This window comes from Streptomyces sp. NPDC015130 (genome assembly GCF_043080005.1).
GTDB lineage: Bacteria > Actinomycetota > Actinomycetes > Streptomycetales > Streptomycetaceae > Streptomyces.
In genome coordinates, this window is record NZ_JBIBVC010000004.1 from 1 (window position 1) to 226,207 (window position 226,207).

A 226,207-nucleotide genomic window follows, 5' to 3' on the forward strand; every position below is an offset into this window, starting at 1 on the left:
CCCGATACTGGATGTATCGGGGTGATCCCGACAACGCGGCGAGCGTGCGTGCCAGACGCCGTCGGGCAGGCGGGACTTTCGCAACACGCCCTAGCGCGGGGTGACGCTGCCGGCGTAGACGTTGTCCGGGGTCACGATCTCGGTGATCGCGCGGGCGAGCAGCGTGGACGGCTCCTGATTGTCCACGCGGCGGGCGTCCGTGTTGAGCATCAGGACCAGGGTGGCCTTCTGCGAGGGCAGGTAGACGGTCACCGTCTCGTACCCCGGCAGCGACCCGTTGTGGCCGATCCAGCCGTCGGTCTTCAGGATGCCGAGGCCGTACGTCGTGCCGGGGAAGCCGGTCGGCAGCGTCTTGAGCCGCTGCGCCTGGGTCTCGGGGGTGAGCAGCTCGCCGGTGGCGACGATTTTGGCCCAGCGGCGCAGGTCCTGGAGGTTCGAGATCATCGCCCCCGCCGCCCAGGCCCAGCTCGGGTTCCAGTCCGTGGCGTCCGCGATCTCGCCGCTCAGGGTCTGGTCGGTGTAGCCGTGCGAGTGCGGCTCGGGGAACTCGGCGGCGTCCGGGAACAGCGTGCCGAACAGGTGGGACGGGCGGAGGACGCGGTTGCGGATGACGTCCTGGAGGCGCTGGCCGGTCACCTTCTCGACGACCAGGCCGAGCAGGACCAGATTGCTGTTGGAGTACTGGAACTGCGCGCCCGGCTGGAAGGTGTTCCTGTGATTCATGCCGTACGGGAGCACCTCCTCCGGGGTCCACTGCCGCTGAGGGTCGCTCAGCAGATCGTGGATGAAGTCCGGGTCGGAGGTGTACGGGAACAGGCCGCTGCGCATCTCGGCGAGGTGGCGGAGCGTGATCCGGTGTCCGTTGCGCACGCCGTGCACGTACTTCGCGATCGGGTCGTCCAGGCCGACCCGGCCGTCGTCGACGAGCTGGAGCAGCGCGGTGACGGTGAAGGTCTTGGTCTCGCTGCCGATCCGGATGTACGAGTCGGCGGACATCGGCTCGCCGGTCGCGGTGTCGGCGACACCGGTCGCGCGGACGTAGCTCCCCTTGCCCGGCATCCACAGCCCGACGACGACGCCGGGGATGCCCGCCTGCGTGCGGATGTCCGCGACGGCCTTGTCCAGCCTGGCCTCGACCTGGGGGCCGAGCCCGCCCGGAGGGCAGTCCTCCTTGTCGTACCGGTCGACGCCCGCCGCCTGCACGGCCGGGGCCGGGGCCACGACCGTCGGGGCCAGCACGGACGCCACGAGCAGTGCGGCGGCGAACAGACGTCGGGTGGGGATGCGTCGCATGTGGGGGGCGCCTCTTCCGGGTCGGGGAGCAGGCAGCCACATCACCATCCGGACCCGTGGCGGAGGTGCCTGTCCGGGGAGCGCTCCGTCGATTCCACTCGTTCGGCGCCGCACGGTTCGCCGGGGCGGCCCCCTGGCGGGGCGGCTCCCCCAGGTGCGTGTGTGCGACTAAAGCGTGTTGCGAAAGTCCCGCCTGCCCGACGGCGCCTGGCACGCACGCTCGCTGCGTTGTCGGATCACCCCGATACATCCATTATCGGGGCGACCCTCCGCCTTGCGATCGCACGCACCAGACGCCGTCGGGCCCGCCCTTCGGGCGGCCGGCGCTACTTTCGCACCACGCCCTAGGTGTACGCGTCCGTGACGCAGTCGGCGGCGCAGCGCCAGTGCTCGAAGCGGCGCCGCAGCGCCGCCGCCGCGTGCGGCCGGTCCACCGCGGCGTACCCGTAGCGGTCCCGCGTCACGCTCACCACGGCCTCGACGGTGACGATGGCCGGTTCGCCGTCCCCGGCGGAGCTGCGGGCCGTCGCGATCACGTGGTCGGCGGCCCGCTGCAGGTCGCGCGCGTACTCCCGCTGGGCGACGGACCGGGCCCGCGCGGCGGCGAACGGCCGTACGGCGCGACCCTTCCAGACCACGCCCGCCGTGATGAACCCCGCCCCGAGGAGGAAGACGAGCGACCCCAGCGCGACGTCGAGGCTCCACCTCATCGCGTGCCGCCTTCCCCCGGGAACGCCTGAAAGACACGCACCGCTGGTCCGGCGGCCGGTCGGTCCGATTCTAGGGGGCGTCTTGCCGATCATGCCGGGCTCGCGGCGTCTGGTGCCGTGCCTCGCCGCGTTGTCGTCACTCGCCATGGCTCCGCCATGACTCCCTCCTCCGCCTTGCGATCCACGGCACCGGACGCCGCTCCCTGATCCGGCCTGATCGACAAGACGCCCCCTAGGGCGCCGGGCACCGCGTCCGCCGTCTGCCCGTGAACGCGTCCGGATGTCGGCGCGCGTCACTGTTTCCAGGGGGAGAGCCACCAGGGTTCGCCGGCGGTGGTCCTGGTGCCCTTGCCCGAGATGCGGAGCGTCAGGTCGTTGTCGAAGACGATGTCGACCGAGACGTCCGGGTGCTCGGTGGCCGTCACGACGTAGCTGTTGTTGACGCGGGCCAGGTCCGGCAGCGGATTGTCCCGTGTCTCGGCGCGAGGCGCCTCGGTGTCCCCGGGCTCCGTGATCCGCCAGCCGGTGTCCAGGTAGAGGCGGATCTCGCGTTCCGGGTCGCTCTCCGTGTCGAGGAAGGTGAGGAAGGGCCAGGCCTGGCGCTCTCCCACCTCGACGACCAGCTTTCCCGGCAGGTTCTCGACGGTCATCGGCCGATCATCCCTCGCGGACGGGGCGACGGCCGTGCGAACACGGTCGGCGACGACGGGATTGACACGTGTAAGTGTGCAGTGCAACGCTCCATGTCCGGCCCCGTGCCGCCGCCGCGCAGAAGGAGCAGCACCGCATGAGCACGACCGTCACCACCACCCGAGGCCCCGTCCGCGGCGAACGCCGTGCCGACGGCAGCCTCCGCTTCCTCGGCATCCCCTACGCTCAGCCCCCGGTGGGCGACCTCCGGTTCGCCGCGCCCGTCCCGCCGGAGCCGTGGACGGAGCCGCTCGACGCCACCGCATACGGCCCGACCGCCCAGCGCCGCCCCTTCGGCGAGGTCGTGATCATCCCCGAGCCCACCATCCCGGGCGAGGGCGTCCTCAACCTCAACGTCTTCACGCCCGGGGCCGACCCCGAGGCCGGGCTCCCCGTCCTCGTCTGGATCCACGGCGGCGGCTACGTCGCCGGCTCGGCGGCCAGCCCCTGGTACGACGGGGCCGCCTTCAACCGGGACGGCGTCATCGTCGTCTCGCTCGGCTACCGGCTCGGCATCGAGGGCTTCCTGCACCTGGAGGACGCCCCCGACAACCGCGGCGTACGCGACTGGATCGCGGCCCTGGAATGGGTCCGCGACAACATCGCGGCCTTCGGCGGCGACCCGGCCAAGGTCACCATCGCCGGTCAGTCGGCGGGCGGCGGCGCCGTCCAGACCCTCCTCGCCGTCCCGTCGGCCCGCGACCTGTTCCGTGGCGTCATCTCCGTCTCCGGCGCGCTCCTGCGCCCCGACGGCCCCGAGGTCGCCCGCGCCGCCGCCCGGCTCCTCACCTCCCGCACCGGCGTCCCCGCCACCGCGGCGGCCCTGCGGGACCTGGGCGACGACGAGCTGCTCGCGCTCCAGGACCGGCTGGCCGAGGAGGGCCCGGACCGTGAGGGCCTGCCGCCGATGCTGGCCCTCGCGCCCTTCGCGGACGGCGACCTGATCCCCGTACCGGCCCTGGAGGCCCTGACGGCGGGCGGCGCGGGCGACGGCGTCCCGCTGATGCTCGGCTTCACCGAGCACGAGTTCACGATGATCCCCGCGCCCGAGGGCCTGCCGGTACCGCTCGTGCTCGGCGGCCTCGGCCTCGACGAGGCCCGGACCGAGGCCTTCACCCGGGCGTACGCGGAGGGCGGCGAGGCCCACCTCTTCGGGCAGGCGCTCACCGACTCGATCTTCCGCGCCCCGAACCTCGCCGTCGCGGACGCTCGCGCCGCGCGGGAACAGCCCACCTGGCTCTACGAGTTCGCCTGGCGCTCGCCGGTGATGGGCATCGCGTTCCACTGCCTCGACCTGCCCTTCGCCTTCGACGTCCTCGACTCCGAGGGCGTCGCGCCCGCCGCCGGGGACGCGCCGCCGCGCGCACTCGCCGACGCCGTGCACCGCGCCTGGGTCGCCTTCGTGACGGACCAGGACCCGGGCGCCGACTGGCCGCGCTACACCACCGACGGGCGCGCCACGATGATCTGGGACGCCGAGCCTCGGATCGCCGAGGACCCGCTGAGCGGAGTCCGCGCGATCTGGTCCGACCGACCGGAGGGTGCCCCCTCGGGCGACTGACCGGAGAGTGCCGCCTCGGGCCGGCCCCCGGACCGTGTCACATGTTCTTCATGCGTTGTGCATGGTCCGCCGGGCCGGACGGCGACGATGATCGCCAGGAGCCCGGGACCCGTACGCCAGGGACCCGGGACCCGTAGGCCAGGGACCCGGGACCCGCAGCACCGTCAGCCGTGCCCGCCGCCTGCCCGAGGAGCCCCGCCATGTCCAGCCGCCGCCGCTTCCTCACCGGGTCCGCCGCCACGCTCGGCCTCGGGCCGCTGCCCGCGACCGGCGCCGTCGCGGCCCCGGCGGGACCGGCGACCGCCACCGAGCCCGAGGACACCACCCGCCCGCCGAACCTGGTCGTCGTGCTCGCCGACGACCTCGGGTACGGAGAGCTCGGCGCGTACGGGCAGAAGCTCATCACCACCCCGCGCATCGACGGACTCGCCGCCGACGGACTGCGGTTCACGGACGCGTACTCCACGGCGGCCGTCTGCGCCCCCTCCCGCTGCTCCGTCCTCACCGGACTGCACACCGGGCACGCGACCGTCCGCGCCAACCCGTCCGGGGCCCAGGGCTCCCTCACCGCCGCCGACACCACCTTCGCCCAGGTGCTCCGGGCCCGCGGCTACCGCACCGGCGTCATCGGCAAATGGGGCCTCGGGCCGGAGAGCGCCGGCCAGGACAGCCACCCCAACGCCCGCGGCTTCGAGGAGTTCCACGGCTACATCGACCACGGCCACGCCCACCAGTACTACCCCGAGTACCTCTGGCACGACGACCGGAAGGTGCGCGTCCCGGCCAACGCGGGCGGTGCCAAGGGCACGTACGCGCCCGACCTGCTGCGGCAGAAGGCGCTCGACTTCCTCGACCGCCACGCCGCCGAACCGTTCCTCCTCCTGCTCACCCCGACCGTGCCGCACGCCCCCAGCGACGTCCCCGACACCGGCGCCTACGCCTCCCGGAGCTGGACCGCCGCCGACAAGGGCCACGCCGCGCAGGTGGGCCTCCTCGACTCCCTCGTCGGCGACGTCGTCGACCGGCTGCACTCCCTCGGCCTCGCCGACGACAGCGTCGTCCTCGTCACCAGCGACAACGGCCCCCACGAGGAGGGCGGGGTCGATCCCGACCTGTTCGACGCCAACGGACCGCTGCGCGGCTACAAGCGGAACCTGTACGAAGGCGGGGTACGCGTTCCCCTCATCGCCTGGGGCCCCGGCCGCGTCCGGCAGGAACGGCGCCGGCGACGGCACGCCGATCGCCTTCGGCGGCACCACGTACCCCAAGGGCCTCGGCGTCCACGCCTACAGCGACGTGTCCTTCCACCTCGGCGGCGCGGGGAAGCGGTTCACCGCGCTCGTCGGCATCGACGACTTCTCGGCGCGCCAGAGCTCCGTGGGCGCGACCCGCGCCCTCGTGTACGGCGACGACCGCGTCCTCCTCACCACCCCCACCCTGACGGCCGCCACGGGCCCCGTACCGCTCGACGTGGACGTGCGGGGCGTCCGCGTCCTGCGCCTGGAGGTGACGGACGCCAACGCCCGGACGTCCTTCGACCACACGTCCTGGGCCCTCGCCCACGTCTCGGTCGGCTGAAGGCCCCGCGCGCGTCGGGTCAGCCCTCGAAACCGACCTTGCCGTCCGGGAGGATCGCCTCGACGCGCGCGCCGTGCTCGACCGTCCGGCTCACCGTGCAGAACTTCTCGTGCGTCAGACGCACCGCCCGGGCGAACACCTCCTCCGCCCGCGGGTTGCTGTCCGGCAGCTCGAACTCGTAGCTGACCCTGATCCGGCCCAGCCGGCCGTCGTCCTCGGGACCCGAGACCGACTCCACCACGATCCGCAGGTCGTCGTGGTCCACGGCGCGCGCCGTCCGGTCGACGACGAGACCGCCGCACCCGCCCATCGCCGCCAGCAGCAACTCGACCGGCGTGAACGAGGGCTGCGCGTCGGCGTCGTCGGCGGCGGCCATCCGGACCTCCGCGCCCCGGTCGTTGCGGGCGGTCCAGTTCCGGTACCCGGTACGGACGGTTTCGATCCGGTAGTCGGCCATGGCGGCGGAGCTCCTTCGCTGTGGTGCGGTGTTCGCTGTGGTGCGGTGTTCGCCGTGCTGCGGTGGCGGAACGGCCGACCGCCCCACCATCCCACGGCGCGGGTTCCGGCCCGGGGTCTGGCCCGGGTTTCCGGCCCGGGCCCGGCCCCGGCCCCAGCCCCGTGGTCCCGGTTCCGCCGGAGCGGACGCGCCGTCGCGCGTCCACCCCGGACATGCGTCCACCCCGGACATGAGTATCCGCACTCATGCGCCGGGGACGCGCCCTCCGGTGGGATGTCCCCATGTCCCGGAGCACCCCCACGGCCGACGACCGCGCCCCGCTCGCCTGGATCGCGCCGACGGCCGCCACCGTCGTCACCCTGCCCCTCACCTGCCTCGCGTTCCTCTCCGTCGTGCTCGACCCGCTGTCCTGCGACGCCTGCGCGGGCGCGAACACCGCCGCGTACAGGGCCGCCTACCTCCCGGCCTTCTGGACCTTCATCGTCGGCCTGCCGCTGCCGCTCGGGCTGCTCGTGACGAGCTGGGCCCTGCCGCGGAGCCGGCGGCACACGTCCCGGCGACGGACGGTCGCCCTCCTCGCCCCGACCGCCCTCGTCCTCCTCTACCTGCTGTTCCGCCTGCTCGCCGACCGGCGCTGACTCACCGCCCGCGGGAACGCGCGCCGGCACGGTCCAGCACGACGGCGCCCCAGGCCTCGGAGACCGCGCCCCAGACCGCACGGAGCCGCGGTTCCGCCTCCCGTACCGAGGCCACCACCGCCACCGGGTCGCCGCCGTCCGCCCGGACCTGCGCCTCGTCGGCCTCCGCCCACCGCGCGACCGTGCCGGCCCCCGCCTCCGGATGGAACTGGAGCGCCCAGCCCGAAGGCCCCACCCGGAAGGCCTGGTAAGGACAGTCGTCCCCGCCCAGCAGCTGTACGGCACCGTCCGGCAGCCGGTCCACCTCGTCCCAGTGCCACTGCGCGGCCGGCGCGCCCTCGGGCACCCCGCCGAGCACGGCGTCACCGTCGGCCGCCGCGAGCCGCCGCAGCGGTACGGCACCCAGCTCGGGCCCCCGCGTCCGCGGCACGACCGAACCGCCCAGGGCGTCGGCGACGATCTGGCCTCCCAGGCATATCCCGAGGAGCGGCACCTCACCGGCGACCGCCTCGCGGACCAGCGCACGGACCGGCGGCAGCCACGGCGCGGCCGCGTCGTCGCGGCAGCCGACGGACCCGCCGAGGACGAGGAGCCCCGCGTGCCCCCGCAGGTCCTCGGGGAGGGACTCACCCAGCCAGGCCCGCACCACGTCGAGCCGGAGCCCGGCCCGCACCAGGTGCTCCCCGACGAGCCCGGGACCGGCGTCCTCCTCGTGCTGCACGACGAGAACGCCGGGCTGCTCGCGTCCGACCGGTCCGGTCTCCACAGTCACACTCATCCGACACGTCTCCTCATCTGCTTCATCTGCTTCATCCGCTTCAGCGGGTTCATCTGCTTCATCCGGTCGATCTTGCGGATCCCGCCGGTCGCCGGTTGAGTACACCGGACCGCCCGGCTGAGTACGTCGACCGATACGCGGCGGGCCGGCCTCCGCTGGAATGGGCACATGACCTCCGACGCCCGGCGCACCCGGTCCCTCCAGCACGTCACCGCCACCGGCACGGCCCTCGCCGTGGCCCTCGGCCCCGTGGTGCTCGGCGCCCTGCTCGTCCGGTCGGCGGGCGGCGACCCGATGGCCTCCGTCAACGCCCTCATCGCGGGCGGCGGCCAACGCGCCCGGCTCTCCCGGGCCCACCTCCGCTCGTGCGGCGACCGTGTTCAGTCGCGCGGCCTGCGGGCGGGCCGGAAGGCCTGGGCGTCGGCTCCACGGGGTCCGGTCCGGGTGGCGTTGAGGCGTGCGACGTCGGTCATGCCCGGCACCCTACGACGGGCTTCCGTGCCGAAGGGTCTCCAGGGGGACCGCACATGAGCGATGATCGTCGCCTCTGACGAATACCCGGCAGTAGCAAGAACACCGGGGCCTGGACGAAAGGGCACACCGAATGCCGAGGCGGCACCGCGTGCGGGACGACCACCACACGAGCGGCGACGGGGCGGGCGTCGCGGGCGGGGGCGGTGAAGGCGCCATCGGGCGGCGCCGGTTCCTCGGCTACGTCCTCGCCGCCCCCACCCTCACCGTCGCCGCCCAGCTCGGCGCCGAGGCCCTCGTGCCCCGGCAGGCCGCCGCCGCGGCCCCGGCGCTCATCCCCTCGCTGCCCGGACCGGCCGAACTCCTCGACCTCAACGAGCTGCTGACGCTCGCCGCCCTGCCGACCAGCAACCTCATCACGATCCGCCTCGACAGCGAGGGCACCGCCCACTTCGCGCTGCCCCGCGCCGAGGTCGGCCAGGGCATCACCACCTCCACCGCCATGATCGTCGCGGAGGAACTCGACCTGCCCCTGGACAAGGTGAAGGTCACGCTCGCCGACGCCCGCCCCGAGCTCCTCTTCAACCAGCTGACCGGCGGCTCCAACACCACCTACTCCACCTACACCCCCATCCGCGTCGCCGCCGCCGTCGCCCGCGGCCGCCTCCTGCACGCCGCCTCCCTCGTCCTCGGCGACGCCGTCGAGACCCTCACCACCAAGGCCGGCGCCGTCCTCTCCCCGGCGGGCACGCTCCTCGGCTACGGCGAACTCGCCGCGAAGGCCGCCGCCCTCACCAGCACCGCGGTCGAGGTGGAGCTCAAGGACCGGGCCGACTTCCGCGTCATCGGCACCGCGCAGCGCAGGCTCGACGCCCTCGAAGCCGTCACCGGCCGCAAGAAGTTCACGATGGACCTCCAGGTCCCGGACGCGCTGCCGACGATGATCTGCCGCCCGCCCACCATCAACGGGACCGTCCGCTCCGTGGCCAACCTCGCCGCGGTCCGCGCCATGCCCGGCGTCACCGACGTCGTCACCGTCTCCACCGGCGTCGCCGTCCGCGCCCGCACCTTCGGCCAGTGCGTCGACGCCGTCCGTGCCCTCGACGTCGACTGGGGCCCCGGTACCGCCGAGGGCGCCTCCGACGCCACCGTCCTGGAGAAGCTCCGCCGGGCCGAACTCCCCCTCGTGGTCCCGCCGCTGCCCCTGCTCACCAAGGCGGTCGATGCCCGCTTCACCTTCCACTTCTCCAGCAACGCCGCCGTGGAGACGAACTGCGCCATCGCGGACGTACGGGAGGACTCCGCCGAGATCTGGGCCTCCCTGAAGGCCCCGATCGTGGCCCAGGAGCAGATCGCCCTCAAACTCGGCCTGCCGCCCACCGCCGTCCGCGTCCACGTCACCGAGGGCGGCGGCTCCTTCGGCCGCAAGCTCTTCCACGACGCCGCCCACGAGGCCGCCGAGGTCTCCCGCGCCCTCGGCAAGCCCGTCAAGCTGATGTGGCACCGCACCGACGACTTCCGCCAGGGCCGTACGCACCCGATGTCCACCTCGCGGGTCCGCGCCACCTACTCGCTGGGCGAGGTCCTGACGTACGAGCAGCGCCACACCTCCGTGGCCACCGACTTCGGCCACGGCATCGGCGAGCTCCTCACCGCCGAGGCGGCCCGGCTCCCCGTCGGCGACCTCGCCTTCTCCGAGACGATGTTCCAGCTCACCCAGGTCAGCCCCTACCACCTCGGCGTCACCACCCAGCTGCTCTCCGAGACCGACAAGGGCTACAACACCGGCTCCATGCGCGGCATCTACTCGCCCAACGTCCGCTGCGCCCAGGAACTCGTCATGGACGAACTGGCCAGGCGCACGAACCAGGACGGGTACGCGATGCGGCGCAAGCTCATCAAGGACCCGAGGGCGCGCGCCGTCCTCGACAAGGTCGCCCAGCAGGGGGAGTGGGGCCGGACGATGGCGCCGGGTACGGCCCAGGGCATCGCCGTCCACGCCGAGTACCACTCCTTCGTGGCGATCCTCGCCGAGATCGACTGCCGCCCGGAGACCACCGGACGGAAGATCCCCAACGCGTACACGGGACCGCGCGTGACGAAGGTCGTGTGCGCCGTCGACGTCGGTCTCGCCGTCAACCCGCGCGGCCTGGAGGCCCAGATGACGGGCGGCATCTCCGACGGCATCGCCATCACGCTCACGTCCGGACTCCACCTGCGTGACGGGCACTTCCTCGAAGGCAGCTGGGACCAGTACTTCTACACCCGGCAGTGGAACACCCCGCCGGAGCTGGAGATCGTCGTCATGCCCTCGAACGGCGAGAAGCCGGGCGGCGCGGGGGAGCTGGCGGTCGCCGGCGCCATGGCCGCCGTCGCCTGCGCCTACGGGCGGGCCACCGGCACGATGCCCACGGTCTTCCCGCTCAACCACGCCGAGCCGCTCGGCTTCACCCCCCTGCCGACCGTCCCGCCCGTCCCGGCCTCGCCCACCGACGGCCGCGACCGCACCATCTGAGACCTGGAGTCCCCGTGCCGCAGCACACCTTCATCCTGAACGGCAAGGCCGTCACCGCCGACGTCGAGGGCGACGTCCGGCTCCTCTGGGTCCTCAGGGACGTCCTCGGCGTCACCGGGCCCAAGTACGGCTGCGGGGTCGGCGTCTGCCGGGCCTGTACGAGCCACCTCAACGGCAAGGCGTTCACGCCCTGCGCCGTGCCCGTCGACGACCTCGCCCCGACCGACGAGGTCACCACCATCGAGGGCCTCCCCGACACCGTGGGCGGCGACCTGCACCCGATGCAGGAGGCCTGGCTCGACCTCGACGTCGCCCAGTGCGGCTTCTGCCAGCCGGGCCAGATCATGGCCGCCGTGGCGACGGTCCGGAAGGCGCGGGAGGCCGGACGGGAGATCACCGAGGCGGACCTCGACACGATCCGCAACATCTGCCGCTGCGGCACCTACCACCGCATCCGGCAGGCGGTCCTGGAGGGCTCCCGCCGCATGGAGTGACGGCCCGCGGACCCGGGCGCCGGTGTTCGGTCCTCGGCCCCGGGCGCCGGGTGTTCGGTCCTCGGCTTCCGCCCCCCTCCTCGGCTACGCCGAGCCCGTCGCCAACTTCTCCCGGACGGCGTCCAGATACTCCGCCACCGCGTCCCGGTTCCTGGTCAGGAACCGGATGCGCTCGGTCATCCGGTCCCGCTCCTCCTCCAGGGTCGCCAGCATCTCCGGTGTGGCGTCCGGGAAGTGGATGATCCGCGGCTTGTTCAGACACGGCAGGATCTGCTTGATGATCCGGGTCGGCAGACCGGCGTCGAGGAGCCCCCGGATCTGCACCACCCGGTCCACGTTCGACTCGTCGTAGACCCGGTAGCCGTTCGGCAACCGGTCCGCGACGATGAGCCCCTGCTCCTCGTAGTAGCGCAGCAGCCGACGCGGTGTTCCGGTGCGCTCCGACAGTTCCCCGATCCGCATGGACGCCCTCCAGGGACTCGCTTGACCCTCACATCAATGTGAGGGTTCGAGCATAGGTCCATGAGCTCCTCCCCGAAGCCCACCGGCCGCCTGCCCCTGCCCGCCCTGCTCGCCCTCGCCACCGCCGTGTTCGTCACGAGTCTCACCGAGACCCTCCCCGCCGGCGTCCTGCCCGGCCTGAGCACCGACCTCGGCGTCGCCGAGGCCGCCGCCGGCCAGACCGTCACCGTCTACGCGCTCGGCACCGCCCTCACCGCCGTCCCCCTCGCCGCCCGCACCGCGGACTGGCGCCGCAAGCGGCTGCTCCTCACCTCGGTCGCGGGATTCGCCGCCGCCAACACCGTCACCGCCGCCTCCTCCTCGTACGCCCTCACCATGGGCGCCCGCTTCCTCGCCGGGGTCGCCGCCGGGCTGGCCTGGGCCCTGCTCGCCGGCTACGCCCGCCGCATCGCCCCGACCCACCTCCAGGGCAGGGCCGTCGCCGTCGCCATGACCGGCATCCCGCTCGCCCTCTCGCTGGGCGTTCCGGCGGGCACCTTCCTCGGTGAAGCCGTGGGCTGGCGGGCCGCCTTCACCGCCATGACCGTGATCGCCGTCGGGCTCCTCGGCTGGATCGCCCTCGCCGTCCCCGACCTGCCGGGCGAGCGGAGCGGCGGACGCGCCCCGGTCGCCCGGACCCTGAAGGTCCCCGGCGTCCTGCCGGTCCTCGCCGTCACCTTCATGCTCGTCCTGGCCCACACCGTCCTCTACACCTACGTCGCCGCCTACCTCGGCCACCTCGGACTGGGCGGCTCCACCGGACTCGTCCTGCTCGTCTTCGGCGTGGCCTCGCTCGCCGGGATCTGGTTCACCGGTCGGTACATCGACCGCCGGCTCAGGGCCCTGACCCTCGGCGGCACGGTCCTCGTCGCCGCCGGCGCCGCCGCCCTCGCCGTACCGGCCGGAAGCACCGCGCTCGTCCTCGTCGCCGCCGGGCTCTGGGGCCTGGGCTGGGGCGGGGCGCCGACGCTGCTCCAGACCGCCGTCGCCGACGCGGGCGGGGACGCCGCCGACACCGCCCACACGATGCTGGTCAGCCTCTGGAACGCGGCCATGGCGGCCGGCGGCCTCGCGGGCGGCCTCCTCCTCGACGGGCTCGGCGCGGGGGCCCTTCCCTGGAGCGTCCTGCTCCTGCTGGTCCCCGTCGTCGCCGTCGTCACGGGAGCGCGCGCCCACGGCTTTCCCGCCCCCCGGCGCTTCCCTGACGACCCCCACGCCCCTGACCACCCCGCCGCCGCCCCTGACCACCCCGCCGCCGCCCATGACGGCCACGTCCCCGCCACCCGCCTCCGTGACTCCGAGCTCCCTGCCCCGGACCTCGCCGCGCCGGTTCTCCCCGCCCAGGATCTCCCTGTCCAGGACCTCCCCGCCCACCGGGGCCACTCCTGAGGAGCGTGCCCGCCGGAGCGGCCGAAGGCCCCCACCGCGACGGGGCGGTGGGGGCCTTCGGTGCTGTGCGCGAGGTGGCTCAGACGGCCGGTGGGACCCGGGACGGGCGGCCCGTGCCGCGCGTCAGGACGTAGCCGCCGATGCCGGCGAGCGCCGCGAGGACGCCCCCCGCCGCCGTCCAGATCCAGCGGTCGGACCACCAGCCCGAGGACCAGCCGTCCTCCGGGGCCGCCGCCTCCACGGCGGAGGGCCGGCCCGCCTCGGCGTCCGCCTCCGCCTGGTCGGCCGTGGTCGCCCCGGGCACGAGCGGCGCGGCGAGCGAGCCGTCCGTGGCGTAGGCGCCGCCCTTGTCGAGGGTGGTCACCCCGACCCGGGCCGTGAAGGGCTGGCCGAGGTCCTCGTCGCGCAGGCCCGTGACGGTGAGCCGGACGTAGTAGCTGCCGGGCAGCGGGTCGTTCGCCCAGGCGTCCGCCGACGCGCGGACCGGCCGCAGCACACAGGCGAGCTGCACCGACGCGGCCTCCTTGGCCGCCGTACGGGACTGGGTCCCGTACATGCACGGCTGACGCCGCCGCAGCCCGTCGTACACGTCGACCCGCCAGGTGGTGGGGCCGTGCCGCAGCGCGGAGTCGGGGAGCGTGACGGTGGCGTCCACCGTCGGCCGCTGCCCGGTGTCCGCGGGGAACACCCAGTACAGGTAGTCGCCGGTGGCGGCCTGCGCGGTGGCCTGCTGGCCCGGGAGGAACCTCGCGGCGGTGCGGAACGTCGTCCCGGCCTCCGTCGGCCCGGCCCCGGCGCTCGGGTCCGCGGTGGGGGAGTCGGCCGACGCGCCCGGCGCCGTGAGGCCGAGGAGCGCGGCGCCCGCGAGGGCGGCCGTGGCGAGCATGCGTACGGTACGCATCAGTTGGTCCTCCAGACAGCGACGCGCCAGCGGGACACCCAGCCCCAGAGCAGACCGGCCAGGAAGCCGGCGAGCACGAGCACGCCGAGCAGCCACCAGCCGCGGCCGAGACCGAAGGCGGCCACGTCCGAGGCGGCCGACGGGCCGTCGACGACGTCCACGGTCAGCTCGATCGGCATGCCGGGCGTCGTCTTGACCGACGGGGGAGCGGAGAAGGAGTTGCTGACCTGGAGGCAGACGGTCTCGGCGGCCGGCTTCACGTCCCCGGCGACGTCGTCGTCGAGCTCCGGCTTCGGGTACCGCAGTCCGGTCGATATGACGTCCGTGCGGCCGTCGCCCGCCTCCGAGCCGCGGACGATCTCCCGACCGTGGCGGGTGACCGCGCGCAGCAGCACCCCGTAGTCGTTGTTGACGGCCCGGTCGGCCGACACGCTGACGGAGGCGCGCAGTTCCTGGCCGGGCAGCAGCTCCACCCGGTACCAGCGGTGCTCGCCGAAGGTCTCGCGGTCGGTGTAGAGACCGGCCTTGAGGAGCGGGGCGTCGACGCACCGCGCCGTACCCTTCGTCCCCACGGGGGTGACGACCGGGTCGGCGGCGCGGTCGACGAGCTGCTTCACCCGGCGTGAGAGCTCCTCCGTGCGGTGGACGGAGGTGTACGTGCCTCCGGTCGCCTCCGCGATGCAGGTGAGCTGCTGGCGGGTCTTGGCGTCGGGCACGAGGCCGAGCGTGTCGATGACGAGGTGGATCCCCTTGGCCGCGATCTCCCGTGCGACCTGGCAGGGGTCGAGCGGGGCGCAGGTGTCCTCGCCGTCGGTGATGAGCACGATCCGCTTGGTCGCCCCGTCCTCGCCGAGGTCGTCGGCCGCACCGAGGAGCGCCGGGCCGATCGGCGTCCAGCCGGTGGGGGCGAGGGTGGCGACGGCGGTCTTGGCTTCCGTGCGGTCGAGCGGGCCGACGGGGTAGAGCTGCCGGGTGTCCTTGCAGCCCCGCTTGCGGTCGGGCCCGGGATAGTCGGCGCCGAGCGTGCGGATGCCGAGCCGCACCTCCTCGGGAACCGCGTCCAGGACCTCGTTGAAGGCCTGCTTGGCCGCGGACATACGGGACTTGCCGTCGATGTCCTTGGCCCGCATGGAGCCGCTGACGTCGAGCACCAGCTCGACCTTGGGTGATTCCTTCGCCACCGGCGCGTCGGCGGCCGCGCCGGTCGGCAGGAGCGCGGCGGTCAGGGCGGCGAGCAGCGCGACCGCCCCGGTCGCCAGCCGTTTTCTCGTGATCATCGCCGGATCGTATTGATGATCCTCCGACAAACCAAAACGGGACGGGCGGGCGTCCGGTCAGCGGTGCTCGGGGTTCGCGACGAGATCCGGCCCGCAGCCGCCGTCCCGAGCGCCGGTCGCCGAGCGCCGGTCGCCACGCGCCGGAACGCACGCCGCGGTCGGCGCCGCGAGGTCCGCCGTTGAACAGCCCGCCCGCTTGAGCAGCCCGCCCGCTTGAGCAGCCGGGCCGGGTGCATCGGTAACCCGACGAACTGTCAGGGGCTCCGCTTAGACTCGCCGGGGTGAGCGTCGATCGGAAAGTCACACCGCTGGATCTTGCGCGCCGGACACCGCCTCCGGTCTCCGGCCTCTCCGAGGCGGAGATCCGCCTCGCTTTAGAAGAGCATTGTCCCGAGCTCGTCAGCCTGCTGCACTGGCTCGGGAGTTCGCTCGACGAAACCCTCTCCGAGTGGATCCGGCTCCGTGGAGCCCCCTGGGTGTCGACCGCGGTGAACCCCCAGACGTCGGCCCGTCGCATCTTCGAACTCTGGAAGGAGTTCCTCAGCGACGACGGCCGCCCGCTGCTGGAGCTGCTCGTGTTCGAGCACTGCTTCTGTCGGCCGGCCGCGACGTCGCAGGGGCTTCCACCCGGAATGCACTTCGCGAAGACGCTGCACGTGGTCCGACAGCGGATCGGCACCAAGCTGCACCACCACGCGCTCGACGTGACCTGGCAGCGGCCCACGGTGTTCTGTCGGGCACTGCGCCTGGCCGAGGTCTACCTGGACGCCGTGGTGAGCGACAGCGAGTCGACCCGGGTGAACGCTCGTCACCAGTTCAGCGGACGCCTCGGCCAAGGTCCGGTGCTGCTCAGCAGGTTCGAGTCGGTCGGTACGGCCGAGCTGTCGCGGTCCGTCGAGCTGATCCGGCGCTCGATAGAGGAGGGCAACAAGGTCGCCGACGCGGTGCCGTACCTGATGGAGGGCTTCCTGCGTCTGCACGACAGCACCGGCGACCGCAGGTACCTGGGCCGGATCATCGAGGCGGACCGGGAGTTCACGGACGCCGAGAAGAGCACCGCCTGGCGACTGCACATCGCCGAGGCGTGGCTCCGGCTGGCCGACGGGCGCCCGATGGACACGTGGACCGCCGACTACCTCGATCGGGCCGCCACCACCCTCGACACCATCCGAAGCTTCGCCAGCGGGGAGGCGGTGCGCCACACGCTTCTGCTGACCATCGTCACCCAGGCACGCGCGGTAACCGGGTCGGCGACCGTCCGCCTCGCACTGCGCGGTCTGCCGAGCCAGTTCGGGTTCGACCAGCAGGTGCAGCGGTTCGTCGGCGCCGGCGCCCCGGCGTCCTCGTTCCCGCACCTGGTCCTCGGCGCCCTGAACGAGCGGTTCAAGGGCTCAGGTGAGCCGCTGATCAGGCGTCTTCTCGCCGACTGGCACCGGGCGTGCGCAGAGTTCATGGACTGCCCGATCCCGACCCGGCTCGAACTGCGCCGCACGGTCATCGACCTCCTCGGGGGCGGCACGGCCGGCACCGCCCTGACGGACACGCCGAGCCGGATGCGGTACGCCGACGACCTGCTGCACGTGGCCGCGCTGGGAGCCTCGCCCCAGCACTGGGCAGAGGGAGTGGTGCGGCTCGTACGGGAGACCGCCGACGACCCGTCGACCTGCGTCCCCCTGGTCGTCCTGGGCCGGGAGGCCGAACACCGGCGGAACGTCAGTCCCGCCGACCGCGCCACGCTGGAAGCCCGGCTGGTCGGCATCGTCTCGGATCCCGCCTCCTGGGTCCGGGCACTCGCCGACGGTGACGCGGGCTTCTACTACGCCCGGGCGGCCACCCGCGCGATGTCCAGCCCGGACGTGACGCGTCGCAACCTCGGCGGCCGCAGCAACGTGGTCACCGTCGAGGACCACCTGGGTTTCGCCTCGTCGACCCTGGTGTTCAAGCCCACGCACACGGACAACGTCGAACGCGACACCCGTACCGCACAGGCCGTACGGACCGCTCTCGCCCACGTGGGCGCCGACACCCGCTTCCGCACCAGCGACCTGATCACCACCCTGGACGCGGACGAGCTGAGCAGCCGCTCGGGCCTCGCGCCCAACGTGAACGTGATCACCGTCCGACGGTTCGAGCACGGAACGGTCCTCGCCGAGCTGCTCTCCCCCGAGACGGAGGACGTCTCGCGGGACCTGCTCAAACAGGCGGCCGCCTTTCTCGCCTACATCCACGCCGCTCCCCGGCCGGGCGAGGCCAAGCCCACCAAGGTCCGCGCCAAGGTGCGCAACCGGGTGCGGATGTGGCTTCGCGACGTCTTCCCCAAGGGCGCCGACAGACTGGTCGACCAGACCTTCGACAGATGGTGGGCGCTGCTGGCCGACGCGCCGACGCTGCCCCGCAGGGACGCGCACGCGTTCAACTGGCTCGCCACCGACGACGGAAGGCTCGTCGCGATCGACCTGGAGGCGACGGGCCACGAACCGGTCGGGTGCGAACTGGCCCAGCTGACGGATGACGTACCGGCCCTGGCACCAGGGTCCTGGGACCTTCGCCGTGAGGTGTTCGAAAGCTACGTCGCAGCGCTGCGTGAGTGCACCGGTGAGCCGTACGACGACGCGGAGGTCGAACGGATCTGGGCCGTCTACCGCGCCTCACTCGTCGTCAGGGCGGTACGGTGCCTGACGGCTCCGACCGGCGACCCCGGGCTCCGCCGGCACGGGGAGGCCCTGCTGGACGAGATCAGCGCCCACCCGGAGTGGGGTCCCGTCCACGAGGTGGCCGTCACCCTCCGCGACGCCTGGGCCGAGCGGCGCGGCGCCCCAGGGGGCGCGCCGCTGCGGGAGCTCAACCTCGGACGCAAGAGGCGGATCAGCAAGGCTCTTGCCTACCAGTTGCGCCACAACCCGAGGCTGCCGACGAACCCGCAGGGCTGGGCACGGCTCGACGACCTCCTGTCCGTCCTCGCGGAGAGCGGACAGTCCGTGTCGTCCGCAGAGGTGCTGGCCGTCGCCCAGGCCTTGGACGAGCCGCGCTTCGAGGTCTGGGACAACCTGATCCGCGCTCGCTACGGTCACACCAGGTCGGCACCCGACGACCACGCGGTCGACACACCGGACGGGCCGCTGTACCACGCCACGGCCTCGGAGAACCTGCGCGACATCCTCCAACTCCGGCAGGGACTGAGACCGATGACACGGAAGGCCGTCCACCTCACGACCCATCCACGAACGGCGGTCCTCGCCGGACGTCGACACGGCCCCGCCGTACTCCTGTCGGTCCACGACCCGGCCGCCCACGGCCTCGAGTGCCGCTACGCCGGGGGCACCACCTGGCTGATCGACGAAGTCCCGGCCGGGGCACTGGCGGTGGTCCCACTCCACCAGCTCTTCTCCGCGCACTGAGCCCGGAGCGGCGGAAGGAGCCACCTCCACAGCGGCCCACGCCTGTCATGGGCGTGGGCCAGGATGCTCGGCATCAACGCAGAGGACGAGAAGGAGATCGTGGACTTCCGTCAGGAGGGTTTGTTCCTCGTCTTCGACGAGACCGACATCCTCCGTGCGCTGAGGGAGCCGCAGGAGCGGGAACGGACGGGAAGAACGGTGGAGGCGGTGGGGTGTCGGACCCGCACCGCCCCCTGTTCTGCGGTCATCCGCGGGGGTGGCTCAGGACGGCGATGGCGAGGTCGGCCAGCAGGCCGACGCCGTCGGGGCCGATGCCGTCGACCGCCTCGTCCAGGATGCCCAGGCAGCGTTCACGCCGGCGGGCGATCGCCTGCCGGGTCGCGGTGAGCGCACCCGAGGCGCGGACGCGGTGGGCCGCCTCGCCGGCCGGCCCGGTGCGGGGCCCGTCCCGACGGGCGAGTTCCTCCAGCAGCCGCCGCAGCCCGGGGTCGCGGTGCAGCGCCCAGAGCGTGGGGTAGGTGTAGACGCCGTTGGCGATGTCGTGCCCCACCGGCTTGCCCGTGGAGGCATGGCTGGCCGTCAGGTCGAGCAGGTCGTCGAGGAGTTGGAACCCCACGCCGAGATGGTGGCCGAAGCGGCCCAGGGCCCGGGTCGTGGTGGCGTCCAGTCCTGCGGCGAGCGCGCCGGTGCGGCACGCCGCGTCGATCAGGGCACCGGTCTTCCCGCCGATCGCCCTGAAGTACGACTGTTCACCGCGGTCGACGTCGAAGAGCGTGGAGGCCTCCTCGGCCTGGCCCTCGCACAGCCGCACCAGGGTGTGGCCCAGGAGGGTTCCGGCCTCGGCGCCGAGGCCGGAAGCGGCGGTGTGCGCGTGGCCGATGAGGTAGTCGCCGGCGAGCAGGGCGCGGCTGTTGCCGGCCCGTGCGCTGATGGTCGCGACCCCGTGCCGGGTCACCGCCTCGTCCATGATGTCGTCGTGGACGAGACTTGCCAGATGCAGCAGTTCCACGGCGCGGGCACCGCTGACGGCGCGGCCGCGTGTGCGCGCCGACGGCGGGCCGGCGGCGTGTGCGCAGGCCAGGGCCAGCAGCGGACGCAGCCGTTTGCCGCCCGAGAAGACGTCGGCCATGGCCGGCGGGATGACCAGCGGCGCGGCGCGGACGACGGTGTCGATGCCGTCCAGGCAGGCCCGCAGGTCCGCGTGCACGGTGGCGGCTCCCAGCCGCCCGACCAGCACACCGTACGCCGGGGTGGGCCGCATGCCCTCGACGGGCGGGCGCAGGGGGGCGTCCACGAGGCCGGCCTGCAGTGTCATCTGGGTCATCACGCCACCGCCCGGTACCCGGTCGACGTGCCCGTGGTGGCCGCGCCGAGGGGGGTGCGTGCTTCGACTCTCAGCACGACGTGCTCGGCACCGAGCGAAGCACGGACCAGGGGCCGCGCCGTCGTACCGGGAACGGCCCGCAGCCTGAACCGGGACGCCACGGCGGCGACCGCGAGGGACAGTTCCGTCAGGGCCACTTCGTCTCCGATGCACTTGCGGTTGCCGGCCCCGAAGGGCAGCAGTGCGGCGCGGGCGGCGGGGGAGGGGGAGCGCCAGCGGCCGGGGTCGAAGCGTGACGGATGCGGGAACACGTCCTGGTCATGGTGGAGTTGGTACGGGCTGAACAGCACCGTGGCACCCTTGGGCACCGGATGGCCCAGAAGGTCGGTGTCCTTGGTGGCGACGCGGCTGAGCAGCCACGCCGGCGGGTAGAGCCGCAGTGCTTCGAGCACGATGTGCCGCGTGTGCTCCAGGCGCGCCAGGTCCGCCGCGCTCAGGTCGCGGGCCGGCCTGCCGCGCAGCACGTCGTCGGCCTCGGCGTGCAGGGCGCGCTCGGCCTCGGGATGCTCCGACAGCAGCTGGAACACCCAGGTCAGCGCGGAGCCCGGCGGCTCGGTCGCCCCGATGAGCAGCGTCATGACCTGGTCGTGGATCTCGGCGTCGCTCAGTGACGTACCGTGCTCGTCGCGGGAGCTCACCAGGATCGACAGGACGTCGCCGTGGTCCTTCCCGGCGTCGCGGTAGGAGCGGACGGTGTCGGCGATGACGCGGTGCATCGTGGCCCTGGCCTGGTCGAAGCTGCGGTTGGCGGGCAGCGGCAGGCGGTGCACCCAGTCGGCCGGGACGAGCATGCGCCGGTAGACGCCCCGCATGACCAGCGGCATGCTCGCGACGACCTCGCCGACGGCCCGCTCACCCAGCTGGGCACCGAACATCGTCCGTGCCGCGACCTCGAGGGCCAGCGTGTGCATCTCCCGGCCCATGTCCAGTGTCCGGCCGTGCTGCCACCGGCCCAGCGCCATGTCGATCTGCTCGGCCATCAGCCCGGTGTAGCCGGGAAGCCGCGAGGTGCCGAACGCGGGCTGCATCAGCAGCCGCTGCCTGCGGTGCGTGGCGAAGTCCGAACTGACCAGACCGTCACCCACCAGTAGCCGGGCCTTCTCGAACAGCGGGCCGCCCTTGTCGAAGGTCCGCGGATCGTGCAGCACGGTGCGCACCGCGTCGATGCCGCACGCCAGATGGGCGCGGTGGCGGCCCAGGCGCAGCGTCACGACGTCATCGCGCCCGGACAGCTCACGCAGGAAGGGCAGCGGGCGCCGCCACAACTGCACGGCATGGCCCACGACCGGCAGCCCGTGCGGGGCCTGGGCCGGTGCCGCGGCCCGGGTCATGCCCGCCCGCCCTGGTAGGGGCATTCGGCCGGTCGAACCGAGGGCGCCGGGGTGTGATGCGCGGCGGCGCGGCGGTGCAGCACCATCGGCATCGGGCCGGGGCCGAGGGTCGCCTCGGGCAGCGAGACCCGCTTGGCGTCCGGGATCATCCGCAGCGACCAGCCCGACAGGATCGTCGCGATGACGATCATCGCCTCGTTCAGCGCGAACTTGTCACCGATGCACTTGCGGTTGCCCATGATGAAGGGCTGCATGGCGGCCTCGGTGATGTCGTCGACGCGCTCCGGCAGCCACCGGTCCGGGTCGAACGTCTCGGGCCGCGCGAACAGGTCCGGGTTGTGGTGCAGCAGATACGGGCTGAGCAGCACGATGGTGTCCCGGCCGATGCGGTGGCCGCCCAGCTCGGTGTCGCACGTGGTCATCCGGGTCAGCAGCCACACCGGCGGACGGATCCGCAGGGTCTCGTGCAGCACCCGGTACAGATACGGCAGGCGGGGGAGGTCCTCGAACTCCGGCGGCCTGCCGGCCAGCACCTCGTCGAGCTCCGCGCACAGCCGCCGTTCGACCTCGGGGTGCTCGGTGATCAGGTGCAGGGCCGAGCAGATCGCGTTCGCCGTCGTCTCCATGCCGCCGGCCAGCAGCGTCATGACCTGCTTGTGGATCTCCGTCTCGGACATGCTCTGCCCGGAGCCCTCGTCGACCGCGCCGATCAGGATCGACATCAGGTCGCCGTGGTCGACGCCCGCACTGCGGTACTGCTCGATCGTCTCGTCGACGACCTGTTCCATCCGCTCGTGCGCGAGCTGGAACTCGCGGTTCTCCCGGGTGGGCAGCTTCTCCAGCAGCGAGGTCGGCGCGACCATCCGCTTGTAGACGCCGCGGTTGATGATCGGCATGCACTCCTGCACCTCGGCCGCGGCGCGCCCGCTCATCGGGTTGGTGAACATGGTGCGCGAGGCGATGCGCAGCGTCACCGTGTGCATCTCGTCGCGTACGTCGCGTTCCTGGCCGTCTGCCCAGCCGTCGAGCAGCGCCGCGATCTCCTCCCGCATCACCGCCACGTACCCGGGCATCCGCGACTTGTGGAAGCCCGGCTGCATCATCCGCCGCTGCCTGCGGTGCGGCTCCCAGGTCGCCGCGAACAGCCCGCTGCCGACGAGTTGCTCGGCCTTCTCGAACAGCGGCCCGCCCTTGTCGAAGGTCCGCGGCTCCAGCAGCACACGCTTGATCAACTCGGGGTGGCAGACCATGACGGCCTGGCGGCGCCCCAGCCGGACCTCCACCAGGTCCCCGTGCCGGGGCAGCCCGGTCAGGAACTCCAGCGGTCGGCGGGCCAGTGGCACGGCGTGGCCGAGCAGGGGCAGGGCCCCGGGCGCGAGCGCGTAGGACATCGTGCGGGGCGGTGGCGAGACGGTGGTCACGGCGCTCCTCAAACCAGCGATCGGGTGGGTCGGGCGCTCGGCGGGGCAGCGGGTGCGTCACGGAAGCGGGCCACCGGTGCGGTGAGACTGATCCAGCCGGAGGTGGAGCCGTCCCACACCGAGCCGTCGCCGAAGTAGCGCGGCGTCAGGTACTCGAACTCCTGGCTTCCGCCGATCAGATGGTCGAGCCCCGACAGATAGGCGCGGACGTCCTCGCGGTGCCCTTGGGGGCCGGCCAGCACCGCGTCGCGCGCCGCGATGTAGGCGCGTTCGTGGTGCTCCACCAGGGCGCACAGCCGGTCGACGGCGTCCTGCAGCTCAAGCCCTTCGACCTCGCACAGCACGCGGACGGTCGTCATGGTGTCCCGCTGGGCGTACTCCTTCCGCCACGAGAGCAGGTCGTTGACGAGGATCAGCTGCCGCATGCCGTGGTGGTGGACCTCGTCGAACAGGCCCTCCGCGGCGGCCAGGCTCATGTCGACCTCGGCCGCGTACTCGGTGAGCAGCTCCAGGAACGCGCACCCGAAGCTGTCGACCCGCACCCGCATGCACGTCTCGAACTGCGGGACGTGCTCGTCGAGTTTGCTGCGGATCTCCTCCGCGCAGCCGCGCAGGAACGCCTCCAGGGCCGCGACGAGCCGATCGACCTGCCGTGCGCTCATCCCGGCCGCGATACGCCGCCACAGGTCCTGGGCGGCGCGGCCGTACAGGCTCGCGGCCGGTCCGCCGGCCCCGCCCTCGCGGAGGTCGGCGACGACGGCGGCGAAGGTCTCGGCGGCCGCCGCGTGGTCGGCACCCAGTGCCGCCTCGTCGGAGACGAAGCTGTCGATCACCGTGACGAACTGGTACCAGTCGGCGATGTTCCGGGCCCTGCCCGCCTCGGCGTAGGGCACCGTCAGCGGCCCGTAGATCCCGTTGCGCTGCCGCAGGAAGAACAGCAGCGACTCCTCGGAGTCGAAGCAGTCCGCCAGCATCCGTCGCACCCAGCCGTTGGAGGCGATCTCGATGCGGGCGGCGTCGGGGTGGTAGACCGCGGGCAGCAGCCGCGGCAGCGGCGGCAGGAAGAACTCTCCCGGCCCGTCGCCGGGCAGGAGGCGACGGGTGAGGTCGGCGTCGGTGATCACCTTGGGTCTCCAGATCGGCGGAAGCGGGCGGAGGCGTTGCTGCCCCCACACACTGGGACCGCTCGCTAAAGAGCCGCTTGAGCGCCGACGACGCGTGTGTGCCGAAGGCCGGGACAGGGCCCGGCCACCGAGGCCGTCGTCTCCACCGGCGAGGTCCGCCGGCGGTGTTCCCCCGGGAATCCCGTGGTGTCAGTCCTCCGCCGCCAGACGCCGTACCTCGGCCAGCGCCTCGTTCACCGCTTCCGGGATGTCCGTCACCGGGAAGCGCGCGTGCCGCACCGTGCCGTCGCGGTCGACGACCAGCACGGTCCGCTTCAGCCGCAGCAGTTGTCCGGCGCGGAAGGTGGGCAGGCGCAGGGCGGCGGCGAGGCGGAGGTCGACGTCGGAGAGGAGGGTGAAGGGGATGTCCTCCTGGCTCGCGAACACGCGTTGTTCGTCGGGACGTTGGGTGCTGACGCCGTGCACCTCCGCGCCCGCGGCGCGGAAGTCCGCGTAGGCGTCCCGGAAGAGCCGGTTCTCCAGCGTGCAGCCGACGGTGCCGGGGATGTGTGACCAGCCCTCCGGCAGGGGGCCGGGGCTCCCGGTCGCCGGGTAGCAGAACAGGACGGTGGCGATGCTGTCGGCCACCGGGTCGACCGGCGCGCCGTCCCGGTGACCGGGCAGCCGCAGGCGCGGCAGTCGCCGGCCCGTCAGGTCCGCGACGCGCCGTGCCTCCGCGCTCGTCTCGTCGGCGGTGCCGCTGAGGGAGCCGTCGCCGAGGAGCCAGCGGTCGGCCCAGTCCTGCATCGACAGCAGGACGGGCAGCAGCCCCCGGCCGCTCTCGGTCAGCCGGTACTCGTGCCGCGTCGGCCGCTCCTGGTACGGGACCTTCTCCAGCACCCCCGTCTCCACCAGGTGCGCCAGGCGCTCGGTGAGCACCTTCCGGGAGATGCCCAGCTCCTCCTGGAGCGCGTCGAACCGGTGGTGTCCCCGGGCGGTCTCCCGGATCAGGAGCAGGCTCCACCAGTCGCCGACCACCGCCGCGGCCTGCGCGATCGCGCAGGCGGCGTCCCGCTCGGGAACCGACCTCATCACTACGTCTCCACTTCTGCGCGCACGGCGGCCGTCCGTCGGGACCATCTTGCGCCATGAGGTCAGTTCCGGATAGAAACTGACCTCGAACGAGTGAGTTCCCAAAAGAGACTAACAAGAACCCCGGGGGTGGGCGCCGTATGAGCGGAACACGAGCGATCCAGGAGCACGACCGACGCGAGGACGAACGGGAGAGCTCGTCGCCGGGGGTCTTCTGGCGCTTCTGGGCCGCCGCCACCGTCAGCGGCGCGGGCACCGCCGTCACCGCCCTCGCCCTGCCGCTCGTCGCCCTCACCGTCCTCGACGCCACCGCCTTCGAGGTCGCCCTCCTCGCCGCCGCCGGGCAGGTCTCGTGGCTGCTGCTCAGCCTCCCGGCGGGCGTCGTCGCGCAGCGTGTGCCGCTGCGCCGACTCCAGGTCACCCTCGACCTCGTACGGTTCGCGGCACTCGGATCGCTGCCGCTCGCCTGGTGGATCGACACGCTCACCTATCCGCACCTGCTGTTCGCGGCGCTCGTCACCGGCGCGGCGACCGTGCTGTTCGACATCGGCAACTCGACCTTCCTGCCCGCCGTCGTCCCGGCGCAGCAGCTGGCCGCCCGCAACAGCGTCATGTCGGGCACGCACGCCGTCACCGACACCGGCGGCCCCTCCCTCGGCGGCGTCCTGATCGGCGCGACAGGCCCGGTCGGAGCCCTCGTCGTGGACGCCGCCAGCTACCTGGCCTCCGCCGTGCTCCTGCGCACCCTCCCCGAGAGCCGCCCCGCACCCCGTACCGGCGAGAGCGCGCTGCGGCTGATGCGCGAGGGATGGCGGTACGTCACCAAGCACCCGGTCATGCGCCCCTGCATGATCTGGGCGACCGCCGCCAACTTCCTCAACGCGGCCCTCGTCGCCCTCACCCCCCTCTACCTGGTCCGCGAAGCCGGCCTCGACTCCGTACAGCTCGGTCTCGTCCTCGCCATGGACGGGGTCGGCGCGCTCGCCGGCGCCGCCGTCGCGGTCCGCGTGACCACTCGCGTCGGCACCGCGCGGGGCGCCATCCTGGCCGATCTGGCCGGCGGCGCGCTGCTCCTGCTCGCCCCGCTGACCACGTCGGCGGGGGACGCGTACTGGTTCGCCCTGGGCAACGCCGGCTTCGCCTTCGGCACCGTCATCGGCTCGATCACCACCCGCACCTACCGGCAGACGCAGTCGCCGCCGGAACTGCTGTCCCGCGTGATGGCCACGGTCCGCTTCGTCTCCTGGGGCGCGATGCCGCTCGGCGCGCTCACCGCCGGGCTCCTCGCCACCCGGTTCGGCGCCCACACCGCGCTCTGGACCGTCTGCGCCGCCGCCCTCCTGCCCCCGCTCTACCTCTTCTCCACGCAGGTGGGCCGCCACCGCGACCTCGTCTGACGCCCTGGCGCCACGACACCGTCAGATCGGGCGACCGCGTCCCTTCCGGTCCGTGCTCAGCGGTGCTCGGGGTTCTCGAAGTCGAACCGGCAGCCGGCGTCCCACTCGGCGCGCTGGTTTCCGTGGGCGGGGATGCCACCGGTGTCCTTGAGCATCCTCGCCAGGTGGAGCTGGTTCCAGGTCATGAAGGTCGTGTTGCGGTTCGTGAAGTCGTTCTCCGGTCCGCCCGAGCCGGGGTCGAGGTAGGACGGTCCCGGACCGGCCGGGCCGACCCAGCCCGCGTCCGCCTGCGGCGGGACGACGTACCCGAGGTGCTGGAGGCTGTAGAGGACGTTCATCGCGCAGTGCTTGGCGCCGTCCTCGTTCCCGGTGATCAGGCAGCCGCCCACCCGGCCGTAGTAGGCGTACTGGCCCTGTTCGTTGAGGATCGACGAGCAGGCGTACAGACGCTCGATCACCTTCTTCATGACCGAGGAGTTGTCCCCCAGCCACACAGGTCCCGCCAGGGTCAGGATGTCGGCGGCCATCACCTGCGAGTAGATCACCGGCCACTCGTCCGTCTCCCAGCCGTGCTCCGTCATGTCCGGCCAGACACCGGTCGCGATGTCGATGTCCACCGCCCTGAGCACCTCGACCTGGACGCCCTGGCGCTCCATGATCCCGGTGCTGATGTCGATCAGCCCCTGTGTGTGGCTGCGCTCCGGGGAACGCTTCAACGTGCAGTTGATCACCAGGGCGCGCAAGTCGGCGTACGACGTCGTCGGGTCCGGCACGGGGTTCCTCTCCGTTCGTTCCGGGGGTCCGGGCGTGAGGGCACCGGAGATCTCCGGGTACAGCTCACCAGGCCTTCGCCCCGGGCGCTCGTGGAGCTGGGCCGGTTGCCCGACGGCCCGCCCCGTCCGGTCCGCCGACCGGGGCTGTCGTTCGGTTCGCAGGGACCCCTCTCCGCAGTCCCTACGCCGGCGGGTGCGTCGGCACCGCGTCGACGAGCGCAGCCAGGGCCGCCCCGAGGGCCCGCGCCCCCGGACCCGCCGCGCCGCCCGGTTCGCTCATGTACACGTCGCGGCGAATCTCGATCATGAGCGCGCTGACCCGCGGGTCCTTGCCGTGGTACGCCAGCGGTACGTACGTCCCGGCGAAGGGCGTGTCCGTCTCCAGCCCGCCGAACCCGCCGAACGCCTCCCGCGCCGCGTCCAGCAGGGCCGGCGGCGTGTGGAAGGCGTCGGTGCCGAGGCAGACCGGCGGGCGGGGCCCCTCGCCGTGCAGCTCGTACGGCAGCGGCCCGGTCGGGTACGAGTGGACGTCGACGATCACGGCCCGCCCCGTCGCCGCCAGCCGCTCCGCCACGGCGGCGGCCATGGCCTCGGCGTACGGCGTGAAGTACGCGTCGATCAGCGGTCCCGGGTCGAAGCCGGCGGGGCGGAGCGCGGCGCGGTGCGTGGTCCGCGTGTACACCGCGCCCATGCCGACGGCCAGCATCTCCTCCCGCTCGTCGGGGAAGCGCTCGGGGTCGACGACCAGCCGTGACAGCCGGTTGACGAACCGCCAGGGGGCCGTGCCGGCGGTCGCCGCGGCCACGGCCGCGATCTCCTCGGTGTGGGCGTCGGTGATGTGGTCCAGCTCGCGGTCCAGTTCCCCGTCGCCGAGCAGGATGCCCTCGCGCACGTCCGGGGGTATCACCCGGGAGGAGTGCGGGACATGGAGGAGGACGGGGGAGTCCGGGGCGCCGGCGAGGACGTCGTACGAGCGTGAGGTCATCGGCTCACCCTTCCACAGGTCGTCCCCGCCGTGGCGGGCGCGGCCGTGAGGGGGCGGGGTCCGGTCACCGGCGGTCGACCGCCACCGTCGCGTGGATGGTCTTGCCCTCCGGACCTGCGTCCACGGTCACCTCGCGGCACAGGCGGAGCACGATCGGCCAGCCGTAGCCGCCGGCGCGGAGCCCCCCACGCAGCTCGTACAGCGGGGTCCGCCCACTGGAGTCGGACACGGACACCGTCACCCGGTCGCGTCCGACGCCGATGCCGAAGCCGGTGACGCCGCCCGCGTGCCGGTGCGCGTTCGTCACCAGCTCCGAGGTGACGAGCAGCAGGTCCTCGACCTGCGAGGGCCACAGGGGGCCGAGCGCCGCGAGTGTGTGGCGGACGAGCTGCCGCGCCTGGGCCGGGGTACGGACCGGGGACGGACCGGGGCTCCCGGCGCCGTGCGGGTCCACCCGGGGGGCCGGGGACCGGGTGTCGCTCCAGGTCTTCATCACGCATCCCTCGCTTCCTGTACTTCCTGTTCTTCCGGTGCCAGTCCGTTTCCTGACCGGTTCCTGACCGTTTCCTGACCGATTCTGGACCGGCATCTGACCGGTTTCTGACCGGTTCCATGGTGGGTGACGGGTTCCGTCTTCCCGTTCGGGCCGGAGGGATGTGTGCCTCCCGGGAGAAATCGGACGAGAACGGGCCAGGAGTGCCTTCGGGAAGCGGGGGTACGAGAACCAGGACCGCTGAACGGACCGCCGACCAGAGGAGGTTGTCCCCGTGCGGACCGATCCGGCCGAGGCGACGACGACGTACGTGACGAACGGCGTGGGCGAGGACCTGCCGTTTCCCGAGGTCCCGCACGAGGTGCCGCCCCGGGACGCGCGCGCCCTGTCGAAGGTGTTCCTCCGTGAACTGGCGGCGCGGGAGGAGGGCACCGAGGGCCACCAGTACGTCCGGAACACGCTCATCGAGATGAACATGTCCCTGGTGGTGTACGCGGCGGGCCGGTTCCGGGGGCGCGGTGACGAGCGGGAGGACATCCTCCAGGTCGGTATGGTCGGGCTCATCAAGGCGATCGACCGCTTCGACCTGTCGCGCGAGGTGGAGTTCACCACCTTCGCCGTCCCCTACATCGTGGGCGAGATCAAGAGGTTCTTCCGCGACACCACCTGGGCCGTGCACGTCCCGCGCCGGCTCCAGGAGGCGCGGGTGGAGCTGGCCAAGGCCACCGAGGAGCTGAGTTCACAGCTCGGCCGGGCCCCGCGCGTCGCGGAGCTGGCGCCGGCCATGGACCTGTCCGAGGAAGAGGTGATCGAGGCCCAGGTCGCCGCCAACGGATACAACTCCACGTCCCTGGACGCCACGTTCGCCGGTGACGGCGAGGACGACGACGCGGCCCTGGCCGACCTCATCGGCCGGGAGGACCCGGCGCTCGCGCTCTTCGAGGAGTGCCACACCCTCGCCCCGCTCCTGGAGACCCTCGCCCCCCGCGACCGGCTGCTGCTCCACCTCCGCTTCGTGGACGAACTCACCCAGACGCAGATCGGCGAGCGGCTCGGGGTCTCCCAGATGCACGTCTCGCGGCTGCTCGCCCGGAGCCTGGACCGACTGCGGGACGGCATGGTCGAGCAGGGGAGCGAGGGCTGAGAGACCGGCGCGGGCCGGGCTCAGCGCACGGAACTCAGGAACGCGCGGGTGCGCTCCTCCACGGGCGCGTCCAGGAGCTCGTCCGCCGGTCCCGACTCGACGATCCGGCCGCGGTCGAACATCAGGATCCGGTCCGAGACGTCCCGGGCGAAGCCCATCTCGTGCGTCACGCACAGCAGCGTGATGTCGGTCCGGTGGGCGACGTCCCGCAGCACGTCGAGCACCTCCGCCACGAGCTCCGGGTCCAGCGCGGACGTCACCTCGTCCAGGAGCAGGATCTCGGGGCGCATCGCGAGCGCACGGGCGATGGCCACCCGCTGCTGCTGGCCGCCGGAGAGCCGGGTCGGCCGCGCGTCGACCTTGTCGGCGAGCCCGACCAGGTCGAGGAGGTCCCGCGCCCTGCACGCCGCCTCCTCCCTGCTCTCGCCGAGGACGTGCACGGGCGCCTCGACGACGTTGTCGAGGACGCTCATGTGCGGGAAGAGGTTGAACTGCTGGAAGACCATGCCGATCCGCCGCCTACGCGCGGCCAGATGACGCTCGCTCGCCGGCACCAGCTTCCCGGGCGTGCGACCCGGCATGTGGGAGAAGGGCTCCCCGGCCACGTGAACGCCCCCGTCCGTGACCCGCTCCAGCGTCATCAGCAGCCGGAGGATCGTGGTCTTCCCGGAGCCGCTCGGGCCGATGAGGGTCACCCGCTCCCCACGGGCCACCTCCAGGTCGAGGCCGTCGAGCACGGTGTGGTCGCCGTACCGCTTCGTGACCCGGTCGAAGCGGACCGCGGGGTCCTCAGTGGGCAAGGCGTGCCTCCATTCGTCGTACCAGCACGGACGTCGGCCAGCTCGCGAGCAGGAACACCGCGGCGGCCAGGGTGAAGCTCTCCAGATAGGCGAAGTGGGTGCTGCCGAAGGTGTTCGCCTCGTGGACCATCTCGTGGACCGTGATCACCGACAGCAGCGGCGTCTCCTTGAACATCGACACTGCGTAGTTGCCCAGCGGCGGCAGCACGTTGCGCACGGCCTGCGGCAGCACGACCGCCCGCCACACCCGCCGGCGCGGCAGCGACAGGGCCGTGCAGGCCTCCCACTGCCCCTTCGGCACGGCGTCGATGCCCGTCCGGTACACCTCGGAGAGGTACGTGGCGTAGTGCACGCCCAGGACCAGGACGCCGAGCACCGGCGCGTCGAGACCCGGGACCAGCACCCACGCCGCGAACAGCTGCACCAGCAGCGGGGTCGAGCGGACGAAGCCGGCCGCCCCGCGCACCGGCAGGGCCAGCCACGCGGGACCCGCGCGCTGCACGAGGGCGAGCGCGAGACCGAGCACCGCGGCGAGGGCGAAGGCGAGCACGGTCGCGACCAGGGTGACGCCGAACCCCCGGAGAACGGCCGGCAGGGCGGCCAGGGTCGCCTCCCCGTCCCACATCACGCGCCTCCTTCCTGCCCGGCGCGGGCCTTCGCGGCCCGCTCCAGGGCGTTCATGCCGAGGCTCAGCACGACGGCCATGCCGAAGTACAGCCCCAGGAGCAGCAGGTACGAGGCGGCCGTCGCCCCGGTCGACGAGCGCAGCTGGTCGATCCGAAAGGTCAGGTCCTGGACCGTGACCAGGGACAGCAGCGGCGTCGCCTTCAGCAGTTGGACGAGCAGGTTCTTGAAGGGCGCGACCATCAGGGCGTGCGCCTGCGGCAGCACCACCCGCCGCAGCCGCAGCACCGGGCCCATCCCCAGCGCGAGCGCCGCCTCGGTCTGGGCGCGGGGCACCGCGGCCACCGCGCCCCGCACCACCTCGGAGCCGTACGCCCCGAAGTTGAGGCCCAGCGCGAGGACGCCGCAGGCCAGCGGCTCCAGACGGAATCCGAGCATCGGGAGCGCGAAGAACAGCCAGAAGAGCTGCACGTACAAGGAGGTCCCGCGGAAGAACTCGACGACGACCCGGGCCGCTCCGCGCACCGTTCGCCGCGCCGACCCGGACAGCAGGCCGAGCACGTACGCGAGCAGCAGGGCGAGCGCGGCGCCGAGCACGGTCGCCTCGGCCGTGACGAGCAGCCCGTCGGCGAGCCGGGGCACCGCCTCGCCCAGCTCGGCGAGGAAGTCAGCCATGCCCGCCGCCCCTCACCCCGCGCACAGGTCGGCGGTCCGCAGGGAGCGGGGAGGCACCTCGCGCCGGGTGAAGCCGTAGCGCCCGATCAGCTCCACGAACCGGTCCGGGGCCCCGGTGATCTTCCGGAGCTCGGTGTCGAACGCGTCCCGCAGGGCGGTCGCCCCCGGCCGGAACACCGCCCCGCCCGCGCCCAGCTGCCGTACGCCGTCGACCACCGGGACGAACGGCTCCGCCACCTCGACCGGCGCGCCCCCGTTCGTCCGCGCGAGCCAGCGCAGCGAGATCGCGGTCAGCGCGAAGGCGTCGATCCGGCCGGCCACCAGGGCGTCGAGGCCGTCCTGCTGCTTGGCCAGCGTCTTCACCGAGCCCTCGGGCACCCCCGCCGCCTTCGCGAAGGACGCCTCCACGGCGGCGGTCAGCACCCCGACCGTGGCACCCTTCGCCGCACAGGACGCGAGGTCGCTCAGCCCCTTCGGGTTGCCCGCCCGGACCAGCAGGGCGGTGGGGGAGACGAACTCCGGCTCGGAGAAGATCACCTTGGCGCACCGCTCGGGAGTGATCGACATGCCGGCGCTCACCACGTCGAAGCGGTCGGCCAGGAGCCCGGGTATCAGCGCCCCGAACTCCGTGAGCGTCGGCCGCAGTTCGCGGACCCCGAGGGCCGTGAAGATCTCGCGGTGGAGCGTCGGGGCCTCACCTGCGAGCTCGGCGCCGTCCTGGAAGCCGTACGGTGCCTCGCCGGCGAACCCGACCCGCACGAAGCCCTGCTTCCGCAGCCTCGCCAGGAGCTCGCCGTCGTCCTCGGGCGCCCCCGTCCCCGCCTGGGTGCGGGTGCACGCCGCGAGGAGGCCGGGCGTCAGGGCGAGGCCGCCCAGGAGCGCCGTTCTGCCGAGGAAGCGGCGGCGGTCCAGGGGAGCGGGTCCGGTCATCACCGGCTCCCGGGGCGCGCGGCGACGAAGGAGGGACGCCGGACCGGGGCGGCGAAGGGCGCCTCCGGCTCGTTCTCGACGCTGTTGAAGACGAGGAACACATTGCTCCGGGGGTACGGGGTGATGTTGTCGCCCGAGCCGTGCAGGGCGTTGCAGTCGAACCAGGTGGCCGAGCCCGCCGGACCGGTGAAGTGGCGGATCCCGCAGGCGTCGGCGAACGTCGTCAGCGCCTCGGGGGACGGTGTGCCGGCGTCCTGCATCCGGAGCGACTGCTTGTAGTTGTCCTGGGGCGTGGCACCGGCGCAGCCCAGGAACGTGCGGTGCGAACCCGGCATGATCATCAGGCTGCCGTTGGTGGTGTGGTTCGGGGTGAGCGCGATCGACACCGAGACGGTCCGCATCCTCGGCAGGCCGTCCTCCGCGTGCCAGGTCTCGAAGTCGGAGTGCCAGTAGAAACCGCTGGCGCCGAAGCCGGGCTTCACGTTGACCCGCGACTGGTGGACGTAGACCTCCGAGCCGAGGATCTGGCGGGCGCGGCCGACCACCCGGGGGTCCTCGGCCAGCCGGCCGAAGACCTCGCTCATCCGGTGCACCTCGAAGACGGACCGGATCTCCTGGGAGCGGGGCTCGACGATCGCGCGCTCGTCCGCCCGCACGGTGGGGTCGGCGACGAGCCGGTCCAGCTCGGCCCGGAGCTCGTCGACCTCGTGCGGGGTGACGAGCTCGTCCACCGTGACGAAGCCGTCGCGCTCGTACTCCGCGAGTTCACGGGCCCAGAAGGGGCCCGCCGTGCCGGGCTCGGACCACACGACGGGGTCCTTGCGGCCGATCAGTTCCTCCTTGGGGCCACGGGTGGGGTAGAGGTCGACGGGGCGGGTGGGTGCGGAGGGCATGAGGGATGGTGCCGCCTTTCTCGGAGGGATGCGTCTTTCTCGGAGGGGTGCGCCGGGTGCCGTTCGGTGGTGGTGTGCCGGGGCTCAGCGGCCGTCCCCGGAGGGTTCGGTGAGCAGGGGGTAGACGCCGTTCTCGTCGTGGTCCTCGCGGCCCGTGACGGGCGGGTTGAAGACGCACAGGCAGCGGAAGTCCCGCTTGACCTTGAGGGTGTGGCGTTCGTGGCCGTCGAGCAGGTACATCGTTCCGGGCACGATCGTGTAGGACCGGCCCGTCTCCAGGTCGGTGAGCTCGGCCTCGCCGGCCGTGCAGACGACGGCCTCGACGTGGTGCGCGTACCACATGGAGGTCTCGGTGCCGGCGTACAGCACCGTCTCGTGGAGGGAGAAGCCGACCCGCTCCCGGGCCAGGACGATGCGCTTGCTCTCCCAGGTGCCGGACGCGGCCCGTACGTGCCGCTCGGTGTTCTCCAGCTCGTCGAAGGAACGGACGATCATGGGGTGTGTCGCCTTTCGGTTGCGTGCCGCCGGGGGAGGGGCGGGGAGGTCAGGGGGTGTGGCGGACGGAGCGGGCGAGGATGCCGAGGCCCTCGTCGAGTTCGTCGTCGGTCGCGGTCAGCGGCGGCAGGAGCTTGACGACCTCGCCGCGCGGCCCCGAGGTCTCCACGAGCAGGCCGGTCTCGAAGGCGCGTCGGCACACCGCGTCGGCGCGCTCCCCGTCGGCGAACTCCAGGCCCCAGACCAGTCCGCGCCCGCGGACCGAGAGTCCGGTGCGCCCGTCGCCCGTGCACAGGTCGAGGAGGGCGCGCTCGACCCGGTCCGCGCGGCCGAGGGTCCGCTCGCGCAGGGCGCCGTCGCGCCAATAGGCGTCGAGGGCGGCGGTGGCGGTGACGAAGGCGGGGTTGTTGCCGCGGAAGGTGCCGTTGTGCTCGCCGGGCTGCCACACGTCGAGCTCGGGGCGGAAGAGGCAGAGGGACATGGGCAGGCCGTAGCCGCTGATGGACTTGGACAGGGTGACGATGTCGGGCGTGATGCCCGCCTCCTCGAAGGAGAAGAAGTCGCCGGTGCGGCCGCAGCCCATCTGGATGTCGTCCGCGATGAGGAGCATGTCGTGCCGGCGGCAGAGGTCCGCGAGCGAGCGCAGCCACTCGGCGCGGGCGACGTTGACGCCGCCCTCTCCCTGCACCGTCTCGACGATCACGGCCGCCGGGTGGTCGAGTCCGGAGCCGGCGTCGTCCAGGAGCCGCTCGAACCAGAGGAAGTCGGGGAGGTGCCCGTCGAGGTAGTCGTCGAAGGGCATGCGGATGGCGTGGTGGAGCGGGACGCCCGCGCCGGCGCGCTTGGCCGCGTTGCCGGTGACGGCGAGCGAGCCGAGCGACATCCCGTGGAAGGCGTTGGTGAAGGAGACGACGGTCTGGCGGCCGGTGACCTTCCGGGCGAGCTTCAGGGCGGCCTCGACGGCGTTGGTGCCCGTGGGGCCGGGGAACATCACCTTGTAGGGCAGGCCGCGGGGCTCCAGGACCGTGGCGTGGAAGGTCTCCAGGAAGTCCCGTTTGGCGGTCGTCGACATGTCGAGGCCGTGGGTGATGCCGTCGTCGGCGAGGTAGTCGAGCAGGGCCCGCTTGAGAGCCGGGTTGTTGTGGCCGTAGTTCAGGGAACCCGCGCCGGCGAAGAAGTCGAGGTAGGGTCGCCCCTGCTCGTCGTACAGCCGGCTCCCGGTGGCGCGCGAGAAGACGACGGGCCAGCCGCGGCAGTAGCTGCGTACCTCCGATTCGAGCGTTTCGAAGACGGAGGGGGCGGCGATGCCGGTCGTGGCGAAGTCGGTCAGGGTCACGAGGTCTCTTCTCCAGAGTGGGGTACGGGGGTACGGGTGCGGGGCGCGGGCGACGGCGCCGGGTGACGCGCGTCGGGCACGTGTCCCGGGCGACGGCTCAGGGCGCCGGGGGCGCGATCGGGCCGATCCGGTACAGCACCTCGGAGTCGTGTCCCGCCGTGGGGAAGGCGGCCGCCGGGAAGAGGACCTCCCGGGTCACGTCCGCGCCCTGCCGGCGTGCGTAGGACCGGAACAGGCGGTCGGAGGCCACGTTCCCCGGAGTGACCGTCGCCTCGACCCGGCTGATCCCGTGCTCGGCCGCCACCCGTGCGGACAGGGCGTCCAGCAGGGTCCCGGCTACCCCGCTTCCGCGGTGCGAACCCTCGACGGCGATCTGCCAGACGAAGAGGGTGTCCGGCGCCTCGGGCCGCAGGTAGCCGGTGACGAATCCGATCGGGCGCCCGGTGGAGTCACGGGCGACGGAGGTCGTGTCGGCGAAGTCGCGGCACCACAGCAGGTAGCTGTAGGGCGAGTTGAGGTCCAGTTCCCCCGAGCCGTGGGCGATCCGCCAGAGCTCGGCGCCGTCCGCGATCGTCGGGGGTGTCGTGCGGGTGGTGGCAGTGGTGGTCATGGGCGCCGAAGCTACCGAGTGGATCTCGGAACTTCCTGGTCCGGAGGCCTTGTTCGAGACCGAGGAAGCGTGATAGGTGCGCCGGTGGCCGGCATGGCGGGAATGCGTGCTCCGACACACGGAATACGGGGGTGTTGTGGGACAAAACCACCGTTTATAACGGATGGGTAACGCCTCTTGCGCACCCCTGACGTGTGCGCGAAGAGCGTGAGAAGATCCGGGATTTCACGTTTGAAGCCGCCGGGAACGGTCAGGCGTACGGGTCGGTCGGCGCGCACCCTCGTGCCGAACACCCTTCGCCGGCCTGTGGGATGCCGCCGGAACGCGCCGGAGCCGGGCCGGGGTGTGACGAGCCCGGCCCGGCTCCGTTCCTGCGGTCGCGTCGGCCCTACCAGATCGCCTCGACCCACTCGGGGTGGTCGATGAAGGGGTTGCGGTTGCCCTGGTAGGTGCTGTGGATGATGTCGTTGCGGCGCTCCTCGAAGGCGCTCGGCGGATCCTGCTCGTTCCACTGCTTCAGGATCGCGAGGCGGCCGTGGAAGGGGACGCTGCCGTTGGTGGACGACTCGTTGGGCTCCAGGTCGGCCCAGGCGTCGTCGCCCTCGTAGCGGACGGCCATGTAGAGGATCATGCGGGCCACGTCGCCCTTGTCGGCGTTGCGCGGCTCGAAGGAGTTGGAGTCCGTGTAGCTGCCGGGGGCGCCGCTGACCGCGCTGCCGCCGTTGTCCCAGTCCTTGTTCCCGCGGGTGCTGTTGACCTGGACGTCACAGGCCCGCAGGTGGTGCAGGTCCGTGCCGGGGCCGGCCGAGGTGCCGAAGCTGCCGTGGGACTGGGCCCACACGTGCTCGCGGTTCCAGTCGCCCACGTCGCCGCCGTTGAGCGACTTGCTGCGCGAGGCGCCGCTGTACAGCAGGACCACGTTGTTGGTGTTGGCGGGGTCCTGGTCGGTGACCTTCAGCGCGTTCCAGACGGCGTCGTACGAGATCCTCGACTGGCTGCTGATGATGGTGTGCAGCGCGGACTTGAGGTTCGTGCCGGTCTTGCCGACGGCGTTCTTGTAGTACGTGCTGTCGTACGCGGTCGTCGTGGCACTGGCGGGCGTCGCGGTGATCGCGGGGAGCGTGACGCCGACGAGGGTGGCGGCGAGGGCCGCCGCCCACGCCTTCCATCTGCCGATCCGCACAACGGACATGGGGGGCCCTTTCCCGGGGACGGTACGCGCGGGGCGCGGGCGCCGGCTCAAGGCTCCCGCTGTCTACGCGTGTTGACTTCGTGTCATCGGGAGGGTGACACAGGTCAGGTACCTGTCATGTAACGGGAAGGAGGCTGTTCCATGACGTTCTCGCATATGGAGGAACCGGCGGCGGTGTCATGTGCTGGGCCGAGGGAGCGTCATGTGCCACGCCGAGGGGTGTCATGTGCCCCGGACGTCCACCGGCATCCCCTTCGGCTCCTTGATCCGCTTCATGATGATCTGCGAGTTGACCTCGGTGACCCCGGCCAGCGTCGTCAGCCGCTCGATCCACAGGCGCTCGTACGCCGCGAGGTCGGCCACCGCGATCCGCAGCAGACAGCCGGGACTGCCGAACAGCCGGTACGCCTCGATGACGTCCGGCACGCCCTGGAGCGCCTCCTCGAAGGCCTCCACCGTCTCGCGGTCCCGCCGCACCTCCACCGAGACGAGCACCTCGAAGCCCCGCCCCACGGCCTCCGGGTCGATGATCGCCCGGTAGCCCTGGATCACCCCGTCCTGCTCCAGCTGACGCACCCGGCGCAGACAGGGGGAGGGGCTGAGCCCGACCCGCTGGGCCAGCTCCTGGTTGCTCAGCCGGCCGTCGTTCTGGAGCTCGCGCAAGATATGGAGATCGATTCGGTCCATGGCGCAATTATCTACCACGCTGAAACGATCAAGCGGCTGATTTCGCAATCGGCTTGCGCGCCTCCTGTCCTATCGTTGCGACGCAGGGTGATGCCGGTTCGTGACGTCGATGACGAGCCGGGACTTCGGTACGAGTGAGGACGGCAGGCAATGATGCGGACGAACGACGGAGGAGCGCGCCGGATCGTCGTCATCAGCACGGGCGGCACGATCGCCAGCCGCTGGCAGGGCACGGGTTACGCGGCCGACGCCTCCGGCAACGACGTCCTCGCCACCGCGCCGCTCCCCGAGGGCGTCACCGTCGAGGTCGTCGACCTGTTCAACGTGAACAGCTCGCGGATGACCTCGGCCCACCAGCTCGCCCTCCTGCGGACCGTCCACGAGACCTTCGCCGACCCCGGCGTCGACGGCATCGTGGTCACCCACGGCACCGACACGCTGGAGGAGACGGCCTTCCTCCTGGACCTCCACCACAGCGACGCCCGCCCCGTCGTCCTGACCGGCGCCCAGCGGCCCTTCGGCACGGGCGACGGCGACGGCCCCGGGAACCTGTACGACGCCCTCCAGGTCGCCGCCTCCGTCCGCGAGCTGGGCGTCCTCGTCGTCTTCGACGGGCGCGTCCACGCGGCCCGCGGCACGGTCAAGAGCCAGACGCTCGCCGCCGACGCCTTCTCCGACCCCTCCGCCGAGCGCCTCGGCCGCGTCGGCTTCTCCCGCGTCGACGTCGAGCGCCTCCCGGAGCGCCCCGCGCCGCTGCCGCTCCCGGACGCCGCCCTGACCGCGGCGCCCGGCCCCGGCGCGACCCCGCTGCCGCGGGTCGACATCGTCACGCACCACGCCGACGGTGACCCGCTCTTCATCCGTGCGGCCCTGGCCGCCGGTGCCCGGGGCATCGTCCTCGAAGCGACCGGCGCGGGCAACGCCACCCCGGAGATCGCCGCCGCCGTCGCGGACGCGGTCGCCGAGGGCGTCCTCGTCGCGGTGAGCACCCGCGTCCCGGCGGGCCCGCTCGCCGAGATCTACACCGGCGGCGGAGCCGTCGACCTCGTCGCCGCCGGAGCGCTGCTCACCGGGACGCTCCGGGCCGCCCAGGCGCGGATCGCCGTCCTGACCGCGCTCCTCGCCGAGGGCGACGGCGCCACGGACCCGGCGCGCCGCACCGCCCTCCTGCGCCGCCTCCTGGAGGGCCCCGTCCGCGCGGAGCCCGCGCTGGCCACCGGCGGCTCCCGCTCGGCCTCGGCCGTCGCCACGCGCGCTTGACGCCGAGAGCGGCCGCGGGCGCCCCGGGCCGACGGCCCGGCCGTCCGTCGCCCCGCCCCGCCGGCCCCTGACGGGGCCGCCCCCGAAACCCCGGCTCGCGGACGGAGTGTTCCCCACCCTCCGCCGCGAGCCGGAGCCAACCCCTGACGGGCCGCAGTCGGCCGGCCGCCGACGACCGGCCGCAGACGGCCGGAGTCGGTGACCGGACCCGACGACGGGACCCGGCCCCCGATCACCCGCGGCCGACCGCCCGACGGCCCGAGTCCGACGGCCCGAGTCCGACGGCCCGAGTCCGACGGCCCAGGGCCTGCGGCCCAGGCCCACGGCCCGAGTTCCACGGCCACGGCCACGGCCCCAGCCCGGCTGTCGAACACCGGCCGCCTCCCCTCCCCTCCCTCCCCTCCCCTCCCCTCCCCTCCCCTCACGAAGCCCAGCGCACCGCCCCGCCAGGCCGTGCCGGAGCCGTGCCCAGTCACCCGCGCACTCCCACCCCCTCCGCCCCCGGCCACCCGCGCACCCGACCCCACTCACTCCCGCGAGCCCGCTGCCGGCGGGCTCCTCCTCCCCACCCCTCCCTCCCCAGGACGGCATCCACATGGTTCCCGCATCCTCCCCGCACCCCGCCCCCGTCCGGACCGAGCACGACCTGCTCGGTGACCGGGACGTGCCGGCCGACGCCTACTGGGGCGTGCACACCCTGCGCGCCACCGAGAACTTCGCCATCACCGGGACGCCGATCTCCGCCTACCCCCTGCTGATCGACGCGCTCGCCGCCGTGAAGGAGGCCGCGGCCCGCGCCAACGAGGAGCTCGGCCTGCTCCCCGCGGACAAGGCCGACGCGATCGCCGGCGCCTGCCGGGAGATCCGCTCCGGGCACCTCCACGACCAGTTCGTCGTCGACGTCGTGCAGGGTGGCGCCGGCACGTCGACCAACATGAACGCCAACGAGGTCGTCGCCAACCGTGCCCTGGAGCTCCTCGGCCACGCCAAGGGCGACTACGGGCGCCTCCACCCCAACGAGGACGTCAACCTCGGCCAGTCCACCAACGACGTCTACCCGACGGCCATCCGTATCGCGGCCATCGGCGCCGCCCGCGAGCTGCTGCTCGCCATGGCCGTGCTCCAGGACGCCTTCGCCGCCAAGGCGCTGGAGTTCCGCGAGGTCGTGAAGATGGGCCGCACCCAGCTCCAGGACGCGGTGCCCATGACGCTGGGCCAGGAGTTCTCCACGTACGCCGTGATGCTGGAGGAGGACCGCGGACGCCTCGCCGAGGCCGTCGAGCTCATCCACGAGATCAACCTCGGCGCCACCGCCATCGGCACCGGTCTCAACGCCGCGCCCGGCTACGCGGAGACCGCCCGCCGCAGGCTCGCCGAGCTGACCGGTCTGCCCCTCGTGACCTCCGCCAACCTCATCGAGGCCACCCAGGACTGCGGCGCCTTCGTCCAGCTCTCCGGGGTCCTGAAGCGGATCGCGGTCAAGCTCTCCAAGACCTGCAACGACCTGCGCCTGCTCTCCTCCGGGCCGCGCGCGGGCCTCGGCGAGATCAACCTCCCCGCCGTCCAGGCGGGTTCGAGCATCATGCCGGGCAAGGTCAACCCCGTGATCCCCGAGGTGGTCAACCAGGTCGCCTTCGAGGTGATCGGCAACGACATCACCATCACCATGGCCGCCGAGGGCGGGCAGCTCCAGCTCAACGCCTTCGAGCCGGTCATCTTCCACGCCCTCTCGAAGAGCCTCCTCTCGCTCCGCGCCGCCTGCCTCACCCTCGCCGAGCGCTGCGTCGACGGCATCACGGCCAACACCGAGGCCCTCCGCGCGGCCGTGGAGAACTCCATCGGCCTCGCCACCGCCCTCAACCCGCACCTCGGCTACACCGCGGCCACGGCCATCGCCCAGGAGGCACTCGCCACCGGCCGGGGCGTCGCCGAACTCACCCTGGAGAAGGGCCTGCTGCCGGCGCACCGGCTCGCCGAACTGCTCACGCCCGAGCGCCTCACCGGCGCCCCGGGCCCCGCGCTCGCCTGACCGTCCGCTCCGCCGCTCCTCCGGTACGGTGACGGGCTCCGCGCCCGTCACCCGCCAGGAGCCGCCGCATGCCCGCCCACGCCGCCGACAGCGCCGCCGCCGACCACGACGCCGCCCGCCGCGTCGTACGCGTCGTCCGCGAGACCCTCGGCGAGGACGCCGTCCTCGCGGCTTGTCTCCACGGCTCCGCCGTCCTCGGCGGGCTGCGGCCCACCAGCGACGTGGACGTCCTCGTCGCCCTCACCCGGCGCACCACCGAACGGGAGCGCCGCGCCCTCACGGACGCCCTGCTCGCCGTCTCGGGCCGGCGGGCGTACGAGGGGCCCGCGCGGCCCGTCGAGCTGAGTCTGGTCGTCCACGCCGACGTACACCCCTGGCGCTACCCGCCGGTCTGCGAGTACCTCTACGGGGAATGGCTCCGCGACGACTTCGAGCGCGGCCTCACCCCCGCGCCCGCGCCCTGCCCCGACCTCGCCCCGCTGCTCACCATGGCCCGCGCCGGGGACCGCTCCCTCCACGGCCCGCGTCCGTCCGAGCTCTTCGAGCCGGTGCCCGAGGACGACCTGCGGACCGCGATCGTCGCGGGCGTCCCGGAGCTGCTCGCCGACCTCGACGACGACACCCGCAACGTGCTGCTGACCCTGGCCAGAATCCTCACCACCCTCCGCACCGGCCGGATCCTGTCGAAGGACGGGGCGGCGCGGTGGGTGCTCGGTGAACTTCCCGAGGAGCACCGGCCGGTGCTGGTCGCGGCGCGGGACCAGTACCTGGCGGGGGAGTACGGGGACTGGGCGGAGCTGCTGCCGACGGCGCGGGCCCACGCCGCGTACGTAGCAGAGGCGATCAAGAGGGCGTGTCCGGCCTGAAGTTACCCGGCAGTTTCTCGTGACTTCCTCGGCGGTCGGTCGTAGAACGTGTTCCCATTCACTCGCGAGTGAGGAAGATCACATGAGTGAACACCCCCTGTCCGCCCAGGGAAGTCACCGCGTCAGCCGCCGCAGCTTTCTCGCGGGAACAGGTTCTGTTCTCGGCGCCGCCGCCCTCACCGGAACGATCGCGGCCCCCGCCCGCGCCGAGGTCCCCGGCCTGAACTGCACCCCCGTCACCGACGGTTCCCAGGTCCGCGCCCTCGTCATCGGCACCGGCTACGGCGGCTCCGTCGCCGCCCTGCGGCTCGCCCGCGCGGGCGTGGACGTCCACATGATCGAGATGGGCATGGCCTGGGACACCCCGGGCCCCGACGGCAAGATCTTCGCCAACACCACGACCCCGGACTACCGCTCCTTCTGGCTGCGCACCCGCACCAGGCAGCCGCTGAGCCAGTTCCTCGGCTTCCCGCTCGACAAGGACGTGCCCGTCCACACCGGCATCCTCGACGCCGAGGACTTCGCCGGCATCACCGTCTACCAGGGGCGCGGCGTCGGCGGCGGCTCCCTCGTCAACGGCGGGATGGCCGTCACACCGCTCCGGGAGCGCTTCCCGGAGATCCTCCCCACCGTCGACCCGGCCGAGATGTACGCCACCTACTACCCGCGCGCCAACGCGGGCCTCGGCGTCACCTCGGTGGACGTGAACTGGTGGGAGAACGCGGACTGCTACCAGTACGCCCGGGTCGGCCGCAAGCACGCCCAGCGCTCCGGCTTCCCCTTCGTCTTCGTGCCCAACGTCTACGACTGGGACTACATGAAGCAGGAGGCCGCCGGGACGGTCCAGAAGTCCGCCCTGGCGGGCGAGGTCATCTACGGCAACAACGTCGGCAAGAAGAGCCTCCAGAAGACGTACCTCGCCCAGGCCGCCGCCACCGGCCGGGTGAGCGTCTCCCCGCTGCACCGGGTGACCTCCGTCAGCCCGGCCGCCGCCGGCGGCTACACCGTGGTCATCGACCAGATCGACACCACCGGCGCGACCCTCGCCACCAAGACCGTCCGCGCCGACCGGGTCTTCTTCGCCGCCGGCAGCGTCGGCACCAGCAAGCTCCTCACCCGTCTCAAGGCGACCGGCGCCCTGCCCTCGCTCAACGAGCACATCGGCAAGGGCTGGGGCGACAACGGCAACGTCATGTGCGGCCGCGCCAACCACATGTGGGACCCCACGGGCAAGCTCCAGTCCTCCATGCCCACCGCGGGCATCGACAACTGGAACGCCGGCGGCGCCTTCGCTGAGGTCGCCCCGCTGCCCACCGGCATCGAGACCTACGCCTCCTTCTACCTCTCCATCACCCGCACCCCGCGCCGCGCCGAGTTCTCCTGGAACCCGGCCACCGGCAAGGTCGACCTGAGCTGGGACCGGGCCTGGAAGCAGACCTCCATCGACATGGCCAAGTCCATCTTCGACAAGATCAACAGCAAGGAGGGGACGATCTACCGCACCGACCTCTTCGGCGCCTACAAGATCTGGGGCGACCACCTCACGTACCACCCGCTCGGCGGCGCGGTCCTGGGCAGGGCGACCGACAACTACGGCCGGCTCCACGGCTACCCCGGCCTCTATGCCATCGACGGATCCCTGATCCCCGGCAACACCAGCGTCAACCCCTTCGTCACCATCACGGCCCTCGCCGAGCGCAACATCGAACGGATCGTCGCCGAGGACTTCTGACCTCGCGAACGGCCCGAGGGGCCGGCCGGAGAACCGGCCGGCCCCTCCCGTGCTCCCGGGGACCTCAGTGCGTCGGCAGCACGCACACCGTGTCGAGGTTGAGGACCCGGTTGAGCCGCCCGAACGCCAGCCACGAGCCCAGACTCATCGTCAGCTCCACGATCTCCGCCTGGCTGTACCGCGCCGTCATCCGCGCCCAGAACTCCTCGTCGAGGCCGTGGTGGTCCAGCGCGTACCGCTCCGCGTACTCGGCCGCCAGCCGCGTCCGCTCGTCGAAGGCCTCCGAGACCTCCGTCTCCCGCCAGGCCGCGACCACCTCGTCGAAGCCGTCCTCGACCTTCTCGCCGTCCCGGTCGGTGCGCCAGTCCAGGCAGAACCCGCAGCCGTTGATCTGCGCGATCCGCAGCCGCGCCGCTTCGAACTCGCGCAGCCCCAGGGTCGTGTGGGCGTACACCGACAGCGAGAAGTTCGCCGCCGCCGTCCCGATCTCCGGGACCATGTCGCCCCACACGTACCCGATCGGCTCCTGCCCCTCGGGGATGTCGATGATCATCGCGCTCTCCTTCCGAGCTTCCCGACCGCCGGCCTCAGCGGCACGTCCAACGCGTCGTACAGTCCCGGCTCCGCCGCCACCAGCCAGTCGATCGCCCCGACGAGCCGGCCCACCGCCGTGGCGTTGCCGCCCGCCGAGCGGTTCTCGCCCTCGTCGGTCGCCGCCACCGTCACCTCGATCCGCGGGCTGCCCTCCACGATCACCCGGTGCGCCCCCGCCCCGTCCGGCGGCACCGGCCAGTCCGGCGCGCACGAGGGGTGGATGCGGGTGACGTGCTCTATGACGATCCGGGGCTCCCCGCCGACGATCCCCTGCACCTCGAAGCGGATCGCACCCTGCGTCCCCGCCTCGAAGGCACCCATCGTCCGGGTCTTCACCGAGGTCTCCAGCGGACGCCGCTCCATCGTCTCGCGTATCTCGTCGAGCTCGACGCCCAGCGCGCGGGCCATCAGCCGCACCTGACCGCCCCAGATCATGGTCGGCACCGAGGGCCAGAGCATCGGCGGCTCGTACTCCATCGGCCTGCCCATCCCCACCAGCTCCCGGACCGACTCCTCCTGCTCGTACGTCGAGTAGTCGAAGATCTCCTGGCAGCGGATCGCGTCCACCGTGGTGCCGAGCCCGCTCACCAGGAGCGGCAGCACGTCGTTGCCCCAGCCCGGGTCCACCCCCGACACGAAGAGCGAACCGCCGCCCTCGGCCACCGCCGCGAGCACCGGGTCCCGGAACTCGGGCGGCGCGTTGCGCTGGTCGTAGAGCGGATACAGCACCGGCGTGACCACCACCGCGCCCGCCGCGACCGCCCGCGCCACGTCCGCGAGAGCCCCGTCGGGCCGGGTGTCGCCGGAGGCCGCGTACACCACCGCCGCCGGCCGGCCGGCCAGGACCGCGCCGACGTCGTCGTCGGCCACCACCCCGAGATCGTGGTCGAGCCCGGCGAGCCGGCCCGCGTCGCGGCCGACCTTCGCCGGGTCGGACACGAGCACGGCCGCGAGTTCGAGACCCGGGTGGGCGTCCACGGCACGGATGGCCGCGCGCCCGACATTTCCGGTACCCCACACCACTGTCCGAATCATGCGCGGAGGGTAGCGTCGGGCCGCGAAGGTTCCCATACCCGTGACGAAATGACCTGACGAATCGTCAGGCCGCGGGCTTTCAGGGCAGGCGCAGCGTCACGAACGGAACCGCGTCGCCCGGCAGGACGTACCGCTCCACCTCCACGAAGCCGCGCGCCAGCGCGAACCGCAGCCCCTCCTCGTTCGAGGCGAGCACCACCGTCTCGACGCCCTCGTCGCTCAGCGTCCGCGCGTGCGCGAGCCCCCGCTCGTACAGCGCGGTCCCGAAGCCCCGCTCCCGGAAACCGGGCAGCGTCCGCGCGATGACGGTCGCCGCCGTCTCCTCGTCCGGCGGGCGCACCGTCGAACAGCCGACCGCGACCTCCCCGAGGTACGCGACGTCCAGCCGGTTCCGGCCCGCCCGCTCCCGCACCTCGTCGAGGGAGAGAACGGCCGTGGGGATGATCGTGTTGTGGACGGTCCGCCAGTCCGCGAGCTGCGCCTCGCTGCTCGCCCGTTCGATACGAAGATCGTTCATCCGGGCAGGAAACCGCGCCCGGCGCGACGGGTCAACCTCTTTCCCGCCTGGCCGGCTCGTACGCCGAACGGGTGGGGGCGCCGTTCCGGCCGCAGCCCCGACCGCCGAACGGGTACGGATCGCTGCACTGCCCCCGGCCAGGAGGATGCCGTCCCATGCCCGTCCGCAAGGGCGCCCCCGCGCTGCGATACGCCGGCACGCTGTGCGCGGCCCTGTTGCTCACCGGCTGCGCGCGCACCGCCCCGCCCGCCCCCGCGCCGTCCACCCCCAAGCCCCCGACGGCCTCGGTCGCCCCGGCCCCGCCCGTCGGCGACGCCCGCCCCGAGCGGGTCACCCGGATCCCCGGCGTCGGCCCGCGCACCCAGGCCCGCATCCCCGACGGCACCGCACAGGCCTTCGTCGTCACCGGAGCCACGGCCGACAGCAACACCGCCACGGCCGTGCTCTACGAGCGGAACGCGGCGGGCCGGTGGACCGAGGCCGCGGGGCCGTGGGCCGCCCGCAACGCGCTCCGCGGCTGGACCGAGGACCACGACGCGGGGGACCTGCGCACCCCGATCGGCGTCTTCCGGCTCGGCGACGCGGGCGGGCGGCTCCCGGACCCGGGCGCCCGACTGCCGTACGACCAGGACCAGGAGTTCGCCATCAGCGGCACCGGCTTCTCCGGCGAGTCCCTCGAAGGCTCCTTCGACCACGTCATCGCCATCGACTACAACCGCGTGCCGGGTCGCACGCCGCTCGACAAGGAGCGGCCGCTCGGCCCAGAGAAGGGCGGCGGCGTCTGGATCCACGTCGACCACGGCGGCCCCACGCAGGCCTGCGTCGCCCTGGAGCGCGACACCCTGCGCGAGCTCCTCGTCGCCCTCGACCCCGCCCGCGAGCCGGTCGTCGTCATGGGACCGGCCGCCGTGCTCGCCCGCTGAGCGCGGCCACGTGCCCGGGGGCGCTCTCGGGCATCCGTGACGCGGGCCCGGGCATCCGTGACCCGGGAGCCCCCGGGAAACGTCCTTGCTCGTCACGGGGACGCACGCACCGCGGGCGTCCCCGTGCGTGCGGTCGCGGTCAGCCGCTGCCCACCGCCCCGCCGCGGAACGCGCCCGTGTGGAGCCGTACCTGCTCCGGCGTCAGATAGGCCTCCGTGTACTCGAAGTCCCGCAGCGTCCCCGCCTTCGAGGCGAGGAACCCGGTCCGTACGAAGTCGTCGCCGGCGGCCGCGTTGAGCAGCCAGTTCGTCATGACCCGGGTCTTCGCCACGTTCGTCCGCAGCGCGGACCAGTGGTAGGCGCGGGCCACGGCCTGCGCCGGCATCCCGTGCAGCTCCACCCCGAGCGGCTTCGACACCCCGTCCATCCCGCCGAGGTCGACCACGAGACCCAGGTCCTTGTGGACGTACGGCCGGGTCTTCTCCCCGCGCAGCGTCGCCACGACGTTGTCCGCGAGCGCCTTGCCCTGCCGCATCGCGTGCTGCGCGGTCGGCGGGCAGATCGCCCCCTCGTCGCCCTTGGCGAGATCGGGCACCGCCGCCGCGTCGCCGAGCCCCCACACCCCCTCGACACCCGGCACGGCCATGTCGGGCGAGACCACGAGCCGGCCCCGCAGGGTCTCCGCGCCGAGCGTCCCGATCAGCGGGCTCGCCGCCACCCCGGCCGTCCAGATCAGCGTCCGGCTGGGGAGGACGCGCCCGTCCGTGAGGGTCACCGCCTCCTCGTCGACCGAGGCCACCGACACACCGAGCGACACCTCGATGCCCCGCCCGGTCAGGATGTCCATCGCGGCGGTGCCCAGCTTCTCGCCCAGCTCGGGCATGAGCTTCGGCGCGATGTCCACCAGATGCCACTTGATCAGCCGAGGATCGATCCGCGGGTACCGCTTGACCGCGTTGTGGGTGAGCAGCTGGAGGCAGGCCGCCGTCTCCGTCCCCGCGTAGCCGCCGCCGACCACCACGAAACACAGCCGCGCGGCCCGCTCGGCCTCGTCGTTGCTCGCGTCCGCGAGGTCCAGCTGGGCGATGACGTGGTCCCGGATGTACACGGCCTCCGCGAGCGTCTTCATGCCGCGCGCGTGCTCCGCGAGACCGGGGATGTCGAAGCTGCGGGTCACGCTGCCGGGCGCGAGGACGAGGTGGTCGTACGGCTCGGTCACGAACTCGCCGGCGATCGTCCGCACCACGACGGCCTTCGCCGCCGTGTCCACCCCGACCGCGCCGCCCGGCACGATCCGCGTACGGTGCCGCTCGCTGCGCCGCAGCGACAGTGCGACCGACTGGGGGGTGAGCACGCCGGAGGCGACCTGGGGGAGGAGCGGCAGATACAGCTGGTAGGAGAACGGCGAGAGGAGCGTGATCAGTGCCTCCCGGTCCGTCAGCCGCCGTTCGAGCCGCCGTACGCAGGCCACTCCGGCGAACCCGGCGCCCACCACGAGAATCCTCGGTCGAGTCACGCTGTCCGCCCTTTCGCCGACTATCCGTGCTCCACCCTTTTTATCCCCATTGCGGCGGTGTCGCTCCTCGGCCGGGTCTGCCCTTCGGCCAGGCCCGCTCCTCGGCCCGCTCCTCGGACCGGTTCGTTTCGAGGCCGTCCGCGTGGGTCAGAGGACGACGATCCCCAGGGGCCGCGAGCCCGCCGGGAGCCGGCGGGTTTCACCCGAGTCGAGGTCGACGACGGTCAGCCCGTCCCAGTGACCGTCCCGGGTGAACCCGCCGGTCACATAGGCCGTACGCCCGTCCCGGGACACCGCCACGCTCTCGTGGGGACCGTCCAGCGGGTGGACCCGCTCGGAGCCGTCGGGCTTCCGCACCGTGAGGGAGGGACCCTCGTCCACGTCCGGGTCGATCGGGCCCGTGCCCACCGTCAGGAGCGTCCCGTCGGCGGTCACCGCCGTGCCGTGCTGGTGGGTGTTCGCCGTCATCGGCTCGATCGTCGTCCGGCCCGTACGGGGATCGACGACCGCGAGCCGCTCACCCTCGAAGGGCAGCAGCAGCCGGCCGTCCGAGGGCCGCACGGAAGCGTAGTGCGGCTTCAGCCACGAGCCGAGCCCGCCCTCCGTCCCGTAGGGGGCGACCTCCACCCGGCGGGGGCTCAGCGACCCCGCCGCGACGACCGTGACGGCGAAGGAGTCGTGGTTCGTCACGTACACCTCCGCGCCGTCCCGGGACACGTCGACGTCGAAGGGGCGCCGCCCCACCGGCACCGTGTCCGTGAACCGCAGGGTCGCGGTGTCGAGGACCTCCAGCGTGCCGTTCCCGTCGGGCACGTTGACCCCGACGTACACCCGCCGGCCGTCCGGTGCGAGCGCGATGCCCATGCCGCCGCCCCGGTACTCGCCCGTGCTCGTGGCGCCGGTGTCCGTCCGGTACGGGACGAGGGCCAGCCGCTCCCGGCGCTCGGTGTCCACGACCGCCACCCCCTCGGCCGTCGCCACCCAGGCCCGGCCGTCGGCGCCGAGGACGATCCCGTACGGAGCGGTGCCGACCTTCACGGAGCCCGTGGCCCCGCGCTCGGGGTCGACGAAGGTGACGGTGTCCGAGCCGAAGTCGGTCACGAGCAGTTTGCCCGGAGCGGCCGAGGCGTCGGGCAGCGGCACGGAGGCAGCGGCGGAGGGCGCCGAACCGGTGGCGGGCGCCGAACCGGTGGACGGCGAGGGGCCGGTCGCGGAGGCCGAGCCGCTCCCCGCCGCCCCCGAGCCCTGCGCGCAGCCCGCGAGCAGGGCGACGGCCACCGCTCCGGGCACGAGCACCCGGGCGGAGCGGGAAGCACGGCGGAACTTCGTCATGGGGAACTCCTCGGTACGGGACACACGCGGACGGCACCACCCGGGAGCGGTCTCCGCGCCTGCCCCGATCCTCCGCCCGCGCGAGGCCCCGCCCGGTCCGCCGCCCGGCCCCCGACCGGCGGTCGGACGGTCGACCCCGGGGTCGACCGATCGGCTGACCCCGCCCCGCACGACCCGCCCTACGCGTCGAGGCCTGCCAGAAAGCCGAGCACCCGCCCGAGACACACCTCGGCCGCCTCCGGGACGAAGAACCCCGAACCCCGCTCCGCGAACAGGTGCGCACTCCCCGGGTAGAGGAACAGCTCGCGGTTCCCGGCGTCCGCGACCAGCTCGCGCGCCGCCGCCAGGTCTCCGTCGTCGACGAAGAACGGATCCTCGTCCATCGCGTGGACCTGGATCGGCAGGCCCTCCGGCCAGTCCAGGTCGAACGCGCGCTCCGTCACACACGCGCTCAGCAGCAGCGCGCCCACGGCCCCGGCCCTGCTCTGCGCCAGCTTCTGCGCGGGCAGCACGCCGAGCGAGAAGCCGGCGTACACCAGCTCCTTCGGCAGCGCCTCGGCCGCCCGCTCGCCACGCGCCGTGAGGACGCCGAACCCGACCTCCTGGGCGTACGCGGCCCCCGCCTCCAGGTCCTCGAAGGTCCGCCCTTCGTACAGGTCGGGCACGTGCACCGTGTGCCCGGCCCGCCGCAGCTCGTCGGCGAACGCGACGACCCCCTCCGTCAGCCCGAGCGCGTGATGGAAGAGCAGAACCTCGGCCATGTGGTCATCCCCTGTTCGTCGTACGGGGCCCGGCCGACCGGCACGGACCCTACGAGGACATCGTGACCTACGACACCGACAAGACCCTCACACGAGGAGAAAGCCCTGGCCCTAGGTCCTGTCGTCAAACTCCCGCCTGCCCCGCGACGCCATGCACGCACTCTCGCCGCACCGGGCGCAGACCCGCGTACATCCAGTACGCGGGCCCGCGCCCGGCACGCCGAGAGCACGCACCTGCCGCCGCAGGGCCCACCCTTCGGGCGGACGACGGGAGTTTGACGACAGGACCTAGCGCATCGGCCGGTGCGGGACGACGGCGGCGCCGGCCTGCACCATGGCAGCGCCCTGCCCCATCGCGGCGCCCTGACCCATGGAACCGCCCTGGCCCATCGGACCCTGCCCCATCGGACCCTGCCCCATGGGGCCCTGGCCCATCGGGCCGCCCTGCCCCATCGGGCCCGCGGGCCCGCCGACGGCGAGCTGCGCGCCGACACCGCCGTGCGCGACGGCGCCCTGCGGCCCCGGAGCACCCTGCGGCGGCAGCTGGATCACCCGGCTGAGGTCCCGCAGCACGTCCTCGGCGACCTGGCGGACGTCGGCCGGAACATCCCCCCGCTCCCGTATGAGCTCGGCGTAGATCGGTGCCGTGCCGTCCGCGTGGTTCATGGGGCTCGCTTCCTTCGACTGCGCCGGTTCCGTCACCGGCGGGGGCGACGGCGAGTCTACGGGGCACCACCGACACGCCCGGGCTCGGGGAGCCCGCCGTCCTGCCCGATCCCGGGCCCCGCAGGGGAATATTCGCTGTCCACGGAGTGGCCCCGTCGTGAGAATGGATCATCGGAACAACGGGAGGGACCCCATGAGCCAGGCGACCCTGACTCTGCACGACCTGATGGCGCCCGAGGAGCTCGACGAAGCCCTCGCGGCCGGGCACATCGCCCGCCGCAGCCACCCCGAGCTGCCGCTGTCGATCTACACGTACACGCGCGCGTGCCAGTACGAACAGCGCTGGAACCGCGCCACCACCCGCTGCCGCGGCCTCGTCGCCGACGACGCCACCGGGCGGATCGTCGCGCTTCCCCTCCCCAAGTTCTTCAACCTCTCCGAACACACCTCGGGCCGCCCCTACGCACCGCCGCTGCCCGACGAACCCTTCGAGGTGTACGACAAGGTCGACGGCAGCCTCGCTGTCGTCTTCCACTACGCCGGCCGCTGGCGCGCCGCCTCCAAGGGCTCCTTCACCAGCACCCAGGCCACCTGGGCGCAGCGCCGGCTCGACGACGCCGACACCTCGGGCCTGACGCCCGGCGTGACGTACCTCGCCGAGATCCTGTACCCGCAGAACCGCATCGTCGTGAACTACGGCGACCGCCGCGACCTCGTCCTGCTCGCCGCCTTCGGCCCGGACGGCACCGAGACGCCGCTCGCCGAGGCCGCGGGCCCCTGGGGCCCGATCGGCTCCGTCGTCCGTGTGTGGCCCGCCATGACCGTCGCCGAGCTCGTCGCGCTGACCGAGTCCAACACCCTCCCGGGCGGCGCCCCCGCGACCGGCACCGACGCCGAGGGGTTCGTGCTCCGCTTCGCCTCGGGCGTGCGCGCCAAGGCCAAGATCGCCGAGTACGTACGCCTCCACAAGGTGCTCACCGGCGTCACGGAGCGGGACATCTGGCGCGGGCACGGCATCCAGCGCTTCGCCGCCCTGCCCGCCGGACAGGTGGCCAAGGGCCTCGGCTGCTCCGTCGCCGAGGTCGAGGCCTCCGGAGGCAAGCCGCTCGACGCCCTCCTGGAGCAGGTCCCCGACGAGTTCGACGCCTGGGTGCGCGAGGTCATCGCCGGTCTCGAAGCGGCCGCAGCGGGCCGTGAGCGGGCCCTGGACGAGGCGTACGCTGTCCTCGCCCACCTCGCGGACGACCGTGCCGCCTTCGCCCGCGCCGCGGCGGACGTCCCCGACCGGGCCCTGCGCGCCCTGCTCTTCCTCCGTCTCGACGGGCGCCCCACCGACCTCCTCGTCTGGCGCCAGCTGCGCCCCGAGGCCACCGATCCCTTCACCCACGACCAGGAGAACTGACCGTGCCTGTGGTCCATGTCATGACCGGCCTCCCGGCCTCCGGGAAGACGACGGCCGCCCGAGCCCTCCAGGCCGAGGCCGAGGGCCGCGTACGCCGCGTCAACCTCGACGACCTCCGGACCATGCTCGACGTGCCCGCCCCCGAGCGGGGCCGCTCGCACGCCCACGAGCGGACCGTCCTCGACATCCAGGACGCCGCGGTCCGGTCCGCCGTCGACGACGGCTTCGACGTCGTCGTCGACAACACCCACCTCACCCCGCACATCCCGAAGCGGCTCAAGGCCGCCGTCACCGGCCGGCCCGTCACCTTCGTCGTGCACGACTTCACGCACGTCCCCGTCGACGAGTGCGTCCGCCGCGACGCCGCCCGCGAGAGGCCCGTCGGCGAGGAGATCATCCGGATCCTCGCCGACAAGCACGCCAAGGCCACCCGCGGCGGCTGGCGCCTCACCGCCGAGTGGCTGGGCGGCAGTCAGGCGGGCACCCTGTACGTCGCCGACCCGGCCCTCCCGTCGGCGGTGATGTGCGACATCGACGGCACGCTCGCACTGCGCGGCGACCGGGGCCCGTTCGACTTCACGCGCTGCGACACCGACCTCCTCAACATCTCCGTCCGGGACGCGCTGCGCGCCTTCCGGGCCGCGGAGAGCGACCGGATCGTCCTGCTGTCCGGGCGCAGCGAGGACCACCGTGAGATCACCGAGGCCTGGCTCGCCCGCCACGAGGTGCCCTACGACGAGCTGTGGATGCGCGCCTCCGGCGACGGCCGCGGTGACGACCTCGTGAAGGCGGAGCTCTTCGACGCCCACGTGCGCCACCGCTACGCCGTCCGTGTCTCCCTGGACGACCGCGACCGCGTCGTCGCCCTGTGGCGCCGCATGGGCCTGCCCACCTGGCAGGTCAACTACGGCAACTTCTGACCGGCCCGCCGGGGGCGGGGCCGCCCGCCCCCGGCGCCGTGTCAGGATCGTGGGATGGTGCAAAAGATCATCGCGGCGTGCGACGGCGCGTCCAAGGGAAACCCCGGCCCCGCGGCCTGGGCCTGGGTCATCGGCGGTTCCGACGGAACGGTCGACCGCTGGGAGGCGGGCCCGCTCGGCAGGGCGACGAACAACGTCGCCGAACTCACGGCCCTGGAAAGACTGCTCGAAACCCTCGACCCGGCGGTGCCCGCCGAGGTCCGCATGGACTCGCAGTACGCCATGAAGGCCGTCACGACCTGGCTCCCGGGCTGGCGCCGCAAGGGCTGGAAGACGGCCGCGGGCACACCCGTCGCCAACAAGGACCTCGTGGTCCGGATCGACGCCCTGCTCACCGGCCGGGACGTCGACTTCGTCTACGTCCCCGCGCACCAGGTCGACGGAGACCCGCTGAACGACGCCGCCGACCGAGCGGCCAGCCACAGCGCCCGTACGCAGGAGCCCCTCGCCTCCGCGACCGGCGCCCCTCTGCCCCCGCCCGAACCGGCGACGCGCTCCTCCGCGCCCCGCTCGCGCTCCTCCGCGCCCGCCGGCTCCTCCGGCGCGTCCGGATCCTCCTCCGCCCGCAAGGGTCGCCCGAACGGCGGCACGCTCAAGGCCCGATTCTCCGGCCGCTGCCGCTGCGGGAAGGCGTACGACAAGGGCGAGACGATCGCGAAGAACGCCGAGGGCTGGGGCCATCCCACCTGCGTCTGAGCGCGTTCACCGTCCGACTGGCGGGCGGCTCCGTCCGCCCCGTGAGACCGGCGAACCCGGGTGTCCGAGAGGCTTCACCCACCCGTGCATCCGGGTTCGTTCCGGGTTCTGTTCTCCGAGCGATTGTGGCTGCATACTGTCCTCCTCGCACCGGTGACGAACCGTTTTACCTGCTCGTTTGTCGCTCTTGACGTGATCGGCACCCGGCGAGAACCTCCCTCCTGCTGCCGCCGCGGACCACCCGTGGCGGGAGCCTCCCCTGCCCGTGAAAGACCCGAGGTTCCGTGCCAGTACCTGTTCTCCTGACCGGGCGCACCGTGCGCCTGGAGCCGCTGGCGATGCGGCACGCCGACGCCCTCGCCCGGGCCGGCGGGGCGGACCGATCGGCCTACGCCTTCACCCCCGTGCCCGACGGCCTCGAATCGGCCCTCGACTACATCGCCCGCGCCCTCGCGGATCAGGCGGCAGGCCGGTGCCTGCCCTTCGCCCTGGTCAGTACGGCCGACGAACGGGTCATCGGTTCGACCCGCTTCCTCGAACTCGACTACTGGCGGGGTCCCCTGATCTGGCCCCCCGTTCCCGGCCTGCCCCACGGCGATCCCCTGACCGCCGTCCCGGACGCGGCCGAGATCGGGAACACCTGGATCGCCGGCGACGCCCGGGGCACCGGCATGAACACCGAGGCCAAGTACCTGATGTTCCGGCACGCCTTCGAGGTCTGGGGAGTCCGCCGCATCACCCTGCGCGCCGACGCCCGCAACACCCGCTCACGGATCGCGATCGAACGCCTCGGCGCCACCTGCGAGGGGGTCCGCCGGGCCCACTCCCGCGGTCTCGACGGCGCGGTCCGCGACACGGCCTTCTACTCGATCCTCGACGAGGAGTGGCCCACGGTCCGCGACATCGTCGAACTCCGCATGGCGACCCCCCGCCAGGTGCGCGTCCCCCAGGACCTGCTCCCGGCCTGACCCGCCCCGAACCCCCGAACCACCGCTCCGACGGGCGCTCGCGCCCCCACCGGAGCGGTGGTTCCATGGAAGGGACGGGAAGGACTCGCCACAGAGGACGCGGGGTAGCGGTCGATCGCTGACCGTGCACCGTGCAATCAGGATCCGCGAGAAGCGGATGAGTCCTTCCCGCCCTCACGTCTTCCCGCCCTCATGCCCACCCTCGTGCCCCGGTACGGTGACCGGGACAGTGAGCCGACGAGGGAAAGGGCCGAGTGATCGTGCCGACCGGAACGCCCGACGTACTCCTCCGGACGGAGGGCCGGGCCGGGTTCATCACCCTGAACCGCCCCCGCGCCATCAACGCGCTCACCCACCCCATGGTCCTCGCCGTCGACCGGGCCCTCGCCGCCTGGGAGCACGACCCGGCCGTCACCGCCGTCGTCATCGAGGGCGCGGGGGAGCGGGGCCTCTGCGCGGGCGGGGACATCCGCGCCATCCACGACGACGCCCGTGCCGGCGGCACGGCGTCAGCGGCCTTCTGGCGGGACGAGTACCGGCTCAACGCCCGCATCGCGCGCTACCCGAAGCCGTACGTCGCCTTCATGGACGGCATCGTCATGGGCGGCGGCGTCGGCGTCTCCGCCCACGGCTCCGTCCGGGTCGTCACCGAGCGCTCGCGGGTCGCCATGCCGGAGACCGGCATCGGCCTCGTCCCCGACGTCGGCGGTACGTACCTCCTCGGCCGCGCCCCCGGCGAACTCGGCACCCATCTCGCCCTCACCGGCGCCCACATCGGGGCCGCCGACGCCCTCCTCGCCGGCCTCGCCGACCATGTCGTCCCCTCCGACGCGCTGCCCGCCCTGGCCCGGGACCTGACCCTGCTGCCCGTCGACGAGGCCGTCGCACGGCACGCGGCGACGCCCCCGCCGGGCGTCCTCGCCGAGCAGCGGAGCTGGATCGACGCCTGCTACCGCGCGGAGACGGTCGAGGCGATCGTCGACCAGCTCTTCGAGACCGGCGTCCCGGCCGCCAAGGAGGCCGCCACCACCCTCCTCACGAAGTCCCCGACCGCGCTCAAGGCCACCCTGGCCACCCTCCGTCGCTCCCGCGCGCTCACGACCCTGGAGGAGGTCCTCGACCTGGAGTACCGGGTCTCCTGCACGGCGCTGACCACTCCCGACCTCGTCGAGGGCATCCGGGCGCAGGTCGTCGACAAGGACCGCGACCCCCACTGGAACCCGGCGACGCTCCCCGAGGTCACGGCCGCGGACGTCACCCGCTTCTTCTCGCCCCCGCCCGGCGGCGACCTCGGCCTGGCGGCCGCGCTCCCGCACGCGTAGGGCCGCTCAAGCCGGCGCGAGCCCCCGGCCGCCCTCAGCGGGGCCAGTCGGGGGCCGGGTCCTCGTCGAGCAGGGGCCGCAGTGCGCCGACGAGCGCGCCGACGCACACGTCACGCAGCTCGGTCCGGGTGCACGTCTCGTGCGTCAGCCAGTCGACGCACAGCACCTGGACGAAGACCAGCCAGCTCTTCACCGCGGCCGAGACGGCCTCACGGGACCGCTCGTCCGCGAGCGGCAGGACGCCGAGCAGACGCTCGCGCAGGGCGTCGAGCTCGTCGTTCATGATCGTCTGGACGAGCAGGTCCCCGGCCAGGACGCGGTTGGCCGCGAGGACGGTGTTGCGGTTCTCCGCGAAGTACTCGATGTGGGCGTCCAGGCCCTCGACGAGCTGCTCGACGAGCGTGTCGGCGGGATCGAACCGCGCCGCGGCGAGCAGCTGCTCGGAGACCTCCCGGTAGAGCGCCGCGAAGAGATCGCGCTTGCCCGGGAAGTGCTGGTAGAGCAGCGCGCGCGAGACTCCGGCCTGCTCGGCCACGTCCTCCATCAGCACGAGGTCGTACGGCTGCGCCGCGAAGAGCCGCGCGGCGACCCGCAGGAGCTGGGCGCGGCGGTCGGCGGGGCTGAGGCGTCGGCGGGGAGGCACCCCGCCACTCTACTTGACGTGCGTCTAGTAATGGGTCCTACTTTACTGGACACGTGTCTACCAGCTGGGGGTTGCGGACATGACCAGAGCCAAGGCGCTGCGGGGACTCGTCCTCACGATGGGGTACGCCTGCACCGCGATCGGGATCGCCCACGTCCTGCTCGGCAACGCCTCGATCCCGGGCGCCGAGTCGGCGGGCCCGACGATCGACAGCCTCGGCCGCTTCTTCGGCGCGATCTTCGCCGGGTACGGCCTCGCCTGGCTCTGGGCCGCCAGACAGCCGGCCGTGCCGGCCGCCGCGGTCCGTGGGCTCACCGCGGTGTTCCTGCTGGGAGCCCTCGGCCGCCTCCTCTCGCTCGCCGCGGAGGGGTGGCCCCACGCGTTCCAGGTGGCACTCGCCGTCCTCGAACTCGCCCTGTCCCCGCTGCTGTTCTGGCTCGCCGACGCGGAGGAGGCGCAGGCGAAGGCGCACCGCGCGCCGCCCGCCCCGGACGGGAACGCCTGATCGGCGGCGCGCCTCAGCCCCGGCGCCGGACCGACCGGCGCCACCCCGGTCGCGACGGACCGACGCGAGGAGCCCCGGTGCCCAGGGCCGCCGGCTCGCCCAGGGCCCCGGCCGCCGTCCGCCAGGCCTCCGTCACCGCGCCGTGGGCCAGGGCCGTCGCCTCGGCCACGTCCTCCGGCAGCCGGATCGGCGCACCGATGTGCACATGCAGCCCCGGTCTGCGGACGGGCGCCGTGAGCACGCCCGCGATCTGCTTCGTCCGCCCGCCGGAGGTGATCCGGCGGGCACCCGCCTGTCCGATCGGGACCACCGGCGCCCCGGTCGCCCGCGCCAGCCGCGCGAGCCCCGTGCGGAACAGCTCCGGCGGGTTCTCCGCGGCGTCCCGCCGAGGCGGGATGCGGCCCTCCGCGTACAGCATCACGTGCCGCCCGGACGCCAGCGCGACCGCCGCGTGGTCCAGCGCGGCCGAGGCCGTCGCCGACTTCCGGTGGACGGGCACATGGCCCTCGCGGGCCAGCGCCCGGCCGAGCAGCGGGATCCGCCACAGGCCAGCGGCGGCCAGCAGGACGGGCTCGACGGCCAGCCGCCCGCGCAGCGCGGCGAGCACGAGCGCCGGATCGGCGAGCGAGGTGTGGTTGACGACGATGATGCTGCCGGGTTCGAGGCGGGCCCCAGGGTCGGTCGTGACGGTGAGACGCCCGAAGAACGGGACGAGGTTCGCGGCGAGACGGCTGAGCACGGGAGAGCCCCCTGGTTCCGAGGACGGAGCGGTGAACAGCCCCATCGTCCCGAGGCCACGCGGCCCGGACATGAGCACGCGTACTCATCCGCCGTGCGCGCGACACCCCAGGGAGCGGGCCGGTGTCCCGCCCACCACCCTTCCGGTCTACGCTGAGGCCCCAGCACACACATGACGGTGAGACAGCCGCGTACGGGAGAGGGGGCGGAGCCGGTGATACGTGCCGCGCGACAGCTCACGGCCCTCCTGACCGTGGTCCTCTGCGCCCTGTGGTCCCTGCTCCTGCTCCAGACACCGAGCGCCCAGGCGGCACCCGCCCCCGCTCTTGTCTCCGTCACCGCGCACGCCGCCGGGACCGCCGGCGCCGCGCACCACACGGACCCCGTGGGCTCCGCGGACCACGCTCCGCAGGCCGGCGCCAAGCGCCTCACCACGCCCCCGGATCCGCATCTCGCGTCCGACACCGTGACCGAACTCCCGGCCGCCGTCGAGCACTCCGTACGCTTCCCGGTGCCGCCCGCCACGCCGGCCGCCCCGGTGCCCGACCTCTCCGTACCCGCCCGCGGCGTCCTCGCGGCCGGGCCCCGTCGTGAGCGCGCGCCGCCCGGCGACCGCCACCAGCCGCGTGACTCCCGCGGCCCTCCCGCTCCCCGGCACAGCTGACGTTCTCCCGCGCCCGCCGTCCGGGCCATCGGCATGTCCCGGACCGGTCCTTCGCCGGCGCGCATCCGACCGTTCGTCCGGCACGGACGGCAGGGCCCCACCAGGTGGCGGCCCGCCGACCGTGCGCCGTCCGTGGAGTCACCCATGTCCTCCCAGCCCTCCCGGGCCGTCCTCTGGCGCGCGCTCCTCGCGCTCGCCGTCGTCGCGCTCTCCGTCTGGATCACCCTCACCACCCCGCCCCGCCTCGGACTCGACCTCCGCGGCGGGACCCGCATCGTCCTGGAGACCCGGGACACCCCTACCGTCCGCGCCGACGCGGCCGCCACCGACCGCGCCCTGGAGGTCCTGCGCAAACGCGTCGACGGCCTCGGCGTCGCCGAACCCTCGCTCGCCCGCTCCGGCGAGCGCCGCATCGTCGTCGAACTCCCCGGCCTGCGCGACCCGCGCCAGGCCGCCGAGGTCATCGGCCGCACCGCACAGCTCACCCTCCACGCCGTCACCGGCGCCGCCGACGGCCCGGCCGGACCGGCCGCCGCCGACGGGAAGCGGGTCCTCGCCGACCCGGACGCGCCCGGCCGCTTCCTCGCCCTCGCCGCACCCGCCCTCACCGGTGAGGGCGTCGACGAGGCCGAGGCCGTCCTCGACACCGCGACCGGACGGGGCTGGACCGTCGACCTCTCCTTCCGCGACCGCGCCGCCGGCGCCTGGGCCCGGCTCACCGGCGACGCCGCCTGCGCCGCACCCGGCGACCCGGCCCGCCGGGTCGCGATCGTCCTCGACGACCGGATCGTCTCCGCCCCCGCCATGCAGACCGGCGTCGCCTGCGGGGCGGGCATCGGCGGCGGCTCCGCGCAGATCACCGGCGGATTCTCCGGGAAGGAGGCACGCGACCTCGCCGCGCTCGTCCAGGGCGGCGCGCTGCCCGTGCCCGTGACGACCGTCGAACAGAGCACCGTGGGACCGACGCTCGGCGCCGACGCCATCCGGGCCAGCGCCCTCGCCGCCGTCATCGGCCTGGCCTGCACCGGCGTCTTCGTCATCGTCGTCTACCGCCTCCTCGGCCTCCTCGCGACCCTCGCCCTCCTGCTGTACGGGCTGATCTCGTACGCCGCGGTCGTCGCCCTCGGAGCCACCCTCACCCTGCCCGGCCTCGCGGGCTTCGTCCTGGCCGTCGGCATCGCCGTCGACGCCAACGTCCTGGTCTTCGAACGGGCCAGGGAGGAGTACGCGGCCCTCGGCCGCCCCGCCGCCGCCCCCGATCCGCGCCGCCCGGTGGCGACGGCCTTCGGCAAGGTGTGGAGCGCCGTCGCGGACTCCAACGTCACCACCCTCCTCGCCGCCGGCCTGCTCTTCGTCTTCGCCTCGGGCCCCGTCAAGGGCTTCGGCGTGACGCTCGCGATCGGTGTCGTCGCCTCGATGCTCACCGCCATGGTCATCACCCGGCTCTTCGCCGACTGGGCCCTGCGGCTGCCCGCCGTGCGCCGACGGCCCTCGATCATCGGCATCGCCGGCCTCGGCCGGCTCCGAACGCGCCTCAACCGGCGCGTACCCCGGCTGATGGCCCGGCGCCGGCGCTGGCTGACGGGATGCGCCGCGCTCCTGCTGGTGGCCCTGGCGGGCATCGGCGTCCGGGGCCTGGAGCTCGGCGTCGAGTTCACCGGCGGCCGGGTCGTCCAGTACGCCTCCGAACGCCCCGTGGACGCCGACGCGGCGCGCGCGGCGGTCGTCGGTGCGGGCTTCTCCGACGCCGTCGTGCAGACGACCGGCGACGGATCCGTCTCGGTCCGCACCCGGGAGACCGGGGACGACGAACAGCAGGAGATCCGCGACGCGCTGGGCAGTGTCGCCGGACCGGTGGCCGTGGAGCGCGACGACCTGATCGGCCCGAGCCTCGGCGGCGAGCTGCGCACCCACGCCCTCATCGCCCTCGGTCTCGCCGTGGCGGCCCAACTCCTCTACCTGACCGTCCGGTTCCGCTGGACGTACGCGGCGGCCACGGTCGCCGCCATGGCCCAGGACGTCCTGCTCGTCGTCGGCCTCTTCGCCTGGCTGGGCAAGCCCGTCGACAGCGTGTTCCTCGCGGCGCTGCTGACCGTCGTGGGCTATTCGGTCAACGACTCCGTCGTCGTCCTCGACCGGCTGCGCGAACTCCGCCGCCGCGGCGGGGGCGTCCCGCTCCCCGACCTCGCCGACCGGGCCGTCGCCCAGACCCTCCCGCGCACGGTCAACACCGGTATGGGCGCGCTCTTCGTCCTCGTGGCCCTGGCCGTCCTGGGCGGCGACTCGCTGACGGACTTCTCCGTCGCCGTCCTCGCGGGCGTGGTCTTCGGCATGGCGTCCACCGTCTTCACCGCGATGCCGCTGGCCGTCAGCCTGGAGTCCCGGCACCCGGCCCCCGCGCCCCACGAGACGGCGGCGCGCGGGCAGCGGGCGGGCACGGGCCGGGACCGCACGGGCGCGGTGGTCTGACCCGGAGATCCCCGGGGACCGCGAGAGCCGCATCCCCGGGGGGTCGGCCGCAGGTCCCCGGGGATCGCAGGGCCGAATCCCCGGTGGGTCCTGCCGCCGGACCCTCCCTGGGGACTCAGGCCTCGGACGCGCAAGCCGCGCCGCCGAGCGCCCCGGGGAGATCAGGCCTCGGACGAACGGGCCGCGCCGCGCACCCCGGGGAACTCGGCCGCGCCGCGGGCCCGGTCGAGCTCCGTCTCGATCAGGTCGGCGGCGCGGTGCGTGCCGCCCTCGTGCGCCATCCCCTCCTGGATCCGGGCCGCCCGGCGGGCCACCTCGGGGTCGTCCACGAGCGCGAGCACGGCCTCCCGGAGGCGCTCGGGGGTGACCTCCTCGCTCGGCAGGTGCCGGGCGACTCCCAGGGCCTGGAGCACCTCGGCGTTCCCGAACTGGTCGACGGCCTGCGGGACGGCGACCATCGGCGTGGCGGTGGCCAGGCCCTCCCGGCTGCCGCCCGCACCCGCGTGCGTGACGAACGCGTCGGCCTGCCGCAGGATCGCCGACTGCGGCACCCAGGAGTGCACTTCGACGTTGCCCGGCAGCTCTCCGAGCTCGGCGGCGTCCACGAACCTCCCGATCTGCAGGACGACGTGCCACTCCGGCAGCGTGCGGAACGCCTCCACACAGGCCCGGTAGAACTCCGGCCGCTTCGTGAAGGAGGACCCGAGCGACACCAGGACGACCTTCTCCGCGCCCTCCGGCCGCCGCCACTCGCTCTGTTCGGCACCCGTGCCCTGGCAGGCGCCGACGAAGGTGTAGACGGACTCGTCGACCCGGTCGGCGTGCGGCTGGAGCGCCCGGGGGATGAGGACGAGCGCGCGCCGCGGCCGCGCGATCAGCCGGTCCGGAAGGGTGTCGATCCCGTGCTCGGCGAGCCACGCCTCGAACCGCGCGTAGTACGCCTTCCCGCGCGGCGAGGTCTTGAGCTCGGCGGACATCGGCTGGGCGACCTCCTCCTCGTACCCCTCCCAGGGCACGAGGTTCGGCCACAGGGAGACCGCGGGCACGCCCCAGGTGTGGGCGAGGACGGGGGCCGGGTAGGCGGTGATGTCGTGGAGCACGAGGTCCGGCACGTCCTCCTCGAAGGCCTTGGCGAGCTGCGGCAGGGCCTGCACGGCGTCGTTCAGGAACGGCTCGACGTGGTCGATGAGCTCGGTGCCCCAGGCGTCCGGGTCGTCGTCGGTCGGCAGCGTCGAGGCGTAGACGACGGGCGTGGCCCCCGTCTCCGCGACCGTGTCGGCGAAGGGGGCGGGGACGGCGTAACTGACGCGGTGGCCGCGCGCGACGAGCTCGCGGACGACTTCCAGGCTCGGGTTCACGTGCCCGTGGGCGGCGATCGAGAACATGGCCAGATGGGCGGGGGCGACAGGGGGCATGGCGCACACCCTAGATACGCCGATGCGTGCCGTTGACCGCCATGAAGTCCGATTCGACCCACCGGACGGCCCCGGCGCCCGCCCCCGTACGAGAAGGGCGGGCGCCGGGACTGCCGTTCGGTGGAGCCACCCGGGAACGGCGGACTGACGGGCCGGCTGTCAGGCCTGGCGGGGCAGGCGGTCGAGCAGGGCGGCGAAGTCCGTGCCGGGCGGGAGCGTGCCGAAGGCGAGACCGCGGTCGCCGGCGAGACGCGACGCGCAGAACGCGTCGGCGACGGCCGTGGGCGCGTGCCGGACCAGCAGCGAACCCTGGAGCACGAGGGCGGCCCGCTCGACGACCCGGCGGGCGCGCAGCTGGGCGTCCTCGGTGAGGACGAGCTCCGCGCGCAGCTCGCGCCACGCGTCGTCGAGCCGCCGGTCCGCCCCGAGCGCGGCCTCGATCTCCGCGCCGAAGGCTTCGAGGGACTCCGGCTCTCGGGCCAGCGCGCGCAGCAGGTCGAGCGCGTTGACGTTGCCGGAGCCCTCCCAGATGCCGTTGAGCGGGGCGTCCCGGTAGAGGCGGGGCAGGCCGGACGCCTCGTCGTAGCCGTTGCCGCCGAGGCACTCCAGCGCCTCGGCGACCGCCGCCGGCTGCCGCTTGCAGACCCAGTACTTGCCGACCGCCGTGGCCAGCCGCAGGAAGGCCCGCTCCCCGGCGTCGCCGCGCTGGGCGCGGTCCGCCGCCCCGGCGAGCCGCAGCGCGAGGGCGGTCGCCGCCTCCGACTCCAGGCCGAGGTCCGCCAGGACGTTCCGCATCAGCGGCTGCTCGACGAGGCGCGCGCCGAAGACGGACCGGTGGCGCGCGTGGTGGGCGGCCTGGGCGAGCGCGGCGCGCGTGCCCGAGGCGGAGCCGAGCACACAGTCCAGCCGGGTCATGGTCACCATGTCGATGATGGTGCGCACGCCCTTGCCCTCGTCGCCGACGAGCCAGGCGACGGTGTCGTCGAACTCGGGCTCGCTGCTGGCGTTGGAGCGGTTGCCCAGCTTGTCCTTGAGCCGCTGGATGCGGAACGTGTTGCGGCTGCCGTCGGGCAGCACCCGCGGAACGAGGAAACAGGACAGGCCGCCGGGCGCCTGGGCGAGCACGAGGAAGAGGTCGTTCATCGGCGCGCTCGTGAACCACTTGTGCCCGCGCAGCCGCCAGGTCCCGTCCGGCTGCTCCTCGGCGGTGGTGGTGTTGGAGCGGACGTCGGTCCCGCCCTGCTTCTCCGTCATGCCCATCCCGGCCAGCAGACCGCGCTTCCCGCCGGGCGCGCGGAGCCCCGGGTCGTACACCCGGCTCGTCAGCAAGGGCTCGTAGAGCGCGGCGAGTTCGGGGGAGCGGCGCAGGGCGGGGACGACCGCGTACGTCATGGAGACGGGGCACCCGTGCCCGGCCTCGGTGCTGCTCCACACCATGAACCCGGCTGCCCGCGCCACGTGGGCGCCGGGCCGCGGATCGGCCCAGGCGCTGCCGGCGAGCCCCTCGCTCACCGCCACGTCCATGAGGGAGTGGTACGAGGGGTGGAAGTCGACCTCGTCGACGCGGTGGCCGTAGCGGTCGTGGGTGCGCAGCACGGGCTCGTACCGATTGGCCTCCTCGGCCCAGCGCTGTGTCTCCTCGCTGCCCGCCAGCCGCCCGATCCGGTGCAGGTCGTCGAGGTACCACTCCGCGCCCTCCCGGCGCACACCCTCGATCAGCACCGGGTCGTCGGCCACGTCGTGGCCCGTGAGCGGCGGGGGCTGGTTGGTGACCTCGTGCGTCACGGCGCTCGGGGCGGTACGGGGGACGGTGGCGGTCATCGGGTTCCTCCGGGTGGCGAGTGGTGGAAGGGAGCGCGCGTGCGTCAGGACGCCGGCGCGGCGCCCGCGCAGCGCAGGGCCATGGCGACGAGTTCGACGAGGAGTTCCTCGGTGTCGCTCTCGCCGGGGGTGCCGAGCGGATCGACGAGGACCTCGCCGATCGCCCCGGTGAGGGCGGCGGCGGTGACCCGCCCGTCCTGCGGCGGCAGCAGCCCGGCCGCCATGCCCCGCTCGACCGTCTCGACGAACAGGGCCCGGTAGCGGAGCCGGTAGGCGAGCCGCTCGGCGCCGACGGCCGGTTCGGCGGGCGCGGCGAGGAGCGCGTACGCGAGACCGCGGTTCTCCAGGGCGCGCCGGGCGAAGGTCTCGACGCCCCGGGCCAGGCGCTCGACGGGGTCGCCCCCGGCCCGCAGCACCTCGCCGAGCACCTCGACCTCGTGTCCGGAGGCGCGCCGGAACACCTCGACGGCGAGTGCCGCCTTGGACGGGAAGTGCTGGTAGACCGAACCGGCGGCGATCCCCGCCGCATCGGCGACCGCCGTCACGGACGCCTGCGCCCAGCCGACCTCGGCGACGACCTCGGTCGCCCGGGCGACGAGGTGGTCACGGGCCGTCTCGAGCCGACGGATCTCTGCGGGGGTCTTCCGGTAGGCCATGTAAGAAGTGAAGCACCATTCAGAGCTTCACGCCATGGCCGCGCACGGCCGAGCACGCAGCACACCCCGGCACGCAGCACACCCCGGCACGCGCACGCCCCCGGTGGAGAACACCGGGGGCGTGCCGCGTGCCGGGTGGGCGTACCGGCCGGCCCGGTCAGAGACCGGTGACCTTGGAGCTCGCCGACAACTCGTAGGCCAGGGTGACCTTCCGGCGCCCGCCGGGCGGCAGGGTCACGTCCCAGCGGACGACGCCCTCCGCGTCGACGCCGTCCGGCGCCGGCGAGCACGCCTCCGCCCGCAGCCGCACCTCCACGGCGGCGACCTCGGAGACCGGGATCCGCTCCCGCAGCGCCACCACCTGGTCGTCCCCCTCCCCGGGGCCGGAGAACCGCGACAGGTACAGCTCGACCGTGCGGGTGACCACCGTCCGCTGGGTGATCCCGGTCGTGTCGCGCGTCTCCTCGGCCCGCCGGACGACCCGGTAGTCGTCACGGCTGCCGAAGGCCAGCTCCACGGGGGCGCCGGGAGCGGTGAACTCCAGCGTGCCCCGGCCGCCGAACCCGCCGTCGCGCACCAGGTCCACGGGACCGGCGAGCAGCGCGTGGCCGGACAGGTTGTCGAGGCGGACCACCTGCGTCACCAGGGGGGACAGCTCGGGGGAGCAGGCGTACTCCCGCTGCGCCGCGGCCGTGAAAGCGGAGAGCGGCACGCGGTGCGCGTGCCCGTCACCGGGCACCGAGACCGGCGCGGGGGCCCTCAGCACCCGTGCCTCGCCGCCGTCGTCGACGCCCGGCAGGCCGAGCACCGGTGCCGGGCCGAGCTCCCCGATCTCCTCCTCGCGCAGCTCGACGTCGACGGTACGGCGCTCCGCCGCCGAACGGTCCTTGAGCGTCAGCCGGTCCTCGCGGAGCCGGGGCGGCTCGGAGGCCAGCGCCGAGCGGGCCGTCGACAGGGTCAGCCGTACGTCCGACCAGTCCTCGCCCGTACGCTGCCAGACCGTCGCCTCGCTCTCCAGCGTCAGCGACTCCCCGTCGAGCACGGCCCGGTAGGCGGGCCGCCACAGCGCGCACGAGGTCAGGTGGCCGAGCCGCAGGACGGCCGGCCCGGCGACCGGGGCCTCCACGGTCAGCTCGACGTGGGCGAGCAGCTCGGCGGGCTCCACCTCGGCGAGCTCCACGGCCCGCCGGCAGGCGTCGAGTTCGGCGGTGACCGCGGACAGGCGGGCCTCGACGGTACGGAGCAGCTCACCGTGCTCGTCGCGCTCGGCGTCCACCCGGTCGAGCTCGGCGGCCCAGCGAGGCCCTTCGCTCTCCCCGTACCCCGTGCCCTCGCCGATCTCCCGCAGGACGTCCGAGGCGAGGCGGCCGAGCAGGTCGAGACGCGTCCGGAGCCGGTCCCGCCGCTGCTCCAGACCGACCCGTTCCTCTTCGAGGGCGTGGACGCGGCGGCGCAGGTCCGAGTCGTCGTCGGTCGGCGGCAGGGGGCCGCGCGGCGTCCAGTCGCGGACGATCCGCACGTCGAGCACGGTCGGGCGACGATACGCCGCCGGGTCGGGGGACGGGCTCCGGGCGGGGTCGTCGACCGGTCCGTCGGTCGGTCCCGCGGTCGGTACGGCGCTGACCTCGGCGTGGAGCGTACGGTCCACGGCCAGCGCGCTGACGGGGCCGAGACGCAGCCGCTGGACGCCGGCCACCAGGTCGACCGCGGTGGAGCGTTCGACGTGGGCGCGGTCCTCCAGGCAGGTGACGGCGGTGACGGGGAGGGGTATCGGCTTCTGGTCCGTGGACATGGCGGGTGTCAGCTCCTGCGGTTGCCGCCGACCAGGGCCTTGCCGGTCGGGATGCGGATCTCGTAACCGCCGTCGAGGGCGGTGGTGGCGCCTGCGGGCAGGTCGACCCGCCAGACACGGGTGCCCGGCGCGTGCCGGTCGGCCCCCGTGTCGGCGGCGGGCGCCGTCCAGTCCGCGCGTTCCTCGATCCGGACGTCCGCATCGGAGGTGACCGGCACCCGCTCGTGGACCTCGACGGTGACGGGACCCGCGAGCCGGTTGGCCAGCTCCACGTGGACACGGTGGTCGAGGACGGTGGTGTTGTTGCGCAGGCCCGAGGTCGACTCGTGGACGTTCACGCGCCGGGTGACCCGGACGCCCTCGGCGGGCCCGAGCCCCACCCGGCGCACTCCGCCCGGGGCGAGCGTGGGCAGCGCGGCCGTCAGCAGGAAGTCGTCGTCGACGGTGACCTCCACCGGACCGGCCAGGAGGGCCTGCGGGCCGGCGTTGTCGAGGACCAGCGTCGCGTACACCGTCGGCTCGACGGACGGCACGCAGAGGTACTCGGTGCGCAGACCGACCGGGATCTCGCCGACGGTGACGGTGTGCCAGGTGCCGTCCGAGGGGATGTCGGCGCGGGCGGCGGCGTCGAAGCGGTGGTCGAAGGAACCGGCCGACTCGCGGGGCCGCCGGGCGTGCCCGGGCAGCGGCAGCGAGGCCACCGTCCCGGCGCGCCGACGGTGCTCGGCCGCCACGGGATCGACGGGGGCGTCGGGGAACAGCCGGCCCCGGCGCGAGGCCGGCTCGTCGGGACCGGACAGCACGAGGGACGCGTAGTCGAGCTCGGCGCCGCTCGGCCGCGGCGGACCGTTCACCGGAGCGGGAGGCGGCGGCGGCGCGGCGGCGGGCGCGGGTGCGCCGGGCGCCGAGGGCGCCGGGGGAGCCATGCGTGCCACGGGAGCGGGGGCACCGGCGAAGGACCCGCCGATGGAGCGCTGCCGTTCCTCGGAGGGGCCGCGGACCGGGCCGCCGGGCACGGGGAGAGCGCCGGGAGCACCGCCGTAGCCCTGCGGCGCCGGCGGAAGGGGCATCGACGGAAGCGCATGGGACGGCATCGACGGCGGCGGAGGCGGGGGCGTCGGCGCGGATGCGGGGGCTGCGACCCAGGAATCGGACCCGCCGGCGGCCGGACGGGGCCCCGCCGCGTCGTAGCCGGAGAACAGGTCGGCGAGCCCCGCCGGGGGCTCGCGCCAGCCGGACGGCGTGGGGGAGTCCTGACGGCGGCCGAGCCGGATCGAGCGAAGCCGCGGCAGGTCCGTACGGCGCCGGAGGTCGGCGGTGGCCAGGGCGACGCGCACCCCGGTCCAGTCCTCGCCGGTCCGCTGGGCGACCGAGGCGCGCAGCACCAGACGCCCGGTGGCGTCACCCTGCCGGTGGCGGAGCCGGTACGTCGGCACCCAGACGGCACCGGGCACCCCGTACTCCACCTCCACCTCCACCTCGATCTCACCGTCGGCGTCAGCCGTACGGTCGGCCTCACCGGCATCCGTGCCGGCACCTGCGCCTGGAGTACCGGCACCGGTCGTGTCGAGGGTCAGCACCGCGCAGAGCGACGTCTCCACGTGCGCCTGGGGTGCGTCGGTGGAGGCGCGTTCGAGCCGGTCGGCGGCGACGGTCAGCTCGTGCGCGGCGACGCGCATCGCCTCGTCCAGCTCGACGAGCCGCGCGTGGTGCGCCGCGAGCCGTTCGTCGACGAACTCGGCGAGCTCCAGCCACGCGTCGACCGGTGCGCGGCGGTGCGGATCGTCGCGCTTGCGCGCGGGTGCGACGGGGCGGAGGGCCTGGACCTCCTTGATCCGTTCCAGCTGACGGTCCCGGCGTCCGGTCGCCGCCTCGTACGCGTCGCGCAGCCGCTCCACCTCGCGCCGCGCGCCTTCGGGCGACTCGGTGCCGAGCGGCTCGGCCTCGACCTCCAACCGGGCCTCGGTGACCCGCACTCCGGCCGTCCCCCGCACACGGGCCCGCAGCGATCCGGGGTCCAGCGAGCGGGGCAGCCCCGTCACCCGTATCCGGCCGTCGGCGGGCACGACACCCCGGGCGAGGCGGACGCAGAGGGCCCCTTGCGCGTACACGACGACCGAGTCGAGAACCGACCCCCACCGCCGAACTTCCCCAGCCGCCATGCGCCCAGCTCCCCACCATGTCGATGTCGACCGAAGCCTACGGCGCCCGCCGGGCGCGGCGGGCCGGTAACGGCGAGCCGCCGCCGGCGATCCGCCCGTGGCACCGCCTGGTGGCACCGCCTGGTGGCACCGCCTGGTGGCACCGCCTGGTGGCACTGCCCGGTGGCGACGCCCGTGATGCGGGCGGCGCCGCCTTCGGCGGGTTCCCGCCGGGCTCAGCCGATCCGTGCGGCGATGGTGCGCGCGCAGGCAAGGGACTCGGTGTGCGTCGTGTCCACCTCCAGGTCGTAGTACACGTCCGCGTGGACCGACTCCGCCTGCGTCGCCGCCATGCCCGGGACCCGGTCGCCCCGCGCGATCTCGCGGCCGGCGGCGGTCGCGCTCGCGCACCGCACGCCCACCCACAGCACCGGCACGTCGCCGAGCGCCGCCCGCCACCGCCGCTGGGACGCCGCTCCGCCGAGGAAGACGTCGTCGACGACGATCCGCGCGCCCGCGCGCGCCATCGTCGCCACGCCCTCCCGCCAGGCGGCCTCCAGGGCGAGGAAGTCCGCGCCGATGCTGACCTCGCCGTCCGCGGCGAACGCGATCCCGTCGTCCGAGGCCTGCATCCGCGCGGGCAGCGCGTCGACGAACGAGTCGCACCCGAGGGCCAGCCACGGATCGGGCAGCACCGACTGCAGGCACCGCACGATCCCGGACTTGCCCGAGCTGGAACCGCCGTTGAGGATGATCATCCGAGTCGTCACCGCGTCACCGTAGGACGTCCGGCGCGCGACACGAAACGCGTTTTCGCGGGACGTCCCTCCGCCGCCGGTCCTACCCTTCTCCTCGTCGGGTACGACCGACGCCGTCCCCCCTCGCGGAGCAGTCCTGATGATCACCTGGCGCAGGCTCGGCGAAGCCGACTTCCCGCAGGTGGGGGAGTGGCTGTCCCAGCCGCACGTGGCACGCTGGTGGAACCACGAGACCTCACCCGAGGCCGTCGCGCGCGACTTCGGCCCGGCCGCCCGGGGCGAGGAACCCTCGGAGGACCTGCTCGTCCTCCTCGACGGCCGGCCGATCGGGCTGATCCAGCGCAGCCGGTTCGCCGACTACCCGGAGTACGGGACCGAACTGACGGCGGCCGAGGTCGACGTACCGGAGGGAGCGATGACCGTCGACTACCTGATCGGCGATCCCGCCCTGACCGGCCGGGGGCACGGCGCGGAGCTGATCCGGGCGATCGTCGCCGCGACCTGGGCGGACCACCCTGGTTGTACGGCGATCATCGTGGCCGTGCACGCGGCCAACCGCCCGTCCTGGCGCGTCCTCGAGAACGCCGGCCTCCGTCGCATCGCCGAGGCCTCCCTGGAACCCGACAACCCGATCGACGACCGCGCGCACTACGTGTACCGGATCGACCGCCCGGCCGGCCCGGCTCGGGGGTGATGACGCCGGGTCACCCACGTACCCGGGCGACCTGAGCGGTTACCCGGGTCTGCCGGGCGACCTGAGCGGTTACCCGGGTCTGCTCGGCGACCCGAGCTGCTACCCGGGTCCGCCCTCGGACCGCCCGCGCCCTCGTGGCCGCCCGGCCTCCGGGGCGGACCGCCGCGCCGTCTCGGCGAGCGCTTCGAGCAGCGTGGTGAGGGCCGGGTGGCCGGGCGCTCCCGCGCGTACGGCCGCTTGTACGGTCCTGACCGGGCGCGGGTTCCGCACCCTGCGCAGCACGACGTCCGTACGGCGGCCCCCCGCGCCCAGCCGGGGGACGAGGCCGACGCCGAGACCGGCCGCGACGAACCCGAGCGCGGTCGCGTAGTCCTCGCTGCCGGCCACGAAGTCCGGGCTGAACCCCGCCGTCGCGCACGCCCCGAGCACCACGTCGAGGCACGGACCCTGGGGCTCGCTCCCGACCCACGGCTCGGCGGCGAGATCGGCCAGATCGAGGACGCGCCGCACGGCCAGCGGGTGCCCCGGCGGCAGCGCGGCGAGGTACTCGTCGTCGAGCAGGCGGACGAGACGGAGGCCCGGGACCGGCTCCTCGCGCGGCCGGACCACGACAGCGAGGTCCGCGTCTCCCCGGGCGACCTCGGCGAGCGCCTCCTGCGGATCGAGCAGCGTGAGGTCGAGCCGGACGCCCGGGTGTTCCCGGCGGAGCCGGGCCAGTGCGGGGGCGACCAGCGAGGGACCGACCGAGCCGAAGTAGCGGACGGCGACGCTGCCGGTCCGGCCGGCCCGCAGATCGGCCAGGGCGGCCTCGGCCTCGGCGAGGTTCCGGCCGATGGCCGCGGCGTACTGGGTGAGGAGCAGGCCCGCGGCCGTCGGCCGGACCCCGCGGCCGGCCCGTTCGAGCAGGGCGGTCCCGGCCTCCCGCTCCAGGGCCGACACCTGCTGGCTCACCGCGGACGGCGTGTACCCCAGCTCCGCCGCCGCGGCGGTCACCGATCCGCTGGTCACGACGGCCCGCAGGAGCTGCATGCGCCTCACATCAAGCATGTAGCCCAGCTTAAGCGTGCTGAACCATCGTGTGATGGTGCTGAAGGGTGGTGGGGCGGCATCGTGGTTCTCCTCAGCTGGACGGGAGTCCTGGGAAGGGGAGACCGAGAATGACGCGAGCGATCGGTGCGGGGAGCGGAGTGCGGGCCGGGGCCCGGATGGGCGTACTCGCCCTGCTGTGGGGATCGACCTTCCTCTGGATCGAGCTGGCCCTGCGTGCCCTGTCGCCGCTCCAGGTCACCGTGGCCCGCTGCCTCCTCGGCGCGGGCACGCTGCTCGTCCTGTGCGCGGTGACCCGGAAGGGCCTCCCGCGCGGCCGTGCCGTCTGGGGCCATGTCTTCGTCGCGGCGTTCTGGTGCAACGCCCTGCCGTTCGCGCTGTTCAGCCTCGGCCAGCGGACCGTCGGCTCCGGACTGGCCGGAGTGCTGAACGCGACGACTCCGCTCTGGTCCCTGCTGCTCGGTCTCGCCCTCGGCACGGAGCGCGGGCTCCGCCCCGTCCGCGCCGGCGGCCTGCTGCTCGGCTTCGCCGGTGTCGTCGTGATCCTGGCCCCGTGGCAGGGCGCGGTGCAGGTCGGCTGGGGTGCCCTGGCCGTCGTCGCGGCGGCGGCGAGTTACGCGGTCGGCTTCGCCCACATGGGCCGCCACCTCGTGGGGCGGGGCCATGCGACGCTCTCCCTCTCCTCGGCCCAGCTCGTCGCCGCGACGGTGCTGACCGGCCTGAGCCTGCCGCTCGGCGGCCGGCCGCCGGCCCAGATCGACCCGGAGGGCCTGGTCGCGGTCGTGGTCCTGGGCGTCTTCGCCACGGGGATCACCTTCCATCTGACGTACCGGATCATCGCGGCCGAGGGCGCCACCGACGCCGCGACCGTCGGCTATCTGCTGCCCGTGGTGTCGCTGGTGCTGGGGTACGCCGTCCTGGACGAACCCTTCACCCTCCGCGCGGCTGCGGGCATGGTGATCGTGCTGGTGGGCGTGGCCATGACGCGCGTGAACACCGGGGCCGCCGGTTCCCCGCCGGCTTCCTCGGGAGCCCCGGGGGCCTCGCAGGGCTTGGCTTCCTCGGGAGCCCCGGGGGCCTCGCGGGGCTTGGCTTCCTCGGGAGCCCCGCGGGCCTTGGCGGCTTCTCAGTCGACGCCGACCTCCAGGAGCGCGCGGCCGTGCGCGAGCAGCAGTTCGTCGGCGGCGCAGCGATAGCGCATCCTGCCGGTGCCGCCCGTGTTGTCGTGGCGGCGGACGGCGGCGAGTTCGTCACGGACGACAGGGACGGCGGACCGGGCCGCCGCCCCCATCCGCGCCCACACGCCCGCTACTTCCGGCCGGTTGTCGACGTGTTCGGACCAGGCGTGCAGCAGTACGGGCAGGGACTCCTCCGCATCGCGGCCCGCCTCCCAGAGGGCCGTGGCGAGGAAGCCCGCGACCCACCCGCCGTTCTCCTCCGGGGACGCGACGAGCCGGCGGAGCTCGGGCAGCAGACCCGCCGCCCCGGTCCCCATCCGGGCGATCAGCCGAAGCGCGTCGACCCGCCCGGACCAGTGGTCGGCGGCGAGCCCGGCCGCGAGCGCGGGCAGGAGGGACTCCGGCTCCTCCCCGGCCGCGAGGAGTGCGGCGGCCGCGTGGACCCGGAGCTGCGTGTCCCCGTCCCGGGCCAGTCGGCGCAGCTCCGGCAGCGCCTCGCGGGCCGGCCCGCCGAGCTCGGCGAGTGCCCGCAGGGCGTCCCGGAGCACCGGGCCGGTCACATCACCGGGCGCACGCAGGATCAGCAGGGCGGGCCCGGCCGCCTCGGCGACACCGGTGGCGGCCGCGGCCTTCAGGAGGTGCCCCGTACGCCGGGGCTGCTTGCCGGGGGTGATCCCGGCCAGCCTCCGCAGCAGCACGGGCACGAGGGCGGCGGACGCCGTCGGGGCCGTCCTGCCGATCCAGTCGCCGAGGTCCTCCGGGACCTCCCCGAAGCGCAGCACGTCGGCGAGGGCGGGGACGGCCCGCGCGTCGCCCCGCGCGGCGAGCGCGCACACCGCGGCCCCGTAGGACGTCTCGTGCCACCGGGCCTGCGGGAGGAACTCCGGTCCCGCCGCCACACGCGCGGCCAGCGCGTCCGCCGCCGGACCCCCGATCGCGTACAGCCACTCCAGCTCCCGGGCGGCCCACCGGACGATCCGGTGGTCCGACTCCCGGAGCTGCTCGCCCAGGAGCCGCACGGACTCCTCGTGGGGGCCGCGCCATCCCGTCAGGAGCAGGCCGCCCATGTCGATCGCCTCGCGCCGCTGTCCCCAGTCGGGACTGCGCAACTGGTCCTCCAGGAGCGCGAAGCGCTCGGCGACGCGATCGTCGAGGGCGCGGTGCAGCTCCCCGAGCAGTTCCGTCGCCCAGGGGGCCTTCACGGAGCCGCGCCCGGACGCCTTGAGGCGGCGAAGGTACGAGATCATCGTCGGAGTCCCGACATCGGCGCCGGCTTCGCCCTCGACCCCCTCGGATCCCTCGTCCGCGTACTCCTCCTCCGCCTCCCGAGCCTCCCTCATCGCGTCGAGGGCGATACCGACGGCCCGCTCCGGGAGCGGACCGGATGGCGAGCACCGCGCGATCTGCACGAGGGCCGACAGCCGCAGCCCCGGGTCGTCCGGGACGTTTCCGTCGGTGAGGAGGTCGGCCAGGACGGCGCCCGAGGTGTCCGCGAACTCCTGGTGCCGGACGCCGAGTTCTCCCACGGCTGCGGCCAGGGCCCGCAGGACGCCCCCGTCCCGCTCCACCGTGAGCCGCCGCCGCAGCACGGCCAGTACCTCCTCCGGATCGCCGTGCAGCTGCACGAGCGCGCCGGGCACCGCTCGCCGCAGCCGGGCGTCGGGATCCGCGAGGGCGTCGAGGAGGACTCCGCTGCGCGCCCGGGTGTCCGACTCGGCCCGTGCGAGAAGCTCCGCCCAGGCGGCGTACTCGTCCTCGTCGTCGGACCAGAAGTCCATCTCCTCGGGGTCGCGGCCGTCGCCGTCGATGCTGCGGAGCAGCTCGACGATCTCGCCCCGCCCGGGCAGCCCTGCCGTCGCGACCAGCTCGAAGAGAAAGGGGACGCAGGCCACCGTGCTGTCGTACACGTCCCCCTGGTGATGCACCGCGCCGTACATCCCGTCGAGCGCGGCCTCCCGCTCGGCAGCGTCGGCCGAGGCGAGCCCCCGCAGGAGTTCGGGCACGTCGGCCGCGTCGCCGTACGCATGGTCCATGGACGCCCAGTCGACGTCGTCGATCCCCGTGAACATGATCACCAGTCTGGGGCACGTCACTGACAGGCACGGGCGGCATATTCGTACACGTATTCGATATCAGGTCTATGCTGGACCCATGACGGCACCACGACCCGACCTCGCCGGCCTCCCCGGCCTCCAGGGCTCCCTGTTCGACCAGGGGGCCGACAGCGGGCCCGGCCCCCTGTGCGGCGTGAGGCGGATCCCGCTCGGTGGGCGAGGCGACGCGTGGGTGGACCACCTGCCCGGCTGGTTCCATGGTGCCGACGCCCTCTTCGAGGAACTGGCCGGGTGCGTGCCGTGGCAGGCCGAGGAGCGCGAGATGTACGACAAGGTCGTCGCCGTGCCGCGCCTCCTGGCGTACTACCGTGAGGGTGCCCCGCTCCCGCATCCCGCGCTCGTGGAGGCGCGCGAAGCTCTCGACCGGCACTACGCCTCCGAGCTGGGCGAGCCGTTCGTCACCGCCGGGCTCTGCCTCTACCGCGACGGGCGTGACAGCGTCGCCTGGCACGGCGACCGCAGCGGCCGCTCGGCCACGCAGGACACGATGGTCGCCATCCTCTCCCTCGGGGATCCGCGGGACCTCGCGTTCCGGCCGCGCGGCGGCGGGCCCGTCGCGCTGCGCCTCCCGCTGGGGCACGGTGACCTCGTGGTGATGGGCGGCTCGTGTCAGCGGACCTGGGAGCACGCGGTGCCGAAGGCGACGCGCGCGGTCGGCCCGCGCATCAGCGTCCAGTTCCGTACGAGGGGTGTGGCCTGACGGCCGTCGCTCCGTTCCCGTCGCCATGATTCCCTGCTGCTTGGAATGGGCATGCCAATCGCGCCAACGCGCGCCGCGCGCCGCCCAGTCCAGGTCAGGGAGTCCGAGTGAGGATCACGCGTCACCTCGTCAAGGGAGCACTCACCCTCGGCAGTTCGCTCACGTTGCTGGTCGCCCTGGCGGGCAGCGCGCTCGCGGCCCCGCCGCCGGCCCTGCCCGCGAACGCGGACGGCCTGGAGCAGACGTTCCAGCCGGCGTACGACTACGACACGGACGGCTGCTACCCGACGCCCGCCATCGGTGCCGACGGGACGATCAACGGCGGGCTCAACCCCTCCGGCGCCCTCAACGGCCAGTGCCGCGACTCCTGGGACCTCACCAACACCAACGGATACGCACGGTCCAAGTGCAACAACGGCTGGTGTGCCGTCATCTACGGCCTGTACTTCGAGAAGGACCAGGCCGTGATCGGCAGCGGCCTCGGAGGACACCGCCACGACTGGGAGCACGTCGTGGTGTGGGTGCAGAACAACCAGGCGCAGTACGTCTCCACCTCCGCACACGGCGGCTTCTCGGTGTACGGCCGCGACCGGATCCGCTGGGACGGCACCCACCCCAAGATCGTTTACCACAAGGACGGCATCGGCACCCACTGCTTCCGCCCGGCGAACTCCAACGACGAGCCGCCCGAGAACCACCAGCACACCTGGCAGTTCCCGAGCCTGGTCGGCTGGAACGGCTACCCCGCGGGCCTGCGCGACAAGCTGTCCCAGGCGAACTTCGGCAGCGCGGTCTTCGGACTCAAGGACGGCAACTTCGCCTCCCACCTGGCGAAGGCCAAACCGTCGGGCATCCCCTTCGACCCCTACGCCTGAGAAGAGGGCCGCTCCCCGTCTCCGTGATCGCGTTGTCAGTGCCGGTCGCTAAGTTGATCACATGAGTTCATCCCTGAGCGTGTACCTGATCGACCCCGCGGCCGCGCACGCCTTCGTCGGGTCGCGTGACGACCAGTTGCTCCAGGTCATCCGCGACAGCTTCGCCGACGACCTGGCGTCCGACGACAGTTGGTTCTCCTCCCGGATCGCGGACGGTGCTCCCACCGCGTTCGAGGCGCTGCGGACGGTGGTGTACGGCGGGCCGTTCCCCGAAGGGCACCAGCACTCCTTCCAGTACGGCTACGCCTACAAGCGCCTCTGCTCGCTGACCGGCTCGTTCCTCGACAACTCCTGCTTCAGCCCGTTCCGGGGCGACTGGCTCGAAATGGTCGACGAGGGGCTCCGCGCCCTGCGGATCACCGCCGTCTCGGTGGCGGAGTTCGGCTACTCCGGCGGCTTCCCCGCAGGCCTGCCGTACTCCGACCTCCCGCGCTGCGGGGAGTGGACGCACGAGCAGTGCCTCGCGGCCCTGGCCCAGTTCGAGGAGACCAAGAAGGCGGGTCACGCGCCGCCCCTCGACTCCGAGGTCCTCGACGCCGTCATGGACGTCATGGGCTGGCTCCGCCACGTGGAGTCGCGCCCCGGGTTCGGCGTCGTGGGCTTCGTTTCCTAGGACCTGTCCGGTCGTTCAGGGTCGGCAAGGCCGTTTCGGCAACGCGGCGAGGTGCCGTGCCGGCTGCCGCGGCCCCGGCCCTGATCGACCGGACAGGTCCTAGACCGTGCGCCGCACGGTCGGCGCGTCCGGCACGCCGTCCCGTACGGCAGCCATGAGCAGCTCCGCGACCGCGGCGGTCCGGCGCTTGCGGAGGTCCAGGACGGGGGCCGGGTTCGAGAGGCCGCGGGATGCCAGCAGGTTCATCAGGGCCCAGATCACGGCCGGGTCCGTGACGAGGTGTTCCCGGCCGTCGGGGGCGATGACCGTGGCCGGTGCCGTTCCGGCGAGGAGATTGGTGCGTGCCCAGTCGATGACGTACGCGCCGCCGTTCGGGCTGACGTAGGCGACGACCTCCCTGGTGCGGTGCAGCACCGCCAGGTAGTCCATCGGCACCGTGAGCCGCCGCGCGGCGTCGAACGCCGGTGAGCCGTCCGCGGGGTGGATGCGCAGCACCGTGTCCAGGACAGGGCCGTGGTCCTGGAAGGTGTGGGTGGGGCTCATCCGCAGGAACCGCGCCCGCACCAGAACACCACCGCGGCGCGACCACCGACGGCCGACCGAGCCGAACGCCGCCCGCTCACCCGGCAGTTCACCCACGATCCACCGCGCCTCCTCGCCCGGCTCGGTCACCGGCGCCGGAGCCTCTGGACGGGCGCGGTGCCGTTCGTCCTCGGCGGCGTAACGCGCCGCCGTGGCCGCGTCCAGGGTCCGGAGGTCGAGGACGTCCCCGGTCATCTCGATGCCGCCGGCGTCCAGGGAGATCCGCATGTGCCGCAGCAGACGGCCGGGGTACCGGGTCACCTCGCTCGGACGACCGTCCAGGCCGACGATCCGGCTGGTCCGCGTCCCCGCCAGGAGGGTGCTGCGAGGCCACAGCGGGGTGACCTTCGGAGGCCTTCGCGGAGCGGCTGGAGCGGCTGGAGCGGCAGGAGCGGCAGGGTCGGCCGGCGCGGCTGGAGTGGCCGGAGCAGTCGGGTCGGCCGGGCTGGCCGGGCTGGTCGGCTCGGCCGGGCTGGTCGGGCTGGTCGGGTCGACGAGGACCGCCAGGCGGCCCGCCGTGATCGCCGACAGGCAGAGCGACGGCACCCGCCACTCATCGGTGACCTCGAACCCGTCGGCCCCGCCCGCCCCCTCCGTACCGTGGATCAGCAGCCGCATCCTGACGAGCGGCGTGAACTCGTCAGGGGTGTACGTGTCCCCGTAGAGCGTGTAGCTCGCCTCGCCCTCGGGGGCGTACCGCACGAGCGACGCCTCCAGGACGTCCGCCCGCGCCAACCGGGCGCCCGGATGACCCTGCGGGGAACGTGGCGCCCACAGCACGAACGTGGAGTCGCCGTAAGGGAAGTCCGCCGTCCGCTGCTCGTCGCGGCGGCGGGTGACGACCGGGAACTGCCTGCGCGCGTGATTGACGGCCATGAACGGGATGGGGACCGAGAGGGCGAGCCCGGCGACCAGCGGGATCCAGGCCCAGTCCTCCCCCTGACTCCAGGCGATGCAGCCCACGACGAGCCCGAACGGGCCGGGGAAGCACCACACCGTGGCGAGCAGCAGACTCCCGACCAGCACACCGGCGTAACTACGCATCGCCCTGCCCCCACCTCACGGCCGGAGGGTCCCGCAGCGCCTCACCGGGGCTCCCCTGGCGGAGAAGATAACCCGGTCGCGATCACTCCGTCCCCGCAAGTGGCCAAGCGTGCGCCGCCCCGGACTCAGGGCCCGTCGAACGTCCAGGCCTCGATGTCGCGGTAGCGGATCGGTGCCGGGCCGCGGCCGAAGTTGCTGCCGACGAGATGGAGGCGTTCCGTCCGCCACCTGCGGCCGGTGAAGCCGGCCAGCCCTCCGGCGATCTCCACCACGCTCGCCGGATCGTCGCGGCGCGCCCGGGCCAGCGTCAGGTGCGGGCGCAGCGGGCGCTCCTGGAACGCGATGCCGCACTCCCGGACCACGGTGCGCACCTCGGCGGCGAGGTCGTGCAGGCCGTCGAGGTCTCCGCCGATCCCGCTCCACAGCACCCGCTCGTCGAAGTGCCCGCCGCCGAGCAGCCCCAGTTCCAGCGGGCGACGGGCCGCCGCCAGGCGCGCGAGCGGGGGCCGGAGGAGCGGTACGGCCGCGACCGGGAGCTCCCCGAGGAACGCCAGCGTGATGTGCCAGTCCTCGATGCGGTTCCACCGCAGGCGCGGGTACGCCTCGTAGGCGGGCCCCAGCGCGTGGGCCAGCTCGTCCTTCGCCTCGTCCGGCGGCGCGAGGGCGATGAACACGCGCACCGTCCCGGCGGGATCGGGCTCGGGCTCGGGGGCGAGCTCGGGGTCGGGCTCGGACCTGAGGTCGAGCTCGGGCTCGCACATTCGGTCGGGATCGGTGGCGGCCTCGGTCCCACCCGCTGGCTCAGTCATCTTCCGTTCCCTGCTCTTGTGCCTTGTGCCTGTTCGTGGCGGGTCCCGACCCTGCGTCGCCCCCTCGTCGCACGAGGCTATGCGGTCTCTGGGGTGCGAGTGACGCCGGGGGTGTGCGGGGGTTCGTGTTCCGTTCGAGACGGTCGTCGCCCGATGACGTCGGCATCGTTCTTTCATCCTAATGTTCAACAATATTGCAGGAGTTGGGTTCCGGGGTGACCATGTGAGCCCTAGGGTTCGTGCATCGCGTTCGAGTGGTCGGGGGGACACATGTCGACGGGGGCAGCACGGCGACGACGCGCGGACGGCGTCGCGTCGCGTGGGGGACAGCCGCGGGAGCCGCCGCCATGGTGGCGGTGACCGCATGCTCGACGAGCGGGGCGGAGGCCCCGGTCCGGCCGGGTGCGACGAAGAGCCCGAGCGCCGCGGGAAGCGGGACAGGCGAGGCGGCGGGACCACCCGCGAAGCCCTCGTCGACCGTCACGGCCGCGCGGGACGACCCGTACACGTTCCCCGAGAAGGCACTGCCCTCCTCCCCGGCCGACGCCCTCGCCTTCGTCCGCTCGGTCACGATCACGGCGGACGGCTTCGGGGCCGGCTTCCGCAAGGCCGAACCGTACGAGGGCCACCCCGCACGCCGGTCCGTCCTCGGCCAGGACTGCCGGTGGCGCCGCGAGCCGCTGCCCCCAGGCGTACGGGCCGGCCTGACCCGGGAGTTCGTGAAGCCGGGCGCGGGCGGCCCTTCGGGCGGCCGGCGCTACTTTCGCAACACGCCCTGGGTGCCGAAGGCGGCCGTGACGAGCTGAAGGGCGCCCTGCTGGCCCGTCCCTGGCAGGGCGTCACACGACGGATGGCCTACGACTCGGCCGCCACCCAGCTGTACGACTCCGACGGCGACGGAGGCCATTTCCTCTACCGGATCCAGCGGGGCGCGGCCCGCTACCTGGCCCGGCTCGACGACATCGGATGAGTGTTCCGCAGGCGAGTGGTGCCGGTATCGGGGGGATTGCACCGGTGTAGCCGAGGGGCTCGGGAGTCTCCGGGGAACTGTTGCCGTCGGAGGGGTTGTCAGTGCAATTTCACATTACTATGTTACAGCGCACACGGGGTGATGAACCGCCGTCATACACCGTGCGAACCAGAGCCGTTCTCGTTTGCCGATCCCCGCACTCACACCCCCCTCACCAGCAGGAGTTCCGTTGTCCCTCCACAGACGTGTGCGCTCGTCCCTGCTCACCTCCGCGGTCGCCGTGACCCTCCTGGCCTCCGCCGGCCAGTCCGCCGTCTCCGCGGCGGACACGGAGAAGCTGCCCGCACCGGCCTCCCCGGTGGCCGGTCCGGCGGCGCCGCAGGACAAGCCCGCGGCCAACCCCTTCGACGAGGTCGAGCACCTCGCCACCGCTCCCGGCAAGACCTTCGGCCCCGCGCCCGCCCCCGGCGGTCTCGCCGCCGGCCGCGTCGCCGGAAAGGCCAAGGCCACCGGCACCGCCGAGGCCACCACCAGGTCGAAGGCCAAGGCCACCGACTCCGCCGCCCGGACGACCGCCGCGGCCGCCGGCACCACGGCCGCGGGCGTGCCCTGCACGCTCGACGGGATCACCCGCCTCTCCCCCGAGCAGTTCGCCGACTTCCTCGCCGACCCCGCGGTCACCTCCGACGGCTGTCTCGGCAAGCTCATCTGGACATGGGACGCCCGGCTCGTCCCCGTGATGTCCGACGCCCACGTGCAGGCCGTCGCGCGCCGCATATCGAGCCTGGCCGCCTCCCACGACGGCAAGAACTCCTCGCACCTGGAGGAGATGTTCACGTACCTGCACGCCGTCGTGTACCACGACTTCTCGCGCGGCGAGATCGACACCACCGACACGCCCACGGTGAACGCGATCACCCAGGCCGTCACCGCCTTCGGCAACGCCCCGCGCACCTTCGACGTCACGAAGACCAACGCGACCACCCTGCGCGAGGCCCTCTACGCCGCGAGCGGCCCCGGCCTGCGCCAGCACCAGCTCGGTCTGGTCAAGCGGGTCCTGGCCACCATGGACCCGTCCCACACCGCCACCAACCAGGACCCGGCCTGGGCGGGTGCCGCGCTCGCCGCGCTCTCCGTCAACTACCTCGGCGTCTACCCGGGCAACCAGGACGCGGGCTTCCACGCCGCCGCGGCCGCCGACCCCTCGTACCGCGCCGTCTTCAAGGCCTTCGCGTCCTACGGGCACCTGAAGGGCACCGCCAACGCCTGGGTGGCCCGTGACGCCCTCAGCGAATACGGCCGCTTCGGCCAGATCGCGGTCCTGAAGACGGAGACCGTCGCCGGACTCGGCGAGACCTTCGGCACGGTCGTCAACACCTTCGGCAGCGGCAGCCCGCAGTGGGCGAAGGTCGTCTCGTGGCTCAACTTCTACGAGGCCTGCAAGCCGTACGGCGTGTGCAAGGAGGACATCGAGAAGCAGATCTTCCCGTACACGTACACCTACGACAACGGCGGCATCAAGGTCCGCACCGGACTCGACCGCGCCACCGTCGACCAGCTCTACTACGCCAGCAAGCTCGTCAAGGCGCAGTTCCACCGTGTCGTCGGCAGCGAGCAGCCGGTCGCCGGCGACACCAACACCACCCTGAACATCGTCCTCTACGCCTCCCGCGCGGACTACGAGAACTACCACCCCGTCCTGACCGGGATGGACACCAACAACGGCGGCATCTACATCGAGCGCGGCGCCACCTTCTACACCTACCAGCGGCGCGTCCCGCAGGACTCCTCCCTGACCCTCGAGGAGCTCTTCCGCCACGAGTACGTCCACTACCTCAACGGCCGCTACGCCGTCCACGGCTCCTTCGGCGAGGGCCCGTGGTACCAGAACGACCGCACCACCTTCATGGACGAGGGCACGGCCGAGTTCTTCGACGGAGCCACCCGCGACAACGGCATCGCCGTCCGCAAGTCCCTCGTCAAGAGCGTCATCGGCGACACCGCCAACGGCGGCCCCCGCATGACCGTGAGCCAGATCCTCAACGCCACCTACGCCGGCGACGGCTTCCGCTTCTACAGCTACGCCGGCACCTTCTTCGAGTACCTCTGGACCGAGCGGCCCGGCTTCCTGCGCGAGATGTACCGGCACCTGCGGGCCAACGACGTCCAGGCGTACGACTCGTGGCGCAACCGGATGGGCTCCGACGCCAACATCCAGCGCGAGTACAACCTCTTCCTCGACAAGCAGATCGCCAAGGTCGACGAGCTGTTCGTCCCGAACACCACCTACACGCCCAACGACCAGCTCCGCGACTCCGCGCTCGCGAACGTGAGGTCCACGTTCGCCGCCGCCACCTACAACACCCCCGACTGCGTCGAGAACGGCGACCCGGGCAAGCGCCGGTTCACCTGTACCGGACGGATCACCGCCAACCTGTCCAACTGGGCCAGCGAGGACCAGAACTTCAAGGACATGTCCGAGACGGTCGACTACTTCATCCTCGACCGCGCGGGCGCCGCGTCCAACAACCTCGCCGACATGAACTGCTCCTTCGGACCGATCGACATCTGGTCCTCCAGGGTCGCGGGCACGTCGAGCTTCAGCTGTGAGGGCCCCCTGCGCAGCTGACCCCCGTCGTCCGGGCCGGCCTCACTCACGGGGGAGGGGCCGGCCCGGCTGCCGTTTCCGCACCACCCGCACGTTCCCCCGAACCCGTTTCCCGGAGGCCGTACCTCGTGAGCACCACCCCGCACTCCGTGCGCACCACCGACTACCACGCCGCAGGCGAACCGTTCAGGATCGTCGACCAGGACCTCCCGCCGATCCCCGGCGACACCGTCGCCGAACGGCGCGCCACCGTGATCGGCGCCGGAGGCACGGCCACGGACCCGCGTCCGGGCCCCCTCGACGACGTGCGCCGTCTCCTCGTCCGTGAGCCCCGCGGACACGCGGGCATGTACGGCGGGTTCGTCGTCCCGGCCGACGACGACGGCGCCCACTTCGGCGTGCTGTTCTGGCACAAGGACGGCTACTCCACGGCATGCGGCCACGGCACCATGGCGCTCGGCGCGTGGGCCGTCGACTCCGGCCGCGTCCCGGCGCCCGACGACGGCGACGTCGCCGTCCGGATCGACGTACCCTCGGGCCGCGTCACCGCGACCGTGCACCGCACGGCCGGCCGCACCACCGGCGTCACCTTCCGCAACATCCCGACCTTCGTCACCGCGCGGAAGGTCCCCGTCACGACCTCCTTCGGCACCGTCGAGGTCGACCTCGCCCACTCCGGCGCCTGTTACGCCTCCGTCGCGGCCGGCGACCTCGGCCTCGACACCGCCAAGGCGTCCCTGCCCGCGCTCGTCCGCGCCGGCCAGGAGATCCGCGGCGCGCTCGCCGACCACCCGGCCACCCGGCACGCGGGCGACCCACGCCTCTCCGGCGTGTACGGCGTCATCCTGTACGAGGACCTGCCCGAGGACCGGTCCGAGAACCGGCCCGACGCGGACGCCGACTCCGGCATCACCAACGGCCCGCGCCAGCGCAACGTCACCGTCTTCGCCGACGGCCAGATCGACCGCTCCCCCTGCGGCTCCGGCACCTCGGCCCGGCTCGTCCTCCTCGCCGCCGACGGACGCCTCGCGCCCGGCGACACCCTGACGCACGAATCCGTGGCGGGCACCGTGTTCACCGGCCGCCTGCTCCCCGGGGGAGTCACCGAGGTCACCGGAAGCGCCCACCGCACCGGCACCCACACCTTCCTCCTCGAACCGGACGACGACCTGGGGACGGGGTTCCTGCTGTGACCCAGCCGACCCCCTCGACCCACCCGACTGATGCGACACACACGACCCATCCGCCGCACCTGACCCAGATCGACGCCGCGACCACGGCCCGCCTGATGGGCCCGGCCGCGGCGGTCGACGTCCTGGCCGAGGTCCTGCGCGCCGGGCTCGACCCCGAGGAAGGACCGGCCCGCATCTCCGTCCGCGTCCCCGCCGGCGAACTCCTCCTCATGCCCGCCGCCTTCGGCCGCTACGCCGGAGTGAAGATCGCCGGCGTGGCCCCCGGCAACGCCGCCGCCGGCCTGCCCCGCATCACGGGCTCCTACCTGCTCCTCGACGGCGCGAACCTGCGCCCGCTCGCCCTCCTCGACGGCGCCGCCCTCACCGAACTGCGCACCCCGGCGGTCTCCGCCCTCGCCGTACGCCACCTGACACCCACCGGCAGGCCGCTGCGCCTCGTGCTCTTCGGGACCGGACCCCAGGCGTACGGGCACCTGGAAGCCGTCCTCGCCGTACGCCACGTCGCCGAGGCGATCGTCGTCGGGCGCAACCAGATCGGCGCGCGCGCCCTCGCCGGGTACGCCCGCACGCTCGGCGTCCTCGCCCGCACCGGTACGCCCGACGACGTGGCCGAGGCCGACCTCGTCGTCTGCTGCACCACCGCCCGCACGCCCCTCTTCGACGGCGCCCTCGTCGCCCCCGGCGCCACCGTCGTCGCCGTCGGCTCGCACGAACCGGACGCCCGTGAGGTCGACAGCGCGCTCGTGGCCAGGTCCGAGGTGTACGTCGAGGCGCGGAGCGCCGCCCTGCGCGAGGCCGGCGACCTGCTCGTCCCCACGGCCGAAGGGGTGATCGAGGAGGACCACGTCCGCGCCGGCATCGCCGACCTGGTGACGGGCCGCCGCACCCCCACCACCGAACGCCCGCGGTTCTTCAAGAGCGTCGGCATGGCCTGGGAGGACCTCGCCGTGGCCGGCGCCCTGTACGAGGCGGCGCTCGCCGCGCCCTGACGACGGGCACGTCACACCGGAGCGCCCCGGCCCCGCACACGCGGGACCGGGGCGCTCCGCCACGCTCAGGCGGCCTCGGGGAAGTGGCAGGCGACCTGGCGCGCCTCGCCGGGGGAGGCGATCCGCAGCAGCGGCGCCTCCGTCCGGCAGATCGCCTGCGCCTTGGGACAGCGCGGGTGGAAGGTGCAGCCGGGCGGCGGAGCGGCCGGGCTCGGCGGGTCGCCGAGCAGCGTGATCCGCTCCCGGGCCCGCTCGGCGGCCGGGTCGGGCAGCGGTACGGCGGAGAGCAGCGCCCGTGTGTAGGGGTGCGCGGGGGCCGCGTACACCCGCTCCTTCACCCCGATCTCCACGATCCGGCCGAGGTACATCACCGCGACCCGGTCGCAGACCCGCTTGACGACCGAGAGGTCGTGGGCGATGAAGAGGTAGGCGAGTCCCAGCTCGCGCTGGAGCCGTTCCATCAGGTTGACGATCTGCGCCTGGACGGAGACGTCGAGCGCGGAGACGGGTTCGTCGGCGACGACGAGCCGCGGGTTCGTGGCCAGCGACCGGGCGATGCCGATGCGCTGGGCCTGGCCGCCGGAGAACTCGTGCGGATAGCGGTCGATGTGCTCCGGGATGAGCCCGACCAGATCCATCAGCTCCACCGCCCGCTTGCGGGCTTCGGCGGCCGAACTCCCCTGCACCATCAGCGGATCGGAGATGATCCGGGCCACGGTCTGGCGGGGGTTGAGGGAGGAGTGCGGGTCCTGGAAGACCATCTGGAGGTCACGGCGCAGCGGCTTGAGCTCCCGCTGCGACAGATGGGTGATGTCGCGCCCGTCGTACGACACGGAGCCGGCGGTGGGCTCCAGGAGCCGCACGATCATGCGCCCGGTGGTCGACTTGCCGCAGCCGGACTCGCCGACGAGGCCCAGGGTCTCGCCCGCCGCCACGTCGAAGCCGATGCCGTCGACGGCCCGGACGGGCGCCGAGCGGGCCCGGCGCCCCGGGAAGGTCATCGTCAGGTCCCGCACGCTGAGCAGGGGCGTGGACGTGGTGCCCGGGGCCGTGCCCGGGATCGCGGTGGTGGTCGTGGTCATGAGGCGACGCCTTCGTACGCGGGGAACGCGGGGAAATGGCAGGCGGCCGGGTGGCCCTCCGGGCCGGCGAGCAGCGGGCGTTCGCCCGCGCAACGCGCCCGCTCCTCCTCGGAGCCGGCGGCCGCCCGGGCGCAGCGGGGCGCGAACGCGCAGCCGGGAGCGGGGTCGAGCAGGGACGGCGGGCTGCCGGGTATCGCGCGCAGCGGCGCGTCGTCGTCATCGTCGAGCCGGGGCAGCGAGTCGAGCAGTCCGCGGGTGTAGGGGTGGGCGGGGGAGGCGAAGAGCGAGTCCACCGGCGCGCGTTCGGCCGCCCGGCCGCCGTACATCACCAGGACGTCGTGGGCCACGCGAGCGACCACGCCGAGATCGTGGGTGATCATGACGACGGCGAGTCCCCGTTCCTGCTGGATGCGGGCGATCAGCTCCAGGATCTGGGCCTGGACGGTGACGTCGAGGGCGGTGGTCGGTTCGTCGGCGATGAGGAGCTCGGGTTCGCAGGCCAGGGCCATCGCGATCATCACGCGCTGCCGCATGCCGCCCGAGAACTGGTGCGGGTACTCACCGGCCCGGCGCCGTGGTTCGGGGATGCCGACCTCGCCCAGCGCCTCGACGGCCCTCGCCCTGGCGGCCTTGCGGCCGGAGCCGAAGTGGACCCGGTGGTGCTCGGCGATCTGCTCCCCGACGGTGTAGTAGGGGTGCAGGCTGGACAGCGGGTCCTGGAAGATCATGGCCATCCGCCGCCCGCGCAGCCCGTTGAGCTCGCGGTCGGAGAGGCCGATCAGCTGGCGCCCGCCCAGGGTGACGGAGCCGGTGACCTCGGCGCCCGTGTGCAGGCCCATGACGGCGAGCGAGGTCACGGACTTCCCGGAGCCGGACTCGCCGACGATGCCGAGGGTCCGGCCGGGCCGTACGTCGAAGGAGAGGGCGTCGACGGCCCGCACGGGGCCGCGCTTCGTCGCGAAGGTGACCGTGAGGTCCCGTACCGACAGGAGGGGATCGGGCTCGGCCATCAGTACCTCACTCGCGGGTCGACGACGGCGTACAGCAGGTCGACGGCCAGGTTGGCGACGACGATGAAGGCGGCGGCGAGCAGGGTGACCCCGAGGATGACGGGCTGGTCGCCGCTGGACAGGGCGCCGTAGAACAGGCGGCCGATGCCGGGGAGTCCGAAGATCGACTCGGTGATCACGGCGCCCGCGAGGAGTCCGCCCAGGTCCATGCCGAAGATGGTCAGGATCGGGGTCATGCCCGCGCGCAGCCCGTGCTTGACGACGACCGCGCGGCGCGGCAGACCCTTGGCGCGGGCGGTGCGGATGTAGGGCTCCGCCATGCTCTCGATCATCGAACTGCGGCTCTGCCGCGCGTACATGGCGGCGTACAGGACGGCGAGCGCGAGCCAGGGCAGCAGCAGGTTGGTGGCCCAGGACAGCGGGTCGTCGCCGAAGGCCACGTACTCCGGGTAGGGCAGCAGCCCGGAGACCCGGATCAGGCCGTAGATCAGCAGCACCGAGGTGAAGTAGACGGGCAGCGAGGCCGCGGCGACCGCGCCGACCATCAGGGCCCGGTCGAGGAGCGTGTCCTTGTGGAGCGCGGCGGTGACGCCCGCGGTGAGCCCGAGGAGGAGCCAGATCGCGGCGGCGCCGAAGGCCAGCGAGGCCGAGACGGGGAGCCGGTCCACGAGCAGGTCCCACACGCTCTGGCTGTTCTCGTACGAGTAGCCCAGACAGGGGAAGTCGCAGCTGAGGGCGTACTGGCCGGTGCCCATGGTGCGGCCGGTGAAGATGCCCGTGACGAAGTCGGTGAACTGCCGCCACAGCGGGGCGTCGAGGCCCATGTTGGCGCGGATCGCCTCCAGCCGTTCGTTGCTGCACGCCTTGCCGCAGGCGGCGGCGGCCGGGTCGGAGGGGAGGACGTAGAAGATGGTGAAGGTGACGGCGGCGATGGCGAGGAGGACGCCGAGGACGCCCAGGAGCCGGCGGCCGAGGTAGAGGATCACGAGCCGCTGCCTCTCGGGTCGAGGATGTCGCGCAGGGCGTCCCCGAGCAGGGTGAACGCGAGCACGGTGAGGAACAGGCAGAGGCTCGGGACGAGGAAGTACATGGGGTCCGTGTCGTAGTACGCGACGCTCTCGGCGATCATCTGGCCCCAGGACGGGGTCGGCGGGCGCACCCCGACGCCCAGATAGCTGAGGGCCGCCTCGGTGGCGATCATCCCGGGGACGATCAGCGTGGTGTACGCGATGACCGGCCCGGCGACGCCCGGCAGGATGTCGCGGGCGAGGATCCGCAGGGGGCCGGAGCCGCCGACGCGGGCGGCGTCGACGTACTCGCGGTGCTTGAGCGACAGGGTCTGGCCGCGGACGACCCGGGCGATGCCGGGCCAGCCGAAGAGGCCGATGACGACGGTCATCAGGAGGGTCCGGTTGACGTCCCGGGCCACCGACATCATCGCGATCATGAAGATGAGGGACGGGAAGGACATGGTGAGGTCCATCAGCCGGGACAGCACGGTGTCGGTGCGGCCGCCGAAGTAGCCGGCGGCGATGCCGGCCGCCGTCCCGGCGACGACGACGATCGCCGTCGCCGAGAAGGCGATGAGCAGGGAGACCTGCCCGCCGTGCACGACCCGGGCGAACAGGTCGCGGCCGGTGACGGGTTCGACGCCGAGCCAGTGCTCGGCCGAGACGCCGCCGAGCGGCCCGATGGGCAGGCCGCCCAGGTACGGATCGACGGCGCTCTTGTCGAACTCCTCGGGGCCCCAGCCGCCGAGCGAGCCGATGAGCGGGGCGGCGACGGTCAGCAGCGCGAAGAACGCGACCACGACGAGCGACAGTCTGACGGAGGTGCGGCGGCGCAGTTCCGCGCGGGCGAGCTGCCAGGGCCCGCTTCCCGCCCGGGCGGCGTGGGCCGGGGCGGCCGGAGGGGAGGTCCCGCCGGGCGGGGTGCCGGAGGTGGTGGTGGTCATGGTGTTCCCGGCCCTCAACGCGTGCTCTTCGAGGGGTCCTTGAGGCCGACCGTCGCGTAGTCGATCTGGCCGCCGAAGGAGGTATGGCCGTAGGCGCCGGCGATGTTGGTGCCGATCAGCAGGGGCTTGCGCTCGATGAGGGCGGGCGCGGTCGGGGCCTTGGCGAGGATCGTCGCGTCGAGCTCCTGCCAGGCCTTGTTCGCCTGCTGGGCGTCGGTCATCGCGGCGATCTCGTCCATGCGCTTCATCGTGGCGTCGTCACGGAAGAGGGAGTGGTTGCCGGAGTTGCCCTTCTCCTTGATGAAGCGGCCGTCGAAGACGAAGGGGAGGAAGGTCGAGCCGGAGGGGAAGTCCGGGCACCAGCCGGTGTAGACGAGGTCGGTGCGGGTCTTGGTCTCGCCGATGGTGTCGTAGAAGGCGCCCGGGTCGACGGTCTCGATGGTGACCTTGATCCCGGCGCGGCCGAGGGACTGCTGGATGGCCTCGCCGACGGCCTTGTCGCCGGTGGAGACGGTGACGCTGGTGGAGACGCCGCCCTCCTTGCCGGCCTCCTTCAGGAGCTGCTTGGCCTTCTCGACGTCGCCGGTGAGCGGGATCTTCAGGGTGTCGGGCTGCTTGCCGCCGTGGAGCACGCCGGGCATGAGCGCGGTGGCCGGGTCGTTGAGCGCGGGACCGCCGGTGGCGGTGAGGAGGGCCTCGCGGTCGAGGGCGTACTGCACGGCCTGGCGGACCCTGACGTCGTCGAAGGGCGCGCGGCCGGTGTGCATCTGGACCATCTCGGTGCAGTTGGTCGTCTCGGCGAGCAGCCGCGCCTTGACGTCGGGCTTGGTCAGCACCTTCGGGGTGGACTCGGGGCGGAGCGAGGCCCAGGCGACGGCGGAGGCGTCGGCGCCCGCGGAGGCGACGAGGCGGTCGTCGACCTGGTTGCCCTTGAGGCCCATCGTGACGACGATCCGGTCCGGGTAGGCCTTGCGGACGGTGTCGGTCGAGGCGCTCCAGTGGGTGTTGCGCACGAGGACGAGCTGCTTGTCCCGGGCGTACGTCTCGATCTTGTACGGGCCGGAGGAGAAGGGCCGGTTGTCGTACTGCGGGCCCTTGTCCTGGGACTTGGGCACGGGGCTGAAGGTGGGGAGCACGGTCGCGTAGGGGAACTCGGCGAAGGGCTTGCGGAGTTCGAAGACGATCGTGCGGTCGTCCGGGGTCTTCACGGAGTCGAGGTGCCTGCCCTGCGCCGGGCCCTTGTAGCCCTCGGCGCCGACGAGGTAGCGGGCCGCGTAGTCGGGGCCGCCGGGCAGGTCGGGGGAGAAGGACCGCTCGACGTTGTACTTGACGTCCTGGGCGGTGATCGGGGTGCCGTCCTCGTACTTCAGTCCCGGCTTCAGCTTGAAGGTCCAGGTCTTGGCGCCGTTGGAGGAGACGCCCAGGTCCTCGGCGAGGTCGGTGGTGAGCTCGCCGCCCTTGGCGCCCGGCTCGGCCTTGTACGTGAGGAGGGTGCGGTAGAGCAGGCGGGTGCCGAAGTCCATGTCGCCCATGACCCAGTTGCGGGCCGGGTCGAGGTGGGTGAAGTCCTGGTTGGACAGGACGGTCAGCGTGCCGCCCTTCTGCGGAGTGCCGCCGACCACCGCTCCGTTGTTGGAGGTCGCGGGGTTCTTGCCGCGGCTCCGGTCGGCTCCGGTCTTGTCGCCGCCGGCACAGCCGGTCGCACCGAGGGCGAGGGCCGTCACCAGAGCGGTGGCCAGGGTGTACGTGCGCTTGTTCATGGGTCACTCCGAGAGAGCGGTCGAACAGCCCGATGGCTGGAATGTGACCTGTAACATAGTAATGTGAAATTGCACTGACAAGGTGTCGGGCGGTCCGTTACTCATCCGTGTCCGGGTGGCGCCCGAGGGAGCGCCCCAGGACCTGGAATGCTCCGTTTCGGGGTCTTGGCAACTCCAGTGCAATGTGAAATATTACTGACGTGCCCACGAGAAAACCCTCGGATGTCATCGTCGTCGGCGCCGGCGTCGTCGGCGCGGCCTGCGCCTACTACGCCGCCCAAGCCGGCCTCTCCGTCACCGTCGTCGACCGCGGCTCCGTCGCGGGCGGGACGACGGGGGCCGGCGAGGGAAACCTCCTGGTCTCCGACAAGGAGCCGGGACCGGAGCTCGAACTCGCCCTCCTCGCCAACACCCTGTGGCGGGAGCTGGCGGACGTGCTCCCGCCGGACGTCGAGTACGAGGCCAAGGGCGGCCTCGTGGTCGCCTCCGGCGAGTCGGGGATGCGCGCCCTGCGCGACTTCGCGGCCCGCCAGGAGAAGGCGGGCGTCACCACCCAGGAGGTCCCGGGGGACCGGCTCCACGATCTGGAGCCCCACCTCGCTCCTGGCCTCTCCGGAGGCTTCCTCTATCCGCAGGACTCCCAGGTGATGCCCGCCCACGCCGCCGCCCAGCTGCTCCGCGCCGCGGGCGACCGCGTACGGCTGCGGCTGGGGGAGGAGGTGACCGCCGTCCTCACCGGCGCGGCCGGCGAGATCCGCGGCGTACGGACGACGGCGGGCGAGATCCACGCCCCGTACGTGGTCAACGCCGCCGGCACCTGGGGCGGCGCCCTCGCCGAACTCGCGGGCGTCCACCTCCCCGTGCTGCCCCGCAGGGGTTTCGTCCTCGTCACCGAACCGCTGCCCCGCGTGGTGCGCCACAAGGTGTACGCGGCCGACTACGTCGCCGACGTGGCCAGCGGCTCCGCCGCCCTCCAGACCTCCGCGGTCGTCGAGGGCACCCCGGCGGGCCCGGTGCTCATCGGCGCCAGCCGGGAACGGGTCGGCTTCGACCGCACCCTCTCCGTCGAGGTCCTGCGCCGGCTCGCCGCCGGGGCCACCGCCCTCTTCCCGGTCCTCGGCACCGTACGGGCCATGCGGACCTATCCGGGCTTCCGGCCCTACCTGCCGGACCACCTGCCCGCGATCGGTCCCGACCCGCGCGTCCACGGGCTGCTGCACGCCTGCGGCCACGAAGGCGCGGGCATCGGCCTCGCTCCGGTGACCGGGCAGATCGTCGCCCGCTGCCTGACGAGCGGCCGACTGCCCCTGGACATCGCACCGTTCCGCCCGGACCGGTTCGGCACCGCCGGACCCGAGGGCGCCCCAGCACCCTGACGCGCACCCGACCCGACGCCGTCACCGTCATCTCCACCTTCACGAGAGGAGGGCCCGTGGCCCGCACGCCCGCCGACCTGGTCGGGGCACAGCCCGATCCGCCGTTCGAGATCACCTTCGACGGCCGGAGCGTCACCGCCCTGCCCGGCCAGACCGTCGCCGCCGCCCTCTGGGGCGCCGGCATCCTGGCCTGGCGCACCACCCGGCACGGGGGGCGGCCGCGAGGCGCGTTCTGCGGGATCGGCCAGTGCTACGACTGCCTCGCCACCGTCAACGGCGAGCCCAACCGGCGGGCCTGTCTGGTCCCGGCCCGTCCCGGCGACGCCGTCACCACCCAGGAAGGCCACGGCCGTGACCGCCTCGCCGTCTGAACCGTACGACCTCGCGGTCGTCGGCGCGGGCTCCGCGGGGCTCGCCGGAGCCGTCATCGCCTCCGAACTCGGGCTCTCCGTCGCCCTGCTGGACTCCTCCACGCACTCCGGCGGACAGTTCTACCGGCACCCCGCACCCACCCTGGGCGCCGTCCGGCCCGAGGCCCTCCACCACGACTGGTCCGCCTTCTCCGACCTGCGGCGCAGACTCGGCGCGAGCACGGTCGACCACCTGACGGGGCACCACGTGTGGTCCGTGACCAGGGAGTCCGACGGGTCCGGCACCGACGGGTCCGGCGCGGGTCAGCCCGGGCCTGGCGGGTCTGGCGCCGGTGAGTCCCGAGCCGAAGGGTCCGGTGCGGCCTCCGGGGCCGGCGGGGACTGGACGGTCCACGCGGTCACCGGAGCCGACGGCACCGAGGAGCGGCCCGTCCGGATCAGGGCCCGGGCACTGCTCCTCGCCACCGGCGCGTACGAACGCCAGCTCCCCTTCCCCGGCTGGACCCTGCCCGGCGTCGTCGGCGCCGGCGGGGCGCAGGCCATGCTCAAGTCCGGGCTCGTGCTGCCCGGACGGCGCATCGTCGTGGCCGGCAGCGGCCCGCTGCTGCTCGCCGTCGCCTCGTCGCTCGCCGCGGCGGGCGCACGGGTCCCGGCCGTGGTCGAGGCCGCGGGGTACCTGCGGTACGCCCGCAACCCCCGCGCGCTCGTGACCAATCCGGCGAAGGCCGCCGAAGCCCTGGTGCACGGGGCCGCACTGCTCCGGCACCGGGTGCGGGTGCTGCCGCGCAGCGCGGTCACCGAGGTGCACGGCACCGACCGGGTGGAGGCCGTCACGGTCAGCCGCCTGGACGGCGACTGGGTGCCCGTGCCGGGGACGGGCCGCAGGATCGCCTGCGACGCGCTCGCCGTCGGGCACGGCCTCGTACCTCAGATCGAGCTGGCCACCGCCGTCGGCTGCGCCACCCGCGCGCTGCCCGACGGAACCCTCGGTCTCGTCCTGGACGACCTCCAGGAGACCTCGGTGGCCGGTCTGTGGGCGGCGGGTGAGACCGGCGGCGTGGGAGGCGCCGGACTCGCCCGCACCGAGGGCGAGCTGGCGGGCCGTGCGATCGCCGCCCGGCTGCGCGCCCGCCGTGCCGACCCGGACCCGGGACGGGGCGTGAGCCCGGGCCGGGTCGGCGAACTCCGGCGCCGCCGGGACCGGATGCGGGCCTTCGCGGACGTCATGTCCGCCGCGCACGCGCCGGGTCCGGGCTGGCCCGCGTGGCTGGAGGACGGGACGGACGTGTGCCGCTGCGAGGAGGTGACCGCGGGGCGTGTGCGCGAGGCGGTCACCGACCTCGGGGCGCGGGACGCGCGGACCGTCAAGCTCCTCACGCGAGCCGGCATGGGCTGGTGTCAGGGGCGGATGTGCGGGACTGCCGTGGCGTGCCTCGCGGCGCGCGACGGTGCCCCCGAACCGCCCGCGGAACGCCGTCCGTTCGCCGTCCCCGTACCCCTCGCGACCCTCGCCGCGCTGGACGAGCACACACCCGAGCAGACCCCCTAGGGCGTGTTGCGAAAGTCCCGCCTGCCCGACGGCGCCTGGCACGCACGCTCGCCGCGTTGTCGGGATCACCCCGATACATCCAGTATCGGGGCGACCCTCCGCCTTGCGATCGCACGCACCAGACGCCGTCGGGCCCGCCCTTCGGGCGGCCGGCGCTACTTTCGCAACACGCCCTAGAACCACGGGAAGAGGCCCACAAGGCCTCTCTCCTTCCCACCCATAAAATGTCACACATTACAGAAAGGTCGTCGACATGACCGCCACCACCTGGAACACCGACCGACCCTGGCGCGGCATCATGGTCGCCACCACCCTGCCCTTCCGCGAGGACCTCTCCGTCGACCACGACGCCTATGCGGAGCACGTGGCCTGGCTGATCGCCAACGGCTGCGACGGTGTCGTCCCCAACGGCTCCCTCGGCGAGTACCAGACCCTCACCGACGCGGAGCGCGCCCAGGTCGTCCGCACCGCCGTCGCGGCCGCCGGTGACGGGGCCCGGGTCATGCCCGGCGTCGCCGCCTACGGCAGCGCCGAGTCCCTCCGCTGGGCCGAGCAGGCCGCCGAGGCCGGCGCGGGATCCGTCCTGCTCCTGCCGCCCAACGCCTACCGCGCCGAACCGGCCGCGGTGCGCGCCCACTACAGCGACGTCGCCAAGGCCGGGATCCCGGTCGTCGCCTACAACAACCCGATCGACACCAAGGTCGACCTGACCCCCGGGCTGCTGGCGGAGCTGCACCGCGACGGCAGCATCGTCGCGGTCAAGGAGTTCAGCGGCGACGTCCGCAGGGCGTACGAGATCGCCGAACTCGCGCCGGAACTCGACCTCCTGATCGGCGCCGACGACGTCCTCCTGGAGCTGGCCGTCGCGGGCGCGGTCGGCTGGATCGCCGGCTACCCCAACGCCTTCCCCGCCAGCTGCGCCGAGCTCTACCACGCGGCTGTCGCGGGCGACCTGGCCACCGCCGTGCCGCTGTACAAGTCCCTGCACTCCCTCCTGCGCTGGGACTCGAAGACAGAGTTCGTCCAGTCCATCAAGCTCTCCATGGACATCGCCGGCCGCCGGGGCGGACCGACCCGTCCCCCGCGCCACCCGCTCACCGGCGTGATCGAGGCCGGCGTGCGGACCGCCACCGAGAAGGCCGTCGCCGACGGCCACCGCTGACCCGCACCGCCCCCCGCCGTCCTCGCCGTCCTTCGAAAGGAACCCCGTGCGCACCCGTCATGTCTTCCATGCCGTCGACTCGCACACCGAGGGCATGCCCACGCGCGTGATCACCGGTGGTGTCGGGGTCATCCCGGGCGCCACGATGGCCGAGCGCCGGCTGCACTTCATCGAGCACCTCGACCATCTCCGTACGCTGCTGATGTTCGAGCCGCGCGGTCACGCCGCGATGAGCGGTGCGATCCTCCAGCCGCCCACGCGGCCGGACGCGGACTTCGGCGTGCTGTACATCGAGGTGTCCGGACTGCTGCCGATGTGCGGTCACGGCACGATCGGGGTGGCGACCGTGCTGGTGGAGACGGGCATGGTGCCGGTCGTCGAGCCCGTCACCACCGTCCGCCTCGACACACCGGCCGGCCTCGTCAGCGTCGACGTCCGGGTCGAGGACGGCGCCGCGAAGGCGGTCACGCTCACCAACGTGCCCGCCTTCAGCGTGGCCCTCGACCGCACGGTGGACGTCCCCGGGTACGGGACGGTCACCTACGACCTGGCCTTCGGCGGCAACTTCTACGCGTTCGTGGAACTCGACTCCCTGGGGCTGCCGTTCGACCGCACGCGCAAGGACGACCTCCTCGCCGCCGGACTCGCCGTCATGGACACGATCAACGCCTCGTCCGACCGGCCCGTGCACCCCGCGCAGCCGGAGATCGCCGGGCTCAAGCACGTGTACCTCGCGGCCCCCGGCTCGGACGCCACCCGCTCACGCCACGCCATGGCCATCCACCCCGGCTGGTTCGACCGCTCGCCCTGCGGCACCGGGACCAGCGCCCGGATGGCCCAGCTGCACGCCCGCGGCGAACTCCCGCTCGACACCGACTTCGTCAACGAGTCCTTCATCGGTACGGAGTTCACCGGCCGGCTCACCGCCGAGACGGAGGTCGGCGGCCTGCCCGCCGTCGTCCCCACGGTCACCGGCCGCGCCTGGATCACCGGCACCGCGCAGTACCTCCTCGACCCGGACGACCCCTTCCCCGGAGGCTTCCTCCTGTGACCGACACACTCCCGACCGTCATCTCCCGCAACCCGGCCGACCCGGCCGACGTCCTCCTGCGGATCCCCGCCCCCGGCGCCTTCACCGCGGTCGACACCGTCGAACGGGCGCGCGCCGCCCAGCCCGGCTGGCTGCTCGCCGGGGCCGCCGCCCGCTCGGCCGCGCTCGGCGCCGTCGCCGCCGCCGTCGAGGCCGCGGCCGAGGAGCTGGCCGCGCTCGCCGTACGCGAGGTGGGCAAGCCGCTCGCCGAGGCCAGGGCCGAGGTGGCCCGGACCGCCGCCATCTGGCGCTACTACGCCCAGGCGCCCTTCGAGCCCACCGGAGCGGTCCACGAGCCCGCCGCGGGCCCCGGACTGCTCCTGACCCGCCGCCGCCCGCACGGCGTGGCCGGGCTCATCACCCCCTGGAACTTCCCCTTCGCCATCCCGACCTGGAAGGCCGCCCCGGCGCTCGCCACCGGGAACACGGTCGTCCTCAAGCCCGCCCCGGAAGCCACCGCGTGCGCCCAGCGCCTGGCCGAGATCGTCCAGCGGGTCCTGCCCGAGGCGGTGTTCACGGTCCTGCCCGGCGGCGCGACCGAGGGAAACGCGCTCGTCTCCGCCGCCGACGTCGTCTCCTTCACCGGCTCCACCCCCGTCGGCCAGGCCGTCGCCCGGGCCGCGACCGCCCGGGGCGTCCCGGTGCAGGCGGAGATGGGCGGCCTGAACGCGGCGCTCGTCCTGCCGGACGCGGACGTCGCACAGGCAGCGGCCCACATCGCCGCCGCCGTCTCCGGTTACGCCGGCCAGAAGTGCACCGCCACCAGCCGGGTCGTCGCGGTCGGCGCCGCCCTCGACCCGCTGCGCGAGGCGCTCTCCGAAGCCCTGCGGGCCGTCCCCGTCGGCGACCCCGCCGACCCGGGCACCGTCTGCGGGCCGCTCATCCACGAGTACGCCCGCGACCAGGTCGGCGAGGCCTGCAAGGGGCTCTCCGTCCTCGCCGGCGGCACCGTGCCCGACCGGGACGGCTGGTACGCGGCCCCGACCCTCGTCGAGAAGGTCTCCCCGGGACACCGCCTGCTGCGCGAGGAGGTCTTCGGCCCCGTCGCCTCCCTGCTCGCTGCGGACGACCTCGCCCACGCGATCCGGATCACGAACTCCGTGCCCTACGGACTGGTCACCTCGGTCCACACCGCGGACCTCGACACCGCGCTGACCGGGCTCGACCTGCTCGACACCGGCATGATCCGGCTCAACGCCCCCTCCACCGGCGTCGACTTCCACCTGCCCTTCGGCGGCTCCAAGGCGTCCAGCCACGGACCCCGCGAGCAGGGCGGGGCGGCCCTCGACTTCTACACGTCGAGCCGGACGTACACGCTGGCACCCGCGGGCCACGCGGCGTGACATCGTACGGTGGTGATGTCGACCGGAACGAAGGGATCACCACCGTCATGGGGCACCTGACCCACCGCGACCTGAACGCCTCCCGGGAGCGGCTGCGCGACCAGGTCGCCCATGCCCTGCGAGCCGCCCTGATCTCGGGCGAGCTCCGCCCCGGGGTGGTGTACTCGGCGCCCACCCTCGCCGAGGACTTCGGGATCTCCGCCACCCCGGTCCGCGAGGCGATGCTCGACCTGGCCCGCGAAGGCCTGGTCGAGCCCGTCCGCAACAAGGGCTTCCGGGTCACCGAGGTCGACGAGCGCGACCTCGACCAGTACACCGAGATCCGTGCCCTCATCGAGATCCCCATGGTCGGCCGGATCACCCGGATCGCCGCCCGCGAGGACCTGGAGGCGCTGCGTCCGGTCGCCGAGGACATCGTGCGCGCGGCCCGCGAGCACGACCTCATCGGCTATCTGGAGGCCGACCGCCTGTTCCACCTCACGCTGCTCGGGCTCGCCGGGAACGAACGGCTCGTCGAGACCGTAGGCGAGCTGCGCAAGCGGTCCCGGCTGTACGGGCTCACCGCGCTGGACGAGAGCGGGGAGCTCGTCCCGTCGGCCGAGGAGCACCTGGAGCTGCTCGACCTGATGCTCGCCGGCGACGCCAAGGGCGCGGAGAAGTGCATGACCCGGCACCTCGGCCACGTCCGCTCCCTCTGGGCCAAGGGCGACCGCCCGCCCGGGAGGTAGCGGCGCCGGCCGACGGCCGGACGGTGACTCCTCTCGGCGGGCGGCGGTCGCCCCTCGATGCAATGTCACATCCGACCGGCCGTCCCCGGCCGTGGAAGGAAGCCATGAACCCCGCCTACGCGACCGTCGACCACACCTTCACCGTCCCCCTGGACCACCGGGCTCCCGACGGCCCCACCATCGAGGTCTTCGCCCGGGAGGTCGCCGACCCGGCCCGCGCCGGCGAGGAACTCCCCTGGCTGCTCTACCTCCAGGGCGGACCCGGCGGCAAGTCGCCCCGCCCCTCCGCCGGTTCGCCCGGCTGGCTGCCCCAGGCGCTGAGGACCCACCGCGTCCTGCTCCTCGACCAGCGCGGCACCGGCCGCTCCACCCCGGTCACCGCGAGGTCCGCCGCCCGCTTCGGGTCGCCCGAACGCCTCGCCGGCCACCTCGCCCACTTCCGGGCCGACGCGATCGTCGCCGACGCGGAGCTGATCCGCCGCGAACTCTGCGGCGACACCCCCTGGGAGACCCTCGGTCAGAGCTACGGCGGCTTCCTCACCCTCACCTACCTCTCCCAGGCGCCCCAGGGCCTGCGCGCCTGCTACGTCACCGGCGGACTCCCCGGCCTCACCGCCACCGCCGACGACGTGTACGCCCACACCTACCCCCGCGTCCGCGACCGCGTCCTCGACCTCTACGCCCGCTACCCCGAGGACGCCCCCCGCCTCCGGAAGATCGCCGACCTCCTCGCGGCCGGGGACGTCCGCCTCCCCGACGGCGACCGCCTCACCCCGCACCGCCTGCGCACCCTCGGACTCGCGCTCGGCATGGCCGACGGCTTCGAGCGCGTCCACTGGCTCCTCGACGAAGCCCTCGGCGAGGACGGCGAGCTGAGCGACACCTTCCTCCACCAGGTGACGACCCTGACCGGCTTCACCGACAACCCGCTCTTCGCCGTCATGCAGGAGTCGCTGTACGGACAGGGCGCGGGCCCCACCGGCTGGGCCGCCGAGCGCGCCCTGGCCGACTTCCCCGAGTTCGCCGAGGACGCCGACCCCCTCCTCCTCACCGGCGAGATGATGTACCCCTGGATGTTCCGGGAGATCGCGGGCCTGCGCCCCTTCGCCGACGCCGCCGACCTGCTGGCCGCGCGCACCGACTGGCCGCCCCTCTACGACCTCGGCCGCCTCGCCGCCAACGAGGTCCCGCTCGCCGCGGTCGTCTACCACGACGACATGTACGTCGACGCGGGCATCTCCCTCGCCACCGCCCGCCGGATCGGCGCCTCCCGCGTCTGGGTCACCAACGAGTGGGAACACGACGGCCTCGCCGCCTCCGATGGCCGAGTCCTCGCCCGTCTCATGGACCTGGCCGCCGGCCGCGCGTGACCCCTGCCCCGCTCACAGCCCTCCCGCTCCGCACCACGGAGCCGGAGGGCTTTCCCCTTTCCCCGACGGGCATGGCCGGAAACCATCGACAGCCGGTTAAACCTCGTAAGAAGCAAGATCACTGTTTCGGGGTAATGCCCTCGAACTGAGGGGGTGAGCTGCCCTTACCGGCCGTTACTGTTCCCCGGGATCTGGACGAATTCCCAGAGATTGACCCCCTATTTCCTCTTTCACCGGCGGCGTCCCGTACGCCGACCGTCGTCCACCCGAAGGAGAGCTCGCCCCGATGACCGCCCAGACCGACCCGGAAGTCCGGGTGGAGACGCCCAGGCAGTCCAGCCTCAGCACCGCGGCCGCCCGCAACCTCGCCACCACGACCAAGTCCACCCCGCAGATGCAGGAGATCTCCTCCCGCTGGCTGCTCCGGATGCTCCCCTGGGTGGAGACGAAGGGCGGCGCCTACCGGGTGAACCGCCGACTGAGCTACACCGTCGGCGACGGCCGCATCGAGTTCGTCCAGGACGGCTCCCGCGTCCGCGTGATCCCCCAGGAGCTCGGCGAACTCGCCCTGCTGCGCGGCTTCGACGACATCGAGGTGCTGACCGCGATCGCCGGCCGCTGCGTCCAGCGCGACTTCCGCGCAGGCGAGGTGCTGGCCGAGCGCGGCACCCCCGCCGAGCAGATCCTCCTGATCGCCCACGGCCGCATCAACCAGACCTCCGTCGGCCGGTACGGCGACGAGGTCGCGGTCTCCGTCGTCGCCGACGGCGACCGCCTCGGCGAGAACGCCCTGCTGGACGCCGACGCCCGGTGGGACTACACCGCCACCGCCGAGACCGCCGGCACCCTGCTCACCCTGTCCCGCGCCGACTTCGCCGCGATCGTGGACTCCGCGCCCGGACTCCGGGAGCACCTCGACGCGTTCAGCTCGCTGCCCCAGCAGCGCCAGAACCGCCACGGCGAGGCCGAGATCGCGATGTCCGCCGGCCACGTCGGCGAGGTCGCGCTGCCGGGCGCCTTCGTGGACTACGAGCTCAAGCCGCGCGAGTACGAACTCTCCGTCGCCCAGACCGTCCTCAAGGTCCACACCCGGGTCGCCGACCTCTACAACGGCCCGATGAACCAGACGGAGCAGCAGCTCAAGCTCACCATCGAGGCCCTGCGCGAGCGCCAGGAGCACGAGCTCATCAACCACCCGGAGTTCGGCCTCCTCCACAACGCCGACTTCAAGCAGCGGATCCAGACCCACTCGGGCCCGCCCACCCCGGACGACCTCGACGAGCTGCTCACCCGCCGTCGCGGCACCAAGATCTTCCTCGCCCACCCGCGGACGATCGCCGCGATCGGCCGCGAGTGGAACGCCGCCGGGCTCTACCCGGACACCGTCCTCCTCGACGGGCACCAGGTCCCGTCCTGGCGCGGGGTCCCGATCCTGCCCTGCAACAAGATCCCCATCAGCAAGGAGAACACCAGCTCCATCCTCGCCATGCGCCTCGGCGAGGACAACCAGGGCGTCATCGGCCTCCGCCAGACCGGACTGCCCGAGGAGTACGAGCCGGGCCTGTCCGTGCGGTTCATGGGCATCAGCGAGCAGGCGATCATGTCGTACCTGGTCACCACGTACTACTCCGCCGCGATCCTCGTGCCCAACGCGCTCGGCGTCCTGGAGAACGTCCAGATCGCCCGCAGGCGCTGACCCGCACCGCAGCCGCGTCCGTCCGGCCGACACCCCGGCCCGGCCCCCACCGGGCCGGGCGACCGTGCCCGGGATCCGGGACGAACCACCCCACCCCCTCTAGGAGTCACGGATGCCCGAGCCCGGGCTTTCCCCTCTGCAGTCGAGCCTGCCCAGCGCCGCGGCCCACTTCGGGCCCCACGTCCTCGACCAGGCCGGATCCGTCGGTGTCGAGGCCGCCGACGCCGCGCCGTCCACCGTGCCGGTGCCCGCCGCGGTGCCGGAGCCGGCACCGGCACCCGACCTCGGCCGGATCCTCCGCGGACCCAGCGGTCTCGGCACGGCGGCGCTGAGCCTGGCCCGGCCCCCCGTGGAACCGCCTGTCGTCGAGCCGCCCGTCGAGCCGCCCGTCGAGGCACCGCCCGTCGTACCGCCGGCGGCCGTGGTGGCGCCCGTCGTGGAGATCCCGGTCGCGTCGGCCCCCGCGGCACCGGCCGACGCCCTGCACATCCCCGGCCTCTACTACCACCCGGTGGCGGAGCCCGACCCGGCGCGGGTGGAGGAGCTCAGCCGCCGGATCAAGGACTGGGCGCTGGACGAGGTGCGGCTGTACCCCGAGGAGTGGGAGGGCCAGTTCGACGGCTTCTCCGTCGGGAAGTACATGGTCGCCTGCCACCCGGACGCCCCGACCATGGACCACCTGATGGTCGCCGCGCGGCTGATGGTCGCCGAGAACGCGGTGGACGACTGCTACTGCGAGGACCACGGGGGGTCGCCCGTCGGACTCGGCGGACGCCTCCTCCTCGCGCACACCGCCCTCGACCCCCTGCACACGACGGCGGAGTACCAGCCGCGGTGGGCGGAGTCGCTCCACGAGGACGCCCCGCGGCGCTCGTACCGCTCGGCCATGGAGTACTTCGTCCGCCAGGCCACGCCCTCCCAGGCCGACCGGTTCCGGCACGACATGGCCCGCCTCCACCTGGGATACCTCGCCGAGGGCTCCTGGGCGGAGACCGATCACACTCCCGAGGTCTGGGAGTACCTGGTGATGCGGCAGTTCAACAACTTCCGGCCGTGTCCGACCATCACCGACACCGTCGGCGGCTACGAGATCCCGGCCGACCTGCACGCCCAGCCCGCCATGCAGCGGGTGCTCGCGCTCGCCGGGAACGCCTGCACGATCGTCAACGACCTGTACTCGTACACCAAGGAACTCGCCGGCCCCGGCCGGCACCTGAACCTGCCCGTGGTGCTCGCCGAACGGGAGAACCTCTCGGACCGCGAGGGCTACCTCAAGGCGGTCGAGGTCCACAACGACCTCATGCGCGACTTCGAGTCCGAAGCCGCCGCCCTGGCCGCCGCCTGTCCCGTCCCCAGCGTGCTGCGCTTCCTGCGGGGAGTCGCCGTCTGGGTCGACGGCAACCACTACTGGCACCAGACCAACACCTTCCGCTACAGCCTGCCCGATTTCTGGTAAGAAATGGATATCTCTGTGACCAGCACCGAGCTCACCTCCGCCATCGCCACTTCCGCGTTCGTTCCGGCTCCGGCGTCGCCCTACCAGAGCGACATCGCCCGCTACTGGAACCAGGAGGCCAGGCCCGTGAACCTGCGCCTCGGCGACGTCGACGGGCTCTACCACCACCACTACGGCATCGGCGACGTCGACCACGCCGTCCTCGGCGACACCGAGGACAGCGAGTACGAGAAGAAGCTGATCGCCGAGCTGCACCGGCTGGAGTCGGCGCAGGCCGAGGTGCTCCTCGACCACCTCGGGGACATCACGCGGGACGACACGCTCGTCGACGCCGGCTGCGGCCGCGGCGGTTCGAGCGTCATGGCCCACCAGCGCTTCGGCTGCAAGGTCGAGGGCGTCACCCTCTCCTCCACGCAGGCCGAGTTCGGCAACCGGCGCGCGCAGGAGCTCGGCATCGACGACCACGTGCGGGCCCGCGTCTGCAACATGCTCGACACGCCGTTCGAGAAGGGAAGCATCGCCGCCTCGTGGAACAACGAGTCGAGCATGTACGTCGACCTCGACGACCTCTTCGCCGAGCACTCCCGCTTCCTCAAGGTCGGCGGCCGCTACGTGACCATCACGGGCTGCTGGAACCCGCGGTACGGCCAGCCCTCGAAGTGGGTCTCCCAGATCAACGCGCACTTCGAGTGCAACATCCACTCCCGCCGCGAGTACCTCCGCGCCATGGCCGACAACCGGCTCGTCCCGCAGGCGGTCGTCGACCTGACGGCCGCGACCCTGCCCTACTGGGAGCTGCGGGCCACCTCGTCGCTGGTCACCGGGATCGAGGAGGCGTTCATCGAGTCGTACAAGGACGGCTCCTTCCAGTACCTGCTGATCGCGGCCGACCGCGTCTGACCCGGCTCCGCCGGAATGGCCGGGCCCGTCCTCCGACGGGCCCGGCCCTCCGTCTTCCCGGGGTGTCGGGCTTCCAAGGACCGCAGGGATGCGTTAGGTTAGGCTTGCCTAAGTAACGGCTTGGGTATCTCCTCACCTCGCCCCTGGAGAGCTCGGATGCGTCCCTTCAGTACCCCCGCCCCCCAGCCCACCCCCGCGGAACGCGTGCGCTCGATCCTGGCCTCGGCGCACTCGATGACGGTCGTGGCCGACGGACGTCGCCAGGAGGTCCACCTCCTCGACGGGACGGGACCGATGGGCCACCTCCACCTCCACGACCCGTCCGAGGGCGTCCACGACGGGCGGGACGCACGCATCCCCGTACGCCTGGAGCTCACGGACATCGCCCCCACCGCCGTACGCGACCGCGTGCGGGCCCGCGTCACCCTCACCGGCCTGCTGGGCGCGCCCTACACGAACGACGCGAGCGAGAGCACCTGCCTGGAGTTCGGCCAGGCACTCCTCGAGGACGCCGAGGGTCGCACGTACGTCACCCTGGACGCCCTCCACGCGGTGGAGCCCGACCCGATCGCCGGCCGGGAGGGCGCCATGCTCACCCATCTCGTCGACAGCCACGCCGAACTCGTCCCGCTGCTCCTGCGCCTCGTGCGGCCGCGCCCCGAGCGGGGCGTCCTCCGCGTCCTGCCCGTCGCCCTGGACCGCTACGGGATCACCCTGCGCCTGGAGTACCCCACGCGCCACCACGACGTCCGCCTGCCGTTCCCCACCGCCGTCACCCACATCGACGAGGCCGGCTCCCGGATCCACGCCCTCTTCGCCGCCGCGCGACGCTCCTCCCACCCCAACAGCCTGCTGACCTGACGGGCTCTCGGGTCCTCAGCGTGGTCCGGGCAGGTAGTACGGGCGGTTGTGCGCCGCCACCGGCGGGGACTGGAACGTCCAGGCGCCGATCGCCGGGGCGGCGCCCACGAGGGCGGTCAGGTCCTGCCCGAGCGGCGACGTCCCGTCATGGACCGTCAGACGGATCCGCGCGGCGTCGGCGACGGAGTCGAGCGCGTGGTGCCGGTACGGCTGGTAGAGGTTCATCGGCCCGGCCAGCGCGCGCCCCTCGGCATCGGTGCCGTAGCCGGTGACCGGGGCGTTGTTCGCCGGGACCGAGCCCAGACCCGTCAGGTCGGCGGTGAGGGTGAACACGTCCTCCTCGTGCCGGACCACACCCGCCGAGCCCTCACCGGCCGCCGAGGCCTTGCGGCAGCGCACCGTCCAGACGTCGCCCGCCGGACCGTTCGGGGACGGCATCGTCGTCTCGAACCAGCCCGGGTGTTTGGGCTCGGCGAAGAGCCGCCGCCCCGCGTCGATCGCCAGCGGGTTGTCGCACAGGACGTGGACACGGGCGATGCCGAGCAGCCGGGTCTGGTCGACCCCGTGCGCGTACTCCTCGTAGGTGAGGTGCGGCAGCCGGTGGGCCTCCGCCGTCGGGTGGGCGACGATGTTGAACTCGATCTCCTGGGTGACGCCGCCGCCGAACGCGTACTGGGCGAAGTACAGCTGGTAGTTGAGCGACACGACGGCCCGTCCCTCGAACTCGGCCGCGCTCAGGGCCGGATGGCACTTCGCCAGCAGGTCCCGCACCGGCCCGGGGTCCACCAGGTAGTCGACGCCGATCTGGTGCAGGGCTCCGTAGTGGAAAGGCAGTTGGTACGGCGCGGGGACGGGCGGCAGCGGCAGGCGGGTCACAAGGCGGCTCCTGGGACGAGGTCGGCGGGCCGGTCGCGGGCGTCGAGCTCGCGCGCGACGGCCCCGGCGCTGCGCAGCGCCAGGGCGGCCATGGTCAGCGTGGGGTTGGAGGTGGCGACCGAGGGCATGCTGCCGCAGCCCACGGCGTACAGACCGGGGTGGTCCCAGCAGCGCTGCGCCCAGGTGGCATGGCCGACGGGCGGCGGGCGCGCGCTCGCGGGGGAGCGCACGCCCGTCGCCCTCGGGGGGCGCGGACGGGGGCTCGGCTACTGCACCGCGGGGACCGAGTCCTCGAAGGTCGTGCCCGAGGAGCGGTACGCGGCGATCTTGGCCGCCACCTGCGCCGGGGTCAGCACCTGGTCCTTGACGTGCAGGACGTAGTCGACCTTCTGGTCGTACGCGCGCGGGGTCGTGGACGTCTGGCCGGCCAGGTCGATCAGCCACTGGTTGAAGTTGATGGACATGGGGCGCTCGGGGAGGTAGCGGGCGTCGTGGCGGCCGAACTCCTGGCCGTCGACGTAGTAGACGATGCTGTTGTCGTCGATCGTCAGGACGAGGTCGTGCCAGCCGGCGTAGCTCGCCCGGACCTCCGAGTGCTGGTTCACGGCCTCCCAGGGGTCGGGCCGGTACGTCTCCCACGACGTCGTGTAGAGGATGTTGGCGGGTTCGCCCCAGCCGCCGTTCGGCAGGTACTCGAAGTCGTACTCGGCGTAGTCGTCGGCCATCGGGGCCTTGAGGTCGTTGATGGTGAAGAAGGTCTGGACGACACGGTCGCCGTCCGGGCCGGAGTTCGGCGCGTCGGAGAAGCGGACGCGCGCCGCGTAGGTGCCGTTCCGGAACTTCGAGGCGCGCGTGAGGATCTCGGTGTGCCTGGTCGACTCTCCGGTGCCGGCGGTCGAACTCCGCAGGTTCATCAGCGAGTTCGTGCCCTCCTTGGCGAAGGTGACGTTCTCGGGGGCCCAGGTGGCGCCCGGCACCCCGGGGCCGCCGGAGTTGGACCGGACGCTCCAGCCGTGGGCGGCGATCGCCGGGTCGGTGTGGCCGGTGTAGTCGAAGTCGTCGAAGAGCGCGGCGCCGGTGGGCGGAGGAGTGGTCGGATCGGTCGGCGTCGGGGTGGGGTCGTTGCCCGCGGGGGCCGTCCCCCAGACCTGGACGCCGCCGACGGTGGCGGTGACCTTGGACCAGTTGGCGTAGGCGGTCTGGGCGGCGCCGAAGGAGTAGTCGTCGCTCTGGTTCAGCGGCTGCCAGTTGGAGCGGTGGAAGCGCAGCTGCATGTCACCGGTGTCCGCGCCGGGGGCGAGCGAGCCGGCGCCGGCGGTGAAGCCGACCTCCAGATACCGGTCGGCGGTCGCGGTCGGATTGGCCAGGGTCCCGAAGGTGCCGGTGAGGTGCGCACAGCCCTTCACGGCCCAGGAGCAGGCGTAGGTGTACGAGGCGCCCGCCTCGGCCTTGAAGTAGTAGCGCACCTTGACCTGGCTGAGCGGCACGCTCGCCGTACCGGTGTTGACGACCTTGAGCCAGGGCTCGGCCTGGTCGCCGCCGGTGGCGCTCTGCCGGTACTGGACGGTGACGGCCTCGCCGGCCGCCGCCGCGGGCAGCGCGGTCAGGGCGGTGGCGCCGAGCCCGGTCACCGCGGCGACGGCGAGCGCGGCACGCAGCCGCAGGCCGCTCCTGGTCCTCGTGGGGACGTTCATGGTGGGGGTTCCTCTCCTCAGGTGGGGACGGACATGGGTGAGAGACGGCGCGGCACCCCGAGGGCGTCGAGCCGGGTCCTGTGGTGGCGGAGGCGCTTCTGGAAGCCGGGCCAGTCGTGGCGGCCGGTCCAGACGACCTCGGCGAGGGCGCAGAGCCGGGGGAAGGTGAGGTACTCGGCGTGCGCCGCGGTCGGCACGTACTCGGTCCAGAGCTGCACCTGGGAGCCGAGCACCCGCGCCGACTCCTCGGGGCTCCACTCCGCCGGCGCCGGGTCGTTGCCGTGGACCGTGCGGAGGTCGACGACCTCGCCGGCCTGGCCGGGCGGCTCGGCGGGGCTCGCGGACTGCGGGTAGTCGAGGTACGTCGTGCGATGCGGCGCCATGATCACGCGGTGTCCGCGCCGGACGGCGACGCGGCCGTGGTCGGAGTCGCGCCAGGGCATGACGGTGAAGTACGGCGGGAGGTCTGCGCCGTCCTCGGTCCAGCTGAGCGGCTGCCGGCCCGCGTCGAGGAGGTGCCGGCCCATCCGCTCCATGAACCAGCCGTGCAGGGCGTCCGGCCCCGGTAGCCCCTCGTCGGCGACCCGCCGGAGCGCCGAGGCCGAGGTGTGCCACTCGGTGGTGGGGCACTCCTCGCCGCCGATGTGGACGTACGAGGAGGGGAAGACGTCCATCACCTCGTCCAGGACGGTGCGGCAGAAGTCGAGGGCCTCGTCGTGGACGCCGAGGATCGTGTCGCAGACGCCCCACCGGTTCCAGACCTCATAGGTCCGGCCCGGGTGGTTGCCGAGCCCGGGGTAGGCGGCGAGGGCGGCGCGGACGTGGCCGGGCATCTCGATCTCGGGCACGACGGTGACGCCGCGCTCCGCCGCGTACTCCACGAGCCCGGTGAGCTCGGCCCGGGTGTACGCGCCGCCGTGCGGTACCCCGCCGACCTCGGTGAGCCGGGGGAGTGCGGCGACCGGCATGCGCCAGCCCTGGTCGTCGGTGAGGTGGAGGTGGAGGACGTTGAGCTTGTGGAGGGCGAGCAGGTCGACGTACCGGCGGAGGTAGGAGACGGGGCGGAACCGGCGGGCGACGTCGAGCATCGAACCCCGCCAGGGGAAGCGCGGGGTGTCCCTGATCTGCACGCACGGGACGGACCACTCGACGCCGGGCGCGGGTCCGTCGCCGAGCGCGTCGACGGGCAGGAGCTGACGCAGCGTCTGGACCCCGGAGAGGAGGCCGCGGGGGTGGGCGGCCCGCAGCAGGATCGCCTCGGCGCCGACGGTGAGTCCGTACCCCTCCCGGCCGAGGCCGGTGAGGGCGCCGTCGACGGCGAGGACGACGGAGCCGTCCGGACGGGTGGGCAGCGGCAGCCCGGTGGCCGGTCCGAGCAGGGTCCGCAGCAGCCGCGCGGCGGGTTCGGCGCCGGGCGAGACCCTCAGCGCGGTCCGCGCGTCGAAGGTGAACCGGCCCGGCAGGGGCGAGAGGTGGGTGGGGTCGGGGACGAGTCGGGGCAGGGGCATCGAGGTGCGTTATCCCTTCACGGCTCCGCCGGTCATGCCGGCGGCGACCCGGCCCTGGAGGACCAGGAAGAGGACGAGTACGGGCAGGGCGAAGAGGGTGGAGGCGGCCATGGTGGCGCCCCAGTCCGTGCCGAAGACGTTGGAGAAGGACGAGAGCCAGACGGGCAGCGTGCGGTCGTCCTGGTTCTTGATGACGAGCATGTTGGCGAAGGCGAACTCGTTCCAGGCGGTGATGAATCCGAAGAGCGAGGTCGCGAGCAGCCCGGGGGCGAGGAGCGGGAGCGTCACCCGGCGGAAGGCGACGGCCCGTGTGCATCCGTCGACCTGGGCGGCCTCCTCCAGCTCGGCCGGGACGGCCGCCAGGAAGGAGCGCAGGGTCACGATGGTGAACGGCAGGGTGATCATGAAGTAGATCAGGCTCAGGGTCGCGAGCCGGTCGAGCAGGTCGGCGTCCCGGGCGATGACGTACATCGGGATCAGCAGCGCCTCCCAGGGCGCGACCTGCGCGAGGAAGACCATCAGCAGGAAACCGCGCCGGCCGCGCCAGCGCATCCGGGCGACGGCGAAGGCCGCGGCGAGCGCCACCACCAGGGCGAGCAGCACGCAACCGGCGGTCACGAGCAGGCTGTTGCGCCAGAAGGTCCAGAAGCCGTCCGCCGCGACGGCCTTCGCGAAGTGGTCCAGGGTGACGGAGACGGGAAGGAAGCCCGGGGTCTCGGACTGGATGTCGCGGGTCGGACGGAAGGCGGTGAGGACCATCCAGTACACCGGGAAGACGGCCAGGACGAAGACGACCGCCGCCGCCGTGTTCAGGGGGAGCAGGCGCAGGAGACGGGAGCGGGCGCGGAGGGTCGGACGGGGGCGCGGTGTCACCGGTCGGCCTCCTGTCGGAGCAGCTGGCGGAAGTAGACGATCAGCGCCGCCACGAGGAGCAGGACGGTGAGCGTGGAGACGGCCGCCCCGAGGTCGTAGCGGTGCAGGGACTGGGCCACGCGGTAGGCGTACACGGGCAGGGTGGTCGTCGCCTCGCCCGGACCGCCCTTGGTGACGGCCCAGATCTGGGCGAAGCAGCGGAAGACCCAGATCACTTCGAGGCAGAGGACGAGGCCGAAGATCGGGCGGAGGAGCGGCAGGGTGATCGAGCGGAAGATCCGCCCGCCGCCGGCCCCGTCCAGCCGCGCCGACTCGTACAGCTCGGCGGGGACGGTCAGCAGCGCCGAGTGCAGGGTGATCGCGGCGAAGGGGACCGACTGCCAGACGACGAGCAGGACGAGGACGGTGAACGCGGCGGGACCGTCGGCCAGCCACGAGTACCCCTCGAAGGACTCGAACCCGAGCCGGACGAGCAGCCAGTTGACGACACCGAGGCGGGAGGCGAAGAGCCACTGGAAGACGGTGGTGGTGGCGATGACGGGACTGGCCCAGGCGAGGACGAGTCCGCTCGTCACCAGGATCCGCATCCGCCGGCCGAGCTTCCGCATCATCAGGGCGATCAGGGTGGCGAGCACCATGATCAGGACGACGTTGACGAAGGTCCACCAGAACGTGCGCCGCACGACCGTCCAGAACTCGGGGTCGGCCAGGACGGTCCGGTAGTTGTCGAGGCCGACGAAGGGGGCGCCGCCGCGGATGAGCTCGCCCATGCCGTACCGCTGGAAGGAGATCAGCAGGTTGCGGACGAGGGGGTACCCGAGGAGGAGCACGCCGCCGAGGACGGTGGGGGCGACGAGGAGGTACGGCCAGAGGGCCGCTCGTGCCGGTCGGTTCCTCCGTGCGGGCCGGTTCCTCCGGGCCGCCGGCTCGGCCCCCGCGGGCCGGCTCGCGTCTTCCGGTCGGATCGCCCGCGCCGGGCGGCTCTTCGTCTTCGGACCGGTCACGAGCCGAGGGTCTTCGTGATGCTGCGGGAGGCGGTGGTGGCGGCCGACGCCGGGTCGCTGCCCGTCAGCACGGCGGTCATGTACTGCTTGATCGGGTTGGTGGCCTCGACGGCCGCCCACTGCGGGGAGTTGGGCGTGGCCCGCCCCTGGGCGGCCCCGGCGGCCATCGCTGCCGTGCCGGCGTCGTCCTGGACGACACGGGCGAGGGAGGTGCGGTTGGGGACGTAGCTCATCGTTCTCGCCATGTCCGTCTGCCACTTCTCGCCCGCCAGGGCCGCGACGACCCGGTAGGCGGCCTCCGGGTGGGCCGAGGCCTCGGGGACCATGAGGTCGGAGCCGCCGGTGAAGACCGCACCGGGCCGGTCCGCCGTCTTTCCGGGTACGGGGAAGAAGCCGAGCTTGCCCTTGAGCGCGGGGTTGATCTCCTCGACGATCCGCGCGCCGCCCGGCACGGCGATGATCTGGGCGACGTCGCCCTTGGCGAAGACCTCGGCCTGCGGGGGCTTCGCCTCGTCGGCGTCCTTCGGCCCCTTGCCGAGCGACTGGAGCCGACGGTAGAAGTCCATGCCGGCGAGGGCCTGCGGGGTGTCGAGCGCGCCCTTCCACGCCGTGCCGTCCTGGACGGCGAGGTCGCCGCCCTCCTCCCAGACGAAGCCCGAGAGGGCGAACCAGTTCTGGCCGGGGAGGTAGATGCCCTGCTTCCCGCCGCGGTTGAGCTTGGTCGTGGCGGCGAGCCACTCGGCCTGGGTCTTGGGGGGAGCGGTGACGCCCGCCGCGGCGAACAGGTCCCTGTGGTAGATCACGACGCGGTTGGCCGCGTACCAGGGGATGCCGTACTGCTTGCCGTCGACCTTGCCCGGCTCGGCGAGTCCCGGGAGCCAGTCGGCGCCGCCGAGCTCGGTGACCTTGTCGCTGAGGTCGCGGACGCCGCCGCTCGCCGCGTACTGCGCGACCTGGGTGTTGCCCACCTCGATGACGTCCGGGGCGTCCTTGCTGGCGAGGGCGGCCGTGACCTTCTCGCCGATGCCGTCCCACTCCTGGATCTGGATGTCGAGGTCGACGTCCTGGTGCTCCGCCTCGAAACCGGCGCGGAAGCGGGCGAGGAAGGAGTCGGTGACGCTGTCCTTCATCAGCCACACGGTCACCTTCTCCGGACCGCCGGAGGCGTCCGGGGAGCTCGGCCCGCCACAGGCCGTGGCGGCGAGGACGACGGCCGCCGTGAGCGCGACGGTACGGGGGAGTGTCTGCACGGGCACCTCGATGGGTAGTTGACCAATTGGTTAGGTGGTCAGGTGTGTGCCCAGAAGGTGGCATGGACCAATCGCGCCGTCAATCCCCTGCAAAAGATGTGCTGTTCAGGCGATGACAGGTGAAGTCGGCCGACTAGTATCCGACTTACCAGTTGACCAGTGAACCCGTCGGGGGCGCGTCATGAAGGGCGGCACGGCATGAACGACGACTCCTCCCGCGGGGTCCTGAAGCGGGAGCGCGTACGGGAACACCTGCTGGGCCTCATCGAAGCCGGCGGACCCGGCGACCCGATCCCGTCCGAACGCACCCTGTGCGCGAGCCTCGGGGTCTCCCGCCCCACCCTGCGCGCGGCGGTCGACGAACTCGTCGCCACGGGCGCGCTGGTGCGGGAGCACGGCCGCGGCATGTTCGTCGCACCCGCCAAGATCACCCAGCGCCTCGCCCCCGACGACGCGGCCTTCGCCGTCCCCCGGGCCTCCGGCACCTGGTCCAGCACGGTCCTCGAATCCGCCACGGTCCGGGCCGGCGCCCGCATCGGCCGCAGGCTCCGCCTCTCGCCCGCCGCCGAACTGCTGTACATCGCCCGCCTCCGCCTGGTCGACGGCGCGCCCATGGCCATCGAGCACCTGCACATCCCGGCCGACCTGGTCGGTGCCGCGCTCACCCCGGACGAGCTCGAAGCGGGCGACCTCTACGACCACCTGCGGGAGCACCACCGGGTCCACGTCCAGGAGGCCACGCAGTCGATCGAACCCACCGTCGTCAGCGAGGACGAGGCGGCGCTCCTCGACGTCCCCGTGCTCTCGCCCGCCCTGCTGATCGAACGCCTCACCCTCGACACCGCGGGCCGCCCGGTCGAGTACGTCCACTCGGTGTACCGGGGCGACCGCTACCGCATCGTCTCCCGCCTCGACTTCACGCGCGACGGGCTCGTGACCTCGTCCACCGAAGGGGATGCATACTGACGCGCAACGGACCGAACGACGGGGAAGGACCGGGATGGAGCCGCACGGAGGGGGCAGGGCGCAGCCGCCCGAGCAGTCCGGGGCGCGGGACACGGCGACCGCGGCCCGGCCGGAACTCAAGCGCGAGCGCGTGCGGGAGCACCTGCTCACCGTCATCGACGCCCGCCGCCCAGGCGACGCCATCCCCTCCGAGCGCACCCTCTGTGCGAGCCTCGGCGTCTCCCGCCCCACCCTGCGCGCCGCGGTCGACGAACTGGTCGCCACGGGCCTGCTGGTGCGGGAGCACGGCCGGGGCATGTTCGTGGCCCCCGCCAAGATCACCCAGGAGCTGGTCGCCGAGCAGCACACGGCCGACGCGCCCCGCGGCCAGGGCGGCCGGGGCGCCTGGACGAGCCGTGTGCTCGAACTCCGAACGGTACGCGCCGGCGCGCGCATCGGCCGCAAGCTCACGCTCTCCCCGGCGGCGGAGCTGGTGCACGTGACGCGCCTCCGGTACGTCGACGGGGACCCGATCGCCCTGGAGCACCTGCACGTACCGGCGGACCTGGTGCCCGGCCTCACCGTCGCCGACATGGAGGGCGGCTTCTACGCCCACCTGCGCGAGAAGCGCGGCATCCGGACCGCCCACGCGGTGCAGTCGATCGAACCGACGGTGCTGAGCGAGGAGGAGGCGACCCTGCTCGACGTCCCGGTCCTCTCGCCCGCGCTGCTCTTCGACCGGATCACCTCCGACACGGGCGGCAGGCCGGTCGAGTACGTGCGCTCCCTCTACCGCGGTGACCGCTACCGCATCGTCTCGCGGCTCGCCCTCCGCGACGGCGCGGCCGACCACCCGACGGCGGACGCCACGCAGTCCGGGGCGTGGTGGGGAACGGTGGAGTGACATGCCGACAGGGCAGGACGGAGCCCTCCGCCTAGGACTTGTCCGGCCGATCATGTGCGGAGCCAGATCGCGACGGCCGCCGCGGTGGCGGTGCCGAGGAAGATGTAACCGCGCTTGTCGTAGCGAGTGGCGACCGCCCGGAACTGCTTCATGCGGTTGATCGCCCGCTCGACGGTGTTGCGCTTCTTGTAGCGGTCCTCGTCGAAGCCGGTCGGCCGTCCACCGCGTGCGCCTTTGCGCAGGCGGGCTGCCTGGCTGTCACTCTTCTCCGGAATCGTGTGGCGGACGCCCCGCCGTCGCAGGTACTCGCGGGCGGGGCCGTTGCTGTAGGCCCTGTCGGCCGCAAGGCTGTCGGGCTTCTTGCGTGGTCGCCCCCGGCCCGGTCTAGGGACTCGGATCTTCTCCAGCACCGCGATGAACTGGGTGCAGTCAGCTCGCTGACCTGGTGTGACGATCAGGGACAGCGGACGGCAGCGGCCGTCCGCGCTCAGGTGAAGCTTGCTGGTGAACCCGCCGCGCGAGCGACCCAGGCCCTCGCCTCCAGCACCACCTCCACCAGGCGGGCGTGCAGACTCTGCCACGGCGCTTCGTCCTGATGTTCTGGCTCCTCGGCCCCCTTTGAGCCGGGCGCCGGCGGTGGGTCGGTGCGAGCGCCCGCCGCATGCTGATGCGCCCGCACGATGGTGGAGTCGACCGAGATGTCCCAGTTGATCTCACCCGCGGCATCGGCTGCGGCCTGGACCTGCTGGAGGAGACGTTCCCAGGTACCGTCCGCCGACCACAGGCGGTGGCGTTCATAGACGGTCTTCCACGGACCGAACCGTTCGGGCAGGTCACGCCACTGCACTCCGGTTCGCACCCGGTGCAGGATCCCGTCGATCACCTGCCGGTGATCCCGCCACCTGCCGCAACGCCGGTTGCTGACCGGCACGAAGGCCGCAGCCGTTCCCACTCGGCATCACTCAGATCACCCCGCCTCATGCTCGCATCAACGGCTGGAGCACGTTGGCCGTCACGTGGCCGGCACGACACCTTCGGGCTGGGCGTTCTTCGGCCTGGAAAGAAAGATTCGGCGGGTCGGCAGGTCGATTTCCGTGACGATGACGGTGATCTCCTCTCCGGCCTTCAAGTCCTCCACCGGACTCACCGCGGGCCGACCGTCGATCTCTCTGGAGGGGACCAGCCCGACGAACCCGTCTCCGAGCTCGACGAAGACGCCGATGGGAACTGTCTTCTCCACCATCCCGCGGGTTTCCTGCCCCACCGTGCGGTTGGCAAAAGCCCGCAGGGGGTCGGGCTCCAGCGCCTTCAAGGACAGTCTGGCCTCCGCGTTGTAAGTGTCGAACTGGAGGAACTCGCACGAGACCCGCTGGCCTACGTGAACGACATCGGTGGGGGCGTCGATGTGCCGCCAGGACAGTTCGGGGATCACGATGAACCCGACACCGGGGAAGAGTGGATGGGCAGGTCCGTCGTCCAGGGCCACGAAGACCCCGAACCGCTCGATCGCCGCAACGGTGCCAGACAAGATGTCGCCGCGGTGCAAGGTCTCCAAAAATGCCCAGAGTTCCGGGCTCTCCGACTGCCAGTCCATACCGTCACCCTGGCACACGACATCGCGGGCCGACTATGACCTCGACAGACTGAAGCCCCGCCGTGCCCCAGCAACCGGAACCATGATCGGCCGGACAAGTCGTAGGGCGTGTTGCGAAAGTCCCGCCTGCCCGACGGCGCCTGGCACGCACGCTCGCCGCGTTGTCGGGATCACCCCGATACCTCCAGTATCGGGGCGACCCTCCGCCTTGCGATCGCACGCACCAGACGCCGTCCGGCCCGCCCTTCGGGCGCCCGGCGCTACTCTCGCAACACGCCCTAGCCGCCGTCACCGGAGTCCGGGAGCGGCGCGAGGAGGAGGCACGGGCAAGGATCGACAGCGCCGCGACGGGGCTGGAGGAACAGAGACCGTGACCACGGACACGACCCGTCCAGACAGCGCCGCGCTGTCGCTGATCGACGACGTACCCGCCCTCGCCGCCCACGCACGGCGGGCCACGCTCCTCCGGCCGACGGCGGGCGACCCCGGCCCCCGGGACAGTTCCGTCGGCGGCCCGCTGCTGTGGCCGGCGGACGAGCCGTGGCCGGTGTGCCGGGCGCCGCACGTGGTGCGGAAGCGGGAGAAGCTGTCGGACGCCGACCGTGAGGTCTGGGAGGAGTGCGACCGCCGGATGAAGGCCCGCAGGCGGGCGCGGGGCCGGGGCGCCTCCGTCATGACCGCGGAGGAGGACGCGGCACGGACCCGGATCATGGACGGGGCGGGCGCCGTCGACCTGAGGACGTGGGAACGGATCCGCACCGTCTCCGAGTACCCCGCAACCCCCGCCCCCATGGTTCCGGTGCTCCAACTCCGCGCCCAGGACGTCCCGGACCTGCCGATGCCGGAGGGGACGGACCTGCTCCAGCTGCTGTGGTGCCCGGACGACCACGCCGAGCCCCCCGGTCAGCCGCGCTACTGGGGACCGAACGCCGAACTCCGCCACCGCGCCGCGGAATCGGTCGGCACCGTGGCCGACCCTCCGCGACCGGAGCGCCCCCAGGACGTCTACCTCCCCCGCCCGTGCGTCCTCGACCCGGTCCGCGTCGTCGACCTGCCCGAATCGGACGAGCTCCCGGCGGAGACCGTGGAAACGGCCCACGCCTGGGCGGAGGCCCGCGGTCTCGCGTACGACCGTCACCTGTCCTGCCTGCCGGGCTGGAAGGCCGGGGGCTGGCCCGGCCGGCACCTCACCGACCTCGTGCCGATCGACTGCTCCTGCGGGGCCCGGATGCGACTCCACCTGACGCTGGAGAGCGGGCGCGACCCGCGGCTCAACGTGGGCCGCTCCGGCGAACTCCGTGTCTTCACCTGCCCGGAGGACCTCACCCACCCCTTCCGCCTGAACGTGCAGTGACGCCGTCCCGGCGGCGGGATCACGCGTCGTGACGGGACGGGACGGGGCGAGCAGCGAGCCGGCCAGGACGAGGTGACGGTGGTCCGGTTCGAGGACGTGGCGGGCGGTGTCGAGCATCGCCGTCAGTTCGGCCCTGGCCTCCGCCCCGCGGCCGACGGCGAGCAGGCCCAGCCGGGAACAGGGCCGTCCCTCGTCGGCATGAACAGTGACACGCTGCCCCATCGCGTGGCGTGGAATCCCCTTCTCGCCACGCCACCCCCGATGTCGGGGGTGGTGCCGCAACTCCCGGCCGTGCCACCAGACTTACGGCAGGGCGCGCTGCCTACCGGCCGAAGATCGACGAGGCGGGCCGGAAGCGGGTCATCTCCTCCGGGGCGTCGAGTTCGTCGGCGCCGTGGAAGGAGAACGACGTCGTCGTGCCGGCGACGAGGTCGTGGACGAACCGGCTGCACGACATGTCATGTGCTTCCCAGAGCGGGCCGCGCCCCTCGTTGAGGATCACGGTCCACTCGTCCGGGTCGATGCCCTTCCAGCTGCTCGGTGCAGTGCGGTCCGCGGGCACCCTCGCCGCACTCGGCGGCTCCGACGGGAGCCTCGGCGGTCACGGCCGCGTCGTCCTCGTGATGATCGGCAGACATGGGACTTACCCTGCACCATGCCTGTGCGAGCGGGACACGGCGGGCGGCTACGTGGACGGCGAGGCCTCCACGACCTCGGGGTTGACGGTGTCGAAGTACACGTGGTCCGTCGTCGGGGAGAGATGGAAGCGGCCGGGGTAGCGCGAGCCGGTGATGTGCTTGTCGTAGCGGACACTGGCCACCCAGCCGGCGTTCTCCGGCAGGAACTCCGCCAGTTCCTCCGGCGGGTTCGAGGGGTCGGAGGGCTCGAAGGAGTACGCCGTCCCGCCGACGAGGGACGAGACGGCCCCGGCGGGCAGCCGCGCCACCCCGACGACCCGGACCCGCGGGTCCTGGTCCGGAATCCACTCACGGCCCGAGTCGTTCGGGTCGTAGCCCAGCCAGTGGGGATCGGACAGCGGGCCGATCGCGCGGAACCGGCGCCGCAGCGGTTCGACGTCGGTGTTCACCTCCCGGCGTTCCCGCCCGGCCCCGCCGCCTTCGGACGAGCACGCGGCGGTGCCGGCTCCGCCCAGCACGAGGAGCCCACCGAGCATCAGCCACCCACGACGACTCATCGTCGACCCCGACATCGCCCCCATGGACCTCGCTCCCGCCCCCATGAACCCTGCCCCCGCTCCCTTGAACCAGCCCCCGTCCGAGCTTCGAGGCCTCGATGGTACGGCTCTGAAATGATCACGGCATGACAACCGACCCCCATGAAGTGCTCGTCCCCGTCGCCGACGGCGGACTCCTCTGGGCCGGGCGCGGCGGCGCCGGGAGCCCGGTCGTGCTCCTGCACGGCGCCGGCATGGACTCCCGCCTGTGGGACGCCGTCGTCCCCGGACTGGCCCGCCACCACGACGTGATCCGCTACGACGCCCGGGGACTCGGCCGCTCCACGCCACCGAACGAGCCGTTCGGCGACGTCGAGGACCTGCGCGCCGTCCTCGACCACTTCGGCGTACGCCGGGCCTCGCTGGTCGGGTTGAGCATGGGTGGGGAGACGGCCCTGGACTTCGCCCTCGCCCACCCGGAGCGCGTCGCCGCACTGGCCCTCGTCGGCGCATCCGTCAGCGGCCACGACTGGCCCGAGAGCCCCGAGCTGGCCGCCTACTCCGCGGCCCGGCGCGCGCGGGACACGGCCGCACTCGCCGAGCTGGAACTGACGATCTGTGCGGCCATGGGCCGTACCGCTCCCGGCGGGCACCTCGTCGAGACGATGGTCGCCGCGAACGCCGAGCGGCGCGTCGTGAGCGAACAGCACTGCGTCCTCACCACGGGCCGCGACGCCGCACCGCACCTCGGGGAGATCACCGCTCCGACGCTCGTCGTCCACGGTCGCCACGACCACCGGGAGATCGCGGTGATCTCCGGACGTCTCGCCACCGGCATCCCCGGGGCCCGCGGCGAGACGATCGCCGACGCCGACCACTACCTGCCGCTCCGCGCACCGGAGCGGCTCACCGAACTCCTCCTGTCCCACCTGCCCTGACCCGCGGTGCCCGCGACTCCGGTTGACAGCTCCGGTGGCCGGGCGTAGTCCGGAAGAGGGGACCCGTCCGGCGTTGCCGCGGAGAGGAGTCCCATCATGCTCGGCGACCTGATCGGCGAGGAGCAAGGAGAAACCACGGGAATCCGGGTGCTGTCCACCGACGGCGGCCACCCCGTACTGGAGGCGTCCTTCCAGGCGACCGGCACCCTCCTGGGCGCCGGGGTCAAGGACATGGGCACGTACGAGTCGGTCGTGCGGGCCGACGGCACCCTCTTCGGAGAAGGCCAGGGCGTCCTGATGACCCAGGAGGGCGAGACGATCACCTGGCACGGCTCCGGCGTGGGCCACTTCGACGACACCGGTGCGGTCGACTGGCGCGGCGCCCTGTTCTTCGAGACCGCCGCCGCCACGTACGCCCGACTCACCGGCATCGCGGGCCTGTTCGAGTTCCACGTGGAGGAGAGCGGGAAGGCCACCGCCAAGATCTACGAGTGGAAGTAGCCCCCCAGGGGCCTACGACTCAGCCGTACGGTCCGTGAGCAGCAGCGCGTTGAGCGTCGCGTAGTCGAATCCGTCCTCCAGCGCGTCCGTCGTGCCCTGCGCCAGCAGTTCACGGGCGGCCCGCCGCACCAGTCCGTACGCCGCCTCGGCGATCGACGACCCCGCGCTGACCCGGGCGGCCCCCGCCTGGGCGAGCGCCGGGACGGGCAGCGCGCCGGGTCCGGCCGCGACGTTCACCGGCAGGGGCGAGCCGTCCACGAGCAGCCCGATCGTGGCCGCGTCCAGCCCGCCGAGGACGAAGACGCCGTCCGCGCCGGCCGCCGCGTAGGCCCGGGCACGGACGAGGGTCTCCGCCAGCCACGCCGACCGGTCCTCGGAGGGCAGCCGGTGGGTGTCGATGCGGGCGTTGACGAACAGCGGGACGCCCGCCTCGTCCGCCGCCCGGCGCGCCGCGGCGATCCGCTCGGCCTGTTCGGCGACGGGCCGCAGGCTGTCCTCCAGGTTGACACCCACCGCGCCGGCCGCCAGGACGCCGCGTACGGTCTCGGCCACGCCCGCCGGGTCGGTCGCGTAACCACGCTCGATGTCCGCGGTGACGGGCACGTCGACAGCGGCCGCGATCCGCGCGATCGCGCCCAGCGCCTCGTCACGGTTCAGGTGGTCCCCGTCGCCGTGGCCCAGCGACCACGCGACCCCGGCGCTGGTGGTCGCGACCGCGGACGCACCGGCCTCCGCCACGACCCGGGCGGACGCGGCGTCCCAGGCGTTCGGCAGGACGAGGGGCTTGCCGGGCACGTGCAGCGAACGGAACAGCCGGGCCTTGTCCACCAGATTCGTCATCGTCATGCGCGCATTGCACCACGAGCGGCCCGGGAACGATCACTGTTTTTCCGACGCGGGGCCGACGGGACGGCGAGGGAGAGCGCGGACGCTCGGCTCGCCGCTCCCGCGCCGCCGGGTGACGATGGACGGTGGAGACGGCCGAGGGGGAGTACGGGACAGATCCGGGGGCCAGCCGCTGGGAGGCAGTCGTGGCGCGCACCCGCACGACCGACGTACTCGTCGTCGGCGCCGGTCCCGTGGGACTGAGCGCCGCCGCCGAACTCCGCCGCAGACGCGTCCGCTGCCGCCTGATCGACCGGCTGGCGGCCCCGCTCCCGTACGCCAAGGCGGTCGGGATCCAGCCGCGCACGCTGGAGATCTGGGACCGGATGGGCCTGGCCCGCACCGTCCTGGAGGCGGCGGTCGAGATGCGCGGCCAGCTGGTCTACGTCGACGGCCGGGAGCGGGCGCGGATCGAGCTCGCGCTGCCGCCGGAGGTGCCGTACCGCTTCGCCGCGCTCCCGCAGTACGCGACCGAGCACCTCCTGGAGGAGTACGTCGCCGGCCTGGGCACGACGGTCGAGCGCGGCACCGAACTGCTGTCGTTCACCCAGGACCCGGACGGGGTCACCGCCGTCCTCCGCACCGCCGCCGGCGCCGAGGAGGAGACCCGGGTGGGGTATCTGATCGGCTGCGACGGCGCCCACAGCACCGTCCGCAAGCAACTGGGCCTCACCTTCGAAGGCGGGGCCTTCCCCGAGGAGTACATGCTGGCCGACGTCGAGGCCGACTGGGACCTGCCGTACGGGTACGGCGTACGGTCCAGCCACCTCGCCGACGACGGGACCACCGACGACCTGCTCGTCTGCATCCCGCTGCCCGGGACGGGGCGCTACCGCATGTCGATGCTGGTCCCGCCCGAACTCTCCACGAACGGCGCGGGCGCGGCAGGCACGGGGGGCCCGGACGGACAGGCCGGTCGCGACACCCGGCCGAGGGGCGACCGTGTGGCCCATGGCCTGGAGGCGGGACGGGCCCCGGAACTGTCCCACATCCAGGCCGTCGTGGACCGCCTCGCCCCCAAGCCGGCCACCCTTTCCCGGATGCGCTGGTCCTCCGTCTTCCGGATCAGCCACCGGATCGTCGACCGCTACGGCGACGGCCGGGCGTTCGTCGCGGGCGACGCCGCCCACATCCACCCGCCCACCGGCGCGCAGGGCATGAACACGGGGATCCAGGACGCGTGCAACCTCGCCTGGAAACTCGCGCTGGTGTGCCGTGAGGAGGCGGGCCCCGCCCTGCTCGCCAGTTACGACGCCGAGCGCCGCCCGGTCGGCGAGGAGGTCGTCGGCCGCACCGTGCGCCACGCCACCCGGGGCGTCGAGGCCGAGCCCGAGGACCAGCGGACGGTGATGCTCCGCGAGGCCCAACTGCTCGTCAGCTACCGGGGCGGTCCCCTCGCCCGCGGCACGCACGGACCGGCCGGAGCACCTCAGCCCGGCGACAGGGCCCCGGACTGCGGCGGCCTGACGGCGCCGGTCGCCGCGTACCCGCTGCGTCTCCTCGACGTCCTGCGGGGCCGCACGGAGCACGTCCTGATCCTGTACGGGGCCGACCCCGCCCAGCTGGCGGCGGCGGCGCTCTCCGGCGGGGTGGTGCGATGGCCCGACGGCGTACACGACCACCGCCCGCAGACCCTCGCCGTGCTCGCCCGCGAAGCGCCGCCGACGGGTCTGGACGGACTGGTCGCGGTCGCCGGATACCGCGACGCCGAGGGGGAGTTCGCCCGCCTGTACGCCCCCGACGGCCCGACGGGCTTCGTCGTCCGCCCGGACGGGCAGCTGGGCGCCCGCTTCCCGCTCGCCGTCGCCGCGACGGCCCTGCGCGACTACGTCGCGTCTCTGTCCGCGCCACCGGCCGACGCACCGGGCCCGGAAAACGGAGCGGGTCCGAGGGCGTAGCCTGCCCCCGGACCCTGTCGATGCCGCTCACATCACACGCCGGCACACTTGAGAACCCGGGTCATTCGTCATTGCGTCGCGTCCTGCCGTTGGACCACCGCCGATCGAGCTCGGCGGACCAGATTCGAACTGGCATTTCGACGCACCTGGGCCCGGGCCCGGTCGATCCGGCGATGAGCGGCGAATGCTGAGTCTGGAGCAATAGTCTGAGATTGACCGCGGTCTGCCTCTGCCTGGTTGGGCCATCCCGGCAGGAAGTGCCGGGAGGAGGACTCGAACCTCCACTGGAACCGCGGATGTCACGACAAGGCTCAGCTTCAGCTTTGCGCTCCTCGCGCACCCCGGCCGCGCTTCCGCGACCGGGGAGTCTGTGGTGTCCCCGCTACCCGAAGAGGTAGCCGAAGACGGCGTCGCCGACCCGCTGGTCGGTGACCTCGGCGCTGTTCGCCTCCTCACGGGCGAACTTCACCGCCTGCTGGAGCTTCTCCACCCGCTCCAGCAGCTCGTTGACCCGCCGGGCCGGCAGCGCGCCCGAGAACTTCACCGTGGTCCAGTAACCGACCGGCACGTCCTCGTAGTACACGTCGACCTGAGCCGGGTGCTTGTCCGTCGCCTCCGCCTTGACGTGGTTGCGCGGCACCTTCTTCGTACGGACCGTGCGGACGACATCCGTCTTCCACGCGTCCGTCGACGGGTCCTGCGTCCACGACTCGGCGGCGTCGAGGACGGGAAGCTTGCGGACGAAGGTGTTGATGTCCGTCAGCTGCTTCTCCAGGAACAGGAGGTACCCGACGGGCACCTGCCCCACGAGCACGCGTCCGTCGACCGTGATGTCGGCGCGGGCGTCGCAGTTCGCCCAGTCCTTGGTGGCCGTCACGTCGAAGAGCCGGGTCAGCGCCCGCGCGGTGTCGCGCAGCACGTCCTCGGCCTTCACCTGCACGAGCGTCGACTCGGGCGGCAGCTGCTCGCCCTCCTCGTCCTTCGGCTGGTAGGTACGGGAGATACCGGCGAGCAACGCGGGCTTCTGCAGGCCGTGATGCGCCGCCGTCAGGTCCTGGTGAGCGCGGGACTTGACGCCCTTCTCCACTGCGATGATCTGATTGAGTTTCGTTGCCACGTCGCCGACCTTAGTGCGCTGGACCGCATGGGTTCGAACGGTTTTTCACGATGCCGGTCGGCACCGCTCTGAGCTGCGGGAATGGGCCCCGCCGGGGTGTGCGATCATGCGGAGGCCCCGGGGAGGGGCAGGCAACGTACGGGGTGTGAGGGGTAGTTCGTGGGCAAGGACGGGGAGCGGGGCGGTTCGTCCGTACCGGACGAGGTGTGGGAGGAGTTCCTGCGCACCGCGGGCGACGGCGCGGGGGACGCGCCGAAGGAGCCGTCGGCGCGGGCCCGCGAGGTGGCGGGCCGGCTGCGGGCGGAGCCTGCGGAGCCGACACCCTGGCGTGCGCACACTCCCGTCCGGCCGCGGCGGAGGAAGGGCTGGTACGTCGCCGGGTTCCTGGCCTCGGTGGCCCTCCTCGTCGTCGCGGTGGACCCGGGAAACGTCGTCGGCTGGTCCGACGACAAGGGTGCGCCGCCCGAGCCCCTCGCGCAGGAGACACAACGACCGCAGGAGGCACCGGCCGAGGAACCGGCCGGGCGGGCCACGCTCGACGACCCGTTCCGCGGCTCCCCGGCGGCGCGCTGGGCGGACGGCACGGCGGGGATCACCGTCCCGGCGGCCGAGGCGACCGGGTGGATGACGAAGGCGGAGGTGCGGCGGGCGCTCGACCGGACGCGCGACTTCCTCGCGGCGTCCAACCTGGACCGCAGCGTCCTGCGGGGAGGACGTCCGGAGAAGGCGATCGCGCTGCTGAACCCGGACCAGGCGGACGTCAGCACCTTCGTGTCGACCGCGCTGAGCACACCCGACGAGGAGAACGACCCGCTGCTCCTCTTCAGCCGCTTCGACCCGGCGCAGGCGCGCCTGGTCGGAGACGTGGTGAAGACCCGTGGCCGGATCACGTTCCGGGAGGGGAAGCGCGGCGCCCTTGAGGTGACGGCCGACGTCACCTACGTCTACCCGGTCGCGCCGGCGGGCGGCGGCGACGAGGTCCGCCGCACGATCGTGCGGCGCGAGACCGTGGCGAGCTGGGACGACCCGGAGAAGGTGATCACCAAGAAGGGGACGTTCACCCTCCTCTCGTACAAGACCAGCATGACCAACGGCGGTTGCGGCGGGACGACCGGATACTTCAGGCCGGAGTTCGGCGGCGGGTCGGATCCGGCCACGGACAAGAGCCGGACGGTCGATCCCTACGACCGCAGCAAGGCGATGGGGAAGGGGCACGACGGCTGCGGGACCGCGACCCGGTCGTAGGGCGTGTCCCTCGGACCGAGCCGGGCTCGCGGGCCGGCCACAGTCGAGGGGCGCGCGGGCGCCGCGTTGCCGTTCCGGCAACAGAAGTGGCGCGAGCGGGGAACGGTCGGCGACGGTGGGTGCATGACCGACGACATCACAGCAACAGCGGCGCCCACCTCCGACGGATACCTCGGAGACCCGGCGGTACGGGCCGAGTGGGACAGCCGGTACGCCGACCGCCGGCAGCTCTGGAGCGGGCAGCCCAACGGCGCACTCGTGGCCGAGACCGCCGGGCTCACCCCCGGGCGCGTGCTCGACGTCGGGTGCGGCGAGGGAGCGGACGCCGTCTGGCTGGCGCGCGGCGGCTGGGACGTGACCGCGCTGGAGGTCTCGGGCGTGGCGCTGGAGCGGGCGGCCGGGCACGCGCGGGACGCGGGCGTCGACGTCCGCTGGGTGCACGCCACGCTGACGGACGCGGGACTCGCCCCGGCCTCCTTCGACCTGGTGTCGGCGCAGTACCCGGCCCTGCTGCGCACCCCCGATGCCTCGGCCGAGCGGGCCCTGATCGCGGCCGTCGCGCCCGGCGGCGTACTGCTGCTCGTCCACCACGCGGGGATGGAGACCCGGCAGGCGGACGAGAGCGGCTTCGACCCGGCCGACTACGTCTGGCCGTCGATGGTCACCGCCCTGCTCGGCGACGACTGGGCGGTGGAGGTGGACGAGCAGCGGCCGCGTGTCGTCCCCGACGGCGGCGCCGGCGCGCACCACGCCGACGACGTGGTGCTGCGCGCCCGCCGGCTGCGCTGAGTACCCGGGTGCTCTCAGTAGGTGTGGCCCACGTGCGCCAGGGCCTGCTTGAGGAGCACCCCGCGGCCGCCGGGCATCTCGCTCTGCACCGCCGGCGAGGCCGCCTCCTGCGGACTGAACCAGACCAGGTCCAGGGCGTCCTGACGGGGGCGGCAGTCGCCGGTCACGGGCACGATGTAGGCCAGGGACACGGCGTGCTGACGCGGGTCGTGGTACGGGGTGATGCCCGCCGTCGGGAAGTACTCGGCGACGGTGAAGGGCTGCAGGGAGGCGGGCACGCGCGGCAGCGCCACCGGACCGAGGTCCTTCTCCAGGTGGCGCAGCAGCGCGTCACGGACCCTCTCGTGCTGCATCACACGACCGGACACCAGGGTCCGGCTGATGGTCCCGTCCGCGCCGATCCGCAGGAGCAGCCCGATGCTCGTGACCTCGCCGCTGTCGTCCACGCGCACGGGTACCGCCTCGACGTACAGGATCGGCATCTGGGCCCGGGCCGTGTTCAGCTCGTCCGTGGACAGCCAGCCGGGCGTGGTCTCAGTCATGTCAGACATCGCTTGATCATACTTACCCGACGGCCATTTCGGCCCGGATCGCGTGTCTGCCGGGCGGGTGGGACTGATGTACGTCTCGTGTGCGAAGCCGCCCTCCGGACGCGCCGACTCCCTCGGCGACCGGCACCATTCTGGGCGAATTGTCGTGGTCTGGGCGGGTAGCGAGTCAGTAGTTCTACTGGGAGGTGACTGGGATGGCCGCAGGCAAGAAGGCCAAGAACATGGGCAAGACCGCCAAAGGCAAGGTGAAGGAGGCCACCGGCAAGGCCGTCGGCAACGAGAGCCTGGAGGCGAAGGGGCGCGCCGAGCAGGTCGCGGGCGATGCGAAGCAGGCCGCGCAGAAGGCGAAGGACGCCCTCAAGCACTGACCGGCGACGGCACGGAAGGCCGACGGCGAAAGCCGCCGGCCGCTTCGCGTCCCGGTGCCGTCGGCTCGCGGTGCCGTCGCGGCCGGGACGCGGAGGCGGCGGGCGTGACGACCCGACCGTGGCTGTGCGGACGCCACGGCCACGGGTCGGTGCGGCTCAGCGCCGGCGTCCTGCGGGGCGGCGCGGTTCGTCGTCGGCCTCCTCCTCGTACTCCTCTTCCTCCTGGTCGGCGTCCTCCTGGTCGGCGTCCTCCTCGTCGGCGTCCTCCTCGTCGGCGTCCTCCTGCTCGGCGTCCTCTTCCTCGGCGTCCTCTTCCTCGGGGTACTCCTCGTCCTGTTCTTCCTCCTCTTCCTCTCCTTCCTCTCCTTCCTCCTCCGTGCCCTCCTCGCCCTCCTCGGGTGGGGTCGACTCCTCGCCCTGTTCCTCTTCGAGGGCCTCCTCATGGGTGAGGACGACCTCGCCGTCTTCGATCTCCCCGCGCCAGCCGTCCGGCTCCTCGTCGGAGAGGGACACGTAGCGGCTGAAGTGCTTCAGGTCCAGACGCATGCGCCTGCCCTGGGCCCGCCAGATGTTGCCGGTCTTCTCGAAGAGTCCGGCCGGGTAGTACTCCACGACCAGCAGGATCCGCGTGAGGGAAGGCGCGAGTTCGTGGAAGCTGACGCAGCCGCGCGTGGTGCCCTTGGGGCCCTCCGAGGTCCAGACGATCCTCTCGTCCCGTATCTGTTCCTGGACCGAGGCCTTCCAACTTCGGGTGGACGGACCGACCTTGACCTTCCAGTCGCTGCTCGTGTCGTCACCCTGCGAGACGCTGCGCACGCCCTTGGCGAAGCTGCTGAAGTTCTCGTACTGCGTCCAGTGGTCGTAGGCGGTACGCAGCGGCACGCCGACATCGATGGTCTCGATGATGTTGATGGCCTTTGCGCCGCCCTTGCGGCTCTTCCCCTTGCCGCCGAGCAGTGCCGAGCCCGCGTCCTTGACCTTGTCCTTGATCCCGTCGACCGTATGGCCGATGACGGCCTTCGCGGGTGAGTCGCCCTGGAACAGGCGTCCACCGAGGTCCGCGAGGTGGCCGCCGTTCTCGGCGACGTCGTACAGCCCGTCCGTGAGATCGCCCAGTTTGTCCACGGCCTTGTCCGCGAGGTGGTCGGCCTGAGTGGCCAGGAACCCGGAGGCCTCTTCCATCAGTCGGTCGAACCCGGACCGGTCGCGGTCGGTCGCATCTTTGGTCGCCATGATTCACCTCCGCGCGGTCGGCTTGCGGCGCGCCGTCTTGGCGGCGGTGGTCTTCTTCGCCGCGGGCTTGGACGCCGGGGCGCGCCCCGGACTCTTCTTCGCCGTCGTCCTCTTCGCGGCAGGCTTCGACGCGGTCTTCTTGGCGGCGGTCTTCTTCGCGGCGGTCTTCTTGGCGGGAGCGCTGCGCTTCGTCGTGCCCGTCGCACGCTTCCCCGTCGTGCCGCCGGCCGTCTTCCGCGCCGGAGACTTCGTCGCGGAGGCCGAGGTCTTCTTGGCCGTGGACGTCTTCTTGGGTGTGGCCGTCTTGGAGGGGGCCTTCTTCCTGGCGGTCGGGGTCTTCCTCGCGGGAGCGGCCTTGCGGGCCGGGCTACGGCGCGGGGTCGCCTTGGGCGGAGACTCCGAAGAGGAACGGCGGGCGGATCGACGCCGAGCCGGCGGTTCCTCCGCTTCCTCTTCCTCCTCTTCCGCTTCGTCCTCGTCCGCCTCTTCCTCCTCGTCCTCCGGCTCTTCGAGCTCCTCTTCCTCCTCCTCGTCCTCGTAGGGCTCCTCGCCGTCCTCGGACTCCTCTTCGTAGCCGCCTTCCGCCTCGTCGTACTCCTCCTCGTCCCCGTCGCCGTCCTTGCCCTGTCCCAGGGCGAGCGTGCGCTCACGCAGCGAGTCGGCGAGGCCGGCCATCCGGCGGTTCGCGGTGGCCACGAGGGCCTTGCGCCCTGCGTCGAGCGCCTCCCCCTTGATCTGCTCGCCGATCTCGGCCACCTGCGGCATCTCGCTCAGCTTCTTCAGACCCTGCGTCGCGAGCTCGCGTGGGTCGAGGCCCATGCGGCGGCCGGCGGCGTAGGTGATCAGGGAGAAGGCCAGACGTCCCTTCTTCGCCCGCCCCAGTACGTAGCCCCCGGCGACCGCGGCCGCCAAGAGGATCTTGGTCGTGTCCTCCATGAGCTCTTCCCTTCGCCGGGTGCCCGCGGCCCCCCGCCGCTCGCACGGTTCATAACGGGGACTGCTCCGCCGGGCGCGAGATATGCATGGAAGAGCGAGACAGATCAGGAATGCCAGGATCATCAAGATCTCGTAGGAATAGGGCTGTTTGCCACGCGCAGGGCTGGGAAGCCGCACAAGTCAGTTCGCGAGGGGAGCAGGCTCATGGCCGCAGCAGAGCCGGGCCGCAGCCGGCGTCCTCCGTCAGACGAGGACACGGGCCACGAGGCGCGGGCCGCCAGGCCCGCCCGGAAGGCCGCGGCTCGCAAGACGCCGACGCGCAAGACGCCGACGCGCAAGACATCCGCGCGCCGCGGCAGGACAGGCGCGGCGGCGGCGATGCGCTCGGCGGCCGAGCAGCTCGCCGAGCTGCTGGGACGCGTCCCCGAATCGGTGTCGTCCCTCCGCCCCAGCGAGGACGGGTGGGAGGCGCAGGTCGAGGTGCTGGAGCTGGAGCGGATCCCCGACACCACCAGCATCCTGGCCAGTTACAAGGTCACCTTGGACGAGGAGGGCGAGCTGATCTCGTACGAGCGAACCCGGCGATACAGCAGGGGCATGATCGACCGGCCGACCTGACCGGGCCGGCCCCGCGAAGGGAAGCGGCCATGACCGTGGTGCCGCAAGGCGGAAGCAACGTCAGCAGAAGTACCGGCGGAGGCACGAGTCTCTACGACGTCCTGGAGCTGATCCTCGACCGTGGACTCGTCATCGATGTCTTCGTGCGCGTCTCACTCGTGGGCATCGAGATCCTGAAGATCGACGCACGGATCGTCGTCGCCAGTGTCGACACCTATCTGCGCTTCGCCGAAGCCTGCAACCGTCTCGACCTGGAATCGGGCAGAAAGGCTCCCGCGCAGCTGACCGACGTCGTCGGCAACGCGGTCGAGAGCGGTGCGCGCGGCAAGTCCAAGGGAGCCATCGGCGGTGTCGTGGAGGCGGTGACGCAGTCCCTCACCGGCAGGTCCGACGACGAGGAAGAGTCCGAGGAGGAGCCCGAGGAAGAGGCCGAGGAGCAGGAGGCGGAAGTGGAAGAGGCTCCCCGCCGCCGTCGGCCCGCCCGGCGCTCCGCGCACCGAGAGAGGGAGTAGACGATGTCGCTCTATGTGTACTCCGTCATCGCCGCCGCGCACCCCTGCCGCCTGGACGGCCTGATGGGCGTGGGCGCCGAGCCCGCGCCCGTACGCGCCGTCACCGCCGGGCCGCTCCGCGCGGTCGTCTCGGACATCGACGAGGGGATCCGGCCCAAACGCCGGGACCTCGCCGCCCACCAGGAGGTGCAGGAGCGGCTCATGGCCGACGGAACGACCCTTCCGCTCCAGTTCGGCTACACGGCCCCCGACGAGCGGGCGGTGACCCAGGTGCTCCTTGAACGCTCGGACGGCTATCTGGAGGCTCTGGAGCGCCTGCGTGGCTGCGCCGAGTACCAGGTGAAGGCCTCCCAGGACGAGGACACCCTCCTTCGGGAGGTCCTCCACGACTCCGACCGGGCCCGGCAGCTCAACGACCGGATCCGGGCCGGCGACGCCGACCCGAGGCTGCCGCTGGAGCTGGGGGAGATCGTCGCCGTGGACGTACGGGAGAGGCAGGAGAACCTGGCCGCCGGAGTGGTCGACGCGCTGCTCTCCCACGCGGCGGACCACCGCGTCCGCCCCCCGGGCGACGGCGACGTCCTCAGCATCTCCCTTCTCGTCCACGACGACCACAAGGACGCGCTCCTCCAGGCGCAGGCCCGTCTCGCCGAGAACACCGAGGGCGTCCACTTCCGCTTCACCGGACCGCTGCCCCCCTACAGCTTCGTGTAGCTGGGTGCGGGCTCGCCGGGATCGGGAGACGAAGCGCCACCAGGACAAGCGCCATAGGACAAGAAGCGTCATCGGGACACGAAGCGCCGAGGAGGATTCATGGGAATGCTGACCAACCTCCTGACCGCGCCGCTGCTGCCCGTACGGCTCGTGGCATGGGTGGCGCAGAGGGCCGTGGACCAGGCCAACGACGAGTACTACGACCCCGCCCCCGTCTACGCCGCCCTCGCCGAGCTCGAACGCAGGCTCCGGGACGGGGAGATCGACCCCGCCACCTTCGACCGACAGGAGGACGAACTCCTCGACCGTCTCGACGAGATCGCGCAATACCGACAGAACCTGCCATGACCCAGGAGGTCGGGCGCCGTGACTGACCCGCTTGCCCACCGGATCGCCCCACTGCCGTCCCGCGCGTCGCCGGCGGCGTACCCGCCGTCCTCGTCGGCCAGCCTGGCCGACATCCTCGAACGTGTCCTGGACAAGGGCATCGTGATCGCCGGAGACATCCGCATCAACCTCCTCGACATCGAGCTCCTGACCATCAAACTGCGGATCCTGATCGCCTCGGTGGACAAGGCCAAGGAGATGGGCATCGACTGGTGGGAACACGACCCCTCGCTCTCCTCCCGCCACAGCGGCGGCGCCCTCGCGGAAGAGAACCGCCGACTGCGAGCCGAGCTGGACGCCGTGCGCCGCGACCAGGCCGACGGCAGCCGCGCCGGCCCGGCCGAGGAGAGCTCGGAGCGTCGACACGACGAGTCAGGGCCCGCCGGCACCGAGAGGGAAAGGCGCGCACCATGAACGGCGAGCCGAGCCTCACCTACGTGTACGCCGTCGCCGACCCCACCCCCGAGCTCGGCGAGCCGCCGGCCGACCTGCGCGGGGTCGACGACGCCCCGGTCGCCCTCCTGCTCCCTGACCGGGCCGGACCCGCAGGCCCGGCATTCGTCGTCAGCCGGGTGTCCGCGGGCCACTGGGGAGCAGAAGTCCTCAGATCCCGCTTCGAGGACCTCGACTGGCTGGACGGCACCGCCAGAGCCCACCACCACGTCATCCAGGCCCTCATGGACCGCACCACCGTCCTGCCCCTGCGGCTCGCCACCCTCTACCAGGACGACGACCGCGCCCGGGAGGCCCTGCGCGATCAGCGCGAGGTCTTCGCGGCCCGGCTCGCCCTCCTCGCCCACCACACCGAGTACGGCGTCAAGGTCTACGTCGCCGCCGACGACACCCCACGGTCCCGTGCCGACGACCCCGCCCACCACGGTGGCGCCCCGGCCGCCCAGAGCCCGGGCAAGGCCTACCTCCAGGCCCGGCGAGCCCAGCACCACGCCCGCGAGGAGCGCTATCTGCGGGCCCGGCGAGCGGTGGAGCGCATCGCCGCCACGGCGGCGCAGCACGCCACCCACGTCGTCCGCCATCCCGCGCAGTCCGGTCCGCTCAGCCCCCGCGAGAACGGCGAGAACGTCCTCAACGACGCCTATCTCGTCCCCGACGACCGGGTCGAGGCCTTCCGTTCCGCTCTCCGACAGGTCGGCCAGGACCTGACCGGCGTCCGCGTCGAAGTCACCGGCCCCTGGGCGCCGTACTCCTTCGCCATGCCGGCGAGCCCGCCCACCGACACGGCCGCACCCCCAGGGCCGTGATCATGACCCTCAGCGAACGGGAGGAGCCGCTCCCCGGCCGGCAGGTCGCCCTCGTGGACCTCCTCGACCGGCTTCTGGCCGGTGGCGTCGTCCTCACCGGCGACATCGTCCTCTCCGTCGCCGACATCGACCTCGTACGCATCTCCCTGCGCGCCCTCATCACCTCCGTCACGACCTCCGACGACCCCTTCGCACCCGAGGACCCGCCATGAGCACGGAGCACCCCACGCGACCGCCGCAGCCCGAGCCGGACGCCACCGGTTTCGAAGACGCCTTCCGGCTCCTCCGGGCGCCTCCCGCCGCGCCGGGGGAGCACCTGCCCGCGGCCCATCGCATCCGCACCGACCCCGAGGCCGTCGGAGAGGACCTCCTCAAGCTGGTCCTCACCGTCGTCGAGCTCCTGCGGCAGCTCATCGAACGCCAGGCCCTGCGCCGCGTCGACTCGGGCGACCTGACCGAGGAGCAGGAGGAGGAACTCGGAGCCACCCTCCTCGCCCTGCACGACCGCATGACCGACCTGTGCGTCCAGCACGGTTACACCCTGGAGGACCTCAACCTGGACCTCGGCCCCCTCGGCCCGCTGCTGCCGCCCGCCCGCTGACAGAAAACTCCGTCCGAGACCCGCAGGTCTCGGACGGAGGAGGAGTCTCGGACGGAGGGGGATTCTCGGACGGAAGAGGAGGGCGAGCGCGTCACCTGTGCCGTGTCGAGCACGTCACCTGTGTCGTGTGAACAGGCGATAGACCGCCAGGAGGATGAGCGCCCCGACGATCGCCGCGATCCAGGTGGACAACTCGAAGAAGCCGTCGACGGAATCGACGCCGAAGATGACCTTGCCGAGCCATCCGCCGAGCAGGCCGCCGGCGATACCGATGAGCGTGGTGACGATGATGCCGCCCGGGTCCTTTCCGGGCATCAGCCACTTGGCGATGATGCCGGCGAGAAGTCCGAGGAGGATCCAAGCGAGTATTCCCATGATTCCTTCTGTCTCGCGATGCGAATGGGTAGGTCGACGAAAGGCGGTGTTCTCGGCTTGTGAACCCGGGGACAGGTCAGGAAATCCCCAGGACAGGTCAGGAAAGCTTGTCCTTCGCCTTCTCCTTCATGTGGCGGGCCTTACCGCGTGCGTGCAGCGCCCCGCCCTTGGCCGCCAGCTTCTCGTTTCCCAGGGCGTGCGCGGACTTCCTGACGGCTGTGCCCGCCACCTCTTCCATCTGTGCCTTCGCCTTTTCCCAGGTGCTCATGTCTCGTCCTTTCGCAGGTCCAGGCCCGGCATCCGCCTAAGCCCTGCGCCGAACAGCCGTCGGCAGCACGGCGTGGAAGGCGCGTCGGAACGCCATGCGCACGCCCCAACCCATGAGCCGGAGCTCCCATTTCGTCACCCGCACCAGGAATCGACGGCCGAGAGCCGACGGAGTCCACCGGGCAAACATCCGAGGTCTGCGCCAACGGTGACCGTGGCGGCTCGTGCCGAATTTCACCGGTATCTCCTCCCGAGCGCAGAGTGGCGAACAGCAGCGTTCCGGAATGGGGTTTATTCCTTACGTCGTCTGCTACTTCTTCTGCACAATCGATTCGATTTCAAACGTCGGCACCGGCATCGACTCGCCGGGCGTAGAAGCGGCCGGTCGGTTCGGCCGTCAGTCCGTGCAGCACGATGCTGACCATGACCGTGATCACCATGACCCGGGAGATGAAGTCACCGCCTCCGGCGGGGGGCAGCTCGATGGTGGCGAGGAGGCCGAAGACCACCGTGGTCGCTCCTCGGGGCCCCATCCACCCGAGGAACAGTCGGTCCGACAGGGACAGATCCGTACCGATCAGGGCGAGCAGCACCGGCACGAGGCGCACCAGGGTGACGGCGAGGACGGCGTAGAGGACGACGGAGAGGTGGAAGCCGTCCCAGAACACGTCGGTGACCATCTGACCGAAGAGGAACCACAGGGCGAGCGTCAGCAGTGTCGTCAGGTCGTCGGTCATCCGCACGGCACCCTCAGGGAGATGACGCAGGGCCGGGGCGATGCAGACCCCGGACACGAAGGAGGCGACGAAGCCGTTGCCGCCGAGGGACACGGACAGGGTGTACGCGGCGATCGGCACGCTCAGCACCGCGAGCCGTGCCGCGGCGGGCAGCGTCCAGCCCCTCGCCCAGGACCGGCGCAGCAGCTGTCCCGCCCCCCAGCCGACGAGCGCGCCCGCCCCGAGGGCCCAGCCCGCGGCTCCGACGGCGGTGAGGAGGGCCTCGGCGTAGTCGCCGCCGGCCGTGCGGGACGCGGCGGCGCCGGCGACGCAGAGCAGGAAGAGCGGTGAGATGACGCCGTCGTTCAGGCCGCCCTCGACGTTGAGCACGTCCCGCAGGCGGGCGGGGACGCGGCTGTCCCTGACCAGGGCCCCGGCGAGCGACAGGTCGAGCGGGACGACGACGGTCGCCAGTACCGCCAGGACCCATCCGGGCTGGTCGGGGAAGAAGGCGAGTGCGGCCAGGAAGGCGGCGCCCAGGGTCAGCGGCAGCCCGATCCCCAGCAGACGGGCGACGACGGTCCTCTCCCGGCGGATCACGCCGGCCGGCACCTCGGTCGCGTCGACGAAGAGCAGCAGAGCGACGACGAACTCCACCGAGGCCTCGAAGCCGCCGAGGTCCCCGAAGTCGAAGGTGAGCGGCGGGTCGGAGCCGCTGGTGAGGGCGATGCCCGCCAGCATCATGGCGATCGGTGCGGTGATGCTCCATCGCGCGAGCCGGTACGACAGGACGCACCACAAGAACAGGATGCCCGCGATGACGGTGCCGGCAGACAAGACCATCCGCGCTTTCGGAGGGGATCGCTGACAGGGGCAGCGTAAGCCGGGGCCGCGCGGGGCCGGCGCCGACACGTGCGGGCACGCCGGCGGCGGCCGCACGTGCCCTCCGTCAGCGAGGCGGGCGGATCACGCTCGGCCGGGAGTGGGCGGGGCCGTCGTGCCGAAGGCGCGGCGATAGGCGGCCGGCGAGGTGCCGAAGGCCGTACGCATGTGGGCGCGCAGGGAGTTCCCGGAGCCGAGGCCGGCGCGGTGGGCCACGAGGTCGACGGGCAGATCGGTCGTCTCGAGGAGCTGCTTGGCCAGTTCCAGACGCTGCGCCGTGAGCCACTGCACGGGGGTCATGCCGACCTCGTCCCGGAAGCGGCGGGTGAAGGACCGCAGGCTCATCCGCGCGTGCTCGGCCAGCCGGGCGAGGGTGAGCGGTTCCGCCAGGTGCTCCAGGGCCCAGGCGCGGGTTTCCGTGGTGCTGGCCAGGGTGGGCTCCGGGACGGGCCGGTCGATGAACTGGGCCTGTCCTCCGTCCCGCCACGGCGGCACGACACACATGCGGGCGGCGCGGTTCGCCGCCGCGGCACCGTGGTCGCGGCGGATCATGTGCAGGCACAGGTCGACACCCGCGGCCACGCCCGCGGAGGTGAGGACGTCACCGTCGTCCACGAAGAGCACGTCCTCGTCGACCTTGACGCGGGGGTAGGCCCGGCGGAACTCGGGCGCCAGGTTCCAGTGCGTGGTGGCGGGCCGGCCGTCGAGGAGGCCGGCGGCGGCCAGCACGTACGACCCCGTGCAGATGGACACCAGACGGGTGCCGGGCCGGATGCCGGCGATGGCCGCGGCGACCTCGGGCGGGAGCGGGCCGCCGGTCCCCAGCTCGGGCATGGCGTGCGTGGGCGGGAGGACGACGGTGTCGGCGGCGGCGAGGGCCTCGGGACCGGCGGCGGGCTGCACGGTGAACCCGGCGTCGCTGAGGACGGGGGCGCCGTCGGCCGTACAGATCGTGACCTCGTACAGGGGCCGGCCCTCCGCGTCGTCGACGCAGCCGAAGACCCGGGAGGGGATGCCGAGCTCGAACGGCGGCACTCCGGGCAGTGCGAGCACGGCGACCCGGTGCGGCGCCGCCTGCGCCTCCGCGTGGCTGTCCGTCGTCATCCGGCCGATCGTTTCGCTCATGGCCAGATCCTGTCACATGCTGGCCGAACGGCCAATACCGCGGGGGATCGGCGTACCGGATGGTGGACACATCGCCGCCGGAACGGTTCCGGGGGCGCGCCGATCGAGACGGAAACGAGGCGGACACATGCGTGCGGTGGTCGTGGAGCAGTGGGGCGGACCCGAGAACCTGGTGGAGCGCGAGACGGAGCGCCCCGAGCCCGGCCTGAACGAGGTCCTGGTCCGGGTCCACGCGGCCGGAGTGAACCCCGTGGACTGGAAGACCCGCGCGGGCGGGGCCCTCATCGAGTGGGGCGAGGTCCCGGCCGTCGGGTGGGACGTGTCCGGCACGGTGGAGGCCGTGGGCCCGGGGGTGGGGATCTTCCGCCCCGGCGACGAGGTCTTCGGCATGCCGCTGTTCCCGCGGCAGGTGGGCGGGTACGCCGAGTACGTCGTGGCCCCGGCGCGGCACCTCGCCCCCAAGCCCGCCTCCCTGACCCACGTCGAGGCCGCCGCGCTGCCGCTGGCGGCGCTCACCGCCTGGCAGGCCCTCGTCGACACGGCGGACGTCCGCCCCGGGGAGCGGGTGCTGGTGCACGCCGCGGCCGGAGGGGTGGGCCACTTCGCCGTGCAGATCGCCAAGGCGCGCGGCGCGTACGTGATCGGGACCGCGAGCGCCGCCAAGCACGACCTGGTGCGGGAGCTGGGCGCGGACGAGGTGATCGACTACCGCGAGGCGCGCTTCGAGGACGTCGTCGCGGGCGTGGACGTCGTCCTCGACGGCCTCGGCGGGGAGACGGCCCGGCGCTCCCTCGCGGTACTCCGCGAGGGCGGCAGACTGATCACCCTGCCGGGACCGGACGACGTCCCCGCAGCCCCGGACGGCGTGCGGGCGGCCTGGGTCCTGGTCGAGCCCGACCACCTCGGCCTGCGGGAGATCGCGGCGCTCGTGGAGCAGGGCAGGCTGAGGCCGGTGGTCGACACCGTCCTGCCGCTCGCCGAGGCCGCGAAGGCCCACGAGATCGGCGAGCGCGGCCGCACGACCGGGAAGATCGTCCTGACGGTCGCGTGACCAGGTGGTCCGGTGGTCCTGGGGTCCTGGGGTCCGGGGTTTCCGTCGCCCCCGTGCCTCAGGTGGCGACGGAGAGCAGGTCCACCACGAAGACCAGGGTCGAACCCGCCGGGATCAAGGGCGAGGGCGACTGCTTGCCGTAGCCGAGGCGCGGGGGAACGACGATCTCGCGCCGGCCGCCGACCTTCATCCCCCGCACCCCCCGGTCCCAGCCCTTGATGACCCGCCCGCCGCCCACGGCGAACTTGAACGGCTGGTCCCGGCCCCAGGAGGAGTCGAACTCCTTCCCGGACGCGAAGGTGACACCGACGTAGTGCACCCGGACCACCGTGCCCGGCTTCGCCTCGGCCCCGTCCCCGACGACCAGGTCCCGGACGGTCAGCTCGGTGGGAGCATCCCCTTCCGGAACGTCGACACGGGGTTTCGTCAGTTCGCTCATCGCCGCCTCATCGCTCTCCGCCGGAAGCGCTCTCTCACGGACCTGCCGGACCCCTGGAGCATAGGCAATCGGCCAGAGCACGGCGTTCACCCGGCACCCGGCACCCGGCACCCGGCCACCGGCTGTCGCCGGCGGCCGGATGCCTCGTGGACGTGCGGATCAGCCCTGGAACGGGCCCGCCTGCACGACGCGGACCGCGACCGGGCCACCGAGCTGCAACGCGGGCTCCTGCCACGCGAACTGCCCAGCCTGCCGACCCTCACCGCCGCGGCCCGCTGCCTGCCGGCGGGGGAGGCCACGGACGTCGGCGGCGACTGGTACGACGTCCTGGCGCTTTCGTCCGGCCGGGTCGCGCTCGTGATCGGCGACGTCATGGGACACGGGCTGGCGGAGGCCGCGACCATGGGACGCCTCAGAATCGCCGTGCGCACGCTCGCCGACCTCGAACTCGCCCCGGACGACCTGCTGGTGCACCTGAACGACCTCGTCTCCGACCTGGGCGAGGACCTGTACGCGACGTGCCTGTACGCGGTGTACGACCCCACGGACGCCGGCTGCACCTTCGCGTCGGCGGGCCACCCGCCGCCCGTTCTCGTGGACCCGTCCGGCACGGCACGCTTCGTCGACCTGGAGCCGAACTCCCCCCTCGGAGGGGCCGAGCCGCCGTTCGAGACGAGTCGGCTGCACGTACCCGACGGCAGCCTGCTCGTCCTCTACACGGACGGACTCGCCGAGACGTCGGTGCGGCCCATGAGCCAGGGGCTGGAGCTGCTCCGAACCACCCTCGACGAGGCGCTGGCACACGAACCGTGGCACCTGGACGAGCTCGTGACGGTCACGGAGCTGATCGTGAGCGAGCTGGTCACGAACGCGGTGCGGTACGGGCGCGGCCCCATCAGGCTCCGTCTCCTGCGCAGCGACGCACTGGTCTGCGAGGTGTCGGACGGCAGCCTCACCACACCCCACGTCCGCCGGGCCGCCGAGACCGACGAGGGAGGACGGGGACTCCAGCTGGTGACGGCACTCTCGGACCGCTGGGGCGCCCGGTACGAGACGGCGGGCAAGTACGTCTGGACCGAGCAGCAGCTCCCCGGGGCGGCGGCCACCGGCTGAGCGGGAGCGCGCCGCCGGTCCGGATCCCTGTCCTGCGTGTCCGCCGGAGAGGGTGGAAGGACGGCAGCGCGCTGGAAGGCTTGTGCGGGGAGGCGGGGCCGTCCGGTCGTCAGGGGCCGGCGGCCCGGCCACACCGGGTCCGCTCGTGGTTCGCGCCCGCCCGAGCGGGTGGATCCGACGCGCGGTCCGTGGCCCGTGAGGGGGGCCGCGGACCGCGCCCCGAGGTCTCGTGACGCGGACCCGAGCGGCGGACGCCGCCGGGCGGTACGGGCAGGCCTTCTGTGGTGACGCGGTCGGCTGGGGCACACTGGCGGCGTGCGCATCGTGATGATGACGGCGGGCTCGCGGGGTGACGTGGCGCCGTTCACGGGTCTCAGTGCCGGTCTCGTACGGGCCGGGCACGAGGTGACGCTGGCCGCGCACGGGCTGTTCGAGCCGCTCGTGGCGGGGTCCGGCGTGCGGTTCCGGCCGCTGCCGGTGGACCCCCGCGCCGAGCTGCACTCCGCGCGGGGCCGGCGGCTGCACGACGCGAGGACCGGTGCGGGCAAGCTCGTACGGCTGGCGTCCATGGCCCGGGGAGCGGTCGACGCGATGACGGCGGCCCTGGTGGACGTGGCGCGGGAGGGCGACGTCCTGCTGGTCAGCGGGTCGCTGGGGCCGCTCGGGTACGCCATCGCCGACGGCCTCGCGGTGCCGGCCATGGGCCTGCATCTCCAGCCGCTGCATCCGACCCGGGAGTTTCCCGCCCCGGTGCTGGGCACGCGGTCCCTCGGCCCGGTGGGGAACCGGCTCAGCGGACGGTTCGTCATGACGTCGGTCGAGCTGATGTTCACCGATGCCGTACGGTCCCTGCGGCGGCGGCACGGGCTCGTGACGGCGGGCCGTTCCCGGGCGCGGCACACGCCTTTGGTGCTGCACGGTTACAGCGAGCTCGTCGTCCCCCGGCCCCGGGACTGGCCCGCCGGGCTGGAGGTGTCCGGGTACTGGTGGCCGTACGAGACCGGGCGGCTGTCCCCGGAGCTCGAGGACTTCCTCGCCGCCGGGCCCCCACCGGTCTTCGTCGGCCTCGGCAGCGCCACCGTGCCCGACCCCGAACGGGTCAGCCGCGAGATCGTCACGGCCCTCCGCGCGGCGAACGTGCGCGGGATCGTCCAGCGGGGCTGGGCGGGACTGGGGGCCGGGGGCGACGACATCCTGACCGTCGACGAGGTCCCGCACTCCCTGCTGTTCCCCCGGACGGCCGCCGTCGTCCACCACGCGGGAGCGGGCACGACCGCCGCCGTCCTGCGGGCCGGGGTCCCCACCGTCCCGGTGCCGATCCAGTTCGACGCGGCGTTCTGGGCGTCCCGGCTGACCGCGCTGGGCACCGCCCCCGCGGCGGTGCCGCTGCGCCGTCTCACCTCCGAGTCCCTGGCCGGGGCCCTGCGCCGGGCGACGGAGGACGGCTCCCACCGCGCGCGTGCCCGCGCGCTGGCCGACCGCCTGGCCGTGGAGGACGGTGTCGCTCCGGTGCTCGCCGCGCTGTCCCGAACGGCGAACTGACCACCGGAAAAGCCCCGTTCGGGCGTCGGGACACGCTCGCACACGAGTCCCTGGTTCGACCAGCTCGACCGGAGCGTGTCCACCACAGGGCGACGTGGCCGCCATCGTCGCCCTGTGGTCGATCTGCCGGCTCGGCCACCCGCCCGTGCGCGGCGGCTGTCAGCGGAAGCTCCAGCCGAACTCCACCCCCGCCGACACCCGTGGGCCTCCGAACCCCCAGGACACCCCGGTGCCGCCGGTGAACGAGTCGTCGCGGTTCGACTTCGTGAGCGAGCCGTCGAGTCCGATGCCCAGGTGGCCGATGGTCGCCGAGAGGTCCTTGCTGATGGTCAGGGTCCCGGGTGGGTCGATGTCGCTCTCGCTGCCCTTGACGGTCTTCGCGACGCTGACGCCCGGCAGTCCCCAGCCGCCCGACAACTTCACGGAGACGCTTCCGCCGGGTCCCGAGGAGTCATGGCCGCTGCAGTACTCGAACCCGAAGCCGACGACGAACAGCGAGACGGAGAAGGACGTGCACTCCACGACGCTTCCCTGCATGTTCCGCCGGGCGGCCTCGCGACGTTCGGCGTCCTCGCGGGCGCGCCGCTGCTTCTCCGCCTCCTGACGGGCCTCCCGGTCGCGGTTGCGCATGGCCGCGCAGCCCGAACCCCGCTCCGAGCAGAGGTCCATGCGTCCGAAGACGCCGAGCTTCCGGTCCAGGGGGCTGTCGCAGCGGAGCGGCCCGAGGCAGCGGTGCCCGTCCCTCGACGACGGAGGCACGTTCTCGATCCTCAGCGGCGGACGGGTCAGGCCGGAGATGATGCAGCGGGCACCGCCGGGCGAGTCGACCAGTGCGCAGATCATCAGGCCCGTGCTGTCGTTGAAGCTGGCCGGGTTGTTGTTCGAGTAGGCGAAGCCGTTCAGGGACTGCGGGTCCATCGGATTGACCATCGGGTCGACCGACAGGAACTTGCCGGTCCCGGGGTCGTAGTCGCGGGCGCCGAGCCTCGTGAGCCCGGTGACGGCGTCCTCGGTACCGCCGACGAAGCCGCGGCGGCCCGGCAGCCCAGGCTGCGCGGCGTCCGGCCCGGCGGCGGCCTTCCGGGGAAGCCCGAACGGGTCGAGTCTCCGGCGGGTCGGCGCCAGGCTCGCCGCGTCGACGGCGAGGGTGCCCGTCCCGTGCAGATCGCTGACCTGATAGCTGAGGCGCGCGCCCACCCGGACGGCGATCGTGCGCTCCTTGCCGTCCGCGTAGTAACGGGTCCCGCTCAGCCGGCCGTCGGCGTCCGCGCGCAGTTCGCCGACCGGCAGGTGGAGGGAACGCCCGCCGGCGTCCCGGGTGATCAGGCGGACCCCCTCGGTGTCGTAGACGTACGAGGTCGTCCGCCCGTCCTGCTCCACGGAGGCCAGGTGGTCCTCCACGTCCCACGTGAGCTTCTGCGGTGTGCCGGAAGGGCCCGGCCGCACCGTGGTGGCCCCGGTGGGGCTGTACGCGTAGTCCTGAGTCCGCTCGTCGAGGGCCCCGGCACCGGGACTCGCGGCCGCCGTTCCCGACGGACCGGTCGTCGTCACCGACCGGACGGTGTGCGGCTGGGCCGAACCCGGCTCCGGGTAGTGGTAGGTCCGGAGCGTGTCGGCCGCGCCGGCGAGACCGTGCCGGGTCTCGGTGCGCCGGTTGCCCGCCGGGTCGTAGGTGAATCCGGCCCAGTAGGGTGCGGGCCCGCCGACGGTGCTCCCCGGCTCGCCCTCGCAGTCACCGGACGGCGTCCACGCCTCCTTCGTGCGCCGCAGGTGGTCATGGGCGAAGCACTGGGTATCCAGGCCGTCCGGAGCGTCGCTGCGGACCCGGGTCACGTTGCCGATCGGGTCGTACCCGTAGGTCGTCTCGTCGACCGTGAGCGAACCGCTCTCCCGCTCCGTCAGCGTGCGCTCCACCCTGCGCGTGCCGGGCTGGTAGTACGTGCTCTGCCACAGCGAGGCGCCCTCCGCGCCCTGGGACAGCCGCGCGGGCTCCCCGAAGGCCGTGTAGTGCATGTTCGTGACGTACTCGCCGGCCGTCGAGGTCAGCGACTTGAGGAGGCCGAGCGCGTCGTAGCGGTACACCAGGGTCTCCGCCGGCAGGTCGCCGACCCGGGGCATGCGCCTGCTGGCCAGGCTGCCGTCGGGGTTGTACGCGGTGACCGTCTCGTAGCTGCGCGGCAGCCCCGCCTCGGCCTCGGGCAGGGTCAACACCGTGCCGGTGGTCCGGTTCCCGGCGTCGTACCCGGTCACGAGGGTGCGATAGGCGCCGTCGCCGGTGTGGCGGACGGAGGAGGCGAGCAGGCCCTTGAGGGGGCGGCCGCTCGCATCGGGGACGGTGTCGTACGTCCACTCCGCGAGCAGCGGACCGGTCTCCGAGCCGGAACGGACGGCGGTCCGCCGGCCCAGGGCGTCGTAGGAGTGGACGGTCGTCTTCCCGCGCGAGTCGGTGCGGGTGCGCAGCTGCCCGGCGGCGTCGTAGGTCATCCGGGTGACGCCCTTGTCCGGGTCGTGGGTCTCGACGCGGTTGCCGGCCAGGTCGTACACGTACCGCAGGATGTTCCCCCCGGCGTCGGTGACCGTCTCGGTCTCGCCGCCCTTGGCGTAGGTGTAGGCGGTGGCGTCGTGGGCGCCGAGTGGCTCGGCGCCGTGGAACTGCCGCAACTGGGTCGTGCGGCCCCTGGCGTCGGTGTAGGTGGACGTGGTGGTGCCGCCGTTCGGCGGGACGACCTCCGTGTGGTCCCCGTGGTGGCGGGTGACGGTCCGCCACTCGCGGCCGGGAGTCCTGGCGACCGAGGCGGTCACCCGCTCGGCGCCGTCGTACTCGGTGAGCACCTGTGACGGCACCGCGATGGGGTCGGCCTGGACCAGGTCGGGGCCGTGCTGTCCGGTCGTGTTGTACGGCTTGTTGGTGAGCACGGCGAGCCCGCGCGAGTCGTATCGGGTGTCGGTGACGACCCGGCCGCCGCCCCAGGCCGGCTTCTGCGTCTGACGAGGCCGCAGCAGACCGTCGAACAGGGCGACCTCCGAGACGTAGTCCCCGGAGCCGACGAGCTTCTCCGTGGTGACGGCGCTCGCCCCGTCCTTGCGCAGGAGGTACCGGAATCGCGTGTGCGGCTCCTCGGAGGCCTGGGACCGGCCCGGTTTCCACACCGCGTCCAGCCGGCCCAGCGGGTCGTGCGACAGATCGGTGCGGCGGCCGTTGGCATCGGTCACGGTCTGCGGCTCGCCCCACTCCACCCGCAGCGCGGTGGTGGTCGTGTGGCCCAGCGGATCGGTGACGGTGGTGCTGAGCGCCGGCCCGGTCGCCGGGGTGTGGACGGTGGTGGTCCGCCGGCCGAGCGCGTCGGTGGTCTCCACCGCCCGGCCGTGGACGTCGTGCCGCGCCTGCTCCCTGACGGCGTACTCGGGAGCACCGTCGCGGTACGACACGACCCGCTCGGTCCTGGTCGGGTCACCGGCGGTCGGCGGGGCACCGAACGCGCCTCCGTCGAAGAAGGTGCGCTCGTCCGACACGGCGTGCTCGGGGTAGCGGGCGGGTGTACCGCACGAGACGGCCACCGTCTCGGTACGGCTCACCAGCGACAGCAGCCAGCTCGTGGTGTTGCGGGCGTAACTCGTGCGCACGCAGAGGTCGTCGGCGGCCGTCGTGGTGTCCCCGAGGTCGTCGGTCTCGGAGAGCAGCCCGTGCTCGTCGTGGCGGGCGTGCCGTTCCGTACGCCGCCACCGGCCCTCGTCGAGCGCCGTCTTGGTGACCACCCGGCTCGGCCGGACCATCGCCGCGATCCGGCTGCCGCGGCTCGCGGTCTGCTTGCGCCAGGCGTCCGTGATCACGTCCGTGACCACCGGGCCGCCCGGTCCCCGGCGGGTGATCTCGCCGCGAAGGAAGCCCTGGAGGCCTTCGGCGTCCTCGACCAGGCGGCCGTCCGTGTCCTCCAGCTGCACGGGCGGCTTGGTGCCCCCGGCCGGGTTGAGCCGGTCTCCGTGCATGCCCCGGAAGTAGCGGTACTCCTTCTCCGTGCGCGTCACGTCCGGATCCGTCGGGTCCCCCTTGCGCTCCAGCACCTTGCCGTAGCCCCGCCACTGGGACCACGTCCGGCGCTCCCGCGGGACCAGTTCGTTGTCGTTGTAGCGCCACGCACCGCCGTCGAGGTAGTCGTAGGTGGTCACCTGACTGGGCGCGCCACCGACCCGGTCCGTCTGCACGACCTGTGAGATGACGTACTTGTGGAACCAGTCGTCCCGCGCCTGTCCCTGTTCGTGCGCCCAGTGGACCGGGAAGCAGCGCAGTGTGTTGGTCTCGGCGGTGGGCAGGGCCGAGGCCTGGCAGTTCGCCGGTGCGTAGTCGAGCCTCAGCACACCGCCGGCCTCGTTGTGCACCGTGTGGAGGCGGAACTTGTTCAGCGGCGGAAGTCCGTCGGGGCTGGAGTCGACCCGGTTGGGCAGTGCCTCGCCGTGGAACTCGACGGGCGGCACGCTCGTGCGTCCGCCGGCCAGCCCCGTGTGCGTGACGTCGCTCAGCCACAGCGCCGGGCCGGTCTTGTCACCCGGAAGCGGGAAGAGGTGGTTCAGCGACCAGGAGTCGACGTCGGAGTAGCCGGAGCCGGCCCGGACCTGGGTGGTGACCTTGGCGAGCCGCTTGGTGGTCCAGAAGGTGGGCGCGTACTTCTCCGGGCATGTCGCGGCCGTCGCCGCGCAGTCCTGGTCCCAGGGCACGTCGGGATAGCTCTGGGGGGTGTGCTGCGCACAGTCCGCCTGCGGTGCGCACCGGTCGGCCGACTCGAAGAGGACACGGGCGGGTGCGGGTCCCTCGACGCCCTCCCTGGTGCCGTACTCGATCCGCTCCAGCTGACCGTTCCTGGTGTACTCGGCCTTCGCCTTGGCCATGTTCAGGCCGTAGGAGTTGGTCTCCTTGCCGTAGTGGTACGAGATCGTGCCGCCGTGCCGGTCGACGACGTGGTCGAGGTTCCACCGCCACGCCCGGGGGCACCACGAGGAGGCGAACGTGCCGGTGTGGCAGGGCTCGCCCGCGTCGTTGCCGAACACCGGCACCGTCCACGTGGAGCGGCGCTCCGGGCGGGACCCGAAGAAGTACTGGGTGCCGTCCGTCGTGGTCACCTTCCAGTGCTCGCCGAACTTGTCGTCGTTGGGGGCACCGGTGAGCAGCTCGATCCTGGAGCCGTCGTCGTCCTTCGGCCGCCACGCGCCCGACCCGTCGTGGACGAACTCCGTCGCGCGGCCGCCGTTCATCATCGACACATGGTGGTCACCGGCCCAGCACAGGTCGGCGGTCTTCTTCCGTTCGTCGCTGATGTCGTGGGAGCAGGAGGCGAACGACCGCGTGATGTAGCCGGGCCAGAGGTCCCATCCCTCGCCGACCCAGGACGGCTGGTTGTTGGCGGAGGCGACCCGGCCGTCGACCGCGCCGGTCGAGTAGCTCAGGGCGACCGTGGGCTGGAGGCCGCCCGGGACCGGCGGCACGCGCATCGGGTAGGTCCAGCTGAACGTCCCGCTGTTCGTCGAGACCTGCCAAGTCGCCGACGGCGACAGAGGGGTGGCCTTGTAGTCGCCCGTCGCTCCCTCGGGCGCCGCCGCCAGCGCGAACCGGGTGGAGGGTCCGGAGAGGTCCAGCCGCGCCGCGACCCGGCCCGCCGCGAGGTCGTTGCGGGTGGGGACCGGTGTCAGCGTGCGGCACTCCGCGCGCCGCGGCGTCCGGGCCGCGCAGGCCGGGAGGGCGGCCAGCCGGAGCCGGGAGGCCCAGTCACCGCCGAACGCGTGACGGAACGAGGAGTAGTCCACTTCCACGGCCACCGAGGCGGAGTCGCCCCCACGGGCCGGCCTGCGCAGGTCGAACAGCAGCGCGGCGGGCAGTCCGGCCTCGACCGCCGTGGCCCGGGGGAGCACCGTGACGCCGATGCCGGCGGGCGAGGCCACGTCGAGCGCGGGGTCGACCCCGCCGATCCACACGGGAGTCCGGCCCGCCTGTACGAGGCCTGATGTCTGGTCCGCCGACCAGGCCGGCACGTCCACGTCCGCCGTCTCGGCCGCCGGCCAGGTCACCGAAGGAGTGCCCGTCGACTGGGCGGCGGCCGCGGGGTCGGCCGCGATCGGCTGCACCTTGACCGGGGTGACCTCGACCGGCGCGTCGTACTGCACGGGGCTGGGCGTCCCCCGGCGCGCCTTGTCCGGCCGCAACTGTTCGGCGTCCGCAGGCAGGGCGGCGAGCAGAGAACTCAGCAGCACGCCCGCCAGCACGGTCGCGCGGGCACGGTGCCGTGTCCACGGCCTGCCTCGCATCGGGACGGCCCGGTCCATCGCGTTTCTCCGATCCAGCGTTCGGTCAGCAGTCAGCAGTCAGCAGTCGGGGGGCGGGTGTTCGGGTGTTCAGAGCCGGCGCAGCAGGTGCCCGAGCGTCATGTCGACGGTCTGGCCCTCGCACGAAGCGTCGGTCGAGTCGAAGCGCTCCCCGGTGGAGGTCACCCGGCAGCGTCTGAGCTCGTAGCCCGTCTCGTCGGGCAGCGCCCGCGTCCGGATCCATCCGAGCAGCCGGACCGGCCGAGCCCCCTCGCAGTCCGCCGCGAGGGAACTGAACGCGTCCGACCCGTCGAGGCAGGCGTACAGCGGCCGGGTGTCGGGCCGCTCGACCAGCGAGAGGACACCGATGCGGCCCTCCGCCCGATAGCCGGCGGGAACACCCCCCACGCTGCTCCAGTGATCGCCCGGCCGGTCCGGCTGGACGTGGCGCACCAGCGGTGCGTACGCCCGCACATGGCCCAGGAGAAACTCGGTCTCCTGGCCTTCGCACCCCGGGTGCCAGGAGTCGAAGTGCTCGCCTGCCGGCGTGCGGCACCGGTACAGCGCCACGGTCGCCTCGCCGACCGGCGCGGTCCGGTACACCGGCCCGAGGACGGCGAGCCGACGGTGGCCCTCGCACCGGGCGTCGACGGAGCTGAACTGGTCCTCACCCATCAGGCAGGAGTAGAGCAGCGTGGTGTCCGGCGCACCGACCGGTGCGAACCAGCCGAGTTCGTGCTCCATGTGGTAGCCGGGAGGGGCGAGCCCGCCGCTGCCGGGGCCGCCGGTCGTGACGTGTTCGCCGTTCTGACCGAGATAGCGGTTCAGCCCGTCGCGGGCGAAGGGCCGCCCCTCCTGCGGGTCCGCGGCCTCCTCCGCGATCTGGCCCGTGGTCCGTACCCCGGAGTGCACCCGGACGTCGTCCACCGATCCGGCCCAGTGCTCCGCCGCGGCTCCGCGCTCCTGGGCCCGGCCGATCCGCAGGGCCCCCGAGGCGTTCCAGCGCAGGCCGTCACGCCCCACCGCCACGAGCGTGCCGTTCACGTACAGCCGCAGCTCGCCGGCCGAGACGTCGTACGCCCCGGCGAGATGGGTCCACCCGCCTGACACCGCAGCGGCCGGGGCGGAGGCCTCGTACCGGACGGGGTCGTCGGCGTCGGACCCGGTGGTGGTGAACACCCACCGTCGGCGCGGTCCGTCATAGCCGAGCCGGAAGCCGCTGACCCGGTCCCCGTCCTGGCTCACCGCCGTCATCGAGGACGTGGCAGGCCCGCTCGGCCGGACCCGCGCGCTGACCGTGAAGCTCCCGTCCGTGCGCACCGCCGGCCCGGCGGTGCCGACATGGTCGTCGACGCCGTCGAGCGCGACCGCGCTGCCGCTCCCGTGCCCGGGTGCCCAGGCCGCGCCGTCCTGCGGATCGCCGTGCCGGCGCATGCCGGAGGAGTCCGCGGTGCTGTCGGCGGTGTTCTCCTCGAAGGTCCAGCGGCCTTCCTCGACGGACGGCCTGGTGGCCAGCGCGTGGACGTCGCTGTCGACCGCGACCCGGTCCCCGATGTGCACCCGGCCGTCGCTCAGCACGCGGTCGTAGAGCCGGACCTCGTCCAGCGCGCCGGGCCAGGGGTCGACCGGCGCGCCGTTGAACCTGCCGCGGCCGAGCTGTACCTGGCCGCTCGCGTGCCACCGGGAGCGGTGCGCGGCCTGTCCGGCGAACCGGCCGTCGACGTAGAGCCTGATCAGCTGTTCGCCCGCGTCGTACACCCCGGCGAGATGGGTCCACACACCCGCGCGCACGGGGATGTCCGAGGACACCCGGTCGCCGCCGAAGTCGTCGGTGTCCGACACCGGGACGGTGAAGGCCCACTGCCGGGTGTCGCTACGGTACTGCAGGTAGAACCCGCTGGCCCGGACGCCGTCCTGGCTCACGGCCGTCCGCCAGGGCCCGTCGAGCCGGTCCAGCCGCACCCAGGCGGCGACCGAGAAGCTGCCTCCGGTGTGCACGGTGGACCGCTCGCCCATGGCGAGGTGACCGGTGGCGCCGTCGAACCGCACGGCGTCGCCCTGCCGCCCGGTGGTCCAGCCCGTCGAGCCGGCCGTGAGGGTCCCGTCCGCTCCGGAGCCCACGGCGTCCGGGACGGTCGTCGCGGGCAGTCGCCCGTCCATCCGCCAGTGGTGCACCGGTGGAAAGCGGGTGGTGCGGACGAGGAAGTGGTACGTCGTCGGGCGGCTTTCGTTGCCGGCGCGGTCCACACCGACGACGTACAGGTCGTGCGGCTCGCCCCGGCCGGGCGTCACCTCCACCACGGCCTTCCCGTCGACCACCGGGACCTCCCGCGTCGGGGGAGTGACCAGCCCGTACCGGAAGCGCACGATGTCCGGATCGCCGTCGGCCGACAGCGTGAAGCCGCCGGTCCGGCCCACGCCGCCGCCCAGCTCGTCGGGCGGGTACACGGTGGAGGTGACCACCGGCTGTTTCCGGGGCGCCGTCTGGTCGACCGTCAGATCGCACCACCCGGACCAGGGGCCGTGCGCGCGGCCGTCCCAGCCGCGGACCCGCCAGCCGATCCTGCTGCCGTCCGTGAACGTTCCGGGCGGGATCGACACCGAGAACGGCGTACCGGACTCCTGCATCACCGTCGTACGCGCATCGACCCGGTGATCGCCGCGCACCCACCACTCGAACTCGGCGGCCAGGGCACCCCGGTCGGGATCCGCCACGGTGGCCCACAGGGTGGGGGTGGCGCTTCTCGTGTACGGCTCGTTCGGCTGCAGCCCGCAGCCGAGTTCCCCGACGGACAGCCGGTCCGGGGCGTCGGGGAGGGAGTTGTAGGTGACGATCAGCGACGGGTCGGTGCGGAACTTCTTCCAGGCGTACCTGTCGCCCTCGTCCTGGGCCCGCAGCATCAGCGTCACGAACGACCCGCCGCCCACGGCGTCGACCGCCGCCGGGGTGACGTCGAAGCCGATCCAGTTGGCCGGGCAGGACGACGAGTAGCCGTGTGCGACGTTGTGGGTGCCCAGGTGCCGGATGCCGGGGGGCTGGTTCTCCCAGGTCGTCCACGGCTCGACCACTCCGGTCTGCCACAGCTCGACGCCCCGGGGCGAGCACGAGGGCGCGTGGGACTCGAGGACGTTGAACTCCGCCCGCACCACCTGCTTCCCGGCCAGCGCCCGGAGGTCGTACTGGAAGAAGGACCGGGCGAGGACCGTCGGCCGCTCCCACGTGCTGTACCCGACCTTGGCGACGCCGTCGCCGTCCCCGAGCCAGTACGACTGGTTCCGGTAACTGTCCGGCACGCCGTAGACCAGCGCCCAGCCGCCCGGACCCGAGGACCACTCGGGGTCGATGGTGACCGGGTACCGCGTCCGAGGGTCGGTGAGCAACTCCCTGTCCGGGAAGAGGGTGAGGCTCGTGTCGGTCACCTTCACCGGCATCGTCGTCCGACGGCCGGTGGCGGCGTCCCTGCCGGGCGGGTTCGGACCGACCCCGCGCGTGTGCGGGTCGGCGAGGCCGTCCTCCCCCGCGTCCCACATCTGAGGCGCGGGCGCGCGGAGCGCCGGGCGCCCGCTGGTGTCGGTGGCGGTGAGGTTCCCCGCCGCGTCGGCGGTCACGGTGAGGCCCTCGGTCCGCAGTCCGAAGCGGAGCTCCGCCAGCGCAGGATGGCGCGCCGCGGACCGGTCACGTACGACGAGGACGTGTGAGAACCCGTCAGTGGTCGCCCGGACGCCGAGGTCCACGCCGGGCAGGACGTCCCGGTACGTGGCGGTGTCCCCGGTCAGTTCGGGCCGGGGCAGCGGCTTTGGCCAGCTCAGCTCCAGGAGTCCGCCGCCGGCCGAGAAGCGGACGAGCGGGCCGGTGCCACCGCCGGAGAAGGCGAGCGCGGTGGCGGCTCCCCTTGGCGTGACCGATCCGTCGGGTCCGGCGCGCAGGGTGGTGTCGAGAGCGCGCCAGCCGGAAGCGCCGCGGGCCCGGACCGGCCGTAGGTGCTGTTCGAGCGTGAAGGTTCCGTCCGGATTGGCGAAGACCTGCCCCGTCGCCGTCCGTTCGCCGAGCACCTCCGCCCGACGGCCGGTCGACCGGGCCGCCGCCGAGGCGCTCGCGGCCGTGGAGTCGCCCGGGACTTCCGCTGCTTCCGCTGCCGCGGTCGCGGGCAGGGACTTCGGGCCGACGACGAGGAAGACCAGCGTCAGCAGGAGTACATGGATGAGACAAAGCCGAACCCTGCGCATACCGGTCCTTCCCGCCCGCTCGAACTGGTCGAACATTGTTGTGACGACTCGTCACTCAACGTAACAGAGGCGGACTGGGAGTGAGTGCATTGTTCCCCAAACCACTCATTTCGGCGAATGTGACGGCTCGGTCTGCGGTCCGAGGGCCGGACCGAGGTGCGGGAGGACGCCGAGCTGCGTGCGGAAGGTGCGGCGGTACGTGTCCGGCGGGACGCCGACGGTCCGGGCGAAGTGGCGGCGCAGCGTCGTGGCCGTGCCCATGCCGGTGGCCGTCGCGATGGCGTCGACGGTGTCGTCGGTGGTCTCCAGCAGTTCCTGTGCGTGCCGGATGCGTTGGGCGAGCAGCCACTGCAGGGGGGTGGTGCCGGCGACCGCCCTGAAGTGGCGCCCCAGATGGCGCGAGCTCATCCCGGCCCGGCGGGCCAGGTCCTCCACCGTGAGCGCCTGGTCGAGGCGCCGCAGCACCCAGGGGAACAGGTCGGCCAGTGGATGGTTGCCGGGGGCGGGCACGGGTGTGGTCACGAACTGGGCCTGGCCGCCGTCGCGGTGCGGAGGCACGACCAGGCGCCGGGCGATCGTGTTGGCGACGGCCGAGCCGTGGTCGAGGCGGACCAGGTGCAGGCAGAGGTCCATGGCGGCGGCCTTGCCGGCGGAGGTGAGCACGCTGCCGTTGTCCACGTACAGGACGTCGGGGTCCACCGTGACCCGGGGGTGGCGCCGGGTCAGCTCCTCGGTGTGCGCCCAGTGAGTGGTCGCACGCCGGTCGTCCAGGAGCCCGGCGGCGGCGAGCACGAAGGCACCTGTGCAGAGGGAGGCCACGCGGGCCCCCGCCTCATGGGCCTCGCGCACGGCGTCGACGAGTTCGGCCGGCGGGTCCCGGTCGACGTCGGCCCAGCCGGGGACGATCACGGTGTCGGCCCGGCGGAGGTGGTCGAGGCCGTGGTCGGGCTCCAGCCGGAAGCGGTCGACCCGGACCGGTCCCGGACCGCACAGCGCGAAGTCGTACCAGGGGTCGACGATGTGGGTCAGGTCCGCGCCGAAGACCTCGATCGCCAGGGACAGTTCGAAGTGGAGCATGCCGTCGGTGAGGGCCAGGGCAACAGTGGTCACGTCCGGAAGTGTACGGGTCGTGTCGTTCCGGACACTCGTGTGAAGGGTCGTTCCGCGCCAGGATCTTCATGACGGAGAGCGGTGGGTCCCACACGGATCCGCCGCGGAGCACACGGCACGGAGGAGCGGGTTCATGGGATCGGGGCAGACGGTGGCGGTGTTCGGCGCGTACGGCCACACCGGGCGGTTCGTGGTGACGGAGCTGGTGGCGCGGGGTTTCGTCCCCGTGCTGTCCGGCCGCGACGCGGTCAGGCTGAAGGCGCAGGCGGGCGAGACCGGACTGGACGCCCGTCCGGCGACCGTGGACGACCCGGACTCGCTCGACCGCGCGCTGGCCGGGACCGCCGCGGTCGTCAACTGCGCCGGACCCTTCGCCTCGACGACCGCCCCCGTGATCGAGGCGGCCCTGCGGGCCGGGATCCCGTACCTGGACGTGGCCGCCGAGCTGGAGGCCAACCTCGACACCTTCGCCCACTTCACCGACCGGGCAGGGGAGGCCGGCGCGGTCGTCGTCCCCGCGATGGCCTTCTTCGGCGGCCTCGGCGACCTGCTGACCACCGCGGCCATGGGCGACTGGAGCGAGGCCGACGAGGCGCACATCGCCTACGGCCTGAGCAGCTGGCACCCCACCGCCGGGACGCGGCTCTCCGGCGCGGTCTCCCGGGAGCGGCGCGGTGAGCGACGCCTGCGCTACACCGGCGGCCGGTGGGAGTACCGCACCGACGCCCCGCCCACCCTCGACTGGAGCTTCCCGCAGCCGATAGGCACCCGGCCCGTGATCGGGGAGTTCACGATGGCCGACGTGGTGACCGTGCCCAGCCACCTCTCCGTCCCGGAGGTCACGACCTACATGACGGCGGACGCCGTCCGTGACATCGCGACCCCCGACACGCCCGCGCCGACCGCCGTCGACGGGAGCGGGCGGTCCGACCAGACGTTCCTCGTCGAGGCGGTCGTACGTCGTGGCGGCGCCGGGCGGTGGCCCGGGGGCAGGACATCTACGCGGTCACGGCCCCGCTGGTCGTCGAGGCCCTCGAACGCGTCCTCACCGGCCGCGTCCGCACCCTCGGCGTCGCCGCCGCCGGCGAGATCTTCGACGCCGTCGACTTCCTGCACGCCCTGACTCCGCACGTCACCGTCGAACTGCCCGCGTGACACAAGGCTGTCCCGACCACGCGACGGCCACCGGAGAGGCACGACACCATGACTGCACGGACGACAGAACAGACGACCGGACGGACGGCGGCGGCACCGCGCGGCGACACCTTCCACGTGGCCTGGCTGCACGTGCCCCTCGGAGTGGTGATGTTCGCTCTGAGCACCTTGGTGCTGGGCCGGTCGCCGGCTCCTCGTTCGCCGGTGCCGGCGGGCTGAGTGCGGCCCGGTCGGCACCGGCGAACCGGCTCACTTGGCCTGGGTGGAGAGGCTCACGCCGCTGAAGTCCTGCGTGGCGGCGAGGCTGAAGTAGACCCAGCCGGACGGCGGGTTGTCGATCGTCAGCGTCTCGCCGTTGCCGGCGTTGGTGGACTTCGCCTGGTAGCTGCCGGTGGTGGCCCAGCTGCCGCCGCCGTAGTACAGGTCGGCGTTGCCGGTGCCGCCGCTGCTCGTGATGGTCAGCTGCTTGACGCCGGCCGGCAGGTACACGAAGTGGTAGCTGTAGTTGCCGGTGGCGGCCGTGAGGTTGTCCCGGCGGCAGTTCTGGTCGAACTGGCGGGGGTCACTGTGGGTGCAGAGCGGGGCGGCTGCGGCCGACCCGGCCTCCGGCAGCGGACCGCAGTCGGCGGTCGCGCAGGTGGTCGTCAGCCAGGTCGCGAAACCCGCGTCGTAGCGGGTGCCGATGGTCTGCTTCAGGAAGGTGCGGGCACCGGTCCAGTCACCCGCGCGGTACTTGGCGAGCACGGTGCCGACGTCGGCGGGGTGCGCCTGGAGCATGTAGCGGACCGCGAGGAAGCCCCAGCGGTAGACCCGGCTCGCGTTGACCTCGGGGTCCTCGTCCTGTCCGTAGACGGTGTCGAACAGCTCGCTGAGCTTGTACGTGCCCTTGCGGGCCTCGGCGATCGCGTCCGCGTTGCGCTCGTTGCGGTAGCCGAACGAGATGTTCTCGGCGATGCCCTCGACCCACCAGATGGTCGGCGTGGTCATGCCCGCCTCGAAGTCGCCGTGCATGTTGTAGCGGCCGTCGAGGTAGTGGGTGTACTCGTGGTTGAGGTTCCAGATCTGGAAGTCCGGGCGCAGCCAGTGGGCCTCGTGGGCGATGAAGCGGGCCTGGTTGCCGGCGGCTGCCGGGTCGCCCTCCTCGTACATGCCGCCGTTGTCGACGTCGATGTTGTAGATGGCCCAGGCGTACAGCGCGTACTGGGTGTAGTCGTCGAAGACGACGACCTCGAGGTTGGTGTTCACGTCACCGGGGATCGCGCCCTTGTCGCCGATGATGCGGTGGAAGTACGCGTCCTGGTTGATCAGGCTGGTACAGGTGCTGGCCAGCTGGCCGGGGGACATGTCCTGGGCGCGGATCTTCAGGCCCGGGCTGCACGAGTGCTGGATCGGCAGGACCGCCGGGAGCACGCGCTCGCCCAGGTCGCAGATGGCGTAGGCCGCGCAGTTGCCCCGGTCGTACTGGCGCGTGGACCAGCCCAGGTTCATGGTGATCGGCGCGGTGGGGCCGACGTTCGGGTAGCGGTTGATCAGGTCCTTCAGCAGCGGCCGGAGCCGGTCCTTGAGCTCGGGCACGTCGAGGGCGTGGCCGAGGTGGCGGCCGACGTTGCTCACGACGTCCAGGCGGTTCAGCTGCGCGCCGTTGCGCGTGATGAAGCCGGCCCAGGTGTCGAGGATCGAGGGGTCGGCCTTGAGTGCGGCCCGCCAGCCGCGGCCGTCGTTCTTGGCCTTGAAGCCGTTCTCGACGACCCACTCGACGTGCTGCATGGAGAGGTTCATCTGGCCGGGCCAGGTGCCGTCGTAGCCGCCGAGCATCCACTTGACGACGCCGGCGTACCGCCCGGCCGTGTGGGTGCTGTCGATCAGCGTGACGACCTCGTTGAGGATCTCGCCGTTGGCGTCCGTGACGTCCTTGCTGCGCGGGGAGGCGAAGAACGCGTCCAGCGCACCGCGCGCCGCGCTGTCCAGCGCCGTGCCGTAGTCGCCGACGACCGCCGCGTTGTTGTCCTGCACGTAGTAGCCGGCGCGCAGGAACAGCACCAACTGGCCGATGGAGGCGTTGTTGTTGCCCGCGTACGTGGCGGAGGCGTCGCGCAGCGCGTTGGCGACGGTCACCATCTGGGCCTCGTGGAAGGCCTTGCGCGCGTTCTCACCGGTGAGGCCGAACAGCGGGTACGTGCAGTCGATCCGGGGGAGCGCCTTGAGCTGCTGGACCAGGGCGCTTCCCGTGGCGTTGACGACCCCGCCGAGGTCGGGGCACTCGACCGCGGCGGCGGCCGAGGACCGCTTGCCGGCCTTGGGTGACGTGACCTTCGGGGCGGGCGCCGGGCCGGACTCCTCGGTGCTGTCCTGCGAGGAGATCCGGAAGCGGGAGCTGTTGCTCATCGCGTCGGGTGACTTGGGCACCGGGATCGACCGCGGCGCCGGGGCCGCGGCTCCCTGTGAGGTCGTACGGGCCGGGGTCGTGGCGCCGGCGGAGGCGGCCTGGCTCTGCGGCGCGAACAGGCCGAGCGCGATGAAGAAGGCTGCGCCGAGCGCGGGCAGTCTGCGCGCGTTGGCTCTCGATATCCGGAACGGATGCATCTGTGGGGGCCTCCGGGGCCGTTGAAGCCGCGTGCCGGGAACACGCGACGATGATGTGTGACATGTAAAATTGCACAGCTGGCTACGTGCCGGAAGGGTTTCGGTCAGATTTATCGCGCGCCGCAACGGAAACGTTGTCAACTTCCGCGCCAGGGAGGCCTGGGACCCCAGGACCACCACCCCACCACGTACACGGAGAGCCGGGCCCCATTGGGTGGGGACCCGGCTCTCCGTCACCGGCGTGCGGGCACGCCTCAGTCGCTCTCCGCCGCGGGATCCCGGGACCCCCGGCGTCCTGCCCGCTGTTCCCACAGTGCGGCCCTGGCCGCGGCGGCCTCCCGCGCCAGTCGGTCGGTCAGCAGCCGCACCCGTGCCGCGCGCTCCGCGCCGGTCAGGCCGGTGAGGCCCAGTCTGGCGTCACGCTCCTCCTGGGACATGCACCCTCCCTCCGAACCGGTCGCGACTCACCCGCGCCAGAGGTTGGCGAAGGCGGAGTTCTCGATCGTCCGCCGCTGCCGTACGGCCTCCAGCTCCATCACCGCGTCGTGGACGGCCGCCACGACCGCCGTCACCGCCTCGTCACCGAGCCCGGGCGTCTCGTCGGAACGTTCGCCGATGCCCACGGCGGAGGCGAGGGCGGTCAGGACGGGCTCCTGCGCCTCCCAGCGAGCCGCCGCCCTGCGGCGGCCGGGCGTGTCGACCGGTTCCACGACGTCCTTGCCGAAGGACAGCAGGCCGCTGCGCTTCCGCGTCAGCTCGCCGTCCTCCTCCAACGCGGCCTGGTACGCCGCCGAAAGATCCTGGCCCCTGCGCCACAGCCACTCCTCCACGCGCTCGTGGGGCGGCTGTCGGGTGAGTCGCTCCGCGGCCTCGCCGAGCAGCTGATCGTCGAGCGTCGGTGACTCGCCCGGCACCAGGCGGTCACCGTCCACGGTGACGGCTCCCGAGCCGATCAGGTCGATCAGCTCGGCTCCCGCGAGCGCGAGCGACAGGTCGCCCTGCCCCACGGCGTGCTCGGGTCCCGGGTGGTCCAGCGTGATGACGAACAGGTCTTTCGCCGTGGTCATGAACGGCTCCCTTCGGAGGCATCGACAGAGGTACGTCCGCACCGGCCCGCCCCACCCGACCCGGCCCGCATCCGGAGCCGGCTCGTCGGCGGGGCGACACCCACGATCAGTATCGCTTCCGCCCGAGCGGCCAAATCCCCGTGACGGGACGGCAATTCCCGGACCGCCCGAAACGGGGGAGGCGGTGCGGGCGCGGATGGGGAACACTACGCCGGGTGATCGTGATGCAGCCCGTCCTGGAGATCTGGACCCCCGAAGGGTTCGACCTCTGGCCCGTCGCCGAAGTCGAGCCGTTCGGCTTCCTGCCGTTGGACGGCGCACTCACACCAGCCGAGGTCGGAACGGCGGTGATGCGCATCGCGGCCTGCAACGACCTCGACCCCGACGGCGACGACCGACCGCCCCGACCGGCCGACGCACGTGACGCCTTTCTCCACGGCCTGCTGACCTTCGACACCCTCTTCGCCGCCGGCGGCCTGCGGGTCACCGACACCTCCACGGGTGTCATCTTCCGGCCTGGCTGCTGCGACGGCCTGGAGGACTGGCGTGACTGGCAGGAGCTCGCCCGGAACGGGGGCGTGCTCGGCTTCGGCCACGATCCGGTGTCGCCGGTGGCGGAGCGCTTCGGCGACGACGTCCGGCTCACCGTCGACGCCGAGCAGAGCGACAGCCCGGTGATCGAGCTGCCCGTCACCGCACTCCGTCACCTGCTCGCCGGAGTCGAGAAGGACCTGGCCGCCTTCCTCGCCCTGGCGGCGGACTGGACCGTCCGGCATCTGCCGGACCGGCACGCCCCCGTCGCGGCCGCCCTCGCCCGCGTACTCGACCTGCCGGCACCGCCGCGGCCGTAGGACGGCGGTCCGGCGCGCAGACCTCCGAGCCCGGCATGATCCGAAAGGCAGGCTCTAAGCACAGATGCGCTTGAAGGAGTCGGCACCGGGCCGGGCGCGGAACTTCACCTCGTGCCCGGCGTCGTCGGTGAAGACGGCCTCCGTCCTGGACGTCACGGTCATCGTGCCTTGCTGGGTGGGGTTGCCCCACCCGTCGGGTGGGTTGCCCGAGCCGTCGGAGAGCGGGGTCACCGCTTCGAAGTAGGTCGAGCCGACACGGGCCTCGTCGATCCCGCAGTGCGTGTAGAGCTCGAAGGGCATCACCTGGAGGGAGGGTGTGGCCCGGTCCGACGGTGTGGCCCGGTCGGGCGTGGCCCGGTCGGACGGCGTGGTCCGGACCGGGGGAGCCGCCTGGGCCGGGGGTGTGGCCCGGTCGGCCGTGGTGCCCCTGTCGGCCTGGGCGACGCAGCCCGTGAGGAGCCCGGCGGCCAGGGCGAGGGCGATGACGATGCGTTCAGGTCTCACAGCCATGGCCCTTCGACGTTCGGGCCCGGCAGGCGGTTCCGTCGGCCTGACCGGGTGAATCCTGGGGCATGGTGCCAGCCAGGACACGGCCCGGCCGTCCCATTTGTCGAGCCGGTCCGGATCCTGACGCGTGTCGTGACATCGTGGCGGCATGACCCTCACAGTTCGCCCGGCATCGGTGTTCGAGGACGTCCGGGCCCTGGTCGGGCCGAAGTCCGCCGGCGCCAATGTCTGCTGGTGTCTGAGCTACCGGATCCCGTCCAAGCTCAACAACGAACTCCGTGGGGAGGCCCGTGGCGAGTACGTCGCCGAGCTGTGCCGCCGTCAGCCCCCGCCGGGGGTGATCGCCTACGACGGTGACGAGCCGGTCGGCTGGGCCGCCGTCGCGCCGCGCTCGGACACGTCCTTCGCCCGCAGCCGGACGATCCCGCACGTCGACGACCTCCCGGTGTGGTCCCTGTGGTGCATCCGCGTAAGGCCCGGTCACCGCAAGCAGGGGGTCACGCACGCGCTGATCGCAGGAGCCGTCGAGTTCGCCCGCTCCCAGGGAGCCCCGGCGATCGAGGCGTACCCCCTGGACAACGGGGACGCCCGGGTGGACACGACGATGGCGTACGCGGGGATACGGAAGAACTTCGAGCGCGCGGGCTTCACCCACGCGGCCGACACCACCTCGGTGCTGGCCGGACATCCGCGGGTCGTCATGCGACTCGACCTGCACTGAGAGAACAGCCCCGGACCCAGGCAGGCAGCTGCGTGCTCCTGGGTCCGGGCGGGTGCACCGGAACGCCGGAACGTGACGTCAGCGGATCGAGGGCGCGCCGGGCAGCCCCAGAGCGACCAGGAGGGCTGAGCAGAGCTCCTCGGCGAACAGGGCCGTCCCGGTGAGCGTCCGCCGTATGGCCTCCTCGTCGGGCGCCAGCCCTACGGCGGTCGCCCAGGCGAGCGAGCCGGCCACGGCGGGCTCTATGGGGAAGTGCTCCAGCGGTATCTCGTAGCTCTTCGCCATCCTGCGGTTGAGCAGGCCCTCCCAGCTGATCCCGTCCGGCGTGAGGGCCTCGGCGAACCCCACGTCGCTGTCGAGGAAGGACACCATGACGGCCGGTGCCCCCGTTCGCCGGACGAGGTCCCCGAAGCTGAGCCGTCCGGCGTCCGCGAAGTCCGCGACCTGCCAGCCCCCCGCCAAGTGCTCCGTGTAGCCGTCGACGCCTGCAAATCCTGTTGCCCGCATGAGTCGTGGCAGATCCCCGGCGTACCGGGTCGTCACTGTTCCCCCTGTGTTTCCCATGGTCGGCAAGTTAACCGGATGCCACTGACAAACCCGCTCGTACCGCTGCGACCCAGGCAACACGGGAAACCTCGGGACGGCGTCCCCGCGGGTCGCCACCCTGCTGCCGGTCGACCTCGCCACCATGCCCCCGCGCCCTGAGGCCCGTCGTCGCGGTCCCGCAGACGACGCCTGCCTGGCGTCTCTCCGGTTCAACCGCTACGGCAGACTCTCGCCCATGGGACACTCCACCGCCTACCCGTTGCTGACGACGACGGACCTCGACGCGCTCTTCCGCCTCGCCGAACGGCTGCTGACTCTTACCGAGGGCCCCGAACCCAGGGCCGAGCTCTGGGTCTGGGTACACCGCCGCGAGCAGCTTCGACGACTCCTGGCCGTCGTGCCGGGTGCCGAGACCAGTTCCTACGTACAGTCCCTTTCGGCCGAGCCCGGTGACGGCCCAGTGCCCGACGACCACCTCTTCCTCGAACTGGATGTCCCCCTCGGGACGCCGTCGCGGCCGCCCGTGCGGTACTGGAGATCTGCCCCGACTTCCAGCTCGCCTGGGACTCCTTCGGCTGGCCGCCCATCCCGGAACTCGGCCACACCGCGCTCTACAAGTACCCCGCCGTCCAGATCAGCTTCCACCACCGTCACGTGGACCTCGGTGAGAATCCGGCTCCCGACCACACCCTGTACCTCCATGCCGACGGTTTCGAGGACAGGGCGGAGTGGCTCGCCCACCGGGTCGGTGCCGAGGTGATCGGTCCCCCGATGGACGGGGGGTAGCGGGAGAAGGCGGCGGTCGTCCCGCCTTGTACGACCGACAGCCACGCCTCGGCCGTGGTGGCCGGCCAGGCGTGGCGTCCGTCGGGTCCGTCGGGGCGGTCGACCGGCACGGGCTAGTTCAGGAGCGTGGCTCCCGCCCAGTCGGCGTGGTCGCTGTTGATGCCGTCGCCGGTGTCGGTGGCCTTGAGGGTGAGGGTGGTGACTCCGGTGACGTCGAGGTCGATGGAGGTAGTGGGGGTGGTGGGGGTCATGGGGGTGGGGGATTCGTAGAGTCTGGTGCCGTCCCCCCAGACTTCGAACTTCACGGTGGCGTTGCTGCCGACCTCGTCGTCGATGCCCAGGTCGGACCGGAAGCGGGTGTAGCCGTTGTCGAGGGCGTAGGTGATGGTGCTGTTGGCGTGGGTGCCGATGCCCTTCGCATACGTCGTGCCGTTGAGCCTGATCGGGTTGCCGTCGACGCTCTTGTCCTTGTTGACGTTGCCGAAGTCGCTGCGGGCGCTGCTCCAGGTCAGCGAGCTCAGATCGACCTGCCGCCCGTCACCGCCGGTGGAGGCGGTGACCGCGTTGCTCGCTCCGGAGACGTTCCCGGCGGCGTCGACCGCCTTCACCGTGAAGGTGTACGGCGTCCAGGGCGACAGCCCCGTCGCGGTGAAGCGGGTGCCCGTCCCCGTCGTCGTACCGATATGCGTCGTACCGCGGTAGACGTGGTAGCCGGTCACGCCGACGTTGTCGTCGGACGCCGTCCAGGCCAGCTCCACACTGTCGGAGGTCGCGCCGCTCGCCGCGAGGCCGGTCGGTGCGGTGGGAGCGATGGTGTCGCCCGCCGCGGTCCCGGCGGTCGCGGTCACAGCCGCGCCGGCGGGTACCGGCACCGTCACGTACGAGACGGTCTTGCCGTACAGGGACTTTGTCTGCGCCGCGTACGCCGTGCCGTTCACGGTGATCGTGTCGTGCGTGCCGTAGAACTGGGCCTCCCAGTTCACCGTGCCGCCCGCGTTGTTGGTGAGCTTCGACGCCGTCGTGCCGGTGTGCTGGAGCTTCAGGTCGTTGTCGCCGACCTTCAGGTGGTCGATCTCCACCCACGGCGTCTCGGACGTCAGCCGTGAGACGGTGGCGACCCTGTCGTTCGGGGCGTCGGGCTGCATGCCCATCATGCCGTCGATCGTGCTGCTCACCGCGAGGAAGGAGATCTCGGGGTAGGCGTTCCTGTCGGCCATGAGCTTCTTGAGCCAGGCCCAGCCCTCCGCCGAGCGGTTGTACTGGTAGAACATCTCGGGCAGGTAGGAGGTCGCCTCGACGTTCAGGTCGTCGTCGTTCGCGGCGATGAAGTCCAGGTAGCCGCTGGTCCGGGGGCCGTGGTCGCCGAGTCCGGTGAGCATCATCAGGAAGCTGGCCTCGTGGCCCCAGCTGCTGTAGCCGGTGCCGGCGGCGTCCTTGCCCCGGATGTAGCGGTTGTCGGCCGAGTCCCACCAGTTGTTCTCGAAGTGGGTACGGACCCGCTTGGCGCGCTCCGTCCACGTGGTGCTGCCGGCGTTGTCGCCCCTCGCCTTGAGGATCGCCGAGTACGCCAGCATCGACTGGTACTGGTAGCCGAGGGAGTCGGCGGCCGAGACCAGGTTCTCGTTCGGGAACTCGAAGAACGTGGCCGTGTACTCGCCCGGTTGCTTGCGCGAGACGGGCTGCTCCGCGGCCGGGTCGGCGTCGTTCCACGTGACCTCGTGGCCGGTGAGGAACGTCCCCATCGTCGAGTCGTAGAACTTCGACAGGTCGGGGTCGTTGAGCCAGGCCGGGTCGCCGGTCCACTGGTACTGCTTGTAGGCCTTCGTCATCAGGTTGAAGGGCGAGGGAAGTTCACGGAATCCGGTGCCGTCGATGTAGTACATCGCGCCGTACGAGCTGTGGGCCCACAGCGGCCAGCCGTTCTGGCCCGGGTCGTCGGCGTCGGCGGCGAAGGTCTTCATCATGTGGAAGGTCTCCGCGTCCAGGCCGACGGCGTGCGCGCCGTCCGACTGGTGGGAGATGTCGCGGTTGTAGTACGACTCGCGGTTCGTGTACGCGCCCCAGTAGCCCGGCTCCACCGTCGGGTGCGATGCGTTCTTGAGGCGCCACCACTCCGGTTCGTGGCCCATCATCGGGTTGCCCGGGTAGAACGTCATGGCAAGGGCCCGGTTCTTGCCCCAGGTGAAGCCGTCGTTCAGTGCCGCGTTCGGGGACCTGATGCTGAGGGTGCTGGTGGGCGCCCCCACGTGCTGCTGGATGGTGAGCCGGTCGATCCGCGGGATCTCGCCCGCCGAGGTGGCGGTCAGCTCGATGACGTCGCCGGGCTTGAGCGCCACCTTGCTCGACGTCCGGGTGTCGATGTTGACCGGGTCGGTGTGGCCGCGGCCGTGGCGGCGTGAAGTGCCCCAGGAGTCAACGGCGGTGGAGTTCACGGTGATCTCGTATGTCACGCCGTTCTCGGTCATGCCGTTGTACCGCGTGATGAGGTCGTACGTCCCGACAGTGCCGGAGAAGGTGGTCCTGGCGGAGCTCGTCCCGCCCGAACTGCCCCGGACGTAGGTGACGTTGTCGACCGTCGTCCCGCTCCAGGTGTGGTTCACCGTGTCCGTCGCGAAGTTGGTCAGCGACATGTTCTCGGCTTCGATCACGTACGGGCCCGCCGCCGCACCGGCAGCAGTGGCGGCCATCGCCGGCGCGGGGCCGGGTAACGCGAGTGCGGTGCCGACCACTGCGAGCACAGCGGTCATCGCACAGGCAGAACGACGCATTTGCGGTCGATCCCTTCGAGTGGGGGACCCCACCAGAGGGGGGATGACAGCCGCCGTGGCGGGCCTCTTCCGGTGGGGGTGAGGGTGGCTGAGCGCATGGAGCGGTGGAGGCAGGAGCGAAGCCGCCCGGCATCGAGCTCCTGTCTCTCTGTTGAACTCTGTTGCATATTGAGGCTTTGAGTGAAGTCGCTGTCAATACTTCGCGCTCGCATCTCTTGTGCCTGCTGTGCATGCGGGGGCGAGGGACTGGCGGCCTTCAGCAGCGGCGGCAGGGTGACGTCCCCGCTGGTGCGCAGAGTCGGGATGCTCCATGAAATGGCAGGTCGCATGCCTCTGTGAGGGCGATCGGAGTCGCCCTCGGGGGGTGATGGAGGTGGCCGTTCCGAGCGTGCCGGCGATGGGCGCCGCTGAGGCGGATCAAGAACTTTCCATCACCCGATGACGGACCTGCGGAAACTTTTCACCCATACCTTGCAGGTGATGCCGGTGAGTCAGTAGGGTCTCGGCCCGGGAGGGGGCTCTAAAACACACAAGACTCCACACCGCTGTCGGAGGAGAGCGGCGGCGGCGCCGATCACGATGCCGCGCGGGTCCTCGTCGTGGCGGTCGTGGGCGGGGCGTCCTGCTGGTAGAAGATGTCGATGTCCACCTCTTCGCCCCCGACGGTGAGGGTGTCCCACGCTCCGCTCTCCCACAGCGTGCGCAGGGTCGAGGAGTTCAGGGACTCCAGGTGGTTGCGGAGGGTCGCGTCGTCGGGCATGCCGGGGAGGCGGGAGGCCAGCCGGTCGCGGATCGACCGCAACCGCTCCATCAGGGCGTCTATGTCCGCGCTCCTGTCGAGGTCCTTCCCTTCGGACTCCTGGATGCTCCGGGCGATCGTCTCCTTGATCGGGCGGCTGACGCCGTTCTCGTCGGTGGTGATCATCGTGTTCCAGGCGCGGCTCTTGTGCCGGTACTGGAGCATGGACATCGCCGCCTCGTGCCGCGCGAAGTCGGCGTCGCGGAACGGCCGCCCCGTCCAGGCCCCGTTCAGGGAGCGGGCCAGCGAGATCGCCGAGCCCAGGCCGCTGTTGAGCCCGCGTCCCGGCCAGAAGTGGATGGCGTTGGCGGCGTCGCCGAGGAGGAATCCGTACGTCCCCGGGGAGGTCGACGTGGCCGAGTGCAGACGGGTGGTGAACCTCGGCCGCTGCACCATGTCGAGCCGGAAGGCCGTGACGGCGCTCAGGTCCTCCTCGGCGACGCTGAACAGCGCCAGTCCCTCCAGCACCCGCTTCCACAGGGCCGAACCCCGGACCATGGCGGGCAGGAACAGCGTGCTGTGCGTCGAGCACTGGAAATCGCCGTGGCCGTCGCGCCCCATGACGCACGGGCGTGAGGCGATGCAGTCCTCGAATACGTGCCGGACCGGATCAATGCCGACGACTTCCGCCGCCTCGGCGTCGGTGAGGCGCATGTTGAGGAATCCCTCGCCGCGAAGGGCGTTGAGGAGAAAGCGGTTCTGGGCCACGGTCAGCAGCACCGTCATGGGATCCGTGAGTGTCGACCTGACGCGCAGACCCAGGACGACATCCTGAATGTGTTCGCCGTGCAGCGAGTAGATGGACTTGTCGGCGTTGCCGAACCTGTCGGCGAAATACTCGCGCGTCCGGGAACGCCCGCCCTCGCAAATGGCGAGCACGTGATCCTTGGCTCCGGACTCCTGGTGCTCGGCCGGGTCGAACGTGTCGGGGACCAGCCGGATGCGGTCCGGCTTTTCGTTGGCCAGTTCGAGCAGGGTGTCCTCGATGTAGGCGATCCGGAGGTTCCTCGGGCTCCGGCCGCGGATCGAGTCGGGGCCGACGGGCCACATCTCGGTGAACGCGTCACCGCGGAACAGCCGCTCCTGCGCCTCCTCGGGGAGGTTCAGGTACTGGCGGCTCTGCACGGTGACGACCTGCTGCCGGCGTACGTTGCCCTGGCTCTCGTCCTTCCAGACGACGTTCGGCCCGTCCTGGGTCCAGCGCCCGTCGTACACGGTGATGGCGACGCGATGCCCCATCAGGTGCTCCAGGAGCAGGGCGAAACTCAGGCCGACGGGACCACCACCCGAAACGGTGACGTTCAGTACGGGCCCGGCCGCCATGGTCGCCTGCGAGGCGGGGCCGAGCGGGCGCAGCACGGAGAGGTCGAGGATGGTCTCCATGGCGTCGGCCGCCTCAAAGCGGAACGTCTCGGTGCCTATCTCGATGAGATCCCCGGGCTGCAGCTCGTGCGAGGTCACACGCGTCCCGTTGACGCGCGTTCCATTGATGCTGCCGCTGTCGTACACCACGAATCCGTGGCCCTCGCGGCGCACCTCGGCGTGAAAGCGCGAGACGTTACCGCCGACGATCACGATGCTGTTGTCGCCGTTGCGACCCAAGGTAATAGGCGTGGTGCCGATCGGGAACTGCTGTCCGGTCAGGGAGCCTTGATGGCCGACAAGCCGAGGAGGCATGGGTCACCCAATTCCATGAGTCACGGATCCGATGACGAATGGCGAAACAGGTAGCTAGACGTTGAACAGCAGCACTGCATCACACACCGCGAGTAGCCCGGCACGCAGGGCAATCCTAATGCGCCCGTGACGTCGCTGAGAAGGCGTACGGAGGGCGGACCACCGCACTGTGGCCATTCCGTGAAGATGTCATAAGGCCCTGTGCGAGCGGCTGGGGCGCATGGGAATGGTGCGGCAGGAATGGCGATATCTTTCGGCCATCCGCTGTGCGACGAGTGGAGCGTTCCGGACCACGTCGACGGCGAGGTCGATGCCCTGCGCCTTGAGCTCGCGGGCCACCTCGCCCGGAGGCGGCGGCGCACAGGTGTCGTCGCCGTCCGAGACGAGGACGACACGGCGCTTGCCGCGGGTGCCGAGGTCCTTGGCGGCCTCGCGGAGCGAGACGCCGATCGGAGTGAACCCGACCGCCTTGAAGCCCGCGACCCGCTTCAACGAACCTCTTCGGCTCCTCCGCTCCGGCCGTCGCGGCGCACCAGCCGGTCGAGTTCCTCGGCGGAGTCGGCCGCGAGGCGGTAGATGCCCTGGACACTCGCCGAGCGGAGCAGGCGTCCGTCCTCGACGTGCTTCAGCACGCGCTCGCCCCGCCGGGAGGTGTACGTGAGCCGTTCCAGAAGGTCGCCGGGGACGGCCGTGTCGAAGCTGAGCGGGGCGCCCGGCGGTCCGACCAGTACCTCGGTGACGCATCCGGCCTTGAGCAGGCGCCAGTCCAGCAACTTCACGTAGTCGTCGTCGGGGAGAACCGAGCCGACGATCTCGTACGGGACGATCCGAGCGACCTCCAGCACCCCCAGCACATGGAGACGGGTGCGGTGGGCCCGCACCGGGTAGATGCGGTCGCCGGGCTGCACGCCCGCGCGCCGGAAGCTCGGCAGCGATTGGTGCGGCCCGCCGAACAGCATCGTGAGCCGCTGTCCGGCGCGGCCGGACCGTTCAAGCTCTCGGCACAGGCTGTTGGTCCACAACGTCGTATAGGAGTTCGGCACGTCAGCACCGTAGCCGTGCCCTCTGACAGTCACCGTCGCTGCTCGAACCCTTCGCGGGCCGAGCCCTGCTCGCGGGTGCCAGTTCCCGCGAGCAGGGGTCCGGGGGCCAGGGCTCAGCGGGCGCCGAAGACCTGGGTCCAGTAGGGGCCGCCGTCGGTGTGGATGCCGACGCCGATCTCCTTGAAGTCGCAGTTGAGGATGTTCGCGCGGTGGCCGGGGCTGTTCATCCACCCCTCCATGACCTGCTCCGGAGTGCTCTGGCCCATCGCGATGTTCTCGCCGTACGTCGACCACGGGTAGCCGGCGGCCGTGACGCGCTCACCGGGGCCGTCGCCGTCGGGGTTGGTGTGGTCGAAGTAGTCCCGCGCCGCCATGTCGTCGGAGTGGCCCTGGGCCGCCTTCGTCAGGGTGGCGTTGGCGCTCAGGGCTCCGCAGCCGGCCTTGGCCCGCTCGGCGTTGACCAGCGCGATGACCTGATCCGCCGCCGAGCTCTGGCCCGTGTCCTGCTGCGGACCGCCGCCGGGGCCGGGGTCCGTTCCGCCCGTGGGGGCGTTGGTCGTCGGCTGCGCCGAAGGTGTGGCGTCGGGAGTGGTGGGGCGTTTCGTCGCGGGCTTCGCGGTGGTGGCGCGAGGGCTCTTGGTGGGCGCGGCCTTGGTCCGCTCCGGGGCGGCCGACTTGGACGCGGACGCGGACGCGGAAGGTGAGGCGGTGGCGGAGGCACTGGCCGAGGCGGAGGTCGTGGACGGGGACGCGGAGCCGGAAGCCGTGGACGGGGAGCCGGTGGCCGTCGGAGGAGCGGCGGTCAGCGTGTCCGGTTCGTTCGACAGGGAAAGGTCGAGGCCGGAGGCGGGCGCCCTGCTCGCCTCCCACAGCTCCTCGTTCCCTTCGCGTGCGGAGTGCAGGGCGAAGACCCCGCCGGTCACCGCGGCGACGGCGATCCCGGCCGCGACGGCGGCGCGGCGGCGGGTGCGTTCGTCGGCCTGGCGGCGCCGACGACGGGACGCGCGGGTGCTGCGCCGGTCGGTCGACGCGGCGGAGGCGCCGAACTCCGCCAGGGCGAAGGAATCCGTGGGCTCGGTGTGACCTGCGTGACGTGTGTGATCGGGGATCAGGTCGAAGGTCTCGGTCCGGTCGAAGGCGCCGGGGACAGCGGAAGCCGCGACCGTGCCGACGGGGACGGACGCGCCGGCGCCCGGGGCGCCGACAGGCAGGGGCGAGACGATTCCCCTCCCCCCGGCGCACTGCGCGCACTGGGCGGTGTGACGGGCCAGGTGGTCGCGCCACGGGGTGCTCGGCTCGCCGTTCCAGCCGGCGGCGTGCCGGTCGAGGTCGGGGCAGCGCGGTGCGTGAGCCAGGGCCGCGGTCACGGACCGGGCGGCGTCCAGGCGTATGCGTACCGTTTCCATCCGTATCGCGGTGTCGTGCGGGGTCCAGTTCAGCGCGGCGGCCGTCTCGTACCGGCTCAGCCACCCCTCCTCCTCCAGCGACCACAGGGCCACCATCACGGTGTCCTCGACGTCCAGCCAGCAGAGGGTCTCGGCGAACTCGGTGCGCGGGGCCGCGTGCCCGGCCGGGAGACCGTGTGTGGCGGCCGCGTGGGCGAGGGTGCCCTCCACGGCCATCGAGACGAGCCAGGGGCGGAAGGCCTCCGGGGAGGGCAGCGTGCCCAGCGCGAACTCGGCACGGCCGAGGGTGTCCCGCACGACGGCGTCCACGGCCGCGTCTGCGCCGGGCCGGCCGTCGAGGGCGCGGGCCGCGAGGGCGCGGACGAGTGGCTGGTGGACGGCGATGAGCTGCTCGCGCGCCCAGGGGTCGCCGTACTGTGCCGCCCGTACCAGCTCGGTGTCCGTCAGCTGCTCAAGGTCCAAGGTCCGCTGCACGCTGTCCGTCCTTCACTTGCCTCTTGTGGAGTTCCTTGCGCAGGGGAGAGCCTCGGCCCGGCGGGGGGATAACGAAAAGAGGGAGACGGGATCCGTGACGTGGGTCACAGGAGGTGAACGCCGTGCGGAATCGGGTGGCGACGCCGTGCGGACTCGGGGCCGGTGGCGTTGGAAGCCGAGGTGGGCGAAGCGGGGGCGCAGTCAGTGGCCGGGTCTACTGTGCGGTCCATGAAGATCGAATCCCTGCTCGAAGACCTGGACAGCGACGACACCACGCGGGCCGAGGCCGCCGCCGCCGAGCTGACCGCGCGGGCCGAAACCGTCGTGCCGGAGCTGCTGCGCGGTGCGGCGGTCCTCCGGGGAACCGGTCTCCCGCCGGTCGTGCGGGCCTTGCGGCACATCGGGCCGCCGGCCTTCGACGCCGTCCTGGACGCATGCCGGCGCGAGGAGGTGCCCGGCTGGCAGGCGGGGCGGCTGCTCGACGTGTTCGACGAGCGGTCCGCCGACCAGTACGCGGCCCTGGCCGCCGATACGGACTACGGGAGGTCCGGCCACGGCTTCGCGGGCCTCGTGAGGCTGCGCGTGGACTCGGACGCCGGACTGCGCGCGCTGGTCGACGCCTTCGGCCGCGGCGGCGTCATCCCCTTCAAGGCATCCGACTACGCCCGGCTGCTCCACGACTCCATGCGGCCGCGCCTGCGCGAGTTGCGGCGTGACCCGTCCGCGGCCCCGAGGACCAGGCGGGGTGCCATGGCGGCGCTCGTCGCGGGCGGCGGCGCCGACGCGCTCGACGACCGCGACCGCGCGGTGGTCGAGCGGCTGATAAGGGTGAAGATCCCGCACGAGATCCCGAACCTGCCGGAGTCGACGCTCAGCGGCTGGTGGATGGCCGTGCCCGGGGCGTCGTACGAGGGCGTCTTCGAGGCCCTGGGTCTGCACGACCGGCGGCCCGTGACCGTCTCCGCGGGCGTCCAGGCCTCGGAGGGCCGGGAGGTCCGGGTGCCGGGGCCGGACGGCACCGACCACTACGTGGGACGGGCCTTCGTCACCCCGGAGCTGGACGGCTGGCGCCTCGTCTTCGGCTCCTTCGAGCAGCTCGTCGGCGACTTCTGGGACGGCATGATCGAGACGGTCGAGCGGGTCAGCCTCCACTGCGGCCAGGCCCAGTTCTTCTTCCTGGACGACGCCGGGGGCTCCGACATCTGGATCGTGGCGGAGAACGGCCGGGTGATCCGCCAGTACGTCGCCGAGAGCGACCCCGAATGGGAGGGTGACCCGCTGCCGTGGGAGACGCTCGCGGCCGACGATCCGGACTTTGACCCCGAGTACGACGAGGCCCCCTCCAACGCGGGCACCACGGGCGCCCGGTCGGCCTGCGCGTACCTCTCCGTCGACCCCGGCCAGGTCGGCCCGCAGACCGAGACGACCGGCCACGGCTGGCTCGCCGTCACCGCACCGGGCGTCGGCCACGGCGCGTTCCCCGGGACGCTCCGGATCTGAGGAACACCGGCGGGGACAGCCGGGTGTCGTCCTGACAGGGGGCGGGGTTCCAGAGGGCGCCTCGAATCGCCGCGGTCGTCGCTCAGGGGCGCCGTGCTTCCGCGAAGGCCGGTGATTCTGCCGATGCCCGCGCGGCGTGCCGACCGGAGAGTGGCCGGGCCAGATCACGGCGTGGTCGCCGCCCGGACGCTCGGGCGGCGGCCGCCCCACGACACGAGAGGACGACTCCGTCGTGACACGACACCTCGGCGCGGCCATGGCCGCCGCCTGTCTGACCCTGCTGCTCGCCCCCGGCGCCCAGGCCGCCGGCTCCGCCCCCGTGAGTACGGCCGCGGCCAATCCGTACGAGCGCGGCCCGGCCCCCACCGAGGCGAGCATCGAGGCGCTGCGCGGCTCGTACGCCGTCGGTGAGACGGCCGTCTCCTCGCTCGCCGTCAGCGGCTTCGGCGGCGGAACGATCTACTACCCGACGTCCACGAGCGACGGCACCTTCGGCGCGGTGGTGATCTCGCCCGGCTTCACGGCCTACCAGTCCTCGATCGCCTGGCTCGGGCCACGGCTGGCCTCGCAGGGCTTCGTGGTGTTCACCATCGACACCCTGACCACGCTCGACCAGCCCGACAGCCGTGGACGGCAACTCCTCGCGGCGCTCGACTACCTGACCCAGCGAAGCGCGGTGCGGGGCCGCGTCGACGCGAGCAGGCTCGGGGTGATGGGCCACTCGATGGGCGGCGGCGGCACGCTCGAAGCGGCCAAGAGCCGGCCGTCGCTCAAGGCGGCCGTCCCCCTCACCGGGTGGAACACGGACAAGACCTGGCCCGAGATCACCACGCCCACGCTCGTCATCGGCGCGGACGGCGACACGATCGCCCCCGTCGCCACCCACTCCGAGCCGTTCTACGAGAGCCTCCCCGGCTCCCTCGACAAGGCGTACCTGGAGCTCAACGGCGCCACGCACTTCACCCCGAACTCCTCGAACACGACGATCGCGAAGTACAGCCTCTCCTGGCTGAAGCGCTTCGTCGACGACGACACCCGCTACGAGCAGTTCCTGTGCCCGCTGCCGCGGCCCGGCCTGACGATCGACGAGTACCGGGGCACCTGCCCGCTCGGTTCCTGACGCTCTGTGCACCGTCACAGAGCCCCGTTCCCGGGTCTGGGCACCCGCCCAGCCCCGGGAGCCTTCCACCGCCCCCTACGGGTCGGTAACGTGACCGTCGTGAGCGGAGCGACGCACACCGCCGCCGTCCTGCGGCTGTACGACCGCACGGCCGAACTCGCCGCCGTGGCGCGCCTGTCGGCCCGGACCACGGCCGGACACGGCGGAGTCCTGCTCGTCACCGGCAACCCCGGCGAAGGCCGCACCACCCTCCTCTCCCGGGCGGCGCACGACTTTCCCGGCACGGCGCACCGGGTCGCCGCGCCCCATCACCGGGGCCCGTGGAGCGCGGCGCGGGCGCTGGTCACCGCGCTGGCCCCCACCTCGGCGGCCGGGCGCAGGGCACTGCGGTTCGCGCGCGGTGAGGGCGGGCTCGCCCGGGCCGTGGCCACCCTCGTCACCGAGGCGGAATCCGTACTGATCTGTGTGGACGACCTCCACCTGTGGGACGCGCATTCACGGGCCGCGCTCGCCGCGGCCTGGCAGGACACCGGGGGCCTGCGGCCCGGCCGTGTGGGGTGGCTGGTGTCGGCCGCGCGCCATCACCGGTTCCCGGACGTGCCGGGGGCTGAGTCGGTGCGGCTGGGCAGGCTGACCACGGCCGGGGCGCGGGCGCTGCTCGCCGACCTGTGCCCGGTGGGCTCCCCGCCTCCGGCGGTGGGGGAGCGGCTGCTCGACGAGGCGGCCGGGCATCCCGGTGTCCTGGCCGCGACGGTACGGCGCCTGAGTGCGCCACAGCTCGCCGGGAGCCAGCCCCTCCCACGGCCGGCGGTCGACGACACGGTCCTCGCCGAGGTGTACGGAGGACTGTTGGAGCGCCTCCCGGCGGCCTCCCGGCGGCTGCTCGCCACGGTCGCCGTGGTGGCCCTGGCGGGGCGCACCGGGGCCGACGGGGCCGGCGCCATGGCGTACGGGCGCGCTCGGGCCCGCGGCGACGATGCCGGTGGCGGCGGTGGGTGGGCGTCTGCCGGGGCGCGAGAGGCGCGTGCCGCGGCCGAGCCTTTGGACGGGCTGGTCGCGGACGGGCTGCTGTGCCGCCGCAGGGGAGGGTCGGTGGGGTTCGAGGATCCGTTCCTCGGGCGTGCCGCGCTCGCCTCGGCCCTGCCGTCCTGGCGAGGACCGACCCGGGCCCCCGGCCCGGCCGGGGGAACCGGCGAGTCGGCTTCGCACAGCGGCCCGGGCACGGGCGCGACACCCCCGACGACCCGTACGGCACCCCCGGCGGACCGACCGGCGGACCGACCGGCGGCCCCTGCGACGGATCGCCTTGCAGACCGCCCGGCAGTCCGTGTCGCGCTCGCGCGCGGCGAGGATCATCGTGCCGACCGGCTGGGTCCCTCCGCCGCCGTGCGGGGGCTCTCACCGGTCGCCCGGGGCCGTGCGCAGCTGGTCCGGGGGCTTGCCGCGCTGGCCGGTGGCCCGGTCATGGACGCCCACGAGGAGCTGCTGCAGGCGGCGGAACTGCTGCGGGATCGGGCGCCGGTGGAGGCTTCCGACGCCCGCTTCCTGGCCATGGAGGCGGCGTGGGCGGGCGGCGACGTGGAGGGATGCCTGGCCGCACTGGACCGTGCGGAGGACGCGCGCGGCACGGAGCGCGACTTCGCCGACGGGCTGAGCGCCGCGTTGACCGTACGCCTGGACGACGCGCGCACGGCCCTGGCGCGGGTGGTCGCGGGGGACGGAGGCGCGGACGATCCCCTCCGGCTCCTCCGGGCCGGCTCGGCCGCGCTCGTCCTCGGCGACACCGCCGCTGCGGCGAGGGTCCACGCCCGCGCGCTGGTACGGGCACGGGCTGAGCACCGTACGGCCCTGCTGCCCCGGGCGCTCGAACAGCTCGCGTACGCCGAACTGCGCGCCGGCCGGTACAGCCGCGCGGCGCGCGCGGCCCGGGACGGGCTGCGGACGGCGGAAGCGACGGGCCAGCACAACGTGGCGGCCCACCAGCACGCCGTACTGGCCCTGGTGGCGTCGGTGGAGGGCGACGGGGCCGCGGTGACGGAGCACGCCGGGCGTGCGCTCGCGACGGCGGGACCGCACGGGCTCGTGCAGGCCGCGACGCTCGCGGAGTGGGCCCTGGCGCGGGCGGAACTGGGCCGGGGGCTGGCCGCCCAGGCGGCCGCGCGGCTCGTCCCGCTGGTCCGGCCAGGGCCCCGGGGCGGTCATTTCGCGCTGCGCATGCTGGCGGTCCCCTGCTTCGTGGAGGCCGCGGTCGCGGCAGGCCGGGCAGCGGAGGCGCGGGACGCGGCCGAGGAGTACGCGGCCTGGGCCGCGCTGGGCGTCGACGCCCCGGCACCGGCGCAGTCGGCGCGCTGCCGGGCCCTGCTCGCGGAGGGGGAGGCGTCGGCGTACTGGTTCGGCGAGGCGGTACGCCGCCACGACAGCTGCGGCAACGACTTCGAGCGGGCCCGCACCCTCCTCGCGTACGGCACCTGGCTGAGGCGCCGCCGACGGCCCGGGGACGCGCGCGGGCCGCTGCGCGACGCCCTCGTGACCTTCGAGCGGGCCGCCGCCGAGGGCTGGGCCGAGCACGCGCGCTCCGAACTCCGCGCCACGGGAGGCGCCTCGGCCGGGGCGACGGACCCGGCGGCCCTGCGCGAGCTGACCCCGCAGCAGCAGCGCATCGCCCGCCTCGTCGCCCGTGGCGCCACCAACCAGGAGGTCGCCGACCGGCTCTCCCTCAGCCCCCGCACGGTGGACCACCACCTCCGGGGGTCTTCGCCCGGCTGGGGATCCGCTCCCGCGTCGAGCTGCCGGGAGTGGTGGACGGGTGGGACGCGGAGCGTGATCTGCGGGCTTCGTCGGGCGCGCGGACCCGGGGCCGATGACCAGGCCACCGAGGTGGGGCTGCATGGGTTCCGGCAGGTCGGCGAGGGTCCCGTCCCGACCGGCGCGGATGATGACGGGATGACACGTACCTTCGAAGAACTCGTCACGGAGGCCTCCGAGGCCTCCGTCGACGGCTGGGACTTCTCGTGGCTCGACGGGCGGGCGACGGAACAGCGGCCTTCCTGGGGATACCACCGGATCCTCGGCGAGAGGCTCGCCCGCGCCTCGGCGGGCCTCGACGTCCAGACGGGCGGAGGGGAGGTCCTCGCCGGGGTGCCGACGCTCCCGCGGACGATGGTGGCCACCGAGTCGTGGCCGCCCAACCTCGCGCGGGCCACCGCGCTCCTGCACCCACGGGGCGCGGTCGTCGTCGCGGATCCCGACGAGCCTCCGCTGCCCTTCGCCGACGCCGCGTTCGATCTCGTCACCAGCCGCCACCCCGCCACGGTCTGGTGGCCGGAGATCGCCCGCGTCCTGCGGCCGGGCGGCACCTACCTCGCGCAGCACGTGGGTCCCGCCAGCGTCTGGGAACTGGTCGAGTACTTCCTCGGCCCGCAGCCGGAGGCGGCCCGCCACCGGCACCCCGACGACGAGAGCGCGGCGGCCCGCGACGCAGGTCTCCAGGTCGTCGACCTGCGTTCCGAGCGGCTGCGCTTGGAGTTCCACGACATCGGCGCCGTCATCTGGTTCCTGCGCAAGGTCATCTGGATCGTGCCGGGCTTCACGGTCGAGTCGCAGCTGCCCCGGCTCCGTACCCTCGATGCCCTGATCCGCGAGGAGGGGCCGTTCGTGGCTCACTCGGCGCGGACCCTGATCGAGGCACGCAGACCGATGGACAAGGACGACCAGGACGTGCCCCGCGAGGGCACCGGCCGGTGACGGGCCCGGCGGCGGCGGACGCGCCGTCCGCACCAGCCGCCGCGGCCGCGCTCATCGGATCCGACGCCGACCTGCCTCAGGTGACCGGCTTGCGCCACACGGAGATGTGCTTCGCGGAGTCCTGGGTGAACGGCGCCCCGTCCCAGTCCGCGACGCGGCGTTCCCGTTCGAGACCGGCGAGCCGCGCCATCAGGTCGAGCTCCGCCGGCCAGGCGTAGCGGTGCCGGGAGTTGCTGCGGCGGTACCGGCCGTCGCCGTCGTCCTCGTTCCCACCCTCGTCGTCGCGGGTGAAGTGGTGCGAGACGAGGACCTGTTCGACCAGGTCGAAGGTGTCGAAGCCGAGGTGCCGCTCGGAGACGTCGAAGGGCACGGCGACCTGGCCGGGCGGCAGGAACCGCAGCGGCGGCACGCCCAGCTCGATGACGAAACGCCCGCCGGGCCTCAGATGACGTGCGGCGTTGCGGAAGCACTCGACCTGTTCGGCCTGCGTGAGCAGGTTCGTGATGGTGTTGTAGACGAGATAGACCAGCGTGAACTCGCCGGGGACGACCGTGGTGGCCATGTCCCCGATGACCACCGGGAGGGTGTCCTCGTCGGCCTTGCGGCGCAGTACGGCCGCCATGTGCTCGGACAGCTCGATGCCCGAGACCGGCACACCGCGCTCCCGGAGCGGGACACCGACCCGGCCGGTCCCGATGGCGAACTCCAGTGCCGGGCCTTCTCCGGCGAGCTCGGCGAGGAAGTCGAGGGTCGGTCCGAGGACGGCGGCCGAGGACATCTCGGTCTCCTCGGCGTCGTAGCGGTCGGCGGTCGCACGGGTCCACAGCTCACTGCTCGTCACGGAGAGCCACTCTGGCGGGTGCTGGGGCCGCTGTCGACGTGTTTTCTCCGCTCTCCGCTTGCGAGGTGTCACGGGACGTCGACGTCAGGAAACGTGCCACTGCCTCGCTGATCGGCAGCCCGGTGAGGACCTCGACGAAGAGGAACTGTCCACTGGGGTTCACTTCCAGGAAGACGTGACGGCCCTCGTCGTCGACCTTGAGGTCCACGGCACCGAAGTCCAGGCCCAGCTCCTTCATGAACCGGAGAAGCGCCTCGTGGGTCCCGGCCGGAAGCTCGTACGTCTCGCACGGGGCGCCGAGGTCCAGCCGCGTGTCGACGGGGGAATCCGCGGTCGCGAACCGGGCCGCCAGGATTCTGTCACCGATGACGTTCGCCCTGATGTCGAAGGCGCCCGTGATCTCCTCCTGGAAGATCACGGGCGCGAGGGGCAGAGTGTCGAGCAGGCGGGCGTCCCTCGGGTCCCAGCGGCGTGTGTCGATCATGAGGTGCTGCGGCGAGGACAGGGCCTTGTGAATGACCTTGCCGTGGTGTCCGGCGACGAACTCGACCACCTGCGCCGGGTCGTTGCTGATCAGCGTGTCGGGAACGGGGAGGCCGGACCTGCGCGCCGCTTCCAGCTGCCTCGGCTTGGTGGCCCCGAGATCCGCGGACGGTCGGTTCACGAGCTCCGCCGGTGTGTCGGCGAGAACGGCATCCAGCAGGTGGCCCCATTCGTTGCGGGCGAAGGCCCGGTCGTCGGGATGACGGACGAAGTCCGGCGGACGAGCCCCGTAGGCACGGCGAATCCAGATCGCGCCCAACTCCATGACGGACAGCGTCACACCGCCGTACGTCCTGATGGTCGGCGGCTTCCCGACACGCCACTGCCACGACTGCTCGTGCGGTCGTCTCGTGTCGAGGATGACACTGTCGCCGCCGAGCCGGGAGACCTCACGGGCGACGGCTCGTGCGTGCACGTCGGCCTCGGGGGCCAGGATCCCGATCGCGGAGAGCGTCATCGGATGCCCCGGGCGTCGAGGAACGCCGCTTCCCGTTCCCGGTAGGCCGGAGGGTGGCTGTACTCGGGTGGCGTCGGCCGGGTGGAGATCGAGAACGGTCGGTCCGAACGGCGCACGATGTCCTCCGGCATGCTCTCCGAAAGGTCCAGGACCGTCAGCGGGAGCGCCACCGTGACCCGGACGGCCGGCGTCGTCACCCGGTCGGGATCCGTCTCGATGGACTCGACCCTCACGACGGACTCACGGGACAGGGCGAAACGGAGATGGCCGACGACCAGCACGAGCCGCTGATCGTCGGCGGCGGCCAGGAAGCAGTTGACGACGGCCGTTCTTCCCCGCGAGGAGGGAACCACGGGAAGGTGTGCCAACAGGCTCGAAGGCACCTCGCCGCGCCCGGCCCGCTCACTCTGCCCGCTCACGACGTCACCACCCCATCCCGGGCGGGGGATCGTCGGGACGGCTCGGGTGGGTGTGGTCGTCCGTCGAATCCGGGCCGACCGGACCGCAGGTGGTTGCAGTGTCCTCGCCTGGGTCATCGGTCATGGTGGAGCCGTGGCCGAAGAGGCTGTCGGGAAGGAACCAGCCCTTCGAACCGGGCAGGCGCACGCGCGCCAGCTGCCCGTCGCTGTTCAGCGCCTCCGGGTAGCCGGGTACGCGGACGGGAAAGACGACGCGAACCGCGGCGGGGTCGGAAAGATGCAGCGTCACCAGGGTGGGGTCGTCCGGTCGTGAGGTGAAGTGGGTCACGGCCTCCAGGGGAACCTCGACGATTCCCCAGGGCGAGGCGACATGGACGGAGTACTCCGTACGGCTGAGGGCTCGCCCCCGGACGAAGCCGCCCAGGGGCTCCTCCTCCGAGTAGATCGGCAAGCGTTCCAGCACCTCGTGCAGACGATCCGCGTCCACGGTTCTCACCGGTCCAAGATCGGGTTCAGTAGCTCAGCGGCCAGAGGAGCGGCCCGCACACGTGCCACTCGAATTCGGGGCCGTGGTAGATGTGGTGCAGGTGGGCGACGTACCAGAACACCAGGTCCTGTCCGTCGATGTTCTCGTTGTTGACGTGCGTGGCGATCTGGGACGAGTAGGCGGTGCCCAGACGCCCCCTCAGGTCCTCCGTCCCGCGGTACAGGGTCGCGTACATGTCCGCGGGCTCGAAGGCGTCGGACGGCCTGTCGTGCGGGCCGCGGTTGACGAGGTATCCGCGGCGTGTCTGCTTGTTGAGCACGGCCCAGCTGGTGGCCGCACTCGTGGCCTGCCACGTCTCGAGCGGCAGTGGCATCCAACCGGGACCGTAACCCCAGTTCCCACCGGTGGCCACGTGTGCCAGGGCCAGGTTGTTGGCAGCTCCCTCGATGTCGAAGTCGAACCGCCAGTAGACGTGGTGCTGATGGCTGGACGGGTGCTGAAGGCCGGCGCTGTGGAGCTGCGGCAGAATGAGCCCGTCGCTGCGGAAGAACCACCGATTGACCAGGTGGTACTGGCCGATCCTGTGATAACTCTCCACCACCAGATGGCGGAAGCCCGACTGGTTGTGCTCGACGACCTTGACCGGGCCCTGCATGTTTCCGATGCTCAGCGGGTCCTTGTAGGGGCCGGCGCCGGAGTCGTAGCGGACACGGATCATCGGCAGGCTCGCCTTGTGACACACCTTCTTGCCGCGGAAGTGTATGTTCCGAAAGGCGATCGCTTCACTGTCACCGTCGTTGACCTCCCACTGGAACGACCACACGGGAGCTTCCGGAGGCCAATTCACCTGGCCGGCGACGCTCATGACGCCCCTCCTTCCTGAGGCAGAAGGCCGGTCCTGGCGACCTCCCGGTCGCTGAGGTCGACGATGGCGAAGGCTGTGGGCAGGTACTGGTTCTCGGGGCCGAAACGCAGGTCCACCAGTCGGTGCCCGTACCGCGGGCTGCGGATGTTCACGTCCTCGACGATCAGTCCCACACCGGTGGCGACGTCCACGTCCGCCTCGGTCAGCTGCCCGGCGTCGCCGGCCAGCTCCAGAGCCTGGCTCAGCTCGGGATCCGTCAGCGCGGGCTGGTAGCGGTCGACGGTCACGTCGTGCACCGCTCTGCGGACCTGGTCGACGGTGACTTCCACGACCTCGTCGTCGGTGTAGTTGTAGATGATCACCAGGGGATGCTCGACCTGACGATCCACCGAACGCGTTCCCACCTCCAGGACGGCATAGCGCTTGCCGTCCAGCCTTCCGGTGGTCCTGTCGGAGGCGAGAGCCACGTCCACCGCCTGCCGGCGGCGCTCGTCGTTCGTCCTCGGCTCGATGGATTCGTACTCGACGGGGCTGATGTCCGCCGGGGTCAGATACTGGCTGAAGTCCGGGACGTCGATGAAGGGGGGCTCGATCCTGGGCCCGAGGTTGGGGATCTCGGCGCTGCGTAGGCCGGGCGGAGGCAGGTCAGGAGGATGCACCTCGTATTGCTCGGACATGATTCCACCTCACAGCCAGGGAAAGTGAATTCTTGAGCTGCCTCAGCAGCCGACGACGAATCACGGGCACTGGGTTCAGCCACGGAGTGCTCGACGTGTTCTGCGGAATCGCTTGCTGAAGTACCGCCTCTGGCAGGGCCACGAGGAAGTCGCACCATCGGCGCCTTGAAGCCGGTTCGGCGACCTGTCGCATCGCACGTACCACAATCGTCACGCGCAAGCGCCGCCGCCGCAAACGGGCCGCAGGCCGAGCGGACGCCTCCCGCGTTGTCTCCGGGGGATGGTGACGTGGCGTTACGAAAAGCGGGCTGTCTCGGGACGGCCGATGCCGGACGAACTGTGGTGGCTGCCGATCCCGTTGATGCCGAGGCCTGGTCGAGGTCGCGATGCACGAGCTCGGTCCGTCTCACTGAATGTGAAATGCTTCGATCATGATCGAAGAATCCGAGCGGCTGGCGAAAGCGCTCATAGAGCTGCGGGAAGCCGAGGGCCTCACCGTGCGGGAGCTCGCGCACCTGACCGGGTTGAGCCAGGCGACCATCATGGCGCACGAGCGTGACGGCGGATGCCCGCCCCTTCCCTTCGCGGCCCGCCGCTTCGAGGAGGTTCTCGGCTGGGCTCCGGGCAGTATCCCGACACCCGCGCGCGAGATCACGGATCTCGAGCTTCCGCCGTTCCCCGGCACCCTCGCCGAGTAGCGGAAGTCCCCCGGACAGCCCCGCCCCGCATCCGGTGCGGGCGAGAACAGGGAAGAGTGGACGCAAGAGCAGACGTGCCGCCTCGCTCGTCACAGGGGGCGGCACCCGAAACGACGTGTCCTCCGGCCGGAAAGGGGTGGCTGTCCATGGCGCCGAGTGCCCGGACCTCGTCCTCCGCGTCCTCCGCCTCGCCCTCCTCCCCGGGCGAGCTGTGCCTGGTCACCGGCCCCGGTGGCTACATCGGAGGCCGACTCGTCCCCGAGCTGCTGGACGCCGGCCACGCCGTCCGCTGTCTGGCCCGTACCCCCGCCCATCTCCGTGACCACCCCTGGGCGGACCGCGTCGAGATCGTCCGGGGCGACGTCACCGACGCCGAGAGCCTGCGCCCAGCCCTGCGCGGCGTGCGGGTGGCCTACTACCTCGTGCACTCCATGAGCTCCGGCCGGGACTTCGAGGAGACCGACCGGCTCGCCGCGCGTACCTTCGCGGCCGAGGCGCGCGCCGCCGGTGTCCGGCGGATCGTGTACCTCGGGGGACTCACGCCCGCGGGCCGCCCGGACGAGGAACTCTCACCTCACCTGCGTTCCCGCGCCGAGGTCGGCCGCATTCTGCTCGAATCCGGCGTCCCCACCACCGTGCTGCGCGCCGCCGTCGTCATCGGCTCCGGATCGGCGTCGTTCGAGATGCTCCGCTATCTCACCGAACGCCTCCCGGTCATGGTCACGCCCAGCTGGGTCGGCACCCGCGTACAGCCCATCGCCGTCCGCGATGTCCTGCGCTACCTCGTCGGCAGCGCCCGGATGCCCGCCGACGTCAGCCGGACCTTCGACATCGGCGGCCCCGACGTCCTGACCTACCGGGAGATGATGGAGCGGTACGCGACCGTCGCCCGGCTGCCCCGCAGACTGATCCTGCCGGTGCCCATGCTCACCCCGCGCCTGTCCAGCCACTGGATCGGGCTGGTGACACCGGTCCCCGCGGCCCTGGCCCGACCCCTCGCCGAGTCCCTGCGGTACGAGGTCGTCTGCGCCGAGCACGACATCGCCGCCTACGTGCCCGACCCGCCCGGGGCACCGCTGCCCTTCGACCGGGCCCTCGTCCTCGCCCTGCTGCGCGTCCGCGAGGCCCAGGTCGTCACCCGCTGGTCCTCCGCCGGGGTGCCCGGGGCGCCGAGCGACCCCCTGCCGACCGACCCCGACTGGGCCGGCGGCAGCCTGTACACCGACGAACGGCAGCGGGACGTCGCGGCCGGCCCCCAGGACCTCTGGCGGGTCGTCGAGGGCATCGGGGGCGACAACGGCTGGTACTCGTTCCCGCTGGCCTGGGCCCTGCGCGGCTGGATAGACCGGCTCGCCGGCGGCGTCGGGCTGCGCCGGGGCCGCCGTGACGCCGCCCGGCTGCGGGTCGGCGACGCCCTGGACTTCTGGCGCGTGGAGGAGATCGAGCGGGAGCGCATGCTCAGGCTCCGGGCCGAGATGCGGCTGCCGGGGCTGGCGTGGCTGGAGATGTACGTGGAGCAGGACGGCGACGAGGGCAGGTCGACGTACCGGCAGCGGGCCCTGTTCCACCCCCGGGGCCTCGCCGGGCAGCTCTACTGGTGGAGCGTCGCCCCCTTCCACGCCATCGTGTTCGGCGGCATGGCCCGCAGGATCGCGGGGGCCGCGGAGGAACTCGCCCGTGGGGGCGAGGCGCGACCTTCCGCCGCGGAGGAGTCCTCGCGCCCGTAGACCGGCCGATCCTCCGCGAACCGGGCGCAGTACGCGCGCGGGTCAGGCAGGCAGGCGCGCGCGGCTCAGGCAGGCGCGTGCGGGCGCAGTACACGCAGGCAGACGCGCGCTGGCGCAGTACACGCAGGCAGGCGCACCTGGGCGCAGTACACGCACGTAGGCGCAGTACGCGCGAGCAGGCAGGCCGACACGCGCCGGCGCAATCCGCGCAAGCGAACGGGCGGAAGCACGCGGGTGCACGACTCGCCGTGCGGTGCATCCGACAGCCCGCCGTCCGACGAAAAAGGACCGCAGAGCCCATGCCGCAGTCCACCGGGTGTCCCGCCCCGCCCGGTGCCCGAACGCCAGGAACGGTGCCATGAACGTCTCGGTCGTCCTCTTCACCTCGGACCTCCGGCTCCACGACCACCCGCCCCTGCGCGCGGCCCTCGCGTCGTCCTCCGAGGTGGTGCCCCTCTTCGTCCGTGACCCGGCCGTGGACTGGGCGGGCTTCGCCGCGCCCAACCGGCTCGCCTTCCTCGCCGACTGCCTCACCGACCTGGACGCCGGGCTGCGCGACCGCGGCGGCCGCCTCGTCGTGCGGCACGGCGACACCGTCGCCGAGGTGTGCGCCGTGGCCCGGGAGGCCGACGCGGACGAGGTCCACATGGCGGCCGGATGCTCCGCCTTCGCCCACGAGCGGGAGCGGCGGCTGCGCCACGCCCTGGAGAGCGACGGGCGCCGGCTGTACGTCCACGACGGGGTCGTCACCGTGCTGCCGGCCGGGCAGGTCACCCCGGCCGGATCGGACCACTTCGCCGTGTTCACCCCGTACCACCGGCGGTGGTCGGCGGAGCCGCACCGCTCCCCGGCGGCGGCGCCCCGGTCCGTACCGGTGCCCGGCACCCTGCGCTCCGACGAGGTGCCCTCGCGCACCGCCGTCGCCTCCGTCTCCGAGGGGCTGGCGGCAGGCGGCGAGCGCAAGGGCCGCGAGAGGCTCTCGTCCTGGCTGTCGCGGCACGTCGACGCCTACGAGGACCGGCACGACGACCTCGCCGGTGACGTCACCTCGCGGCTCTCCCCGTACCTGCACTTCGGCGCGGTCTCGCCGACCGAGGTGGTGCACCGCGCGCGGACACGGGGCGGGGCGGGCGCGTCGGCATTCGTACGCCAGATGTGCTGGCGGGACTTCCACCACCAGGTGCTGAACGCGCGCCCGCGTGCCGCCGCGCAGGACTACCGGACGCGGCACGACCGCTGGCGGCACGGGAAGCGGGCCGAGGCGGACCTGCGGGCCTGGCAGGAGGGCCTGACCGGCTTCCCGCTGGTGGACGCGGCCATGCGTCAACTGGCCCACGAGGGCTGGATGCACAACCGGGGGCGGCTGATCGCCGCCTCGTTCCTGACCAAGACGCTCTACCTCGACTGGCGCCTCGGCGCCCGCCACTTCCTCGAACTCCTCGTCGACGGCGACGTCGCGAACAACCAGCTGAACTGGCAGTGGGCCGCCGGCACCGGCACCGACACCCGGCCCAACCGGGTCCTCAACCCCGTGCTCCAGGCGCGGAGATACGACCCCGACGGCGCCTACGTCCGACGCTGGGTCCCGGAACTCGCCGGCCTGGCGGCCCCGCTGATCCACGAGCCCTGGAAGGTCCCGCCGCTGGACCGGGCCGCGATCGACTACCCCGACCCGATCGTCTCGCTCGCCGACGGCCTGGGGCGCTTCCGGCGAGCCCGGGGACAGGACTGATCGGGAGCGGCGGCGGGAGAGAGGGCGCAGGGGGAGCGAGGGAGGACGAGGGAGCGAGGGAGCGGATACGAGGAGTACGACGCACAAACGATGCGTCTTGGCTCGCGCCAGTCGCGCGTCACTCCGCCGCGGTCACCCGAGCTGCGGGTCCGCGAAGAGAACGACTCGATCGGCCTCGACGTCGAAGCCGAGCACCGGCTCCCCGTACTCGCCCTCCGGGCCCATCAGCACGGACCTGCCCAGACGCCGCCCGATCTCCCGGAGGAGGCCGCAGAGCACGTCGAGCCGCTCCTGGCCCTGCAACTCCCGCAGATCGACGTCGAAGTCGATCTCGTCGTCTGCAGGGAAACTGAAGATCGCCAAGACGTCCGGAGTCGGCCAGACCCGCAGGTCCGGGCACTCGGCATCCGCCGGGCGGGACAGCACGGCCTCCGCCCGAGGTGTCGGAAGCACCCCGTTCCCCCTCGGAGTACCGGTGCGTCCAGCCCTTCTCGACGACGAGATCGAGCACCGCTTGCCAGTCCTCCACCGAGGCGTTCGGGACACGTACGTCCGGCAGCGACCCCATCAGGTCCTGGTCGAAGAGGGTCGTGACGTCGTCCCACAGCAGATCGGCCATCTCGCCATGCTGCCCGGCCCGTCGGCCGACCGCACCCGCGATTTCTCCCCACGGCGGGTGCCGGTCCTCGACACGCGCGACCCGCTCCTATCCGCAGTGCCACGCACCTGGGCATCGCGACGACGACGCACGAACGATGCGAGTGCAGCGCGTGACCGGGGGGCCCATCGGAGCATCTGTCCGAGGTGACCGCTTCCCGCGGCTCTCGTTTGCACTGTCATGCAGTCGTACGACACCTTTCCCAGCACCGGAATACCCCCCGCCGCGCCGCCTCGTCCGGGTCGCGAAGACGCCGAGGCGGCACTCGTGGAGCACTATCCGCGGCTGGTCCGGCTCGCCCATCTGATCCTTCCGCCCTCCCTCGGCCGGCACCGTCGCGTGCTCGCCGCGCACGCGCTCGTGCAGAACTCCCTCACGTCGGCCAGGTCACGTCCCGGCCCGGCCGTTCCCCCGCAGCGCGGCGAGCCGGGCCAGGGGCGGGGGCCGGAGCCGGTCCTGGCCTGGCTGCGGGAACGTGTCGTGTCCGCCGCGCTGCGGGCGGCCGCCCGTCCCCGGTGGCCCCTCGGGCGGCACCCGCTCCCCGCCGTCCTCGGGTTGAGGCTCTTTCCCGGCGCCGGCGGCGACGGGGAGCTCGCGCTGGAGTCCGCGCTGGCCGCGGCGGCCCCCGAGGTACGCGCCGCCTTCGCGCTGCGCATGCTCGAAGGGCTCGCCGCACAACCCGCCGCCCTCCTCCTCGCGACAGCGGGAGTGACCGCGCCGGAGGAAGCGCTCCGTGCCGCCGATCGCCTCCGCACCACCGTCGGCGCCGATGCCGAATCGCTCCTGCAGGGCGCCGGGTTCGACCCCTGCACCGTGCAGGCACGACCGACGGACCTGCTGCGCCGACGGCACCGCACCCGGCTCGCCGCGCTCGCCGCCACCGTGCTGCTCGCCGCGTCCACGGCCGCCGTGCTCACCCCGCGGCCCGATGCGAACGTGCCCGCACCCGCGCCGCCCGTCACGGCCCTCGCCGTCGCAGCCGCCCGCGCGGCGGACCCGGCGCTCCTGGTCCGCACGCCCGACGAGCGGTGGTCCGACACCGCGCGGGTCGATCTCACCGCGTGGCCCGCTCGCGGGACCCGGACCGGCGACACGGCCTTGCTGTCCCGCGCCCTCGACGCCTGGGCGCGAGGGACCGACAACGGCCGCACCGGCGAACGGACTTCAGTCCGTGTGACCGCCACCCCCAGCACGCCGACCACCCCGCCCGCCGCCCCGCCCCGCCTGCTCTTCGCCGGCCAGGCCGACGACTCGGCCGTCGTCCTCCTGCACGACGGCGACCGACTGGTCCGGTACGCCGAGCCCCTCACCGGCCAGGGCGGGGCGGCTCTCGAACTCGCCAGGGCCGACGACGCGGACGTGACCACCGGCGCCGCCGTGGCGGTGAGCAGGACGCCGCTCGGAGCGCGGTTCCTGCTCGCCCCCTGGATCGACGAGAGTGCGGTGCGGGACCTCCTGCGGCCCGGCGTCCCCGCCCGGCGGCTGCCGGTCACCGAGGACGGGGTCACCGACCCCGTACCCCCGGCACCGGGCGACTGCGGTCAGGTTCCCGCGCTGCAGGTGCGGTCCTCGTCCCGGATCGTGGAGAACCACTCCTTCCTCCTCGCGGACCTCGGGGAGCTCACCCCCGCGCACCTCACGTGGACCCCGGCGCCGGGGACCGGAGCCCCCGCGCGCCAGCCGCGCGAGGCGACGTCGGCGGCGGGCCTCGCCGCCTGGTCCCGCTCGGCCTGCGCGCTGCCGGATCTGCGGGGTACGGGCGTACGCGCCGTCAACCGTTGGGAGTTCGCCCAGCAGACCCTTCCCGAGCGCGCCGGACGCGCCACGTGGACGTGCACCCGGGCGGAGAACTGGGACGGGCGCGCCCGCGTGGAGGTGGCACGAGAGGACCAGGACGCGCGCATCAGGCCGACCCCGGTACGGTCCCCGGGCCCGCGGCCCCTGTACACGGCGGAGTGCAGCCGCTTCGGCCAGCACGTCTTGGCGGGCGCGTACTGGACGGCCCCCTCAGGGGCGCGCTACTACCTTGCCGCAGGCAGCCGCGCCCTGACCACGGTCACCGCCCGTGGCCCCGTGGCCGCCACCGTACGAGGCCGGGTCCTGGCCGTCCGCACCAACGCGACGGGCCCGGTCCACCTGACCGGCACGGTGCCCGGCGGCGCGGGCGAACTCCGCGGCTGGGGAGAGGTGGAGGAGGGCCCCGGCGGACCGTGACACGAGGCGCGGCGCGCGTCCTGCGCCGCGCTTCGGGTTCCGGGTTCCCACACACCGTCCCGTGAGCACCTGCTCCAGCACGGCGCGGACGTAGGCCAGGGCGAACCCACAGGTCGGAGTCCGGTGTCGGGGTCAGAGCCGTACGGCGATGAGGGCGGTGTCGTCCGTGAGGCCGGCCGGGGGGATCAGGTCGGCCAGGAGTGCGTCGGCGACGGTGTCCGGGTGCGCGTCGGGGTGGGTGGCGTGGTGGCGGGTCAGGGAGTGGGCGAGGCGGGCGAGGCCGGTGTCGATGTCCTCGCCGCGGCGTTCGATGAGGCCGTCGGTGTAGAGGACGAGGAGGGATCCTTTGGTGAAAGGGGCGTGTGCCTGGGGCCTCGGGACGTGCTCGGGGCGTGCGCCGAGTGGGGGATCGGTGGCCTGGTCGAGGAAGGTGACGGTGCCGTCGGGGTGGCAGAGGGCCGGCGGGGGGTGGCCCGCGCTGCTGTAGGTCAGGGTGTCGTTGTTCCAGTCGATGTAGACGGAGGCCGCGGTGGTGGATTCGGCTCCTTCGACGCTGCGGGCGTACAGGCCGAGGACTTCGAGGGCCTGGGCCGGGCCTTCGGCGACGTGCGAGGCGGCGGACAGGGCGCTGCGCAGCTGGCCCATGACGCCGGCCGCGCGTAGTCCGTGGCCGACGACGTCGCCGACCGCCACGGCCGTGCGGCCCGCCCTGGGCATGTCGACGAGGTCGTACCAGTCCCCGCAGACGTTCAGGGCGCCCACGGCGGGCCGGTAGCGGACGGCGGCCTGGTGTCTGTCGAGGGGGCGGGGGACGGGCAGCATCGCCTGTTGGAGGTGGAGGGCGACCTCGCGTTCGCGGGCGTGGGCCTTGCGGAGGCGTTCGTTGACCTCCTGGAGCTCCCTGGCCCGGGTGTACAGCTCGGCCTCCAGGACCTGGGCGTGGTCGCCGCCCGGTCGTCCGCCGCGGGCCTTGATGAGTTCGGTGACCTCCTCGACGCGGTGCAGCAGCAGGGCCACCGTGCCGTCCGGGGCGAGGACGGGGACGTTGACGGGGCTCCAGTACCGCTCCTCCCACACGCCCGGACGGGTGAGGTCCTCCACGTCGTAGCGCTGTAGGGCCATGGTGTCGCGTTCGCCGGTGGCCGCGACGCGCTGCAGGGAGGCGGACAGGTTGCGCATCCCGGTCGCGGCGGGGTCGTGGGGGTTGTCGGGGAAGACGTCGAAGAGGTAGCGGCCGATGAGCTGGTCGCGGGTGCGGCCGGCCATGGACAGGAACGCCTCGTTGGCGTCCGCGTACACCAGGTCGAGGGTCAGCAGCGCGACCGATCCGGGCAGGGCCTGGAAGACCGCCTGGTAGTCGATGCCGGGTCCGTTCACGTCTCCACCTGCCACGCGTCGGCCGCACTGGGCGGTCGTAGGTACTCCCACGGTGGCACGGGCGCGAGCCCGAGGCTCGTTGTGGTGCCGATGAGCGGGGGACACCCCGTTTGTCGTCGGTCTGACGATAAGCGGGCTGTGGTTGACACATGGCCACATCGCGCGATGAACGCGACGATCCCTCCTGTGTCGAAGCCGACACGGAGCTCGCACAGAGAGCCGCCGAGCTGGCGACCGCGTGGGTCTCCGCCGATACGCCGTTGTCGGAGGCGCACGGGTGGGCGCTGCGCTCGTCGGCCTGCAGAACGTCGACTGTCTCGCCCGGGAGGCAGGGGATCCATTAATAACTGAACAGTCATTTATTAACGTGGTACGGTCGACCACGAAGGAGGCAGCCATGCCACGGCCACGCGCCACCAGTGACGCCGACATCCTCGCCGCCACCGGGCGTGCCATCGGCGCCCACGGTCCCGGCAGGCTCACCCTGGCGCACGTCGGCGCGGAAGCGGGTGTCTCCCCTGCGACCCTGTCCCAGCGCTTCGGGTCCAAGCGGGGCCTGCTGCTGGCGTTCGCCGCGGACGCCGCCGCCGGCGCCGGCGCGCCGTACCGGAAGGCGCGGGCGACCCGGGACTCGCCCCTGGCGGCGCTGCACGCCGTCGCCGACGAGTTCGCCCGTCACATGTCCACACCCGAGGAGATGGCCAATCACCTCGGCATGCTCCAACTCGACCTGTCCGAGCCGGAGTTCCGCGTCCACGCGGCCGCGCACACCCGCACGGTCGACGCGGAGCTCCGGGAACTGCTCGCCGATGCCGTCACCAGGGGCGAACTCCCCGCCGGCACCGACGTGTCCCGCCTGGCGCGCGCCGTGCGGATCACCATGGACGGCTCGCTGCTGCGATGGGCCCTCACGGGCGACGGTGACGCCGCCGCTCTGCTCCACGACGACCTCGACCACCTGCTCGGGAGGACCGCATGACCTTCACCGCCACCGTCTTCATCGGCACCAGCCTCGACGGCTACATCGCCCGTCCCGACGACGACATCGAATGGCTGACCTCGCGCGGCGAGAAGGCCGGCGACCTGGGCTTCTTCGAGTTCCTCGATTCCGTGGACGCCGTGATCATGGGCCGCAACACCTACGAGACGGTCATCGGCTTCGGCGAGGAGAGCTGGCCCTACGGCGACCGTCACGTGGGCGTCCTGAGCACGACCCTCCCCGAGGGCGCCGACCCGCGCGTCACCGTCTACCGCGAACTCGACACCCTCGTCGCCGACCTCGACCGGCGCGGGGTCGAGCACGTCTATCCCGACGGCGGACGCCTCGTCCAGAGCTTCATCCGCGCAGGCCGCGTCGACCGGTTCGTCATCAGCGTCGCCCCCGTCCTGATCGGGAGCGGCCACTCCCTCTTCGGTGAACTCCACGCCGATGTCCCGCTCCGCCTGGACTCGGTCGCCGACGTCGGTGGCGGCTTCGCACAGCTGCGCTACACGGTGGAGAAGGAGCGGCTCGGCTCGTAGGCGGTCGTCAAGCTCCTACCCGGTGGCCGCGGGCGGTCGCGGCGCCGCAGACGGCGGGCCAGAGGTTCGCCAGCCACGGTCGCACCTCCGTGGCCACCGGCAGGCCCGGCGGCAGGGAATCGTGCACAGCGGCCGTCTCCGGCTCCAGCTCGCGGCAACGGACCAGGGTTTCCGGCTCCGCCCCTTGAGCGGCGGCGGAAACACTCCGCAGGAACATGACGTTGGCCGCCACGAGCCAAGACTGGCGCCCCATCCCCGCCACCCCCGAGGAGCCGCCGCTCCCATGGGTCAGCGCCCACGGGTCGGGGGCCAGATACCGGACGGTTCCCACGCCGGTGAACGCCGCTGCGGCCGTGCACATGGAACAGGGCTCCTGCGTACTCCACAGGGACAGCCGGCTCAGATCCCACCCGGTCCGCGCCGCGCCCAACGCGTTCATCTCGGCGTGGGCGAGCGGCGTCCCGCGCAGCGGACCTCCGCCAGGGCCGTCGTCGTACGCACGGTTGCGCCCCTCGGACACCACCGCTCCGCCCGGACCCGTCAGTACGGATCCCACGGCCAGCCCGCCGGCGACCAGTGCCTCGTACGCGAGCTCCAGGCATCGCCTGACCGCCTCGGGCGCCGCCGCCCACTCCACATCGAAGCTGTTCACACCGGGGAGCATGGCATACGAGATCTTGCTCAGCCCGGGTAGGTGAGGGAGCCCAGTGGCGGGCAGTGGAGGAGTGTGGCGCCGGCGCCGGGGCGTTCGACGAAGGCCCGGGCCTCGGCGGCCCGCAGGCGCTGCGAGTCCAGGTCGTCGGCGTGCCAGGCGTCGCGCGTGGCACGGGTGTAGTCCCAGGTGTCGTCGATGAGACTGAGACTGGTGTTGCCCGAGCTGCGCTGGAAGTCCGTCTTCAGGGCGGCCTGTTGGATCGCGGTCTGGGTCGCGGCGAGATCGATGCGGGTGATCAGGACGCCGGCGGTGTGCGGCTCGCGGGTCGGCATGGGGGCCTGCGGGAGCAGTGAAACGCCGGTGTCGAGGCGGCCGATGTTGTCGACCATCGCGTTCTGGGCGTCCCGCGCCATGAGCTGCATCTCCTGGTGCAGCCAGCAGAGCTCGTCGAAGTCGGCCTCGGTGACGAGCATCCGCGCGTACAGCGCCCGGAAACGAGGATCGCCGTGCAGCGGACGGAAGGGGGCGGCGTGGAGAGCCACGCAGTCGTTGAATCCGGCGTCCACCGCGGCGTCGAGGTGGGAGACGGCCTGGTCCCCCTGCCCGTACGCGAGGGCCACGACGCCGAGCCCCGCCTCGCCCGCGGCGACGAGCCACATGCCTTCGGGGCCGATCGCCGAGGCGCGCGCGACGAGGTCGTGGAGGCCCGCGGTACCCACCGAGGCGGGGCCACGCGTTCCGAGCGCCACGAGCAGTTCGTGAACGCGGGTGGCCAGCGAGTGGACGGTGTCGGCCATGGATCTGATCTCCTCGGACCTCGGTGGTGTAGAGCGATATGGGCAGCGCGGCGGGGGTGGGGTGCCGGTGCCTCCGGCGATCCCCGTGGACAGGACGGACGGAAGGGAGGAGTGGTTCCTTCCGCGACCTGCGGTCGTACGCGGGGCACTTGGGGTGCTCGGCGCACGCGGGGTGCTTGGGGTGATGCGGGGTGCTCGGCGCACGCGGGGTGCGCGGGGGTGATCGGACGTACGGGCGGCCGCCGAACCCGCAGCGCAGGGTGGACGCCCGTGCCGCGCACGTAGACCCAGGGTGTAAACCCGTGGGCCGATGTCAGACGCGTGGGGTACGTGACAGCTTTTCCGTGTGCCCACGGACCGTCCGTGACCGCACAACTGACGCTCTGTCACCCAGGAGGAACCATGTCGACGACCACACCGTTCATCAGCCGGAAGGGCATGACGCGCCGCCGCGTGCTGGGCGCCGCGCTGGCCGCCGGGACCGCCGTACCGCTCGCCGCCGGCGTGGGCGCAGGCCCGGTGTGGGCGAGCCCCGGAACCCGGGGCGCCCCGACGCGGTTCACGCTGCCCGCACCCACCGGGCCGCACCCGGTGGGCACGGTCCCCCTTCGCCTCGTCGACCGGTCGCGCCCTGACGGCATAGCGGGCCCCGGGCACTTCCGCGAGCTGATGGCCACCGTCTGGTACCCCGCCCGGAACGTCGAGCGGTACCCGGTGGCGCCCTGGATGCCGACCGGCGCGTTCCAGGCGTTCGTCGCCGACGCGGGTTTCGGCGACCTGGACCTCCTGGTCCCGCTCACGTCCGGCCGGGTGGGGGCCCCGGTGCTCCGGCCGGGGCGACGGCTGCCCGTCCTCGTCTTCTCGCACGGCGCGCACAGTCACCAGGGAGACCACACCGTCGTGGTCCAGGAGCTCGCCAGCCACGGATACGCCGTGGTGACGGTGGCCCACCAGTACGACACGTACACCGTTCTTCCCGACGGCCGGGTCGCCGTCCCGCTCCGTGACCGGAGCGCGCCGACGCTGCCCGGGGACTTCGCCGCGGACCTGCGCTTCGTCCTCGACTGCGTCGAACGGCTCGCCGCCGGGAGCAATCCGGACGCCGACCGGCGGAAGCTGCCGACCGGGCTGCTGGGCGCCCTCGACCCGCGGCGCACGGGCGCTTTCGGCTGGTCGAAGGGCGGGACGGCGACCGCCTGCGCCACGCTCGCGGACGAGCGCATCCGGGCCGGGCTGAGCCTCGACGGCCCGATGCAGATGAAGCCGCCGCTGGCCGGGGAACTGGACCGGCCGTTCATGATGATGTCCGCGGAGTTCACCCGGGCGACAGCTCCCGAGGTCGCCGCGTTCTGGTCGTGTCTGCGGGGCCGACGGCTGAACATCGAGGCCCGAGGGGCCGCCCACGTCTCGTACGGGGACAACGAGGCGCTGTTCCCCCAGGTGGCGAAGTTGCTCGGATGGAGCGGGCGGCAGCTGGAGGACGTGATCGGCAGCCTCGACCCCGGCCAGGCGGTGAGGATCCAGCAGGCGTACCCGCTCGCGTTCTTCGACGAGCACCTGCGCGGCCGCCGTAGCCACCTGCTCGACGGTCCGTCCCCGGCCTTCCCGGCGGTGACTTTTCTCCCCTGACTACCCGGGCCACCGGGCTCGGGCCACGACAGGCAGCCCCGCCGGCGCGAGCCGGCCGGGCTGCCGCGGACGTCATGCCGCAGACGTGGGGGTGGGGGTGTAGGTGAGAACGACGACGCCGGTGTCGAGGACCTCGGTGTGCGCGTGGGTGAGGCGGTGCCGGAATCCGTCGGCGGCGAGACTTCCGCCGCCGGCGATCACCGGGTGCACCCAGAAGTGGACCTCGTCCAGCAGGCCGTGCGTGAGCAGGGTCTTGGCGACGGGACCGAAGCCGTACATGAGGATGTCGCCGCCCGGCTGCTCCTTGAGCGCGGTGATGGCCTCGACGGCCCCGTCCTGGGGGATGACGGTCGTCCTGCCCCAGTCGCCTCCGGTCAGGGTGGAGGAGACGACGTACTTGTCGATGCTGTTCATGCGGTCGGCGAACGCGTCGGCACCGGCTCTCTGCGACCACGCGGGCTCGAAGTTCACATAGGTGTCACGGCCCATCAGGAGGGCGTCGGCGGCGAACAGCAGCTTGTTGGCGTACCGCTCGAGGTCGTCGCTCCAGTAGTCGAAGGACCACTGGTCGAGCTTCTCCGTGTCGCCGTCGAGGGACAGGTACGTGGAGTTGATGATTCTGCGCACGGTGGTGTACTTCCTTGTCTGAAAAGGGGGTTGCTGAAGGGTGAGGGGGCTAAGGGCCGCCGGGTCACGAGGGTCGTACGGGCCGGTAGTCGAGGACGATCGCGCCGGAGCTGAGGGCCGCCGTGCCGGCGAGGGTCCAGGTGCGTCCCACGGCCCCGTCGGAGAAGAGGCGACGGCCGGTGCCGACGACCACCGGGTGGAGGAAGAGCTTGAGTTCGTCGACCAGGTCGTGGGCGATGAGGTGGTCGACGAGTGTGACGCTGCCGTAGACGAGGAGGTCCTGTCCGGGTTCGGACTTGAGCTTGGCCACCTGCTCGGCGACGTCGTTCTCGATGAGGACGGCGTTCCACTCCGCCTTGTCGAGCGTGGTGGTCGCGACGTACTTCGGGATGCTGTTCATCCGGGCGGTGAAGGCGTCGGACTCGTCCCGGGTCGGCCACGAGGAGGCCATCTCCTCGTACGTGACGCGCCCCATCAGGAGCGCCCGGCTCGCGAGCAGCTGCCCGTGCTGGTATTTGGCGTGCTCGTCGTTCCAGAAGGGGCCGGTCCACGCGGGTTTCTCGACCACGCCGTCCAGGGACACGTACATGACGACGACGACCTTGCTCATGAGTGCTGCTCCGTTCTCGTACGCCGGGGGGCGCGGCGACCGGGACACGACCGAGGTACGACGCAGACACGACCGAGGTACGGCCGAGGTACGACCGTGCGGTGCGGATGTGGCCGAGGCGTGCTCGGGGGTGCGGCCGGGCGCGGCCGGATTCCGCGTCTCTCGCGGTCGACCGGGATGGTCCGTCCGTCCGACGCGGTGACCTCAGGATCCAGGAACGGCGGATGCGCCGACAAGAACGGATGAAAGCACGCTGTGTTGAGCGTGGCTTCACGAAGCGGGACGGGGGAAGGACATGCTGGAGCGCATGGAGCTGGAGGCGTTCCTCACGCTGGCCGAGGAACTGCACTTCGGGCGCACGGCGGAGCGGCTGCGGGTGACGACGAGCCGGATCAGCCAGACCATCAGGAAGCTGGAGCGCCGTGTCGGTGCGCAGCTCTTCGTACGGAACAGCCGCAGCGTGACCCTGACGGAGGTGGGGGAGCGGTTGCGGGACGACCTCCTGCCGGCCTACGAGCAGATCGGTCTCGGGCTCGCGCAGGCGATCGCGACCGCCCGGGGGGTACGGATCAAGGGCGTCGTACGGGTGGGCTGGTCCGGGCCGTGGTGCGGGAACCTGATGGTGCGGGCCGCGGACCTGTTCCGCGCCCGGTACGCCGACTGCGAGGTCGAGATCCAGGAAATCCAGCTGTGCGATCCTCTGGGCGGCATGCGCGCCGGTACCGTCGACGTGCAGATGACCGAATTCCCGGTCACCGAGCCGGACATCACGACCGGGCGGGTGCTGTTCAGGGAACCGCGGTCGCTGATGGTCCCCGCCGATCATCCGTTCGCGTCACGGGAGTCCGTCTCGCTGGAGGAGCTCGCGGGCACCGTGCTGGTGACCCTCGCCGACGCGCGCATCCCGCGCTACTGGATGGACCGCTACTTCCCCCGCCGCACCCCCGCGGGCCGCCCCATTCCCCAGGGACCCGCGACGACGTACTGGCCGGAGGTCCTGGTCCACGTCGCGGCCGGCGTCGGCGTCAGCACCGTCGCCGCCCGCGCCGAGCAGTACCACACGCGACCGGGGATGACCTTCGTGCCCGTGCACGACGCGTCGACCATCGACTACGGCCTGATGTGGCCGACCGCCGGCAAGAACCCCCTGGTCGAACCCTTCCTGGAGATCATCGACGAGCTCGCCCCGCCCACGGGAGAGGCCAGGGGAGGAGGCAGCTGAGGGCACCTCGATCCCGCCGCAGCGCGATCCGAAGGGAGAAGCGCCCGCGCGCCCTAGGCATGCTCGCGGCAGAAGGCGCGGACCGCCGCGTTGAAGGCCTCCGGGTCCTCCAGGTTGCTCACATGGCCCACTTCGGGGATCACCACCAGCTTCGCGTGGGGGATCGCGTCCTGGAAGGCGTGGGCGACGGTCAGGGGGGAACGGGCGTCGCGTTCGCCCCACAGGAGGAGGGTCGGCACCGTGATCTGGGGGAGCAGGTCCGTCTCGTCGGCCTCGGCCATCAGGGCGAGCTGCGCGACCATGGTCTCCGGCCGTACGGCCCGGGTCATGGCGTCCAGGAGCGCCGCGAAGCGCTCCGGCGGGCCCGCAGCGTAGAGCCCGGGCAGGGTCGGGTCGAACTCCTCCCGGGGCGCGGCGAGCATCCGGCGCGCCGCCGAGAGCCGCGCCGCGACCTCCACCGGCGGGAGCGAGCCCTTCCAGCCGGCGTACGTGTCGACCATCAGCAGCGACCGCACCAGGTCCGGCCGCCACCGGTACAGCTCCAGGACCACGGTCCCGCCCCAGGACAGGCCCGCGACCTGGGCGGGCCCGAGGCCCACGTCCTCGATCACCGCGGCGAGGGCGTGCGCGAAGTCCGCGAGCCCGAAGCCCTCCGGCAGCGCGCCGGACCGCCCGGCCCCCGGCTCGTCCCACGCCACCACGGTGAACTCGTCCGCCAGCGCGTCGACCTGCGGCTGCCACATCCGCCCGTCGACCCCGGCCCCGTGAACGAGGACCACGACCGGCCCGCGTCCCTTCCGCGTATAGGCGACGTCGACGTCGCCGACCCGCACGACTGCCATGACTCCAGGCTAGTGCGTGTCGGCGGATCGGGGGATTCGGCGGCCGGCGCCGGCGACCGCGGCCTCGATGTCGGCGATCTGGGCCGCGAGGATCTCCTCGAACGCGGCGCGGCGGTCCGCCCCGAGCGGGCGGTCGGCCGGCCAGGTGGTCTGCCTGGACGGCACCAGCGGACGCGAGCTGTGGCGGTCCGCTGCTCCGGCTCAGGCCGGGGGAGCGAAGGAGGAATCCGGGGCGGGGACGAAACTCACCGTCCGCGCCGATGGGATGGTCTTCGCGCGCACCGGTCCGGATGTCCTGGCCGCCTTCGCGCCGCCGGGCTACAAGGCGCCGTGACCGACTTCCCGGCCCGACCGCACAAGGGGACAGGGGAGGGCCGCGTCACCGCACCGGCCGGTCCGGCAGGTGAAAGCCGTTGAACAGGTCGTCCATGCCGTGCAGGGCCAGCCGGACCGGGGTGGCGCGGACCGCGAGGTCACGGGCCGCCACGGCGAGCGGGTTGCGGAGGGCCCCCAGCCGACCGACCCGGCGGGCGCGGACGCGCACGGAGTCCGTGCGGTCGCGGCGGGCGGCGGTGTACGCGGCGAGGGCGGCCGGTACGCCGTCCGTACCGGTGTCGCGGGCGTACGTCCCGGTCCCGGTGCTCGTACCGTCCCCGCCGTCCCCGCCGTCCCCGCCGGGCAGGAGGTGGGCGAGGATCACCGCGTCCTCGATGGCCTGGCAGCCGCCCTGGCCGAGGTTCGGCGTCATGGCGTGGGCGGCGTCGCCGAGCCAGGCGATCCGGCCGTGGTGCAACCGCGGGAGCCGGGCAGCCAGTTCGTAGAGGTCGTGCCTCAGGACATCGGCCGGGGCGAGGCGGTCGACGCGGTCCAGCAGGGCAGGAATCGGGTCGTGCCACGAGTCGAAGCGACGGCGCAGTTCGACGCGGGGGTCGGCGTCCCGGCCGCCGGCCGGAACGGTCGCCGTGGCGTAGAGGTAGAAACGGCCGTCGGAGAGCGGGGTGACACCGAACCGCTCGCCCCGCCCCCACGTCTCGCTCATGGCCTGTATGCCCAGGTCCGGAGCTTCCACCAGGGCCCGCCAGGCGGTCTCGCCGACATAGCGGAGGCCGGGGTGACCGGAGAAGTACGCGCGGCGCAGCGGACTGTGGATCCCTTCGGCGGCGACGACCAGGTCGGTGGGAAGGCCCGGTCCGTCCTCCGTGTGGGGAACCGGGCGGTCCCCGGTGCCGTCGACGGCGGTCACGGTGGTGCCGTAGTGGACCGCCCCCGGCGGCAGGGCGGCGGCCAGAGCGGCGTTGAGGGCCGGGCGCGGGACGGCGATCGGAGGCGTCCCGTAGCGCGCCGCCAGGTCGGCGGTACCGACCCGGACGAGCCATCTGCCGTCGGAACGGCGCACCCCCATCGCGGCGGGTACGGCGCTGCCGGTCACCCGCGTGACGTCGACGCCGACGGCCTGGAGCGCGCGCAGCGCGTTGGGGGCGAGGCCGATCCCCGCACCGGTGACCGGGGGTTCGGGGGCACGTTCGCAGACGGTGACGTGCCAGCCGCGCCGGTGCAGTGCCACAGCCGCCGTGAGCCCGCCGATCCCGGCTCCGACCACGACCACGCGACGGCTCGGCATGGAGCCCACCCCCTTCGTTCCCGGCACGCGCCGCAGCCGTCGAGACTGCGTTCCGGGCGGAAGGCCCTGGCCCGGAGCCGGAGCCGGAGCCGGAGCCGCAGTCGGTCGGTACGGACCCGTGCGCCGCGCGACCGTCGCGCGCGTACGACCGTAGTCGCCGCCCGCTTCGCGTGCGACACGCCGACTGCCGCGGGTTCCGCGGCGCTGTTAGCCTGCGGTCCATGATCAAGGTCGGTTTGGGAGGTCGAATAGGCCGGATGGCGGGGGCCAACGGGCCGGAGCGCGTCCTGGTCGCCGCCAGTTTCGTCAACCGGGTCGGCAATGGTTTGTTCAACGCGGCCTCGGCGCTCTACTTCACCTTGGTCGTGGGCCTGCCCGCGGTGCAGGTAGGTGCCGCGCTCACCATCGCCGGAGTGATCGGCCTGGGCGCGGGGATACCCGGGGGGCATCTCGCCGACCGGCGCGGCGCACGCGTGATCATGATGACGGCCCTCGCGGTCCAGGCGGTGTCGATGGCGGCCCTCGTCCTCGTCGAGAGCTGGGCCGCGCTCACGGTCATCGCGACGGTCGACCAGATCGCCGCGGCGGTCGGCGGGGCCGCGTGGGGGGCTCTGGTGGTCCGGGTCGGGGGTGAGCGACCGGCCCTGTTCCGGGCCAAGCTGCGCACCTTCGTCAACCTGGGCGTCATCCTGGGAACGTTGGGTGCCGGGCTGGCGCTGGCCGTGGACACCCGCGGCGCCTATGTCACGCTGATTCTCGGCAACGCGGCGAGCTTCGCCCTGTGCGCGGTGCTCCTGCTTCTGCTGCCCCGCTATCCGGTGCTGCCGGCGCCGCCGCAGCGGCGGCGCTGGCTCGTCTTCGCGGACCGCCCGTTCCTGACGTTCACCGCCCTCTACGGGGCCATGGGGCTGCAGTACCCGGTGGTCTCCCTGCTCCTGCCGATCTGGATCTCCGAGCACACCGAAGCACCGCGGTGGACCGTGGCCGCGCTGTTCGGAGTCAACTCCGCCTTCTGCGTGCTGATGCAGACCAGGATCGGCTCCCGTATCGAGACCCTGAACGACGGCGGCAGGGCGTTCCGCACCGCGGGGCTGCTCTTCCTCGTCAGCTGTCCGATGATGGCGCTGGCGGCGTACGCCCCCGTCTGGGCGGCAGCGGGACTGGTCCTGGCGGCGATCTTCGTCCACAGTCTGGCAGAGGTCTGGGAGTCCTCGGCGGCCTTCGCCCTGGGCTTCGGTCTTGCCCCCGACCATGCCCAGGGGCAGTACCAGGGTGTCTTCGGCCTGGGCTTCAACGCGGGCCAGGCTCTCGCCCCCGCGATCCTCACCACGGTGGTGCTGGGCCTCGGCACGACGGGCTGGTTGCTGCTGGCGTCGTTCTTCGCGCTGCTGGGTGCGGCCGGCCCACCGCTTGCCCGCTGGGGCATGCGGACCCGGCCGCAGCCGGGCGCCTCCGCGGAAGCGACGAGTTGACCGGGGAGCAGGTGCCGGGAGCCGCCAGCGCGAGCAGCCGGGCGAGGGGGTGCTCGTCGCGGTCGGTCCGGCCGGCGGCCCACTCGACGTCATGCCCCTCGTACGCGTGAACCTCCCGCCGGACCCGGGCGTGTCGCGTGCGGGACCACCCCGCTCTCTGCGCACGTCGTGGCCATGCGCAATCCGTTGGCGGCCCCCGCGCGATGGGTGAGCCGGGCATGGCAGTGGGGCCGGGCATGGTGGGTGCCGACCGTCGCGGCGGTCGCCCTCCTGGTGATGAGCGAGATCTCGCAGCTCCTCGGGACACTCTCGACAGGCGCCCACTTCTCGTACGACATGGGCGCCCTCACCGGCCTTCCCGGCATCCTCCCGAACGATCCGACCGAGCGGATCGACGCCATGACGGCGTGGACCGCCTGGGCCAGGGCGGAGACGTCCCCGAGCGCCTCGGGCGGCGAGGACCATCTGGCGACATGGCTCGCCACCCACCTCGCCCTCGACTTCCTCGTCTTCGCTCCGGCTGTCGCCTACGGCCTGTACCTGCTGCTGCACCGCATCCGACGCTTCCGCGAGGACCAGGGCACTCCCGGGGCCGTTCCCTGCTCGGCCCGCCAGATCAACGTGCTGGTTCTGCTGGTCCTCCTCATCGACCTGGCCGAGACGGCCACCACCGGCGGGCTCGTCCACGCGGGCCTGGAGGACGCGGGCGGGCTGAGTCCCTGGGCGTGGGCCGTCACCCTGCTGTCCTGGCTGAAGTGGTTCTTCCTCGCGGCCGCGCTGTTCCTGGCCGTGGCGCTGCTCGTCGTCGACATCCTGCCCGTCAGCCTGACCCGCTGGGTCGTCCGCTGGCGCTCCGGTGTCTCCGCCCGCTCGCGGTCCTGGACGCGGCACCGGGTCCAACTCGCCGCCGTGGCCTTCCTGGTGGCCCTGGTGCTCCTGCCCGGAGGCGGCCCCCTGGAGCAGTTCCCCGACATCCAACGGGCCTGGGTCCACCAAGGGGACGACCGTTTCCGGGTGGGCGACTTCACGGGCCCGGTGATCACCCTGTTCGGGCTCTCCCTCGCGATGTGGGTCGCCGGGCGGTGGGCACTCCTCGACGGCCAGCCGCGCGAGCGGCGCAGGGCTCACGGCATCCTCACACCGTTGGTGGTGTGCGGTGCCGCGCTCGTCGCCGTCTGCGGACTCTGGCCGGTCTTCTCCTCGCAGCCCTGGGACCAGAAGTTCGGCGGCGCGGCGATCCCCCTCGTCGCGCTGCTGACCGTCCTCGCCGGCCTGTTCGTGAGCGGGCCCGACCCGGAGCCAGGCATCGTGCGGGTGCCGATCTCGAACCGGGCGCGCGTCGAGGGCATCGGGCGCGCGCTCACGGTCGTTCCTCTGCTGATCGCCGCCCTCGGCCTGGTCCGGTCCTTCGCCCGCCCCGTCCTCCTCGGCTCGCTCGTCGAGGGCTCCGGCGTCTCCACGACCCTCATGCGGTGCTGGTTCGGGGCCGGAGTCGTCCTGGCCCTGGCCGTACCCCCGGTCCTCCACGCGCTCCTCCGGCGGTGCGACACCCGCCTGTTCGGAACGGCCGAGCCCGCGACCCGCGGCGAGACGAGCCGTCGCCGGCTGGTGCCGCTGGTCGCCGGCGGGGGCCTCCTCGCCGTGACCGCGGTCCTCGGCGTCCTCACCGCGGTGGACCCCGTCGGCTGGGGCTCCCGGCTGCGCACCCTCGGCGTCCTCGTCCTCTTCCTCACCACGGTCGTCCTCCTGTGCGCCGGCTTCGTCCGCCGTGCAGAGGCCCGGATGCCGTACCGCGCCTTCCGCGCCCTGCGCTTCCGCTTCACCCCGGTCTGGCTGCCGGTCCTCGCCGTCCTGGCCGCCCAGTCGATGCTCGACACCACGGGCGTCTACCACGCCGCGCGCCTCAAGGACCCGCGCCCCCAGACGTCCGCGCCCGCACGGCCCTTCTCCTCCCGGGCCGAGTTCGAGGACTGGTACGACGGGGCCGCGAAGTGCCAGGAGGAGCTGCCCGGAGACGCCGCGGGCAACGCGCTGCCCATGCTCCTCGTGGCGGCGGCCGGCGGAGGCATCCGGGCCGCGTACTGGACCGGTTCCGGAATGGACAGGCTCGCCGGCGCGTCCCCGTGCGCCGCCGCCTCGGTCTTCGGCCTCAGCGGCGTGTCCGGCGGCAGCCTCGGGCTCTCCGCGTACACCCTCGCGCGTACGGGATCCGCTCCCACTCCCGGTACGGGATCCACCGGGGAGATCGTCCGTCGACTCGCCGACGAGGACGCCCTCGCCGCGAACATCTCCGCCCTCCTCTACCGGGACGGCACCCACGCCCTCCACGGCATGAACCGCATGCTCGACCAGGTGGTCGGCGACCGCGCCTCGGTCTTCGAGCGCGCCTGGGAGCGGTCCTGGCCCGGCGAGGACAACGCCTGGGAGAAGGACTACTTCGCCGTCACCGCACACGCACCGCACGAGCAGGAGACGGCGGGGGCGGCCGGTCCGGTCCTCATCCTGAACGGCACGGACGTCCGCTCCGGCTGCCGGATCGCGGTCTCGGCCCACCGGGCGGCCGGCGGGGCGGCGGGCAACGGAGCCCTGCGCTGCCAGAAGGCGGTGGTCTCCCGCCCGGACGCGGACCCCCAGTTCACCACCGCGACCGTCGACGCCATGGGCTACACCGACGCCGCGGACTGCGACACCGGCGACGCGGGCCTCCGCATGTCCACCGCCGCACACCTCTCGGCCCGATTCGCCTACGTCTCGCCCAGCGGCACGATGTACCGCTGCGTTCCCCGTCCGGAAGGCGGCGGCACGGAGGCCGAGGTCCTCTCGTCCATCGACGGCGGCAACCTGGAGAACAGCGGCATCTCCGCGCTCCTGGAGCTCTGGGCCGCCGTCGAGCCCGCCGTCGCGGAGCACAACCGGCGCGTCGGGGCCACCGAGGGCACCGGCACGCGGTACGTCGTCCCGCTCCTCGTGTTCCTCGACAACCACTACTCCGTCGAGACTCCCGAACCCGACCTCGTCCCCGTGGACGAACTGCTCGCTCCCCTCACCGGCCTGAAGGCCGCCAAGGTCGCCGCCCGCTCGACCACCCTGCAGCAGGCGGCTCTGATGCGGTTCTCCGGACCGCTGCCCGGCCTCGACCCGGCCAAGAAGGTCACGGCCGGCGGGGCAGCGGCCTCGAACGTCCGGAGTTTCCTCGTCGCCCCGCGCTCCCAGCCCGAGGTGACGGCGCCGCTGGGCTGGGTCCTCTCCGATCTGACCCTGGCCTCGATGGACAGCCAGATGGGCGCGCTCGCCGGCCGACCGTCCCCGCGCCCGCCGGACGCGACGCCCGACGGCACCTCGCTGACCTCCGGCGACCTCCATACGGCCCTGCGCCTGCTCACGGGGCCGCTCCAGGTCTCGTGACCGCCCCGGGCGCGTGCGAGGATCGCGGAATGGATCATGATCGCGGATGTGGGGCGCAGCCGGCCGAAGCGGCCGCGCAGTACGCCGGTGGGGCGTCACTGGTGGCGCTGGTGGAGCGGTCGGTGCGGGCGGGGGCGGACGAGCGGGTCGTGGCCGTGCCGGTGGCCTGTCGGCTGTGCGGCTCGGACGGTGTGGACGAGTTCGAGGTGTGGGCGGGGGACTGCTACTGCTTCGGCTGCCTCCTGGAGCTCGGGGTGTGGCACGGCGACGACCCGGCGGCCTTCCCCGCGGCCGCGGGGGTGCGTCCCTTCCCCTGGAGACTCGTACCGTCCGTGACCCCGCTTCCCTCGCTGTCGTCCGGGGACTACTTCAGATGCTCCGAAGGAACCAGGCTGTTCCAGGTGGCACTCGCCATGGTGCTCGGCCAGGACGACATCGTCAGGCGCATCTCCGTCGGCCTGAGGTGCTCGGAGCACGGCGGGCTGTACCTCTACATCGACAACGCGCATGTGGAGGCCCTGGACTCCCGAAGCTGCCACGAAGTGACAAAGTGACTCAGCGTGTCGTGAGGGCCTTGGCTTCTGTGCGGGATTCGCTGCCAGTGAGGTCGGTAAGGTCGGTGAGGTCGGTGAGGTCGGTGAGGTCGGTGAGGTCGGTGAGGTCGGCGAGGTCGGCGCGGGCCCGCTCGACCGTGGGCGGGGTCGCGGCCGAGCCGCTTCATCTCGTACACGGTGAAGGTGTTGCCGTTGAGGATGTCCGCGCTCGGCGAGGCGAGCCGGGCTGTGCGTCGCACTGTTCCCGGCCGCGTACAGGGGCCCGGTCTAGAGTGATCACGCATGCGAACAGTGAGGGGGAGCATGATCGACGTCGACAGGTACCTGGCCGTGCTGGGGGTCGACCGTCCGGCGGCTCCGACCGCCGAGGCGCTGTGGGCGCTGCACCGGGCGCACGTGGAGCGAGTCGCCTACGAGACCCTCGACAATCAGCTCGAACGCCCGACGGGAATCGGCGCCGAGGAATCCGTGGGCCGGATCCTGCGTGGGCGCGGTGGCTACTGCTTCCACCTGAACGGGGCCTTCGCCGCGTTGCTGGCGGCCCTCGGGTACGACGTGGCCCTGCACCGGGCCGGAGTGCAGGACGAGGTCGAGGACCCCGCGGGCCCGGGCGGTGATCACCTCGCGCTCACCGTGCGGCTCGACGGCGAGCGGTGGCTGGTCGACACAGGGCTCGCCGGCGGCATGTACGAGCCGCTGCCGCTACGTGAAGGCACGTACACTCAGGGGCCGTTCACCTATGTCATGACCAAGTCGGCGGCTGTTCCCGGTGGCTGGCGGTTCATCCACGACCCCCGTGGCGCCTTCAAATCGATGGTCTTCGCGCCCGAGGCCGTGGAGCTGTCCTCCTTTGTCGCGGAGCACCAACGGCTGTCTTCTTCCCCCGAGTCCGGATTCGTCAGGGTGCTCCAGGTCCAGCTCCGCGACGCCAAGGGCGTGGACATGCTGCGTGGCTGCGTGCTGCGCCGGATCGACGCCGAGGGCACGCACGAGCGGATCATCGACGCGGCCGCCGAGTGGTACGCCGTACTGACGGATGTGTTCCATCTGAACCTGGGCGATGTCGACGCCTCCGCGCGGGCCGGCTGTGGCACCGGGTCCGCACGGAACATCGGGAGTGGGAGGCTTCGAGAGAGCGTGTCACCACGCTCTGACGGCAGGCGCGGGACGAGCGGGACGAACTCGCCGTCCCGGCTGAGCATCAGACATCTGGGCCGGGAGCCGGCAGCTCGCATGTCCCTTTCGGGACCGCTTGGGCTTCAGCCCTGCGAATCCGGTTTCCAGTCCTGTACGAGCAGCCCGAGAATCACCTCGTCCAGGAACTCGCCCAGCACCCATGCGGAGGAGCGCAGTACGCCCTCGCGGACAAAGCCGTTGTGCTCGGCGGAGCGCAGCATGGCGTGGTTGTCCGCCAGTGTCTCGATCTGCAGCCGCTGCAGGCCGCGGACCACGAAACCGTAGTAGCAGAGCGTCGCCACGACGTCTGTGCCGTAGCCCTTGCCGCGTGCCCCCGGCAGCAGGCCGAGGCCTATGTGGGCGGACCGGTGGTGGTTGTCGATGCCCCACAGCGTCGCGGTGCCGGCCAGAGCGCCTCCTTCCAACTCCACCACGGAGAACGCGACGCTGCCTTGCGCCGTGTCGTCCACCATGAGCCGCGGGTCCTTCGAACCGGGTGAGATCGGCCGCCACGGCCCGGCCTCCGCCCGCGCGGAGTTGACCACGTCGTCATAGAGCTCGGTCCGCAGGGTGGGAATGTCGTCCTCGTGCCGGGCCCTCAGCCCGATCTTGTTGCCCTCTAGCATGCAGGTTTCTTATCCGACTTGACTCGCCTGCGACAAACGAATTCATGGACAGTCCAGGTACAGCCAGAGCCTGCCGGTTGCCGACTCGCGCGCGATCACGTCCTCCTGGCCGTCCCGGCCGAAGTCCCCGTGGCGTACGAGAGCGTCGAAGGCGTTCCCGCCGCCCGTGCCCAGGAGGTCGACGGCTCTGTCGGGCGCCAGTGACGATCACCGCAGGCGGGAGCCTCGGGGAAGGCCGGCACGACCCCGCGGACGACCGGCGGCCGTACGACCTCCCATCGCCCCCGGGAGTCCCGTGGCGGAGGCGCCGTCCCCTCCGCCGGCTTCGTCGGTGTCACACGCTGAGTGCCTCGCGCACCGTGCTCTCCGCCGCGGTCCCTCCGGCTCCGGAGGAGGTGACGCGGCCCGCTTCCAGCACGAAGTACCGCTCCGCGGCGCGCATGGCGAAGCCGACGTGTTGTTCGACGAGGAGGACGGACAGGCCGCCGCGCGAGGTGAGGGTCAGGATCACCTCCTCGATCTCGCGGACGACGGACGGCTGGATGCCCTCCGTCGGTTCGTCGAGGAGGAGCACCCGTGGCCGGGTGATCAGGGCCCGGGCCAGCGCGAGTTGCTGGCGCTGACCGCCGGAGAGGAGGCCGGCGCGGCGGTCGGCCAGCTCGCCCAGGACCGGGAAGAGGTCCAGGGCCTCCGCGATCGCCTTCCGCCCGTCAGGACGCCCGTCCGCGACGAGCCGGAGGTTCTCGGCGGTGGTGAGGTGAGGGAAGGACTGCTGGCCCTGGGGTACGTACGCCATGCCACGGGCGACCCGTCGGTGCGGGGCGAGGCGGGTGATGTCCTCCCCGTCGAGCAGGACCGACCCGGCGGTCGGCCGGATCGAGCCCATGGCGGTCCGGAGCAGGGTGCTCTTCCCGGCGCCGTTGTGGCCGAGGACCGCGGCGACGCCGTTCTCCGGGACCGTGACGGTCACCTCGTGCAGCACCGTGGTGCGGTCGTAGCCCGCCCGCAGGCCGGTGATCTCCAGCACGGCGCTCACGCCCTCTCGGTGACGGGGAAGGAAACGGGGGGCGGCGCGGATTCCCCGTCGGAAGCCGTCCCGAGGTAGACCTCCTGGACCCTGGCGTCGGCCTGGACGTCGGCGACCGAACCCTCGCTCAGCACCCTGCCGCCGTGCAGGACGGTGACGCTGCGGGCGAAGGAGCGCATGAAGTCCATGTCGTGCTCGATGACGACGACCGTCCGTTCCCCGCTCACCCTGCGCAGCAGCTCACCGGTGGCCTCCCGCTCGTCGTGGCTCATTCCGGCGACGGGCTCGTCGAGCAGGAGCAGCCGCACGTCCTGGACGAGGAGCATGCCGATCTCCAACCACTGCTTCTGTCCGTGGGCCAGCACACCGGCGGGCCGGTCGCGCAGCTCGGCGAGGCCCGTGGTCTCCAGCGCCCGCGTGACCGCCTCGGGAACGTCCTTGCGCCGCCTCAGCAGGGCGAGCGCGCCGCGCCCGGCGCCCGCGGCGATGTCGAGGTTCTGCAGCACGCTCAGCTCCTCGAAGACCGTGGCGGTCTGGAAGGTGCGGCCGATGCCGAGGCGGGCGATGCGGTGGACGGGCCTCCCGCGGAGTTCGTGGCCCTCGAAGCGGACCGACCCCGTGGAGGGCACCAGGCCGGTGACGGCGTCGACGAGGGTCGTCTTGCCCGCCCCGTTGGGACCGATCAGGAAACGCAGGTCGCCGGGCCGGATGTCCAGATCGACGCCGTCGACGGCGGTGAACCCGTCGAACGTCACCCGCAGGTCGCGGACGGTCAGTCCGTCGTCGTTCATGGTGTCCCTCCTGTGGGAGCCGCCGGAGTGGTGCCGGGCCGGGCCCGCCGCGTACGGACGACGGACATCAGGGAGGCGAGTCCGCCGGGCAGGAAGCCGACCGCCACGATGAACAGCAGGCCCTGGAGGTAGGTCCACGCGGCGGGGAACGCGTCGGACAGCGTGCTCTGCGCCCAGGCCACCGCGATCGCGCCGAGCACGGCGCCCAGCAGCGAGGCCCGGCCCCCGACCGCCGCGCCGATGACGAAGCCGATGGACGGCACGATCCCGATCAGGGCCGGGGAGATGATGCCGACGGCCGGGACGAAGAGGGCACCGGCCAGGCCCGCCATCCCGGCAGCGCCGACGTACGCCACCAGCTTGACCCTGGCCGGGTCGTAGCCGAGGAAGCGTACCCGCTCCTCCGCGTCCCGCACCGCGATCAGGAGCTCGCCGTAGCGGCTGACGAACAGCTGACGGGCGACCGCCATCAGCAGCAGCAGGGCGGCGGCGATGACGAAGTACACCATCCGCTGGTTCACCGGGTCGTCGAGGTCGTAGCCGAAGAAGCCCTGGAAGTCGGTGAGCCCGTTGGTGCCGCCGGTCGTGGCCTGCTGGCCGACCAGCCAGATCGCCAGGGCCGCCGCGAGCGCCTGGCTGAGGATCGCGAAGTACGCGCCCTTCACCCGGCGTCGGAAGACGCCGAGGCCGAGGAGCGCGGCCACGGCCATCGGAAGCAGCACCGTCATGGCGAGCGCGAAGACCGGGTTCGCGAACGGTGCCCACCACCAGGGCAGCGCGTCGGAGGTGCCGTACAGCTGCATGAAGTCCGGCAGCGTTCCGCCTGTCGCGGCGGCGTCGGCGAGCTTCAGGTGCATCGCCATGGCGTAGCCGCCGAGCCCGAAGAAGACCCCCTGGCCGAGCACCAGGAGGCCACCGCGCCCCCAGGCGAGACTGACCCCGACGGCGACGATCGCGTAGCAGAGGTACTTCGCCAGGAGGTTGAGCCGGAAGTCGGTGAGGAGCAGCGGCGCCGCGCCGAGCAGCAGGACCGCGCCGAGGACGAAGGCGCCCGGCACGCGGAACCTGCTGAGGACCGCGGTGGCGGACCGGTCCTTCGCGGGGGCGGCGGGAGAGTCGGGAGGGGAGAGGGTCGTGGTCATGCCAGACTCCGGGTGCGCAGTGTGTAGAGGCCCTGGGGGCGCCACTGGAGGAAGACGACGATCGCGACGAGCACACAGACCTTGGCGACGCTGACGGTCGTCGAGTACTCCACGGCCGACTGGAGGACCCCCAGGGCGAAGGCGGTGATGACGCTCCCCTTGAGCTGGGCCACACCGCCGACGACCACGACGAGGAAGGCGTCGACGATGAAGTTGGTCCCCATCGTCGGACCGATCGGGCCGACCAGGGTGAGTGCGACGCCGGCCACTCCGGCCAGGCCCGAGCCGATGAAGAAGGTCGTCCGGTCCACCGTGGCCGTCGCGATGCCGGACACCTCGGCGAGGTCCCGGTTCTGTACGACGGCCCGGATGCGGCGCCCCAGCGGCGTCAGCCTCAGGAGCAGCGCGAGCCCGAGCACGCTCAGCAGTGCCAGGCCGAGGATGAAGAGCCGGTTGGCGCCGAAGGTGACGCCGGCGACGGAGACGTTACCGGTGAGGAGGTCGGGGGCGCGGGTCTGGACGTTGGGGGCGCCGAAGACGTCCCGGGCGAGCTGCTGGAGCATCAGGGAGACGCCCCAGGTGACCAGCAGGGTGTCCAGGGGCCGGGCGTAGAGGCGCCGGATCAGCAGCCACTCGAGGAGGGCACCCATCGTGCCGGCGGCCAGGAAGGCCAGCGGCAGGGAGACGAGAAGCGAGGCGCCCGCGCCGTCGAGGGACTGCTGGAGGATGTAGGTCGTGTAGGCGCCGGCCATGATGAACTCGCCGTGGGCCATGTTGATCACGCCCATCTGCCCGAAGGTGAGGGTCAGGCCGAGCGCGATGAGCAGAAGGACGGCACCGATGCTGATACCGGTGAAGGACTGGTTGAGGACGACCGTCATGAAGCGGCTCCGGAGGGGGACGGGGGCGTGCGGGCGCGGCCGGGAGCGGGTCAGGACAGCCCGGCGGCCCAGGCGTAACCCTTCAGGTACGGGTCCGGCTTGACGGGCTTGCCCGAGTTCCACACCTCGTCGATCAGACCGTTCGCGCCGATCCTTCCGATGCGGGCGGTCTTGTGGACGTGCTGGGTCGCCCCGTCGACGGTGATCGTGCCTTCGGGCGCGTCGAGCGTGATCCCGTCCGAGGCGGCCTTGACCTTCGCCACGTCGAAGGAGCCGGCCTTCTCGACCATCGCCTTCCAGAGGTACACGGCGTTGTACGCGGCCTCCATCGGGTCGCTGGTCGGCTTGTCGGCGCCGTAGGCCGCCCGGTAGGCCTTCACGAACTTCTCGTTCGCGGCGCCCGGGGTCGTCTGGTAGTAGTTCCAGGCGGTCAACTGGCCTTCCAGGTAAGGGGTTCCGATGCTCTTCACCTCCTCCTCGGCGATCGACACCGAGAGCACCGGAAGGCTCTTCGCGGTGAGTCCGGCCGACTTGTACTCCTTGAAGAAGGCCACGTTGCTGTCGCCGTTGAGCGTGTTGAAGACGGCGTCGGCGCCGGCACCCTTGACCTTGTTGACGATGGTGCTGAACTCGGTGGAGCCGAGGGGCGCGTAGTCCTCGCCGACCACCTCCATGCCGTTCGCCTTCGCGTACGCCTGGATGATCTTGTTGGCCGTGCGCGGGAAGACGTAGTCGCTGCCGACCAGGTACAGCCGCGTCAGCCCCTGCTTCCTGAGGTACTCCAACGCGGGCACGATCTGCTGGTTGGTGGTGGCACCCGTGTAGAAGATGTACGGAGACTGCTCCAGGCCCTCGTACTGCACCGGGTAGAACAGCAGCGACTTGTGCCGTTCGAAGACCGGCTTGACGGCCTTGCGGCTGGCGGAGGTCCAGCAGCCGAAGGTGGCGGCGACCTTGGCGTCCGTGATCAGCGCCTCGGCCTTCTCGGCGAAGGTGGGCCAGTCGGAGGCGCCGTCCTGGCTGACGGGCTCCAGCTTCTTGCCCAGCAGACCACCGGAGGCGTTGATCTCCTTCACGGCGAGGAGCAGCGCGTTGTGCACCGTCACCTCGCTGATGGCCATGGTGCCGGAGAGCGAGTTCAGCAGGCCGACCTTGACGGTGCTGCCGGACGTGTCGGCCTTGGCCTCGGTGCCGGCGGACGTGCCGCTGCCCGTCTTGGCGCCGCAGGCGGAGAGGGCTCCGGCCGCGCCGACGGCCGACAGGCCCGTGAGAAGACCACGTCTGGTGAGGATGAGCCCGGACATGCGTGACCTCCGTGCCCTCGAAGGGCGAGGTGAGGGGAGCGGAAGGCTCCGATCGCTGAAGTGCGTCACAGCCTGGGCCGGATGTGTTTCCCCCGCGTTTCACGGCAATTGAAGAACAGTTTCTGTAGGAAGTAATCGCGCCGGATGCCAAAGTGAGGATGCGTCAAAAACATTCCTGTACTGCTGACTTGATGCACAAGTGCCAGTACTTCCTGTCGAAAGGATCTGCGCCGCGCCTGCTCTGCCGGGAGCCCCGGGACGGCTGTACGCTCGACGGGTCCCCGCCCTCGGCGGACATACGGACACGAGCGCGAGGAGCGAGATGACGAAGCGGCAGCACGACCTGCTCCATCTCCTGAGCCGGGCCGAGCGGGCCTCCGCTCGTCGGCTCCAGTCCGTGCTCGGCGGGTTCGACTGCTCCCTGGAGGCGTGGCGTGTCCTGGACCTCCTCACCGACGGGCAGGGCCACACCATGACCGCGCTCGCGGAGCACGCCTTCCTGCCGGCGCCCACCCTGACGAAGCTCGTCGACCAGCTCGTCGACCGGAATCTGGTCTACCGTCGCGCCGATCCCGCCGACCGGCGGCGCGTACTGGTCGCCCTCACGCCCCGAGGAGTCGATCACGGCCGGCAGGTGTCGAGCGCGGTACGGGCCGATCGGGCCCGCTGGGCCGCCTCGCTCTCGGAAGCCGACGAGGCGGATCTCGCCGACCTGCTGCACAGACTGACCGAAGCCCTGGGCGACGCCGTCACGGTCGGCGCGGCGGTGCGGGAAGCTGGGCGAGCACGTTGAAGTCATGGCCGTCCGCCTCCGCCAGGTAGATGCGCTGGCGCACATGACGGCCGCTCAGGCCCAAGAGGCCGCGGGGACCCTCGTACGAGACGTGCTCGGCGGCCGCTCCGATGGTGGCCACGTCGAGGGTCCTGGCCCGTTCGACGAGGGCCGCGAGCAGCAGCACCCCCTCGTAGCAGGACTCGCCGAGACTTCCCGGCACCGGGGCGTCGATCCCGAAACGTCCGGCGTACAGGCCGTGGAAGTCCATGCTGTTCCGATCGGCCAGCGAGGCGAAGAACCCCGACGTGCTGAACAGGCCGACCGTGGCGTCCGCGCCACTGCCCAACAGCATGTTCTCGTCCATCAGCGTGCTCAGCCTCAGACACCGCAGGTCGAGACCGGAGGCGGCGAACGCCCGGTTGAAGCGGACCGCGTCACTGCCCACCAGCAGCATCAGCACACAGTCCGCGTCGCCCCGTTCGATGCGATGCAGCACGGCGGCGAAGTCGTCCGTGCCCAAGGGCAGATACGCCTCCCCGCACACCCGGCCCCGGCAGTCGCGGGCGTAGAGGTGTGCCGCCCGCGCGGTACGACGGGGCCAGACGTAGTCGTTGCCGACGACGAACCAGCGCCGCACCCCACGCGATTCGGCCAGCCAGCGCATCGCGGGGAGCAGCTGACCGTCGGGGGTCTCGCTGGTCAGGAAGACACCCTCGGTGTGTTCTCCGCCCTCGTACAGAGCCGTGTACACGTACGGGACCCGGTGCGCGATCCGCGGTGCGACGGCCTGGCGGACGGAGGAGATGTGCCAGCCGGTGACGCCCTGGACGATCCCCAGGGCCACCAGGGCCTCGACCTCCGCCGCGACCCGCTCGGGATCGGCTCCGCCGTCGACCTCGATGAGCCGCAGTTCCCTGCCCAGCACTCCGCCGGCCTTGTTGACCTCCTCGACGGCCAACCGGGCGCACGCCTCGCAGGTCGGACCGAAGATGCCGGCCGGGCCCTGCATGGGGTAGACGAGTGCCACGTTGACGGACGCGTCGTCGGCCGCGAACCACTCGGGGGTGTGGAGGGGGAACGGCCGCTGCATGGCACCCATGATTGCCCGACCCACCGCGGGGCCCAAGCCGTGCCCTTGATCGAGACCGAATCGTAGAGGTCGGGTCCGTCACGCCACCCGCGGCACCGGCCGGCTGCTCCCGCGGGGGCAGCCGTGCACTGGTCAGATCGTGACCGGGCCGTGGGCGGTGGCGAACTCGACCGAGACCAGACCCGGTTCCTCGTCGTCCTCCCAGGTGACGTCGATCTGGTCGAGGGGGTGGTCGGCCGGTTCGCCGAGGAATTCGGCGATGGAGGCGGCGTCGCCGGCGAGGGAGATCCCGTGGATGGTGGTGGAGGTGCGCGGGTCGGCGCTCGGGCGCTCCTCGTCGGGGACCAACCACTGGAGGAAGTACGGCAGCTGCGGGTCCTCCATCAGTTCCAGCAGGCCGATCTGCTTCCACTTCAGGTCGAACCCGTCGGGGCGGACGCGGTGGCCCTCGGACGCGGTGCGGCCGAGGCGGGCCTCGACCGGGGCCATGTCGTCGACGGAGACCACCCAACCGAGCCAGCCGCCGCCCTCGGCGGCGCGGCGCGCGACCGCCTGGCCGAAGGGCGCGCGGTCGGCGGCGGGGTGGTCGAGGGTGGTGACGACCTCGACGTAGGTGCCGCCGCTCAGCGGGAGAATGAAATTGCGGGTGCCGAATCGCGGGTGCACGCCCCCGTCGACGAAACCGGCGCCAAGGGCCGATCCGATCCGCTGGACGGTCGAGACGAAGCTGTCGCGGGCCACCGCATAGGACACATGATCAAGTCGCACGCCGCCATCATCACTCGACAATCCGCACAAATCCCGACGCCACGCCCGCCGTCTCGGCCGCGTCTGCCATGGATTCGGGATCAACCCGTCGAGAGGCACGTCCTCAGGCTGATCATTCCGCGGCGAGGGTGTGTTCCTTGAGGAATACGCCCGCGTGCGCCGCCGCCTCTTCGGCGGTCGCGTACGACGTCCCCTCGGCGGCGGTGGCGGATGCTCCGTCAGCGCCTCGCCCGGTCCAGCCCCAGCCACCTGAAGGCGACTGCACCAGCTCGGCAGAGCCTCGGAACAGTGCGAGGGTTCTCGTGGTTCGCCGCCATGGTGTCCAGTCCGTGCGGGCGCACCGCAAGGCCCATCTCACCGTTTCCCGGGCAGGCTCACCCAACGGGAGCGTGACCGTCCTGTCGGTGCCCAAGAATCGTCAAAGACGTTCTGCGCGTTGAGCAATGAGCGACCGGGCGGCCGTTCCCGGCTCGTACGTTCCTCGTGTGACTCCTCCTTCCTCTGTGTCTCACATATCCCAGGGCCCTGACGCGGCCCCTTCCTCCTCCTCGCGCCGCACACTGCTGCGCACCGCCCTCACCGGAGCGGCACTTACCGCTGGGTCCTGGGCGTGGGATCTTCCCGGGGCGTCTGCCGAGCCTCGGGGCCGCGAGAAGCCGCGGCCCGCCACCCCCGCGGCGGCCTTGCGTGAGCTGGAGGCGGGCAACCGGCGCTGGCGCACCCACCACGAGCGACACCCTCACGAGTCGCTCGCCGTCCGCAGGGAAACGGTCTCCGGGCAGCATCCGTTCGCCGTCGTACTCGGCTGCATCGACTCCCGCGTCGCGCCCGAGCTGGTCTTCGACCAGGGCCTGGGTGATCTGCTCACCGTGCGCTCCGCGGGAGAGGTCCTGGACGAGGCGGTGCTGGGCAGCGTGGCGTACGGAGTGCTGGAGCTGGACGTCCCGCTCGTCGTGGTGCTCGGGCACCAGTCGTGCGGCGCCGTGTCCGCGGCCGTCCACGCGGAGCAGACCGGCGAGCGGCTGCCCGCGCACATCCAGTACATCGCCGACCAGATCAGGCCCGCCATCGACCACTCGCACGAAGGAGCGGCCCGCATCGACGCGACCGTCTCGGCACAGGTGCGGCGCGTGCGGTCACAGCTGGCCGCGGAGCCGGACCTCGCCGCCAGGATCCGGGAGGGGCGGCTGGCGATCGTCGGCGCGCGCTACGAACTCACCGACCAACTCGTCCATCCGGTCGACTGACCGAAGCGGCCGAATCCGTCGAGGCAGATCGAGGCGGACCGGGGTCGATCCGGCCTACGCCCTTCCACGCCAAAAAACGGTGATCCACGGGGCGGTTTATGGCTGGGCGTCACCCTGCCTCGACATGCGAGGGCCCCTAGCATTCGACCATCCCCGCTCACCACTGCGGGGTGGTCGGACAGAGTTCAACCGCATGCTAGTTCAACCGTTGCCGGTTGTACTACCCCGCTGCGTGTGTCCGGCCCTTGCGATTCCGCGCGCGAAGCACCCGATGGGAGAAGCATGAGATTTCCCCTGCTCGTGGGCGGGGCGGTCGCCGCCCTGTTCGCCTCGGCACTGCCCGCCCAAGCCGGCCCGTCGTCGATCGTCGACCCGCCGCCGGACCGGATCGTCATCGACATCGCCACGGTGAACGGATCCGGCTGCCCCCTCGGCACCGCCGCCATCGCCGTCTCCGAGGACAACACCGCCTTCACCGTCACCTACAGCGACTACCTCGCCCAGGTGGGCGGCGGCTCCGCACCCACGGCGGCCCGCAGGAACTGTCAGCTGAACCTCCTGGTGCACGTACCGCAGGGGTTCACGTACGCGATCGCCAGCGCCGACTACCGGGGCTACGCCTCGCTCCAGCGCGGAGCGAGCAGCACGGAGAAGGCCTCGTACTACTTCCAGGGCTCACCGAACACCGCCTCCCGCACGCACACCTTCCGGGGCCCGTACGAGGACAACTGGCAGGCGACGGACGAGACCGACTGGGCACAACTGGTCTGGGCGCCCTGCGGAGTGCAGCGCAACTTCAACATCAACACCGAGCTCCGGGTGAACGCCGGCACCTCGAACCCGGCCACCACCAGCTACATGACCATGGACTCCACGGACGGTGACATCAGCACCGTCTACCACCTCGCGTGGAAGGAGTGTCCGGCCGGCTGAGGCGGGCGGGGTCCACGGCGGCCGTGGCGCGTGGCGCACCGACGCGCCCGGCCGCCCACCGGCACCCGCCCGGCCGCGCCGGTGTACGTCTCGCTGGGGATCTCCGACCGGCGCGTAGTACTTGAGGATGACCCGGTGCCCGTACGGAGACGGACATTGGGACCGATGGGGAACCTGGGCCCGGGACAGCCGTCTTGATCCTCGCGTCGGCTTGATCGTCGAGTCGACCCGAGGAGGTTCTGATGACAGGTCAGGTGACGGAGAGGCCCGCGATGGCGTCGGCGCCCGAGTACCAGGGGGCGCTGGGGTCGCTGTCGGTGAACGCCTCTCTCCCCGAGGTGCTCGCCCGGGGCGTCGAGGAGCTCCGGGCGGCGGAGGCCGCCGGGGACGGGCGGGAGGCGGCGCGCTGCGGGCTGGCGGTGGCGGAGGCGTGCCGCAGGCTCGGCCGGATCGAGGAGGCCGACCGGGCGTGGAAGGCGAGCTACCGGGCGGCGCGTTCGGCCGGTCACGAGGGCGCCATGGCGTGGGCGCTGTGGAGCGGAGGGACCCTGGCCCGCCAGCGCGGCGCGCTCAGGCTGGCGTACCGGCTGCTGGGGCTCGCGGCCGAGACGGGGGAGCGGGGCGGGGACGTCGTCGTCCGGGGGTACTCGCTGGCGGGGCTCGCCGAGACCGGCCGCATCCAGGGCGACTACGAGGCGGTCGGGAGGCTGCACGAGCAGCTGCTGGCCGAGGCCCGCCGCCGCGGTGAGTCCCGGCACACGGTCTGGGCGCTGGAGGGCATCGCACAGATGCACCGCAACACCGGCTCCTACGACCGGGCCCTCGCCCTCTTCGAGGAGGCGGCCGAGACGGCGTCGCGCGCCGAGGACCGGCGCGGATGGGCCTGGGCCCTGCGGGGCATCGCCGACGTCGTGTCGGTACGGGACGGGGACGTGGAGCGGGCCCTGTCCCTGCTGTCGCAGGCGGAGGAGGCGTGCCGGGAGATAGAGCTGGCCAGCGCGCTCGCGTACAACCACAAGATGCGGGGCAACGTGCTGTACCGGGCGGGCCGTTACGAGCAGGCCCGTGAGTGGTACGCGCAGGCGCTGGCGGAGTTCCGCGACATGGAGGAACCGCGCGGGACCGCGCTCTCGCGGCTGGGCCTGGTCAAGGCCGAGGCCCGTCTGGGCCGCGACGCTGCCCACACCGCCACCGAACTGGCCGGACTGCGCACGACGTTGGACCGCATCGGGCTGCGGCACGCCCGGGACATGGTGGACAAGGCCGCCGCCGAGCTGGGGGTCGGCCCACTGCCGGACGGGACCGGGGACGGACCGGGGACAGCGGCACCGGTGCTGCCGGCGGTCGGGGCGGAAGCCCTGCGGAAGGCGGACGTGGAGGGCCTGCGGTGAGCGTCCTCCCGACGTCCGCGCCGGTGGCCTGCCCGCCCGGCGTCGCGCCGCGCGCGGTGGCCGCTCCCGAGGTGCGTGCCTCCCGTCCGTACGAGGCCTCGGCGGCCGAAGTCCTGGGGCGGTGCCGTGACCTCGTCCGGCCCGCACTGGTGGAGGCGGTGGGGCGGCTGCACCCCTGGACGGGGGAGATGGCCGCGTACGCGCTGGGCTGGGCCGACACGGACGGGAATCCGGACCCGGACGGATCCGAGGGCAAGGGGGTGCGGCAGACGCTCGCGGTGCTCGGGGCCGAGGCCGTCGGCGCGGACGGCGCGGTGGCCGTCCCGGGGGCCGTCGCCGCCGAGCTCGTCCACACCTTCTCGCTCCTCCACGACGACATCATGGACGCCGACGCCCTGCGCCGGCAGCGCCCGGCGGCCTGGAAGGCGTACGGGACCGGCCCGGCCGTCCTGGCGGGCGACGCGCTCCACGCCCAGGCCGTGACGAGCCTGGCCGAAACCCCGGGGCCGCACGCGGCGACCGCGGTACGGCACCTCTGCCTCACCCTGAACGCGCTGGTCTCCGGCCAGGCGGAGGACCTCCGCTTCGAGGACCGCCCCTGGCGCGGACCGGGCGCCGTGGAACCGGCCCAATACCGGGCCATGGCCGAAAACAAGACGGGCGCCCTGCTGGGCTGCGCGCTCGCGCTCGGCGCGATCCTCGGCGGCGCCCCCGACAGGACCGTGGCCACGCTCGATCGAGCCGGTCGCCGGCTCGGCCTCGCGTTCCAGGCGGTGGACGACATCCTCGGCATCTGGGGCGACCCGAGAGTGACCGGCAAGCCCGTCCACGCCGACCTCCGGCAGCGCAAGAAGACCTACCCGGTCCTCGTCGCACTGGCCGGCGGAGGCCGAGCCGCGCACGAACTCGCGGTGCTGCTCGACTCCGCCGAACGGATCGAGGGCGAGACCGCCGAGCACGCCGCGGCGCTCGTGGAGGCGGCCGGCGGCCGGACGGAGACCCGCAAGGAGGCGCGGCGCCACCTGGACGCGGCTCACCGCACCCTGCGAGAGGCGCCGCTGACGCACCCGGCGGCACACCGACTGGACGTGTTGTTCACGCACTTGCTCGACCGCACCTGGTGACGCCGCGGTCCGCGTCAGGGTCGTGGCTCACATGTGCGGCTGGCCGTAGTACTTGGCGAACTGCTCGAGGTACGTGGGCTCTCCGCCGTACTTGTCCGCGTCGAACTCGGGAGCGTCCTTGATCTGGTCCTTCGTGCGGTCGACGTGGACCTTCTTCTCCGAGATGTCGATCAGCCTGACGGTGCCGGCCGGCAGGAGGACGTGCTTGCCGAAGATCCACACGCCGGTGTCGACGACCAGGTACGAGGCCCCCACGTCCTCGGAATGCTTGTCGATCTTGCCGATGCTTCCGTCCGTCGCCTCGACCTTGTAACCGATGAGGTCGACCCCCGGCTGGTGCCCCGCCTCCGGGTGGTAGCCCCAGATGTCGATTCCACTCACGGCGATACCTCTCAGACGCATAGCGTAACGGATTGCGGAGAAATGTCCGCCCTGATCGCAGGCGACTACCCCGGATCCCCGTTCCGTAGACCCGACGGCCCGTCCGCGTGCTCCCACCGGTGGCGGACGGGTCAGTCGGTCGGTTCGTCGGGGGAAGGGTGCTCGGGGTGGATCGTGCCGTGCCGGCGACTGCCTCTGGGGCCCGTGCCCGCTACGTCCATGTCCGGGAGGCCGGCGTCTCGACCCCGGGCGCCACCGGTGCCGCCTTCGTCGTCGGTGTCGGGGCGGGCCCTGCCGGAGCCGTCCACGCCCTCGCCGGGGAGGGGAATCGCCGACGGATCCTCACCGGCTGCGGCCTGCTGGTCCTCACGGTCATGGGGAATCGGTGCGTCCGACCGTTTCCCGGGACGGGGTTCACGCATCCTGATCACCTTCTCGCTCGTTCGTCGGCCGCCGCGGCGCCGCCCGGCAGCTTTGTGCGGGGACGGATTTCCCACGGGTCTCTCGGGGGGTCAAGGACCGGGCGTCAGGACCACCTTGATCATGCCGTCCTCCTTGGCCTGGAACATCTCGTACGCCCGGGGCGCCTCCTCCAGCGGAAGGACGTGGGTCGCGAAGTCGTCGACCCCCAGCGGGTCGCCGTCGCCGAGCAGCGGGAGGATGTCGTCCACCCAGTGTCTGACGTTCGCCTGCCCCATCCGGAGCTGGACCTGCTTGTCGAAGAGGCTGCGCAGGGGCACGGGGTCGACGGCGCCGCCGTAGACGCCGACCAGACTGATCGTGCCGCCTCGCCGCACCGCGTCCACCGCCGCGTCGAACGCCGCCATGCTGTCCACACCGGCCTTCACCATCAACCGCTTGCCGAGGGCGTCCGGGAGCATTCCCGTGATCCGCTGCGCGGCCTTGGTGAGGGGGGCGCCGTGGGCCTCCATGCCGACCGCGTCGATGACGGAGTCCGTCCCGCGGCCGTCGGTGAGGTCCCGTATCCGGTCACCGAGCCCGTGTCCCAGCTCGGCGACGTCCAGTGTGCGCACACCGTGCTTCCGGGCGCGCGAGAGCCTTTCGGGGACGAGGTCCACGCCGACGACCTCACCCGCGCCCCGGTGGAGGGCCACGCGCGCCGCCATGTCGCCGACGGGGCCGAGTCCCAGCACCGTCACGCTTCCCCCGGGCGGCACCGCGGCGTATTCGACGGCCTGCCAGGCGGTCGGCAGGACGTCGGAGAGGTAAAGGTACCGCTGATCGGGGGCGTCGTCCGGCACCTTGACCGGAAGGGTGTCACCGAAGGGCACCCGGAGGAATTCCGCCTGGCCGCCCGGAACCTGGCCGTACAGCTTGGTGTAGCCGAAGAGGGACGCCCCCATGCCGTACTCCGTCACCTGCGTGGTCTCGCACTGTGACTGCAACCCCTGGTCGCACATCCAGCAACTGCCGCAGGAGATGTTGAACGGCACGACCACCCGGTCTCCCGCCGCGAGGGTACGTACGTCCGGGCCGACCTCCTCCACGATGCCCATGGCCTCGTGCCCGAGGATGTCACCGCTGTCCAGGAAGGGGCCGAACAGCTCGTACAGATGCAGGTCGGAGCCGCAGATACCGGTCGAGGTGACCCGGACGATCACATCCGTCGGATCGACGATCACCGGATCGGGGACGGTGTCCACCCGCACATCGCGCTGCCCGTGCCAGGTCAACGCCCTCATGATCCTCTCCCTCGCTCGGCGGGCTCGATACGGCGCGCCTGCCCGGACCGGGCGGACGTATGCGTCGACACGGAGCGTGACCGATCGGGGGATCTCCGGACACCGGGGGGAGAGATAGGAACGCGATGCGCGGGTAGCCGGTGGTGCATGAACACCACTGAGAGCACACCTCTGCGTGCCGTCGCCCTCGTCTGCACGCTGTCCCCCTCTCCTGCCCGCTCCAGTTCGCAGCTGCTGGCCGAGCAGACCATGGAGGCTCTGAGCGAGCACGGGGTGAGCGGAAAGGTGATCCGCATCGCCGACCACGACGTGCGGACGGGCGTGGCGACCGACATGGGCGAGGGGGACGCCTGGCCCGAGATCCGGGACACGATCCTCGCCTGCGACATCCTCGTCCTGTCGACCCCGATCTGGCTCGGCCACCCCGCGAGCACCGCCCAGCTGGTGATGGAGCGCCTGAACGCGGAGCTGGGCGAGACCGACGGAGAAGGCCGGATGCTCACGTACGGCAAGGCCGCCGCCGTCTGCGTCGTCGGCAACGAGGACGGGGCGCACAAGGTGAGCGCCGACCTGTTCCAGGGACTCAACGACGTCGGCTTCACCCTCGCCCCGAACGCCGTCACCTACTGGGTCGGCGAGGCCATGCAGAGGACGGACTACCAGGACCTCGACGAGACCCCGAAGGCCACCGCGGGCACGACCGCGACCCTGGCCGCCAACACCGCCCACCTGGCCCGTCGGCTCAAGTCCGCTCCCTACCCGCCCTCGCCCTGACCGGTCTCCGCTGTCTGCCTGCCGGCTCTCGTCGTGTCGCAGCGGTCCGCGCGCCGTCGGACAGCGGACACTCGGGGACGGCGGCACGTGACGAGAGGCGGCGGCTCCCATGTCTCGTTCGGCGCTCATCGTGATCGACATGCTCAACACCTACGCGCACGAGGACGCCGATGCCCTCGTGCCGTCCGTCCGCGAGGCGCTCCCCGGGATCACGACGCTGTTGCGGCACGCCCGTGCCTGCGCGGCGCCCGTGCTCTACGTCAACGACAACTTCGGTGAGTGGCGTTCGCACCACGGGGAGATCCTCAAGGCCGCCCTCGACGGTCGCCACCGCGACCTGGTGGAGCCGGTGGCGCCGGACGAGGACTCGCTCTTCGTGGTCAAGGCGCGCCATTCGATCTTCTTCGAAACCCCGCTGGCCTACCTGTTGAGCCAGTTGGGTGCGGAGCGTCTGGTGCTGTGCGGGCAGGTGACCGAGCAGTGCGTGCTCTACTCCGCCCTGGACGCCCACATCCGGCACTTCGACGTGGTGGTGGCCGCCGACGCGGTCGCGCACATCGACGCCGATCTCGCCGGAGCGGCCCTGCGGATGATGCGGACCAACATGTCCGCGACCATCTGCGGGGCGGAGGAGATCGCCTTCGACGCGTGACCGTCGGACCGGTCCCGGCGCGCGGCGTGTGTGATCGTGACGGTGGGCCGGGAGTGTGTACCGTCCGAGTCGAGCGGGCCGCCTGCCGCGCACTGCCGCTGCTGTGGCCCCGGTGGGCAGCGAAATCGGGAGGCTGGCGTGACGGGTGAGCGGGTCGGAGTGACCGAGGTCCTGGCGGCGGCGGAGGGCGCCGCGCCTGCGGACTCCCTCGACGTCGTGATGCGCGAGCTGCGCGACCGGTTCGCCGCCCGGTACGTGTCGTTCCTGTGCGTCGACGTCGTCGGCCGGCGCCTGTTGCGCGTCCATGACACCGCGGTCGTCCACGAGGACGATCGTTCGGCTTCGCAGGTCCGGCTCTTCGGTACCGGGATGTACGACGAGGTCCTGCGCGGTCAGCGACTGGTGCTGGCCCCGGACGGCGGGCAGGGACAGCGCGTGATCGCCCCGGTGACGCACCGCGGCGACATCGTCGGAGTCCTCGAACTGTTCCTCGACGACACTCCTCTGGACGTGCTGGAACACGTGGAGGCGGCCGCACGGGCGCTGGCCTACGTCATCATCACCGACCGCAGGTTCACCGACCTGTACCACTGGGGGAACCGCACCGCGTCGGTCAGCCTCTCCGCGGAGATCCAGCGCCAGCTCCTGCCCTCGGCCTCCTGCTGCGAAGCGCTCCAGTTCACCATCGCCGGCGCCCTGGTCCCGGCCTCCGACATCGCCGGCGACACCTACGACTACAGCCTCGACACCCGTACGCTCCACCTCTCCATCACCGACGCCATGGGCCACGACGTGAGCGCCTCCCTCCTGGCCACCCTGCTCGTCAACGCCTCCCGTGGCGCCCGCCGAGCCGGAGAGGACCTGGCGGAGCAGGCACGCCAGGCCCACCACGCCCTCCTCGCACACGGCCGCAACGCCCTCGCCACCGGCCAGCTGCTGCGCGTCGCCCTCGACGGAACCAGCGTGCAGCTCGTCAACGCCGGACACCCGTGGCCGCTGCGGCTGCGCGACGGAGTGGTCGAGGAGCTGCAGCTCAAGGTCAACCTGCCCTTCGGCATCGTCGAGCAGGGCGCCTACCAGGTGCAGGACATCGACCTGCGCCCCGGCGACCGCCTGCTGCTCCACACCGACGGGATGCAGGAACGGGACGCACGGACGGTCGACCTCCGCACCGTCCTGCGCGAGACCGCGCCGGAGCATCCGCGTGAGGTCGTACGCACCCTCGTGGCGGCGGTCTCCGACGCCTACGGCGGCCGGCCTCCGAAGGACGACGCCACCGTCCTGTGCCTGGACTGGCACGGACCCTGGGGCGCCGACGGCGGACGGGACGACTCGGCGGACGGGACGACCCGGTGAACTGGACGACCCGGTGAACGGGATGACGCGGTAGACGGGACGGGCCGGTGAACTGGACGACCCGGTGAACGGGATGACTCGGTAGACGGGACGGGCCCGGGAGAGTCCCGAACGGCCCGGTGACACGCCGACGCTCGGCCGGCTCCTCCCGAGGGCCGCTCCCCGTCACTCCTCCGGCTGCTCGTGGAGCGTCTCCCGCAGCAGGGCCGCCTCGTGGTCGAGGTGGTGCAGCAAGGCCTGCAGCGCCGGGGTGCGGGTGCGGTGTGCTGCCTCGGTGGTGCCCACCGTGCGTCCCACCGAAGGGAGTTCGACCGGCAGGGCGGCGAGCTGCTCGTCGGCGCGCAGGACCAGCTCCGGCAGCAGCGCGACCATGTCCGTCTGCAGGAGCAGGGCCCGCATGGTCAGGATGGACGTGCACTCGACCCGGTCGGCGGGCAGCGCGAGGCCCCGGTCCGCGAAGAGGGCGCCGAGCTCCTGGCGCAGGGCGGTCTGCTCGACCGGGAGGATCCACGGGAAGTCGAGGGTGTCCGTGAGCGTGATGCCGGCGGTCTCCAGGAGGGGGTGGCCGGACCGGACGGCGAGCCGGATCCGTTCCCGGTAGAGCCGTCGCTGGCGCAGCCCGTCCCCTTCCTTGGGAGCCGGTCCCACCCGGCCGACGATGACGTCGAGTTCGCCCGCCAGGAGGGCCGGATGGAGGACGTCCGGTGTCCCTTCCCGTACGACGACGGTGACCCGGGGCCGTTCCCGCTTGAGCTGGGCGACGGCCCGGGGCAGCAGGACGTTGGTCCCGGCGAGGAGCGCGCCGACGGTCACGGTCCCCTCGCGGCCCTGCCGCAGCCCGGTGAGGTGGTCTCCGGCCCGCCGCATCTCGGCGATCACGGCACGGGCGTGCTCCGCCAGCGCCTCCCCGTAGAGCGTCGCCCGCATGCCGCGCGGCATGCGGACGAAGAGCGGCAGGTCGGCGATGCCCTCCAGCTCGCGGAGGGTGCGGGTGGCGGCGGGCTGCGTGAGGTGCAGCGTCTCGGCCGCGCGCCCCACGCTGCCGTGGTCGAGGATCGCGACGAGCAGGGTGAGGTGCCGGAACTTCAGCCGGCCGTCCAGAAGGTCCATCGCCGGGAGCTCCTTCCGGGAGCGGTCGGGTGAGCCGGAGCTCGCCATATCGGAATGGGTATGAAGGCAGCGCCTTTTGGCATTGGTTCGGTATGGCTCGGTGGGTGCACGATACCGGCACACGCCGGGGGACCAGATCCGAATCCCCGGCCCGGCAGCGGAGGTCTGCAAGGTGCGCTCACCTGTGCGGCATTTCGTAGGGGGCGGGTTCGACGCCTCGGGCGTCCCGTTCCCGCTCATCGATCCGACCCGCGGGACCGTCGTCGGCGAAGCGCCCTCGGCCCCCCGGGAGCTGGTCGACCGTGCGGTGGCCGCGGCAAGGGAGGCACTGGGCGGCCCGTGGGCGTCCTGGAGCCCGGCGGACCGGTCCCGGCTCCTGCACCGGATCGCCGACGGCATCGAGCGGCGCTTCGAGGAGTTCGTCACCGCCGAGTGCGCCGACACGGGCAAGCCCCGCGAGCTCGCCTCGACGGTCGACATCCCCCGGGCGATCGCCAACTTCCGCGCGTACGCCGACCTCCTGACCGGGCGCGCCGAGCGGTCCTGGCACACGACCACCCCGGACGGCCGCGGCGCGCTGAACTACACGGTGCACAAGCCGCTCGGCGTCGTCGCGGTGATCTCGCCGTGGAACCTGCCGCTGCTGCTGCTCAGCTGGAAGGTGGCCCCCGCCCTCGCCACGGGCAACACGGTGGTCGCCAAGCCCTCCGAGCTGACGCCGGGTACGGCCTGCCTGCTCGCGGAGGTCATGGCGGACGCGGACGTACCGGCGGGCGTCTTCAACCTCCTGCACGGCGGCGGCGCGGACGCCCCGGGGCAGTGGCTCACCGAGCACCCGGGCGTGGACGCGATCGCCTTCACCGGCGAGTCGCGCACCGGCGGCACCATCATGCGGGCCGCCGCCGCGCGACTGGCTCCCGTCTCGTTCGAGCTGGGCGGCAAGAACGCCGGGCTCGTCTTCGCCGACGCGGACCTGGAGCAGGCCGTGGCGGGCACCCTCCGCTCCTCCTTCACCCACAGTGGGCAGGTGTGCCTGTGCACCGAGCGGGTGTACGTGGAGCGGCCGGTGTTCGACGCGTTCGCCGAGAAACTGGCGTCAGGCGCACGGGCGTTGAGCGGGTACGGGCCGATGGTCTCCGCCGCGCACCGCGACAAGGTCCTCGGCCATCTCGACAAGGCCGCGGCCGACGGCGAAGTCCTCGCGGGCGGCGGGGCGCCGCTCTTCTCCGACGACCGGGACGGCGGCTTCTGGGTGGAGCCGGCCGTGCTGGCGGGGCTGCCGGAGGACCACCCGGCGGTACGGGAGGAGATCTTCGGGCCTGTCGTCCACCTGGCGCCCTTCGACACCGAGGAGGAGGCGCTGGCGCTCGCCAACGCCGGGCCGTACGGGCTCGCCGCGACCGTGTGGACGGGCGACGTGAGCCGGGCGCACCGGGTCGCCCCCGCCCTCGACGTCGGCATCGCCTGGGTCAACACCTGGAACCTGCGCGACCTCCGTACCCCCTTCGGAGGTGTGAAGGCCTCCGGGATCGGCCGTGAGGGCGGCGACCACTCCCTCGGCTTCTTCTCCGAACCGATGAATGTGTGCGTGAAACTGTGAGCACGGTGGACCGAGCGGTGGCGAGGGCCGCCGAACGCCTCGACACGGCGTGCCTGACGGGCGTTCCCTGCGACCCCGTCCGCGACCTGCTGCCCCCCGGGGACCTAACGGCCGCCTACGCCGTGCAGACGGTGCTCTCCGAGCGCCGGCGCGCCGAGGGCCGCCGGGTCACGGGCTGGAAGATCGGGCTGACCTCGGCAGCCGTACAGACCCAACTCGGAGTCGACACACCCGACTTCGGCCGTCTGATGGACGACACGGCGGTGCCGGACGGTGCCGAGATCCCCTGGGGCGCGGTGCTCCAGGCCCGGGCCGAGGCAGAGGTCGCCCTCGTCCTCGAACACGACCTCACCCACGAGCGGCACACCGTCGCCGACGTCATCCGCGCGACCGCGTTCGCGCTGCCCGCCGTGGAGGTGATCGGCAGCCGGATCCGCGACTGGGACATCTCGGCCGTCGACACGATCGCGGACAACGCGTCCAGCGGTGCGTACGTCCTGGGCACCCGCCCCGTACCCCTGCGGGAACTCGACCTGCGGACCGCCGGCATGGTCCTCGAACGGCACGGTGAGCCCGTGTCCACCGGCGCGGGCGCCGCCTGCCTGGGCAATCCGCTGCACGCCGCCGTCTGGCTGGCCGACACCCTCGTACGACTCGGCCACCCGCTGCGGTCCGGGGACACCGTGCTCACCGGCGCGCTCGGCCCCATGACGACCGTCGAGCCCGGCGACGTGCTCGAAGCCCGTGTCGACGGCCTCGGCTCGGTGCGCGCGGCCTTCGGGCGCCCCGGACGGGAGGGAGACACCCGATGAACCCCACGGCACTGGCCGAAGCGCTCGACACGGCCGCACGCGACGGCCGCCCGCTGGCCGGCGGGGGAACCGGACTCAAGGACACCGAGGAGGCGTACGCCGTCCAGGCGGCGCTGGTCGCCCGGCGGCTCGCCCGCGGCGAGCGGATCACCGGCTTCAAACTGGGCTTCACCAGCCGGGCCAAGATGCGGCAGATGGGCGTGTCCGACCTGATCCACGGGCGGCTGACGGACCGCATGGAGATCCCCGACGGAGGACGTCTCGACACCTCCGGTCTCATCCACCCCCGCGTCGAGCCCGAAGTGGCCTTCCTGCTCGGAGACACGCTGCGCCCCGGCACCGACCCCATGGTCGCGGTCGCGGCCGTGGCCCCGGCCCTGGAGGTCATCGACTCCCGCTACGACGGCTTCCGGTTCTCGCTCCCCGAGGTGATCGCCGACAACACCTCCGCCGCGGGCTACGCGGTGGGGACGTGGAGCGCCCCGCGCGAGCTGGACAACCTCGGCGTCCTGCTGGAGCTCGACGGACGCCTGGCCGAGGCCGGTTCCACCGCGGCGATCCTCGGCAACCCCCTGCGGGCCCTCGCCGCCGCGGCCCGCCTCGCCGGCGAGCTGGCACCCGGCACGGTGATCCTGGCCGGCGCGGCGACCGCCGCCGTACCCCTGCCGCCCGGAACCCACGTCCGGGCCACCGTCGCCGGCCTCGGCACGGTCAGCCTCACCACCGGGGAGGACGCGTGATCGTGCCCGGCGCCGCCCCGCCCCGCGGTCGCTTCCCCCACCTCAGACGCGCAGGCGACCTCGTCTTCGTCTCCGGTACGAGCGCCCGCCGCCCCGACGGCACCTTCGTCGGCGCGAGCGCCGACGCGATGGGAGTGACC

200 protein-coding genes and 8 pseudogenes (1 of these 208 cut by a window edge) are annotated in these 226,207 nt (G+C 72.6%); 96 read left to right on the forward strand and 112 right to left on the reverse strand.

Going from position 1 to position 226,207, the window contains the following annotated elements; all coding sequences use genetic code 11:
- Positions 1–90: 90 nt before the first annotated feature.
- The 3 genes from ACF08F_RS08590 to ACF08F_RS08600 all read right to left on the reverse strand — a co-directional run bounded on the left by ACF08F_RS08590 (position 91) and on the right by ACF08F_RS08600 (position 2,653).
- The gene (locus ACF08F_RS08590; protein ID WP_392297773.1) at positions 91–1,293 is read right to left on the reverse strand and encodes a serine hydrolase domain-containing protein; all 1,203 of its coding nucleotides are present in this window, start codon (positions 1,291–1,293) and stop codon (positions 91–93) included.
- Positions 1,294–1,637: 344 nt separating this feature from the next.
- Positions 1,638–2,003 (reverse strand): hypothetical protein, encoded by a 366-nt coding sequence (locus ACF08F_RS08595; protein WP_392297774.1) that lies wholly within the window; start codon positions 2,001–2,003, stop codon positions 1,638–1,640.
- A gap of 293 nt (positions 2,004–2,296) precedes the next feature.
- Complete coding sequence (locus ACF08F_RS08600; RefSeq protein WP_392297775.1) at positions 2,297–2,653, reverse strand: hypothetical protein; 357 nt, start codon at positions 2,651–2,653, stop codon at positions 2,297–2,299.
- A 137-nt stretch (positions 2,654–2,790) separates the two neighbouring features.
- Here ACF08F_RS08600 and ACF08F_RS08605 point away from each other — a divergent pair, with 137 nt between their 5' ends.
- The 3 genes and pseudogenes from ACF08F_RS08605 to ACF08F_RS08615 all read left to right on the forward strand — a co-directional run bounded on the left by ACF08F_RS08605 (position 2,791) and on the right by ACF08F_RS08615 (position 5,832).
- Positions 2,791–4,254, forward strand: a complete 1,464-nt coding sequence (locus ACF08F_RS08605; RefSeq protein ID WP_392297776.1) for a carboxylesterase/lipase family protein — start codon at positions 2,791–2,793, stop codon at positions 4,252–4,254.
- Positions 4,255–4,454: 200 nt separating this feature from the next.
- Positions 4,455–5,420, forward strand: a pseudogene (locus ACF08F_RS08610) (sulfatase-like hydrolase/transferase); the annotation flags it as partial.
- Positions 5,421–5,493: 73 nt separating this feature from the next.
- On the forward strand, positions 5,494–5,832 hold the full coding sequence (locus ACF08F_RS08615; RefSeq protein ID WP_392298246.1) for an NPCBM/NEW2 domain-containing protein: 339 nt from the start codon (positions 5,494–5,496) through the stop codon (positions 5,830–5,832).
- Between the two features lie 19 nt (positions 5,833–5,851).
- Here ACF08F_RS08615 and ACF08F_RS08620 read toward each other — a convergent pair whose 3' ends face one another.
- Positions 5,852–6,289 carry an OsmC family protein gene (locus ACF08F_RS08620; protein WP_392297777.1) on the reverse strand — a complete coding sequence of 146 codons (438 nt, stop codon included), beginning with the start codon at positions 6,287–6,289 and terminating at the stop codon, positions 5,852–5,854.
- Positions 6,290–6,570: 281 nt separating this feature from the next.
- Here ACF08F_RS08620 and ACF08F_RS08625 point away from each other — a divergent pair, with 281 nt between their 5' ends.
- Positions 6,571–6,927 carry a hypothetical protein gene (locus ACF08F_RS08625; RefSeq protein ID WP_392297778.1) on the forward strand — a complete coding sequence of 119 codons (357 nt, stop codon included), beginning with the start codon at positions 6,571–6,573 and terminating at the stop codon, positions 6,925–6,927.
- Position 6,928: 1 nt separating this feature from the next.
- On the opposite strand, the gene ACF08F_RS08630 is transcribed toward ACF08F_RS08625, so the two are convergent.
- Positions 6,929–7,705: a type 1 glutamine amidotransferase gene (locus ACF08F_RS08630; protein ID WP_392297779.1), complete on the reverse strand. Its 777-nt coding sequence runs from the start codon at positions 7,703–7,705 to the stop codon at positions 6,929–6,931.
- Between the two features lie 168 nt (positions 7,706–7,873).
- Between ACF08F_RS08630 and ACF08F_RS08635 the strand changes: the two genes are divergently transcribed.
- The 3 genes from ACF08F_RS08635 to ACF08F_RS08645 all read left to right on the forward strand — a co-directional run bounded on the left by ACF08F_RS08635 (position 7,874) and on the right by ACF08F_RS08645 (position 11,185).
- Entirely contained in the window at positions 7,874–8,236 is a 363-nt protein-coding gene (locus ACF08F_RS08635; RefSeq protein ID WP_392297780.1) for a hypothetical protein, read from the forward strand.
- A gap of 73 nt (positions 8,237–8,309) precedes the next feature.
- The gene (locus ACF08F_RS08640; protein ID WP_392297781.1) at positions 8,310–10,691 is read left to right on the forward strand and encodes a molybdopterin cofactor-binding domain-containing protein; all 2,382 of its coding nucleotides are present in this window, start codon (positions 8,310–8,312) and stop codon (positions 10,689–10,691) included.
- Between the two features lie 14 nt (positions 10,692–10,705).
- Positions 10,706–11,185, forward strand: a complete 480-nt coding sequence (locus ACF08F_RS08645; protein ID WP_392297782.1) for a (2Fe-2S)-binding protein — start codon at positions 10,706–10,708, stop codon at positions 11,183–11,185.
- 84 nt (positions 11,186–11,269) lie between these two features.
- Here ACF08F_RS08645 and ACF08F_RS08650 read toward each other — a convergent pair whose 3' ends face one another.
- Entirely contained in the window at positions 11,270–11,647 is a 378-nt protein-coding gene (locus tag ACF08F_RS08650; RefSeq protein WP_392297783.1) for a MerR family transcriptional regulator, read from the reverse strand.
- 60 nt (positions 11,648–11,707) lie between these two features.
- Between ACF08F_RS08650 and ACF08F_RS08655 the strand changes: the two genes are divergently transcribed.
- Positions 11,708–13,075: an MFS transporter gene (locus ACF08F_RS08655; protein ID WP_392297784.1), complete on the forward strand. Its 1,368-nt coding sequence runs from the start codon at positions 11,708–11,710 to the stop codon at positions 13,073–13,075.
- Between the two features lie 79 nt (positions 13,076–13,154).
- Here ACF08F_RS08655 and ACF08F_RS08660 read toward each other — a convergent pair whose 3' ends face one another.
- Positions 13,155–13,976, reverse strand: a complete 822-nt coding sequence (locus tag ACF08F_RS08660) for a hypothetical protein (RefSeq protein ID WP_392297785.1) — start codon at positions 13,974–13,976, stop codon at positions 13,155–13,157.
- On the reverse strand, positions 13,976–15,253 hold the full coding sequence (locus ACF08F_RS08665) for a VWA domain-containing protein (RefSeq protein ID WP_392297786.1): 1,278 nt from the start codon (positions 15,251–15,253) through the stop codon (positions 13,976–13,978). The genes ACF08F_RS08660 and ACF08F_RS08665 overlap by 1 nt, the downstream gene beginning before the upstream one ends.
- Before the next feature lie 281 nt (positions 15,254–15,534).
- On the opposite strand from ACF08F_RS08665, the gene ACF08F_RS08670 reads away from it, so the two are divergent.
- The gene (locus ACF08F_RS08670) at positions 15,535–18,651 is read left to right on the forward strand and encodes an RNA 2'-phosphotransferase (RefSeq protein WP_392297787.1); all 3,117 of its coding nucleotides are present in this window, start codon (positions 15,535–15,537) and stop codon (positions 18,649–18,651) included.
- Positions 18,652–18,895: 244 nt separating this feature from the next.
- Here ACF08F_RS08670 and ACF08F_RS08675 read toward each other — a convergent pair whose 3' ends face one another.
- The 5 genes from ACF08F_RS08675 to ACF08F_RS08695 all read right to left on the reverse strand — a co-directional run bounded on the left by ACF08F_RS08675 (position 18,896) and on the right by ACF08F_RS08695 (position 24,982).
- A complete protein-coding gene (locus tag ACF08F_RS08675) occupies positions 18,896–19,975 on the reverse strand; it encodes a polyprenyl synthetase family protein (RefSeq protein WP_392297788.1) in 1,080 nt (359 codons plus the stop codon).
- Positions 19,975–21,366: a cytochrome P450 gene (locus ACF08F_RS08680; protein ID WP_392297789.1), complete on the reverse strand. Its 1,392-nt coding sequence runs from the start codon at positions 21,364–21,366 to the stop codon at positions 19,975–19,977. The genes ACF08F_RS08675 and ACF08F_RS08680 overlap by 1 nt, the downstream gene beginning before the upstream one ends.
- A complete protein-coding gene (locus ACF08F_RS08685) occupies positions 21,363–22,787 on the reverse strand; it encodes a cytochrome P450 (RefSeq protein WP_392297790.1) in 1,425 nt (474 codons plus the stop codon). Before ACF08F_RS08685 ends, ACF08F_RS08680 begins: the two co-directional genes overlap by 4 nt.
- A gap of 8 nt (positions 22,788–22,795) precedes the next feature.
- Positions 22,796–23,911 carry a terpene synthase family protein gene (locus tag ACF08F_RS08690; protein ID WP_392297791.1) on the reverse strand — a complete coding sequence of 372 codons (1,116 nt, stop codon included), beginning with the start codon at positions 23,909–23,911 and terminating at the stop codon, positions 22,796–22,798.
- Positions 23,912–24,100: 189 nt separating this feature from the next.
- The gene (locus tag ACF08F_RS08695; RefSeq protein ID WP_392297792.1) at positions 24,101–24,982 is read right to left on the reverse strand and encodes a winged helix-turn-helix transcriptional regulator; all 882 of its coding nucleotides are present in this window, start codon (positions 24,980–24,982) and stop codon (positions 24,101–24,103) included.
- A 140-nt stretch (positions 24,983–25,122) separates the two neighbouring features.
- Here ACF08F_RS08695 and ACF08F_RS08700 point away from each other — a divergent pair, with 140 nt between their 5' ends.
- Complete coding sequence (locus tag ACF08F_RS08700; protein WP_392297793.1) at positions 25,123–26,379, forward strand: MFS transporter; 1,257 nt, start codon at positions 25,123–25,125, stop codon at positions 26,377–26,379.
- Between the two features lie 56 nt (positions 26,380–26,435).
- Here the strand turns inward: ACF08F_RS08700 and ACF08F_RS08705 are convergent, their stop codons facing one another.
- The 3 genes from ACF08F_RS08705 to ACF08F_RS08715 all read right to left on the reverse strand — a co-directional run bounded on the left by ACF08F_RS08705 (position 26,436) and on the right by ACF08F_RS08715 (position 28,630).
- The gene (locus ACF08F_RS08705) at positions 26,436–27,152 is read right to left on the reverse strand and encodes a flavodoxin family protein (protein ID WP_392297794.1); all 717 of its coding nucleotides are present in this window, start codon (positions 27,150–27,152) and stop codon (positions 26,436–26,438) included.
- 181 nt (positions 27,153–27,333) lie between these two features.
- Entirely contained in the window at positions 27,334–28,137 is an 804-nt protein-coding gene (locus ACF08F_RS08710) for an N-formylglutamate amidohydrolase (RefSeq protein WP_392297795.1), read from the reverse strand.
- 64 nt (positions 28,138–28,201) lie between these two features.
- The gene (locus tag ACF08F_RS08715) at positions 28,202–28,630 is read right to left on the reverse strand and encodes an ATP-binding protein (protein ID WP_392297796.1); all 429 of its coding nucleotides are present in this window, start codon (positions 28,628–28,630) and stop codon (positions 28,202–28,204) included.
- A 274-nt stretch (positions 28,631–28,904) separates the two neighbouring features.
- Here ACF08F_RS08715 and ACF08F_RS08720 point away from each other — a divergent pair, with 274 nt between their 5' ends.
- Positions 28,905–29,774 (forward strand): RNA polymerase sigma factor SigF, encoded by an 870-nt coding sequence (locus ACF08F_RS08720; protein WP_392297797.1) that lies wholly within the window; start codon positions 28,905–28,907, stop codon positions 29,772–29,774.
- 20 nt (positions 29,775–29,794) lie between these two features.
- On the opposite strand, the gene ehuA is transcribed toward ACF08F_RS08720, so the two are convergent.
- From ehuA to ACF08F_RS08770, 10 genes are all read right to left on the reverse strand, one after another.
- Entirely contained in the window at positions 29,795–30,574 is a 780-nt protein-coding gene (gene ehuA / locus ACF08F_RS08725) for an ectoine/hydroxyectoine ABC transporter ATP-binding protein EhuA (RefSeq protein ID WP_392297798.1), read from the reverse strand.
- Complete coding sequence (ehuD, locus tag ACF08F_RS08730; RefSeq protein WP_392297799.1) at positions 30,564–31,199, reverse strand: ectoine/hydroxyectoine ABC transporter permease subunit EhuD; 636 nt, start codon at positions 31,197–31,199, stop codon at positions 30,564–30,566. Before ehuD ends, ehuA begins: the two co-directional genes overlap by 11 nt.
- Complete coding sequence (ehuC, locus tag ACF08F_RS08735; RefSeq protein ID WP_392297800.1) at positions 31,199–31,873, reverse strand: ectoine/hydroxyectoine ABC transporter permease subunit EhuC; 675 nt, start codon at positions 31,871–31,873, stop codon at positions 31,199–31,201. Before ehuC ends, ehuD begins: the two co-directional genes overlap by 1 nt.
- A 12-nt stretch (positions 31,874–31,885) precedes the next feature.
- Positions 31,886–32,803, reverse strand: coding sequence for an ectoine/hydroxyectoine ABC transporter substrate-binding protein EhuB (ehuB, locus tag ACF08F_RS08740; protein WP_392297801.1), 918 nt, complete (start codon positions 32,801–32,803; stop codon positions 31,886–31,888).
- Positions 32,803–33,696: an ectoine hydroxylase gene (gene thpD, locus ACF08F_RS08745; protein ID WP_392297802.1), complete on the reverse strand. Its 894-nt coding sequence runs from the start codon at positions 33,694–33,696 to the stop codon at positions 32,803–32,805. Before thpD ends, ehuB begins: the two co-directional genes overlap by 1 nt.
- Positions 33,697–33,780: 84 nt before the next feature.
- The gene (locus ACF08F_RS08750) at positions 33,781–34,191 is read right to left on the reverse strand and encodes an ectoine synthase (protein WP_392297803.1); all 411 of its coding nucleotides are present in this window, start codon (positions 34,189–34,191) and stop codon (positions 33,781–33,783) included.
- Positions 34,192–34,240: 49 nt separating this feature from the next.
- Positions 34,241–35,527 carry a diaminobutyrate--2-oxoglutarate transaminase gene (ectB, locus tag ACF08F_RS08755; RefSeq protein WP_392297804.1) on the reverse strand — a complete coding sequence of 429 codons (1,287 nt, stop codon included), beginning with the start codon at positions 35,525–35,527 and terminating at the stop codon, positions 34,241–34,243.
- Positions 35,528–35,624: 97 nt separating this feature from the next.
- The gene (gene ectA / locus ACF08F_RS08760) at positions 35,625–36,137 is read right to left on the reverse strand and encodes a diaminobutyrate acetyltransferase (RefSeq protein ID WP_392297805.1); all 513 of its coding nucleotides are present in this window, start codon (positions 36,135–36,137) and stop codon (positions 35,625–35,627) included.
- Between the two features lie 388 nt (positions 36,138–36,525).
- The gene (locus tag ACF08F_RS08765) at positions 36,526–37,329 is read right to left on the reverse strand and encodes an endonuclease I family protein (RefSeq protein WP_392297806.1); all 804 of its coding nucleotides are present in this window, start codon (positions 37,327–37,329) and stop codon (positions 36,526–36,528) included.
- Between the two features lie 222 nt (positions 37,330–37,551).
- Positions 37,552–38,016 (reverse strand): Lrp/AsnC family transcriptional regulator, encoded by a 465-nt coding sequence (locus tag ACF08F_RS08770; RefSeq protein WP_392297807.1) that lies wholly within the window; start codon positions 38,014–38,016, stop codon positions 37,552–37,554.
- A gap of 150 nt (positions 38,017–38,166) precedes the next feature.
- On the opposite strand from ACF08F_RS08770, the gene ACF08F_RS08775 reads away from it, so the two are divergent.
- The 4 genes from ACF08F_RS08775 (at position 38,167) to ACF08F_RS08790 (ending at position 43,903) form a co-directional block, all read left to right on the forward strand.
- Entirely contained in the window at positions 38,167–39,276 is a 1,110-nt protein-coding gene (locus ACF08F_RS08775) for an asparaginase (RefSeq protein WP_392297808.1), read from the forward strand.
- 595 nt (positions 39,277–39,871) lie between these two features.
- Positions 39,872–41,305, forward strand: coding sequence for an aspartate ammonia-lyase (locus tag ACF08F_RS08780; RefSeq protein WP_392297809.1), 1,434 nt, complete (start codon positions 39,872–39,874; stop codon positions 41,303–41,305).
- Positions 41,306–41,373: 68 nt separating this feature from the next.
- On the forward strand, positions 41,374–42,171 hold the full coding sequence (locus tag ACF08F_RS08785) for an aminoglycoside adenylyltransferase family protein (protein WP_392297810.1): 798 nt from the start codon (positions 41,374–41,376) through the stop codon (positions 42,169–42,171).
- An 82-nt stretch (positions 42,172–42,253) separates the two neighbouring features.
- The gene (locus ACF08F_RS08790) at positions 42,254–43,903 is read left to right on the forward strand and encodes a GMC oxidoreductase (protein ID WP_392297811.1); all 1,650 of its coding nucleotides are present in this window, start codon (positions 42,254–42,256) and stop codon (positions 43,901–43,903) included.
- A 64-nt stretch (positions 43,904–43,967) separates the two neighbouring features.
- Here the strand turns inward: ACF08F_RS08790 and ACF08F_RS08795 are convergent, their stop codons facing one another.
- From ACF08F_RS08795 to ACF08F_RS08805, 3 genes are all read right to left on the reverse strand, one after another.
- On the reverse strand, positions 43,968–44,456 hold the full coding sequence (locus ACF08F_RS08795) for a carboxymuconolactone decarboxylase family protein (protein ID WP_392297812.1): 489 nt from the start codon (positions 44,454–44,456) through the stop codon (positions 43,968–43,970).
- On the reverse strand, positions 44,453–45,532 hold the full coding sequence (locus ACF08F_RS08800; RefSeq protein WP_392297813.1) for a dihydrodipicolinate reductase: 1,080 nt from the start codon (positions 45,530–45,532) through the stop codon (positions 44,453–44,455). The genes ACF08F_RS08795 and ACF08F_RS08800 overlap by 4 nt, the downstream gene beginning before the upstream one ends.
- 79 nt (positions 45,533–45,611) lie before the next feature.
- On the reverse strand, positions 45,612–46,049 hold the full coding sequence (locus ACF08F_RS08805; protein WP_392297814.1) for a GNAT family N-acetyltransferase: 438 nt from the start codon (positions 46,047–46,049) through the stop codon (positions 45,612–45,614).
- Positions 46,050–46,204: 155 nt separating this feature from the next.
- On the opposite strand from ACF08F_RS08805, the gene ACF08F_RS08810 reads away from it, so the two are divergent.
- On the forward strand, positions 46,205–46,972 hold the full coding sequence (locus tag ACF08F_RS08810; protein ID WP_392297815.1) for a hypothetical protein: 768 nt from the start codon (positions 46,205–46,207) through the stop codon (positions 46,970–46,972).
- A gap of 139 nt (positions 46,973–47,111) precedes the next feature.
- Here ACF08F_RS08810 and ACF08F_RS08815 read toward each other — a convergent pair whose 3' ends face one another.
- From ACF08F_RS08815 to ACF08F_RS08830, 4 genes are all read right to left on the reverse strand, one after another.
- Positions 47,112–48,488, reverse strand: a complete 1,377-nt coding sequence (locus tag ACF08F_RS08815) for an NAD(P)/FAD-dependent oxidoreductase (protein WP_392297816.1) — start codon at positions 48,486–48,488, stop codon at positions 47,112–47,114.
- Between the two features lie 147 nt (positions 48,489–48,635).
- Positions 48,636–49,820 carry a YncE family protein gene (locus ACF08F_RS08820; RefSeq protein ID WP_392297817.1) on the reverse strand — a complete coding sequence of 395 codons (1,185 nt, stop codon included), beginning with the start codon at positions 49,818–49,820 and terminating at the stop codon, positions 48,636–48,638.
- Between the two features lie 179 nt (positions 49,821–49,999).
- Positions 50,000–50,581: a dienelactone hydrolase family protein gene (locus tag ACF08F_RS08825; protein WP_392297818.1), complete on the reverse strand. Its 582-nt coding sequence runs from the start codon at positions 50,579–50,581 to the stop codon at positions 50,000–50,002.
- Between the two features lie 288 nt (positions 50,582–50,869).
- Positions 50,870–51,247 (reverse strand): hypothetical protein, encoded by a 378-nt coding sequence (locus ACF08F_RS08830; RefSeq protein ID WP_392297819.1) that lies wholly within the window; start codon positions 51,245–51,247, stop codon positions 50,870–50,872.
- 193 nt (positions 51,248–51,440) lie between these two features.
- Here ACF08F_RS08830 and ACF08F_RS08835 point away from each other — a divergent pair, with 193 nt between their 5' ends.
- From ACF08F_RS08835 to ACF08F_RS08855, 5 genes are all read left to right on the forward strand, one after another.
- Entirely contained in the window at positions 51,441–52,649 is a 1,209-nt protein-coding gene (locus ACF08F_RS08835; protein WP_392297820.1) for an RNA ligase, read from the forward strand.
- A 2-nt stretch (positions 52,650–52,651) separates the two neighbouring features.
- Entirely contained in the window at positions 52,652–53,569 is a 918-nt protein-coding gene (locus ACF08F_RS08840; RefSeq protein ID WP_392297821.1) for an AAA family ATPase, read from the forward strand.
- Between the two features lie 54 nt (positions 53,570–53,623).
- Positions 53,624–54,325, forward strand: coding sequence for a ribonuclease H (locus ACF08F_RS08845; protein ID WP_392297822.1), 702 nt, complete (start codon positions 53,624–53,626; stop codon positions 54,323–54,325).
- Positions 54,326–54,609: 284 nt separating this feature from the next.
- On the forward strand, positions 54,610–55,293 hold the full coding sequence (locus tag ACF08F_RS08850) for a GNAT family N-acetyltransferase (RefSeq protein ID WP_392297823.1): 684 nt from the start codon (positions 54,610–54,612) through the stop codon (positions 55,291–55,293).
- Between the two features lie 260 nt (positions 55,294–55,553).
- The gene (locus ACF08F_RS08855; protein ID WP_392298247.1) at positions 55,554–56,615 is read left to right on the forward strand and encodes an enoyl-CoA hydratase/isomerase family protein; all 1,062 of its coding nucleotides are present in this window, start codon (positions 55,554–55,556) and stop codon (positions 56,613–56,615) included.
- 34 nt (positions 56,616–56,649) lie between these two features.
- On the opposite strand, the gene ACF08F_RS08860 is transcribed toward ACF08F_RS08855, so the two are convergent.
- Positions 56,650–57,258 carry a TetR/AcrR family transcriptional regulator gene (locus tag ACF08F_RS08860; RefSeq protein ID WP_392297824.1) on the reverse strand — a complete coding sequence of 203 codons (609 nt, stop codon included), beginning with the start codon at positions 57,256–57,258 and terminating at the stop codon, positions 56,650–56,652.
- Between the two features lie 79 nt (positions 57,259–57,337).
- On the opposite strand from ACF08F_RS08860, the gene ACF08F_RS08865 reads away from it, so the two are divergent.
- Positions 57,338–57,763, forward strand: a complete 426-nt coding sequence (locus ACF08F_RS08865; RefSeq protein ID WP_392297825.1) for a DUF4345 domain-containing protein — start codon at positions 57,338–57,340, stop codon at positions 57,761–57,763.
- A gap of 13 nt (positions 57,764–57,776) precedes the next feature.
- On the opposite strand, the gene ACF08F_RS08870 is transcribed toward ACF08F_RS08865, so the two are convergent.
- Positions 57,777–58,502, reverse strand: a complete 726-nt coding sequence (locus ACF08F_RS08870; RefSeq protein ID WP_392297826.1) for a lysophospholipid acyltransferase family protein — start codon at positions 58,500–58,502, stop codon at positions 57,777–57,779.
- Positions 58,503–58,715: 213 nt separating this feature from the next.
- Between ACF08F_RS08870 and ACF08F_RS08875 the strand changes: the two genes are divergently transcribed.
- Together ACF08F_RS08875 and secD are read left to right on the forward strand one after the other, a co-directional pair.
- A complete protein-coding gene (locus tag ACF08F_RS08875; RefSeq protein ID WP_392297827.1) occupies positions 58,716–59,165 on the forward strand; it encodes a hypothetical protein in 450 nt (149 codons plus the stop codon).
- 144 nt (positions 59,166–59,309) lie between these two features.
- A complete protein-coding gene (gene secD, locus ACF08F_RS08880; protein ID WP_392297828.1) occupies positions 59,310–61,634 on the forward strand; it encodes a protein translocase subunit SecD in 2,325 nt (774 codons plus the stop codon).
- A 161-nt stretch (positions 61,635–61,795) separates the two neighbouring features.
- Here secD and mgt read toward each other — a convergent pair whose 3' ends face one another.
- The 6 genes from mgt to cpt all read right to left on the reverse strand — a co-directional run bounded on the left by mgt (position 61,796) and on the right by cpt (position 70,229).
- Entirely contained in the window at positions 61,796–63,049 is a 1,254-nt protein-coding gene (mgt, locus tag ACF08F_RS08885) for a macrolide-inactivating glycosyltransferase (protein WP_392297829.1), read from the reverse strand.
- 159 nt (positions 63,050–63,208) lie between these two features.
- Positions 63,209–64,870 (reverse strand): acyl-CoA dehydrogenase family protein, encoded by a 1,662-nt coding sequence (locus tag ACF08F_RS08890; RefSeq protein ID WP_392297830.1) that lies wholly within the window; start codon positions 64,868–64,870, stop codon positions 63,209–63,211.
- A gap of 44 nt (positions 64,871–64,914) precedes the next feature.
- Positions 64,915–65,526 carry a TetR/AcrR family transcriptional regulator gene (locus ACF08F_RS08895; RefSeq protein WP_392297831.1) on the reverse strand — a complete coding sequence of 204 codons (612 nt, stop codon included), beginning with the start codon at positions 65,524–65,526 and terminating at the stop codon, positions 64,915–64,917.
- 157 nt (positions 65,527–65,683) lie between these two features.
- Positions 65,684–67,318: a DUF4139 domain-containing protein gene (locus ACF08F_RS08900; protein ID WP_392297832.1), complete on the reverse strand. Its 1,635-nt coding sequence runs from the start codon at positions 67,316–67,318 to the stop codon at positions 65,684–65,686.
- Positions 67,319–67,326: 8 nt separating this feature from the next.
- Positions 67,327–69,480 (reverse strand): DUF4139 domain-containing protein, encoded by a 2,154-nt coding sequence (locus tag ACF08F_RS08905; protein ID WP_392297833.1) that lies wholly within the window; start codon positions 69,478–69,480, stop codon positions 67,327–67,329.
- A 215-nt stretch (positions 69,481–69,695) separates the two neighbouring features.
- On the reverse strand, positions 69,696–70,229 hold the full coding sequence (gene cpt, locus ACF08F_RS08910; protein WP_392297834.1) for a chloramphenicol phosphotransferase CPT: 534 nt from the start codon (positions 70,227–70,229) through the stop codon (positions 69,696–69,698).
- Positions 70,230–70,356: 127 nt separating this feature from the next.
- On the opposite strand from cpt, the gene ACF08F_RS08915 reads away from it, so the two are divergent.
- The gene (locus ACF08F_RS08915) at positions 70,357–70,911 is read left to right on the forward strand and encodes a GNAT family N-acetyltransferase (RefSeq protein ID WP_392297835.1); all 555 of its coding nucleotides are present in this window, start codon (positions 70,357–70,359) and stop codon (positions 70,909–70,911) included.
- Between the two features lie 99 nt (positions 70,912–71,010).
- On the opposite strand, the gene ACF08F_RS08920 is transcribed toward ACF08F_RS08915, so the two are convergent.
- Positions 71,011–71,958, reverse strand: coding sequence for a LysR family transcriptional regulator (locus tag ACF08F_RS08920; protein WP_392297836.1), 948 nt, complete (start codon positions 71,956–71,958; stop codon positions 71,011–71,013).
- 110 nt (positions 71,959–72,068) lie between these two features.
- Between ACF08F_RS08920 and ACF08F_RS08925 the strand changes: the two genes are divergently transcribed.
- Positions 72,069–73,154 carry a DMT family transporter gene (locus ACF08F_RS08925; protein ID WP_392297837.1) on the forward strand — a complete coding sequence of 362 codons (1,086 nt, stop codon included), beginning with the start codon at positions 72,069–72,071 and terminating at the stop codon, positions 73,152–73,154.
- On the opposite strand, the gene ACF08F_RS08930 is transcribed toward ACF08F_RS08925, so the two are convergent.
- Positions 73,085–75,205 (reverse strand): PBS lyase, encoded by a 2,121-nt coding sequence (locus ACF08F_RS08930; RefSeq protein ID WP_392297838.1) that lies wholly within the window; start codon positions 75,203–75,205, stop codon positions 73,085–73,087. The two genes, ACF08F_RS08925 and ACF08F_RS08930, sit on opposite strands and share 70 nt — an antisense overlap.
- 82 nt (positions 75,206–75,287) lie before the next feature.
- Between ACF08F_RS08930 and ACF08F_RS08935 the strand changes: the two genes are divergently transcribed.
- The 3 genes from ACF08F_RS08935 to ACF08F_RS08945 all read left to right on the forward strand — a co-directional run bounded on the left by ACF08F_RS08935 (position 75,288) and on the right by ACF08F_RS08945 (position 77,498).
- The gene (locus ACF08F_RS08935) at positions 75,288–75,950 is read left to right on the forward strand and encodes an alpha-ketoglutarate-dependent dioxygenase AlkB (protein ID WP_392297839.1); all 663 of its coding nucleotides are present in this window, start codon (positions 75,288–75,290) and stop codon (positions 75,948–75,950) included.
- Between the two features lie 107 nt (positions 75,951–76,057).
- A complete protein-coding gene (locus tag ACF08F_RS08940; RefSeq protein ID WP_392297840.1) occupies positions 76,058–76,825 on the forward strand; it encodes an NPP1 family protein in 768 nt (255 codons plus the stop codon).
- A 61-nt stretch (positions 76,826–76,886) separates the two neighbouring features.
- Complete coding sequence (locus ACF08F_RS08945; RefSeq protein ID WP_392297841.1) at positions 76,887–77,498, forward strand: hypothetical protein; 612 nt, start codon at positions 76,887–76,889, stop codon at positions 77,496–77,498.
- A gap of 99 nt (positions 77,499–77,597) precedes the next feature.
- On the opposite strand, the gene ACF08F_RS08950 is transcribed toward ACF08F_RS08945, so the two are convergent.
- Both ACF08F_RS08950 and thpR read right to left on the reverse strand, forming a co-directional pair.
- Positions 77,598–79,124 (reverse strand): hypothetical protein, encoded by a 1,527-nt coding sequence (locus ACF08F_RS08950; RefSeq protein WP_392297842.1) that lies wholly within the window; start codon positions 79,122–79,124, stop codon positions 77,598–77,600.
- Between the two features lie 125 nt (positions 79,125–79,249).
- Entirely contained in the window at positions 79,250–79,885 is a 636-nt protein-coding gene (gene thpR, locus ACF08F_RS08955) for an RNA 2',3'-cyclic phosphodiesterase (RefSeq protein WP_392298248.1), read from the reverse strand.
- A 395-nt stretch (positions 79,886–80,280) separates the two neighbouring features.
- On the opposite strand from thpR, the gene ACF08F_RS08960 reads away from it, so the two are divergent.
- The 4 genes from ACF08F_RS08960 to ACF08F_RS08975 all read left to right on the forward strand — a co-directional run bounded on the left by ACF08F_RS08960 (position 80,281) and on the right by ACF08F_RS08975 (position 85,693).
- Complete coding sequence (locus ACF08F_RS08960; protein ID WP_392297843.1) at positions 80,281–80,739, forward strand: hypothetical protein; 459 nt, start codon at positions 80,281–80,283, stop codon at positions 80,737–80,739.
- Positions 80,740–81,132: 393 nt separating this feature from the next.
- A complete protein-coding gene (locus ACF08F_RS08965) occupies positions 81,133–83,532 on the forward strand; it encodes a collagenase (RefSeq protein ID WP_392297844.1) in 2,400 nt (799 codons plus the stop codon).
- Between the two features lie 107 nt (positions 83,533–83,639).
- Positions 83,640–84,704 (forward strand): proline racemase family protein, encoded by a 1,065-nt coding sequence (locus ACF08F_RS08970; RefSeq protein ID WP_392297845.1) that lies wholly within the window; start codon positions 83,640–83,642, stop codon positions 84,702–84,704.
- Positions 84,701–85,693 carry an ornithine cyclodeaminase family protein gene (locus ACF08F_RS08975; protein WP_392297846.1) on the forward strand — a complete coding sequence of 331 codons (993 nt, stop codon included), beginning with the start codon at positions 84,701–84,703 and terminating at the stop codon, positions 85,691–85,693. Before ACF08F_RS08970 ends, ACF08F_RS08975 begins: the two co-directional genes overlap by 4 nt.
- 65 nt (positions 85,694–85,758) lie before the next feature.
- On the opposite strand, the gene ACF08F_RS08980 is transcribed toward ACF08F_RS08975, so the two are convergent.
- From ACF08F_RS08980 to ACF08F_RS09000, 5 genes are read right to left on the reverse strand one after another with little or no spacing between them, the layout of a single operon-like run.
- A complete protein-coding gene (locus ACF08F_RS08980; RefSeq protein WP_392297847.1) occupies positions 85,759–86,775 on the reverse strand; it encodes an ABC transporter ATP-binding protein in 1,017 nt (338 codons plus the stop codon).
- Entirely contained in the window at positions 86,772–87,785 is a 1,014-nt protein-coding gene (locus ACF08F_RS08985) for an ABC transporter ATP-binding protein (protein WP_392297848.1), read from the reverse strand. The genes ACF08F_RS08980 and ACF08F_RS08985 overlap by 4 nt, the downstream gene beginning before the upstream one ends.
- Positions 87,785–88,771 carry an ABC transporter permease gene (locus ACF08F_RS08990; protein ID WP_392297849.1) on the reverse strand — a complete coding sequence of 329 codons (987 nt, stop codon included), beginning with the start codon at positions 88,769–88,771 and terminating at the stop codon, positions 87,785–87,787. Before ACF08F_RS08990 ends, ACF08F_RS08985 begins: the two co-directional genes overlap by 1 nt.
- Complete coding sequence (locus ACF08F_RS08995) at positions 88,768–89,739, reverse strand: ABC transporter permease (RefSeq protein WP_392297850.1); 972 nt, start codon at positions 89,737–89,739, stop codon at positions 88,768–88,770. The genes ACF08F_RS08990 and ACF08F_RS08995 overlap by 4 nt, the downstream gene beginning before the upstream one ends.
- A 14-nt stretch (positions 89,740–89,753) precedes the next feature.
- The gene (locus tag ACF08F_RS09000) at positions 89,754–91,499 is read right to left on the reverse strand and encodes an ABC transporter substrate-binding protein (protein WP_392297851.1); all 1,746 of its coding nucleotides are present in this window, start codon (positions 91,497–91,499) and stop codon (positions 89,754–89,756) included.
- Between the two features lie 200 nt (positions 91,500–91,699).
- Here ACF08F_RS09000 and ACF08F_RS09005 point away from each other — a divergent pair, with 200 nt between their 5' ends.
- From ACF08F_RS09005 to ACF08F_RS09060, 12 genes are all read left to right on the forward strand, one after another.
- On the forward strand, positions 91,700–92,875 hold the full coding sequence (locus ACF08F_RS09005; RefSeq protein WP_392297852.1) for an NAD(P)/FAD-dependent oxidoreductase: 1,176 nt from the start codon (positions 91,700–91,702) through the stop codon (positions 92,873–92,875).
- Positions 92,876–92,931: 56 nt separating this feature from the next.
- Positions 92,932–93,246, forward strand: coding sequence for a (2Fe-2S)-binding protein (locus tag ACF08F_RS09010; protein ID WP_392297853.1), 315 nt, complete (start codon positions 92,932–92,934; stop codon positions 93,244–93,246).
- Positions 93,227–94,795 carry an FAD-dependent oxidoreductase gene (locus tag ACF08F_RS09015; RefSeq protein ID WP_392297854.1) on the forward strand — a complete coding sequence of 523 codons (1,569 nt, stop codon included), beginning with the start codon at positions 93,227–93,229 and terminating at the stop codon, positions 94,793–94,795. The genes ACF08F_RS09010 and ACF08F_RS09015 overlap by 20 nt, the downstream gene beginning before the upstream one ends.
- 253 nt (positions 94,796–95,048) lie before the next feature.
- A complete protein-coding gene (locus ACF08F_RS09020; RefSeq protein ID WP_392297855.1) occupies positions 95,049–95,957 on the forward strand; it encodes a dihydrodipicolinate synthase family protein in 909 nt (302 codons plus the stop codon).
- A gap of 46 nt (positions 95,958–96,003) precedes the next feature.
- Entirely contained in the window at positions 96,004–97,008 is a 1,005-nt protein-coding gene (locus ACF08F_RS09025) for a proline racemase family protein (protein WP_392297856.1), read from the forward strand.
- On the forward strand, positions 97,005–98,390 hold the full coding sequence (locus ACF08F_RS09030) for an aldehyde dehydrogenase family protein (RefSeq protein WP_392297857.1): 1,386 nt from the start codon (positions 97,005–97,007) through the stop codon (positions 98,388–98,390). The genes ACF08F_RS09025 and ACF08F_RS09030 overlap by 4 nt, the downstream gene beginning before the upstream one ends.
- Before the next feature lie 47 nt (positions 98,391–98,437).
- Positions 98,438–99,118 carry a GntR family transcriptional regulator gene (locus tag ACF08F_RS09035; RefSeq protein ID WP_392297858.1) on the forward strand — a complete coding sequence of 227 codons (681 nt, stop codon included), beginning with the start codon at positions 98,438–98,440 and terminating at the stop codon, positions 99,116–99,118.
- A gap of 104 nt (positions 99,119–99,222) precedes the next feature.
- Positions 99,223–100,488, forward strand: coding sequence for an alpha/beta fold hydrolase (locus tag ACF08F_RS09040; protein ID WP_392297859.1), 1,266 nt, complete (start codon positions 99,223–99,225; stop codon positions 100,486–100,488).
- 286 nt (positions 100,489–100,774) lie between these two features.
- Positions 100,775–102,184, forward strand: coding sequence for a family 2B encapsulin nanocompartment shell protein (locus ACF08F_RS09045; RefSeq protein WP_392297860.1), 1,410 nt, complete (start codon positions 100,775–100,777; stop codon positions 102,182–102,184).
- Positions 102,185–102,296: 112 nt separating this feature from the next.
- Positions 102,297–103,640 (forward strand): family 2 encapsulin nanocompartment cargo protein terpene cyclase, encoded by a 1,344-nt coding sequence (locus tag ACF08F_RS09050; RefSeq protein ID WP_392297861.1) that lies wholly within the window; start codon positions 102,297–102,299, stop codon positions 103,638–103,640.
- Between the two features lie 15 nt (positions 103,641–103,655).
- Positions 103,656–104,540 carry a geranyl diphosphate 2-C-methyltransferase gene (locus ACF08F_RS09055; protein ID WP_392297862.1) on the forward strand — a complete coding sequence of 295 codons (885 nt, stop codon included), beginning with the start codon at positions 103,656–103,658 and terminating at the stop codon, positions 104,538–104,540.
- A gap of 156 nt (positions 104,541–104,696) precedes the next feature.
- A complete protein-coding gene (locus tag ACF08F_RS09060; protein ID WP_392297863.1) occupies positions 104,697–105,401 on the forward strand; it encodes a DUF2470 domain-containing protein in 705 nt (234 codons plus the stop codon).
- 15 nt (positions 105,402–105,416) lie between these two features.
- Here ACF08F_RS09060 and ACF08F_RS09065 read toward each other — a convergent pair whose 3' ends face one another.
- The 7 genes from ACF08F_RS09065 to ACF08F_RS09095 are packed head-to-tail and all read right to left on the reverse strand — an operon-like array spanning position 105,417 to position 112,612.
- Complete coding sequence (locus tag ACF08F_RS09065; RefSeq protein WP_392297864.1) at positions 105,417–106,277, reverse strand: hypothetical protein; 861 nt, start codon at positions 106,275–106,277, stop codon at positions 105,417–105,419.
- Positions 106,274–106,507, reverse strand: a complete 234-nt coding sequence (locus ACF08F_RS09070; protein WP_392297865.1) for a hypothetical protein — start codon at positions 106,505–106,507, stop codon at positions 106,274–106,276. Before ACF08F_RS09070 ends, ACF08F_RS09065 begins: the two co-directional genes overlap by 4 nt.
- Positions 106,508–106,543: 36 nt before the next feature.
- Complete coding sequence (locus tag ACF08F_RS09075) at positions 106,544–107,971, reverse strand: cellulose binding domain-containing protein (protein WP_392297866.1); 1,428 nt, start codon at positions 107,969–107,971, stop codon at positions 106,544–106,546.
- A gap of 17 nt (positions 107,972–107,988) precedes the next feature.
- Positions 107,989–109,479 carry a beta-N-acetylhexosaminidase gene (locus ACF08F_RS09080; protein ID WP_392297867.1) on the reverse strand — a complete coding sequence of 497 codons (1,491 nt, stop codon included), beginning with the start codon at positions 109,477–109,479 and terminating at the stop codon, positions 107,989–107,991.
- 9 nt (positions 109,480–109,488) lie between these two features.
- On the reverse strand, positions 109,489–110,352 hold the full coding sequence (locus ACF08F_RS09085; RefSeq protein ID WP_392297868.1) for a carbohydrate ABC transporter permease: 864 nt from the start codon (positions 110,350–110,352) through the stop codon (positions 109,489–109,491).
- Positions 110,349–111,356 carry a carbohydrate ABC transporter permease gene (locus tag ACF08F_RS09090; RefSeq protein ID WP_392297869.1) on the reverse strand — a complete coding sequence of 336 codons (1,008 nt, stop codon included), beginning with the start codon at positions 111,354–111,356 and terminating at the stop codon, positions 110,349–110,351. Before ACF08F_RS09090 ends, ACF08F_RS09085 begins: the two co-directional genes overlap by 4 nt.
- A complete protein-coding gene (locus tag ACF08F_RS09095) occupies positions 111,353–112,612 on the reverse strand; it encodes an extracellular solute-binding protein (RefSeq protein WP_392297870.1) in 1,260 nt (419 codons plus the stop codon). The genes ACF08F_RS09090 and ACF08F_RS09095 overlap by 4 nt, the downstream gene beginning before the upstream one ends.
- Before the next feature lie 192 nt (positions 112,613–112,804).
- Between ACF08F_RS09095 and ACF08F_RS09100 the strand changes: the two genes are divergently transcribed.
- Positions 112,805–113,572 (forward strand): GntR family transcriptional regulator, encoded by a 768-nt coding sequence (locus ACF08F_RS09100; RefSeq protein ID WP_392297871.1) that lies wholly within the window; start codon positions 112,805–112,807, stop codon positions 113,570–113,572.
- A 34-nt stretch (positions 113,573–113,606) separates the two neighbouring features.
- The gene (locus ACF08F_RS09105; RefSeq protein WP_392297872.1) at positions 113,607–114,455 is read left to right on the forward strand and encodes a GntR family transcriptional regulator; all 849 of its coding nucleotides are present in this window, start codon (positions 113,607–113,609) and stop codon (positions 114,453–114,455) included.
- Positions 114,456–114,505: 50 nt separating this feature from the next.
- On the opposite strand, the pseudogene ACF08F_RS09110 reads toward ACF08F_RS09105, so the two are convergent.
- Positions 114,506–115,436: pseudogene (locus ACF08F_RS09110) on the reverse strand (IS5 family transposase).
- A 31-nt stretch (positions 115,437–115,467) separates the two neighbouring features.
- Entirely contained in the window at positions 115,468–116,049 is a 582-nt protein-coding gene (locus ACF08F_RS09115) for a S1 RNA-binding domain-containing protein (RefSeq protein ID WP_392297873.1), read from the reverse strand.
- A 370-nt stretch (positions 116,050–116,419) separates the two neighbouring features.
- Between ACF08F_RS09115 and ACF08F_RS09120 the strand changes: the two genes are divergently transcribed.
- Positions 116,420–117,403 (forward strand): hypothetical protein, encoded by a 984-nt coding sequence (locus tag ACF08F_RS09120; protein WP_392297874.1) that lies wholly within the window; start codon positions 116,420–116,422, stop codon positions 117,401–117,403.
- A gap of 322 nt (positions 117,404–117,725) precedes the next feature.
- Here ACF08F_RS09120 and ACF08F_RS09125 read toward each other — a convergent pair whose 3' ends face one another.
- Positions 117,726–117,965, reverse strand: a complete 240-nt coding sequence (locus tag ACF08F_RS09125; protein WP_392297875.1) for a hypothetical protein — start codon at positions 117,963–117,965, stop codon at positions 117,726–117,728.
- 123 nt (positions 117,966–118,088) lie between these two features.
- Entirely contained in the window at positions 118,089–118,598 is a 510-nt protein-coding gene (locus ACF08F_RS09130; RefSeq protein ID WP_392297876.1) for a hypothetical protein, read from the reverse strand.
- A gap of 125 nt (positions 118,599–118,723) precedes the next feature.
- Between ACF08F_RS09130 and ACF08F_RS09135 the strand changes: the two genes are divergently transcribed.
- On the forward strand, positions 118,724–119,515 hold the full coding sequence (locus ACF08F_RS09135) for an alpha/beta fold hydrolase (RefSeq protein WP_392297877.1): 792 nt from the start codon (positions 118,724–118,726) through the stop codon (positions 119,513–119,515).
- Between the two features lie 96 nt (positions 119,516–119,611).
- Complete coding sequence (locus ACF08F_RS09140; RefSeq protein WP_392297878.1) at positions 119,612–120,016, forward strand: hypothetical protein; 405 nt, start codon at positions 119,612–119,614, stop codon at positions 120,014–120,016.
- Between the two features lie 12 nt (positions 120,017–120,028).
- Here ACF08F_RS09140 and ACF08F_RS09145 read toward each other — a convergent pair whose 3' ends face one another.
- Complete coding sequence (locus tag ACF08F_RS09145) at positions 120,029–120,856, reverse strand: isocitrate lyase/phosphoenolpyruvate mutase family protein (RefSeq protein WP_392298249.1); 828 nt, start codon at positions 120,854–120,856, stop codon at positions 120,029–120,031.
- Between the two features lie 191 nt (positions 120,857–121,047).
- On the opposite strand from ACF08F_RS09145, the gene ACF08F_RS09150 reads away from it, so the two are divergent.
- Complete coding sequence (locus tag ACF08F_RS09150; protein WP_392297879.1) at positions 121,048–122,799, forward strand: FAD-dependent monooxygenase; 1,752 nt, start codon at positions 121,048–121,050, stop codon at positions 122,797–122,799.
- A 258-nt stretch (positions 122,800–123,057) separates the two neighbouring features.
- Here the strand turns inward: ACF08F_RS09150 and ACF08F_RS09155 are convergent.
- Positions 123,058–123,145: pseudogene (locus ACF08F_RS09155) on the reverse strand.
- 36 nt (positions 123,146–123,181) lie between these two features.
- Positions 123,182–123,916 (reverse strand): hypothetical protein, encoded by a 735-nt coding sequence (locus ACF08F_RS09160; RefSeq protein WP_392297880.1) that lies wholly within the window; start codon positions 123,914–123,916, stop codon positions 123,182–123,184.
- A gap of 159 nt (positions 123,917–124,075) precedes the next feature.
- Here ACF08F_RS09160 and ACF08F_RS09165 point away from each other — a divergent pair, with 159 nt between their 5' ends.
- On the forward strand, positions 124,076–125,161 hold the full coding sequence (locus tag ACF08F_RS09165) for a hypothetical protein (RefSeq protein ID WP_392297881.1): 1,086 nt from the start codon (positions 124,076–124,078) through the stop codon (positions 125,159–125,161).
- 123 nt (positions 125,162–125,284) lie between these two features.
- Positions 125,285–125,950 (forward strand): class I SAM-dependent methyltransferase, encoded by a 666-nt coding sequence (locus ACF08F_RS09170; RefSeq protein ID WP_392297882.1) that lies wholly within the window; start codon positions 125,285–125,287, stop codon positions 125,948–125,950.
- 14 nt (positions 125,951–125,964) lie between these two features.
- Here ACF08F_RS09170 and ACF08F_RS09175 read toward each other — a convergent pair whose 3' ends face one another.
- A complete protein-coding gene (locus ACF08F_RS09175) occupies positions 125,965–126,492 on the reverse strand; it encodes an NUDIX hydrolase family protein (protein WP_392298250.1) in 528 nt (175 codons plus the stop codon).
- Positions 126,493–126,695: 203 nt separating this feature from the next.
- On the opposite strand from ACF08F_RS09175, the gene ACF08F_RS09180 reads away from it, so the two are divergent.
- Complete coding sequence (locus tag ACF08F_RS09180) at positions 126,696–126,869, forward strand: CsbD family protein (RefSeq protein WP_392297883.1); 174 nt, start codon at positions 126,696–126,698, stop codon at positions 126,867–126,869.
- A gap of 156 nt (positions 126,870–127,025) precedes the next feature.
- Here ACF08F_RS09180 and ACF08F_RS09185 read toward each other — a convergent pair whose 3' ends face one another.
- Together ACF08F_RS09185 and ACF08F_RS09190 are read right to left on the reverse strand one after the other, a co-directional pair.
- A complete protein-coding gene (locus ACF08F_RS09185; protein WP_392297884.1) occupies positions 127,026–128,102 on the reverse strand; it encodes an SRPBCC family protein in 1,077 nt (358 codons plus the stop codon).
- Between the two features lie 3 nt (positions 128,103–128,105).
- Positions 128,106–129,038, reverse strand: coding sequence for a histone protein (locus tag ACF08F_RS09190; protein WP_392297885.1), 933 nt, complete (start codon positions 129,036–129,038; stop codon positions 128,106–128,108).
- A gap of 204 nt (positions 129,039–129,242) precedes the next feature.
- Here ACF08F_RS09190 and ACF08F_RS09195 point away from each other — a divergent pair, with 204 nt between their 5' ends.
- The 8 genes from ACF08F_RS09195 to ACF08F_RS09230 all read left to right on the forward strand — a co-directional run bounded on the left by ACF08F_RS09195 (position 129,243) and on the right by ACF08F_RS09230 (position 133,129).
- On the forward strand, positions 129,243–129,656 hold the full coding sequence (locus ACF08F_RS09195; RefSeq protein WP_392297886.1) for a gas vesicle protein: 414 nt from the start codon (positions 129,243–129,245) through the stop codon (positions 129,654–129,656).
- Between the two features lie 29 nt (positions 129,657–129,685).
- A complete protein-coding gene (gvpJ, locus tag ACF08F_RS09200) occupies positions 129,686–130,168 on the forward strand; it encodes a gas vesicle protein GvpJ (RefSeq protein WP_392297887.1) in 483 nt (160 codons plus the stop codon).
- 3 nt (positions 130,169–130,171) lie between these two features.
- A complete protein-coding gene (locus ACF08F_RS09205; RefSeq protein ID WP_392297888.1) occupies positions 130,172–130,882 on the forward strand; it encodes a GvpL/GvpF family gas vesicle protein in 711 nt (236 codons plus the stop codon).
- 99 nt (positions 130,883–130,981) lie between these two features.
- Entirely contained in the window at positions 130,982–131,230 is a 249-nt protein-coding gene (locus ACF08F_RS09210) for a gas vesicle protein GvpG (protein WP_392297889.1), read from the forward strand.
- Positions 131,231–131,248: 18 nt separating this feature from the next.
- On the forward strand, positions 131,249–131,683 hold the full coding sequence (locus tag ACF08F_RS09215) for a gas vesicle protein (RefSeq protein WP_392297890.1): 435 nt from the start codon (positions 131,249–131,251) through the stop codon (positions 131,681–131,683).
- Positions 131,680–132,528, forward strand: a complete 849-nt coding sequence (locus ACF08F_RS09220) for a GvpL/GvpF family gas vesicle protein (protein WP_392297891.1) — start codon at positions 131,680–131,682, stop codon at positions 132,526–132,528. The genes ACF08F_RS09215 and ACF08F_RS09220 overlap by 4 nt, the downstream gene beginning before the upstream one ends.
- 2 nt (positions 132,529–132,530) lie before the next feature.
- Positions 132,531–132,740: a gas vesicle protein gene (locus ACF08F_RS09225; RefSeq protein ID WP_392297892.1), complete on the forward strand. Its 210-nt coding sequence runs from the start codon at positions 132,531–132,533 to the stop codon at positions 132,738–132,740.
- A complete protein-coding gene (locus ACF08F_RS09230; RefSeq protein ID WP_392297893.1) occupies positions 132,737–133,129 on the forward strand; it encodes a gas vesicle protein K in 393 nt (130 codons plus the stop codon). Before ACF08F_RS09225 ends, ACF08F_RS09230 begins: the two co-directional genes overlap by 4 nt.
- A 114-nt stretch (positions 133,130–133,243) precedes the next feature.
- On the opposite strand, the gene ACF08F_RS09235 is transcribed toward ACF08F_RS09230, so the two are convergent.
- The 4 genes from ACF08F_RS09235 to ACF08F_RS09250 form a co-directional block, all read right to left on the reverse strand.
- Entirely contained in the window at positions 133,244–133,504 is a 261-nt protein-coding gene (locus tag ACF08F_RS09235) for a GlsB/YeaQ/YmgE family stress response membrane protein (protein ID WP_392297894.1), read from the reverse strand.
- Between the two features lie 97 nt (positions 133,505–133,601).
- On the reverse strand, positions 133,602–133,772 hold the full coding sequence (locus ACF08F_RS09240; protein WP_392297895.1) for a hypothetical protein: 171 nt from the start codon (positions 133,770–133,772) through the stop codon (positions 133,602–133,604).
- 337 nt (positions 133,773–134,109) lie between these two features.
- A complete protein-coding gene (locus ACF08F_RS09245; protein WP_392297896.1) occupies positions 134,110–135,330 on the reverse strand; it encodes a cation:proton antiporter in 1,221 nt (406 codons plus the stop codon).
- A 123-nt stretch (positions 135,331–135,453) separates the two neighbouring features.
- Complete coding sequence (locus ACF08F_RS09250) at positions 135,454–136,494, reverse strand: GlxA family transcriptional regulator (protein ID WP_392297897.1); 1,041 nt, start codon at positions 136,492–136,494, stop codon at positions 135,454–135,456.
- A gap of 127 nt (positions 136,495–136,621) precedes the next feature.
- On the opposite strand from ACF08F_RS09250, the gene ACF08F_RS09255 reads away from it, so the two are divergent.
- Entirely contained in the window at positions 136,622–137,545 is a 924-nt protein-coding gene (locus ACF08F_RS09255) for an NADP-dependent oxidoreductase (protein ID WP_392297898.1), read from the forward strand.
- 58 nt (positions 137,546–137,603) lie between these two features.
- Here ACF08F_RS09255 and ACF08F_RS09260 read toward each other — a convergent pair whose 3' ends face one another.
- Positions 137,604–137,984, reverse strand: a complete 381-nt coding sequence (locus tag ACF08F_RS09260) for an FKBP-type peptidyl-prolyl cis-trans isomerase (protein WP_392297899.1) — start codon at positions 137,982–137,984, stop codon at positions 137,604–137,606.
- Positions 137,985–138,311: 327 nt separating this feature from the next.
- On the opposite strand from ACF08F_RS09260, the gene ACF08F_RS09265 reads away from it, so the two are divergent.
- Positions 138,312–139,097, forward strand: coding sequence for an ATP-binding SpoIIE family protein phosphatase (locus ACF08F_RS09265; RefSeq protein WP_392298251.1), 786 nt, complete (start codon positions 138,312–138,314; stop codon positions 139,095–139,097).
- 330 nt (positions 139,098–139,427) lie between these two features.
- Positions 139,428–140,639, forward strand: coding sequence for a glycosyltransferase (locus ACF08F_RS09270; RefSeq protein ID WP_392298252.1), 1,212 nt, complete (start codon positions 139,428–139,430; stop codon positions 140,637–140,639).
- 159 nt (positions 140,640–140,798) lie between these two features.
- On the opposite strand, the gene ACF08F_RS09275 is transcribed toward ACF08F_RS09270, so the two are convergent.
- The 3 genes from ACF08F_RS09275 to ACF08F_RS09285 all read right to left on the reverse strand — a co-directional run bounded on the left by ACF08F_RS09275 (position 140,799) and on the right by ACF08F_RS09285 (position 152,267).
- Positions 140,799–146,879, reverse strand: a complete 6,081-nt coding sequence (locus ACF08F_RS09275; protein ID WP_392297900.1) for an RHS repeat-associated core domain-containing protein — start codon at positions 146,877–146,879, stop codon at positions 140,799–140,801.
- A gap of 141 nt (positions 146,880–147,020) precedes the next feature.
- A complete protein-coding gene (locus tag ACF08F_RS09280; RefSeq protein WP_392297901.1) occupies positions 147,021–151,157 on the reverse strand; it encodes a LamG-like jellyroll fold domain-containing protein in 4,137 nt (1,378 codons plus the stop codon).
- A gap of 105 nt (positions 151,158–151,262) precedes the next feature.
- Positions 151,263–152,267 (reverse strand): helix-turn-helix domain-containing protein, encoded by a 1,005-nt coding sequence (locus tag ACF08F_RS09285; RefSeq protein WP_392297902.1) that lies wholly within the window; start codon positions 152,265–152,267, stop codon positions 151,263–151,265.
- A gap of 133 nt (positions 152,268–152,400) precedes the next feature.
- Here ACF08F_RS09285 and ACF08F_RS09290 point away from each other — a divergent pair.
- Positions 152,401–153,422 (forward strand): annotated as a pseudogene (locus ACF08F_RS09290) (saccharopine dehydrogenase NADP-binding domain-containing protein).
- A 249-nt stretch (positions 153,423–153,671) separates the two neighbouring features.
- Here ACF08F_RS09290 and ACF08F_RS09295 read toward each other — a convergent pair.
- The 3 genes from ACF08F_RS09295 to ACF08F_RS09305 form a co-directional block, all read right to left on the reverse strand.
- Positions 153,672–156,005 (reverse strand): collagenase, encoded by a 2,334-nt coding sequence (locus tag ACF08F_RS09295; RefSeq protein ID WP_392297903.1) that lies wholly within the window; start codon positions 156,003–156,005, stop codon positions 153,672–153,674.
- Positions 156,006–156,259: 254 nt separating this feature from the next.
- Positions 156,260–156,442 (reverse strand): hypothetical protein, encoded by a 183-nt coding sequence (locus ACF08F_RS09300; protein WP_392297904.1) that lies wholly within the window; start codon positions 156,440–156,442, stop codon positions 156,260–156,262.
- Between the two features lie 27 nt (positions 156,443–156,469).
- Positions 156,470–157,072, reverse strand: a complete 603-nt coding sequence (locus ACF08F_RS09305) for a GPP34 family phosphoprotein (protein WP_392297905.1) — start codon at positions 157,070–157,072, stop codon at positions 156,470–156,472.
- 224 nt (positions 157,073–157,296) lie between these two features.
- Here ACF08F_RS09305 and ACF08F_RS09310 point away from each other — a divergent pair, with 224 nt between their 5' ends.
- Complete coding sequence (locus tag ACF08F_RS09310; protein WP_392298253.1) at positions 157,297–157,923, forward strand: hypothetical protein; 627 nt, start codon at positions 157,297–157,299, stop codon at positions 157,921–157,923.
- A 54-nt stretch (positions 157,924–157,977) separates the two neighbouring features.
- Here ACF08F_RS09310 and ACF08F_RS09315 read toward each other — a convergent pair whose 3' ends face one another.
- Positions 157,978–158,433: a hypothetical protein gene (locus tag ACF08F_RS09315; RefSeq protein ID WP_392297906.1), complete on the reverse strand. Its 456-nt coding sequence runs from the start codon at positions 158,431–158,433 to the stop codon at positions 157,978–157,980.
- Positions 158,434–158,578: 145 nt separating this feature from the next.
- On the opposite strand from ACF08F_RS09315, the gene ACF08F_RS09320 reads away from it, so the two are divergent.
- A complete protein-coding gene (locus ACF08F_RS09320) occupies positions 158,579–159,151 on the forward strand; it encodes a GNAT family N-acetyltransferase (RefSeq protein WP_392297907.1) in 573 nt (190 codons plus the stop codon).
- Positions 159,152–159,229: 78 nt separating this feature from the next.
- Here ACF08F_RS09320 and ACF08F_RS09325 read toward each other — a convergent pair whose 3' ends face one another.
- From ACF08F_RS09325 to ACF08F_RS09350, 6 genes are all read right to left on the reverse strand, one after another.
- The gene (locus ACF08F_RS09325; RefSeq protein WP_392297908.1) at positions 159,230–159,715 is read right to left on the reverse strand and encodes a hypothetical protein; all 486 of its coding nucleotides are present in this window, start codon (positions 159,713–159,715) and stop codon (positions 159,230–159,232) included.
- A gap of 881 nt (positions 159,716–160,596) precedes the next feature.
- On the reverse strand, positions 160,597–163,230 hold the full coding sequence (locus ACF08F_RS09330; protein WP_392297909.1) for an NPCBM/NEW2 domain-containing protein: 2,634 nt from the start codon (positions 163,228–163,230) through the stop codon (positions 160,597–160,599).
- Positions 163,231–163,825: 595 nt separating this feature from the next.
- Positions 163,826–165,727 (reverse strand): FHA domain-containing protein, encoded by a 1,902-nt coding sequence (locus ACF08F_RS09335; RefSeq protein WP_392297910.1) that lies wholly within the window; start codon positions 165,725–165,727, stop codon positions 163,826–163,828.
- A 189-nt stretch (positions 165,728–165,916) separates the two neighbouring features.
- Positions 165,917–166,219 carry a hypothetical protein gene (locus ACF08F_RS09340; protein WP_392297911.1) on the reverse strand — a complete coding sequence of 101 codons (303 nt, stop codon included), beginning with the start codon at positions 166,217–166,219 and terminating at the stop codon, positions 165,917–165,919.
- Positions 166,216–166,770: a hypothetical protein gene (locus ACF08F_RS09345; RefSeq protein ID WP_392297912.1), complete on the reverse strand. Its 555-nt coding sequence runs from the start codon at positions 166,768–166,770 to the stop codon at positions 166,216–166,218. Before ACF08F_RS09345 ends, ACF08F_RS09340 begins: the two co-directional genes overlap by 4 nt.
- Positions 166,771–166,883: 113 nt before the next feature.
- The gene (locus ACF08F_RS09350; protein WP_392297913.1) at positions 166,884–168,650 is read right to left on the reverse strand and encodes a CAP domain-containing protein; all 1,767 of its coding nucleotides are present in this window, start codon (positions 168,648–168,650) and stop codon (positions 166,884–166,886) included.
- 228 nt (positions 168,651–168,878) lie between these two features.
- On the opposite strand from ACF08F_RS09350, the gene ACF08F_RS09355 reads away from it, so the two are divergent.
- The 4 genes and pseudogenes from ACF08F_RS09355 (at position 168,879) to ACF08F_RS09370 (ending at position 175,014) form a co-directional block, all read left to right on the forward strand.
- Positions 168,879–170,150, forward strand: coding sequence for a hypothetical protein (locus tag ACF08F_RS09355; RefSeq protein ID WP_392297914.1), 1,272 nt, complete (start codon positions 168,879–168,881; stop codon positions 170,148–170,150).
- A 256-nt stretch (positions 170,151–170,406) separates the two neighbouring features.
- Positions 170,407–171,270, forward strand: a complete 864-nt coding sequence (locus ACF08F_RS09360) for an alpha/beta hydrolase family protein (protein ID WP_392298254.1) — start codon at positions 170,407–170,409, stop codon at positions 171,268–171,270.
- Between the two features lie 99 nt (positions 171,271–171,369).
- Positions 171,370–173,964, forward strand: a pseudogene (locus ACF08F_RS09365) (AAA family ATPase); the annotation flags it as partial.
- Between the two features lie 249 nt (positions 173,965–174,213).
- Positions 174,214–175,014 (forward strand): class I SAM-dependent methyltransferase, encoded by an 801-nt coding sequence (locus tag ACF08F_RS09370; RefSeq protein WP_392298255.1) that lies wholly within the window; start codon positions 174,214–174,216, stop codon positions 175,012–175,014.
- Between the two features lie 76 nt (positions 175,015–175,090).
- Here the strand turns inward: ACF08F_RS09370 and ACF08F_RS09375 are convergent, their stop codons facing one another.
- The 6 genes from ACF08F_RS09375 to ACF08F_RS09400 form a co-directional block, all read right to left on the reverse strand.
- Entirely contained in the window at positions 175,091–175,855 is a 765-nt protein-coding gene (locus tag ACF08F_RS09375; RefSeq protein WP_392297915.1) for a class I SAM-dependent DNA methyltransferase, read from the reverse strand.
- Positions 175,842–176,855, reverse strand: a complete 1,014-nt coding sequence (locus ACF08F_RS09380; RefSeq protein ID WP_392297916.1) for a RimK family alpha-L-glutamate ligase — start codon at positions 176,853–176,855, stop codon at positions 175,842–175,844. The genes ACF08F_RS09375 and ACF08F_RS09380 overlap by 14 nt, the downstream gene beginning before the upstream one ends.
- Positions 176,852–177,274, reverse strand: coding sequence for a hypothetical protein (locus tag ACF08F_RS09385; RefSeq protein ID WP_392297917.1), 423 nt, complete (start codon positions 177,272–177,274; stop codon positions 176,852–176,854). Before ACF08F_RS09385 ends, ACF08F_RS09380 begins: the two co-directional genes overlap by 4 nt.
- Before the next feature lie 4 nt (positions 177,275–177,278).
- Positions 177,279–177,602, reverse strand: coding sequence for a hypothetical protein (locus ACF08F_RS09390; protein WP_392297918.1), 324 nt, complete (start codon positions 177,600–177,602; stop codon positions 177,279–177,281).
- A gap of 184 nt (positions 177,603–177,786) precedes the next feature.
- Complete coding sequence (locus tag ACF08F_RS09395) at positions 177,787–178,479, reverse strand: hypothetical protein (protein ID WP_392297919.1); 693 nt, start codon at positions 178,477–178,479, stop codon at positions 177,787–177,789.
- Between the two features lie 143 nt (positions 178,480–178,622).
- Positions 178,623–179,303: a hypothetical protein gene (locus tag ACF08F_RS09400; RefSeq protein WP_392297920.1), complete on the reverse strand. Its 681-nt coding sequence runs from the start codon at positions 179,301–179,303 to the stop codon at positions 178,623–178,625.
- A gap of 431 nt (positions 179,304–179,734) precedes the next feature.
- Between ACF08F_RS09400 and ACF08F_RS09405 the strand changes: the two genes are divergently transcribed.
- The 3 genes from ACF08F_RS09405 (at position 179,735) to ACF08F_RS09415 (ending at position 183,460) form a co-directional block, all read left to right on the forward strand.
- Positions 179,735–180,001, forward strand: coding sequence for a multiprotein-bridging factor 1 family protein (locus tag ACF08F_RS09405; protein WP_392297921.1), 267 nt, complete (start codon positions 179,735–179,737; stop codon positions 179,999–180,001).
- 146 nt (positions 180,002–180,147) lie between these two features.
- Positions 180,148–181,728 (forward strand): SDR family oxidoreductase, encoded by a 1,581-nt coding sequence (locus ACF08F_RS09410; protein ID WP_392297922.1) that lies wholly within the window; start codon positions 180,148–180,150, stop codon positions 181,726–181,728.
- A gap of 358 nt (positions 181,729–182,086) precedes the next feature.
- Positions 182,087–183,460 carry a cryptochrome/photolyase family protein gene (locus tag ACF08F_RS09415; RefSeq protein ID WP_392297923.1) on the forward strand — a complete coding sequence of 458 codons (1,374 nt, stop codon included), beginning with the start codon at positions 182,087–182,089 and terminating at the stop codon, positions 183,458–183,460.
- A 132-nt stretch (positions 183,461–183,592) separates the two neighbouring features.
- On the opposite strand, the pseudogene ACF08F_RS09420 reads toward ACF08F_RS09415, so the two are convergent.
- Positions 183,593–184,079: pseudogene (locus tag ACF08F_RS09420) on the reverse strand (hypothetical protein).
- A gap of 219 nt (positions 184,080–184,298) precedes the next feature.
- Between ACF08F_RS09420 and ACF08F_RS09425 the strand changes: the two are divergent.
- Positions 184,299–186,332, forward strand: a complete 2,034-nt coding sequence (locus ACF08F_RS09425; RefSeq protein ID WP_392297924.1) for a hypothetical protein — start codon at positions 184,299–184,301, stop codon at positions 186,330–186,332.
- A 132-nt stretch (positions 186,333–186,464) separates the two neighbouring features.
- Here ACF08F_RS09425 and ACF08F_RS09430 read toward each other — a convergent pair whose 3' ends face one another.
- On the reverse strand, positions 186,465–187,709 hold the full coding sequence (locus ACF08F_RS09430; protein WP_392297925.1) for a PP2C family protein-serine/threonine phosphatase: 1,245 nt from the start codon (positions 187,707–187,709) through the stop codon (positions 186,465–186,467).
- Between the two features lie 397 nt (positions 187,710–188,106).
- On the opposite strand from ACF08F_RS09430, the gene ACF08F_RS09435 reads away from it, so the two are divergent.
- Complete coding sequence (locus ACF08F_RS09435) at positions 188,107–188,688, forward strand: TetR/AcrR family transcriptional regulator (RefSeq protein WP_392297926.1); 582 nt, start codon at positions 188,107–188,109, stop codon at positions 188,686–188,688.
- The gene (locus ACF08F_RS09440) at positions 188,685–189,230 is read left to right on the forward strand and encodes a dihydrofolate reductase family protein (protein WP_392297927.1); all 546 of its coding nucleotides are present in this window, start codon (positions 188,685–188,687) and stop codon (positions 189,228–189,230) included. The genes ACF08F_RS09435 and ACF08F_RS09440 overlap by 4 nt, the downstream gene beginning before the upstream one ends.
- A 7-nt stretch (positions 189,231–189,237) precedes the next feature.
- On the opposite strand, the gene ACF08F_RS09445 is transcribed toward ACF08F_RS09440, so the two are convergent.
- Together ACF08F_RS09445 and ACF08F_RS09450 are read right to left on the reverse strand one after the other, a co-directional pair.
- Positions 189,238–189,882, reverse strand: coding sequence for a nucleoside deaminase (locus tag ACF08F_RS09445; protein ID WP_392297928.1), 645 nt, complete (start codon positions 189,880–189,882; stop codon positions 189,238–189,240).
- 29 nt (positions 189,883–189,911) lie between these two features.
- Complete coding sequence (locus ACF08F_RS09450) at positions 189,912–190,682, reverse strand: hypothetical protein (RefSeq protein WP_392297929.1); 771 nt, start codon at positions 190,680–190,682, stop codon at positions 189,912–189,914.
- 402 nt (positions 190,683–191,084) lie between these two features.
- On the opposite strand from ACF08F_RS09450, the gene ACF08F_RS09455 reads away from it, so the two are divergent.
- Positions 191,085–192,311, forward strand: coding sequence for an alpha/beta hydrolase family protein (locus tag ACF08F_RS09455; protein ID WP_392297930.1), 1,227 nt, complete (start codon positions 191,085–191,087; stop codon positions 192,309–192,311).
- A 72-nt stretch (positions 192,312–192,383) separates the two neighbouring features.
- On the opposite strand, the gene ACF08F_RS09460 is transcribed toward ACF08F_RS09455, so the two are convergent.
- Positions 192,384–192,938: a dihydrofolate reductase family protein gene (locus tag ACF08F_RS09460; protein WP_392297931.1), complete on the reverse strand. Its 555-nt coding sequence runs from the start codon at positions 192,936–192,938 to the stop codon at positions 192,384–192,386.
- A gap of 64 nt (positions 192,939–193,002) precedes the next feature.
- The gene (locus ACF08F_RS09465) at positions 193,003–193,548 is read right to left on the reverse strand and encodes a dihydrofolate reductase family protein (RefSeq protein WP_392297932.1); all 546 of its coding nucleotides are present in this window, start codon (positions 193,546–193,548) and stop codon (positions 193,003–193,005) included.
- A gap of 295 nt (positions 193,549–193,843) precedes the next feature.
- On the opposite strand from ACF08F_RS09465, the gene ACF08F_RS09470 reads away from it, so the two are divergent.
- Positions 193,844–194,770, forward strand: a complete 927-nt coding sequence (locus ACF08F_RS09470) for a LysR family transcriptional regulator (RefSeq protein ID WP_392297933.1) — start codon at positions 193,844–193,846, stop codon at positions 194,768–194,770.
- A 53-nt stretch (positions 194,771–194,823) separates the two neighbouring features.
- Here ACF08F_RS09470 and ACF08F_RS09475 read toward each other — a convergent pair whose 3' ends face one another.
- The 3 genes from ACF08F_RS09475 to ACF08F_RS09485 all read right to left on the reverse strand — a co-directional run bounded on the left by ACF08F_RS09475 (position 194,824) and on the right by ACF08F_RS09485 (position 197,233).
- Positions 194,824–195,612, reverse strand: a complete 789-nt coding sequence (locus ACF08F_RS09475; protein WP_392297934.1) for an alpha/beta fold hydrolase — start codon at positions 195,610–195,612, stop codon at positions 194,824–194,826.
- A 9-nt stretch (positions 195,613–195,621) separates the two neighbouring features.
- The gene (locus ACF08F_RS09480; RefSeq protein ID WP_392298266.1) at positions 195,622–195,777 is read right to left on the reverse strand and encodes a hypothetical protein; all 156 of its coding nucleotides are present in this window, start codon (positions 195,775–195,777) and stop codon (positions 195,622–195,624) included.
- A gap of 214 nt (positions 195,778–195,991) precedes the next feature.
- Complete coding sequence (locus ACF08F_RS09485) at positions 195,992–197,233, reverse strand: FAD-dependent oxidoreductase (protein WP_392297935.1); 1,242 nt, start codon at positions 197,231–197,233, stop codon at positions 195,992–195,994.
- Between the two features lie 257 nt (positions 197,234–197,490).
- On the opposite strand from ACF08F_RS09485, the gene ACF08F_RS09490 reads away from it, so the two are divergent.
- The 4 genes and pseudogenes from ACF08F_RS09490 to ACF08F_RS09505 form a co-directional block, all read left to right on the forward strand.
- Positions 197,491–198,705: an MFS transporter gene (locus ACF08F_RS09490; RefSeq protein WP_392297936.1), complete on the forward strand. Its 1,215-nt coding sequence runs from the start codon at positions 197,491–197,493 to the stop codon at positions 198,703–198,705.
- A gap of 174 nt (positions 198,706–198,879) precedes the next feature.
- Entirely contained in the window at positions 198,880–202,110 is a 3,231-nt protein-coding gene (locus tag ACF08F_RS09495) for a hypothetical protein (protein WP_392297937.1), read from the forward strand.
- A gap of 29 nt (positions 202,111–202,139) precedes the next feature.
- Positions 202,140–202,664: a hypothetical protein gene (locus tag ACF08F_RS09500; RefSeq protein WP_392297938.1), complete on the forward strand. Its 525-nt coding sequence runs from the start codon at positions 202,140–202,142 to the stop codon at positions 202,662–202,664.
- A gap of 303 nt (positions 202,665–202,967) precedes the next feature.
- Positions 202,968–203,711 (forward strand): annotated as a pseudogene (locus tag ACF08F_RS09505) (arylamine N-acetyltransferase); the annotation flags it as partial.
- A 212-nt stretch (positions 203,712–203,923) separates the two neighbouring features.
- Here ACF08F_RS09505 and ACF08F_RS09510 read toward each other — a convergent pair.
- The 7 genes and pseudogenes from ACF08F_RS09510 to urtA form a co-directional block, all read right to left on the reverse strand.
- A complete protein-coding gene (locus ACF08F_RS09510) occupies positions 203,924–204,466 on the reverse strand; it encodes a GNAT family N-acetyltransferase (protein ID WP_392297939.1) in 543 nt (180 codons plus the stop codon).
- Between the two features lie 57 nt (positions 204,467–204,523).
- A pseudogene (locus ACF08F_RS09515) lies at positions 204,524–204,643 on the reverse strand (ATP/GTP-binding protein); the annotation flags it as partial.
- Between the two features lie 157 nt (positions 204,644–204,800).
- Positions 204,801–205,493 (reverse strand): urea ABC transporter ATP-binding subunit UrtE, encoded by a 693-nt coding sequence (urtE, locus tag ACF08F_RS09520; protein WP_392298256.1) that lies wholly within the window; start codon positions 205,491–205,493, stop codon positions 204,801–204,803.
- A gap of 5 nt (positions 205,494–205,498) precedes the next feature.
- Positions 205,499–206,284: an urea ABC transporter ATP-binding protein UrtD gene (gene urtD / locus ACF08F_RS09525; RefSeq protein ID WP_392297940.1), complete on the reverse strand. Its 786-nt coding sequence runs from the start codon at positions 206,282–206,284 to the stop codon at positions 205,499–205,501.
- A complete protein-coding gene (gene urtC, locus ACF08F_RS09530) occupies positions 206,281–207,426 on the reverse strand; it encodes an urea ABC transporter permease subunit UrtC (protein ID WP_392297941.1) in 1,146 nt (381 codons plus the stop codon). The genes urtD and urtC overlap by 4 nt, the downstream gene beginning before the upstream one ends.
- Positions 207,423–208,307 (reverse strand): urea ABC transporter permease subunit UrtB, encoded by an 885-nt coding sequence (gene urtB / locus ACF08F_RS09535; protein WP_392297942.1) that lies wholly within the window; start codon positions 208,305–208,307, stop codon positions 207,423–207,425. Before urtB ends, urtC begins: the two co-directional genes overlap by 4 nt.
- A gap of 50 nt (positions 208,308–208,357) precedes the next feature.
- Positions 208,358–209,611, reverse strand: a complete 1,254-nt coding sequence (gene urtA, locus ACF08F_RS09540; protein ID WP_392297943.1) for an urea ABC transporter substrate-binding protein — start codon at positions 209,609–209,611, stop codon at positions 208,358–208,360.
- Positions 209,612–209,933: 322 nt separating this feature from the next.
- Here urtA and ACF08F_RS09545 point away from each other — a divergent pair, with 322 nt between their 5' ends.
- On the forward strand, positions 209,934–210,404 hold the full coding sequence (locus ACF08F_RS09545; RefSeq protein WP_392297944.1) for a MarR family winged helix-turn-helix transcriptional regulator: 471 nt from the start codon (positions 209,934–209,936) through the stop codon (positions 210,402–210,404).
- Here ACF08F_RS09545 and ACF08F_RS09550 read toward each other — a convergent pair.
- Both ACF08F_RS09550 and ACF08F_RS09555 read right to left on the reverse strand, forming a co-directional pair.
- The gene (locus ACF08F_RS09550) at positions 210,361–211,476 is read right to left on the reverse strand and encodes a substrate-binding domain-containing protein (RefSeq protein ID WP_392297945.1); all 1,116 of its coding nucleotides are present in this window, start codon (positions 211,474–211,476) and stop codon (positions 210,361–210,363) included. The genes ACF08F_RS09545 and ACF08F_RS09550 overlap by 44 nt on opposite strands.
- A gap of 132 nt (positions 211,477–211,608) precedes the next feature.
- Positions 211,609–212,244: a VOC family protein gene (locus tag ACF08F_RS09555; protein WP_392297946.1), complete on the reverse strand. Its 636-nt coding sequence runs from the start codon at positions 212,242–212,244 to the stop codon at positions 211,609–211,611.
- A gap of 485 nt (positions 212,245–212,729) precedes the next feature.
- Between ACF08F_RS09555 and ACF08F_RS09560 the strand changes: the two genes are divergently transcribed.
- From ACF08F_RS09560 to ACF08F_RS09575, 4 genes are all read left to right on the forward strand, one after another.
- Positions 212,730–213,491 (forward strand): carbonic anhydrase, encoded by a 762-nt coding sequence (locus ACF08F_RS09560; RefSeq protein ID WP_392297947.1) that lies wholly within the window; start codon positions 212,730–212,732, stop codon positions 213,489–213,491.
- Between the two features lie 282 nt (positions 213,492–213,773).
- Positions 213,774–214,424, forward strand: a complete 651-nt coding sequence (locus ACF08F_RS09565; RefSeq protein WP_392297948.1) for a DUF4360 domain-containing protein — start codon at positions 213,774–213,776, stop codon at positions 214,422–214,424.
- A gap of 242 nt (positions 214,425–214,666) precedes the next feature.
- Positions 214,667–215,815, forward strand: coding sequence for a tetratricopeptide repeat protein (locus ACF08F_RS09570; RefSeq protein WP_392297949.1), 1,149 nt, complete (start codon positions 214,667–214,669; stop codon positions 215,813–215,815).
- 71 nt (positions 215,816–215,886) lie between these two features.
- Positions 215,887–216,939: a polyprenyl synthetase family protein gene (locus ACF08F_RS09575; protein WP_392298257.1), complete on the forward strand. Its 1,053-nt coding sequence runs from the start codon at positions 215,887–215,889 to the stop codon at positions 216,937–216,939.
- Between the two features lie 27 nt (positions 216,940–216,966).
- Here the strand turns inward: ACF08F_RS09575 and ACF08F_RS09580 are convergent, their stop codons facing one another.
- Together ACF08F_RS09580 and ACF08F_RS09585 are read right to left on the reverse strand one after the other, a co-directional pair.
- The gene (locus ACF08F_RS09580; protein WP_392297950.1) at positions 216,967–217,320 is read right to left on the reverse strand and encodes a PRC-barrel domain-containing protein; all 354 of its coding nucleotides are present in this window, start codon (positions 217,318–217,320) and stop codon (positions 216,967–216,969) included.
- 512 nt (positions 217,321–217,832) lie between these two features.
- The gene (locus ACF08F_RS09585) at positions 217,833–219,023 is read right to left on the reverse strand and encodes a zinc-dependent alcohol dehydrogenase (protein ID WP_392297951.1); all 1,191 of its coding nucleotides are present in this window, start codon (positions 219,021–219,023) and stop codon (positions 217,833–217,835) included.
- 147 nt (positions 219,024–219,170) lie between these two features.
- Between ACF08F_RS09585 and ACF08F_RS09590 the strand changes: the two genes are divergently transcribed.
- The 3 genes from ACF08F_RS09590 (at position 219,171) to ACF08F_RS09600 (ending at position 221,805) form a co-directional block, all read left to right on the forward strand.
- Entirely contained in the window at positions 219,171–219,797 is a 627-nt protein-coding gene (locus ACF08F_RS09590; RefSeq protein ID WP_392297952.1) for a flavodoxin family protein, read from the forward strand.
- Between the two features lie 109 nt (positions 219,798–219,906).
- Positions 219,907–220,449, forward strand: coding sequence for an isochorismatase family cysteine hydrolase (locus ACF08F_RS09595; RefSeq protein ID WP_392297953.1), 543 nt, complete (start codon positions 219,907–219,909; stop codon positions 220,447–220,449).
- 138 nt (positions 220,450–220,587) lie between these two features.
- Entirely contained in the window at positions 220,588–221,805 is a 1,218-nt protein-coding gene (locus tag ACF08F_RS09600; protein WP_392297954.1) for a PP2C family protein-serine/threonine phosphatase, read from the forward strand.
- A gap of 165 nt (positions 221,806–221,970) precedes the next feature.
- On the opposite strand, the gene ACF08F_RS09605 is transcribed toward ACF08F_RS09600, so the two are convergent.
- Entirely contained in the window at positions 221,971–222,915 is a 945-nt protein-coding gene (locus tag ACF08F_RS09605) for a LysR substrate-binding domain-containing protein (RefSeq protein WP_392297955.1), read from the reverse strand.
- Positions 222,916–223,099: 184 nt separating this feature from the next.
- On the opposite strand from ACF08F_RS09605, the gene ACF08F_RS09610 reads away from it, so the two are divergent.
- The 4 genes in view from ACF08F_RS09610 to ACF08F_RS09625 are tightly spaced (each overlapping or abutting the next) and all read left to right on the forward strand, a layout consistent with a single transcriptional unit that may run on beyond the window.
- Positions 223,100–224,515, forward strand: coding sequence for an aldehyde dehydrogenase family protein (locus tag ACF08F_RS09610; protein WP_392297956.1), 1,416 nt, complete (start codon positions 223,100–223,102; stop codon positions 224,513–224,515).
- Positions 224,512–225,327, forward strand: a complete 816-nt coding sequence (locus tag ACF08F_RS09615) for a 2-keto-4-pentenoate hydratase (protein WP_392297957.1) — start codon at positions 224,512–224,514, stop codon at positions 225,325–225,327. Before ACF08F_RS09610 ends, ACF08F_RS09615 begins: the two co-directional genes overlap by 4 nt.
- The gene (locus tag ACF08F_RS09620; protein ID WP_392297958.1) at positions 225,324–226,067 is read left to right on the forward strand and encodes a 2-keto-4-pentenoate hydratase; all 744 of its coding nucleotides are present in this window, start codon (positions 225,324–225,326) and stop codon (positions 226,065–226,067) included. Before ACF08F_RS09615 ends, ACF08F_RS09620 begins: the two co-directional genes overlap by 4 nt.
- A protein-coding gene (locus ACF08F_RS09625; protein ID WP_392297959.1) for a RidA family protein crosses the window boundary here: on the forward strand, positions 226,064–226,207 show its 5' end (the start). 300 nt of this gene lie beyond the right edge of the window; the window shows 144 of its 444 coding nt (coding positions 1–144); its start codon is at positions 226,064–226,066; its stop codon lies beyond the right edge, outside the window. Before ACF08F_RS09620 ends, ACF08F_RS09625 begins: the two co-directional genes overlap by 4 nt.

Excerpts from the sequence above, each read along its gene's own strand:
- ACF08F_RS08590 (WP_392297773.1), bottom strand. The coding sequence starts at position 1,293 with ATGCGACGCATCCCCACCCGACGTCTGTTCGCCGCCGCACTGCTCGTG.
- ACF08F_RS08595 (WP_392297774.1), bottom strand. The coding sequence starts at position 2,003 with ATGAGGTGGAGCCTCGACGTCGCGCTGGGGTCGCTCGTCTTCCTCCTC.
- ACF08F_RS08600 (WP_392297775.1), bottom strand. The coding sequence starts at position 2,653 with ATGACCGTCGAGAACCTGCCGGGAAAGCTGGTCGTCGAGGTGGGAGAG.
- ACF08F_RS08605 (WP_392297776.1), top strand. The coding sequence starts at position 2,791 with ATGAGCACGACCGTCACCACCACCCGAGGCCCCGTCCGCGGCGAACGC.
- ACF08F_RS08620 (WP_392297777.1), bottom strand. The coding sequence starts at position 6,289 with ATGGCCGACTACCGGATCGAAACCGTCCGTACCGGGTACCGGAACTGG.
- ACF08F_RS08625 (WP_392297778.1), top strand. The coding sequence starts at position 6,571 with ATGTCCCGGAGCACCCCCACGGCCGACGACCGCGCCCCGCTCGCCTGG.
- ACF08F_RS08630 (WP_392297779.1), bottom strand. The coding sequence starts at position 7,705 with ATGAGTGTGACTGTGGAGACCGGACCGGTCGGACGCGAGCAGCCCGGC.
- ACF08F_RS08635 (WP_392297780.1), top strand. The coding sequence starts at position 7,874 with ATGACCTCCGACGCCCGGCGCACCCGGTCCCTCCAGCACGTCACCGCC.
- ACF08F_RS08640 (WP_392297781.1), top strand. The coding sequence starts at position 8,310 with ATGCCGAGGCGGCACCGCGTGCGGGACGACCACCACACGAGCGGCGAC.
- ACF08F_RS08650 (WP_392297783.1), bottom strand. The coding sequence starts at position 11,647 with ATGCGGATCGGGGAACTGTCGGAGCGCACCGGAACACCGCGTCGGCTG.
- ACF08F_RS08655 (WP_392297784.1), top strand. The coding sequence starts at position 11,708 with ATGAGCTCCTCCCCGAAGCCCACCGGCCGCCTGCCCCTGCCCGCCCTG.
- ACF08F_RS08660 (WP_392297785.1), bottom strand. The coding sequence starts at position 13,976 with ATGCGTACCGTACGCATGCTCGCCACGGCCGCCCTCGCGGGCGCCGCG.
- ACF08F_RS08665 (WP_392297786.1), bottom strand. The coding sequence starts at position 15,253 with ATGATCACGAGAAAACGGCTGGCGACCGGGGCGGTCGCGCTGCTCGCC.
- ACF08F_RS08675 (WP_392297788.1), bottom strand. The coding sequence starts at position 19,975 with ATGACCCAGATGACACTGCAGGCCGGCCTCGTGGACGCCCCCCTGCGC.
- ACF08F_RS08680 (WP_392297789.1), bottom strand. The coding sequence starts at position 21,366 with ATGACCCGGGCCGCGGCACCGGCCCAGGCCCCGCACGGGCTGCCGGTC.
- ACF08F_RS08695 (WP_392297792.1), bottom strand. The coding sequence starts at position 24,982 with ATGAGGTCGGTTCCCGAGCGGGACGCCGCCTGCGCGATCGCGCAGGCC.
- ACF08F_RS08700 (WP_392297793.1), top strand. The coding sequence starts at position 25,123 with ATGAGCGGAACACGAGCGATCCAGGAGCACGACCGACGCGAGGACGAA.
- ACF08F_RS08710 (WP_392297795.1), bottom strand. The coding sequence starts at position 28,137 with ATGACCTCACGCTCGTACGACGTCCTCGCCGGCGCCCCGGACTCCCCC.
- ACF08F_RS08715 (WP_392297796.1), bottom strand. The coding sequence starts at position 28,630 with ATGAAGACCTGGAGCGACACCCGGTCCCCGGCCCCCCGGGTGGACCCG.
- ehuD (WP_392297799.1), bottom strand. The coding sequence starts at position 31,199 with ATGTGGGACGGGGAGGCGACCCTGGCCGCCCTGCCGGCCGTTCTCCGG.
- ehuC (WP_392297800.1), bottom strand. The coding sequence starts at position 31,873 with ATGGCTGACTTCCTCGCCGAGCTGGGCGAGGCGGTGCCCCGGCTCGCC.
- ehuB (WP_392297801.1), bottom strand. The coding sequence starts at position 32,803 with ATGACCGGACCCGCTCCCCTGGACCGCCGCCGCTTCCTCGGCAGAACG.
- thpD (WP_392297802.1), bottom strand. The coding sequence starts at position 33,696 with ATGCCCTCCGCACCCACCCGCCCCGTCGACCTCTACCCCACCCGTGGC.
- ACF08F_RS08750 (WP_392297803.1), bottom strand. The coding sequence starts at position 34,191 with ATGATCGTCCGTTCCTTCGACGAGCTGGAGAACACCGAGCGGCACGTA.
- ectA (WP_392297805.1), bottom strand. The coding sequence starts at position 36,137 with ATGACCACCACTGCCACCACCCGCACGACACCCCCGACGATCGCGGAC.
- ACF08F_RS08765 (WP_392297806.1), bottom strand. The coding sequence starts at position 37,329 with ATGTCCGTTGTGCGGATCGGCAGATGGAAGGCGTGGGCGGCGGCCCTC.
- ACF08F_RS08770 (WP_392297807.1), bottom strand. The coding sequence starts at position 38,016 with ATGGACCGAATCGATCTCCATATCTTGCGCGAGCTCCAGAACGACGGC.
- ACF08F_RS08775 (WP_392297808.1), top strand. The coding sequence starts at position 38,167 with ATGATGCGGACGAACGACGGAGGAGCGCGCCGGATCGTCGTCATCAGC.
- ACF08F_RS08780 (WP_392297809.1), top strand. The coding sequence starts at position 39,872 with ATGGTTCCCGCATCCTCCCCGCACCCCGCCCCCGTCCGGACCGAGCAC.
- ACF08F_RS08785 (WP_392297810.1), top strand. The coding sequence starts at position 41,374 with ATGCCCGCCCACGCCGCCGACAGCGCCGCCGCCGACCACGACGCCGCC.
- ACF08F_RS08790 (WP_392297811.1), top strand. The coding sequence starts at position 42,254 with ATGAGTGAACACCCCCTGTCCGCCCAGGGAAGTCACCGCGTCAGCCGC.
- ACF08F_RS08795 (WP_392297812.1), bottom strand. The coding sequence starts at position 44,456 with ATGATCATCGACATCCCCGAGGGGCAGGAGCCGATCGGGTACGTGTGG.
- ACF08F_RS08800 (WP_392297813.1), bottom strand. The coding sequence starts at position 45,532 with ATGATTCGGACAGTGGTGTGGGGTACCGGAAATGTCGGGCGCGCGGCC.
- ACF08F_RS08805 (WP_392297814.1), bottom strand. The coding sequence starts at position 46,049 with ATGAACGATCTTCGTATCGAACGGGCGAGCAGCGAGGCGCAGCTCGCG.
- ACF08F_RS08810 (WP_392297815.1), top strand. The coding sequence starts at position 46,205 with ATGCCCGTCCGCAAGGGCGCCCCCGCGCTGCGATACGCCGGCACGCTG.
- ACF08F_RS08820 (WP_392297817.1), bottom strand. The coding sequence starts at position 49,820 with ATGACGAAGTTCCGCCGTGCTTCCCGCTCCGCCCGGGTGCTCGTGCCC.
- ACF08F_RS08825 (WP_392297818.1), bottom strand. The coding sequence starts at position 50,581 with ATGGCCGAGGTTCTGCTCTTCCATCACGCGCTCGGGCTGACGGAGGGG.
- ACF08F_RS08830 (WP_392297819.1), bottom strand. The coding sequence starts at position 51,247 with ATGAACCACGCGGACGGCACGGCACCGATCTACGCCGAGCTCATACGG.
- ACF08F_RS08835 (WP_392297820.1), top strand. The coding sequence starts at position 51,441 with ATGAGCCAGGCGACCCTGACTCTGCACGACCTGATGGCGCCCGAGGAG.
- ACF08F_RS08845 (WP_392297822.1), top strand. The coding sequence starts at position 53,624 with ATGGTGCAAAAGATCATCGCGGCGTGCGACGGCGCGTCCAAGGGAAAC.
- ACF08F_RS08865 (WP_392297825.1), top strand. The coding sequence starts at position 57,338 with ATGACCAGAGCCAAGGCGCTGCGGGGACTCGTCCTCACGATGGGGTAC.
- secD (WP_392297828.1), top strand. The coding sequence starts at position 59,310 with ATGTCCTCCCAGCCCTCCCGGGCCGTCCTCTGGCGCGCGCTCCTCGCG.
- mgt (WP_392297829.1), bottom strand. The coding sequence starts at position 63,049 with ATGCCCCCTGTCGCCCCCGCCCATCTGGCCATGTTCTCGATCGCCGCC.
- ACF08F_RS08890 (WP_392297830.1), bottom strand. The coding sequence starts at position 64,870 with ATGACCGCCACCGTCCCCCGTACCGCCCCGAGCGCCGTGACGCACGAG.
- ACF08F_RS08895 (WP_392297831.1), bottom strand. The coding sequence starts at position 65,526 with ATGGCCTACCGGAAGACCCCCGCAGAGATCCGTCGGCTCGAGACGGCC.
- ACF08F_RS08900 (WP_392297832.1), bottom strand. The coding sequence starts at position 67,318 with ATGTCCACGGACCAGAAGCCGATACCCCTCCCCGTCACCGCCGTCACC.
- ACF08F_RS08905 (WP_392297833.1), bottom strand. The coding sequence starts at position 69,480 with ATGGCGGCTGGGGAAGTTCGGCGGTGGGGGTCGGTTCTCGACTCGGTC.
- ACF08F_RS08915 (WP_392297835.1), top strand. The coding sequence starts at position 70,357 with ATGATCACCTGGCGCAGGCTCGGCGAAGCCGACTTCCCGCAGGTGGGG.
- ACF08F_RS08920 (WP_392297836.1), bottom strand. The coding sequence starts at position 71,958 with ATGCTTGATGTGAGGCGCATGCAGCTCCTGCGGGCCGTCGTGACCAGC.
- ACF08F_RS08925 (WP_392297837.1), top strand. The coding sequence starts at position 72,069 with ATGACGCGAGCGATCGGTGCGGGGAGCGGAGTGCGGGCCGGGGCCCGG.
- ACF08F_RS08930 (WP_392297838.1), bottom strand. The coding sequence starts at position 75,205 with ATGTTCACGGGGATCGACGACGTCGACTGGGCGTCCATGGACCATGCG.
- ACF08F_RS08935 (WP_392297839.1), top strand. The coding sequence starts at position 75,288 with ATGACGGCACCACGACCCGACCTCGCCGGCCTCCCCGGCCTCCAGGGC.
- ACF08F_RS08945 (WP_392297841.1), top strand. The coding sequence starts at position 76,887 with ATGAGTTCATCCCTGAGCGTGTACCTGATCGACCCCGCGGCCGCGCAC.
- ACF08F_RS08950 (WP_392297842.1), bottom strand. The coding sequence starts at position 79,124 with ATGCGTAGTTACGCCGGTGTGCTGGTCGGGAGTCTGCTGCTCGCCACG.
- thpR (WP_392298248.1), bottom strand. The coding sequence starts at position 79,885 with ATGTGCGAGCCCGAGCTCGACCTCAGGTCCGAGCCCGACCCCGAGCTC.
- ACF08F_RS08960 (WP_392297843.1), top strand. The coding sequence starts at position 80,281 with ATGGTGGCGGTGACCGCATGCTCGACGAGCGGGGCGGAGGCCCCGGTC.
- ACF08F_RS08980 (WP_392297847.1), bottom strand. The coding sequence starts at position 86,775 with ATGACCACGACCACCACCGCGATCCCGGGCACGGCCCCGGGCACCACG.
- ACF08F_RS08985 (WP_392297848.1), bottom strand. The coding sequence starts at position 87,785 with ATGGCCGAGCCCGATCCCCTCCTGTCGGTACGGGACCTCACGGTCACC.
- ACF08F_RS08995 (WP_392297850.1), bottom strand. The coding sequence starts at position 89,739 with ATGACCACCACCACCTCCGGCACCCCGCCCGGCGGGACCTCCCCTCCG.
- ACF08F_RS09000 (WP_392297851.1), bottom strand. The coding sequence starts at position 91,499 with ATGAACAAGCGCACGTACACCCTGGCCACCGCTCTGGTGACGGCCCTC.
- ACF08F_RS09020 (WP_392297855.1), top strand. The coding sequence starts at position 95,049 with ATGACCGCCACCACCTGGAACACCGACCGACCCTGGCGCGGCATCATG.
- ACF08F_RS09035 (WP_392297858.1), top strand. The coding sequence starts at position 98,438 with ATGGGGCACCTGACCCACCGCGACCTGAACGCCTCCCGGGAGCGGCTG.
- ACF08F_RS09040 (WP_392297859.1), top strand. The coding sequence starts at position 99,223 with ATGAACCCCGCCTACGCGACCGTCGACCACACCTTCACCGTCCCCCTG.
- ACF08F_RS09045 (WP_392297860.1), top strand. The coding sequence starts at position 100,775 with ATGACCGCCCAGACCGACCCGGAAGTCCGGGTGGAGACGCCCAGGCAG.
- ACF08F_RS09050 (WP_392297861.1), top strand. The coding sequence starts at position 102,297 with ATGCCCGAGCCCGGGCTTTCCCCTCTGCAGTCGAGCCTGCCCAGCGCC.
- ACF08F_RS09060 (WP_392297863.1), top strand. The coding sequence starts at position 104,697 with ATGCGTCCCTTCAGTACCCCCGCCCCCCAGCCCACCCCCGCGGAACGC.
- ACF08F_RS09075 (WP_392297866.1), bottom strand. The coding sequence starts at position 107,971 with ATGAACGTCCCCACGAGGACCAGGAGCGGCCTGCGGCTGCGTGCCGCG.
- ACF08F_RS09080 (WP_392297867.1), bottom strand. The coding sequence starts at position 109,479 with ATGCCCCTGCCCCGACTCGTCCCCGACCCCACCCACCTCTCGCCCCTG.
- ACF08F_RS09100 (WP_392297871.1), top strand. The coding sequence starts at position 112,805 with ATGAACGACGACTCCTCCCGCGGGGTCCTGAAGCGGGAGCGCGTACGG.
- ACF08F_RS09105 (WP_392297872.1), top strand. The coding sequence starts at position 113,607 with ATGGAGCCGCACGGAGGGGGCAGGGCGCAGCCGCCCGAGCAGTCCGGG.
- ACF08F_RS09115 (WP_392297873.1), bottom strand. The coding sequence starts at position 116,049 with ATGGACTGGCAGTCGGAGAGCCCGGAACTCTGGGCATTTTTGGAGACC.
- ACF08F_RS09130 (WP_392297876.1), bottom strand. The coding sequence starts at position 118,598 with ATGAGTCGTCGTGGGTGGCTGATGCTCGGTGGGCTCCTCGTGCTGGGC.
- ACF08F_RS09135 (WP_392297877.1), top strand. The coding sequence starts at position 118,724 with ATGACAACCGACCCCCATGAAGTGCTCGTCCCCGTCGCCGACGGCGGA.
- ACF08F_RS09140 (WP_392297878.1), top strand. The coding sequence starts at position 119,612 with ATGCTCGGCGACCTGATCGGCGAGGAGCAAGGAGAAACCACGGGAATC.
- ACF08F_RS09145 (WP_392298249.1), bottom strand. The coding sequence starts at position 120,856 with ATGACGAATCTGGTGGACAAGGCCCGGCTGTTCCGTTCGCTGCACGTG.
- ACF08F_RS09170 (WP_392297882.1), top strand. The coding sequence starts at position 125,285 with ATGACCGACGACATCACAGCAACAGCGGCGCCCACCTCCGACGGATAC.
- ACF08F_RS09175 (WP_392298250.1), bottom strand. The coding sequence starts at position 126,492 with ATGACTGAGACCACGCCCGGCTGGCTGTCCACGGACGAGCTGAACACG.
- ACF08F_RS09180 (WP_392297883.1), top strand. The coding sequence starts at position 126,696 with ATGGCCGCAGGCAAGAAGGCCAAGAACATGGGCAAGACCGCCAAAGGC.
- ACF08F_RS09185 (WP_392297884.1), bottom strand. The coding sequence starts at position 128,102 with ATGGCGACCAAAGATGCGACCGACCGCGACCGGTCCGGGTTCGACCGA.
- ACF08F_RS09190 (WP_392297885.1), bottom strand. The coding sequence starts at position 129,038 with ATGGAGGACACGACCAAGATCCTCTTGGCGGCCGCGGTCGCCGGGGGC.
- ACF08F_RS09195 (WP_392297886.1), top strand. The coding sequence starts at position 129,243 with ATGGCCGCAGCAGAGCCGGGCCGCAGCCGGCGTCCTCCGTCAGACGAG.
- gvpJ (WP_392297887.1), top strand. The coding sequence starts at position 129,686 with ATGACCGTGGTGCCGCAAGGCGGAAGCAACGTCAGCAGAAGTACCGGC.
- ACF08F_RS09205 (WP_392297888.1), top strand. The coding sequence starts at position 130,172 with ATGTCGCTCTATGTGTACTCCGTCATCGCCGCCGCGCACCCCTGCCGC.
- ACF08F_RS09210 (WP_392297889.1), top strand. The coding sequence starts at position 130,982 with ATGGGAATGCTGACCAACCTCCTGACCGCGCCGCTGCTGCCCGTACGG.
- ACF08F_RS09220 (WP_392297891.1), top strand. The coding sequence starts at position 131,680 with ATGAACGGCGAGCCGAGCCTCACCTACGTGTACGCCGTCGCCGACCCC.
- ACF08F_RS09225 (WP_392297892.1), top strand. The coding sequence starts at position 132,531 with ATGACCCTCAGCGAACGGGAGGAGCCGCTCCCCGGCCGGCAGGTCGCC.
- ACF08F_RS09230 (WP_392297893.1), top strand. The coding sequence starts at position 132,737 with ATGAGCACGGAGCACCCCACGCGACCGCCGCAGCCCGAGCCGGACGCC.
- ACF08F_RS09235 (WP_392297894.1), bottom strand. The coding sequence starts at position 133,504 with ATGGGAATACTCGCTTGGATCCTCCTCGGACTTCTCGCCGGCATCATC.
- ACF08F_RS09240 (WP_392297895.1), bottom strand. The coding sequence starts at position 133,772 with ATGAGCACCTGGGAAAAGGCGAAGGCACAGATGGAAGAGGTGGCGGGC.
- ACF08F_RS09245 (WP_392297896.1), bottom strand. The coding sequence starts at position 135,330 with ATGGTCTTGTCTGCCGGCACCGTCATCGCGGGCATCCTGTTCTTGTGG.
- ACF08F_RS09250 (WP_392297897.1), bottom strand. The coding sequence starts at position 136,494 with ATGAGCGAAACGATCGGCCGGATGACGACGGACAGCCACGCGGAGGCG.
- ACF08F_RS09255 (WP_392297898.1), top strand. The coding sequence starts at position 136,622 with ATGCGTGCGGTGGTCGTGGAGCAGTGGGGCGGACCCGAGAACCTGGTG.
- ACF08F_RS09260 (WP_392297899.1), bottom strand. The coding sequence starts at position 137,984 with ATGAGCGAACTGACGAAACCCCGTGTCGACGTTCCGGAAGGGGATGCT.
- ACF08F_RS09270 (WP_392298252.1), top strand. The coding sequence starts at position 139,428 with ATGACGGCGGGCTCGCGGGGTGACGTGGCGCCGTTCACGGGTCTCAGT.
- ACF08F_RS09280 (WP_392297901.1), bottom strand. The coding sequence starts at position 151,157 with ATGCGCAGGGTTCGGCTTTGTCTCATCCATGTACTCCTGCTGACGCTG.
- ACF08F_RS09295 (WP_392297903.1), bottom strand. The coding sequence starts at position 156,005 with ATGCATCCGTTCCGGATATCGAGAGCCAACGCGCGCAGACTGCCCGCG.
- ACF08F_RS09300 (WP_392297904.1), bottom strand. The coding sequence starts at position 156,442 with ATGTCCCAGGAGGAGCGTGACGCCAGACTGGGCCTCACCGGCCTGACC.
- ACF08F_RS09305 (WP_392297905.1), bottom strand. The coding sequence starts at position 157,072 with ATGACCACGGCGAAAGACCTGTTCGTCATCACGCTGGACCACCCGGGA.
- ACF08F_RS09310 (WP_392298253.1), top strand. The coding sequence starts at position 157,297 with ATGCAGCCCGTCCTGGAGATCTGGACCCCCGAAGGGTTCGACCTCTGG.
- ACF08F_RS09315 (WP_392297906.1), bottom strand. The coding sequence starts at position 158,433 with ATGGCTGTGAGACCTGAACGCATCGTCATCGCCCTCGCCCTGGCCGCC.
- ACF08F_RS09320 (WP_392297907.1), top strand. The coding sequence starts at position 158,579 with ATGACCCTCACAGTTCGCCCGGCATCGGTGTTCGAGGACGTCCGGGCC.
- ACF08F_RS09325 (WP_392297908.1), bottom strand. The coding sequence starts at position 159,715 with ATGGGAAACACAGGGGGAACAGTGACGACCCGGTACGCCGGGGATCTG.
- ACF08F_RS09330 (WP_392297909.1), bottom strand. The coding sequence starts at position 163,230 with ATGACCGCTGTGCTCGCAGTGGTCGGCACCGCACTCGCGTTACCCGGC.
- ACF08F_RS09335 (WP_392297910.1), bottom strand. The coding sequence starts at position 165,727 with ATGCCTCCTCGGCTTGTCGGCCATCAAGGCTCCCTGACCGGACAGCAG.
- ACF08F_RS09355 (WP_392297914.1), top strand. The coding sequence starts at position 168,879 with ATGAAGATCGAATCCCTGCTCGAAGACCTGGACAGCGACGACACCACG.
- ACF08F_RS09360 (WP_392298254.1), top strand. The coding sequence starts at position 170,407 with ATGGCCGCCGCCTGTCTGACCCTGCTGCTCGCCCCCGGCGCCCAGGCC.
- ACF08F_RS09370 (WP_392298255.1), top strand. The coding sequence starts at position 174,214 with ATGACACGTACCTTCGAAGAACTCGTCACGGAGGCCTCCGAGGCCTCC.
- ACF08F_RS09380 (WP_392297916.1), bottom strand. The coding sequence starts at position 176,855 with ATGACGCTCTCCGCGATCGGGATCCTGGCCCCCGAGGCCGACGTGCAC.
- ACF08F_RS09395 (WP_392297919.1), bottom strand. The coding sequence starts at position 178,479 with ATGATCCGTGTCCGCTACGACTCCGGCGCCGGCCCCTACAAGGACCCG.
- ACF08F_RS09400 (WP_392297920.1), bottom strand. The coding sequence starts at position 179,303 with ATGTCCGAGCAATACGAGGTGCATCCTCCTGACCTGCCTCCGCCCGGC.
- ACF08F_RS09405 (WP_392297921.1), top strand. The coding sequence starts at position 179,735 with ATGATCGAAGAATCCGAGCGGCTGGCGAAAGCGCTCATAGAGCTGCGG.
- ACF08F_RS09410 (WP_392297922.1), top strand. The coding sequence starts at position 180,148 with ATGGCGCCGAGTGCCCGGACCTCGTCCTCCGCGTCCTCCGCCTCGCCC.
- ACF08F_RS09415 (WP_392297923.1), top strand. The coding sequence starts at position 182,087 with ATGAACGTCTCGGTCGTCCTCTTCACCTCGGACCTCCGGCTCCACGAC.
- ACF08F_RS09425 (WP_392297924.1), top strand. The coding sequence starts at position 184,299 with ATGCAGTCGTACGACACCTTTCCCAGCACCGGAATACCCCCCGCCGCG.
- ACF08F_RS09435 (WP_392297926.1), top strand. The coding sequence starts at position 188,107 with ATGCCACGGCCACGCGCCACCAGTGACGCCGACATCCTCGCCGCCACC.
- ACF08F_RS09440 (WP_392297927.1), top strand. The coding sequence starts at position 188,685 with ATGACCTTCACCGCCACCGTCTTCATCGGCACCAGCCTCGACGGCTAC.
- ACF08F_RS09450 (WP_392297929.1), bottom strand. The coding sequence starts at position 190,682 with ATGGCCGACACCGTCCACTCGCTGGCCACCCGCGTTCACGAACTGCTC.
- ACF08F_RS09455 (WP_392297930.1), top strand. The coding sequence starts at position 191,085 with ATGTCGACGACCACACCGTTCATCAGCCGGAAGGGCATGACGCGCCGC.
- ACF08F_RS09465 (WP_392297932.1), bottom strand. The coding sequence starts at position 193,548 with ATGAGCAAGGTCGTCGTCGTCATGTACGTGTCCCTGGACGGCGTGGTC.
- ACF08F_RS09470 (WP_392297933.1), top strand. The coding sequence starts at position 193,844 with ATGCTGGAGCGCATGGAGCTGGAGGCGTTCCTCACGCTGGCCGAGGAA.
- ACF08F_RS09475 (WP_392297934.1), bottom strand. The coding sequence starts at position 195,612 with ATGGCAGTCGTGCGGGTCGGCGACGTCGACGTCGCCTATACGCGGAAG.
- ACF08F_RS09485 (WP_392297935.1), bottom strand. The coding sequence starts at position 197,233 with ATGCCGAGCCGTCGCGTGGTCGTGGTCGGAGCCGGGATCGGCGGGCTC.
- ACF08F_RS09490 (WP_392297936.1), top strand. The coding sequence starts at position 197,491 with ATGGCGGGGGCCAACGGGCCGGAGCGCGTCCTGGTCGCCGCCAGTTTC.
- ACF08F_RS09495 (WP_392297937.1), top strand. The coding sequence starts at position 198,880 with ATGCGCAATCCGTTGGCGGCCCCCGCGCGATGGGTGAGCCGGGCATGG.
- ACF08F_RS09500 (WP_392297938.1), top strand. The coding sequence starts at position 202,140 with ATGGATCATGATCGCGGATGTGGGGCGCAGCCGGCCGAAGCGGCCGCG.
- ACF08F_RS09510 (WP_392297939.1), bottom strand. The coding sequence starts at position 204,466 with ATGCTAGAGGGCAACAAGATCGGGCTGAGGGCCCGGCACGAGGACGAC.
- urtD (WP_392297940.1), bottom strand. The coding sequence starts at position 206,284 with ATGAACGACGACGGACTGACCGTCCGCGACCTGCGGGTGACGTTCGAC.
- urtC (WP_392297941.1), bottom strand. The coding sequence starts at position 207,426 with ATGACCACGACCCTCTCCCCTCCCGACTCTCCCGCCGCCCCCGCGAAG.
- urtB (WP_392297942.1), bottom strand. The coding sequence starts at position 208,307 with ATGACGGTCGTCCTCAACCAGTCCTTCACCGGTATCAGCATCGGTGCC.
- urtA (WP_392297943.1), bottom strand. The coding sequence starts at position 209,611 with ATGTCCGGGCTCATCCTCACCAGACGTGGTCTTCTCACGGGCCTGTCG.
- ACF08F_RS09545 (WP_392297944.1), top strand. The coding sequence starts at position 209,934 with ATGACGAAGCGGCAGCACGACCTGCTCCATCTCCTGAGCCGGGCCGAG.
- ACF08F_RS09550 (WP_392297945.1), bottom strand. The coding sequence starts at position 211,476 with ATGCAGCGGCCGTTCCCCCTCCACACCCCCGAGTGGTTCGCGGCCGAC.
- ACF08F_RS09565 (WP_392297948.1), top strand. The coding sequence starts at position 213,774 with ATGAGATTTCCCCTGCTCGTGGGCGGGGCGGTCGCCGCCCTGTTCGCC.
- ACF08F_RS09570 (WP_392297949.1), top strand. The coding sequence starts at position 214,667 with ATGACAGGTCAGGTGACGGAGAGGCCCGCGATGGCGTCGGCGCCCGAG.
- ACF08F_RS09585 (WP_392297951.1), bottom strand. The coding sequence starts at position 219,023 with ATGAGGGCGTTGACCTGGCACGGGCAGCGCGATGTGCGGGTGGACACC.
- ACF08F_RS09590 (WP_392297952.1), top strand. The coding sequence starts at position 219,171 with ATGAACACCACTGAGAGCACACCTCTGCGTGCCGTCGCCCTCGTCTGC.
- ACF08F_RS09595 (WP_392297953.1), top strand. The coding sequence starts at position 219,907 with ATGTCTCGTTCGGCGCTCATCGTGATCGACATGCTCAACACCTACGCG.
- ACF08F_RS09605 (WP_392297955.1), bottom strand. The coding sequence starts at position 222,915 with ATGGACCTTCTGGACGGCCGGCTGAAGTTCCGGCACCTCACCCTGCTC.
- ACF08F_RS09620 (WP_392297958.1), top strand. The coding sequence starts at position 225,324 with ATGAACCCCACGGCACTGGCCGAAGCGCTCGACACGGCCGCACGCGAC.